The following is a 230,686-nucleotide window of genomic DNA, read 5'->3' as shown; positions in this document are numbered from 1 at the left end:
CAAGGAGTTGGGCACGACGATGATCTATGTGACCCACGACCAGGTTGAGGCGATGACGCTGGCCGACAAGATCGTGGTGCTGCGTGCGGGGTACATCGAGCAGGTGGGCTCGCCCATGCACCTCTATCAGGACCCAGACAACAAATTCGTGGCAGGGTTTATCGGGTCGCCTGCTATGAACTTCATCAACGGTGTGGTTGAGGCCGGCGGCGTGCGCGTGCCCGGACTGGCGGACCGGTTGGTCACGACTTCGGTGGCGTTGCCGGCGGCGGGCACGGCTGTGACGGTTGGTGTCCGTCCGCAGGACATGGAACTGACCGAGGGCAGCTCTTCGATCAAGTTGGACATCCGCGAACGGTTGGGGGGCGTCGCCTATGACTACCTGACCACGCCCACGGGCGAGCGTTTGATCGTGGAGTCGAAGGGCGATCTGGCCATGGAAGAAGGCACCGAAGTGACGGTCACCTTTGATGATGAACGGGTGATGTTCTTTGACGCCCAGACGGAGCAACGTCTGCGCTAAGCGCAACATAGGCCGAAAATAGAGCGCCGCTGGTCCTGCCAGCGGCGTTTTTTCGTGCCTGTGGGTATGTGTTTTTGTGGATGTGGGCAACTTTCAACTTAAGTCGTTTATTTATAATTTTGAGAGCTTAGGCGTGGGATAAACGCTCCTAGTTGTGTGCTATTGGAAATATTGCATTGGCCAAACGTCCGAAATGATCCTGTGGATAAAGGGAAACGGAGGATGTGCGGGCTTCGCGCCACAACGAAGGTATTGCCTTCGGAGTAGCACTTAAGCCGTTGCTATTATTCCGGAAAACGCAGTTTCAGCCCTGATCGCGCAAATACTGCATTATCGCGGGTCTGACGTTCATGTCGCCCTTGTGGCGCGCGTCGGCGATGACCTTGCGGACGTCATCCAGATTTGACCGCCGCAACAACGACTTGACCGGCCCAATGGATGCAGGACGCATCGACAGGCTGCGCAAACCGATGGCAGCAAAGCACAGCGCCTCGACCGGGCGGCCCGCATCCTCGCCGCAGAAAGACAGCGGGGTATTGGTCTGCGCACAGCGTTCCACGATCCGCTCAATGAAGCTCAGGAAGGAGACGTTCAGCGTGTCATAGCGACGACGCACACGTTCGTTTTCACGGTCCGCGGCAAAGAAGAACTGTTTCAGATCGTTGCCGCCAATCGACAAAAAACCGACCTCTTCAAAGAACTTTTGCGGCGAGAACGCGAGACTGGGCGTTTCCAACATCGCGCCCACTTTGATCTCGGAGGGCAGCACGTGACCCAGACGGCGTTCGCGGTCCAGCGCCTTGTCCACCTCTGCGCGTGCAAGTGTGTATTCCTCGTATTGCGCAATGAAGGGAAACATGACCGTCAACGCGCGCCCATTCGCGGCGCGGATCAGCGCCTGCAACTGCATCCGCATCACGCCGGGTTTGTCGAGACCCACCCGGATCGCGCGCCAGCCCAAAGCCGGGTTTGGTTCGTCGTTGGGCTTCATATAGGGCAGCACCTTGTCCGACCCGATATCCAGCGTGCGGAACACAACCGGCTTACCACCCGCCGCGTCCAGCACACGCGCATAGAGCGCCGACAGTTCGGACCGTTTCGGCATCTGGTTGCGCACAAGAAACTGTAGCTCAGTCCGGAACAGCCCGACCCCTTCGGCGCCCGAGCCCTGAAGCGAGGGCAAGTCGGCCATCAGGCCGGCATTCATGTTCAGACTGACGACACTGCCGCACAGGGTTTCGGCAGGCTTGTCACGGATGGAGGCATAGCGTTCAACCGCCGCCGCCTGCATCGCCATCTTGTCCCGGAACGCCGTCACCACCGTATCGTCAGGGCGCAAGTGCACGATGCCCTGTTCCCCATCGACCATGACGTGATCACCGTTCAACGCCTCGAGCGTGGCGCGGTCGGCGTGCACAATCAACGGAATGGCCAGCGCGCGGGCCACAATGGCCGCGTGACTGCCGACGGACCCGGCCTCGAGAATGATCCCTTTGAGACTGCGGCCATAGTCCAGCAGTTCCGCAGGCCCGATGTTGCGCGCGACCAGAATGGGATCGGCGGGCATGTCGGCGCCGGTGTCTTTGCCCTGACCTGTCAGAATGCGCAGCAGGCGGTTGGACAGGTCGTCCAGATCGCTGAGCCGTTCGCGCAGGTAATTGTCGGTCGCCTGCCCCATGCGGGCGCGGGCCAGGGATTGTTCCTTTTCCACGGCTGCCTCGGCGGACAGGCCGTTTGAGATGTCTTCCTGCATCCGCCGCATCCACCCCTTGGAATTGGCAAACATGCGGTAGGCTTCGAGCACCTGGGCCTGTTCCTTGTCACCGGCGGCCAGCGCCAGCATCTTGTCAACGCCGACGCGCAGTTCCTCGACCGCCTCGGTCAGGCGTTCCAGTTCGCGGTGCGGATCATCCGCAATGGGGTTTGTGACCACGACACGGGGTTCGTGCAGCCAAATATGGCCCTCTGCCACACCTTCCTGTGCGACGGTCCCGCGCAGCATCGACGGCTGGCTGTGCCGCGCGCCCATGGCGCTGCCTTCGCCGACAAAAGCGCCCAGTTCGGTCATTTCCGCGAGCACCATTGCCACCACTTCGAGGGCATAAATCTCATCTGCGGAAAATTCGCGAGCTTCCTTGGACTGCACAACCAGAACGCCCAGCGCCTCGCCCAAACGCTGGATCGGCACGCCGAGGAAGCTGGAGAACACCTCTTCTCCGGTTTCGGGCATAAAGCGGAACCCGCGTGCGTTTGGCGCATCCGCGGTGTTGACGATCTGGCGGCGGCGCGCGACGCGACCCACCAACCCTTCGCCAAGGCGCAGGCGGGTCTGGTGCACGGATTCCGGGTTCAACCCTTCGGTGGCGCACAGTTCGAGCGTGTCTTCGTCACGGAACAGATAGATCGAGCAGACCTCAGACCCGATGCTGTCAGCGATCAGGTGTGTGATCTTGTCCAGACGCGCCTGTCCGGGATCATCCCCCGCCATGGCGTCCCGCAAGCGGCCAAGCAGCTTGCGGCTCTCTGTTTCGATGCGTTCGGCCATGGGTGTGCCTGTCCATCCCTTTGTGCAGCGCCGTTTAAATCACAGCACGCGGCACAAAGGAACGCACATTTCACTCAACCTCAGGTTATACGTGCGCAGGTGCGCAATCTTACGCCAACACCACGCCGCCTAAGTCCATGATCAGCAGCTCACCGTCGGGGCCGGAGCCGTCCATGATCTGGAAATCATGCACCTCGACCACTTCGCTTTCGCCTTTCATCTGGCGGAAGAGACGGACGGAAGTTGTCCAGTTGTTGTCGAGCGCAACGGCAATGACCGGGCAGGCACAGTCGATGTGGCTGCCGTTTGGTCCCAAATAGCCGTCAGGATAGTTCCAGCCGTCCGGGCCACAATCGACGGAGACTGACGTGTTGCAAACTTCGATGCAGTTTTCAGTCAGAACGGTATAGCGCACCTGGTAGTCTTTATCTGTCCAAATCCCGCGCGACACCACGCCCCGCATTTGCAGCGGCACACCCCAACGATACACAAAGGCGCGGCGCGCCGGTGATGGCGAGATGTCAATCTGATCCGGCAGATACAGCGCACCATCCCAGTCATTGGCGTTTGGCAACGCCTCGGTCAGCTTGGTGTCGGGTGCGCGCGGGATCGCGGCGTGGGGCGCGCCGTGTTTGGAGTTCCGTCGCTGATGCAACGTGTCACCGGCATGTCCGCTCGCATTCTGGTCCGAGACCCGCAGGGCATAGTGGTTGTCAAAGGTCTGCGGGCGCGTCGGTACCAGCGGCGTCACGTAGTCCTGCGCATCGCGGCTGTTCGGCGTCATCAGCGCCAGCGTGACCACAAAGGGTTCCAATTGAATTTCCGCTGTCGTCATCCTGTTGGCCGCCATGATGTTATTGATGGCAACGGACATATAGCCGGGAAGGCCGCTGAAATCCGGCTCGGCCCCATAAGTCTGCCGACCGACACGCAGAAAGCTGTCGGTGGCGTTGTCGGGCCCGGTCATACCCTTGGGCAATGGCACCTGTTTGCTAAAGCTGAGGTTCCAGCCGCCCGACGCGCCCATCAGGTCCCCGTCAAGGGTGACGTAAAAGTCCATGCCCGCGTCCGTTTCGCCCATATATGTGAAAGTCCAGTGATACCTGGACCAATAGTCGGCATAGGGGTCCCCGTCGGATGTGGCGATGTCGGAAAAGGGCAGCGACGGGCGCAGGCGCTTTTTCTCGCTCATCGGGTCGTCCACGTCGCGGTCCGGCGACGGAGCGATGGCAATTTCGGATTGCGTAAAGCTGAGCGAATTGCGCCCCGCCACGGCGGCCTTGGCCATCATCGGCATGTCCTTGAGGAACATCTTGTACTGCTCGGCCAGTGCGCGCGTAAGGTCGGCCTCGACCTCCAGCGCCTTGGAATCGTTGTGGCGGGCGCCGTAATCATTGCCCTTCTGGCGCTCGTTCTCGGCTTCGGCGTGGTAATAGGCCACCGACAGGCTCACCGCTTTGATCTGATAGCTGGCATAGTGCTGGAACACGGCCAAACGCGCGTCAAAATACTTGCGCGGGTTGCCAAAGTTCACCTTTTTCGGGTGGTAGGCCTCGTAGGCGCGAAAGAACGGGACGCTGCGCACGGTCTTACCATTCTCGTCGCGGCCCATAATGGCCTCGTGCATGGCACCTGCGATTTCGTCAAAGCCCTGGCACTGGTTGTGCAACGAATCCGGCATCTTGGCCCGGCGCTCGGCCGCTGAAAATCCGCCCGCAGCCATATCTTTGCAAAAGGCCTCGAAATCTTCCCAGCGGTCCATGACGTCGTGGATCGAATGCTGCAAAGCACCTGCATAGAGCGACCACTCGACCTTCTTGTCCACCGCCACAACGGCGTCAGACAGAACCGACACCTGCTCTTTGAGGACGGCAATGTCCCTCAGAGCCATTTCCAGTTCGTAATCATCGCTGAGAATGTTGATCAGCATCCGCTGACCGTTGTTCTGAATCTGGCCCGGATCTTCGCCAAAAACAAGGTCACGCACCTTGCTCTTGCCGACATGTTCCCACGCAAATGCCGCGATTTCCATTGCTACCATAACGTCATCCTTAAATTGAATGACGCACTCTAAGCAGCAATTAACCCGTATGGATAGAAAAAAGCATGAAGTCGCAGTGGTTTACCCAAGCGGCCAATCAGGCCGCCTTGTCCAGCTCAAACGCATCGTGCAACGCCTGCACGGCAAGTTCCATGTATTTGCGGTCGATCAACACGCTGATTTTGATCTCTGACGTGGTGATGACTTTGATGTTGATACCTTCGGCGCTCAGGCACTGGAACATCTTGGCCGCCACGCCTGTGTGGCTGCGCATGCCGATGCCCACAACGCTGACCTTTGCTACATCCGTGTCCGCGATCAGCTCATGGAAGTTGATGATGCCGCTGGTCTTGGCCTCATCCATAGCCTTTTCGGCGCGCGCCACCTGCTCTGTCGGGCAGGAAAAGGTCATGTCCGTGCGCCCCTCTTCGCTGATGTTCTGGACAATCATGTCCACATTCACACCCGCATCACTGAGCGCGGAAAAGATCGTGGCGGCAATGCCAGGGCGATCGGCCACCGACACCAGCGTCATCTTTGCCTCATCGCGGGAAAAGGCCACACCGGCCACAACATTGCTTTCCATGATATCCTCCTCGTCGCATACCAGCGTCCCGGCATCGTCGGATTGTTCCTCAAAACTGCTCAAAACCCGCAGCTTGACCTTGTACCGCATCGCCAGCTCGACCGAGCGGGTCTGCAAAACTTTGGCACCCAAAGACGCCAGTTCCAGCATCTCTTCGAACGCAATCTTGTCCAGCTTGCGCGCCTTGGGGCTGACACGTGGATCGGTGGTGTAAACACCATCCACGTCCGTATAGATGTCGCAACGCTCCGCCTCGAACGCAGCTGCAAAAGCCACGGCGGTTGTGTCTGACCCACCCCGGCCCAGCGTGGTGATCCGACCCTCAGGGCTGATCCCCTGAAAACCCGCGACCACGGCCACACGCATACCTTCGGCAAACTTGGCGTTGATGTTTTCGGGCGGGATCTCTTCGATACGCGCGGACGAATGCGAGGAATTGGTCTTCAGCGGCACCTGCCACCCTTGCCAACTGCGCGCGGGCACGTCCATTTCCTGCAAGGTCAGCGCCATCAAACCAGCAGTCACATTCTCGCCCGACGACACAACCGCATCATACTCACGCGCGTCAAACAGCGGCGAGGTTTCGTTGACCCAGCCCACCAGCTCGTTCGTCTTGCCGGACATGGCCGACACGATGACGATCACGTCATAGCCCTTGGCCACTTCAACGCCCACACGCTTGGCCGCGCGGCGAATACGGTCCAATGTGGCCACTGATGTGCCACCGAATTTCATCACAAGAACAGGCATAGTCCGCCCCAATTTTTCGTCCGCCCGCCCATATCGTTCGGACGCCGCAGTTGCAAGAACCGGCTGCGCAAACGCAAATCACCCATGCTTGAGATATGGATCGGAGCGCCAATCGTCAGGGGCTGAAAAGCCGCTGACAAAAACATCGTGTCGCGCGTTAGCGCGTCCTTTTGGCTACAGCAGGTGCGGCACCGGTCAATAAGCGTGCGCGCGGCCATCCCAGGTTTCAAAACACCCGGTTGTCTCAAGGCTGAGCGCATCAAAGCGCGCCGCAAGCCCCGCAACCGCTGCGTCGACCGTGATATCCGCCGAACTGCCACCCATATCGGTCTGAACCCACCCCGGATGGTAAATCCCTACGGCGATGTCCCCGGCGAGGTCCGCAGCCAGATTGCGCCCCAGATTCAAAACCGCCGCCTTGGACGCGCGATAGATGTAACTGCCCCCCGGCGCGCGGGTATGCGATGCCATCTGCGACGAGATGATCGCGATCTTGGGCGCTGTCGCCGCCCGCAAATGCGGCAAGAGCGATTGGATGGTCAGAAAGACACCGGTGACATTGGCCGCAAAACTCTGCGCCCAAAGGTCCGGCGCGTAACCCGTTTCCAGATCGGCCCCCTTGTCCAGATAGACACCCGCATTGCACACCAGCAGGTCAACCGGCATGTCCGCCAGTTTCTCAGCCATCGCAGAGTGATCGGCGGGCTGGGTGACGTCCAGCGTGACATCCGCCCCGGACGACCGGCCCGTCGCCACGACGTTGTGACCAGAGCTGCGGTAGTGCGCGGCCAGGCCTGCGCCGATGCCGCGTGTGGCACCCGTAATAACGATGTTCATCAGATTCAGTTCGCCTTGCGCGTTGGGATAAAGGGCAGAGGTGCCACCGGCACGCCGTCTTCGATCAGCGCCTTGGCCTCGCGGGCATTGGCTTCGCCCCAGATGGGCCTGTCCGGCGCATCCCCAAGATGCATGTCGCGCGCCTCGCGGGCAAAGTTGCCGCCGACATAGGTCGCGTTTTTCTCGACCTCGTCGCGCATTTTGGTCAGTGCGGCCTCGACCTGCTCGGGCGATGGGTCAGCGGCGTCGGGCTGCGCATCGGCGGGTGCACGCTTGCGCGCCGTTGCGACACTGGGGGCCATGATGGCCTTGTCCACCGTGGTCGATCCGCAAAGCGCACAGCTGACATGCCCGGCGGCACGCAGGCCGTCATAGGCTTCTGCGTTGGCAAACCAGCTTTCAAAGCCGTGGCCTTGGTCACATTTGAGCGTGTATTTTATCATCGCAGTTACAACATAGACGCGCGCACGCGCGGCGCAATGGCATTGGCCAGCGCAAAGGTGGCACTCAGGTCAATTGACGGGGGTCAAAGTCGCGCAGGATACGGGCCAGTTCCGGTTCATCCACAAGGCTGGCGGCCTTTTTGCGGCCAACCCACTTGCGCTTGCGCTGCCCTGCTTCGGGATAGTCGCGTGCCAGGGTCTTGACCCGCAAGGGATAGACCATCGCCACGCACGGCAAATCGTCTTCGTCTTCGCCGCGTATCTTGTTGTAGGAATAAAGCCCAAGGGGCCGCGATACGGCACGTCCGATCACACCTGCTTCTTCCCACGCTTCTTGCGCGGCACTTTCGGCGGGGGTTTGACCGCTCATCGGCCAGCCTTTTGGCACAATCCAGCGCCCGGACCCACGCGACGTGACCAGCAACACCTGAACTTTGTCGTTTTTGATCCGGTAGCACAGCGCGGCGAATTGCGTGCGAATATCGGTTTTATGCGCTCCGGCAAATCGCAGGGGCAGTTGTTTTATCATTGGGGCGCTCACTGCACAGGCCCTCCTCGTTATCGCACCTACATACGTCATATTGATGCAGATTACCAGTTTCACAGGTTTTTTCGCCCTGATCGCTACCACATGATGTGTGAACCTGACGTGTCCACGGGCCAAAATCGGTCGTTTTCGCGCTTGAGCAAGGTGGCGGCATGACCAATAGTGCGTACGTTATGAAAACCTGCAAATGGATCAAGGGCTTGGCCGTTCTGGGTTGGCTGGCGTGCCTGCCGGGCCTCGCCAGTGCAGAGACCGTACGCATTTTCGCGGCCGCCAGTTTGCAGGGTCCGCTTGATCAGGTCGCTGTGCAATCGGATGAAGATGTCGTGATCAGCTACGGCGGCAGCGGCACAATTGCACGGCAAATTAGCCTTGGGGCGCCCGCCGATGCCGCCATCATCGCCAATACGAACTGGTCCGACTGGCTGGTCGCCCGTGGGGTGATACCATCACCGCCCCGCGCGCTGATGTCCAACCGGCTGGTGGTGGTCGCCGCCCAAGGCTCCGCCCCGTGGACACATGCGGACGCGAACACCCTGCGTGCACATCTAAGCGGCGGGCGTCTCGCCATGGGCCAGCATATGTCCGTGCCCGCTGGCATCTATGCCCAAGCTTGGCTGGACAGCATCGGCGCGTGGGACGATCTGCGGCAGCAGCTGGCCGAAACCGAAAATGTACGCGCTGCCCTCGCCCTCGTGGCGCGCGGTGAAGCACCTTTGGGCATCGTCTATGCCTCTGACGCGCAGGCAAGCACAGATGTCGACGTCGTTTGGCAAGTCCCAGCAGACGCGCATCCCCCCATTCGCTATATCGGGCTGGCCTTGACCCCTGCGGGCGAGACCTTTTTGGACCTGGTGGCTGCGCAGACAGATGCGTTTGTCGCCGCAGGCTTTGTGGCGCTGCCATGATGCTCGACACCGCAGGTTGGGAGGCGTTGCGCCTGTCGCTCCTCGTAGGTGTTGTCGCCACCGGCCTGGCTCTGCCGCTGGCCATATGGGTCGCGTGGCTGTTGGCGCGCCGCGACTTCTGGGGCAAGGCGGTGCTGAACGCATTGGTGCACCTGCCATTGGTGCTGCCGCCTGTGGTGACGGGATACCTGCTGCTGATCGCCTTTGGGCGCACTGGCCCGATTGGACGTTTCCTTGAACAGACCTTTGGCCTTGTGCTGGCCTTTCGCTGGACCGGAGCGGTCCTTGCGGCCATCGTCATGGGCTTCCCATTGATGGTGCGGGCCATCCGTCTCGCCATCGAGGCGGTCGACCCCAAGATCGAAGAGGCCGCCGCCACCCTGGGTGCGCCGGGATGGGCCGTGTTTTCGACAATCACTCTGCCCCTGATCATGCCCGGTATTCTGGCTGGTGGTGTCATGGGATTTGCCAAGGCGATTGGCGAATTTGGCGCAACCATCACCTTTGTCGCCAATATTCCGGGCGAGACGCAGACGTTGCCATCAGCGATCTATGCACTGCTGCAGGTGCCGGGGGGCGAAGCCGACGCGGTGCGCCTCGTGCTCTGGGCCTGTGTTCTGGCGCTGAGTGCGGTTGTCATTTCAGAGTGGTTGGCCCGCCGGGTGGCTGCGCGGATTGCTGGGACATGAGCCTGTCCGTCACCCTTGCCCACAGGTTCGGGGCCTTTGACCTCGACATCGCTTTTGACGCACCGGCGGGCGTCACAGCGATCTTTGGACGGTCTGGCGCTGGCAAGACCACGTTGGTGAATGCAGTCGCGGGCCTGTTGCGGCCAGATACGGCGCGTATCACGGTTGATGGGGTTGTGTTTGATGACGTCAAAACCCACCTGCCCGCGCATAAACGGCGCGTGGGATATGTGTTTCAGGATGCGCGGCTGTTTCCGCACCTGAGCGTGGCGGACAATCTGGATTACGCGCGCCGCTTTGGCGCCCGCACCCGCGACCGCGCCCGTGTGATCGAGATGCTGGGCATTGGCGCATTGCTGACGCGCCGACCTGCAACCCTGTCAGGCGGTGAGCGTCAGCGGGTGGCGCTGGGTCGTGCGCTGTTGTCGGACCCGCGTGTTCTGTTGATGGACGAACCGCTGGCCGCGCTGGACGGCCCGCGCAAGGCGGAAATCCTGCCCTATCTAGACCGATTGAAATCAGAAGCGGGCATGCCGATCCTCTATGTCAGCCATGCGGTCGACGAGGTCGCGCGGCTGGCCGATCACATGGTTCTGCTGGCGGATGGGCGCATTGCGCGACAAGGCCCGATATTCGACGTCATGGCCGACCCTGCGGCCATCCCCCTGCTCGGCGTTCGCGAGGCAGGCGCCGTGTTGCGCGCACGGGTCGAGGCGCATGGCGATGACGGGTTGAGCACATTGCGGGTCGCGGCGGGCACGCTGCAACTGCTTGGCGTGTCGGCCCCGGTTGGGTCTGACGTCCGGCTGCGGGTCTTGGCACAAGACGTGCTGCTTTCACTGGACACACCGCGCGGGCTGAGCGCCCAGAACATCCTGCCCGTGACGATCAAGGACATACGCGCAGGCGGCGGCCCCGGTGCTGCGGTGGTGCTGGATGCAGGCGGCGACGTTTTGTTGGCGCGGGTGACAGCGCGTGCAGTGGCGTCGATGGGGTTGCAAACGGGTCAGACGCTTTTTGCAGTGATCAAGGCGACATCGGTTGGTCAAACCGCCATATCCGGCGGGGTCAGCGCAGCGCCAGCACCTCGGCCTTGAGACGGGCCACCATGCGGTCGTGCGGGACGTCTGTTGCAATGGCCAACCGGCGCAGACCAAAGTGCACATGCGCCACATCGGTGTAGTATTTCGTGTAGGCATAGTTGGTGGCGGCCCCGGCCATCGCGCCCAGTACGGGCACCGTCTGTGCCGCCAGTTTCTGCCCCAGCACCACGGCCAGACGTGGTGCGACGCGCGTGATCAGCGCCTGTGTCGCCGCCCCGCTGAGCGCCATGCGCGCGGACAGAAAGGCCACGTCGGACCCGTCGTCATGTTGGAGCGGACCCGCCGCACCAAAGACCTGCACACAGTCAAAGCGCACCGACTCGGATGTCGGGTCAAAGTCGTGCTCAACCGCGACCCCTTCGATCACGCGCAAGAGCAGCGTTGTCGTCACGGGCAATTCGGCCAGCGCCGTTGGCAACCCGCCAAATCCGCCAGCGGCGCCGAGGCCTGTGCTGACCGCACGGTTGAGCCATTCGGCCTGATCCGGCACCACGCGCCGCGATGCGCTGGCGGCGGTCAAAGCGTGCGAAAGTGCTGCGTGGGTTGTTTCATTGAGTTGGTCACGCGCATTGGCGGGCAGTTGATCCAGCAATGTGTCCGCGCCTGTGCCCAGCGCATTCAACAGTTGGACCCCCAGACCACCCGCGGCCTTGTACCTGCGGGCAAGCCGGTCAATTTCGGCGTCGGTGTCGATGGGCGGGGCGGCCAGGATGATGTCGCTCATACAGCCTATGTTGGCATCATCGCAGCGCGTTTCAATGGACGCGCGTGACGTCGCCCGTCACCGCGTCCCATGCACCAGCGGTCAACGCCCGCCCCAGCACTCGGTCCGGGTTGGTGGGCGGCGGCATATGGACGTGGTGCAGCGGGGCAAATCCAAAGCGGCTGTAGTAGGGCGCGTCACCCACCAGCATGACCCGCGCCCAGCCCGATTGCGCCGCGACCTCAAGGGATGTTTCAATGAGCTCGCCACCCAGCCCTTCGCCCTGGCGCGTGGGGTGCACGGCAACGGGACCAAGCAACAGCGCCAGATGGGTTCCGATGCGCACCGGCCAATACCGGATGGCACCGGCCAGAATACCATCGGCGTCCCGCGCCACGTGGCTCAGCCCGGCCTGCGGCGGAACACCATCGCGCAAACGATATGACGACAGGGCTTCGCGACCGGGCGCAAAACACAGGTCATAGAGCGCCTCGACCTCCCACCAGTCGGGGGGTGCTTCTTGGGTGAGGTGATACATGTGGTCGGATCGTCAGGCAGGCTTTGGGGCGGCGTCGGGGCAAATCCCCATCGCTTTGGATTGGGCTGGCCCCCGCCCTAGCATGGGGCTAGGTCTTGCGCAAACCACCGAAATCGGAGCGCCCATGTTCTACAGACCCTCAGACGGCCACGCGTTGCCGCACAACCCGTTCAACGCCATCGTGACCCCCCGCCCGATCGGCTGGGTCTCGACCCGCGGCACGGATGGATCCGACAACCTAGCGCCCTATTCGTTCTTCAACGGTGTCGCCTATGTGCCGCCGCAGGTAATGTTCGCCTCGACCGGCACCAAACCGGACCGCGACGGCACCAAGGACAGCGTGGCCAACATCCGCGAAACCGGCGTGTTCTGTGTCAACGTGGTGGAATACGCCATGAAGGACGCGATGAACCAGACGTCAGGCCCGTGGGAGGCCGAGACGGACGAGTTTGCGCTGGCCCAGATCGAAAAAGCGCCGTGTTCCGAAATCGACTGCGCCCGCGTCGGGGCGGCACCTGCATCGCTGGAATGTCGCATGACCCAAATCGTGCAAATCGAAGGGGCGTCCAACTACGTGGTCTTTGGCGAAGTGATCGGCGTGCACCTGCGCGACGACTGCATCGTCGACGGCATCTTTGACGTGTTGCGCTACAACCCGCTGACACGGTTGGGTTACCGTGACTATTCCGTCGTACGGGAGGCGTTTTCGCTAAAACGGCCGGGCGAGTGAGCTTTCCAGACGCAGGCCGCGCCTATCCCGTCACCTTGCCCGACGGATCAGCGCATGCCGGAACGGTGTTTCTGGACCAAGTGATTGATCATCCCGGCTGGGATGTCGGGGCCTACAGCTATGCGTCCGATTTCGACCCACCTGCGGATTGGGCCGCGCGGCTTGCCCCCTACCTTTTTGGGCCGGGCCCCGGTCGCCTGCGCATTGGACGGTTCTGCCAGATCGCGCATGGCGTGCGGTTCCTGACCGCAGGCGCAAATCACGCGACGGACGGCATCACCACGTTTCCCTTTCCGATCTTTGATCCAAACCAAATCACAGGATATCAACCCGATCACCGCGACACAGTTGTAGGACATGACGTGTGGCTTGGATACGGTTCAATCGTATGCCCCGGCGCGCGGATCGGAAACGGAGTGATCGTCGGCGCTGGCGCCGTGGTGCGCGGCACGGTACCAGACTATGCGGTGGTTACGGGAAATCCAGCACAGGTGATAAAACGACGCTTTACACCGGCCCAAATCGAAGCACTCACCGAATGCGCGTGGTGGCACTGGCCCGCAGACCGGATCAAGGCGGCGCGCCCAGCACTGATGGCAAATGATATAGACAGCCTGCTGCGCGGTTGACGGGACGGCGGGTGGGGCGCCTTTTCGGACGGCGCATGCCGGACGAAAACAGCGTCACCCGCCGTCAATGACCGCCCAGAATACCCGTCCGTACACCGTAGTTCACGGCCACGCCATAATCCGGGTCGTCGTCGCTATCGACCACTAGGTGGCCTGCGTTGGTCAACAATCGGTGGCAATCACGTGTCAGGTGACGCAATTGGACCCGTTTGCCTACAGCCTCGTACTTGCCCGCAATCGCCTCGATTGCTTGCAACGCGGATTGGTCCACAACGCGGCTGTCGGCAAAATCCACGATCACTTCGGTCGGATCATTATCGATGTCGAACATCTCCACAAACCCGGTGGCCGACCCAAAGAACAGCGGCCCCTGCACCTGGTAAACCCGCGCGCCTTCGGGTGTTTCATAGGCTTTGGCATGAATGCGGCGCGCGTTGTTCCACGCATAGGCGAGCGCGCTCACGATCACACCAACGACCACCGCCACGGCAAGGTCTTCCATAACCGTCACAACCGTCACCAGCACAATCACAAAGGCATCGGTCAACGGCACCTTGCGCAGGATCTTGAGGCTGTTCCACGCAAAGGTCCCGATCACCACCATGAACATCACACCCACCAGCGCGGCCAGAGGGATCAACTCGATCACGCTCGATCCGACAAGGATGAACATCAGCAAAAACAGCGCCGCAGCGACACCGGCGATCCGCGTACGTCCGCCCGATTTCACGTTGATCATCGACTGGCCGATCATGGCGCAGCCGCCCATGCCACCAAAGAACCCGGTGGCCGTGTTGGCCACACCTTGCGCAATGCACTCCTGGCTCGCACCACCGCGCTGGCCGGTCAGATCACCGACAAGGTTCAGCGTCAAAAGGCTCTCGATCAGGCCAATGGCTGCAAGGATCACCGCATACGGCAGGATGATCTGGAACGTCTCCCAATTCAGCGGCACGGCAGGAATGTGGAACGGCGGCAACCCACCCTCGATGCTGGCCAGATCGCCGACGCGCGGTACATCCAACCCAAAACCGATGACGATGGCCGCCACGATGCCGATGCCTGCCAGCGGTGCCGGAATGATCCGCGTCACCCGCGGCGCCAGCCAGATGATCGCCATGGTCAGGCCCACAAGCCCCAGCATCAGGTATAGCGGCATGCCTGTCAGCCAGTCACCGCCCGCCATGCCGTGCCCCGACGCCTCGGCCGTGCCGGGCACCTTGAACTGCGTCAACTGGGCCAGAAAAATCACAATCGCCAGCCCGTTCACAAAGCCCAGCATAACAGGATGCGGCACCAGGCGGATGAACTTGCCCCATTGCATCACACCGGCAAAAATCTGGATCAGCCCCATCAGCACCACGGTGGCAAAGAGGTATTCGACACCGTGTTGCGCAACCAGCGCCACCATGACCACGGCCAAGGCCCCTGTGGCCCCGGAGATCATGCCCGGACGCCCACCAAAGAGCGCGGTGATCAGGCCAACCATGAACGCCGCATAAAGCCCCACCAGCGGGTGCACACCGGCCACAAAGGCAAAGGCCACCGCTTCGGGCACCAACGCCAGCGCCACCGTCAGCCCCGACAGCAGGTCCGTGCGGATCTGTGAGGGGGTCAGCTTTGTGTCGCCGGGTGCGATGGAAAAGTCGCCAAACCGGGTTTTTCTGTTCAGATTGTCGAAAAAGGCCATAAAGGCTCCACCTGCAATGATGCCGCTTTGCGCGCCCTCTATCGCACGACGGACGGAATGACCATGGCCTCGGCGTCCGGCGCGGATGTCCGTGCCAAACGCGCCGAAAATGTCACCACGGATGCCTATGCAGATCACATATCAGGGTTAACAATTGGACAACTTCCGCTAGTCTGACGCGCAAGCGCACCATGTCGAGGACTTTATGGCAATCATAAGAACGTATGCCGAGGTTCTGGCGCTTGATCCAACGGACGCGGAAACCAAACTAATCGCCGCGTGCAAAGCTGGTGAATGGTGCACTTTGGGCGATGGGTCTTGCCCGACAGAGCGTGATCCCGACCGCACGATCCGATCGGAGATCTTGCGCTATCTGCTTCTTGGTGGGTGCGAGGCCTGTGTCGTTGACGGGCGCGGGACGCGGTTGATCGGCGGCGCAATCGCGGGCACGCTCGACATCAGTTACGCAACTGCACACGGTGCTACACGGCTGGAAAACTGCCGCTTTGAAGCCAGGTTCGACTGCGTACAGACGAAATTTGCCATGGTGAGCCTGAACGGAAGCGATCTGAAAGGATGGCGTGCTCAGACGTCCTATGTCGAAGGCAGTGTGTTTTTGCGGTCCATCACCTCATCGCAGCCCATTGACCTCAACGGGTCGAACATCAACGGTCAACTGAGTTTCAACGGTGCACAAATCCATTGCCAGAGCGCCTATGCGATCCTCGCGCCGGATGCGTGTATCAACGGTGCCGTCTTTTTTCATCCGCGGACGCAGATTGAAAAGGAAAACATCGACAAGCCGTTCCACGCCACGGGTGAAATCCGCCTGAACGGCGCAACCATTGGCGGACTATACGCGCAGCAGTCGACGTTTGTGGCCACATCGACGGGGCAATCGCTGTCATTGGGTGGCGCGACCGTGAATGGCGCGGTGCGGCTCGATGGGTGCAACAGCACGGGGGAATTGCTGTTGGCCGGTTCGCGCATTTCGGGGCGGCTGACCTGCGAGCGGATCAAGCTGCGCAATGACACCGGGCATGCGTTCAACGGTCAAGCCATGCGGGTCGAACATTCATTTGTCTGGAAAAAGGTCGAACATACGTCCGGGGCCATCAGCCTGAATGGGGCGCATGTGGCAGAGCTGGACGACGACCCCAAAAACTGGCCGGATGGCGATGCGCTGTTTCTCGATGGGTTCACCTACGACCGGATCAAGGGGACTGTGTCGACCTCGCTTGCGCGGATGGACTGGCTGAAAAGCGGCAGCTATTTCGGGCCGGAGTTTCGCCCCCAGCCCTACTCACAATACGCCAAATTCCTGCGCGACACGGGCCACGATGAAGACGCGCGGCGGGTGCTTTATACCCGTGAGCGTCTGCGCCGCGACAGCACCCGTGCGCAACTGAGCGCATCGGGCCACAGCCTCGCCATGCCGATCAACCTGTGGTCGCGGTTCTGGGATACGATGCTGCGCTTTGTTGTGGGGTATGGTCATTACCCGTTTCGCAGCGTCGCGGCCCTAGCGGTGTTGATCCTCTGCACCATCATTCCGGCGCATTTTGCCTGGGAGGAAGGCAGCTTTGCCCCGAACGCAGCCCCCGTTTTGGTCTCGGATGGGTGGAAAGACATCGCAGCCATGGAACCCAAACCCGCCGCTGTCTGGTCCGGTGACGAACTGCCAACTGGCAGCACGTTGACGCCTGAGGCATGGAAAGCCGCCGCACCGGGGCGCGATTGGGAGACGTTCAACCGCTATGCCTATGGGTTTGACGTGGTGATCCCGATCATTGATTTCGGCCAGACCGATGCCTGGGCGCCCTCAACCACCCGGCAGGACTGGGGTTGGCACCTGTGGTGGGCGCGCTGGGTGTTGAGCGTCATGGGCTGGATCGTCACCGCGTTGGGGGCTGCTGCGATCACGGGCATCATCCGTCGTGAATGACATCAACTGTTGCGCATCCCTTTGAACTTGCGCCCGGTGGGGGTGTACAGCCGCCACACGGGTTTGTACCCGTAGGACAACGACGCACCACTGCGCGTCCAGCATTCTGGTTCTGACCACACGGAGACCCCCATGACCCGCACAAAAATCGCCGTGATTGGCGGCTCTGGCATCTACGACATCGACGGTCTTGAAGGCGCGGAATGGGTGCAGGTCGACACGCCATGGGGCGCACCGTCCGATCAGATCCTCACCGGCACGCTGGACGGGGTCGATATGGCGTTCCTGCCCCGCCACGGGCGCGGCCACGTGCACAGCCCGACCACGGTGCCCTACCGCGCCAATATCGACGCGCTCAAACGCCTGGGCGCGACGGACGTGATTTCGGTGTCGGCCTGCGGCAGTTTTCGCGACGCCATGGCGCCGGGTGACTTTGTGGTGGTGGACCAGTTCATCGACCGGACGTTTGCGCGGGAAAAATCGTTCTTTGGCACCGGCTGTGTCGCGCATGTGAGTGTGGCGCACCCGACCTGCCCGCGCCTGTCGGCGGCGTGCGTGACTGCCGCCAAAGATGCAGGCGTAACCGTACATGAGGGCGGCACCTATCTGGCGATGGAAGGGCCGCAATTCTCGACCCTCGCGGAATCAAAAATGTACCGCGAAAGCTGGGGCGCAGATGTCATCGGCATGACCAACATGCCCGAGGCCAAACTCGCCCGCGAAGCAGAGCTGTGTTACGCATCCGTTGCCATGATCACCGACTACGACAGCTGGCACCCGGACCACGGCGAAGTCGACGTGACCCAGATCATCCAGACCCTCATGGGCAATGCAGACAAGGGCCGTGACATGGTCCGCCGCCTGCCCGCCCTGCTGGGATCGGACCGCGCCCTGTGCCCGCATGGCTGCGACCGCGCGCTGGAATACGCCATCATCACAGCCCCAGAGGCGCGCGACGCCAGCGTCATTGCCAAACTCGACGCGGTCGCAGGCCGTGTTCTGAACGCATAAGGAAACTCCGATGTCTTTTGAACTCTGGCTGACCTTTGCCGCAGCCTCGACCGCATTGCTGGTCATTCCCGGCCCCACGTTGATGATGGTCCTGAGCTATGCGATGACCCAAGGCCGTCGCGTGGCGGTTGCATCGGCCCTTGGCGTCGCGGTCGGCGACCTGATCGCCATGACACTTTCGGTGATTGGCCTTGGTGCGCTGTTTCTGGCGTCTGCGATGGCGTTCAACATCCTGAAATGGGTGGGTGCAGTGTACCTGATCTATCTCGGGATCAAGATGCTGCGCAGCGCCACGTCGGCGTCCACGCAATCGGCACTGATGGACAAACCCGCCGGACAGACCCCGACCCGCGTGTTCCGCGATTTGGCCACTGTCACCGCGCTGAACCCCAAATCGAACACGTTCTTTGTTGCCTTTGTTCCGCAGTTTATTCAGGCAGACGCCGCATTTGCCCCGCAGGCGGGCATACTGATCGCAACCTTTGTGACCATCGCGGGTATCAATGCGCTCGTCTTTGCGCTGGCTGCGAATGCCATGCGCGCGCGGATCACGCGGCCCAATTTCCAGATGTGGCTGACCCGTGCGGGCGGTGCCACGCTGATCGGCATGGGCCTGCTGACCGCAACCCTTCGGAGATCCACATGAAACAGATCCAGGACTATATCCGCACTATCGTCGACTTTCCCCACGAAGGGATCATGTTCCGCGATGTCACAACCCTGTTTGCCGATCCGCGCGGGTTTCGCATGGCGGTGGATCAGATGTTGCACCCCTATGCGGGCCTGCAGATCGACAAGGTCGTGGGCCTTGAGGCGCGGGGCTTTATCCTGGGTGGCGCCATCGCGCACCAATTGTCCGTAGGTTTTGTGCCGATCCGCAAAAAGGGCAAACTGCCCGGTGCCACGGTCAGCCAAGCCTATACGTTGGAATACGGCGAGGCGATTGTCGAGTTGCACGATGACGCCATCACGCCGGGTGAAAAGATCCTGTTGGTGGATGACCTTTTGGCCACTGGTGGCACCGCCGAGGCGGGGATCAAGCTGGTCGAACGGCTGGGCGGCGAGATCGTGTCCTGCGCCTTTGTGATTGATCTGCCCGACCTGGGTGGGCGCGCCAAGTTGGAGGCCATGGGCATGGACGTCACTGCGCTGTGCGCCTTTGAGGGGCTCTAGGTCAGGACGCGGACAAAACGCATTGCCGCACGGGCGTGTCGAAATTCGCAAGCCCCTCTTTGGCGATTGCGTCGGTGGCCGCCTGCGGGGTCTCGGGTGAATAGGCCGGGCACCAGGCCCCCTGATTGCGCACATATCCGCCATAGGGCAGCGTCGTACGCGTGCGGGACAGAGCGGCGTCGGCATCTTCCTTGGATGCAAAGACGGCCACGGTGCGCTTCCACGACCGGATCAAACGCAGTTCGACCGAATATGCGTCGGCGGAAATGCCTGCATCGGTCAGTGCCTTCTCAACCGCATTGATCTGATCGCGAGAGGCGGTATAGGTCTGATCGGCACCTGTCACCAAGAGCCACTGGTCCTTCCATGCTTCGGAGTCTTCGGGCGGCTTGCCATCACCAGGTGTGGATATGATCGGATCCGGATCAACCGGGTCCGGTTCGACGGGGTCCGGTTCAACTGGCACGGGGTCGACTTGACCAATATCTGTATAGCTGCACGCACAGGGTTCATCGCCTGCAGCGGGCGGAATGCAGATGCCGGTTGTCACGTCCACCGCGCACTGAAACAATTTGGAGCTACCAGACTCAGGTGACAAGACGACCGAACTTGGAATTTCAATCAACCCACCGTCGCTTTCACACCGCTTGTTAAGAGAAAAAGAGATGTCCTTGAGCCGGGCCAGTTCGCAGGTCAGTTTGTCGATTGTATCGTCTTGGATCGCGGGGAACAGACGCTTCCACTGGCGCACACGGGCGATCATTGTGTCAGCCTCGCCCGCATCAATACGTGCCACCGAACGGGCTTGCGATGCTTGGCCCGAAACCTCGAACCCGCTGAACCCCACCTTGGAAAAGTTTGAACACAGCGCAAACAACCGCAGTTTGCCCCAAAAGTCCGTCGGCTGCATCTCTTGCCGGGCCTCATCCATCAACTGATAGACCGCGCGTTCCGTGCGCACCCGTTCGATGCTGATGTCGTCGGCACCTTCGGGTGTGTCGATGGTGCGCGCGTGTTGAAAGCAGGCAAGGCTGTGCTTGAGCTTTTGCGTGTCTTTGTACGGCGACCACACCGCATAGCGGGTCTGATCCACGATAATGAGGATCAAGGCGACTGCGGCCAGCGACCCCAGAACCTTGGCAAAAAAACCCACAAGGTCGAAGGGAGGCCGTTCAGGCGCGGCCGGTGGATTAGGTTTGACCCGAGATTTCACAGGGACGTCCGTTCACAACACATTGCTTCACCAATGGTTGTAGTGTTGGCGCAATACGGGACATCCGCCAACTGATTTTGTTGGCGGGCCTGTGTTTTGACGCGTGGTGTCAGGCGCGCAACACAGCACCGGGGTTCATGATCCCCAACGGGTCCAGCGCCGCCTTGATGGCCCGCATCGCCGACATCTTGGTTGGGTCATTGTACCGTTCCAAGTCCGGCACCTTCAGACGCCCTACTCCGTGCTCAGCACTGACCGATCCGCCCATTTCGTGCACCAGATCATGCACCACGCGCTTGATCTCGTCCCTTTCGGCCATGTGATCCGCCCGTGTTTTCCCAGGCTGCGGAAAGACGTTGTAGTGCAGGTTCCCATCGCCCACGTGACCAAAGCAGTTGACGCGAAATGCGCCCAACCGGTCGATCCGACGCCCGCCTTCGTCAATGAAGTCCGCCAGCGCACCCAAGGGCACGGAGATGTCATGCGAACTGATGGAGCCGATGCGGCGGTTGGCTTCGGGGATGCTCTCGCGGATGGTCCAAAAGGCCGCGCGTTGCGCTTCGTTCTGCGCCACCATGCCGTCCGACATCAGACCGGCCTCCACGCCGGCTGCAAATATCCGCTCGAGGGCGTCGTCACTGGACGCACCCGTCGCAAGGCCCAACTCAACCAACACGCACCATTCCGGTGTCTCGGCCCAGGGATTGACCACATTCGGCATGGTCTCGGCCAGAAAATCGAACCCCTGACGGTGGATCAGCTCAAACGCGTTCACCGATTCACCCACAACGTCGCGCGCCAATGCGAGCAACGACAGCGCGGCGGCTGGCGAGGTCACCTGGAACAGGGCCGCCCCCACATCAGCAGGGCGGGCAAAGAGCTTGAGCGACGCAGCCGTGATCACGCCCAGGCTGCCTTCGGCGCCAATCAGCAGATGGCGCAAGTCGTAGCCTGTGTTGTCTTTGCGCAGACGGCTGAGACCGCGATAGATCGCACCGTCGGGCATCACCGCCTCAAGGCCAAGACATAGGTCGCGCGCATTGCCATAACGCAAAACGCCGGTGCCACCCGCATTGGTCGACAGATTGCCACCGATACGCGCGGACCCTTCGGCGGCCAGCGACAAAGGGAACAGGCGCCCAGCATCCTGAGCCGCCGCCTGCACGTCCGCCAGAATTGCCCCCGCCTCGGCGATCAACACGTTTTCCTCGGCGTGAACCGCCCGAATGGCATTCATCTTTTCCAAAGACAGGATCAGCGGCACCGGCCCGTCAGGCGCGACCTGTCCGCCAACCAGCCCCGTACCGCCACCATAAGGCACCACAGGCACGCGCGCGTCAGCAGCCGCACGGATCAGCGTTGCCACCTCTTCCGTGCTGCGCGGTTGGGCAAGCAAACCCGCCTGTCCGGCATAACGGCCACGCGGTTCTTCGAGGTGGCGCGCCTCGGCCTTGGAAAATCGATCATCAGGCAGTGTCGCGCGCAGCGCGGCTTCGCGCTCGGAGGTCAGGGAATTCAGCACTGGGGGTCATGTGTCCTTTGAACAATGCGCACATGTGGCATCAATGGCCAGCAAACGGCAATGCGTCAAAGAGCCAGTGACCTGCACGTCAATCGTCGGTGTCGATACGCCAGCTTGGCCGCAACACCATGATCGTCGGTCGCGACGGCAACCGGTCGAGCGAGACATCCAGCGCGGGCCCGCCCACTTCGACGATCTGAAAACTGTCGCGCATCCCGACGAGGAACTGATCCAGCGTGTATTCCCCGAACCAGTGCATCGGGATCACAATGGACGACTTTAACCGGTTCAGGATGCGGGTCATTGTGGGCAGGTCCACCGTTGTCCCACCGTCAACCGCGGCCATCACCACGTCGAGACGGCCAATGGCTGCGTATTGTTCGGCGTTGGGTTCATGGTGCAAATGCCCCAGATGCCCGATGCACAGGCCCGCAACCTCGAACACAAAGACCGAGTTGCCATTTTCCTCAGTGCCAGACCACTGCGAACGAATGTCTGTGGACACGTTGCGCACCAGCACTTCGCCCAGATCAAGCCGGTGGTCGATCCCGACACCAAACGGGCCCCATCCGGGCAGGACATGCGGGATTTCGGGATTTGGGTTGGCCGTCCAGTGTGTGCCGTGGGCATGGTTCATCGTCACGACATCCGGGATCATCTCAGCCCCACCCAGAAACCCGGTATAGTCCGTAACCATATTCAGCCCGCCCGCCGTACTGAGCAGGAAGGACGCGTGCGCGACATAATGGATGCGCACCGTATCGGGTGCCACGTTCAGATCAAACCGGGCCTGATGGACAAATTGCGCCCCGTCTATGTCACCGGCCAGCGCGATACAGTGGCTCGGCGTGCGCGAATTGTCCTGTGCCAACACCGGAGACGCAATGATCCATATGCCAAGGGCAAACCATCGAAAGACCGTCATGAACCGCTCCTGTGACCGTGCATGGATCTAAGAGTAGCGCGGCGCGGGGCGCAGACAAAATCGAAATGCTGTGAGGCGGTGCGCCTAGCCCGCGTCGGTGCGACCCCGGCGGTCCATACGCAGCGCCGCATAAAGCACATGCGTCCGCCACCGACCGTCGATTTGCAGGTAACTCTGGGCAACACCCTCGTACTTGAACCCGCAGGTTTCCAAGAGCCCCCGCGACGGCACGTTTTCAGGCAAACAGGCGGCTTCGATCCGGCTGAGGTCCAGGCGGGTGAATGCAAAATGGACCACCGACAGGATCGCCTCGCGCATATAGCCCTGGCGCGCGAACTGTTCGCCTGTCCAGTAGCCCAGCGTTCCGGCCTGTGCCGGACCCCGGCGGATGTTGTCGAGCGTGATGGCCCCCATCAGCATCTCGTCCTTGCGCCGCACAAGAAACAGCGGCAGGGCCGATCCCGACCCAATGGAACGCTGCGCCCAGTAGACCCGGTTGGTAAAGGCCTTGCGGCTCAGATGATCTACGGACCAACTGGGCTCCCAGGGTGTCAGGTGGTCGATGCTGGCGCTGCGCAAGGCAACCCAGGGCCGGAAATCGGAATGGATCGGTGGGCGCAAGGTCATGCGCTCGGTTTCGATCCGCAATTTCCGCTTGGCCAGTAACATCAGGCGGCGCGCCGCTCCTGCAATGTGGCGCGGCTGGGCGCGTGATCCACCGGACCATAGAGCGCCATGGCCATTGGCGCGGTGCCTGCGATGTGTTCCGCATAGGCACGCACGTCGGCCACTGTGACCGCATCAATCATGGCCACCGTTTCATCGAGCGCCGGAACGCGGTCCCAGATCTGCACCAATCGCGCCAGACGTTCGGCGCGGTTGGACGGGCTTTCCAGCCCCATGAGCAGGCCCGCCTTCATCTGCACGCGCGCGCGCGCCACCTCTGCTTCGGACATGTCATCGGCGGCGCGCTTCATTTCGTCCACGGTGATGGTCGCCAAATCAGCAATCTGATCCGAGGCAGTGCCCGCATAGATCGTGGTCATGCCAGTGTCGGCATAGGCTCCGGCTTGGGCAAAGATGGTGTAGCACAGACCGCGATGCTCACGGATTTCCTGGAACAAGCGGCTCGACATGCCTCCACCCAGCGCGCTGGCGTAAATCTGTGCAGTATAGATGTTGGGATCGCGGTAGCCCGGCGATTCAAAGGCCAGCGCAAAATGCGCCTGTTCCAACGTCTTGGTCTGGCGGATTTCACCACCCGAGAACTGCGCGGTGTCCGCCTCAAGTTGCTGCCGCCGCCCGAGATCACCAAAGAGCTCTTCGGCCAGCCGCACGATGGCATCATGGTCCACCGCACCTGCCGCCGACAGGATCATCTGTTCGGGCCCGTAGTGTTGGCCAATAAAGCGCGACAGGTCCTCGCGCCCAAATGCAGAGACACGTTCGGATGGCCCCAGGATGGTGCGCCCAAGGGGCTGTTCGGGATAGGCCTGTTCCTGCAGCCAGTCAAAGATCACATCGTCGGGCGTATCCAGCGCCTGCCCGATCTCTTGCAGGATCACACCACGTTCGGTTTCGATCTCGGTTTGATCAAAGACGGGGTTCAGCAGGATATCGGCCAGTACATCCAGCGCCAGCGGGACGTCGTTTTGCAGCACACGCGCATAGTATGCTGTGACCTCGCGGCTGGTGTAGGCATTGATATAGCCGCCCACATCCTCAATCGCCTCGGCAATCTCAAGCGCGCTGCGGCGCTTGGTGCCTTTGAAGGCCATATGTTCCAGAAAATGCGCGATCCCGTTTTGATCAGACGCTTCGTGGCGGGCACCCGCACCGACCCAAATGCCGATAGAGGCTGATGCCAGCCCCGGCATATCTTCGGTTACGATGCGAAAGCCGTTGCTCAGTTGATGTGTGCGTGTGGTCAATTCAGTCTCACTGGGCGCGGTGCGCGATGATGTGGGCCTTGAGGGCGTCGAGGTCGTTGGGCACCCGTGTCAGGCGTTCGGGCCGTTCATACAGGTCCGCCATGCGCGGGGGAAGGGGCGGATGCAAGCTCGTGGCCGCCTCGACCGCAGCCGGGAATTTCGCCGGATGCGCGGTGGCCAGAGTGATCATCGGCGTGCCTGCGACGCGCTGGTGTTCAGCGACATGCACACCCACGGCAGAGTGCGGGCACAGCAGTTCCGTGGTCGCGGCCAAGGTCGCGGCGATCTGGGCGCTGGTGTCGTCTTCGGACACGCGGCCAGAGGCATAGTGTTCCTGCAAGGCCTGCATCGCACCCTGACTGACGTCAAAGCCGCCTGATTTCAACTCGTCCATCAGCTGCGCCACCGCGCCGCCGTCACGCCCGTAGGCGTCAAAGAGCGCGCGTTCGAAATTGGAGCTGACCTGGATGTCCATCGAAGGGCTGATCGAGGGGATCGTGTCGCCCTTGTGATACCCCTGCCCTGCCAGACAGCGGTGCAGAATGTCGTTCTGGTTGGTGGCCACGACCAGACGGTCGATGGGCAGGCCCATACGCTTGGCGATGTAGCCCGCAAAGATGTCGCCAAAATTGCCTGTGGGCACGGTAAAGCTGACCTTGCGCGCAGGCGCACCCAGCGCCACGGCGGAAGAGAAGTAATAGACGACCTGCGCCAGCACGCGCGCCCAGTTGATCGAGTTCACACCCGCCAGCCCAACGCCGTCACGGAAATCGAAGTCGTTGAACATGTCCTTGAGCCGCGCCTGACAATCGTCAAAATCACCGTCCAGCGCCAGCGCGTGTACGTTGTCCTCGACCGGGGTGGTCATCTGGCGGCGCTGCACTTCGCTGACGCGGCCATGGGGATAGAGGATGAACACATCCACGTTGCTCAGCCCACGGAACGCCTCGATCGCGGCAGAGCCAGTGTCGCCGGACGTGGCGCCCACGATGGTCACACGGTCGCCGCGACGGGCCAGCGCGGTCTGGAACAGCTGGCCGATCAGCTGCATCGCAAAATCCTTGAAGGCCAGCGTCGGCCCGTGGAACAGCTCCAGCAGGAAATGCCCCTGATCGAGCTGCACCATCGGCGCGCGCGCGGCGTGGCCGAACCCGGCATAGGCGCGGTCGATACAGGCGCGGAATTCGTCGTCGGTGAACGTGTCGCCGACAAAGGGGCGCATTACCGTATAGGCGATCTGCTCATAGGACTGCCCGTCCATCGCCGCGATGTCGGCGGCGTCGATCTGCGGGATCGTCTCGGGCACATAAAGCCCCCCGTCACGGGCGAGGCCCGTCAGCATCGTGTCTTCGAAGGTCAGCACCGGGGCCTGTCCCCGCGTGGATACATAGCGCATGTGTCGTCTTTCTCAGCGCGGGCTGCGGCGGTGGCGCAGCAGGAAATATGCGGTCATGGCCCCCCAGATGGCGGCCAGCGAAAACCATGTGATGGCGTATTGCAGGTGATCGTTGGAAATACCAGCCGTGTCTACAGGCCAAGGCGTCACGCCAAGGTCCATTTCCGGCGCATCGCGCAGCACAACCATGATTGGCACGGTCGACAGGGTGTCGGCCATGGCGGGTACATCGCGGGCAAACCATAGATTGCCGTCAATGTCGGGGGCGGGCGTGTAGCTGTCGGCCTCGTTCGGGGCGTCAAGGTTGCCGATCAACGTGACGGGCGTTTGCGGCACGGTGTTTACCGCGCGGGCGGCAGGGGCCCAGCCGGTGTCGACGAGGATGCGGCCATATCCTTCGGCCTCGAAGGGGCGGATGATGCGGTGTACGGCGCCGGTCGTCTTGCGCGAGGCCAACATACGGATATGGCCCGCACCAAACTGCCCTGTGATCTCGACCGGGGCATAGCGGGTGAATGCGGGCGTGGTGGCTTGCGTCAGGCTGACGGGGGCGGCGCTGATCTCGGTTTCGATGCGCGCCAGCAGGTCCTGTTTCCAGGCCAGCCGCTGCACCTGCCAGTTGCCAAGGGACAACAGCGTTGTCACCCCGGCCACGCCGACAATCAGAAGAAACCAAAGCCGCATCGCGCCCTCACCCTGTCCAAAAGAAAAAGCGCGCAGGCCAGGCCCGCGCGCTTTGAAGCCTTGAGAGATCCTGCGCGATCAGTGCGCGCCGGGCATCTGTGCCACGCCCCAGATGTAGACGGCAAAGAACAGGAACAGCCACACAACATCAACGAAGTGCCAGTACCAAGCGGCAGCCTCGAACCCGATGTGTTTTTCGGCGGTGAAGTGCCCCTTCATCGTGCGCAGCAGGCAGACGAACAAGAAGATCGTTCCGATGATCACGTGCACACCGTGGAACCCGGTTGCCATAAAGAAGGCCGAGAAGAATGTGTCCTCGCCGAACTGCCAGCCCTGGTACAGCAGGTAGGAATATTCGTAGCCCTGCAGAATGGTGAAGAACACACCCAGCACAACAGAGATGGCCAGACCGTTGATCACGTCCTTGCGCTCGCCACCGTGCACCAGCGCGTGGTGCGCCCATGTGACGGCGCAACCCGACAACAGCAGGATCAACGTGTTGATCAGCGGCAGGTGGAAGGCGTCCACGTGGTAAATCTCGGGGCGGACATATGTCGTGCCGACATATTCGCTCATCGGGTAGATGCCGTCCTTGAAGAAGGCCCAGAACCACGCGGCAAAGAACATCACTTCGGACATGATGAAGAGGATGAAGCCATAGCGCAGGCCGATGCGGACAACCGGTGTGTGATCGCCAATCCGGCTTTCGGAAACGACGTCAGCCCACCAGCCGAACATCACATAGAGCACGGCGACAAAACCCATCGCAAACAGCCACGGGCCGCTCAGTTCGATGGATTTGAACAGGATGGTCATGCCACCGGACATCCAAGCAACGGCGCCGAACAGCATGGTAAAGCCCGCAAGCGCCCCCAGCAGGGGCCACGTCGATGGCGCAAGAATGTGATAGTCGTGATTTTTTGCGTGGGCCATGGTCCGTCCCTCAGTTCAGGTTAGTGTCTGTTGCCTGCTCTAACGAAGCAAATCCTTCGGGCAGGTCAATTTGGTAAAAAGTATAGCTGAGCGTGATCGTATGCACGTATTGCGCATCGCGATCCGTCACGATTTCGGGGTCGACATAGAAGGTGACAGGCATCTGGACGCGCTCGCCCGGTGCCAGCACTTGCTCTTCAAAGCAGAAGCAGTCGATCTTGGAGAAAAACCCGCCTGCCTCGTATGGCGCGACGTTGTAGCTGGCCGATCCGGCCACGGGTTTGTCGGTCGGGTTGTAAGCCTCGTAGAAGGCCAGCCCAGTCTCGCCGATGCGCAATTCCATCTCGCGGACCGTGGGCGTGAATTGCCACGGCATGTTGCGTTCGAGGGACGCGTCAAAGCGGATCTTGATGGTCTGGTCCAGAATGTCGTCGCTGGCCACTTCGCTGACGCCGGTGGTGCCGCCAAAGCCGGTGACACGGCAGAACCAGTCGTAAAACGGCACGGATGCCCAGGCCAAACCACCCATAACAACAACGAGGCCGACGGTTTGAGCCACAGTTTTCTGAGGACCGGTCAGGCGTGTCATTCGATGGCCTCCGCTCTGGGCAATTCGAAATCGCCGCTGGTGATTTTGACAAAGGTCAGCGCCAGAACCAGCACAACAAACCCGGCCAACATCAGCCCTACGCCAATGTTGCGGCCTTTGCGGCGCTGGTGGATTTCATGCTCCGCCTTAATCGTCATGCCCAGATCCCCCAGGCAGCAGGCAGGACGGCCTCTGCCAGAATGGCACCGAAGTGGAGGAACAGATACCACAGCGACAGCCGGAAGAACGATTTCTCTACTTTGTAGCCATCCGCCTCGGCTTGCGCCTCATCGCGCCGCCAGATGTCGTAGGCACCCTTGAGGAACAGTACATTCAGGATCACGGCAGCAGTCAGATAGACCGGACCACCAATAGCTGTGAATGCCGTCCCAACCGCCAATGCGACCAGGAGAACGGTATAGGCCAAAATGTGTTTGCGCGTCGATTTCCGGCCATGCGTAACGGTCAGCATCGGCACGCCCGCATCGTCGTAGTCTGACTTCATGAACAACGCCAATGCCCAGAAATGCGGCGGCGTCCACATAAAGATCAGCGCGAACATCAGCCACGCCTCGACCGACATTGACCCCGTGGCGATCACCCAGCCAATGACCGGAGGGAATGCACCCGCCGCACCACCAATGACGATGTTCTGCGGGGTCGAACGTTTCAGCCACATGGAATAGATGACGGCGTAAAAGAAAATCGTGAATGCCAAGAGGCACGCAGCCAGCAAATTCGCGCTAAGGCCCAGCATCATCACAGACATGCCAGACAACGCCACGCCGAGCACTTTGGCCTCGTCCGGCGTGACTTTGCCTGCGGGGATCGGACGCTTGGCCGTGCGGTTCATGACTGCGTCGATATCAGCGTCCCACCACATGTTCAGCGCGCCAGACGCGCCTGCTCCAATTGCCACAAACAGGATAGACGCAAATGCAACAACCGGGTGCACGCTGATTGGTGCGGCCAGCAGGCCGACAAGCGCCGTGAAGACCACCAACTGCATCACACGCGGCTTCATCAGGGCGAAATAATCGCCCAGCGATGCCTCACCCTCGTGTGCCTGATTTTGATAGCTGATGTCTGTCATGCGCGCTCTGTGTCCAGCAGGGTGTCAGGTCGGGCGGGGTATGCCCCCGCCCGCACCGGGATCAGTTGGAAGCAAACTCGAAGGTGCGCGGTGTGCCCGCAAACTCTTCTTTGGCGCCCGCGAGCCATTCGGCATAAGCCTCTTCGCTCACAACTTTGACGGTGATCGGCATGTAAGCGTGGGCGATGCCGCACAGCTCGGAACACTGACCGAAATAGATGCCTTCCTTCTCGGCTTCGAACCACAGTTCAGCCAGACGGCCCGGCACGGCGTCCTGTTTCACGCCGAAGGCGGGGATGGTCCATGCGTGGATCACGTCAGCGCCTGTCACCTGGATCACAACCGTTTTGTTGACGGGGATCACAACCGCATTGTCGGTGGCCAGCAAGAAGTCCTCACGCGAGTAACCCGCATCGACCAGCGCCTGTTCGGTGTCTGGTGTCAGAGAGTTGTCGCCACCCGTGGCCGGCGCGCCGATCATGTAGCTGTCAAAGGCAAAACCTTCGTCCACATACTCGTAGCCCCAGAACCACTGGTATCCGGTGGCCTTGATGGTCACGTCCGCCTCTGGAATTTCTTGCTGGTGGAACAATGTCGGCAGCGAGAAGGCACCGATAAACACCAGTATGACGATCGGAATGACCGTCCACGCAATTTCGACCGGCGTGTTGTGGGTAAAGCTGGCAGGCTCGGGGTTCCGCTTGGCGTTGTAGCGGATCACGACCCATGCCAGCAGGCCCACCACAAACAGCGTGATCACTGTGATGATCACGAGAATCATACCGTCCAGCCATTGCAGGCGGCGGGCCACTTCGGTGGCTGCGGGTTGAAAGCCCATGGCGCCATCAACGGGGCGGCCAATCACTTCCAATCCATCCTGCGCCCATGCTGGGGCGGCGGCAAAGGCGCCGAGCACGCCGGTCATCGAGAGAAACTTTTTCATCTGGTCGTCCTGATCTTGTTGGATCGATCTTGGGTTGCTGCGGATGGCCAATGCGCGCACCGCATCCCCCGCCCGTTGTATTGTCGCGACTTACAATCATATCTTGCGTCCAAGATAAAGAGTTTTGGGGCGCGTCAAACGGACGCTTCACCCCGCCCCCACGGCAGGAGAACGTGATGACCGATACCCCCTTTGCCCCGCTGGACCAAGACGTTGACCGAGACACGGCTTTGTCCATTTTGCGGGCGGCCACGGCTGGCGCGGATGATGGCGAGCTGTTCTTTGAACGTCGCCGGTCCGAGGCGCTTGTTTACGACGATGGGCGGCTGAAGACAGCCAGCTATGACGCTGCACAGGGGTTTGGGTTGCGTGCTGTGCGTGGTGAGGTGGCGGGATACGCCCATTCAACCGAGATTTCAGAGGCCGCACTGCGCCGCGCCGCCGAGACCGCGCGCCTTGCCGTGGGCGACGGCGGTGGTCAGATGTCGGACGCGCCGACGCCAACCAACAAACGTCTTTATGCGCCGGATGATCCGATTGCAGGCGCAAGTTTTCCGGTCAAGCTCGACACGCTCAAGGGAATCGATGCGTTTTTGCGCGACCTTGATTCGCGCGTCGTGCAGGTGTCAGCCTCGCTGGCGGCATCCCTGCAAGAGGTCGAAATTCTGCGCGCTGACGGCCACACCGTCCGCGACACGCGCCCCATGACTCGCCTGAACATCTCGGTGATCGTGGAACAGGGTGGTCGCCGGGAAAGCGGATCGGCTGGCGGCGGCGGACGCGTGGGGCTTGACGGCCTCATTGATCCCGCTGACTGGCAGGCCAAGGCGCGCGAGGCATTGCGCGTGGCGCTTGTGAACCTCGAAGCGGTCCCTGCCCCGGCGGGTGTGATGGATGTTGTCCTGGGGCCCGGGTGGCCCGGCATCCTGCTGCACGAGGCCATCGGTCACGGGCTTGAGGGCGATTTCAACCGCAAGGGCAGCTCGGCCTTTGCCGGTTTGATGGGCGAACGTATCGCCGCAAAGGGCGTGACCGTTCTGGATGACGGCACGATCCCGGATCGGCGCGGCTCGATCACCGTCGACGACGAAGGCACCCCGTCCGCCAGGAACACGCTGATCGAAGACGGCGTTTTGGTGGGATACATGCAGGATCGCCAAAATGCGCGCCTGATGGGTGTCCCGACCACCGGCAACGGCCGGCGTCAAAGCTATGCGCACGCCCCCATGCCGCGCATGACCAACACGTATATGTTGGGGGGCGACACCACACCCGGTGATATCGTGGCCGATTTGCGTGATGGTATCTATGCCGTCGGCTTTGGTGGCGGTCAGGTAGACATCACCAACGGCAAATTCGTGTTTTCCTGCACCGAGGCCTACCGCGTCGAGAACGGCAAAGTGGGCGCGCCTGTCACTGGCGCGACACTGATCGGCGACGGGGCCACCGCCCTCAAGCACATTCGCGGCATCGGCAATGACATGGCGCTTGATCCCGGCATGGGCAATTGCGGCAAGGCAGGCCAGTGGGTGCCGGTCGGCGTTGGGCAACCGACTCTGATGATCGGCGGCTTGACGGTTGGTGGTTCTGCGACCTGAACGACCAGCGATTCTGACCTGCGCTGCGCAGACCTCGCCAGATATGGGGAGGCTGCGGCGCAGCATCTGTTCCATATTTGTTCCAACGCGAAAAAACTGCCGCGAATTTTCCTTGTGAAATCAACCATGGCGGGCGTTGTATCGAATTCGCTCGCTTCTGTTCATGCGTTGTTAACCTTGCCAGTTCTACAACAAGTGCAGCAACGGACGGAGCCACGGATGACTGAAAAGGATACCCATCCTTCTTCCACTCACCCCCCACTCCCACCCACCTCGGAAGATGACCAGTTTTCATGTCTTCGTCTGTTGCGGTCTCGCCGGGTCGGCATATCAACGTACAAACGACTGCTGATTGAACACGGCACCGCGCAAAATGCGCTGGCCGCGCTGCCTGAGGTAGCGCGTGCCGCCGGCGTGACGCGCTATGAAATCTGCCCCGAAGGTGTTGTGCATGCCGAACTAAACGCGGCACGCCGTGCGGGTGCCACGCTGGTGGCACAAGGCACTGATGCCTATCCCCTTTCTCTCGCCGCGCTGTCTGATGCGCCACCTTTTCTGTGGGTCTTGGGCGACGTGGACATGTTGCAACGTCCCGCTGTGGCTCTGGTCGGCGCGCGCAACGCATCGTCCCTCGGCACCCGCATGGCGCGCCGTCTGGCCCGCGATCTTGGCGAGGCCGGATACATTATCGTATCGGGATTGGCACGCGGCGTGGATGCGGCGGCACATCTGGGCGCGCTCGACACCGGCACGGTTGCCGTCCAGGCGGGCGGCGTTGACACAATCTATCCCGCTGAGAACACCGAACTGGCCCAGAACATCGGCAAACAAGGAGCGCGTGTCAGCGAACAACCGATGGGCCTGCAACCCATGGCGCGCCACTTTCCTGCGCGCAATCGCATCATCTCGGGGCTGGCAGAGGCCACCATCGTCGTAGAGGCCGCCGCCAAGTCGGGCAGCCTGATCACCGCCCGTGACGCGCTGGACCTTGGCCGCGATGTCCTTGCCGTGCCGGGTCATCCGATGGATGCGCGCGCCTCCGGGTGCAACATGCTGATCCGTGACGGTGCGACCCTGGTACGGGACGCCGCCGATGTGATCGAAGCTCTTGCCCCCATCGCGCCAACCTATCCCGAATTGCCACTCGAACCACCACGCCCACCCGCCCGCGATCTGCGCGAAACGGCACAACTGCACCAGCAGATTCTGTCACGCCTCGGCCCCTCACCCGTGGCCGAAGATCAGCTGATCCGCGACCTCGGCGCACCAACTGCGGCGGTTGCGCCCGTATTGGTCGAGCTGGAACTGGATGGCAGCATCGACCGTGCCCCCGGTGGCCTTCTGACCCGCGCCAGTTAGGCGCACCCGGCGCACCCTTGTTGACATTCCGTGCTTGCACCCCACATCTTGCGCCGCCATAGAGCACGTACATTCCCCGTTCGAGGTAGACCCCTTAAATGCCTGTCGTCGTTGTCGAATCCCCTGCCAAAGCCAAGACAATCAACAAATATCTGGGCGACGATTACACCGTTCTGGCCAGTTACGGACACGTGCGCGACCTGCCGCCCAAGGACGGCTCGGTGGATCCGGACAACGAATTCGACATGCTTTGGGAGGTCGCGAGCGACAGCAAAAAACATGTCAAAGCCATCGCTGACGCGCTCAAAGAAGACAACGCACTGATCCTCGCAACCGACCCCGACCGCGAGGGTGAGGCGATCAGTTGGCACCTGCAGGAGGCACTGACCAAGCGCAAGTCGATCAAGAAGGACACACCCGTCAGCCGCGTCACCTTTAACGCCATCACCAAGGCCGCGGTGACCGAAGCCATGGCCAACGCCCGCCAAGTCGACATGCCGCTGGTCGAGGCCTATCTGGCGCGCCGCGCGCTGGATTACCTCGTTGGTTTCAACCTGTCGCCGGTGCTGTGGCGCAAGCTGCCCGGCGCGAAATCTGCCGGGCGCGTGCAATCGGTGTGTCTGCGCATCCTGACGGAACGCGAGATGGAGATCGAAGCCTTTCGCAATCGCGAATACTGGTCGGTCAAGGCGGTGTTGGCGTCCCCGCGGGGACAGGAATACGAAGCACGTCTTGTCAGCCTCGCGGGCAAAAAGCTCGAGAAATACAATCTCGAGAACCAGACACAGGCTGAAATGGCCGAACAGGCGATCACCAGCCGCGATCTGAAAATCCAGTCGGTCGAGGCCAAACCCGCCTCTCGCAACCCGTCCGCGCCATTCATGACCTCAACCCTGCAACAAGAGGCGAGCCGCAAGTTCGGTATGGGCGCGCGGCAAACCATGTCCAGCGCGCAACGGCTCTATGAGGCGGGATACATCACTTACATGCGGACCGACGGCATCGATATGGCGCCCGAAGCCGTGACCATGGCGCGCGATGCGATCAAAGACCGCTATGGATCGGAATACGTGCCCGGTCAGCCGCGTGTGTACAAGAACAAGGCCAAGAACGCCCAGGAAGCGCACGAATGTATCCGCCCGACAGACATGGCGCGCGATGCCGCCAGCCTCAAGATCACGGATGACGATCAGCGCAAGCTGTATGACCTGATCTGGAAACGCACGCTCGCCTGCCAGATGGAAGGCGCGCGTCTGGAACGCACCACGGTCGAGATCGGCAGTGACGACGGCCAGGTGGGCCTGCGTGCCACGGGTCAGGTTGTGCTCTTTGACGGGTTCCTGCGGGTCTACGAAGAAGGGCGTGATGACGAAGTTGTCGATGATGACGACAAGCGTCTGCCACAGGTCAGCGAGGGCGAAAAAGCTGACAAACGCTCTGTGACGCCTGAGCAGCACTTTACCCAGCCTCCGCCCCGATACACCGAGGCCACGCTGGTCAAACGGATGGAAGAGCTGGGCATCGGCCGCCCATCGACTTACGCCAGCATCGTCACGACCATTCAGGACCGTGGGTATGTCCGCAAGGACCGCAACCGCCTGATCCCCGAAGACAAGGGACGGCTGGTGATCGCGTTCCTCGAAAACTACTTCCGGCGCTATGTCGGCTATGACTTCACCGCGAGTCTCGAGGAAGAGCTGGATGACGTCAGTGCCGGCGACCGCAACTACAAGGACGTGCTGGGTCGGTTCTGGCAGGATTTCAGCGCGGCGATTGCGGAAACGTCCGAGTTGCGCATCACCGAAGTGCTGGAAAAGATCAACGAGGTGCTGGAACCGCACCTGTTCCCGCCGCTCGAGGACGGCGGCGATCCGCGGCTGTGTCCGAATTGCGGACTTGGTCGTCTGTCGATGCGTACAGCCAGATCCGGCGGCGCATTCATCGGCTGCTCGAACTACCCCGAGTGCCGTTACACGCGTGCGTTTGGCCCACCCGGCGCCGAGGATGACAGCGGTATTCCCCCAGAAGGTAAATTGCTGGGTGAGGACGAAGGCGACAAGATTTTCGCCTTCAAGGGCCGCTTTGGTCCCTATGTCCAACGCGGTGAAGTGACCGACGACAACAAAAAGCCGCCGCGCCAGTCGATCCCAAAGGAATGGCCGCCGACCGAGGTGGACCTGGAGCAGGCTGTACGCCTGTTGTCCCTGCCCCGCCAGATCGGGCCGCATCCCGAAGACGGGGTCATGGTGTGGTCCAACATCGGGCGCTACGGCCCCTATCTGAAACACGCGGAATCGACGTCCGATCGGGGTGGCACCAATGCCAACCTCGAAAACATCGAAGAGGTGTTCACCGTTGGCATGAACCGTGCCGTGCAATTGTTGGCCGAAAAGGTGGCCAGCCGTGGCGGGCGCGGTGTTGCGGCGAAACCGTTGCACGAGTTGGGTGAACATCCCGATGAGGGTGGCCCGGTCAACGTGATGAAGGGCAAATACGGCCCATACGTGAAATGGGGCAAAGTCAACGCGACGATCCCCAAGGGCACGGAGCCGGAAAACGTCACGATGGAGATGGCGGTGCAGCTGATCGCGGAAAAAGCGCCCAAGAAAAAGACACCCCGCAAGAAAGCCGCACCTAAGAAAAAGACTGCGGCCAAAAAGAAGTCGGCCTAGTCGTCGCGGGCCTCTAGCATTGCGACGCGGCCCACGACACGCCCAAGCAATCCCAATAACTGGTCCTGATCGTCATCGGTCAGGGCCGACAGAAACAACCCCATGTTGCGCAGATCCTGGCTGTGGATGGCCTCGGCAATGCGACGGCCGTCCGCCGTCAATGTCAGGTCATAGGCCCGCCGATCCACCTGATTCTGCGCCCGCGCGACGAAGCCGCGCTTGACCAGCCGTGCGATAACGCTGCTGGCCGTGGTGGCCGCTACGCCCAATTGATCCGCCATATCTGACGCCCTCAGGCTGCCGGGCGCGTCCCGCAGCATCGACAGCGTATGGAAGTCCAGCGCGTTGAACTTGATCACGTGCTGATGTTCGGGCCCGGTGCGTTCACTCACCAGCATGACACGCATCAAAACGTGCACGTAATCCAGCAGTTTGCGCTCTTTGGTCATGAGGTTTTTTGTCGAAACGCTCTTGAACTGGCAAGAACCAATTCCAAATACTACGATATTCGTATCTTTTACTGCGAACCTCGTATCAAAAGAGATAACTGCATGTTCATCCGTTCCACCATCGCCGCCATTGCCCTCTCCACGCCGCTCGCCACCGCCGCCCTCGCAGGCACGGGCGTTGCCATGGCTTTTCCGTCCATAACCTTTGCCGAAACGGTGGCCGACATTCCGCCTGCTCCGGCTTTGTCGCCAAAATCGCGCTATCTCACCAACACCGAGACCGCGACGTTCAACGGCACCATTGACGGCTTTCGCGCCTTTCTCGATGCCAACCCCATCACTGACTTTGTGGTGCCAACCGACGCGATCCCGGCCATTGAAGGGATCACATACCTGTCCGGGACATGGCCCAATCCAGGTGCTCTCCGGCGGGTTGACCTTGCCGGTGGCCACAGCGTGCACGAACAGGTCGTCGCCAACACGGACACCAATTTTGTCTATCAGATTTGGAACATCACCGCCCCGGCAGGTCGCGCCATCAATCACATCAAGGGCGAGTTTACGTTTGCCCAGTCCGGGGACGAGGTCACTGTGACATGGGACTACAACATCAAACCCAACGTCTTTTTCGCCCGGCCCGCCATACGCGGCTTTCTCGACAATGATTTTGGGCCGTTCATGCAGGCCGGTTTGACCGGGTTGGTTGCCGCCTATGAGCGCTGAACAGCGCCACATCTTTCAACACGGCGTCCCGAGCAATCGGGTCGCCGCATACAGCGGTATGCAATATATCCCCGCTCACACCGCGCAGCCGCACTATGTCGCGCACTGCCGCGGCAACGCGTTGACTTTGATCCATGTTACCGTCACATAATTTCGTGAACGAAGGATTGCCTGTCAGCAGGCTGTTTGAGGGTGCGCATGAAGAAAGTCTACGGTTCCGCAGCAGAGGCTCTGGAAGGTCTGCTATTTGATGGGATGTTCATTGCGGCGGGTGGCTTTGGCCTCTGCGGCATTCCCGAGCTCTTGCTGGATGCGATCAAGGACGCGGGGACCAAGGACCTGACGTTCGCATCCAACAACGCGGGCGTCGACGATTTCGGGATCGGCATCCTGCTGCAAACGCGGCAGGTGCGCAAAATGATTTCCTCTTATGTCGGCGAGAACGCAGAGTTCATGCGTCAATATCTGTCGGGTGAGCTGGAGCTCGAGTTCAACCCCCAAGGCACCCTGGCCGAACGTATGCGTTCGGGCGGATGCGGCATCCCCGGTTTCTACACCAAGACTGGTGTGGGCACGGTCATCGCCGACGGCAAGGAGCACAAGGATTTCCCGACAGGGCCAGATGGCGCGATGGAAACCTATATCATGGAAACGGGGCTGTTTGCTGATGTCTCCATCGTCAAGGCCTGGAAGGCCGACGCCACAGGCAACCTGATTTTCCGCAAGACTGCGCGAAACTTTAACCCACCGGCCGCAATGTGTGGCAAGGTGTGCATCGCTGAAGTCGAAGAAATCGTGCCAACCGGCAGCATGGACCCCGATCACATCCATTTGCCCGGCATCTACGTTCACCGCCTGATCCAGGGCGAACACGAAAAGCGTATCGAACAACGGACCACTCGCGCCGCGTAAGGAGCCAGGCCATGCCTGACACCATCGAACAGCTACTGGAAGACGACAAATCCTTCGAGGGGTTCTCGCGGGCGCAAATCGCCATGGTCGTGACCAACCCGCATCTCGAGGACAACCCGATCGTCTACGTCAATCAGGCGTTCACCCGGTCCACCGGGTACGCCCGGTCAGCGTCCATCGGGCGCAATTGCCGGTTCCTGCAAGGCGAGGGCACAAAGAAAGCGGACGTGGACAAGTTGCGCGCCGGGATCGAGGCCGAGGATACCGTCAGCGTTGACATCCTGAACTACCGCGCCAACGGCGACCCGTTTACCAACCGGTTGATCGTGGCCCCCGTACAGGACGATCAGGGGCGCACGCAGTATTTCGTTGGGATCCAGAAGGAACTGCGCCAGGGCGAGATGTCGTCCAGCGCTGAGGACATTCACGCCCAGCTGATCGAAATCCAGAACCGTGTGGCATCTGACCTGTCGATGATCATCGCGATGATCCGCCAACAGACCGGTGCGACGTCGGTGCCCGAGGACTTTGCCGCACTCAGCCGCCGCATCGAGACGCTGCAACTGCTGTACGAAGAGATGAAGCTGTCTGACCAGCAGTCCAACCGGGATAGCATCCAGATGGGCAGCTACCTGTCGCGTCTGGCCGCAGCCATCGGTCACGTCGAAGGGCGCTCTGGCATCCGGCTGTCGATCCAGATTGAGCCGCTCGAGGTACCGATTGAAACCGCGACACGTGTGGGCCTGGTGTTGTCCGAACTGCTGACAAATGCGCTGCAACATGCCTTTGACCGGATCGAAAACGGTTTGGTAGAAGTCCGGATGAGCCGCCTGAGCGCGGGTGGTCTGCGCCTTATCGTGTCCGACGACGGCGTTGGCATTCCAAGTGGGATGCAATGGCCGGATACGCGCACCATGGGCGGACGCATTGTCGCTGGCCTGATCGAGGGCCTCGAAGGTACGTTGCATCTGGGCCGCGGTGCCGCTGGTAGTTTTATCACCATAGACGTGCCTGCGGGCGCGACACTTTCAGACGAATAAGGAAGACCGATGCCCTGGGATCGCAACCAAATGGCCGCGCGTGCTGCGCAAGAACTCGAAGACGGCTGGTACGTCAATCTCGGGATCGGCATTCCGACTCTGGTGTCGAACTATATCCCCGAGGGGATCGAGGTGACGCTGCAATCTGAAAACGGCATGTTGGGCATGGGCCCCTTTCCGGTCGAAGGCACCGAAGACGCTGACCTGATCAACGCGGGCAAGCAGACAATCACCGAACTGCCGCAGACCGCCTATTTTGACAGCGCCCAAAGCTTTGGCATGATCCGTGGCGGCAAGATCGCAATGGCGATCCTCGGTGCAATGGAAGTTGCGCAAAACGGTGACCTTGCCAACTGGATGATCCCCGGCAAGCTGGTCAAGGGCATGGGCGGCGCGATGGATCTGGTGGCAGGTGTGGGCCGTGTGGTCGTGGTCATGGATCACACCAACAAACACGGCGACAGCAAGGTGCTGACGGAATGCACGCTGCCTTTGACAGGCAAAGGCGTTGTGGACCGTATCATCACCAATCTTGGCGTGCTGGACGTGGTCGAAGGTGGCCTGAAGATCGTCGAGACGGCCGATGGCGTGAGCGAAGACGAATTGCGCGCCGCCACACAGGCGACCATCGTCTGAGCGCAAACACTGTAAATGTGGAACAGGCGGCGTGGTTCAGAGCGAACCCGCCGCCTTCTTCAATTCAGCGCTGCAAAAACACAGCCATCAGTCACCAGTTCGGGCGGCGTGATGCACAGCCCCCGCGCCAGTTGGAACGTCGCCAGCACTTTGGGGATATAGTCCCGCGTCTCCGCAAAGGGTGGCACACCCTGATGTTTGCGCACTGAACCCTCACCCGCATTGTATCCGGCGAGGACCAGCATCGGATCGCGGTCAAACTGGCCCATCAGCCAATCCAGGTATTTGACCCCGCCCGCAATGTTCTGCGCAGGTTCAAAACTGTCGGTGACGCCAAACCTATCCGCGGTGTCTGGGATCAACTGCATCAACCCTTGCGCGCCCGCGCCGCTGACCGCGTCAACCCGTCCACCGGATTCCACCATGATCACCGCCAAGACCAAAGCCGGGGATACGTCTGTACCGATGGTCGCCTTGAGAATGTCGATACCGTGCGCCTGCGCCAATGTTTGCATCTGCTGCAAGCGTGGCACGGGAACCGGCGCTTCGGACCGCGCCAGCGCGCGCATGGCCACATCCAAACGGCCAGGGCCTGCGTCGTTGATATCCGGGGACACATCATTCCAGAACCAATCAAACCGCGTGGCCGGTGCCGCCGCTGTCGGGGCCTGTGCCACATCGCGCGCAGCCGGTGCAGGCTCTTGGGCTGCCGGGTCAATCTGAATGGTAATGCGCTTCTTGGTTCCAGCCTTGGGCGGTTTGACCCGCTTGGCGGAAAAATCCTTGAACGGGGGCGGATCCTGCGCTGCCAAGGGCGATACGCACACTGAGACGGCCAAAAGACCGGCAAGGCAAAAGGTTTTCATGGTTTCTGCTCGCCTGAGGCACCGGTTCTTTGACCGATCTGCAGGAATTATCGCAAAAAAAGCCGTCTCAAGCCAGCATTTGCGCTCTCAAACATGGCGATATCGCCATATTTGCCACCCGCTTTGAAGAAAATTGCACTCTCTAAAATTTTATTCACGTCTCTTTTCTTTTGTTTTCAGCACCTTGAAGGCTTTGGACGGATTTTTCTGATGCGGACGTGAAAAGCCCAATTTGCCGCCAAATTCATGCCCCAATCAGACGGCTATATAGCGTCATACCAAGTCGGACACGGGCCAAAGAGAGAGAGCGGCCCACACTACGGACGACGAGGTTGAAACGCAAAATCTACTGATCCTTTGGAGGGACACTATCATGATCAAGTTCATCAAAAACTTCCGCAAAGACGAAAACGGCGCCGTGACTGTTGACTGGGTTGTTCTGACCGCAGCCGTGGTTGGCCTGGCCGTTGCAGCTTACACCTCGATCGAAACAGGTGCCACCGAGCTGACAGCCGACACAGACGTGTTCCTGCAGGCTCAAGACCCTAACTAAGTTGGTCTGATCTGACAGCGAAAGCTAACTGGGGGCCGCGACCGCACACGGGCGCGGCCCCCTTGTTTATCACAATGGTCGTCACGTGGCCTTTGAGTAGAGGTTAAAGATGAGAAAATTTTTCAACAGTTTCTTGCGCGACGACAGCGGTGCCGTCACCGTGGATTGGGTTGTCCTGACAGCGGCAGTGGTCGCTCTGGCCGTGGCCCTTGTCCTTGCACTCACGAATGGTTCTGTCGGCGTCTCCGCCGGTGTCGAGGAATTCATGACCAACTGGTCGTTCTGATTTCATCAGGCTGACACAGTAAATGTGATACTGCGAACACCCCGGTCCCGCCGGGGTTTTCGCGTGTCTTGGTGGTTCTGAATGTGGATTGCCCCAGAGCGACCCCACCCGCTCCCTGAAATCGCCACATTCCAATGACAAAACAATCGCGAGAGGCCCCCACCCTACCGGTGCAAGGGCCCAACAAAGAGGTGCTGAAATGCGTATGGTATTTGGATTGGTATTGCTTGCTGGGATCGCCCTGGCCGGTGGTGCCGTGTACATGGCCAAGAATTACATCGGGCAATATCAAACCGCGCTGGCCAAGGAACGGGCCCAGCGTGAAAAGATCGTGCCAACCATCCCTGTCTATGTGGCGGAACGCCCGTTGAAATACGGCGAGGCGTTGACCATGGAAGACGTGCGGACGGTCGACTGGCCCGAAAACGCCATCCCTGAAGGGGCGTTTACCGAAGATAACCCCATCTTCGCCGAAGGTGTGACCGAGGCCCGTGTGGTTTTGCGATCCATGGAAAAGGACGAGGCCGTGCTGGCCGTCAAAGTCACTGAACCCGGCGAAGAGGCTGGCCTGACATCGCGTCTCGAACGCGGCATGCGTGCCTTTGCGATCAAGGTCGACGTGGCGTCGGGCGTATCTGGCTTCCTGCGTCCGGGCGACCGGGTTGACGTCTACTGGACCGGCCGCGTGGATCAATCGCTGAGCCAGGACCGTGGCGACGTGACCAAGCTGATTCAGCCTGGCATCAAACTGATCGCCATCGACCAGAACGCCGCTGGCGACCTGGACGGCGCAATCATCGCGCAGACTGTAACTGTTGCGGTTGCCCCGGCTCAGGTGGCAGCACTGGCTCAAGCCCAGTCGACGGGACGTTTGTCTCTGTCATTGGTTGGTGCCGAAGATGACACCGTCGCAGGCGCAATCGAGGTCGATCAGCGGTCGCTGCTGGGCATCGAAAGCAAGGCCGTCAAGGTGGAAATCGAAGAAGAGAAGACCTGTTCGATCCGCACACGTCGTGGTGCCGAAGTGGTCGAGATCCCGATCCCCTGCACCAACTGAGCGCAGAATTTTCAACACCTTACTTCCGGCGTCACCCCACGGGTGGCGCCGGTTTCGCGTTTGGCTGTTGCCAGTTGTCCACATAAAAAATCTGGCTGAACCTATTGATTCTTGCAAAAAATTCGGAATTGCCGCACAGTGTCGCAAATCGTGGGCACCAAGACCCATACCATCGCGGGCAATAAGACCCGACACCGAGGCGTGATCAAAAAGGCAGGTCACATGAACATTGACGGAATTTTCAAAGCGGCCCTGCTTGGGCTGTCTCTTGCTGTAAGCCCATTGGCGCTGTCCTCTGCACAGGCGGACAATCTGCGCGTGGTGCGAAAGGCAACCGAATCAACGCTCAGCGTGCCCATGAACCGGGCCGTGGTGGTCGAAAGCGACACACCCTTTGCGGAACTCAGCATCGCGAACCCCGCGATTGCAGATATTTCTTCGCTGAGTGATCGCACCATTTACGTGTTGGGCAAGGCGCCGGGTCTCACCACCCTGACCCTTCTGGATGCCAATGGCCGCCTGATCACCAACGTAAACGTCCGGGTCGCGGCCGATATCTCCGAGTTCAAGGAACGCCTGCGGCAAATCCTGCCCGGCGAGAAGATCGAAGTGCGCACCGCCAATGACGGGATCGTCCTGTCGGGCGTCGTGTCATCGACCGCACGTCTGCAGCGCGCGCTGGATTTGGCCGAACGCTACGCAGAGGGCCGCGTGTCCAACCTGATGAGCGTCGGTGGCGTGCAACAGGTCATGCTCAAAGTGCGCTTTGCCGAGATGAACCGCACAGTTTCCAAATCGCTCAGCTCGTCGCTGTCGCTCAACGGATCGATCTTTTCGGGTGACGTGGGCGTGAACGCGGGCACAGGCACGACCAACTCCTCCGGTGGTGTCGCAAACAGCCTTGGCGGTAACATTCCGGGCGTAAACGAGAACGCGGGTGCCATCCTTTTTGGCTTTAACGCGGGCAACACACAGGTCGGTCTTCTCCTAGAAGCCCTTGAAACCAAAGGCGTTGTGCGCACTTTGGCCGAACCGAACCTGGTGGCTCTGTCCGGCCAAGAGGCGAAATTCCTTGCGGGTGGCGAATACCCCGTCCCGGTCAGCCAGGATAACGGTGTTATCACCATCGAATTCAAACCGTTCGGGATCGAGCTGAACTTTATCCCCCGCGTGGTGGACAAGGATCTGATCAACCTCGAGCTTGAGGCCGCGGTATCGGCCATTGACCCAACAAACGGTTTTGCCGTGAACGGGTTCGAAATCGACGCCTTCTCGCGCCGCGAAACATCGACCACGGTTGAGATGCGCGACGGCGAGAGCTTTGCCATCGCGGGCCTGCTCGAAGACAACTTCGATGACAATTCCAGTCAGTTGCCCTGGTTGGGCGATGTTCCGGTGCTTGGCGCGCTCTTCCGGTCGGCGTCATACCAGCGGAATCAGACGGAATTGGTGATCATCATCACTGCACACCTCGTGTCGCCTGTTCGTGGCGATGTGTTGGCGCTGCCCACCGATCGTATCAAACCACCGACCGAAAAAGACCTCTTCCTCTATGGCCGCACCGCCGCCGGGACACGCACCCCCCGCCAAGGTGCCGCAGGCGAGGTTGCCAAACAGGACTTCTCCGGCTCATATGGCTACGTGTTGGATTAAGGACAGGGTCATGAAACCGATCATTTCCGTCGCATTGGCAAGCAGTCTCGCGCTTTCGGCGTGCGGCCCGTCCAGCGACCCGGTCTATACCCAGTTCTACCGCGAGGCGGGTTCGCTGGTGGATACGGGCCAGTTTGGCAACGCCACGGCGAACAACACGCTGATTCTGACCGGCGAACGCCAATATACCTTTGATTTGGCCAATCGGTTCGCCTCTGAGGTGATCACGACTGTCAATTTCGCCTTCAACTCGTCCACGCTGGACGCGGGCGCACGTGACGCGTTGAACCAGCAGGCACAATGGATCCGTCAGTTCCCTGAAATCCGGTTCCGGGTCTATGGGCATACGGATGCGGTTGGATCGTCGGGCTATAACAAACGTCTGGGCCTCGCGCGTGCAAATGCGGTTGTTCATTACCTCAGCACCCGCGGCATCAGCCGGACGCGCCTTGAGGCTGTCGCCTCTTTTGGTGAGACCCAGCCATTGATCGTGACCCAAGGGCGCGAGCGCCGCAATCGCCGCACCGTCACCGAAGTGAGCGGTTTTGTGAAATCGCATCCCACCGTGCTGGACGGCAAGTACGCCCAGATCATCTATCGTGACTATATCAAGTCGGGCGAGGCACCCAGCCAGCTCAGCGGTATTGTCGGGTCGGATTTGCGGACAGAACAGTAATAACAACCTGAAAATTCTTCAAAGGGCGCGCGGACAATCCTGTCTGTGCGCCCTTTACCGTTCTGAGATACCCAACAATTGGAGTTTTTTGGCCCAAATCTCGCCTGAATTCGCTGCGACAACTGCCCGTGAGGATACGTATGCCCGGACACTTTTGACCGGGCGCGGGCACCGCAGTCGGACAGGCGAAACCAACGCCGCACAGGACTGCCTGCCCTTGAATAAAGGACGAGTGGGCAATGAGCAGCGTAATGCCACAACCAGACACCGCACCCATCTTGGCGTGCACCGTCAGCCGGGATGTACAGAACTTCGATCTGTTGATCGAAGACATGGAACACGCGCTTGGTGAGGCATGGGGGGATCTCGGCTTTGCCGAAGCGCTCGCATTCTTCAATCAGCCCGAAGCGGAGGCGATGGAGTTTGTCGCCCTCGCCCTGGATGACGCTGACGAGGACAATTTGGTCCTCATGGGCGAGATCATCACCCAGGCCAAGGCACGCGACATCCAGGTGATCCTGATTGCCGAAGACGTGACGCCGGCGGCGCTGCACCAGTTGTTGCGGCGCGGCGCAGACGAATTTGTGCCCTACCCCCTGCCCGAGGGCGAATTGCAGCAGGCCATTGACCGCCTGCGCGCAGCCGAGCAACCACAGCCCGCGGCACCCGAACCCGCGGTGCAACTGAAATCCGGCACCAACAAACAGGGCGCCGTTCTAGTGTCCCATGGGATAGCCGGTGGCACCGGATCAACGACGCTGGCCGTCAATCTGGCTTGGGAACTGGCTTTGCTGAACCCATCCGAGACGCCCAATGTCTGTCTGCTGGATCTGGACCTGCAATTCGGTTCCGCGTCGACCTATCTCGACCTGCCGCGCCGCGAGGCCGTGTTCGAAATGCTGTCCGACACCGAAAGCATGGATGATGACAGTTTTGGCCAGTCCCTGCTGACCTTCGAGGACAAATTGCAGGTGCTGACGGCCCCCGCCGACATGATCCCGCTGGACCTGATCACACCCGAAGACATTGGCCGCGTGGTCGATATGGCACGGGCGCATTTTGACTACGTGGTGATCGACATGCCGTCGACGCTGGTGCAATGGACGGAAACGATCCTGACCTCCTCGCACATCTACTTCACCACGCTCGAGCTCGACATGCGCTCGGCGCAAAACACCGTGCGGTTCAAACGCGCCCTGCAATCCGAGGAGTTGCCGGTCGACAAACTGCGCTATGTGCTGAACCGCGCGCCAAAATTCACCGATCTGGGTGGCAAGGCGCGGGTCAAACGTCTGGCCGAAAGCCTGGATATCGCCATCGAGGTGCAATTGCCCGACGGCGGCAAACCGATCACGCAAGGCGCGGATCACGGTCTGCCGCTGGCCACATCTGCCGCCAAAAACCCGCTGCGTCGCGAGATCGCGAAACTGGCGGCATCCATTCACGAACTTAGCGAAGACCAGGCCAAAGCGGCCTGATCTGACAACCCGGGGGTCCCTCGATGTTTTCGAAATACAAAAAAGCAGCACCAGCCGCCACGCCCGCACCCGTTGCGGCCAAGGTGACGGAACTGCCCAAGGCAGAAGCCGCCCCCAAATCGCCACGCAAACCGGCGCCCAAGGCCGCGACCGTTGCGCCATTGGACAAGGAACGCAAGCGCAAGGAGCGGATGGGCGAGATCAAGCTCGAACTGCATCGCGCGCTTTTGGACAACCTGAACCTGTCGGCGCTGGAATCGGCGACCGAAAAGGACCTGCGCCAGGAAATCAGCGCCATTTCCGCCGAAGTTCTCGAAGAAAAGAACATCGTGCTGAACCGCGAGGATCGCCAGACCCTCAACCAGGAACTGTTCGACGAAGTGACCGGCCTCGGCCCGCTTGAGACTTTGCTCAAGGACGAGACGGTCAACGATATTCTTGTCAACGGCCCGCAACAGATCTTTGTGGAACGCGACGGTAAACTGCAACTGACGGACATCACGTTCAAGGATGAGCGCCACCTGTTGCGCATCATCGACAAGATCGTGTCGGCGGTCGGTCGGCGGGTCGACGAATCCAACCCCTATGTGGACGCCCGCCTCAAAGACGGCTCGCGTTTCAACGCCATGGTGCCGCCCATCGCGGTGGACGGCAGCCTTGTCTCCATTCGTAAGTTCAAAAAGGACAAGCTGGGCATCGACGACCTGGTGAATTTCGGCGCCTTTACCGAAGAAATGGCTGCCTATTTGCAGGCCGCCGTCGCCACACGGCTCAACGTGATCGTGTCGGGCGGTACAGGTTCCGGTAAAACGACCACGCTGAACGCCCTGTCGTCCTTCATCGACAATGCCGAACGCATCCTGACAATCGAAGACACCGCCGAACTTCAGTTGCAACAGACCCACGTGGGCCGGATGGAAAGCCGCCCGCCCAACGTCGAAGGCAAGGGCGAGGTATCCCCCCGCGACTGTCTGAAAAACGCCCTGCGGATGCGGCCGGACCGTATCATCGTCGGCGAGACGCGCGGCGAAGAAGTCATCGACATGCTCCAGGCCATGAACACCGGCCACGACGGATCGATGACCACGATCCACGCCAACTCGGCGCGGGACGGTGTGTCACGTCTGGAAAACATGATCGCGATGGCCGGTATCGAAATGCCGATCAAGGCCGTGCGGTCGCAAATCTCGTCCGCTGTGAACCTCATCGTGCAGGCTTCGCGTCTGCAAGATGGCTCGCGCCGTATGACCTCGATCACCGAGATCACCGGGATGGAGGGCGACGTTATCTCGATGCAGGAAATCTTCCGCTTCCAGCGCGTGGGCCTGACGCCCGACAACAAGATCATCGGTCATTTCACCGCCACCGGCGTGCGCTCGCACTATTCCGAACGCTTCCGTCTGTGGGGCTATGACCTGCCCGCATCCGTCTATGAACCCATCGCGGCCGAGTAAGGAACCATCCATGCACGCCCGAACCCATTCGCTACTTGAGGACTGTTTTTACGACGTCCTACCGCATTCGCTACTTGAGGACTGTTTTTCAGACGTCCTATCGCATTCGCCATTTGAGGACCTGATGTCATGAGCGCAGAACCCATCATTTACGGCCTGATCTTTGTCGGCGTCCTGGTGCTGGTCGAGGGCCTATATCTTGTCGCCTTCGGCAAATCCATCAGCCTCAACAGCCGCGTGAACCGCCGCCTTGAGATGCTGAACAAGGCCGGGGGCCGCCGCGAAGAGGTGCTCGACCAGCTCCGCAAGGAAATGCAGCAGCACATGGGCGCGCGCTCCATCCCGCTGTATTCCCTGCTGGCCGACCGGGCGCAAAAGGCGGCCATCGCCTTTACCCCGCAACAGTTGATCATGGTCATGGGTGGCCTGAGCGTCGTGGCCTTTGTCGGCCTCAGCGTCGGCACCGACACGGACACGCCTGTGCGTATCCTGTTGTCTGTAGGCATCGGCATCGGTGCGGTGTTCTTTTGGGTATCGTCCAAGGCCAACAAACGCCTCAGCATGATCGAAGAGCAGCTGCCCGACGCCGTGGAACTGATGGTGCGCAGCCTGCGCGTCGGTCACCCCTTTACCTCGACCATCCAGGTCGTGTCCAAGGAGGTCGCAGACCCCCTGGCTTCGGAATTCGGACTTATCGCCGACGAAAGCGCCTTTGGCCGCGATGTGGGCGAAAGCCTCAAGGATATGGCCGAACGTCTGGACATGCAGGATTTGCGCTTTCTCGCCGTGGCCGTGACCATCCAGCAGCAATCGGGTGGTAACCTCGCCGAGATCCTCGCGGGTCTGGCCAAAGTGATCCGCGCCCGTTTCCGCCTGTTCCGCCGGGTCAAGGCGATCACCGCCGAGGCCAAGTGGTCGGGCAAGTTCCTTTCGGCTTTCCCGCTTGTGGCGCTGGTCGTCATCAACGTCGGTGACCCGCATTACTATGACGAAGTGCGCGACCACGCGTATTTCATCCCCGCCTGTTTCGTCGTCGGCATCTTCTTGTGCGTCAACCTCTGGGTGATGCGCGTGCTGACCAACATCAAAGTGTAAGGAGGCCGACATGGAAGCCCTGCTGCAGCCCATCACGGACATTCTCGGCCCACTTGGCCCCATCGTCATCGCGGGCGTTCTGGGCCTGATGATGATCGTGGTCGTCGTGATCATGATGGCGCGCCAACCCGAGGACCCGCTGTCCAAACTCAAGAAAGCGTCGAATGGCGCCGCTGCAGGCGGGTCGCAGAAAGAGCGACTGCGCCAAGGCGCGCGCAACGAACAGCTAGAACGGTTCTCCAAGTTTCTCGAACCCGAGGACGTGGCCGAACTGAGCAAGCGGCAACTGATGCTGCGCCAGGCCGGGTATCAATCCCGCGACTCCGTGCGCATGTTCCACGCCGCCCAATTCATCCTGGGCGTGATCGGTCTGATTGCCGGTGTGATCTACACCAACTTCATCGTTGGCACCGAAAACATGGACACGCAAAAGATCATCATGTGGACGGTGGGTCCGGGCGGCGCAGGCTACTACCTGCCGCAATACTGGATCACCAAGCGCGTCGAAAAGCGCAAGGAACAGATCACCCAGGGTTTCCCGGATGCGCTCGATATGCTGCTTGTCTGCGTCGAGGCGGGCCAATCGCTGGATCAGGCCATCACACGTGTGGCTGGCGAGTTGCGGGCATCCTTTCCCGCACTTGCCGACGAATTGCAGGTGGTCAGCTATGAGATGAAGGCCGGCAAGGACAAAGTTACCGTTCTCAACGACATGGGCGAACGCTGTGGCGTGCAGGATGTGGCGTCCTTCGTGACCGTGCTGGTGCAGTCGGCCAGTTTCGGTACATCCATCGCCGAGGCGCTGCGCGTCTATGCCGGTGAGATGCGCGACAAACGCGTGATGCGCGCCGAAGAGGCCGCCAACAAGCTGCCGACCAAAATGACGCTCGCGACCATGATGCTGACGGTGCCGCCGCTCTTGATCATCCTCGTGGGCCCCTCCGTTCACGGCATCACCCAGCTCGGGAATATGGGCAACTAGAAAACGCCGCGTTTCGTGGTACAAGGCTGACACCGCGTGTCCCGAAACGGGCGCGCGGTTCAGTCCATTCTGCAATAGTCGCAAAGACATCAGATGATTACAGGCCTTCGGGGCGTATGCGCCCTTCTCTTCGCACTTCTGGTCGCGGCATGCGGCCCGCCGGGCATCGACGCCTCGCAATCCGGGCCATTTGCACCCGGTGTCGATCACAACGCAGCGGGCGTGGACGGGGTCGAGGTCGGGCACCGCCTGATTGCCGCCGGGGAATTTGAACTGGCGATCAAGTCGTTCAACCGTGCGGCTTTGGACCGGGGCGGTTTTGACGCCGAAATCCTGTCGGGGCTTGGCACCGCCAACCTCGGACTTGGCCGGTTAGGTCAGGCCGAAACCCTCTTGCGACGGGCAACAACCGAATATGACCCCTACCCCGAGGACCTGAACAATCTGGGTGTGGTGCTGATGGAACAGGGCGAAACCGGCGAAGCCGTTCAGATTTTGCGCCGCGCCTTTGCCCTTGATGACGGAGAAAGCACACTTATCCGGGATAATTTGCGCTTGGCACTCGCAAAATCCGAAAATTCTGCTACCGTCTCACCCAACGAGAACCAGTACAAACTGGTCCGTCGAGGCAGCAGCGATTTCTTGATACGGACTGCCGGATGACAAAACGCGTGTAATCGCGTGGATTGAGGTGCGCCGCAGGGCGCGTTTGGGATGCGACCGGGCAGCAAAAGCCCGGCGTGAACGAGCAGGAAAAGGACGCAAATATGCGCCACACCGTATTATTGGCCGTCTCTCTGGCAGGCGCGATGGCCCTGACCGCATGTGAACAGAAATCCGCCGAGGAAACCGTTGAACGGGCCTTTCAGGATGTGAACGTGGTCGACGAAAGTGACCTGAACGACGTGATGCTGACTGTGGCCGACCCCAACGAGGCCGTCAGCTACTTCCGCCGTACCGCCGCTGAAAACCCCGACCGCATCGACGTACAACGCGGGCTGGCCACCAGCCTCGTGCGCGCCAAACGCTATTCCGAAGCCGCCCCCGCCTATGCCAAGGTCGTGAAACTGGACGGCTCAACCAATGACGACCGCGTGGACTATGCCGATGCCCTGCTGCGTTCAGGTGATTGGGCCAGTGCGGAACAGGAACTCGACAAGGTGCCGCCCACCTTCGAGACGTTCAAGCGTTACCGGCTCGAGGCGTTGATCGCCGACAGCAACAAGGAATGGAAAAAGGCCGACAGTTTCTATGAAACTGCCGTAGGTCTGACCACACGCCCGTCCGGCGTTCTCAACAACTGGGGCTACTCGAAACTGACGCGCGGCGACTATCAAGAGGCCGAACGCCTGTTTGGTGACGCGATCCGTCAGGATCCCGGACTGTTCACCGCCAAAAACAACCTGATCCTGGCCCGCGGCGCGCAGCGCAACTATCAACTGCCCGTGCTGCCCATGGACCAGACCGAACGCGCGCAACTGCTGCACACGCTGGGTCTGACGGCTGTGAAACAGGGTGACGTGCAAACCGGCAAGGGCCTCCTGCGCGAGGCGATCGAAACGCACCCGCAACACTTCGAAGCCGCCGTGCGTTCCCTGCGCGCACTCGAAAACGCGGGCTGACACGATGGCGCTCTCTGCCCAGGTGGCGCTGTGGTTCCTGCCGTTTCTGGTGCCACTCTGCCTCTACGTGGCCTACACCGACCTCGCGTCGATGCGGATCACCAATTGGACCGTGCTGGCCATGGCCGGCGTCTTTGTTGTGCTCGGCCTCTTTTTGATGCCGCTCGATGCCTATCTGTGGCAACTGGCGCAACTGGGCATCGTGTTGGTCGTTTGCATGATCCTGAATGCCGCTGGTGCAATGGGCGCCGGTGACGCCAAGTTTCTTGCCGCCGCAGCGCCTTACGTGGCCTTGGGCGATGTGCGCCTGCTGATGGCGCTTTTTGCCGCCGTTTTGCTGGCATCCTACGCCGCACACCGCATCGCAAAACACAGCCCCCTGCGCCGCATGGCCCCCAATTGGGATAGCTGGAGCCAGGAAGCCAAGAAATTCCCCATGGGTTTTGCCCTGGGGCCAACGCTGGCCATTTACCTCGTTTTGGCGACAGTGCACGGGTCTTGACCTGTTTGGGTCATATTTTGGACCCAATACCCTGCTACCTCTGATGCAAAGCAAAAGCAGCAGCAGGCCCGTTTCCCATGAATATGCAAGTCGCAGACGTGATTGCGCCCCCCGCGCCCAAGCGGATCCAGGACATGAAATTGCCCGTGGTGATGATGCGGGACATCCTGCTCAAAACCATGTTCCGCAAGAACCTCGACATGGTGTCGGACCTCAGCGAAGCGATGTGTCTGCCCATTCCGGTTGTGCAGGAGCTGATCGACATGTGCCGCGACCAGCGTTTGATGGAAGCGACGGGCACGCTGAATGCCAACAACACCAACGAAATGGGTTATCAGTTGACCGATGGCGGCAAGGCGCGCGCGCTCGACGCGCTGGCGCAGTCGGAATATTTCGGCGCCATGCCAGTGCCGCTCGAGGTCTACCGCGAGCAAGTCAAACGCCAGTCGATCCGCAACATCATGGTCACACGCCAACAGTTGACCGGTGCGATGGGTCACCTCGTCCTGCCGGACGACCTGTTGGACCAGCTTGGGCCAGCCGTGTCGGCCGGGCGCTCGATCCTGATGTATGGCCCACCCGGCAACGGGAAATCGTCGATCTCGAACGGCATACGTGACGCGCTGGGTGATCAGGTCTACGTGCCGCGCGCCATCGAATACGCGGGTCAGGTGATCACCGTCTATGACCCCATCGTGCACATTCTGGCGAAGGAAGAACAACAAGACCCCAACGCCCTGCGCCGCCGCACGCCCTATGACAAACGCTATGTGAAATGCGAACGGCCTACGGTGATCACAGGGGGTGAGCTGTCGCTCGACATGCTCGATCTTGTCTACAACCCTACCGCGCGGACCTATCAGGCCCCGCTCCAGCTCAAATCGACGGGCGGCATCTTTATCGTGGACGACCTTGGTCGTCAGGCCGAACCGCCGCAGGCGCTGGTCAACCGCTGGATCGTCCCGCTGGAGGAGTCCAAGGACATCCTCGCCCTGCAATCGGGCGAGAAATTCGAGGTCCCCTTCGACACGCTGGTCGTCTTCTCGACCAACTTCCACCCCAACGAGATTTTTGACCAGGCCGCCCTGCGCCGGATCTTCTTCAAGATCAAGATCGACGGGCCAAACCAGGCAAACTTCCTCAAGATCTTTGCCATGGTTGCCAAGAAAAAGGGGATGGCCCTCAACGAAGAGGCACTGATCCACCTGCTCAAGGTCAAATACCCGACCATCGACAACATATATGCCAACTATCAGCCGAATTTCCTCGTGGATCAGATGGTGTCCATCTGCAATTTCGAAGGCATCCCCCTGCAAATGCGCCCCGACCTGATCGACCGCGCCTGGGCCAACATGTTCGTCAAGGACGAACATATCGTCAAATGATTGGCGTGGCGGGCTGTGGCCGCATGGGTGGCCCGATGTTGCAGGCGCTGTGCGACGCAGGCGCACGCGCGCAGGGCTTTGACATTGCCAAAAGCGATATGCCGCAGGTGACGGACAATATCATGGCCTTCGCGCCACGGCTGGAAACCCTGTTTTCGGTGGTCCGCGATGAAACCGAAACCAACGCACTTTTGTTCGACACCCAGAACCTGATGGGCACCGCGCCCAACCTGCGCCGCATCTTCATATGTTCCACCCTGTCACCGCGCTATGTGCGCGGGCTGCGCGACCGTGTGCCGGAGCACATCACCCTCATCGACGCCCCCATGTCCGGCGCGCGCATCGCCGCACAGAACCGTTCGTTGTCCTTTATGCTGGGCGGCACCCGCGACGACATCGACGAAGCACTGCCGCTTCTGGCCTTTATGGGTCAGCACTTTCATCACATGGGCGCATACGGTGCCGGCATGCAGGCCAAGGTGCTCAACAACCTGCTGGCGGCCTCACACACGGCCATGACGCGGCTGGTACTGGACTGGGCTGCCGACGCGGGCTTGGATCAAACGGCCCTTCTCAACCTGATCGAGACGTCTTCGGGCCAAAACTGGCTCGCCTCGGGCTTTGACACCATTGAATTTGCGCGCGACGGTTACGCCCCGGACAATTCCATCGGTATCCTGGTCAAAGACGTCGCCGCAGCCCTCGATGCAGCACCTGACGGCGCAGACACCGCCCTGCCGAAACAAGTCCAAGCCACCGTCCGCGCCCTCAAACCTTACCGCTAATCACAGCAGTCCCGCACACTGTGCCGAGGTAGGAAAGATGCAAGCCGCCACTTCCCACTGGCGCTGTCCTCGCTACATTGCGTCTGATGACGCCCCTCCCCCAGATGTTCGCCGACTGGTTCGCCGCCAAAGGATGGTCCATCCATCCCCACCAGCAACAGATGCTGGACCGCGCGGACGACGCGGCCCTCCTGCTGATCGCCCCCACAGGCGGCGGCAAGACGCTGGCCGGGTTCCTGCCCACACTGGCCGAACTGGCCGAGGGCGATCACGAGGGCCTGCACACCCTCTACATCTCACCGCTCAAGGCGCTGGCCACAGACATCAAACGCAACCTGCGCACACCCGTCGAAGAAATGGGCCTCGACATCCGGATCGAAGACCGCACCGGCGACACCTCGGCCACGCAAAAGAAACGCCAACGCGCCGACCCGCCGCACATCCTGCTCACCACACCGGAAAGCCTCGCCCTGCTCACCAGTTACGAGGACGCGCAGCGCATGTTCGCGGGCCTCAAACGGGTGATCGTCGACGAAATCCACGCTCTGGCCGAAAGCAAACGGGGCGACCAGATGTTCCTGGCCCTCAGCCGGTTGCAGGGCCTGCGCCCCGACCTCAAACGCGTGGGCCTATCGGCCACGGTCGAGGACCCCGCCGCCATCGCCCACCTTCTGGCCCGGCACCCCGACCCCTGTGACATTCTGCACGCCGATCCCGGACCCGCCCCCGACATCCAGATGCTGGTGACCGACGAGGCCCCGCCGTGGTCCGGCTCGGGCGGCAAATACGCGATCCCCGCCGTGCTGGAGCAGGTTAAGAAACACAAAACCACGCTCATCTTCCACAACACCCGTGCCCAGGCTGAGCTTTACTTCCACAACATCTGGCTCGCCAATGACGAAGGGCTGCCCATCGGCATTCACCACGGATCGCTCGACCGCCAACAGCGGGAAAAGGTCGAACAGGCCATGGTTGACGGCCAACTCAAGGCCATCGTCTGCACCGGCACGCTCGATCTTGGCATCGATTGGGGCGACGTTGATCTGATCATTCAGGTCGGTGCACCCAAGAACGTCAAACGCCTCGTCCAACGGATCGGCCGCGCCAATCACCGCTACAATGCGCCGTCCAAGGCGCTGCTTGTCCCCGCCAACCGCTTCGAAGTCGTAGAATGCGTGGCCGCCCTCGATGCGGTCAAGGCGGGCGCGCTGGACGGCGACCCACGCGGCCCCGGCCCCCGCGACGCGCTCTGCCAACACATCCTGATTGTCGCTTGCGCCGGGCCGTTCTGCGCCGACGCGCTTTATAACGAGGTCACCAGCACCGGCGCCTACAGCACCCTCACACGCCCCGATTTCGACGCATGCCTCGATTTCTGCGCCACGGGCGGCTACGCCCTGCGCGCCTACGACCAATGGAAACGCCTGCAACAACGTCCCGACGGCCACTGGCAACTCCGCGACCCGCGCAGCGCCCAACGCATCCGCATGAACATCGGCACGATCCAGGACACCGACACGCTCAAGGTCCGCTTCAAGGGCCGCGGCGGCAAACCCCTGGGCGAGATCGAAGAAGGCTTTGCCGCCACCCTCACCCCCGGTGACACGTTCCTGATCGGCGGCCAGATCGTGCGCTATGATTCATTACGCGAAATGACCGTCCAGGTGACCCGCGACGCTGCCAAGAAACCCAAAATCGCCACCTTCATGGGCACCAAATTCGCCACCTCAACGCAGCTCAGCCACCGCATCATCGAGATGTTCCAACAGGACACATGGCCCGCCCTGCCGCCACACACCGCCGAATGGCTCAGCTTGCAACGCAAAGTCAGCCGCCTGCCAGAACCGGGCCGCCTGCTGATCGAAAGCTTCCCACATGACAACCGCATCCACACTGCCGTCTACGGATTTGCCGGGCGCAACGCGATGCAGACACTGGGCCTTCTCCTGACCAAACGGATGGAGGAAACCGGCCTCAACCCGCTGGGTTTCCTCGCGACGGACTACGCCACCCTGATCTGGGGCCTCGACAAGATCACCGATCCCGCCCCCCTCTTCGACATCGACGCCCTGCGCAATGGCCTGGACACATGGCTCGCAGGCAATGCCGTGATGAAACGCACCTTCCGTGCCTCGGCCACCATCGCGGGTCTCATCGAACGCAACCTGCCGTCAAACCGCAAAACCGGACGGCAAGCGACGTTCAGTTCCGACATCCTCTATGACACGCTGGCCAAATACGACCCCGACCACCTCATGCTGCACATCACCCGCCAAGAGGCCATGCGCGGCCTCGTTGACTTTGGCCGGATCGAGGAAATGTGCGCGCGCATCGGCAACCGCATAGACCTCATCGAGCACGACCGCATCACCCCCCTCGCCGCACCCCTCATGCTCGAAGTAGGCCGCGTCCCGATCAAAGGACTGGCCGAAGAAAAGCTCCTCGCCGAAGAGGCCGAACGCCTGATGACCACAGCCGGACTGCCCCCCGAACCCAAACGCAAGGACTGGCGCGTCCCATTCTAAAGCTCTTTCATCTTGCCAAAAAAACTCCGGGGTTTGGGGCAGAGCCCCAATCTACAGCAGCCTTGAAGCAAACACATCGCCCATATATGAACAAAGTATGAACACGTGCGATCTCTCACTGGCCGGTGCCGCGCTCAAGGCGCTTGGCTCCGGCGCGCTACTTTGGCCCGACCAGAACCTGCTTTGCGTCTCCGATCTCCACTTGGGCAAGGCCGAACGCATCGCCCGACGCTCTGGCATGCAGCTCCCCCCCTACGAGACACGCGACACACTCACCCGCCTTGTCTCCGATCTCGACAAAACCGGCGCACGCACAGTCGTCTGTCTGGGCGACAGCTTTGACGACCTCACCGCCGCCCGCAGCCTGCCCGAAGACGAACGCCTCTGGATCACACGCCTGCAAGCCGGTCGCCGCTGGGTCTGGATCGAAGGCAACCACGACCCCGGCCCAATCGAATTTGGCGGCACGCACCTGGCCGAACTGCCCATCGGGTCCGTCACCTTCCGCCACATCGCCAAGCCGGGCGCCAGTGGTGAAATCTCGGGCCACTACCACCCCAAGGCCACCCTGCCCACACGCGGCCGTGCAATCACAAGGCCCGCCTTTCTGATCGACAGTGACCGATTGGTGATGCCTGCCTATGGCACTTATACTGGCGGCCTGCGCAGCCACGACAGCACCCTGTCGCGCCTCATGCGCCCCGACGCCGCCGCCATCATGACCGGCGCGCGCCCCGTACAGGTGCCCATGCCGCGGGGGGCGCTATGACCAACCGGATTGCTGCCAGCTTTGCCCAGCAAAGCATGATGACAACCTTCGGGGCGACACTCGACGCGGTCGAGCCGGGGCTGGTGACGATCTCCGCCCCGATCCTGCCCGGATGCCGCCAGCAACAGGGGTTCGCCCATGCCGCGCTGACCTTTGGGCTGGGCGACAGTGCTGCGGGCTACGCCGCGCTCACCACCCTGCCGGACGATCAGGAAGTCGTCACCGCAGAGATCAAGATCAACCTCACCGCCCCAGCCACAGGCGAACGCCTCATAGCAAAAGGCCGGGTCATCAAACCCGGCCGTCGCCTTATCGTAGTCACGTCAGAGGTGTTCGCCGTCACGGATGGCCGCGAAACCCTCGTCGCTGTGCTGCAAGGCACGATGGTGCCGGTCAAGGCCTAGGCCGTCAGACCTTCGGGCGCGTCCAACCCATGCGCACGGCAACAGGCGGTGATCGTGTTGGCCAACAGGCAGGCGATGGTCATCGGCCCCACACCACCCGGCACAGGCGTCACAGCCTTGGCCACAGTCACGGCCTGCGCAAAATTCACATCGCCCAACAGCTTGGACTTGCCGGGCTTGTCCGGGTGCGGCGCGCGGGTGATGCCCACATCGATGACCGTGGCGCCGGGCTTGATCCAATCGGCTTCGACCATCTCGGCCCGACCCACGGCCGCCACCAGAATATCCGCACGCGCGCACACCTCGGCCAGATCCTTGGTGCGCGAATGCGCAATCGTCACGGTGCAGTTCTCGCGCAGCAACAACTGCCCCATCGGCTTGCCAAAGAGGTTCGAGCGGCCAATCACCACTGCCTCCATCCCCGACATGTTGCCTAACTGATCGCGCAACAGCATCAGACACCCCAAGGGCGTGCACGACACCAAACCAGTCTCGCCACTGGCCAAAAGGCCCGCATTCACGACACTCAGCCCATCCACATCCTTCGACGGATCAATCCGCGCCACCACGGCGCGTTCGTCCAGATGATCCGGCACCGGGAACTGGCACAGGATGCCATGCACCGACGGGTCCGCATTCAACTGATCAATCAGCGCGAACAGATCCGCCTCAGACACATCCGCCGGCAACTTGTGCTCGAACGACGCCATGCCAACCTCGACGGTTTGCCTGTGCTTGGCCGCGACATAGACCTCGCTCGCCGGGTCCTCACCCACCAGAATGACCGCCAGACCGGGCGTGATCCCGTGGTCCTCCTTCAGCCGTGTGACATGGGCTGCCACATCGCTGCGTACCTTGGCCGCAAAGGCCTTGCCATCAATGGTCGTCGCGGTCATCGCCGTTCCTTCTCGGTTCATCGCGTGAAAGTCACCTCATGCGCCCATGTCTCACCATCGCTGATCACCAGCGTGTCAAATTCCATGAACTGCAAAAGGTCGAAAAACGTCGCCACGAACTGCAGGTTCTGTTGGCGGAAAAACTCGTTGTTGCGCATGTTTGACGTCATCTGCGCCAGCACCGCGCGCGCCCGGTAAAGGGTTGAAAACACGTCATCATCCAGGGCAATGACGGTCAGATGCTTGGCGTCGTCGCCCTTGGCAAAGAACACGAACCGCGGGCTTTCCGGGGCCGCCAGTTGCGCCACTGTCAGGTTGGTCACAAACTCGACACGCACGCCTTTGCTGGATTGCGGCGCTTCGCGGATCACACGGCTGAACTCTTCGGTCGAGGTGACATCGGGGTAGTAATACCCGGCATACCGGTCACTGGCGGCGGCGGTTGTCACGCTCACAGCCATCAATGTCAGGATCAGGGCGAACAGTCTGGTCATGGTCTTTCCTCCTAAGGTCACTGTGCTTTACGCTGGACGGTCAGAGGCCCTTGGGTCAATCGCATTACGCCGCTTTGCCCAAAACGTGAGCGCACGGAAACATCACGCAGGCGTAGGGTGCACGCTTGGCGCACCCTACGAGAGCTGTCGTTCAGAACAGACCTTCGATCTGGCCCGCGTCGTTCAGCATGATGTTCTCAGCCGACGGCACACGTGGCAGGCCCGGCATGGTCATGATCTCGCCGCAGACCGCGACGATGAACCCGGCACCGGCCGACAGACGCACTTCGCGCACAGGCACCGAATGGCCCGTGGGCGCACCGCGCAGGTTTGGATCGGTCGAGAACGAGTACTGCGTTTTCGCCATGCAGACCGGCAGATGGCCGTATCCCTGCTCTTCCCACAGCTTCAGCTGATCGCGGATCTTCTGATCCATCAGCGCTTCGTCCGCGCGGTAGATACGCTTGGCGATGGTCTGGATCTTTTCCGCCAACGGCATCTCATCGGGATAGATCGGCGCAAAGTTCGCGGTGTCCGCATCGGCCAGCTCGGCCACTTTGGTCGCAAGATCCGCGGAGCCTTCGGAGCCCAGTTCCCAGTGACGCGACAGGATTGCCTCGGCACCTTGTGCGGCGACGAAATCCTTGACGGCCTGCACTTCGGCATCGGTGTCGGTGACAAAGTGGTTGATCGCCACGACCACCGGTACACCAAAAGACTTCAGGTTCTCAATGTGACGGCCCAGGTTCGGGCAACCGGCCTTGACCGCGTCGACGTTCTCCGCCCCGAGGTCCGCCTTGGCCACACCGCCGTTCATCTTCATCGCGCGCACGGTGGCCACGCAGACCACAACCGACGGGGACAGGCCCGCCTTGCGGCACTTGATGTTCATGAACTTCTCAGCACCCAGATCGGCACCAAAGCCCGCCTCGGTCACAACATAGTCGGCCAGTTTCAGCGCTGTGGTCGTCGCGATGACCGAGTTACAGCCATGCGCGATGTTCGCGAACGGGCCGCCGTGCACAAAGGCCGGGTTGTTTTCCAGCGTCTGCACCAGGTTCGGCTGCATCGCGTCCTTGAGCAGAACGGTCATGGCGCCATCGGCCTTGATGTCGCGTGCAAAGACCGGCGAACGGTCGCGGCGGTAGGCCACGATCATGTCGCCCAGACGCTTTTGCAGATCCTTGAGGTCCTTGGCCAGACACAGGATCGCCATAACCTCGGAGGCCACAGTGATGTCGAAACCCGCTTCGCGTGGGAAGCCGTTGGCAACCCCGCCCAGGCTGGCCGTGATCTGGCGCAGCGCGCGGTCATTCATGTCCACGACCCGACGCCACACAACACGGCGTGTGTCGATCTCAAGACTGTTGCCCCAATAGATGTGGTTGTCGATCATCGCGCTCAGCAGCGAGTGGGCGGATGTGATGGCGTGAAAGTCACCGGTAAAGTGCAGGTTCATCTCTTCCATTGGCACGATCTGTGCGTAACCACCCCCGGCAGCCCCGCCCTTCATGCCAAAGTTCGGGCCAAGCGACGCTTCGCGGATACACACGCAGGCGTTCTTCCCGATGCGGTTCAGACCGTCACCCAGACCCACGGTCGTCGTGGTCTTGCCCTCGCCCGCGGGCGTCGGGTTGATGGCCGTGACAAGGATCAGCTTGCCGTTTTCGCGGTCCTGCACGCCGTTGATAAACGACTGGCTGACCTTGGCCTTGTCGTGGCCGTAGGGCAGCAGATCATCGCTGGAAATCCCCAGCTTGGCACCGATCTCCTGGATCGGTTGCTTGCTCGCCTCACGTGCGATTTCGATGTCGGATTTATAGGCCATGGTGCTCCCCGCCGTGTAAATGGGTCCGTCTGTCGTGGCCTGCATACAGCCGCATGCCTAGGGGACATGCGCGCGATTCCGACATTTCACAGCGACAGAGCGGCCCAAACGACCGCGCGGGTTTCATTTCGGAAACGGTCAGCGCGATGCAGGAACAAGGTTTCGTGTTTGCTGTATTCCACAGCCCGTCAGCATCACCAACATCCGTGTCATGCGAACAGCGGCAAAAAGCGCGCCGCTCAAATGCTCTCAGGTCAGCAAAATCCGACCATCACCCGGCACGTGCTGCGTCCAGATGGCTCCACACGTTTTGGTCCGGCACGTGCAGGGTCAACACGTCGCCAACCGCCAGACGCCCGCCAAACTCGACCCACGCTGTCACACCGCGCCGGTTCTTGGCCGCTGGCTTGTACAGGCGACCAAACCCTGCGGCCTCTTGCTCGATCTCTTTGCCGGGAAAGATGCAGGGGCGGTTTTCCATGTCGATGGCAATGCCCGCACCGCTCGGCGCCATCAGGCGCGATGATGGCGGTACCTTGCTGAACTCTGGAATACCCTCAATCACCATCGACGCGCCGACCCACGCCGGATCAATGGCATCCAGCCCCATCTCCTGCGCGGTCATTGCCAGCTCTTCGGCGCTGAGGACGCTCAATTGGCGCACGTTACGGATCGTGGTACCTTCGGGGTATTGCGACGCCACCCGCACACAGGACGCACGCGTCGGGCCACCGTGCGCCTCGCCGGGGAACCCGTCCAGCGTGGCATCCACATGGTCAACCGAAACCGCACGCAAGCTGGCGGTGCGGTCGGGCACGTGGCCCAGCCATGTGATACGGGCGGTGAACGATGTGGGCGTGAGCGCGGGCATGCGTCATCTCCTGATTGGTTGCCTTGGTGGTACCAGCACCCACGCCACCAGACCAATGACGTTTCCTTACGCCGCCCCCACAATTCGTGAACCGTCAGGCAAAGAACCGCACACGCACCCGTCGCAAGACCCACTTTGCCACAATCGGCACCATGAAAACGCCGCACCAGAACAGAATGCGGCCAGTGTACCAATCCAGCAGATACCAATGCCACAACGCCAGCACGCCCGCCGGATAGACCCAGAGATGCAAGCGTTTCCACCCCTTGCCCATCGCCCGCACAGCACGGGCGTTGGACGTCGCAGCCAGCACCAGCAAAAGGATCAGGCTCGCCCACCCGGTCTGATAGGCCAGAAATCGCAGGTCAAAGATGATGGCATCCAAGCCACCCAACGCCCGCACATAGTGGATCAAATGCAGCCCAGCATAGAGCGCCGACGCAATGCCCAAATGCCTACGACGCGGCAACAGCCAGCGGCCCAACGCCTGCCCCCGTCCGATCCGGTTGATCAGCAACAGCGTCGGCGTCACCGCAAGAGCGGCGATCAGCAATCGCACGCTCCACACCCCGCTGTCATACATCAGCGCGGGATAGTACGCGTCGCTATCCCACAGCCCCCAAAGCACATAGCGCCCCGGCCACATCAGCACGACATAGAAAAGCGGCACAGACCGCAGGACAGATATAAGGAACTGCATGGTTCCCAACCTGCCCAGTCGTTGCCTACTGCGCAACCCCGCTGGCGCAAACGTGACCCCAGAACGCAAAAGACCCGCCAGCGCGGCGGGTCCTTCGTTAACTTTTCAGCTCAGAATCAGCCGGCCGGTTCCGGCTCCATCCCGCCATCGCCCGAGGGGCCGGACTTCTTCTTGGCCTTGGGGATCGCAGTCAGGCTGGGCTTCTTGTCTTCGACTTTCGACCCGCCGTCTTCGTCGTCCGGGCTCTGCGGCGGATCACCCCGCATCACGCGCTCGATCTCTTCGCCAGTCAGTGTTTCGTATTCCAACAGACCTTGCGCCAGACGCTCGAACTCGTCCTCGTTCTCGGTGATGACCTTCAGCGCCCACTCGTACCCGTCCTGGATAAAGCGTTGAACTTCCTGCTCCACCAATTCCTTAGTGTTGGCCGAGACAGAGAAACCAGCCGTGTTGCCCTGATACCCTTGGGCCGCTTCGGAATAGTCGATGTTGCCGACTTTGTCCGACATGCCCCATTGCAGCACCATCGCACGGGCCAGCGCACTGGCCTGTTGGATGTCGCCCGCCGGGCCGTTCGACACAGAATCAGGTCCGTATTTGTGGATCTCTGCCGCCTTGCCCGCCATGGTCATGGCCAAGCGCTGGTGGCACTCGTCCTTGAACATGTTCAGCCGGTCCATCTCGGGCAGGCTCATCACCATGCCCAGCGCACCGCCGCGCGGAATGATCGTCGCCTTGTAAACCGGGTCACACTTGGGCAGCAAATGCCCGACCAACGCGTGGCCAGCCTCGTGATAGGCGGTCATTTCCTTTTGTTCCGGGGTCATCACCATGCTTCGCCGTTCCGGCCCCATCATGACTTTGTCCTTGGCACTTTCAAAGTCCAACATCGTCACAAAACGGCGTCCGATCCGTGCGGCCATCAGTGCCGCCTCGTTCACGAGGTTCGCCAGATCGGCACCGGAGAAACCAGGCGTGCCGCGCGCGATGATGCGCAGATCGACGTCGGGACCCAGCGGTGTCTTGCGCGCATGCACGCCCAAAATCTTCTCACGGCCCTTGATGTCCGGATTGCCGACAGTGACCTGACGGTCAAAACGACCGGGGCGCAGCAGCGCGGGGTCCAGCACGTCTTTGCGGTTGGTGGCGGCGATGATGATCACACCTTCGTTCGCCTCGAAACCGTCCATCTCGACAAGCAGCTGGTTCAACGTCTGCTCACGCTCGTCATTGCCGCCGCCATAGCCGGCACCCCGGTGGCGACCCACGGCGTCAATCTCGTCGATGAACACAATGCAGGGCGCGTTTTTCTTGGCCTGCTCGAACATGTCGCGCACACGGGACGCACCCACACCCACGAACATCTCGACGAAGTCAGAACCCGAGATGGTGAAAAACGGCACACCCGCCTCACCGGCCACGGCCCGCGCCAGCAGTGTCTTACCCGTACCCGGAGGGCCCACCAGCAGCGCGCCCTTGGGGATCTTGCCGCCAAGACGCGAGAACTTCTGCGGGTTCCGCAGGAATTCCACGATCTCGTCCAGCTCGTCCTTGGCCTCGTCGATACCCGCCACGTCGTCGAACGTCACGCGCCCATGCTTTTCGGTCAGCATCTTGGCCTTGGATTTGCCAAAGCCCATGGCGCCACCTTTGCCGCCGCCCTGCATCCGGTTCATGAAATAGACCCAAACGCCGATCAGCAGCAGGAAGGGCAAGAGCGACACGATAAATGTCTGGAAACCCGATTGCTGTTGTTGTTCCGCCCGCACAGGGATGTCGTTGGCGATCAAAAGGTCTGTGACCTCCGCATCCTCGGGCTTGATCGTGACGAAATCCTCTGTCCCGCGGCGGAACCGGACCTGTTCACCGTCCAGCGTCACATTGCTGACCGATCCGTCTTCGACGGCGTCCACAAACTCGGAATAGCTGATCTCACGGCTTTGCAGCGTGTTGCCCGACCCGCCAAACAGGTTGAACAAGGCCAAAATCAGCAGGAACAGAACCACCCAAAAGGCAATATTACGTGCGTTTCCCAAGGAAAATCTCCTGATACGTGCCACACACGGGCGAAGGCCCGAGGCGTTTACTCTAAGATAGAGATGCTTACGGTTTCTTCAATGCGATAAAAGTGCGGCGAAAAAGGCATCTTGTCCGCCTTCCAGGTCTGCGCGCCACTCAGGGTCATCCCCAACGACGGGTGCGGCCACCAGTTGACCGTCGTACCATACGGCGGGCGACGCCGCTGCCGCGGCTCGCGGCAGTCCCGCATCGCGCCATCCCGGCACCGATTGCAGCCCGTCATATCCCAGCGGTGCAACTTGCAAATCCGGGTCGTCTTCGGGGCCTGTCACAACCCAGCGTTCGTCCCAGAGGTCACCAATTTCGCTCGATACGTCCTTGATTGCGTTCAATTCGCGCACGACCCAGATCACGTCGCCTTCAACCATGATCTGGCACCCGCCCAGCGTCACCGCGTCCCCTGCCCGGATGGCCGCCAGCGTGCGCGCAACCGCATCCCGCCGTGGCGGATACGTAGAACTCGACGTCCAGCCCAGCGCATGCAACAGCAGACGCCGCGCAATCTCGGCCGGTTGCATGCGGAACTTGCGCAAATCAAAGGCCACGACACCGCGCACAATCTGCGCCACATCCCGCGCGGCCAAAAACGTCTGCCAATCCAACGCCTCGCGCGCTTGGCTCATGTTGTGAGCCACGTCCACCAGCGTTTCGGTGTGCACGCCCAGCGTCCCCAACACAGTCAGTGCGTCGCGAATGCGGATGCGTTCAAAATCGCGGTTGTCATTGCTCGGGTCTTCGCACCACTCCAGCTGCGCCGCCCGTAAATAGCTGCGCAAGGCCGACCGTTCGATGCGCAAAAAGGGCCGGACCCACGTGATGCCATTGCGCACACGGCGCGGCACCATGGCGCTCAGCCCATCAACCCCTGCACCACGCGCCAGACGCATGACAAACGTCTCGGCCTGATCGTCCGCCGTGTGACCCAGCAAAACATGGGTGATGCCATTGGCATAGGCCCAGTCGGCCATCAGATCATAGCGGGCGTCGCGCGCCTCGGCCTGCAAATTGCCAGCGCCGTTCCACCCTTTCCAAAACTCGACATGATGCGGCAGGTCCCAAGTCGCGCAGAGGTCAGTGACCAACGCAATTTCGTCCTTGGCTTCTTCGCGCAGCCCGTGATCAACCGTGATGACATGCAACTCGATTCCGCGCTCACGCACAAACTCGACCATTACGGCCAGAAGGGCCACCGAATCCCCCCCGCCCGACACCGCAACGGCCAGCCGTTCAGGCAGCCGCCCGCTGAGCTGATCGCGCACCGCGTCGAGAAGGGGGCCGATCATGGCTCAGCCACAACCGATGTTGCGCATCGCATCCTGCGCCTGAGACACCGCATCAGCACTTGGAAAACGCACGCCAACCTCTGCCAGCGTCACGCAGGCTTCGTTGGTTTGCCCCAAACGGCCCAACGCAGCACCCAACCGAAACAACGCTTCGGCGGCCATTGGCCCCCGCTGATCCAACGTGAACGCGGCGAGATAGGCGCGCGCACCCTCACGCACGTCACCCAAACCCTCCAACGCCTCTCCACGGCGCAACTCTGCCGCTACCTGTAGGGGGCCGCCGGGGTAGGTCTGATTGAAGGTCGCAAACTGGTCTGCGGCGGCGCGAAAGTCACGGGCGGCGAGCGCCTCCTGCGCCCGCTCGAAATCCGCCTCTTCCTGTGTGGCAAGCTGTGTATCGGGCTGCGGCGCGGGGGCCACGGCGGGGACGTCAGTCGTTGTACCTGCACCGCCCAGCGTCGGCGTGTCACCCAACGCACCAATATCGCACCCGGCTTCCAACTCGCACAGACGGAACTCCAGATCGCCGATGCGGTTGGTGCCATCGCTGACCACACGGCCAATGCGGAACTCCAACTGCTCGGTCTGACCGGTCAGGCGCTGCAACTCGGCCTCAATGGCATTGAGCCGGTCCAGCGACGTACCACCTGACACCCCCGACCCGGCACTGCCCGTTGTCGACAGCTCACGCTTGAGCTTTTGCACCTCGACATACAGTACTGTCAGCTCTTGCCGAATATCGGCAAGCGTTCCGTCCTGCGCAATCCCTGCGCGCGGCCCAACAAGGGCCAGCGCCAAAGTGGCACCCACAATCCACCGAACCATCACATTCCTTCCCCCGGTTTGGCTGACCTAGCTGGTCAACCCACCCGCCAACACCGTCACCGCCCTGCGGTTCTTGGAATAGCAGGCCTCTTCACTACACACTTCGATCGGGCGCTCCTTGCCATAGCTGACCACCTGCAAGCGGCCCCCTGGCACACCCTGGCTTTGCAAATAGGCACGTGCCGCGTCCGCCCTGCGCGCACCCAGCGCCAGGTTGTACTCGCGCGTGCCCTGTTCGTCCGCGTGACCTTCGATCACCGCAGTATAATCGGCATTGGCCAAAAGCCACGCGGCCTGACCGTCCAGCGTGCTGCGGCCCTCAGGCGTCAGCGTGGACTGGTCCACCGCAAACAACACGCGGTCACCCACCGCCTGCTGGAAATAAGCCGGCGACGCCGGGTCAGACGCGCTGCCCGGAACAATCCCGGTATCCGCACCCGCCAGTGGATCGCCACCGGCACCCACACCATCCGACCCGAAACGGTCAGGGTTGGTACAGGCCGCCACGCTCAGCGCAGCCACCAACATCAGGATCGAAGATTTCAGTTTCATGGGCTCGTGCCTCTCTTTCAGAGTGTTTCGCCAAATTTCTTGGTCGTTAACGCAGATGTACCACGTCTGTGGCGCTATGAAAACGTGCGCCTATCGCTGCAACGGCCCCCAGGACGGGTCCGATCCGCCGTCAGGCGTGCGCACCGGGCGCAAATTGCGGCCCGTGATATCTACCGAGTACAGCGTTGACCGCCCCGCTGCCCCCTGCGTCTCGCGGGCAAACATGATCACGCGGCCATTGGGCGACCATGTCGGCCCCTCATCCAGGAACGAGGCGGTCAACAGGCGTTCTTCGGACCCGTCCACGAGCATGACGCCGATATGGAACCGCCCCTGTGACTGCTTGGTAAAGGCGATCAGGTCCCCACGTGGCGACCACACCGGCGTGCCATAACGACCCTTGCCAAAAGAGATCCGCCGCGCCTCGCCCCCACTGCTGGGCATGACATACAATTGCTGCGACCCGGACCGATCGCTCTCGAACACGATCTGTGCACCGTCCGGGCTATAGCTCGGGGCTGTCTCGATTGCGGGGCCGCTGGTCAGACGGCGGGACGCGCCGCTGGCCACATCCATCGCAAAGATATCCGTGTTGCTGCCCTGGGACAGCGAATAGACCACCGTGCGCCCATCAGGCGAAAACCGCGGGGCAAAGCTCATCACGCCCTGCTGGCTCTCCAGCACCCGGCGCTGCACGCTGCCCACGTCCAGCACGTAGATGCGGGGGAACCCCGTCTCGTAACTTGTATAAAGCACACGGTCGCCCGTCGCCGAGAACCGCGGGGCCAGCACAATGGCCTCGGACCCAGTCAGGTACTGCACATTGGCCCCGTCATAGTCCATGACGGCCAGCCGCTTGCGGCGCTGCGCCTTGGGGCCGCTTTCGCTGACAAACACCACGCGGCTGTCGAAATATCCGCCCTCGCCGGTGATCCGGCTATAGACGACATCCGACACTTTGTGCGCGATCCGCCGCCAGCCATCGACCGTGCCTGCAAACTGCAGGCCGTCGCCCAGCTCTGCGCCGGAAAACACGTCGTGGAGGCGAAATTTGACGGTGATGTTGTTGCCCGACACCGTGACTGCGCCCGTGACCAGGGCCTGCGCGTTGATAGCCTTCCAGTCGGCATATTGCACGGGCGCGCCAAAATCGGTGACCTGGCTGATAAAGGCGCTGGCGGGCAATTCGCGGAAGAGGCCGGTGCCGGACAAATCGGCGGCAATGACCCGTGCCAGTTGTTGGCCCATCTCCGCGCTGCCGGGTGTTTCGGCCACCAGATCAGGGATCGCCACCGGCAAGGGTTCGATCACACCTTCGGTGATTTCGATCCGCAGCGGCCCGTTCTGCGCCTGCGCGGCAGTCGGTGCCTGCGCCTGCGCGGCAGTCGGTGCCTGCGCCGCGACGACAAGGGCCAAAACCATACAAATTGCGCGATAGATCATTTGATACGCATCCTTTCGGGATTGAACGTCATCTCGATTTCTTTCCATTGACCGTATTTTTCAACGGGCAGGCCATACCCGTCCCGCGTACAGCGGATAATTGCCCGGCGCGCGGCCTCGAATGCCTGTTTTGCCGCCTGTTCCGACCCGCCCGAGCTGGATAGCATGCGGATCGAGGCGTTCACCGGCTTGGCGTCCTGCGTCATGTCGACCGCCACCACCACCGTCGTCTGGAGCGCCGCCGAAGACAGCGACCCCACGTTCCAGCAATTCGACACCGCCACGCGCAGCGCGTCCTTTTCCCCTGCCGACAGCGGCGGGCCTTGCGGCACTTCCGTCTCGCCGCCGCCCTCAAGGGCCTGCCGCAGCGCGTCTTCCACATCGGCTGCCGTGTCAGCGGGCGCGGCGGGTGGCTCCGGGTCTGCGGGCGGGGTTTCAGCGGTTTCCGTTGGACGGGCGGGCGCGCTTGGACGGCGCGCGGGCGGGCGCAGTGACGCGGTGGGCGCACTGCTGGGCTCTTCTGCCTCGGTCACGATCTCTGTGGTGGCCTCTTCGGGGGCCGTGGCCTCTTGCTCTGGCTCTTGAACGGGCTGCTCGGGCGCCTCTTCGGCGGTCACGGCCTCTTGCTGCACGTCGTCTGGCGTGGCTTCGGGCGCAGGCGGGGCAACAGGTTCGGGTGCCACACGGTCCGCGGCACGCGGCACAGGGCGCGGAGCCACCTCGGGCGTGGTCACCGGCTCTGGTTCAGGTTCAGGCGCGGGCGGCTCCGGTTCGGGCTCTGGTTCGGGCGCAGGTGGTTCCGGCTCTGGCGCAGGTGGTTCAGGCTCTGGCGTCGGCACCTCTTCGGGCACAGCAGGCAACGCCGCAGGCGTTGCAGGGTCGTCCTGCGGACCATCCGTCAACAACGCCTCGAACGCATCCGTGGAAATCACCGACACCTCGGTCACCTCAAAGGGCAGCGGTTCGGACTGGAACGCCCCGCCAAACAGGATCCACCCGATCAGACCCGCATGGCCGATCCCTGATATGACCTGCCCGGTGTTCAAGGCTACTGCCCCTCACCGTCCAGCGTGGGGCCACCGATATCCGTCACCAGACCGATGTTGGAAAAGCCCCCGGCGTTGAGCGCCCCCATGACCTCCATCACCGCGCTATAGGGCACCGCCCCATCCGCACGCAGGAACACGCGGTCACTGTCACGCTCGGCCGCAATGCCGCGCAGCCGCGCCACCAATTCATCCCGCGCCACATCCGTGGTCTGGATCTGCACCGCACCGGCGGCGGTCACCGTCACGGTCAGCGGCTCCTCCTGATCCGTGGGCAAAGCGCCCGCAGCCGTCTTGGGCAACTCAACCGGCACCCCCACGGTCAACAGCGGGGCCGCCACCATGAAGATGATCAACAACACCAGCATCACGTCGACAAAGGGGGTCACGTTGATCTCGGACATGGGCCGCGTGCGCGACCCGCCGCGCCTGCGCCGCTTGCCCCCACCGTCCTTCTGGACCACACCCGCGCCCATGGCTCAGCCGTCCAACTGGCGGCTCAGGATCGTCGCAAACTCGTCGGCGAAGGCCTCATAGCCCGCCACGATGCGATCACTGTCCGCACTCAGCTTGTTGTAGAAAATCACCGCGGGGATCGCCGCCAACAACCCCAAACCCGTCGCCAACAACGCCTCGGCAATGCCAGGCGCCACAACGGCCAGGTTCGTGTTCTGCTGCTCTGCAATCTCGATAAAAGCGTTCATGATCCCGATCACCGTACCAAACAGGCCAATGAACGGCGCAGAAGACCCGACAGTCGCCAAAACGGTCAACCCGCCCTGCAATGTCTCGGCCTGCTTGGTGATCGCCACATCCATGCTGCGGTCAATCCGGCTGGTGGCCCCGGCAATCAACCCGCCATCCTCGCGGTGCGACCGCTGCCACTCGATCATACCGGCGGCAAACACCTTCTCCGCCGCCCCCTTGGGTTCGGGTCCGATCTGTTCAAACAAACCATCCAGCGGCTCGCCGGACCAGAACGCGCGGTCAAACCGGTCCGCCTCGGCCCGCGCGCGGCGGTAAATGATCAACTTTTGTACGATGATGCCCCACGCCCAGAAACTCGCGACAATCAGCATGATCATCACCAGCTTCACGGTCAGGGTGGCACGTGCGAAAAGCCCCCACAGTGAGAAATCAATCTCCTGCGCCAGGGCGAGGGTCTCTGCTTCCATCCGCCTGCTCTCTGCTCTCGGGCCCGTTTTTCCGGCCCTTATTGCGCGCCAGCATAGGCCACAGCAAAGGGGAAAGCTATCACTTCGACGTCAGATCGGCCTTATTTTACGCCCATTGCGCGGATTTCCGCAGGAAGCCGCGTGGGTTTCCCGGCTGTTGTCATCGCAACGGCGACCACATGCGCGCGGAAAATCACCACGCCGTCCCGCTGCACTTCCTGATCAAAGGTCCAGCGCACCGGACTGGCCGCACGGTGGGTGGTCACCACCTCCAGCCGGTCACCCAACCGGGCCGACCCGATGTAATCCGCCTCGACCCGCGTGACGGCAAACACGATGCCCTCGGCACGCATGGCGTTCTGGTCCACGCCCACCTCTTCGACGATCTCGGACCGGGCGCGTTCGATATACCGCAGGTAGTTGGCATAATAGACGATGCCGGCCATGTCGGTGTCTTCGTAATAGACGGTCAGCGGAAAACGATGCGGTGTCATGGGAACCTGTGCGGCTGGGGTTTGCCCTGTTCTATGCGACCCGGCCCACGCGCCGCAATCCCGCGTGCGCGCCTGACCTAACCCGATGCGCCGCAACCTATACCTATGAGCAGTCGCAGACACCGCCGCCCCTGACCTAGAACGGGCCACACACTTGTTGCGGAGTTTGGTAATGATGAAATTGGTTCTTTGGCTTTTATCGCTGGCCGCTGCCACAGCGACCCCGGTTTTGCTGGACGCAGCAGGTGTACCGTCTGCGCGGGTGCGTTACGACGCAGCCATGGCTTTGGTCGACAGCGACCCCGCGCAGGCGTTCGAACAGATGCACGCGCTGGCCGCCGACAATGATGCGCGCGCCATGGACCGTTTGGGCCACTTCCACGTGGCCGGGATCGGCACCCAACCCGACACCAATGCGGCCATTGCCCAGTTTCGCGCCGCTGTGGATCATGGTCGCGCCCGGTCGCGCCTGCCACTGGGGGCCAACCTGTTGCGCACCGGACAAATCGAGGCCGCGCGCACTGCATTGGAACAGGCCGCCGACGACGACATCCCCGGCGCCGTTGCGACCCTCGCCTGGGCGCACGCCACCCGCGCTCTTGGGGCCGCCTCCGACCCGGAGGACGGATGGGCAACTCTCTATGCCCGCGCCGTGGCCGCCGACCGGATCGCAGAATTGCGCCTTGTCGCATTGGTGGCCAAGACGGGGCGCACCCATGGTAATCTCGATGCCGTTTTGGCCAGCCTGCACACACGCGCCATGGACGGCGATCTGCGCGCGACCGAAACCCTGCTGCGGTACTTGCGACTGCGCGGTCATCCCCGCAACGACCTTGCCCTGCGCAGCGAATTGCTGGCCCTGCCCGGACTGCGCCCAAAGGCCGCCGTTGAGGAAGGGCTGCACCTGGCCGCGCGAACGCAGGCGCACCGTTTTTGGACCGCCTCTGAAGATATCGTGAACGATGCGCCCGCTGATGTGTACGCCCGCGCACTCCTGACAACTTACAAGATCAACAAGAACGCCTATGTCCGCCTTCTGCAGAAAGAGCTGCGCAAGCGGGGATACGCAACGGGCCGGGCCAACGGCTACCTCACGGCCTCGACCATCCGCGCATTTTCCAGGTTCTGCCGCGACGCGGGCATCGCCCGGGACTGTCGTCGTGGTCCACTGAATTGGGCAACGCTCCAAGCCGCAACACGAGCGCTTGCCCAATCGCGCGTCCCGTCAGAGGGCGCGTAGCTGCCCCTCGGGGTGGCACCTGCCGCGCGGTCGCCTTTGGGGGACCGCGCGGCTTTCGGTTGGTGTGGCTATTCGCGGTATAGTTTGTGACAGGCGGCGCAGGTCTGGCCCAGCGGTTCCATCCCGGCCTGCACATCGGCCAGCGTTTCGATGGACCCCGCCAACGATTGCGCAACGCGGACCATGTCCTCGGATTTGGCGGCGAAATCCGCGTAGTTGTCCCAAATCGCAGGCAAGGCCTCTGACTTGGGGTCCGTCTCCGGTGCCTCAAAGAGGTCAATGGACCGTGTCGCATGATCGGCAATGCTCGCAGCGGCCGCCCGCGCCGCCATCCGGTCAAAAGCCACCTGCCCCTTGGCCATGGTGCCCAGGGTTTTCACATTGGCACTGATCGCGCTCATCGCATTCATGCGGGCCATCACCGCCGGGTTCGACACGCCCTGATGCGCCACCGCAACGGTCGCAGTCAGGGTCAGAGCGGCGGTGAGAAGGCGAAGTTTGGGCATGGCAAAGTCTTTCCGGGCGGTGCAATTGTGACCTGTCCCCGCGGGGACAGACCGGTATTATTCAAACTGTCCCCGCGGGGACAGGTCATTGCGCGGGCGTGATCCGCGCACTCAGGCGCAGCGCGTGGCTGCCATCATCCGCAGCCACGGGCATCACCGGATCATAGGCCGCACGGATCAATGCAGCAATATCGGGACGCAACACGGTTGTGTCACCAGCCACCGCAAGGGGCGAGCGATCCCTGAACGCCAGGTCGGACCACAGCAGCACCGACTGCACCACCTGGCTGAGCGCAAGAGTGTCTGCCGATACCGCGGCCAACGCATCATCCATGCGCAGAAACACGAAGCACGCCTTGATCGCGCCGTGTTCGTCAAAGCGGAAGATACGGTACTGGTTCGCATCCACGGCCTGCAACCGCGCAACCAGCGGGCCAAGGTCCGGGATCATGCGGTCGAGGCTTGGCACCTCTGGCAATTCGGCCCAGTCGTTGAAAAAGAACCACATGAAGTTCGCGCCCAGTTCCGTATCGGTCTCGGCGGTGTCGTGGCCCGCCAGTTGGCACACGGCATCAATCGCGCCCTTGATCACGCCCAGCGTGTCATCCGTCACGCCGAATACCACCGGCGCGATGGGACGGCCCCAACGGGCAAAGGCATAGTCTCCGCTCTCGCGGCGAAAGAGGGCTTCGATTTCGTCAGGTCGCATGGTTCACCCTTATTCAAACAAATCGCCGGGCGACTTGGGCGCATCGAGGCCCAGATGCCGCCACGCCCGTTGCGCCAGCATCCGGCCACGCGGCGTGCGCTGGATCAGACCCTGCTGCAACAGATAGGGTTCGATCACCTCTTCGAGGGCATCACGGCTTTCGCTCAGGGCAGCGCTCAGCGTCTCGACGCCGACAGGACCACCGCCATAGTGATCTGCCATCAGTTGCAGGTAGCGCCGGTCAGCACCATCCAGACCCAGATGATCCACGCCCAGACGCGTCAGCGCCGCATCGGCAAGCGCTTGCGTCACGCGCCCGTCCCCTTCGACAACGGCGAAGTCCACCACGCGGCGCAGCAACCGCCCGGCGATCCGCGGGGTGCCACGTGCGCGCTTGGCGATCTCGCGGGCACCGCCCTCGTCCGCAGGCGCGCCCAGCTTGCGGGCGTTGCGTTCGACAATCGTGAAAAGCTCATCCTCGGTATAAAACTGCAACCGGGTCGGGATGCCAAAGCGGTCGCGCAGCGGCGTCGTCAAAAGCCCCATCCGCGTCGTCGCGCCCACCAGCGTAAAGGGCTGCAATTCGATGCGCACGGTGCGCGCGGCGGGGCCTTCGCCGATCACGAGATCCAGTTCGAAATCTTCGAGTGCGGGATAGAGCACCTCTTCGACAGCCGGGTTGAGGCGGTGGATCTCGTCGATGAACAGTACGTCACGCGCCTCGAGGTTGGTCAGAATGGCGGCTAGGTCACCAGCCTTGGCCAGCACCGGGCCCGAGGTCATGCGAAAGCTGACCCCCAATTCACGCGCCATGATCTGCGCCAGTGTCGTCTTGCCCAGACCGGGGGGGCCGTGGAACAGCGTGTGATCCATCGCCTCGCCGCGTTGTTTCGCGGACTGGATAAACACGCGCAGGTTCGCGCGCGCCTCGGCCTGCCCCACAAAGTCATCAAGAACCTGTGGCCGCAGGGCGCGGTCCACGTCCTCGGCCTGTGCCTCGGGGCGCATGGTGGGATCAGAAGAGCCTTGGGTCATCCGTGTTCCTTCGCAAGGCGCACATCCCGCGCGCCCCTTTCCCCTAGCCCGATGGTGCCAAGAGTTTCAATGCCGCACGGATCAAGGCGGGCGTATCGGCATCGGGTGCTTCGCCTGCGGCTTGAGCCACAGCCGCCGCCGCGTCGGACGGGCCATAGCCCAGATTGCCCAAGGCAGAGAGCGCATCCGCCTGCGCCGTCGATACCGGGGCGGCGACCACCACGGGTTCGATCACCTGCATGTCGCCCTCGGCCTCGGCGTCGCCCATCGCCTCGGCCACGGTGCCACCCATGGCCATCACGGTGGGGGCCTTGTCCTTGAGATCCAGCACAATCCGCTGGGCGATCTTGGGGCCGATCCCCTTGGCGGCCTTGACCGCGTTCCAGTCACCCAGCGCAATTGCGCGGCTGACCCCATCGGTGCCCAGCGTGCCAAGAATGGCCAGCGACGCCTTGGCCCCGACGCCCTGCACGGACATCAACAGGCGGTGCCATTCCTTTTCCGCCAGCGTGGGAAAGCCAAAGAGCTGCATCAGGTCCTCGCGCACCACAAGATCGGTAAAGAGAGCGCAGACCTGTCCAAGCCCCGGCAGCGCGGCCAGCGTGCGGTCGGAGCAATAGACGATGTATCCCACGCCGCGCACGTCGATCAGGATGTGATCCGCCGCGCGGTAGTCGATGCGCCCTGTCAGTTTGCCGATCATATGGTGGCCTGCGCCTCGGCGCGCGCAATGGCAGCCGCCAGCCCGCTGGTCGGTGCCGTCTGTTGGTGCGCCACCCGGCCACCGTGATGGGCATGACAGATGGCGATGGCGAGTGCGTCCGCCGCATCCGATCCCGCGATCTCGACTCCCGGCAACTGCATGGCGACCATATGCGCGACCTGTCGTTTGTCGGCATGGCCCACGCCCACAACGGTCTTTTTCACTGCGTTTGGTGCGTATTCACCCACGGGCAATCCAGCCCGCGCCGGCACCAGCATCGCAATCCCGCGCGCCTGCCCCAGTTTCAGCGTCCCGGCGCCGTCCTTGTTCACAAAGGTCTGTTCGACGGCGGCCGAATCAGGGCTGTGGGCGCGGATCACCGTGCTGAGTTGGTCAAAAAGGCTGAGCAGTCGCTGCGCGAGGTCATCGCCCTGCGACATGCAGATGCCGTTGGCGATGTGTTTGAGGCGCGGGCCGTCGGCATCGATGATGCCCCAGCCCGTATGCCGCAAGCCCGGATCGATCCCTAGAATGCGCATGATGTTGCCCCTTGTCTGCTCGGTCTTGTGGTTTTGCCAAGCCGTAGCACGAAACAAGAACATTCGCAAAGCGTTAACGGTGTTGGGCGCTTTTCTGTGTGCGGACAGGGTCGTGGTCAGGGTGCGGGGTCGGGCCATTTCCAGGCGATTGCGCCCAGATAGTTGCCGGTGTCGACCGCGTTGACTGTCAGCCGCTTGGGACCGTAGCCATCGGCCTTGCGAAACTTGCGATAGTCGCGGCGGTTCTTGGCAAGCCTGATGAGGCCGGACAGCGTCAAGACCAGAAATGCACCCTCGCCCTTGAGCGGGATTGTATCCACGCTGTGCCATCCGGACGCAAAGGCGTTTTCCGCCATGGCGTAGGGGTTCCGGGGGGTGGGAACCTCGTGTTTCATTGGCTTTGGGACCTGTTCTGCATGGGCGCAATATAGCGTTAGCGGATGCGGCCAGCAATGCGACAGAACCTGCACAGTGTGGGCATTCCCACAGCCAGGCGTGTTTTTGGCAGGGTTTGTAGAGTTCTCACGCAATCGTGTGAGGGGCAGAGGCAGGCGCATATTTTTCGCCCGGGCAAGGTCTGCATCATCGCGATAGGTATGGGAAATGGGGGTGTACCGTCGCCATTGGGGCAGAATTAACTGCGTATTTACCGTTGGTTAACCATGAATTTGCGACATGCAGCTAACGCATGGCACATATGTCTTTTCGTTGCTTGTCGGGGGTTTTCAACATGCCTAAATGCGCAGCACAACGCCGAATGGTTCGGCAAGACAATTCGATAAAAGGACTGCTGCAATGGCTGCTTTCGACACCACCCGCCCCGCATATGGCGCTGCCCCCGTTGCAGGCCAATTCAAAGGCTTCGTTGCCAATCTGGTCGCCCAAGTTGTGGCCTGGAACGACGCCCGCGTGACCCGCAACGCTCTCTCGTCGCTGACGGACCGCGAACTGGACGATATCGGTCTGGTCCGTGGCGACATCGAAGACGTGGCCAACGGCCACTGAGCGATCCGAATTCTCCCCCTCGGACTGCGCCCTTGAATAGGGCAAAGCCGCGAAACCAGATGGGTTTCGCGGCTTTTTCATTTGGAGGGTCGAGAGAGAGAGAGAAAGAAAATTCAGGTCAGCGGTTCGAGGAACCCGGCAAGGAAATGCGTGACCGGGTCGATCTGCATCACATAGGCGCCGCCCTGTTCGATCTGCGTGCCCTGCTGAAGCTTGGCGACGCGCTCGTTATAGGTGATCTCACCCAGCGACGAGAGCATGAATGCCTTGAAGATAAAGAACCCCAACATCAGCGCGGCCAATCCCTTGAGCGGGACAAAACGCGATGCCTTGCGGCGCTTGGTCTTGACGACGATCAGACCGTCGCCGCGAACTTGGGTGGTATAGCCCTGCGCCATGGCCGCGTGTTTGCGACCAACCGCACCTAGGCGTTTGTGGAAGTGTGCTTGGGTTTCAACAGCCATGGCAGCCTCGTTACATCAAACCGGCCCCCACCGTGTTCGAGGATCAAGGTGCGCCTGAAATGTGGCGAAATCTGGGCAAATGCGTCAAATGCCCCTAAAAACCGCGCCTAATTATGGCTTTTTTTGAAGCGTCAGGGTCGTCCATTCACCAATCTCCGCCCGCAGGGCAAGACTGTTTCCAAGCTGTGCATAAACGCCGGCCACTTCGTCGGCCTGTTCGTTGAGAATGCCCGACAGAATCGCATAGCCGCCCGGCACGAGCCGGTCGGTGAGGTCGGGTGCCAGGGCGATCAAAGGGCCTTTGAGGATATTGGCAAAGATCAGGTTAAAGGGGCCTGCAAGCTCTGGATGGTCGAACCCGGCGGCCTCGACCACACGGACCTGACCGGTCATGTCATTGGCGGCGAGGTTGGCCATTGCCACTTCGACGGCCTGTTGGTCGATGTCGCTGGCAATCACGTCCTCGGACCAGAGCGTCGCGGCGCCCATGGCCAGAACGGCGGTGCCGCAGCCGATGTCGGCCACGCGGTCGGCCGTAAATCCGTCGTTCGCCAGCGTGTCCAGCGCGCGCAAACACCCCAGCGTCGTGCCGTGGTGGCCGGTGCCAAAGGCCATCGCCGCCTCGATCAGCAGGGGCGTCTTGCCCGCGGGCACCTTGTCCGCGTCGTGGCTGCCGTAGACAAAGAACCGCCCGGCCTCGACCGGAGCGAGTTCGCGCCGCACATGGGCCACCCAATCGGTTTCGGGCAGTTCGGAGACGGTGAAGGGCTTGGCCGCCATGGCTGTCGCCAGCAGCAAGAGCGCGGTGTCATCGGGTTGGTCGGTGAAATAGGCGCCGACCTCCCACAGGCCCGATCCGTCCTCGACCTCGAAGACGCCGACGCCTGTGGGCTCGGGATCCATGTGCTCGAGGGCGGCTCCTAATGCGTCGGCCTGCGCCTTGCCTTGCAGGGTGGTGAGGGCGGTCCAGGTGGGCATCAGCGGCTCCGATATCTGTCAGGGTTGGGCCACGGGCGTGGCGCGGGCGGTGTTGCGGCCACATCCGGCCCCAGGCGCGCCACATAGCGCCAGCCCCACAGTGCTGCAAGCCCGCCCATGATCACGCCCGCCGCCGCCTGCCCGTAGATCACGCCGGTCGCGCCAAAGCTGGCGGCCAGGAGTGCGGCGGCGGGCCAACTGAGCACGCCGTCCTTGATCCATCCGAGCACAGTCGAGCGGCCCGGCTTGCCAAGGTTGTTGAACGCGGCATTGGCGACGAAAAGCGCGCCGACAAAGACAAAGCCGCCCGCCCCCACCGAGGTAAAGGCGCGCAACACATCCGCCCCCTGCCCCGTGAGGCCAAAGGCCCCGATGACCAGAGGCGTCACGGCCCACAGGACCGCCCACATGATCACCGTGTAGACAGCGCAAAAGATCAACGCGTCGCGGTAGGTGCTGCGTAGCCGGTCGTATTGGCCCGCGCCAAAGTTCTGGCCAAAGATGCCACCGATTGACCCCGACAGTGCGAATACTCCGCCAAAGGCCAGCACGGTCAGACGCCCCACGACGGCCCAAGCCGCTACTGCATCATCGCCAAAGGGCGCCATCACGATGGTGAGCAGGTAATTCCCCGACGGTGTCGCCAGTTGGGTGGCAATCGCGGGCAATGCCACGGCCATGTAGGGCCGCAGGGTCTGGGCCACGGCGTGCCAGTCGGGCCGCCCGATCAGATCGAGCTGCAGGCTTGCGAAATAGAGGGCAAGGCCCATCAGACACAGACGGAACAGCACCAGTCCCAGCGCCGCACCATCGAGCCCCATGCCCCACCAGAGGATAAAGATGGGGTCGATCACCATCAAAAGCACGCCCGAGAAAAACGTCACATACATCGCTTTGACCCCGTAGCCATCGGCGCGCAGCACGCCTGATGCAATCAGGGCCACCGCCATCGGGATCAGCGAAAACACCGTCTGCCCCAGATAGCGCGCGGCGAGGCGGGCGGTGTCGCCCTCGGCCCCTGCGAGGGTCACAAGGTCGTGGCGTAGCACGTAGATGATGCAGGCCACAGCACCCTGCACCCCAGCCGCAATGGCAAGTGCGGCCCCGGCCTGTGCGCGGGCGGCAGTGCGGTCGTCCTCGCCGATGCGGCGCGACACGAGGGCGGTGGCGGCAATCATCAGACCCACTCCAGAGGACACCGAAAAGAACTGGATCGCGTAGGCAAAGCCGATGGCCGCGACAAGCTGGGGCTGGCCCAGTTGCGAAATCCACAGCAGGTTGGCCGCATCGACCAGAAAGACGAACATGATCCCGAACGCGCCTGTTGCGGTCATGCGCAACACGTGGCCCATGGTGGACCCGGTCAGGAAACGGCCCTGAGCCATTTTACTCGGCAGGCGCGGGCACAGGTCCGGCCAGTCGCGTCTCGTGTCCCGGCACGGGGTGACGGGGGATCATCAGCGCCAGCGTCAGCGACGTGGCCGCCATACCCGCCGCCAGAAAGAACACAGCCCCCGGCGACACCAGCCACAAGAGGCCCAGCGGCACAGGCAGCGCCACGGCAGCAATGTGGTTGATCGTGAAGGCCACAGCCGCGGTGGGCGCGATGTCCTGCGGGTCAGCGATTTTCTGGAAGTAGGTCTTGAGCGCCAGTGCCAACCCGAAAAAGATATGATCGAGCACATAGAGCCCCGCCGCTACAATCAGCCCCCAGCCGAGGAAGTAGACGCCGCCATAGGCCAGAAAGACCAGCACCAGCCCCGCGTATTCAAAGATCAGCGCTCGTTGTTCGCCAAAGCGCGCCACGATCCGCCCCAACAGGGGCGCCACGACGATGTTGACCACAAGGTTGATCAGGTAGAGCGCGGTCAGCTCGTGCACCTCGAAGCCGAACTTCTCGACCATCATGAAGCCCGCGAACACCATAAAGATCTGGCGGCGCGCGCCCGACATGAATTGCAGCGCATAGTAGAGCCAGTAGCGTTTGCGCAGCACGAAGGTCTTGAGCTGGGGGGTTGGGGCCTCGAATTGTGGATAGGCGAGCATGGCAAAGATGGCGATGGCCGCCGTGATGCCGCCGCCGACCATGTAGACGATGTTGTAGGTCAGGCCCAAGGGCTCCCACAGGACCATGATGACGAAGTAGACGAGGAAGGTGGCAAAGCTGCCAGCGGCCAGGAGCCAGCCGAGCATTTGGGGCGCGCGCTCTTTCTCGATCCATTGCAGTTGCAGGGACTGGTTGACCGTCTCGTAATAGTGAAAGCCCACCGAGCTGATGAAGGTCAGGATCAGGATGCCGCGCATTTCGGGGAATTGTGCGGTCAGGGCGGTGGCCACGCCCAGCATGACCAGTGACAGCAGGCCCAGCACCTGCTCGCGCATGAACATGATCACGACGATCACGCCGACGGCCAGAAAGCCCGGAATTTCGCGCACGGCATGCAGAAGGCCGATGTCACCGCCGTCGAAATTCGCAGCCTCAACCACAAAGTTGTTCAGCAGTGCCAGCCAGACGGAAAAGCCGATGGGCATGGCAAAGGCCATGAGGAACAGCAGTGTGATGGGGCGTCGCCACAAAGGCAGGTCGGCGGCGTCCGCGAGGGGGATATAGCGGGCCATGCATGTGCATTACGCCTTTTGCCGCGCGCTGGCGAGGGGCCAAATCGCACAGGATCGCAGGCGTCCGCGCACAGACACGTCTGCGCAGGTTCCGGGTTGCGCGATCACACCCCCTGCGGGCAGGATTGGCGTATGTTTCAACGTGATGTGCACACGCAGTTTGGTGACCTGATCCTGACGGAGGCAGACGGCGCACTGGTACGCGTTGAATGGGGCGTGTCAGGCTGTGCCGATCAATCGGAAGTTCTGGACACTGCGGCCATGCAACTCGCCGAATACGATGCAGGCCGCCGCGAGGTGTTTGACCTGCCTTTGTCGGTGGGCGGATCGCAGTTGCAGCGGGATGTCTGCGACGCGATGCGTGCAATCCCCTTTGGCTACACCCTGACATATGGCGACATCGCCAAACAACTGGGCGTCCCGGCACAGGCCATCGGTCAGGCCTGCGGCGGCAACCCCATTCCGATCATTATCCCCTGCCACCGGGTGATGGGGGCCAAGGGGTTGACCGGCTTTTCCGGAGCGGGTGGGGTCGAGACCAAGGTGGCCCTGCTGCGCCACGAGCGAGCGGGTGGCTACCTGATCTAGCGTTGCGGGATCAGCTGTTGGGCGACGCCCGCAAACAACAGGTAAAGCGATGTCAGCACGAGGCCCCAATGCGCCCAGCTTTCGGGATGGAAATCCACCCAGGCCGCCCAACCCGCAAAGAACGTCCAGGCCAGCGCCATCGGCAACGTCACCAACCGCCAGCGTTCGGTGCGCACGGGATGGACAAATTTCAGCGGCAGGAACATGCCCACCGCCAGCACGCTGACGAGCGCCAGGCTGACCCAGAAATTGGGCTCGAGCGCAAAGATCACCAGCACCACCATGTTCCAACAGCCTGGAAAGCCGGAAAACGAGTTGTCCTTGGTCTTCATCCGGGTGTCGGCGAAATACATCGCACTGGCAAAGGTGATAAGGATGATCGCCGCCCACCCCGTCCAGCCCGCCATCAACCCGGACGCAAACAGCGCAAAGGCCGGAATAAACACGTAGGTCAGATAGTCGATGATCAGGTCGAGCAGAACGCCGTCAAATTCGGGTGCGTTCGTTTTGACGTCATATTTGCGCGCAAGCGGGCCATCGATGCCGTCCACGGCAAAGGCCACGACAAGCCAGACAAACATGAGATCCCATTTGGCATCCACGGCCGCAAGCATCGCCAGCATGGCAAACACGGCACCGGTGGCGGTGAAGAGGTGAACGCCAAGGGCGCGGAAACGGTGTGTCATGCCCCGTCATGGCCCAGCCCCCGCCCGGTTGCAAATGCAAAAAACCGCGCCGGGGCGACCGGCGCGGTTCTGGTCCAGGCCGCAAGGGCGTGTGAACTTATTGGCCCAGACGGACTTCTTCGACGGGATAGCCCAGGAAATCCTGGTCTTCCCAACCGGCATGACAGTCGTGGCAGAAGCTCTGCTTGACCTTCATCACTTTGCCGTTGGGCTGCAGACCGGCATAGAGCCAGCCCGCGGTGTCGGGGGCTTCGTCCAGACCGACCTTGGTCATGATAAAGAGGGGTCCGGGGCGCGCGGCCTTTTTCTTGATCGAAACGGTGATCGATTCCTTGGCAAGGATCGAACCCACGGGCATCTCGACGCCCTCTTCTTCGAACTTGAGATACTGCTCGGCGGCCACGTCGTTGGCGTAGGTGTTCAGCAGACGGTTGCCATGCGGGCCAGCCACGGCCGGACGGGACGCTGTGGGTGCCCAGCTGCGATAGTTGGTGCCGATTTCGTCACCTTCCTTGGCATAACCGGTGGCCATCTTTTCTTGCAGGCAGTCGTACAGGACGTTGATCTGGCTTTCGTCGAGGTCAAAGGCGTCTTCGACAGTGATGGCGGTGCAGTCCTGGGCGCTGGCAGCACCGGCAACAACGGTGAGTGCGGCGGCGAGCGCGAATTTGCGGATCATTTTGGGGGTCCCCTCCCGGCTATATGGCTGTTTGGTGTACGGCGGCATGCCGTGCGACACCTTGGCACAGTCTGACGCGAAAGCCCCATCACCTTTGGTGCACATTTCCGTGAAGCAAGCGGGCGGCGTTTACGCCTTGGGATGCGCCCGCGCGTAGACTTCCATCAGGCGCACCGTATCGACGGCGGTATAGGCCTGTGTTGTGGACAAAGACGCATGGCCCAGCAGTTCCTGAATGGCGCGCAAGTCCCCGCCCGCGTTCAACAAATGCGTGGCAAAGCTGTGCCGCATCGCATGGGGTGTCGCAGAGGCTGGCAGGCCCAGTTGCATGCGCGCCTGCGCCATCACCTTTTGGATGGCACGTGGTGCCAGCGGCCCGCCGCGAATGGCGCGAAACAGCGGCCTGTCGGCGGGCAGATCGTAGGGACAGGCCGCAACATAGGTGTCCACCGCGACGCGGGCGGCATCGATCACTGGCACGATGCGTTCCTTGCCGCCCTTGCCGGTGATGCGCAGCACTTGCGGCAGTGGCGCCTGTCCGGCCAAAAGGCCCAGAGCCTCGGAAATCCGCAGCCCGCAGCCCCACAGCAGGGTCAAGACCGCCGTGTCGCGCGCGCCGACCCACGGTTTGTCCGATTGCAGCGACGTGATGTCGAGCAGTTCGCGCGCGGCATCTTCAGCCAGCGGGCGCGGCAGTTTCTTGGTGAACTTGGGGGATCTTGTGCTGAGGACAGCGGTGGGTTCAAACCCCTCGCGGCTGGCCAGCCATTTGTAGAACGCCTTGACCGCCGACAGTTTGCGCGCCAGCGACCGGGGTCCAACGCCCCCGGACCGCGTCCGCGCCATCCACGCGCGCATGTCCTGCGTGGTGATCCGTGCCAGTGCGCCCAGGCCCTGCGTCTGCCCGGAATGCGTGGTCATGAAGGCCAGAAATTCAGTGATGTCGCGCCCGTAGGCCAGCGTGGTATTTTCCGCCGCACCTTTGATGCTGCGCTGATAGGCCAAAAAGGTTTCAAGCGCATCGCGCGCAGCGGCCGAGATCAGCATGGTGTTGGCGGTCTCTGACATCACACCTCGTGAAGGCCCCACAGATGCGCGGCCATATTGTCCGTTCCGGTTACCGGGTGGGACGGAATTATCCCAGCCAGCGCCGCATGGCCCGTTCGAACACACCGGTAAAGAACGCAAGCAGGTCCGTGCCTTGTTGCGGGCCAAACATGTGCGGGTCTTCGGCGCCCATGACCAGCAGGCCGGGCAAACGCCCGTCACCAAAGTCGAGTTTCAGGCATGCTTCGGAGCGGATCCAGCTGCCGTCATTGCCGTAGATGGCCGGGTCGGCATCCTGCACCTGGCGCAGGGTGACTTGCCGTACCGTGCCGCCACGGCCGTGGGTCAGGTAGTCGTCGATAAAGCCGGGTTCGGCCACGTTCAGCACGTCACCGAGGCGTTGCACCGCGGGGTCGTTGTCGTTCTGGACGGATTCGAGCACCAGTTTGACCGCATCCACGCGCAGGATTTCGGCAACTTCGCCACCCAGATCGCGCAGGAACGCCTCAAACTCGAGGGGGTCGAGCATCCGCAGGATGGCGCGGTGGACCTGATTGGTGCCAGCCAGGTTTTCATAGGCTGCTGCGATCACCGAGCGGTGCGTGTCCTCAAGCCGGTCAAGACGTGCCTCGAGGCGTTCCATCGCAAGACCGCGAAGATCCACGATATTGCCACCCATAGCGCGTTCGTTCGCGGCGATCAGGGCGTGCATCAGGTCCTTGTCGTCTAGAATGACATCGGGACGGGTAATAATGGCCTCTCTCAAGGCGTCGTCAATTTTCGGCTGGCTGCTCATACCGTACTCAAATTCTTATTTTTACCAGCCTTAGCATGGCGGGGCGGAAAAATCTGCACCCATCTTTGACAAATTGCAGGCATTTGGCGTGTTGTTGCGCATTCGCGTCATACGGGGGGAAGCGGTTGTGACTTCTCCCCGTGATCGATGTGCGTGGCCCTGCCATATCGGGCCCATGAAACAGACCGCCAAAGCCATCACTCACGAACTGGGGACCCAAATTTTCCCTCTGGCCCCCGATGCTTTGCGCGTGCTGCTAAGGCGGGCCAGAACCACCTGATTTTACAGGATGTTCTGGCCTGTCTTAGCCCAGTCTTTCATGAACTGTTCGAGGCCGGCATTGGTCAGCGGGTGGTTGGCCAGCTTTTTGATCACGTCCGGGGGCGAGGTGATGACATCGGCGCCGATCTTGGCACAATCCTGGATGTGATTGACCGACCGGATGGACGCCGCGAGGATCTCGGTTTCAAACCCATAGTTGTCATAGATGGTGCGGATGTCCTCGATCAGCTCGAGGCCGTCGATGTGGATATCGTCCAGACGCCCGATGAAGGGCGAGATGAACGTGGCGCCGGCCTTGGCTGCCAAGAGCGCCTGATTGGCGGAGAAACACAGCGTGACATTGACCATGTGACCGTCGCCCGACAGCACCTTGCACGCCTTCAGGCCGTCCCATGTCAGCGGCAGCTTGATGGTGATGTTCTCGGCGATCTCGGCCAGCTTGCGACCTTCGGCGATCATGGCGTCCGCTTCGAGGGCCACAACTTCGGCGCTGACCGGGCCCTCAACGAGGTCGCAGATTTCCTTGGTCACTTCGAGGATGTTGCGCCCCGATTTCTGGATCAGCGACGGGTTCGTGGTGACACCGTCAACCATGCCCAGTGCGTTCAACTCTGCAATGGCGTCGATCTCGGCTGAGTCTACGAAGAATTTCATATGCGGTCCTCTTGATGGCTTGGCGTTTGCTTGTGCAGCCTTTACCTCATGGCGGGTGAAGACTGAACCCCTCATATGTTGGCGCTAACATGACGCCGTCCTTTTTTGACGAAGGCGCGCTGGTCGCCGTGCTGACCACGCAGCCGCTGGACCGGGCGCTGGATTACAAGGCGCCTGAGGGCGGGTGCCATCTGGGGGCCTTTGTCGAGGTGCCACTGGGTCCGCGCAAGGTTTTGGGTGTCGTCTGGGGGCCGGGCAAGGGCGATTATGACTACGCCAAGGTGCGTTCGGTCATGCGGGTCCTCGACGCGGCCCCAATGCGCGACGAGATGCGCGCCTTTCTCGAAAAGGCCGCCGCCTACACGCTGACGCCGATGCCTGCGATGCTGCGGCTGGCGACGCGCGCACCGGGGCTGGGTGATCCGCCGTCGATGCGCAAGGTGTACAGGCGCGGCCCGTCCGAGCCGGACCGGATGACCGATGCGCGCCGCCGGGTGCTGGAATTTCTGGCCGAATACGGCGATCTGGCCTTTACGCTCAAAGAGCTGGCCGAACTGTCCGGCGTGACATCGTCGGTGATCAAAGGATTGGTCAAACAGAACGCCGTCGCCGAAGAAGACAGCCCCCGCGATCTGCCCTTTCCCCCGATGGACCCGTCGCGCCCCGGCAAGGCCCTGACCGAAGATCAGGCGCGCGCGTCGTCGCACATCGCGGACGCGGTGAAATCAGAGCGTTACGGCACAACTTTGCTGCGGGGCGTGACCGGGTCGGGCAAGACCGAGGTTTACCTTGAAGCCGTAGCCGCCTGTCTGGCGTCGGGACGGCAGGCACTGGTCCTGTTGCCCGAAATTGCGCTGACCGCGGAGTTCCTGAAACGGGTCGAACAACGGTTTGGCGCGCGCCCTGCCGAGTGGCATTCGGGTGCGACCATGACCGAACGTCGGCGCATCTGGCGCATGGTGGGGCAAGGCAATGCGCAACTGGTGATCGGGGCGCGGTCGGCCCTGTTCCTGCCCTATCAGAACCTTGGCCTGATCGTCGTGGATGAGGAACACGACACGTCCTACAAGCAGGAAGACGGTGTTCTTTACAATGCGCGCGATATGGCGGTGCTGCGCGCGTCGCTCTTGGGTGCGCAGGTGGTGCTGGCCTCGGCCACGCCGTCGCTGGAAAGCTGGGCCAATGCGGAGAGTGGCAAATACACGCGGCTGGATCTGGAGGCGCGGTTTGGTCCTGCGGTGATGCCCACGATGCAGACGATCGACATGCGCGGGGAAAAGCTGCCCTCGAACCGTTGGGTGTCGGACACGCTGAAACGCGCGGTGGATCAGCGGCTGGAAAACGGGGAGCAGGCCATGCTGTTCCTGAACCGCCGCGGCTATGCGCCGATCACGCTGTGCCGGGCGTGCGGGCATCAGGTGGGTTGTGACCAATGTGATGCGCGCATGGTCGAGCACCGGTTCCTGAAGCGCCTGATGTGCCATCAGTGTGGTGAGACGAAACCCATGCCGACCACCTGCCCGTCCTGCGAGGCAGAGGACCGCATGGCCCCGGTTGGCCCCGGTGTCGAACGGCTGGGCGAAGAGGCCACGGCCTTGTTCCCGGACGCACGGGTCGCGGTTCTGAGTTCGGACATGTACGGGTCTGCCCGCGCGCTCAAGGCAGAGATCGAGGGCATCGCGATGGGGGGTGCTGATGTGATCATCGGCACGCAACTGGTGGCCAAGGGGCATAACTTTCCCAACCTGACGCTGGTAGGGGTGATTGATTCCGATCTGGGCTTGCAAGGCTCGGACCTGCGCGCGGCGGAACGGACGTTTCAGTTGATGCGGCAGGTGGCGGGTCGTGCGGGACGGGCGGAAAAGCCCGGCACCGCCTTGTTGCAGACCTATCAGCCCGAACACCCGGTCATACGTGCCATTCTGGCCGGTGACGAGGAAGGTTTCTGGCGCGCCGAGGCGGCAGAACGTGAGGCGGCGGGTGTGCCGCCCTATGGGCGCATGGCGGGGATCATCCTGAGCGGGCCGGATGTGGCGCAGGTGTTTGACGCGGCCAACGCGCTGGCGCGCAACACGGGCGCACTGGCGCGGGTGGGCGCGCAGGTCTTTGGCCCCGCCCCTGCCCCGATTGCGCGGATACGCGGCCGCCACCGTGTGCGTCTGTTGGTGAAGGCGGGCAAGGGTGTTGCGTTGCAGGGTGCGATTGCCCAGTGGGTCGGGCAGTTGCGTCTGAAGGGCGAGTTACGTCTGGCCGTCGATATCGACCCTCAGAGTTTCTATTGATCCAAAGGACCGCTGCGCGGACGCGATGTTTCAGGGGGCTGTGCCCCCGTCCTTGCGGACTCCCCCGGTGCACTGGAGTGCAGCGTCGGGTTGTTATTCGAATGGGGTGGGCCAGGACGATTTGCCCTGGATCTGTTTTTGTTGGCTGCGCGCGCCAGCTTAACCGAGCGCTGTGTTGCAGCGACCACAGACGCCAGCATGCGCATGTGTGCCGACGTCCGGCAGGACCTTCCAACAACGGGCACATTTGTCACCAGCCGCCTTTTCGAACAATACGGCTACGCCGGGGGTTTCGGGCATGCGGAACGCCTCGGACGGGGCCGGGTCCGTGGTGACTTCGATCTGCGATGTGATGCAGATGTCTGCAAAGGGCAGCGCCTGCACCGCCGCAGCAAGGTCGGCGTCGTCGATGTGCACAACCGGGGCTGCTTCGAGCGAGGCGCCGATCACCTTGTCTGTACGCTGGATCTCCAGCGCGGCGGTGACGGTGCGGCGCGCGGCACGGATGCCCGCCCATTTGGCCGCCAGTGCGTCGTTGCGCCATGTGGCGGGCGTGTCGGGGATGTCGGTCAGGTGGACCGAGCTGTCGTCGCCGGGGTTCCGCTCGAGCCAGACCTCTTCCATCGTGAAGACGAGGATGGGGGCCAGCCATGTGGTCAGCCGGTGATAGAGCAGGTCCAGCACGCTGCGTGCGGCCCTCCGTTCCGGCGTATCCCCGTCGCAATAGAGCGCGTCCTTGCGGATGTCGAAGTAGAAGGCCGACAGGTCCACCGTGGCGAATGTGAATACGGCCGAGAACACCCGTTGGAAATCGAACGCGCCGTACCCTTCGCGCACGGTTTGGTCCAATTCGGCCAGACGGTGCAGCACCCATTGTTCCAGTTCGGGCATGTCGGCGGGGTCGGTCCGATCTGCCTCAGCAAAGTCTGCAAGAGACCCCAGCATGAACCGCATCGTGTTGCGCAAACGGCGGTAGCTGTCGGCCACGCCCTTCAGGATCTCCGGCCCGATCCGCTGGTCGGCGGTATAGTCCGTCTGAGCCACCCAAAGGCGCAGGATGTCAGCGCCGTATTGCTTGATCACTTCCTCGGGCACGATGGTGTTGCCGATGGACTTCGACATCTTGAAGCCCTTTTCATCGAGCGTCATCCCATGGGTCACGACGTTGCGGTAGGGCGCGCGACCGGTGGTGCCGACGGACTGCAACAAGGACGAATGGAACCAACCACGGTGCTGGTCGGTGCCTTCCATATAGACATCAGCGACGCCGTCATCCGACCCATCCTCGCGGTCGCGCAGGACAAACGCGTGGGTGGACCCGGAATCAAACCACACGTCGAGAATATCGGTGACCTGTTCGTAGTCGTCAGGGTTCACGATCCCTTCGAGAAAGCGCTGCTTGGCATCCTCGTCATACCACGCATCGGCCCCTTCGGCCTCAAAGGCCGACGTGATGCGGCGGTTGACCTGTGGGTTGCGCAGCAGGAAATCATCATCCGTGGGCAGCGCACCTTTCTTGGTAAAGCAGGTGAGCGGCACGCCCCATGCACGCTGGCGCGACAGCACCCAGTCGGGGCGCGCCTCCATCATGGAATGCAGGCGGTTGCGACCCGATTGCGGCGTCCAGTTCACGTTGTCGATCTCGGTCAACGCACGCTGCCGGATCGTGGTGCCATGGGTGTCTTGCCCGTCGCCCACAGGCTTGTCGATGGCGGCGAACCATTGGGGCGTGTTGCGGTAAATCACCGGCGCTTTCGACCGCCAGGAGTGTGGATAGGAGTGCTTGATCTTGCCACGCGCGAGCAACCCGCCAACTTCGGCCAGCTTGTCGATGACAGCGGCGTTGGCGTTGCCCTCTTTCCCATTGGGCTTCAGGATCGCCTTGCCACCAAAGAACGGCAGATCGTCGCGGAAGCGCCCGTCGGGGTTCACGTTGTAGGTGATGACCTGTTCGAGCATGCCGAGTTCACGGTAGAGCTCGTATTCCTCCATCCCGTGTGACGGCGCGCAGTGGACAAAGCCAGTGCCTTCGGTATCAGTCACAAACTCTGCCGCGCGGAAGTCGCGGATGTCGTCCCATTCGCCATTGCCGCCCTCGGCCCCGTTCAGCGGGTGGGTCAGCGTGATCTTGGCAAGATCGTCCTGGCTGATGTCGCACAAACGGCGATACATCGTCTCATCCAGCCGCGCGCGGCCCAGCACGTCTGACGCAAGGTTGTCAGCAAGGATATAGCGGTCGCCGATCGTGGCCCAACACTCCTCGGGCCGCCCGATGATCTCGTAGAGGCCATAAGAGATATTTTCGCCGTAAACGACCGCTTTGTTCGACGGCATCGTCCAAGGCGTTGTGGTCCAGATCACCACCTGCGCGCTGTCCAGCGTCGCATCACCTGTACCTACAACCTTGAACTTCACCCAGATGGTAAAGCTGTCTTTGTCGTGATACTCGACCTCCGCCTCGGCCAGTGCGGTCTGCTCAACCGGCGACCACATCACGGGCTTGGAACCCTGATAGAGCGTGCCGTTCATCAGGAACTTCATGAACTCTTCGGCAATCACCCGTTCGGCATGGAAATCCATGGTCAAATAGGGCTGATCCCAATTGCCGGTGATGCCCAGACGCTTGAATTCTTCGCGCTGGATGTCGACCCAACCGGCGGCAAAGTCGCGACATTCTGCGCGAAACTCATTGATCGGCACCTGATCCTTGTCGCGGCCCTTCTTGCGGTACTGTTCTTCGATCTTCCACTCGATGGGCAGACCATGACAATCCCAGCCAGGGATGTACCGCGCATCGCGGCCCATCATCTGGTGCGAACGCACGATCATGTCCTTGATCGTCTTGTTCAAGGCGTGGCCGATATGCAGGTGACCGTTGGCGTAAGGAGGGCCGTCATGCAGCGTGAACGGCGCGCGCGCGCCCTCTGCTGCAACGGCCTTGTCGCGCAGGCGATCATAGATCCCGATCTGCGCCCAACGGTCCAACCAACCGGGCTCGCGCTTGGGCAGGCCAGCGCGCATCGGGAAATCGGTTTTGGGCAGGTTGAGTGTGTGTTTGTAGTCAGGGCTGTCGCTTACGGACTCGGGGCACATGGGTGGCGTCCTCTATGGGTCGTACATCTGGTAAATGGCGGTGGTGCGGTGCGAGTTGTCTCAAGCACCTTTACCCGGCGGCTCAATGATCTGTCAGAGCGCCGGGGATATAATTCGCAGAATGATGATCCGTTGCATCATGGGCGCCTTATAGGCAGCACATTGCAGCCTCACAAGACCCCGCATGCCCGTTGCGGGAAATGCCTCTGCCACCCGCACCGGGGGGAGTCCGCACGGACGGGGGCGCAGCCCCCTGAAACATCGTGTCGCCGACAGGCGGCCTTTGAGTCACGCCTGCCCGCCGCTGGCGCGTCGATTTGCGCCCTACGCCACCGGATCGGAGTGTCTAAGGTGGCACGTGACAAAGGTAGTCCGCAGGAGACACTATGAAAATCGCAATCGCAGGTGCCGGGATCGGTGGCCTCGCCGCAGCGATCCTGCTGCGCCAATCCGGGGCCGACGTCACGCTGATCGACCAATTTGAGGCCCCTGCCCCGGTTGGTTCGGGCCTCGTGATCCAACCCGTTGGTCAGGCCGTTCTGGCCGCTTGCGGTGTCGCGGACCACGTGCTGGCCACCGGCAACCGCGTGCACCGCATGCTGGGCCACGACGCCGTTTCGGGCCGTCGTGTGCTCGACGTCTGGTATGACCGCGCCCACAGCCAACGCACAGGTCTGGCCGTGCACCGCAACGCGCTCTTTTCCGCTCTGTGGGACGCGGCCCAAGCGGCGGGTGTGACGCTGCATCTGGGCATGGCGGTTGCCCGTGGCGAACATGGCTGGATCATGGGTGAGGACGGCACTCGACTGGACGGCTTTGACCTGATCATCGACGCATTGGGGGCCAATTCCGCGCTCACGCCGTTGCGGTCGCGCGCCCTGCCCTATGGCGCGCTCTGGGCGAATGTGGCCTGGCCCGAAGGCACGGCCCTGCCCACGGATGAGTTGCGCCAGACGTACCGGCGGGCCAGTCGGATGCTGGGTGTCCTGCCCATCGGCACACCGCCGGGCGCGTCGGGACCCATGGCCGCGATCTTTTGGTCGCTGCCGCGCAGTGCCTATGCGGACTGGCAGGCACAGGGCCTCGACGCTTGGCGGCGCGAAGCGGAAAGCCTGTGGCCTGACTTTGTGCCCTTTGCAGCAAAGATCACCGATCCTGCACAGTTGACCATGGCGCAATATTCGCACGGAACGCTGGAGGTGCCGCATGGCCGGGGCATCGCTCATATCGGGGACGCGGCACACCGCGCCAGCCCGCAACTGGGCCAAGGTGCCAACATGGCGCTGTTGGACGCCTACGCGCTCGTCGCAGCACTACGCCAACATGGGCCAGAGCGCGCCTTGGACGTCTATGCCCGCAGCCGCCGCTGGCATGTACGCGCCTATCAGGCGATGAGTTGGGCGTTCACACCGCAGTATCAGTCCGACAGCCGCTGGCTGCCCGTGCTGCGTGACCGGGTGTTGTTCCCTGTGTCGATGGTGCCTCCGGTCCCTGCCATCCTGTCGCGTCTGGTCTGTGGCACGCTGCTGCCTGCCTTTCCCAAGGGCGACCCGCTGCGCTAGGCGCGGCTTTGCGCCCAGCGGTTCAGCCATGCAAGGCCCGCCAGCGACAGGCCCAGAACCATTAGTGACAGCACCCGTGTCAGCCCCTCAAGGCCCGAAATGTCGATCAGGAACACTTTGGCCACGGCCAGACCAATAACCACCAGACCCGCCCGCCGCAGCATCACGGAACCACGCGCAAGCGCCTGATAGAACAGTGCCGCGCCCGCAACCAACAGTGCCACCGTATAGCTGTAGAGCTCGGGCTGCAGGAACCCGTTGTCGAGCGGCATCTGCGCCGCCCCCTGCCACAGGTGCCGCAGCGCCGCGAACGCCCAGTAGACACCCAACGCCCCCGCCACGCCCCACATGCCAGTGCGCAAAAGGCCCGCACGCAGGCGCGTCGCCCCCAGCGCCAAAAGCAACGCGGGCAACGCATAGGCCACGGCCAGCGTGTTCAGCACCGGTGGCCCGGACACCCGACTGCCCCAATCCGCCACCAGCGGCGACAGCACCGTCAGGCCCGCAACCAACACCAACCCGCCAATCAGGCCAAAGACCAGCGCCAGCCCGCCCCGCACCCAGCCCAGCGCACCACCAAGGCGCTGCATCCGCACCAGTTGCGCCAGCATCAACCCCAGCCAGATCACCGCAAAGAGGCCGAAACCCCAGTGCGAAAACGTGCCGTCCTCGCCCAACTCCGCCTCGATCGCACGGAACAGCAGCACCGACATCAAAAGCCCCGCCACGGACCAGGCGCCGGTATCCAGAACCAGCGATCCGGCCACACGCCCTCGCGGATGTTGCAGCCAGAGTGCAGCACAAAAGGCGGCAAGTGCGCCGGCATAGGCCAGCAGGACCTCCCACAGCGGCGCGTCCAACGCCCAGGCCAAACCGGGATCAGCCACCAGGCGGGTGCTGACCGCCGCAACGCCCACCACCACAAACAACTGCATCAGCCGCAGATCAAAGCGCCGATCAAGTGCTGCTGCCGCAACAACCGTAAGGGCCAGCGCAACGGTCAGGGCCGCCAAAGTCAGGATCAGCACAAACGCAAAGCTCATGCAGGCCAGCGCCGACAGCACAAACAGCGCCACGCGGTCACGCCGCATCCCGTCAATCCGGGCAAAGCGCAGGGCAAGCCCCACCATCACTACCGCCGTCAGCATCGCATGCAGCGCCCAAGGATAGGCCCCGATGGTGTTTGCCGGGGTCCACGTGACCTCAATCACAACGGCCAAGACCGGGCCAATCAACGCTGCCGCCAACGCCCATGCCATCACCGCCCCATCGCGCAACGCCCGACCTGCGGCCATAGCACTGAGGCCAAGACCAATCGCCCAAAGCAAGGTCGCGGCCAACGGAAAATCCGCCTCTGGGTTGGTGTCGTAGGTCGCGGCAAAGGCACGGACGACAGGACCGCCGCTGTTGCCTTCGATTGCAACCACAGCAAACAGCGCAAGAACCGGCAAGACAATCAGATCCTGCAACGCAGGCGCAGTGGTCGACCAGGCGGTCAACGCGACGGCCAGCAAAACAAGGCTCAGAACGGCCATCCAGAACGGCTCGGCCCCCAATGTTCCGGTCCACAACAGCGCGGCACTGGCCGTGGCAACCGCAGCCCCGGCCAGCAATGTGGGAAAGCCGGGCCAGCGCACCGCGCCGCGCCCCAGTTGTCCCAACGCCAGTGGAATGATCATGGCCCCGCCGTGGTCAGGCCGCAAACCCCGCGCAGGGATCAGCGTCGCCATCAGGACCATGACGACCACATGCGCCTGAAACCCAAGGATCATCTCCAGATCGAAACTTTGCGCGCTGAACCACCCCGCGCCAAAACCCAATGCAACGCTAAGCCCAGAGACCCACGCCCAGCGCCGGATCGTGTCGATGCTCAGACCCAGCGCCGTGATGATGGCAAAGTAGATATAGAGCCACGACTGCGCCGGTACTGTACCCGCCACAAGGAATGGCGCGGCAAAGGCACCGACCACGCCCACAACCGCCAGCAGCGGGCCGTGCAGCCACCCAAGCCCCACGCCCAACACGCCAACGGCAGCCATGCCGACAAACGCCACCTCAGCGCCGATCAAACCATAGAGCAGATGCGCCGCAGCAATCCCGCCAAAGAGCGACACCAAACCAGCGCCGGAAAAGACCGAAGGCAGGTAGGCGGTGGCATGTTCCGGGTCATCGCCAAAGCGGCGGCGAATGACCTCGCCCCCCGCAATCAACGCACCGCCAAATCCCAGGGCTGCCAACACCCGCGCGCCGGGTGGAAACAGACCGTTTTCCACACCGTATTGCACCAGAAACAGCCCGGCAAGCGCCAGCGACACCGCTGAGACCAGGTAAAACCAGTTCGCTACCGCCCAATGGACCGCGCGCAGCGCGAGGCTTGGCGGCGCGGGTTCGGGCGGGGTGTCGGGCGCGGTCGGCACTTGTTCGGATGGTTTGACCGATGGCGTCCAGGGGGTCGAGGTCTGTGCCTCGGCTGCCTTGGTGGGTTGTTCGGGTTTGGGTCGCTCAACAGGTTTGGGTGGGACCGTTCGGGCGGTATCCGGGGTGCTGTCGGCGACCATGACCTGCGTCGCCAACTCGGTTTCCAGCACTGAGACACGGGTGCGCAGGCGGGCGAGGGACACCAGCAAATAGATCACCGCCACGGGGATGGCCAACAGGACCAACCCCAAGAGTATCAATGCACCTTCCATACCGCCCCCTTGCGTCTGACATCCAAGATAGGATCAGGCGACGGCGTACAAAAGGCAGGGAATTCCAGACCTTGCGGCACAACACCCCGCGCCGCGCCGGTTCAGGTGTCGTTGATATGCGCCCAAACGGCAGACATGACAACCGATCCCTCGCCCACGGCGCTGGCCACGCGCTTGACCGACCCCGCGCGCACGTCGCCCACAGCAAAGATGCCCGCGCGCGAGGTCTCATAGGCGTTGCCGCCCCCCACCTCGCGCCCGGTTTTGACAAAACCGCGCGGGTCCAGTTCAACCAATCCCGACAGCCAGTCGGTGTTCGGTGCCGCGCCCACCATCACGAACAGCGCCCGCGTGTCGAGCCGCCAGTCCTGCCCGCCGATCCGGTCACGCACGGTGATGCCACTCATAACCTCGTCGCCATGCAGTTCTTTGACCTCGGTGCACAGGTGGATGGTGATGCCCGGATGGCTTTCGAGCCGTTGCAACAGGTAATCAGACATGGACGCCGCCAGCCCCTTGCCCCGCACCAGCAAGTGAACGTGTTTCGAGGTGCGGGCGAGGAACATCGCCGCCTGACCGGCAGAGTTGCCGCCGCCAATGATCGCGACTTCGGTGTTCTTGCAGTACCGCGCCTCGACGTCTGTGGCGGCATAATAGACGCCACTGCCCTCCAGTTGTTCCAGCTTGTCCAGCGGCAGGCGGCGGTACTGCACGCCTGTTGCCACGATCAGCGCCTTGGCCGACACCCAGTCGCCAGTGTCGAGATGCACATGAAACAGGTGCTTTTCGCACTGCATCAACTCTTGAGCGCGCACCGGCATGGCAAAACGTGTGCCGAACTTCATCGCCTGAATTTCACCCCGCCCCACGAGGTCACCGCCAGAAATGCCCGTGGGAAATCCCATGTAATTCTCAATCCGGCTGGAGGTGCCCGCCTGTCCGCCCACGGCCAGATCTTCGAGCACAACGGCACACAGCCCCTCGGCCCCGGCATAGACACCCGCCGCAACGCCCGCAGGCCCACCACCCACGATGGCCACGTCGTAGACGTCCTCTTTGCGCAGGGCCATGTCGAGGCCCAGCATCTGCGCCACACCACGCGGCGTGGGTGGGTCGATCACCTGATGTTTGGCAAAGACAACGGCCGGGTGGGCGCGGTCGATGCGGCACTGATTGGCAAGGTCGCTGCCCTCGGTGCTGTCAATTTCGACCTCGTTGAAGGGGATGCGGTTGCGCGCTGCAAAGCTGGCGATGCGGCGGATGTCCCGGTTTGTCTCGCCACCAATCAGGGTCAGGCCGCCTTCGGAATTTTCCAGCATCCGGCGGCGGCGCGCGGCAAAGACGGTGATGATGATGTCCGACAATTCGGGGATGTCCGACATCAGCCGCAGCATGTCGTCCCGGCGCACGCACAGCATCTGGCTGTCTTGCACGGCGCGTCCGCCCATGAACGCCCGCCCGCCGGTCAAAAAGGCCAGCTCGCCAAAGAACTGCCCTGGCCCCAGTGTCGCCGCGCCATAGCGTTTGCCCGTGGCGGCGTTGATCGCCTCGGTTTCGCCTGACAGCAGATAGTGGAACGTGTCGATCCGTTCACCTGCCTTTTGGAACCATTCGCCCGCTGCCACGTCCACCAGGGTGCCCACCTTGCGCATCGCCGCGATGTGGCTGTCCCACAGCGGGGTACGGACCATTGTGGACAGGTCGGCGGCAAAGGTTTCCATAGCGTCAGTCCCGGTTTTGTGAAGCCTGTCCTTGAAATAGTCCGCTCAGCGCCTGTTTCACCAGTCGGCGTGCCTTGGGGCGTGCATTCTGTTGATAGGCAAGCGGGCGGCAGACCTCCATTGCGGCAACGCCGACGCGGGCGGTCAGCGCGCCGTTCACCAGTCCTTCGCCAAACCGGCGCGAAAGTTTGCCCAGGATAGAGCCGCCCAGCACCGGCTCCAACAGATCATCGCCAACCGCAACAGCGCCAGTGGCCACAAGGTGGGTCATCACCGCGCGGGTCAGGCGCCAACTGCCGATTACACCGCTGCGTCCACCATAGATTTCAGCGATCCGGCGGATCATGCGTAGATTGGCCGCCAGCGCCGTGGCGACATCCGCCAATGCAAGCGGCACCAGCGCCGTGACAGTGGCAACCTGCCGGGCGGCGGCCTCAACCTCGCGTTCAGCGGCTTGGTCCAGCGGTTTGACCAACGTGTCTTCGGCCAGTGACAGCAGGCCCGTAGCATCCATCTGATCACCGCGCAGATCGGCAAGGCGCGCTCGCGCCCAGTCGGTGTCGGGCCGGGCGGCATAAAGTGCATCCAAACGATCTACCACGCGCCGCGCTGCAGGCAGATCCGCCTGCGCACGCGCCTCAGCCGCGCTGTGGCGCAGCCCGTCAATCCGTGTCAGCCGTCGCAACGCCGCCAGCTCGCGCAGCGCGATGCCCAACATGCACAGCACAAAGGCCCCGGTCAGCCCAACCAGCACCCACCCCACCACAGGCGCACGCGCGATCCAGCCGGTCACGAAATCCCAGGCGGCGGTGCTCAGCACGGCGGCCAGCAATGCGCCCGCCAGCGCCCAGAACAGCCGGGCCAACCGCGACGGTTTGCGTGCCATCACGCGCGCGGCCATCTGGACCGCCGCCCCGGTTGGTGGTCCGGTGTCGAGGTCCGGTACGGGGGGCGCATCAGCCACGGCAGGCGGAGGCGCCGCATCCTCGATCTCGATCAGCACAGGGCCCTTGGCCATCAGGCGGTCTCCCTCTTCCAGATGAATTTGATGTCCGGCAACCCCTCGTCATTGCCTGCGCCATCGGTGCGCTCGACCTCGGCAAACCCGTGTGCGGCATAGAACGCCTGTGCGCCCGTGTTGGCCTGAAAAGTCCAGAGCGTGAGCCGGTCACACGCGTCCAGCACCCGCAACAGCAAAGCCTGCCCATGACCCTGCCTGCGCGCCGCAGTGGTTACATAGAGCGCATGCAGCGTCTCGCCATCACAGGCCGCGAACCCCGCAACAGAGCCACCCGTTTCCGCCACATCGACCCAACCACGGTCGATCATCTGCCCGGCAAAGCCGATGTCCTCGGCGCGGGTATGCAGGCGTGGCATCCACGGGGTTTCATCGACAAACGCGGACAGAATGCCGCCAACCGCACCGGCATCCGTGCTCCGCGCGGGCCGGATATGGACGCCGGTCACAACCGATCCCCAAACAGGAACTGAGCTGCGCGGTCCATGCGCATGTGCGGCGGGCCGTCACCGGGGCGCAGGGTCAGGGGTGCCGGCGCAAAGCGCATGACTTGATAGTCTTCGTCCAACCACGCCTCGGCCCCGCTGCGCGCGGGATTGAGGATATGTGCGGGGTCGTCAGGCAGGGCACCGGGATAGAACGCCGCCTGCTTGCCGCTGTCCAAAAGCGTGCCGCGCACCACGTCCAGCGACGCGCCCTCATGCTGAACCGTCTCTTCGGTGGTGGCGCGCAATGCCGCCAGCGCCAGCGCCTGTGTCTCGGCCCCGGCAAAGCGCGCCCGGTCGCGCGCCTCGCGGGTCAGCGCCTCCATGATCGCGGTCAGTTTGGGGTGCTGGGCGTGATGCAGATGGTCCGCCTTGGTCGCGGCGAACAGAATACGCTCCACCCGTTTGCCCCGAAAAAGCTGGGTCAAGAATGCGTTGCGACCGGGGCGAAAGGCCGACAGGATTTCAGTCATCGCCGCCCGCATGTCCTCGACAGCAGCAGGGCCGGAATGGATCGCACCCAGCGCATCGACCAGCACCACCTGACGGTCGATGCGGGCAAAGTGATCACGGAAAAACGGGCGGACAACCCGCGCCTTGTACGCCTCGAACCGGCGCGCCATCTCACGGCGCAGCGACCGGCGTGGCGCGTCCCCCGGCACCAGCGGCGCAAAGGTCAGCACGGGCGAGCCCGCCAGATCACCGGGCAGCAAAAAGCGCCCCGGCGTGCAATCATAGAACCCCGCCCCGCGCGCAGCATGCAGATATGCCGTATAAGTCGCGGCAAGCGTCTTGGCCTGCACCTCGTCCAGAGGGGCCGCGCCGTCCGCGTCCCCCATGGCGGCCATGTAATCCGCACCAACCGCCCGCGCCCCTGCCCGTGCCAGCGCCTGCGCGGACCAGTCGTCATAGCTTTGCTCGAGCAGGCCAAGATCCAGCAGCCATTCGCCGGGGTAGTCGATGATGTCGAGATGGATCGTGCGCGGTCCCTGCAACCCAGCCAGCAGGCCGTTTGGCTTGACTTTGAGCGACACGCGCAATTCGCTGACAGCACGGGTGCTGTCGGGCCATATGGGCGGATGCCCGGTGAGCGCGCCGATATGCGTCTCGAAATCAAACCGCGGTACGGTGTCGTCGGGCTGTGGCTGCAAATAAGCCGCGGCGATACGCCCCTCGCTGGCGGCCAGCAGGTGCGGCATGCGCCCACAGTCCAGCAGGTTGGCGACCAGCGATGTGATGAACACAGTCTTGCCCGACCGCGCCAGTCCCGTCACGCCCAGACGGATGGTCGGTTCGCCCAGCAGGTCCGCGCCCGTGTCGTAGATGCCCTGTGCAACATCCAGCACGCCATCGGCAATTGTCGTCAGCACCACGCGGCCGTCCCCTTTTGATCCTGCTGGCCAACATAGGCAGGCCATGCGCCGCTCGCCAGTGGGATTGCGTGCCGCAGGTTCCCCCTTGTCCGGTGGACCACCTCGGGATTGCAAGGCAGCGGCGTGCGGGTTAGGTCGCGCACATGCCCCGTTACGCGCTCAAGATCGAATACCATGGCGGCCCCTTTGCCGGGTGGCAGCGACAGGTCGCACAATCCACCGTGCAAGGTGCGATCGAGGCCGCGCTGGCCCGGTTGGAGCCGCGTGACCACTCCATCGTCGCCGCTGGGCGCACCGATACCGGCGTGCATGGTCTGGCGCAGGTCGCCCATTGCGACATGGAAAAGGACTGGGATCCGTTCCGCCTGTCGGAGGCGTTGAACCATCACCTCAAGCCTGCACCGGTGGCCATTCTGGACTGTGCGCGCGTGTCCGAAGACTGGCACGCCCGGTTCTCGGCCCGCGAGCGGCGGTATCTGTTCCGCATCCTGATGCGCCGCGCGCCGGTCACGCATCTGCGCGACTTGGTGTGGCGGGTCAATCAGCCGCTGGACATCGCGGCGATGCAGGCGGCGGCAGACCATTTGATCGGCAAACATGACTTTACCACCTTTCGGTCGTCGATCTGTCAGGCCCAGAGCCCGGTCAAGACGCTGGACCGGCTGGATGTGACCCAAGTCGACGGCCCACATGGGCCCGAAGCGCATTTCGACGTGCGCGCGCGGTCGTTCCTGCACAATCAGGTGCGCAGCTTTGTCGGGACGCTGGAGCGTGTGGGCGCGGGATCGCGGGATGTGCAGAGCGTGGCGGATGCGCTGGCATCGCGTGACCGGGCGACCTGCGGGCCTGTCTGCCCGCCGGGCGGTCTATATCTGGCCGGAGTTGGCTATGAGGACGATCCGTTTTCGGCGGATTGATCAGGCCTTACTCCAGGCCCATCAGCCCCGCGCCTGCGCCACCCTGATGGGCGTTGATACCCTTTGGCACATGGGCGCGGTCAGCCAAGTCATTGAGATGTGACGCAAAATCGGCACTGACTGCGATGTGGGCAGGGCGTGACCGGGTGCTGGGTTCTGACAAGGTCAGATCTGCACGCACATTGTCCCCCATGACCGAGACTTCCGTTTGGCACGGCAACCCCCTCAGCCAACTGATCAACAGCGCGCGCCGACCGGCATCCTGTTCCGACGTGGCAACGGGTTTCGCGGTAACCGACGCCGCCTCGACCAGATCCTCAACGGTTTGAGCCATGGCGCGGATGCGGCCGGGTGCGGCCAATGCGTCTGTGACCGGCGCTTCGTTGCCGCCATCCGCCAGATGCCGGGCAAGCATCGCGCCAAAGGCCAGCGCCTGTGCCGGGGGCACCTGCGCACCGCTGGCTGCGCGCACGCCCAGCGCCTGAAGTTCTGTCCAAGAGCAATCCATCATCCAACACCGGCCCCTACCGGTCCATGCTTTGTCCCATATCCGAAGGGTCCGACAAAGGCCCGCCCCGCGCAAGGACGATCCGCGTCCACCGCACAGAGGTGGGTGTGCGTGGCCTGTTACGCAAGGTCATGTGGGACAGGCGCAACACAAAAGCGGGTACGGCGATGCCGGATTACATCGGACGCTGGGTGTATTTCCTCAGCTCCGCACGTGCGACCTGACGGCGGTGGACGGCATCCGGCCCATCGGCCAGACGCAGGGTCCGCTGGTGGGTCCAGGCATTGGCCAGCGGCGTGTCCTGACTGATGCCCTGTCCGCCGTGCATCTGCACCGCCTCGTCGATGACCTTGAGAGACACACGCGGGGCCACGACCTTGATCTGGCTGATCCATGGCGCGGCTGCGCGGGCGTCACCCTGATCCATCATCCACGCGGCCTTGAGGCACAGAAGTCGCGCCATTTCGATGTCCATCCGCGCCTCAGCGATGATGTCATAGTTGGCACCCAACTGCGCCAGTGGCTTGCCGAACGCCTCTTTGGACAGCGACCGTTTGCACATCAGTTCCAGCGCCGCCTCGGCCTGACCGATGGCGCGCATGCAGTGGTGGATGCGGCCCGGCCCGAGGCGGCCTTGGGAAATCTCGAAGCCGCGCCCCTCGCCCAACAGAATGTTCTCAGCCGGCACGCGGACGTTTGTGAACCGGATGTGCATGTGCCCGTGCGGCGCGTCGTCGTGGCCGTAGACCAGCATGGGGCGCAGCACTTCGATCCCCTCTGTCCCCGCGGGGACAACGATCATCGATTGGCGCTTGTGCTTGGGGTTTTCGTCGCCGCCGGTCTTGACCATGACGATATACACCTTGCAGCGCGGATCACCCGCACCACTGGCCCAATATTTCTCGCCGTTCAGCACATAGTGGTCGCCATCCCGCACGCAGGACATCGAGATGTTGGTGGCATCCGAGGACGCGACATCCGGTTCCGTCATCAGATAGGCGGAGCGGATTTTCCCTTCGAGCAAGGGCGCCAACCAGTCGGATTTCATCTGGTCGGTGCCGTACCGTTCGAACACCTCCATGTTGCCGGTGTCGGGGGCGGAACAGTTGAACACCTCGGCCCCGAGAGGCGTCTTGCCCATCTCTTCGGCGAAATGCGCGTATTCCACCGTGGACAGGCCAAACCCCTTGTCGCTATCGGTCAGCCAGAAATTCCACAGGCCCGCCGCCTTGGCCTTGGCCTTCAACCCTTCGAGGATCTCGGTCTGGCGGTCGGTGTATTGCCAGCGGTCACCTTTGGCGACTTCGGCGGCGTATTCATCCTCCATGGGTATGATCTCGTCCCGGATCATGGCTGACACGCGGTTCAGCAGATCGCGGTTTTCCGGGCGAAGTGTGAATGACATGTCCATGGTGTGATCCTCCCTTTTGGTGGCACCGTGGCCGGAATGCGCGGCCATGTCCACAGCCGACCCGAGGGAAGGGCGCCGCAAGGCGACACGGTTCAAGCGATGCCAACCTGCGCGCGGATTGGTCCTGCATCATCGGGGCGGCTGTGGACCATCGCCATCAACTCGGCCTGTACATCGCCATGCGCCGGATCGTCCCACAGGTTGAACCGCTCGTTCGGGTCTGCGACCAGATCATACATCTCGCCCGCCCCGGATTGCAGATCGACAGTTAGCTTGTGCGTGCGGGTTCGCACCGTGCGCAGCGACAGCGCGACCCCGGTGCGCGTGGGCAACAGCTCCCATTCATTGTAGGCAAAGTCGCGATTGCCGCGCCCCTCCCACAGCGGTCGGAGCGACGCGCCATGTGCCGGGTGCAACGGCTCTGCCCCGGCAAGGTCGGCAAAGGTCGGCATCAGATCGAGGGTAGAGACCGGGTCATCCACCCGCGCGCCCGCTGGCACGCCGGGTCCGCGCACGATCATCGGCACCTTGAGCAACCCGTCAAAGTGCATCGGCCCCTTGAGGATCAGCCCGTGGTCGCCCAGCCAGTCGCCGTGATCGGACACGTAGATCACAATCGTATTTTCGGCCAACCCCGCCGTTTCCAGCGCGTCCAGAATGCGGCCCACGTTGTGATCAATCAACGCAATCTGGCCATAGGTGTTGGCAATGATCTCGCGCAATTGGTCGTCGGTCTGTGGGGGGATGCGGCTATAGCTTTTGCGGATGTCCGCGCCCGCCCCCTCGGGCTCAGCGGTCAGTACCTGCTCGTGCCACCAGGGCCTGCCGGTGAAATCGCGCGTCCGATGTTCAGGGAGATCCACCTCTGCCGGGTCATGCAGGCGCGACCACGGTTCGGGTGCATCAAAGGGGTGGTGCGGATCGGGAAAGCTGACCCAGGTGCAAAACGGCTCCGTATGGTCCTGTTGCAGCCATGCGCAGGTACGATCCCCGATCCAGGTGGAGTTGTGCCACTGCTCCGGCAGCCGCGAATGCCACGTCTGTGCAGCACCACGGGTGTCGCCCGCGTTTTCCCACATCATGCGGACCTTGTCGGCGCCCTGTCCATCTGCGTGAAACCAGCGTTCGTAATGTTGCCCACCGGGCGGCGTTTCAGGCGCCCACCAGTTGTGACCGACCAGCACCAGTTCCACATGGTCAAAACCCATATACGGCCCGTACCAGTCGTCGGGATAGCGGGCTGAGGATTTCAGGCATTCCGGCGTGCCCGTGGCCTCGAACGTATGATATGTTGAAAAATGCGCCTTGCCGAAATAGGCGGTGTCATAGCCGTCCTGCGCCAGCATCCCGGCAAATCCGCGCGCGCCCACCTTGGGGTCAAGGTCGATGCCGTTGTCGTGCACCCCATGCGTGCGCGGCAACTGCCCAGTCAGCATCGAGGCGCGCGCCGGTTGGCAGACCACACAAGGGGTGATGCAGGCATCAAAATGCGTACCGGCAGCCGCCAGCGCATCCAGATGCGGCGTCTTGACGTTGCGCCCTTTGAACCCGAAACAGTCGGCACGCTGCTGATCTGCGGAAATGAGCAGAATATTGGGTCGCATTGCACTCTTTCGTCTGTAAAATCTGAGGCGACAATGGCCAAAGCAGACAGAAAATATGTTGACCCGTCAACCAATTTCAACATGGTGGTCCCATGAGCACCACGCCTCCCGATAAGCCACCGCTGAAGCTGAGCGGGTTCCTGACCTTTCGTCTGAGCCGGCTACAGGCACAGATCAACAGCCAGGCCCAGTACATCCTGAGCACCCACTCCGACATCGGGCAAACCGAGTGGCGAGTGATGATACTTGTTGCGGATGTGGGCCAAAGCACCATGGCCGCCGTGGTCCGTGAGGGCCAGATCGACAAGGCGCAGGTGTCGCGGGCGGTCAAGTCACTGATCCGCAAAGAATATATGGACAGCCATGTGGACCCGTCCGACCACCGGCAGAGTATTCTGGCGCTGACCGCCTCGGGGCGCGCGCTCTATGATCGGGTGTTGCCGATGATGCGCGAACGCCAGAAGGTTCTGATGGCCGACCTGTCCGAGGACGAGGTGGCCACGGTGTTCAGCGTCCTCGACCGGCTCGAAGCGGCGGCCCAACGGCGCGATTTCTGACATGGCGCACGGGCGCAACCTGCTGTTTATCCTGTCGGACGAACACCAGGCGCGGGCGATGGGATGCGCGGGGCACAGTGTGGTTCAGACCCCGCATCTGGACGCGCTGGCCGCACGCGGCACCCGGTTTACAAACGCCTATACCCCCAGCCCGATATGCGTGCCTGCACGCGCCAGCCTTGCCACGGGTCGGCCCGTGCACGAGACCGGGGCGTGGGACAATGCGATGCCCTACACCGGGTCCATGCCCAGTTGGGGCCACGCGCTTCAGGCGTGCGGTGTGCGTTGTGAGAGCATCGGCAAACTGCACTATCGCAACACGGATGACGCCACGGGGTTCGACCGGATGCACCACCCGATGATGGTGGCGGGCGGTGTGGGCATGGTCTGGGCCAGCCTGCGCGACGAAGCCACGCGCAAGATCGCATCCGAGCCAATGCTGGGCGCGCAATTGGGGCCGGGCAACAGCAGCTACACCGACTACGATGCGGAGGTAACGCGGCGCGCTTGTGATTGGTTGGACGCGGTAGGCCCGGAACCCTGGTGTCTGTATGTAGGCCTCGTGGCGCCGCATTTCCCACTGGTCGTGCCGCAGCCATTCTATGACCTCTATCCCCATGACACCCTGCCGCTGCCCAAGGCGCATCCCGCCGAAGGATATGTCCGCCATCCATGGGTCGCCAAACAGAATGCGTTCATGGACAGCGAGGCGCATTTTGAAAGCGAGGCGGACCGACAGGTCGCCTTGGCGTCTTACTATGGTCTGTGTTCCTGGCTGGATCACAGTGTGGGCCAGATCCTCACCGCGCTGGACCGCGCAGGCCTGACTGAAAACACCACGGTGATCTACAGCTCGGACCATGGCGACAACGCTGGCGCGCGGGGGCTGTGGGGCAAATCCAACTTTTATGAGGAAAGCGTGGCAATTCCCTTGATTATGGCGGGCCCAAACGTGGCGCGCGGCACATGTGACACGGCTGTTGACCTGTTGGATGTCACGGCCACACTCACCGACCATTTTGGCGCAGAACCAGTGGGACATGGCAAACCACTGCGGAACATCATCGTAGACCCGGAACCCGACCGCCCGGTGCTCAGCCAATATCACGCCGCAGGGGCGGTTTCCGGGGCCTTCATGCTGCGACAAGGGCGCTTCAAACTGATCCGGTACATGGGATTTGAGGACGAGTTGTACGACCTCATTGCCGACCCCGAAGAGCTGACCAATCTGGCAACAGACCCGGCCTATGACGCCGTTCGCGCACGCCTGCACGCCCAGCTAGAGGCGATGTGCGACACCGAGGCGGCCAATGCGCAGGCCTTTGCCGATCAGGCGGCGTTGATCGCACACCACGGGGGGCGCGAGGCGGCGCTGGCCCTTGGTGCGCCCGGCGCAACGCCCCCGCCCCCATCACCGGAGCGTGGGCCATGAAGCTGACGATCCTCGGTTCCGGCTCGCCCGAAGCGTATGCGCGCCGCGCCTCGTCAGGCTATATGTTGGAGGTGGGTGGCGACACCGTACTTTTTGACTGCGGCGGCGGGGTCTTTGACAACCTGCTGCGGGCAGGCAAGCGCCCCGGCGACATCACGCACCTCTACTTTACCCATCTGCACAGTGATCACATGATGGACTACGCCCGTCTGGTCCACGCCGCCTGGGACGAAGGCGCAGCCCCTTTGCGGGTGTTTGGACCCGCACCGCTGGCCGGGGTCACCGACCGCCTGTTCGGGACGGACGGGGTGTTTGCCCATGACCTCGCCGCGCGCACCGAAGTCCCGCAAAGCAAGGAAGTCTGGGTACGCCGCGGCGGCACTCTGCCCCGTGCCTGGCCGCAGCCGGTTGTGACCGAGATCGGCCCGGATCACCGCCATGATCACGGCGGCTGGCAGATCAGCACCTGCGAGGTGCCGCATGCGCAACCCTGGCTCGACTGTTTCGCCTTTGCCGTCGCCGCAGAGGGGCGCAGATTTGTCTATTCAGGCGACGCTGGCCCAAGTGCGAAACTGACCGCCATGGCCTGCGGCGCGGACCTGCTGTTGCACTGGTGCTACCGGCTGGACATCGACCCCGCCAGTGCGGAAATGATGGCCCTGTCGCCCAGCCCACAAGAGATCGTGGACATGGCAACGGCAAGCGGGGTCAAGCGAGTGCTGCTGACCCATTTCCGCCGCCATATGGATGCGTCTTTTGACCCTGCGCGTGTGCACAGTACGGTGGACTGGTCCGTTGCCGAAGACCTCGATACCTATGTCATCTGACACCTGCGCCCCGACTTAAACGCCTGTTTTTTGGTCAAAATCCAGCAGATCAGGCCATTTGCTCAGCAAGCCGGTTGCGAGGGCACAGATAATGTGCAGGCTGGATGGCATGGCCAAGCAAACACAGTTTTTCGACGAAATGACTGGTCGCGGCAACGGTCCGCGTGCCCCCTACGAAGACTACTGCGCGTGGTTCAAGAACGAGGACACCGCCCGCCTGCTGGCAAAATCCGAAGAGGCCGAGGCGCTGTTCCGGCTGATCGGCGTGACCTTCAATGTCTATGGTGACCCGGACGCCACCGAACGGTTGATCCCCTTTGATCTGGTGCCGCGCATCATGGCGGCGCGCGAATGGGCCAAGGTCGCCAAAGGCATTGAACAGCGCGTGCGCGCGCTCAACGCGTTCCTGCATGACATCTATCACCGCCAAGAGATCATTCGCGCAGGCCGCCTGCCCGCTGAGATGATCGCGCGCAACGACGCCTTTCTGCCGCAGATGATCGGGATGACCCCGCCAGGCGACATCTATACCCACATCGTTGGCACTGATCTGGTGCGCACGGGCGATGACGAGTTTTACGTGCTCGAGGACAACGCGCGGACCCCGTCTGGGGTGAGCTATATGCTCGAGAACCGCGAGACCATGCTGCACATGTTCCCCGAGCTGTTCTCGAAGGTCAAAGTGCAGCCGGTCAGCCAATACCCGCGGTCCCTGCGTCGGTCACTGTCAGCCTGCGCACCCAACGCCTGCGAAGGGCGGCCCACGCTGGCGGTCCTGACCCCGGGCATCCACAACTCGGCCTACTACGAACACGCTTTCATCGCCGATCAGATGAGCGCGGAACTGGTCGAGGGTCACGATCTCCGCGTCGTTGACGGGCGTGTGGCGATGCGCACAACCCGTGGGTACAAGCCCATCGACGTGCTGTACCGCCGTGTTGATGATGATTTTCTGGACCCGTTGACGTTCAACCCCGACAGCATGCTGGGCGTGCCGGGCATCATGGACGTCTACCGCGCAGGCGGCGTCACAATCGCCAATGCCCCCGGCACCGGTATCGCGGACGACAAGGCGATCTACAGCTATATGCCCGACATCGTCGAATTCTACACCGGCGAAAAGGCGATCCTGCAAAACGTACCGACGCACCGCTGTTCAGACTCCGAGGCGTTGAAATACGTGCTCGACAACCTCGCCGATCTGGTTGTCAAAGAGGTCCATGGATCAGGCGGTTACGGCATGCTGGTGGGACCGGCCGCGTCGAAAAAGGAAATCGCGGCCTTCCGCGCCAAGCTGGAGGCAAACCCCGGCAACTACATCGCCCAGCCCACGCTGGCGCTGTCCACGGTGCCGATCCTGACCGAGGCGGGGCTTGCGCCGCGCCATGTGGACCTGCGCCCCTTTGTGCTGGTGTCGCCCGACCGGATCGAGATCACGCCCGGCGGTCTGACCCGCGTGGCCCTGACCGAGGGGTCGCTGGTGGTGAACTCGTCCCAGGGCGGCGGAACCAAAGACACCTGGGTGCTGGAGGAGTAGCGCGATGTTGGGCAAGACCGCTGGCGGCCTCTTTTGGATGTTCCGCTATCTCGAACGGGCCGAAAACACCGCGCGTATGATCGATGCGGGCCTGCGCATCTCGCTGACGCGGTCCAGTGCGGCTGAAAGCGAGTGGACCGCCATCCTGTCCTCGACCGGGTTGAAATCGGCCTACGAGGCGGCACATGGCGCGCCCGATGGCCCCAAGATCATCGACTTTCTCCTGCGCGATCCGGGCAATCCCGGCAGTGTCATGGCGGGCATCGAAACCGCACGCACCAATGCGCGCACCGTGCGCACCGCACTGACCCGCGAGGTTTGGGAGGCGGTGAACGAATGCTACATGGTGCTCAAGAAACTACTGGCCCAACCCATTGCCGACCGCGACCTGCCGCGCGTCTTGCAGGTGATCCGCCAGCGCACGGCCATCGTGCGGGGTGCGTCGCATGGGTCGATGGTGCGCAACGACATCTACAACTTTTGCCGCATCGGTACCTTCTTTGAACGGGCGGACAACACAGCGCGCATTCTGGACCAGAAATACTATATTCTGCTGCCCTCTGTGCGGCTGGTGGGCAGTGCGTCCGACAACGTGCAATGGGACACGATCCTGCGTGCAACATCGACCACACGGGCCTACCAGACCCTGCACGAAGGCGAAACGGACCCGCGCGCCATTGCCCAGTTTCTGATCCTTGATGGGCGCCTGCCCCGCAGCCTTGCATTCTGCTATGGCAAGATCGGCGAAAACCTTGGGTTCATTGCGCAGGAATACGACACGCGCCACCCCTGTCACGCGCTGGCCGAGACCCTATGCCACAAGTTCAAGGCCCATGACATGAACGCCATCTTTGACTACGGCCTGCACGAATTCATCTCGGATTTTCTGGCCGACAGCGCCCGGTTGGGGCGCCAGATCGAAATTGACTACAGGTTCACCGAATGACCATGCGACTGAACGTCGAACACCGGACGCACTATACCTACAACGCGCCTGTGCCATATGGCCTGCAACAGGTGCGGCTGCGGCCCAAATCGCGCCCCGGTCAACTGGTCGAAACCTGGGACATCGAAGTGCTGGGCGGGCAAGTCGAAGTGGCGTTCGAGGACGAACACGCCAACTCTGTCGATCTGGTCAGCTTTACCCCCGGACAATCCGAGATCGAGATCATCTGCCGCGGCACAGTCACTACCGAAGACCGCGCAGGCGTGGTCGGGCCGCAGGGCGGTTTCGTGCCGCTGTGGCTGTTTCAGCGCAGCACCGATTTGACCAAACCCGGTGACGGCACCGCCGCCCTTGTCGCGGCGACGACACGTCAGGACGACGACCTTAGCACGCTGCACGCGCTGTCGGCACTGGTGCTGTCGCGCATCCCCTATTCAACCGATCAGGCCGCGCCCGATCTGACCGCAGAGGATGTGATCACCCTCGGCCACGGCGTTTGTCAGGACCATGCGCACGTGTTCATCACTGCCGCACGCGCCATGGGGTTTCCGGCGCGTTACGTGTCGGGCTATCTGATGATGAACGACCGCGTTGATCAGGACGCCAGCCACGCCTGGGCCGAGGTCCACGTGCCAAGCCTCGGCTGGGTCGGGTTCGACGTCTCAAACGGCATTTCGCCCGACGCGCGTTATATCCGTGTGGCAACGGGTCTGGATTACCGGGGCGCCGCGCCAATTTCGGGCCTGCGCTATGGTCTTGCAGGCGAGGCGATGTCGGTGTCCTTGCAGGTCCAGCAACAATAGCGCAGATTTAGGCGACTCGGGACAAGGGCACACCAGATTATGACCTATTGCGTGGGATTGCGCCTGGATGCCGGGCTGATTTTCATGTCGGACACGCGCACGAATGCAGGCGTGGACAACATCTCGACCGTCAAGAAGATGCACAGCTGGGACATCCCCGGCAAACGCAGCATCGTGATCATGACGGCGGGCAACCTTGCCACCACGCAATCTGTGATCAGCCTGTTGGACGAACGCTCCAAAGCGCCCGAAGACCGCAAACCCTCGATCCTCGAAGCGCCGTCGATGTTCCAGATCGCGCGCGAGGTGGGCCGCACCCTCAAGGAGGTGATCGCCGCCAATGCCACCACTGGCATGGAGGCCGACGGCGCTTTTGGCGCGACTATGATCGTGGGCGGCCAGATCGCCGGGTCCGCACCGCGCCTGTTTCTGATCTATCCCGAGGGCAACTTTATCGAAGCCTCGGACGACACGCCGTTTTTCCAGATCGGCGAGGCGAAGTACGGCAAGCCGATCCTCGTGCGCGCACTGCGTCCCGAGATGTCGTTTGAAGAGGCGCTGAAACTGCTGATGGTCAGCTTTGATTCCACGATCAAATCGAACCTCAGCGTGGGCCTGCCCCTCGACTACATTGCCTATGACGCTGACAGCCTTGCCATCGGTCACGCCGCCCGGATCGAACAGGACGACCCCTATTATCAGGCTGTGTCGAATGGGTGGGGCGAGGCGCTGACGTTAGCCTTTGACCAGTTGCCGGAATTTACTTTTGACTGATCAGTGCATGTCCGGCGGCAAGTAGTCGCGGATCGAGCTGGCCTTTCGACTGTATGTCGCGTCGATCTCGCGCAATTCCAACGACAGCATAAAGGGCCGCGCAGCCATCACATCGGCGGTAAAGGCCTGGGCCGCTGCAAACACCGCATCCGTCGCACGCGTTTTGGCCGCAGCGTCGCGCCCGGCGGCCAGACGGATGTTGATGTCGACAAAACCGTGCTGCGGATCACCATCGGCAATCACAACATGCTGCGCCGCAAAGGCACGCACGCGAATGCCCGCTGGGGGAAAGATGCCCGTGGCCGCCGCCGCATCCTTGAGCGCGACACAGAGCGCGCCCATGTCCAGATGGGCGTCAAGATTGGCGGAATATTCCAAGGTGATATGCGGCATGCCGGCGACTGTCGGTCAGAGGCCTAGCGGGCGCAAGCCAAAATCGCGTCCACGTCCAGATGGGTCTCAAGGTGATCGGCCAGCGCATCCAGCGTGGCCTCAACCGTCTGCGTATAGCCCGCGTTGCCAGCACTGGCCCCCAAACCGGCCAACCAATGCCGCCGGAACGCATCGTCGCGGAACATCCCGTGCAAATAGCTGCCCACGACGCGCCCATCGCTTCGGATCGCGCCATCGGCCTTGTCCCCGATCCGGGCAAACGGACGGGCGCAGTCCGGCCCGGTTGTGCGTCCTTTGTGTATCTCATAGCCAGTCACGGCCAGTCCGCTGTCCGCATGAACGGCCTGCGTTTCCGTCAGACGCTTGTCCCCGGTCATTTCCGTGCGCACATCCAGCAGGCCCAGCCCCGCCGCGCTGCCCGGCGCGCCCTCGATCCCGTCCGGGTCATCGATGGCATGGCCCAGCATCTGATACCCGCCACAAATGCCCAGCACATGCCCACCCCGGCGCACATGGGCGTAGATGTCCGCATCCCAGCCCTGCGCCCGCAGAAAATCCATGTCGCTGCGCGTGGATTTGCTGCCGGGGATCACAACCACATCCGTATCACCGGGCAAGGCCTGCCCCGCATGCAGCATCGTCACCCGCACACCCGGCTCATGGGCCAGCGGGTCCATGTCGTCGAAATTGGCGATGCGCGACAGCTTGAGGCAGACAACATGCAGCCCGCCCTCACGCTGCGGTGTCGATATGTCGAGCGCGTCTTCGGCGGGCAATTTCCAGGCGTCACCAAACCACGGCACCACACCAAACCCCCGCCAGCCCGTGTGCGCCTCGATCATCGCATAGCCATCGTCAAAGAGGCGCGGATCGCCACGAAACCGGTTGATCAGAAAGCCCGCGATCATGGCCGCATCATCTGTGTCAATCACCGCCTGCGTGCCGACGATCTGCGCAATGACGCCACCCCGGTCGATGTCTCCGGCCAGGATCACCGGGCAATCGGCGGCGCGGGCAAAGCCCATATTGGCGATGTCGCCGGGGCGCAGGTTGACCTCGGCCGGGCTGCCCGCCCCTTCGACCAACACCAGATCATGCCTCGATTTCAGCCGGTTAAAGCTGTCCAGCACCGGATCCATCAGCGTCGGCTTGAGGCGGGCATAGTCGCGCGCCTTGACTGTGGTCAGACGCTTGCCCTGCACCACCACCTGACTGCCCACATCCGTCTCGGGTTTCAGCAAGACGGGGTTCATGTCCGTATGTGGCGCGAGGCGGCACGCCATCGCCTGCAACGCCTGCGCGCGCCCAATCTCGCCCCCGTTCGCGGTGACGGCGGCATTGTTGGACATGTTTTGCGGCTTGAACGGTGCCACCGACAGGCCCCGTTTGACAGCCGCCCGGCACAGGCCCGCCACCAGCATGGATTTGCCCACATTGGAGCCCGTGCCTTGGAGCATTAGGGCCTTGGTCATACCCGTCCCCTACGGCGCAAAAATACGTATGTCGCCGCCGCGCAAAGCACCAATTCAACCGCAAAGGTCCAATGCAGGACAAAGGACAGCACCCAATGATCCTGGGTCGCGGGCACAGTCACAATGGGGCCGGACACCGACAACGGCCCATAGCCCCAGACGATCGCCCCCGCGATCGTGTCGAGCAGCATGTGCAGCATCGTCCCGATGCCCACGCCGATCAACACGCGCGAAGTGAACACAAACCCGAGGATGAGCACGTTAAGCCAGAGCGTCGGATCATGGGTCAGGTAAGTATGGTGATGCACCGTCCCGTCATCGACAAAGAAGAACCGCAGCATGTCGAGGTCCGGCAGCACCGCGCCTGCAATCACGCTCCAGAACACGACGCGGTCGCGGTCAAACGGCGCCTCGAGTGCGCAGGCGGCCAGATATCCGGCGGGCAAATGGCCGATGATCATGGCGCGTGACCGATATGCCAAACGCACGTCATGCCGGATCATCATCCCCCGGCAGCGGCAGTTTCGCGATGTGATATTCACGCGCAAAGGTCGACGCGGGCCGGGCCACAAACAATAGCGACCCGATCACGAATAGCCATGTCGCGAAATAGGTCGTGGCCTCCCAGAAAAACAGAACCGACCCGACCAGAAACAACAGCCCCGCAGACAGGTCGATCACGGTATAGAGCTTTTCATAAAAGCCATAGACCGCTGCATGTTGGGGCGTCTTGTGTTCCATCAGGGTCCGCGACATGGCTGCCTAGAATTCCACGCCCTTCTGGGCCTTCACGCCCAGATCCTTGAACGGGTGTTTGATCAGAGTCATCTCGGTCACCAGATCTGCCGCCTCGATCAGCTCGGGCTTGGCATTGCGGCCTGTCAGCACCACGTGGGTCATCTCGGGCTTTTCGTTCATCAGAAAATCGACCACCTCGTCGATGTCCAGATAATCATAGCGCAGCGCGATGTTGATCTCGTCGAGCAGCACGAACTGCACCTCTGGGTCCAAAATCTGTTCCTTGGCAATCCGCCACCCGTTCTGAGCCGCGGCAATGTCCCGCTCGCGGTCCTGCGTTTCCCAGGTAAACCCCTCACCAGAAACGAAAAACCGGCATTCATCTGCAAAACGGTCGCGCAGGAACGTCTTTTCGCCCGTGTCCCAGTTGCCCTTGATGAACTGCACCACGGCACAGGGCATCCCGTGGCTGATGCACCGCATGATCATCCCGAACCCGGACGACGATTTGCCCTTGCCGGGTCCTGTATGCACCATGATCAGACCTTTTTCCTCGGTCTTCGTCTCCATCATCTTGTCGCGGGCGGCCTTGATCTTTTTCATCTTGGCGTTGTGGCGGGTGGTGATGTCGTCCATGGCGTCCTCCGGGATTGCGACCCTTTTGGTGCCATCATTTCGCGGCAAGCGCCAGCGGTCTTGCCGGCCTCAGACCATAACATCCAGAAAAGCGACCAGATCATCCCGTGTCCGGTCGGTGAAATGAAACACCTGCCACCCGCGCGCCGCTGCCGCGTCCACGTTGGCGCGCGTATCGTCGATCAAGATATGATCGCACGCGGGCGCACCGCTCCAGTCTTCGATATGCGCGAAATAGGCGGCGTCGGGCTTCGCGTGCCCCATGCGGCCAGAGGCAAAGATATGCTCGACGCGGGTGCCAAAACCCATTTGATCCTCGATATACCGCGCCCGCCTGCGTTCGTTGTTCGTGCCGATCACATGGCGCGCGCCGGGGCGGCTCAACTGTTGTATGACCGCGGCATCGGGCAACGCATCGCGGGCAAACCAGTAGGCCAGAAAGGCATCGGCATCCACATCGTGGCCCGCCATGTCCAGCCATTCGGCCAGCGCGTCACGCAAATCCACCCGTCCACGCATGATGTGACCGATCCTGTCGGGATGAAACAGGTGGCCCGCCAGCGCCGCTACATCGATCCCCCAGTCCGCCTGCAACCGGTCGGCCCAGACAAACCGGCCATCCACGATATTGGCGTTCAACACGCCATCGAAATCCCAAACGATGATCTTTTGCGGCATCTCGCGATCCTCTCTCATGGCAAAATAGCCGACCGACCGCCGCGTCACCATCCTGAACGCGCTTGACTCTGTTTCGGGGCGGGCGCACTACGGTTTGGCTGGTGCCCGGGGTTTTGTGCCTTGGGTGAAAAGGGAATGCCGCTCTTGGGTTTTTCTGTAGGAAAAACCCTGGAAAACGCAGCCGCCCCCGCGACCGTGACCGGAGAGGTCGCCCACAGCCACTGACCACCGCGTCGGGAAGGCAGGGCCGCCGACAGGGAAACCTGACATCCGCAAGCCGGGAGACCTGCCAGCCGCGTGAAACGAAACCGGGCGGGGTGTTCCGGGTGTCGGGACAATGCGCCTTTTGGGCCGCCCGCCATCTGCCATGCCGTCCCCTGACAGGGAAATACCATGGCCGAACTGCCCCCCGTGGAACTGCTGGTCTGCGTCAAATGCCGCCGCGAGATGGACATCGCCGAGGGCGGCATCCGCCCCGGCGAGGCGCTGCATGCCGAACTGGCGGGCCGCGCCATGCCCGAAGGCGTGACGCTGAAGGCCGTGGAATGCCTGTCCAACTGCTCATCGGGCTGTTCTGTCGCCGTGCGCGGCGGGGCGCGCCGCTGGACCTATGTTTACGGCAACCTGATGGAGGACCGCGACGCCGACATGGTTGTTGACGGCATCGCCAAATACGCCGCCACCGCCGACGGGCTGGTCCCGTGGCGCGAACGCCCCGAACATTTCCGCAAAAACTGCATCGCCCGCATACCGCCACAGGAGTTCTGAGATGGCCAACCTGAACAAAGTCCCCGTCACCGTCATCACCGGCTTCCTGGGCTCGGGCAAGACGACCCTCGTGCGTCACCTGATGCAGAACCCGCAAGGCAAGCGGCTTGCCGTCGTCGTCAACGAATTTGGCGACGTGGGTGTCGATGGCGACATCCTGAAATCCTGCGCGATCCCCGATTGCCCCGCCGAAAACATCATGGAGCTGGCCAATGGCTGCATCTGCTGCACCGTGGCCGATGACTTCATTCCGACGATCGAGGCGCTGATGGCGCTGGACCCGCAGCCCGAGCATATCCTGATCGAAACCTCCGGCCTCGCCCTGCCCAAACCCCTGCTCAAGGCGTTCGACTGGCCCGATATCCGCAGCCGCATCACCGTGGATGGCGTCATCGCCCTTGCCGATGCCGAGGCTGTCGCCGCGGGCCGGTTCGCGCCGGATGTCGCCGCCGTCGATGCCCAGCGCGAGGCCGATGACAGCCTGGATCACGAAACGCCGCTGTCCGAGGTCTTCGAGGACCAGATCAGCTGCGCCGACATCATCCTGCTGACCAAGCCTGACCTTGCCGGTCCCGACGGCATCGCCAGGGCAAAGGAGATCATCGTCGCCGAGGCCCCCCGCCCCCTGCCGGTGGTCGAAGTGGCCGAAGGCGCTGTGGACCCCCGTGTGATCCTTGGGCTGGAAGCGGCCGCCGAAGACGACATGGACGCGCGGCCCAGCCATCACGACGGCCACGACGATCACGAGCACGACGACTTTGAAAGCGTCATCATCGACATCCCCGAAGTCGCCGACCCCGCAGAGCTTGTCGCCCGGATCGAAGCCATGGCGAAATCGCAGAACATCCTGCGCGTCAAAGGCTACGCCGCCGTCGCGGGCAAGCCGATGCGCCTGCTGGTACAAGCCGTGGGCGCGCGTGTGCGGCACCAGTTCGACCGCCCCTGGGGGCCTGATGAGGCGCGGCAGGGTCGTTTGGTCGTGATTGCCGAACATGACGACGTGAACGAAACAGCGATCCGCGCCGCTTTGACCGACGCTCTGGCAGCCGCCGAGTAAAGAAAGCCACCTATGCACGTCGTTTTCCGCGAAAGCCACGGGCTCGAAGAGACCGAGACGCCAACCGATCTGGGGCAGACGCCTGCGGATCTGGTGGTGCTGTCGTTCTCGGACAGCGACCTCGGAGCCTTCGCGGCGGCGTATCACCGGGCGGAAGGCAAATTGCCAACCGTCCGGCTGGCCAATCTGGTGGGGCTGAAGCACCCCTTGTCGGTCGACACCTATGTCGAACAGACGCTTGAAGGGGCCAAAGGCATCCTGATCCGCCTGATCGGCGGCGTGCCCTACTGGTCCTACGGGCTACAGCAGGTCGAGGCGCTGTGCCGGGCCAAGGGCATCGCGCTGGCGGTGCTGCCTGCGGATGGTCGACCGGACCCCCGGCTTGACGAGATTTCGACGCTCCCGGTCTCCACACTGCGCCGCCTCGCCCATCTCTGCGACACCGGCGGCGCAGTGGCGGCACAGGCGGCGTTGGCGCAGATGGCACTGGCCTCGGGCCTTTATGCGGGACCGGTGCGCGGCTCCAAAGCACTCCCATCAGTCGGCGCATGGACCCCGGAGGACGGCGTCGCCTGCCCGTTGGTTCTGTGCGCGGATGCGCGCCCGCTGGTCGTCGTGACGTTCTACCGCGCCTATCTGGCCGCCGCCGACCTGTCGCCAATCGAGGCGCTTTTCACCGCACTTCGCGCGCGCGGGTTCCGGGTGCTCGCGCTCTTTGCACCGTCGCTCAAGGCGCCCGAGGCGGCAGCGTGGATGGCGCGGCAGATCGCGCATCTGTCCCCTGCGGCCATCGTCAATGCCACCGCCTTTTCCGGCATCGGTGCAAATGGCGCGTCGCCGCTTGATGCGGGCGACGTGCCGGTGTTCCAGATCGCACTGGCCACCTCCACCCGCGAGGCCTGGGCCGAGGCGGAGCGCGGACTGTCACCCACCGACCTTGCCATGCACGTGGTCCTGCCGGAGGTTGATGGCCGCCTCTTTGCAGGCGTCGCGTCGTTCAAGGAACCCCAGCCGCGCGACGACGCGCTGCAATTTGCCCGCTATGCCCACAAGGCTGACACCCAGCGCATCGACAATGTAGCGGACCGGGTCAAGGCGTGGACCGATCTGGCCGCGACACCGCCTGCCGAACGGACGCTCGCACTGGTGCTCAGTACCTATCCGGGCAAAGATTGGAACATGGCCCATGCGGTGGGCCTGGATGCGCTGGCCTCGACGGATGCAATCCTGTCGGATCTACGCGCTGCGGGCCATGACACCGACCTCACTCCCGTTACGGACGCGCTGGCGACCGAAACCATCACATGGCCGCTGCCCGCATACGAAGCGGCCCTTGCCCGTCTGCCCCAGTCCTTGCACGACGACCTCGAAACCGCTTGGGGCAAGCCAGACGCAGATACCGAGGCGGGTCATTTCCACTTTCCCGCCACGCGGCGCGGCAAGGTTCTGATCGCCCTGCAACCCGAACGCGGGAACCCCAAGCAGCGCGATGACGACTATCACGATCTGTCGCGGGTGCCGCGCCACGGCTACGTCGCCTTCTACCTGTGGCTCCAAACTCAGACCCAAGCCCTGATCCATATCGGCGCACACGGTACGCTGGAATGGCTGCCCGGCAAGTCCGTCGCCCTGTCCGACACCTGCTGGCCCGAGGTGCTGACCGGGACGTTGCCGGTGATCTACCCGTTTATCGTCAACGACCCCGGCGAGGCTGCGCAGGCCAAGCGGCGCATCGGTGCGGTGACGCTTGGCCACCTGCCCCCGCCGATGAAGGCCAGTGCCACGCCGGATCGGTTCCTGCGACTGGAAACCCTGCTCGATGAGTTCTCCAACGCGGACGGGCTGGACCCGAAACGCCGCGACCGGTTGCAGGACGACATCCGCGCCGAGGCGCAGGCCATCGGGGTCGAACAGGATCTGGGCCTCGACCGTGCATCGTGCAGCGCCGAGGCAATCACGCGGATTGACCGTTTTGTCTGTGACATCAAGGAAAGCCAATTTGGCGACGGCCTGCATGTCTGGGGCAGAGGTGCGCCCGACGGCGACGCGGTATCGGCGCAGACCGAGCAGATGGCGTTGATCGATGCGCTGAACGGCAAGCGCATTGCCGGGGGGCCGTCCGGTTCCCCCTATCGCGGGCGGCGCGACGTACTGCCCACGGGTCGCAACCTCTTTACCACCGATCCGCGCGGTGTTCCGACGCGCGCTGCCTATGCACAGGGCGTGAAGCTGGCCGAAGAGCTCGTGCGCCGCCATTTGCAGGAAGAGGGTGATTGGCCCCGCGGTCTGATCGTGGATCTGTGGGGGTCAGCCACCATGCGCACGGCGGGCGAAGAGTTTGCCATGGCGCTGCACCTCTTGGGGGTCAAGCCCGTCTGGGACAAAGGCTCAGAGCGGGTGTCGGGGATCGAAGTCCTGCCCATCACCGATCTGGACCGTCCGCGCATTGATGTGACCCTGCGGGTGTCGGGCCTCTTCCGCGATGTCTTTCCCACGCTCTCCGCGCTGTTCTCGCAAGCGGTGCGGGCGCTGGCGGCGCGCGATGAGGCACCCGACTGGAACCCCTATGCCGGGCACGCCGCAACCGCGCGGGTCTACGGCCCTGCACCCGGCAACTTTGGCCTTGGCATGGGTGCAGATATCGAGACCTTCACCGATGACGCGCGCGCGGCGGCGGGCAACGCCTGGCTTGCCGCCAGCGCCTATGCGCTGGACGGCACAACCGCCACAAGGGACGACCATGGCATCCGCGCCCGCGTCGCCGCCGCAGACAGTTTTGTCCACCTGCAGGACCTGCCCGAGACGGACGTGCTGCTGGCCTCCGACTATGCCGCGCACGAGGCCGGATTTGCCGCCGCCCAAGCCGTCACAGGTGGGCAAGCCGCCCTCTATCACCTCGACAGCACCCAGCCCGACCGCCCCCGCGCCCGCACACTGCCCGAAGAGATCGCCCGCGTCGTGCAGGCCCGCGCGACCCAGCCCGATTGGCTGCGCGGCATGATGCGGCACGGGTTTCGCGGCGGCGCAGAAATTGCAGCAACCCTCGATCACATGGCCGCCTTTGCGCATCTGGCGGATGTAGTTGGGCCGCACCTCTTTGACGCCTATCACGACGCCACGCTGGGGGATCCCGAGGTCGCCGCATTCCTGCAAGACGCTAATCCCGGCGCGTATCAGGCGATGGTCGATCAGTTTGCGGCGCTGGATGCGGCGGGCCTCTGGCAAACGCGCCGCAATTCGATCCGTGCGGCACTTGAGGCCGCGCAATGACAGCCGCTCCGCAGGTCAAGGGCTGGTGCCCCGGCGCGCACAGGCCGATGATGTCGGGCGACGGCCTGCTGGTGCGCATACGCCCGCGTCTGGGGCGGCTGGATGCCGAACAGGCTTTGGCGCTGTGCGAGATGTCGCAACGGTTTGGAAACGGGCTGATGGACCTGACAAGCCGCGCCAACCTGCAACTGCGCGGCGTGGCCGAAGGGGATCACGCCAAGCTGATCGCCGAATTGGCGACCCATGGTTTGATCGACAACGACGCAGACACCGAGGCGCGGCGCAACATCATGGTGACGCCCACCTGGACACCCGACGATCTGACCACGCGCCTGCATGCCGCATTGGTCGCTGGCCTGAACGAATTGCCACTGCTGCCCGCCAAAGTCGGCATTGCCATCGACACCGGACCCGCGCCATTGCTTCAGGACTCCCCGGCAGATTTCCGGTTTGAGCGGACGGCGGATGGGGCCCTGATCCTGCGGCTGGACGGGGTCAGCCGAGGGCGCATCATCGCCGAAGAGGATGCCGTGCCCGCGTTGATCGACATGGCCACGTGGTTTCTGAACACCGGCGGCGGCGCGGCAAAACGTGTGGCGCGGCACGTGGCCAACACAGCACCACCAGCCGCCTGGGCTGCGACAGTCCCCGCCGCCCCTGCGCGCCGTTTGCGTCCCGGACCGTGGACCAACGGCGCCATCTGGGGCGCGCCATTCGGCAGCCTGAATGCCGATGCATTGGCCCTGTTGATCCACGACAGTGCCGCCAGCGCGCTGCGGGTCACGCCGTGGCGCCTGTTTGTGCTCGAAGACGCCTTGCCCACCACCAACACCGATTTCATCGCAACCGACAACGACCCATTGCTCAGGGTCCACGCCTGCCCCGGCGCGCCGGGCTGTGCTGCGGCATCCGTCGATACACGCGCCCTCGCCCGGACCCTCGCACCGCACTATCCCAAGGGCCTCCACGTATCGGGCTGTACCAAAGGGTGCGCGCACCCGCGCCCGACCGACACCACGCTTGTGAGCCGCGACGGCGCGTATGACCTTGTTAAAAACGGCCATCCATGGGATGCCCCCCGCCAGCGCGGCCTGACCGCCCATGACTTCAAGGCTTGACCCATGCCCTACACCTACGAAACCAATGGCGCGGCCATTTACCTGCAATCCTTTGCCACGATCCGCGCCGAGGCCGACCTGGGCCGCTTTGCCCCGGACGAGGAACAGGTGGCCGTCCGCATGATCCACGCCGCTGGCATGGTTGGGCTTGAGGCGCATTGCCGCTTTTCCCCGGGCTTTGTCGATGCGGCCCGCACGGCGCTGGAAAACGGCGCGCCGATCCTCTGCGACGCCCGCATGGTGAGCGAAGGGATCACACGCCCGCGCCTGCCCGCTGACAACCCGGTGATCTGCACACTGCACAACGATGGCGTCCGCGAACTGGCGGCCGAAATGGGCAACACCCGTTCCGCCGCCGCTCTCGAGCTGTGGCGCCCGCACCTGCAAGGCGCAGTTGTCGCCATCGGCAACGCGCCCACGGCCCTCTTCCACCTGCTCAACATGCTCGAGGACCCCGATTGCCCTCGCCCCGCGGCCATCATCGGATGCCCCGTCGGCTTTGTCGGCGCGGTAGAGAGCAAGGACGCGCTCTGGGCTGACCAGCCCGTGCCCTGCTGCATCGTGCAGGGCCGCCTAGGCGGCAGCGCCATCACAGTCGCCGCCGTCAACGCCATCGCGAGCCGCAAAGAGTGAGCGCCGGCACCGTATACGGCGTGGGCCTTGGCCCCGGCGCACAGGACCTGCTGAGCGTGCGGGCGGACCGGCTGGTGCGCAATGCCCGCCACGTGGCATTCTTTCGCAAGGCCGGGCGCGCAGGACAGGCGCGCCAGATCGTCAACGGGATGCTGGACACCGATGCCATCGAGTTCCCGATGGAATACCCTGTCACCACCGAAATCCCCCTGACCGATCCGCGCTATAACGAAATGCTCAGCGCGTTTTACGCCGACTGCACCGCCCACGTGCGCGGCCTGGCCGAAAACGGCGAGGACGTCGTTGTCCTGTGCGAAGGCGATCCGTTCTTCTACGGCTCGTTCATGCACCTCTACACCCGCCTCAAACCGCACGTCCCGGTCCAGGTGGTGCCTGCCATCACCGGCATGTCCGGGGCTTGGACCGCCACGGGCGCACCGATCACCTGGGGTGACGACATCCTGACCGTGCTGATGGGCACATTGGACGAAGACACGCTGCAGCGCGGTATCGAACAGGCCGACGCACTGGTGGTGATGAAGATCGGGCGCAACATCGACAAGGTGCGCCGCGCCCTGCAACAGGCAGGCAAATACGAAGACGCCTATCTGGTCGAATTTGCCACCATGCCCGGCGAAACCGTGCAGAAACTGGCCGAGGCCGAAGGCAAGGTGACGCCCTATTTCTCGATCATCGTGGTCCATGGCCAAGGACGCCGCCCGTGACAGGTTGGGTGCGCATTGCGGGCCTTGGCCCCGGCGATGATGCGCTGATCACACCCGAAGTGTCGGATATCCTTGGCGAGGCAACCGACATCGTGGGGTACATCCCCTACGTGGCGCGCATTGCGGAACGCCCCAACCTGACGCTGCACGCCTCCGACAACCGCGTTGAAATCGACCGTTCGCGCCACGCGCTCGAAATGGCAAGCGACGGGCGCAAGGTGGTCGTGGTGTCCTCGGGCGATCCCGGCGTGTTTGCCATGGCCGCCGCCGTGTTTGAGGCAGTCGAAGCTGGCCCCGCCCACTGGCGCAGCCTCGATATCTCGGTCTTGCCGGGCATCACCGCCATGCTCGCCGCGTCCGCCCGCTGCGGTGCGCCGCTGGGTCACGATTTCTGCGCCATCAACCTCAGCGACAACCTTAAACCCTGGGCGCTGATCGAAAAGCGTTTGCGCCTCGCGGCCGAGGGCGACTTTGCCATGGCCTTTTACAACCCCAGGTCCAAGTCCCGCCCGGAAGGGTTTGAACGCACGCTCGACGTGCTCAAGGACGCCTGTGGCGATAACCGCCCCGTCATCTTTGCCCGCAACGTCACGCGTCCCGACGAAGAGATCAAAATCGTCCCCCTGCCCGACACCACACCGGACATGGCCGACATGCGCACGATGGTCATCGTCGGCTCGTCCCGCACCCGGATCATTGACCGTGACGGCGCGCCGATTGTCTACACCCCAAGGTCGACACCGGAATGACGCAGCCAGTCAAACACTTGCGCCACGCTATGCGCCTCTTGCCGCTCTGGCACGGCGGGCCGGTCGATCATCAGAACCGGCAGGTCCAGCGCACGCGCTGCGGCAATCTTGGCATAGGCACCGGTGCCACCTGCGTTCTTGGACACAACCAGATCAATCCCATGCGCTTGCATCAGCGCCGTGTCATCCGCCTTGGTAAAGGGGCCGCGCGATACCAGCACATGATGATCCGGCAAGGGCGGCGGGTCCTTGGGCGGATCAACCAGCCGCAACAGATAGAAATGCTGCGGATTGGGCGCGAACTCTGCCAGATGCATCCGCCCCACGGCCAGCATGACGCGCCGTGCCGGTTGATCCAGCGCCGCGACCGCACCGTCAATGTCCGGCACGTGGCTCCATCTGTCGCCGGTTTGCTGCGTCCAGGGCGCGCGGGTCAGCGCAACAAGCGGCACATCGGCTTGCGCGCAGGCGACAACTGCGTTCCGGCTCATCTGCGCGGCAAATGGATGCGTGGCGTCGATCACGTGGGTGGTTTCTGTGCGGCGCAGATGCTCCACCAGCCCAGCCGCACCGCCAAAGCCGCCGATCCGCTGCGGCAGCGGCTGACGTTTGGGGCGGTCCACACGGCCTGCAAAGCTGACAACACCCGCCATCCCCGCCTCTGCGGCGGCATTGGCCATGGCCGTCGCTTCCATGGTTCCGGCAAGGATCAAGAGGTTGGCGCGCATGTCTGACCCTTGGCTCACAATCATCGGCATCGGCGAAGACGGAGTTGCAGGCCTGAGTGCCGCAAGTCAAGCCGCCCTTGCACAGGCCGACGTCATCATGGCCCCGCAACGCCATCTGGATTTGGTGGTTAACGCGCCATTAACCACAAGTGTCCCCGCGGGGACAAATCTCATCCCTTGGCCTGTTCCCTATGCCGATGGCATCGCCATCCTCGCCTCGTTGCGCGGTCAGCGAGTGGTTGTGCTGGCCTCGGGTGACCCGTTCTGGTTCGGCGCTGGCGCGGTCCTCGCCCGCAGCTTTGGTCCGGATGAATGGACAGCATTGCCGGGCGTGTCGTGCTTTTCACTGGCCGCGGCCCGTTTGGGGTGGCCGATTGAACGCACGCATTGTCTGGGGTTGCACGCCGCCCCCATGGCGCGCCTGCGCCGCCACTTGGCACAGGGCCAGCGTTTGATCGTAACCCTGCGCGACGGCAACGCAGTGGGCGACCTGACCCGCTTTCTGTGCGGCCACGGGTTCGGCGACAGCACCCTGCACGTGATGGCACATCTCGGCGGACCCAAGGAACAGATCATCACCCAGACCGCCAACATCCTACGGGGCACCTTCGAGCATCCGGTCTGCGCCGCCATCGAAGTGACGGGCGACGGCGCTGCGCTGACCACAGCCGCGGGCCAGACCGATGACACGTTTCTCAATGACGGACAGATCACCAAACGACCGGTCCGCGCCATCACGCTGTCGACCCTCGCGCCCAAGCCCTTTGAACATTTGTGGGACATCGGCGGCGGATCCGGATCCATCGCCCTCGAATGGCTGCTGTCCGACCCGACCACCACCGCCACCTGCGTGGAGCCGCGCGCGGACCGCGCCGAACGCATCGCCATAAATGCTGAGAAGCTTGGCGTCGCACACCGCCTGACGGTCCAACACGGCGCCGCACCCGAAGCCCTGTCCGGATTGCCCCCACCCGATGCCATCTTTGTCGGCGGAGGTCTGTCAAAGGCGCTGCTGACCGCAACGCTGTCCCAAACCGCACGCCTTGTCGTCAACGCCGTCACGCTCGAAGGCGAGGCATTGCTGGCCGCGATGCACGCCGAACACGGCGGCGACCTCATGCGCATCGCCCTCAGCCACGCGGCCCCGCTGGGACCCAAACGCGGCTGGTCCTCGGCCTACCCCGTCGTTCAATGGAGCCTGACACGATGATCGTCGCAGGCTTTGGCTTTACCACCCGAGCAACCGCGCTCAGTCTGACGCAGGCGCTGTCCGCCACCGGCTGTAACGCGGACATTGACCGGATCGCGGTGCCACATGACAAGGCCGCCCACCCGGCGATCCTCGACTTTGCACAGGCGCAGGGCTGGGATATCGCCGCGATCCAACCGCAACCGCTCGAAGCGGCCAGGACCGAGACGCAGTCCTTTCTCAGCCGCCTGATGCGCCGCACGGGGTCTGTGGCCGAAGCCTCCGCCCTCGCAGGCGCAGGCCTTGGCGCCGAACTGATTGCCACCCGCCACATCTCAGACGACCGCATGGCCACCTGCGCCATAGCCCAAGGACCAGACACATGACCGTTCACTTTATCGGCGCAGGCCCCGGTGCGCCTGACCTGTTGACCCTGCGGGGACGCGACCTGATCGCGGCTTGCCCTGTGTGCCTCTATGCCGGGTCGCTGGTGCCCGAGGCCATTCTGGGCCACTGCCCGCCGGACGCCCGCGTGGTCAACACGGCCGCCATGGATCTCGACGACATCATGGCCGAGATCGAGGCCGCGCACAGCAAGGGCCAGGACGTTGCCCGCCTGCACTCTGGCGACCTGTCGGTGTGGTCCGCGATGGGCGAACAATTGAGGCGGATCAAAAACGCGGGCATCCCCTTTACCGTGACCCCCGGCGTGCCGTCCTTTAGCGCCGCAGCGGCCACACTTGGAGCCGAACTGACCCTGCCTGGCATTGCACAATCCGTGGTGCTGACCCGCACGCCCGGACGCGCGTCCTCCATGCCCGAGGGCGAGACGCTCACAAACTTTGCCGCAACAGGCGCGACACTGGCCATTCACCTCAGCATCGGCAATCTCGACCAGGTGATCACAGACCTGACCCCTGCCTATGGCGCGGAATGCCCGGTGGCGGTTGTCTACCGCGCCAGTTGGCCAGACGAACAGGTGATCCACGCGACGCTCGCAACCCTCAAGGATGCAATGCACGCAGGCATCAGCCGAACCGCGCTGATCCTTGTGGGGCGCGCCATCGGCGCAGAAAGCTTTGACGAAAGCTGCCTCTATTCAACGGACTATGACCGCCGGTACCGCCCCCAAACTGCAGACAGCCCCTGGGCCAGCTGGAGCCACGGCGATGACTGAGTTCCCCAACACCCCACCCGGCCTGATGATTTCCGCACCCGCCTCTGGCACGGGCAAGACGACAGTGATGCTGGGCCTGCTGCGGGCGCTGCGTGATGACGGTCTGACGGTGCAGCCCTACAAATCCGGCCCCGACTATATCGACCCGGCCTTTCACCGGGCCGCAGCGGGGCGCGCGTCGTTCAACTTTGACACCTGGGCGATGGACGAGGGCCTCTTGGGTGGCATCAGTGCTCAGATGGCAGGGGCGGACATCTGTGTCGCCGAGGGGTCCATGGGCCTGTTCGACGGCGTCGCGACACGCGGGCAGACCGGGTTTGGGTCCAGCGCCGAAACCGCGCTGGCGATGGGCTGGCCCGTAGTGCTGGTCATTGACGTGGGTGGACAGGCGCAATCGGCGGCGGCGACCGCGCTCGGGTTCAAAAGCTACAACCCCGATCTGCCCTTTGCTGGTGTGATCCTGAACCGCGTCGCCAGCCCCCGGCACGAGCGGCTGACACGGGTTGGCATGGAACAGGCAGGCATCAAGGTGCTGGGCTGTCTGCCCCGGCGCGGTGATCTGAAACTGCCCGAACGGCATCTTGGCCTCATCCAAGCGGTTGAACACCCCGATCTTGAGGCCGCAATCGCAGGCTACGCCGATTTCCTGCGCGAAAATGTCGATCTGGATGCGATCAGGGCAGCGGCGCGCGCAGGCCCGGCTCTCGCGCCACACCCGCTGCCCGCGCCACCCGCGCAACGGATTGCACTGGCGCGCGATGCAGCGTTTTCCTTTACCTATCCGCACCTTGTGACAGGCTGGCGTGCCGCGGGGGCAGAGATCCTGCCCTTCTCCCCCCTCGCCGACGAAGCACCTGCACCAGACGCCGATCTGGTGTGGTTGCCCGGCGGATACCCTGAACTGCACGCAGGCACATTGGCCGCGGCCACGTCGTTCAAGGCGGGTCTGCGCGCCCATGCGCAAACCAAGCCCGTGCACGGTGAATGCGGCGGGTACATGGCGTTGGGCGCAGGTCTGACCGACAAGGACGGCGTGCGTCACGAGATGGTTGGGCTGCTGGGCCTCGAAACGTCGTATGAAAAGCGCAAGTTCAACCTGGGCTACAGGCGGGCCGTGTTGTCCCACCCAATCCCCGGTTTCGACAGGGGCGCGGCCCTGCGGGGACATGAGTTTCACTATTCGTCGATCCTCGACCAACCGGACGCCCCGCTGGCAGAGGTGTTTGATGCCGATGGCAATCCGGCCGCTCAAAGCGGGTCGTGGCGTGGGCATGTCACCGGGACGTTCTTTCACCTCATCACCGGAGAAACCGGATGACGGGTTTCGTAAGCTTTGTTGGCTCGGGTCCGGGCGATCCGGAACTGTTGACGTTGAAAGCCGTAGATCGGCTCAAGCGGGCGGATGCAGTGCTGTTTGATGATCTGAGCGCCGGACCGATCCTGAGCCACGCACGCGCCGGCGCCGACCTGGTTGGGGTTGGCAAACGGGCGGGCCGCCCGTCGCCAAAGCAGCACCATGTGAGCCAGTTGCTCGTGGATTATGCGCAAGACGGGCAACGGATCGTGCGACTGAAATCGGGCGATGGCGGCACGTTTGGGCGGTTGGAGGAAGAGACGGATGCGCTGAAGGCGGCGGGCATTCCGTTTGAGATCATTCCGGGCGTGCCATCTGCCTGTGCGGCGGCGGCTGCGGCGGGTATTCCGCTGACCCGGCGGCTGACTGCGCGGCGGGTCCAGTTCATCACCGGCCACGATGTGCGTGGGGCGCTGCCCGAAGACCTCAACATGGCGGCACTGGCGGACGCACAAGCCACGACGGTTGTGTTCATGGGACAACGGACATTTCCCGCATTCGCCGCGATGCTGATCGAGGCTGGTTTGCCCGCTGACACGCCCGCGCTGCTGGCCGAGGGGGTTTCAACACCCGCCCAGGCCCTGCACAGGACAACGGTCACAAATCTGGCCATGCGGTTGGCCACATCCGTGAGTGAAGCGCCCGCGCTGATCCTTTACGGCGCGCTGGCGGAGGGCTGATTTGCATATTTTAGGAACAATGAAGCCAAGGGCGTCCGCTCTCCCTTCATTGTTCTGCAAATATGCTTATGCACCAATGGCCATTCCGCGTCGTCAAATGCCGCTTCCGCGCTTGTCCGACTTGGGAATCAATGTAAACGTAACGATGTGATGGTGGCCCCGTTTGGGGTCTGAAAAGGGAACCGGGTGCAAATCCCGGACTGCCCCCGCAACTGTGACCGGCGAGCGGCCCGGCATGAACCACTGACGCGACACGCGTTGGGAAGGTCCGGCCCCGCAGCGACCCGGCAGTCAGGAGACCTGCCGTCATGGAACGCAACACCGGGTGACCGGAACATTAGGCCGCCGGGGTGGTGGCGAGGAGAGACTAACATGCATATCGAACCGGGTGTCGTAGACGGCGCTAAAATGGCTTTGGCCTATGGAACCGCCGCTGCGGGCGCGGGCTATAGCTTCAAGCTGGCCGCGGACGACCTGAAACAGCACGCATTTGCGTCATTGGCGGTACGGACCGTTCTGGCGACCGTCGGCACATTTGTGTTCTTCGAGATCCTGCCGCATTTCCCCGTTGGCATTTCCGAGGTCCACTTCATTCTTGGCACAACCCTGTTCCTGTTGCTCGGCCCTGCTGCTGCGGCCTTTGGCCTTGTCTTCGGGTTGCTGATGCAAGGCACGTTCTTTGCGCCCTCCGATATGCCGATGTTCTTTGTGAACATGACCACGCTGCTGTTCCCGCTGTTCGCCGTGCACGCGTTGGCGAAACGGATTGTGCCGCAAGCGACGGCCTATGTGGATCTGGACTATGCCCAGGTGCTCAAGATGTCCGCCATCTATCAAGGTGGTGTGGTGGCCTGGGTCGCGTTCTGGGCGATCTATGGTCAGGGCTTTGGCGCTGAAAACATGGCGTCGGTGATGACCTTTGGGGCCGCCTACATGCTGGTTGTTCTGATCGAGCCGATTGCCGATCTGGGCGTGCTGGCCGGGGCCAAGGCACTGCGTGGTGCCAAGACCGGCGGCCTGTTCAACAAGCGCCTCTACAGCGCTGCGTAACGCATTGATCCAACGACAGGAAGGGCCGCCTCAGTTGCGGCCCTTTTGCATGACATGACCCAGCTTTTCCTGATCGGCATCGGCACTGGCAACCCGGATCACCTGACCGGTGAGGCGCGCCGCGTGATGGCCGAAGCCGACCTTTTTCTGGTGCCGCATAAAGGTGCAGGCAAGTCCGATCTGGCTGGGCTGCGCATGCGGATCATCGACGAGGTTTGCGGCACAGGTGCGCCGGTTGCCACATTCGACATGCCCGTGCGGGACGACACCCTGCCCTATATTGCCCGCGTGGACGCCTGGCATGACGAGATTGCGCACCGATGGACGACAACCATGGCGCAACACCCAACCGCCCAAAAGGTGGCGTTGTTGGTCTGGGGGGATCCGTCGCTCTATGACAGCACCTTGCGCATTGCCGCGCGGCTCGTCCCGCAGCCGGAACTGCGTGTCGTGGCGGGTATCACGTCTGTGCAGGCGCTGACGGCGGCGCATGCCATTCCGCTCAACACGCTCAATGCACCGGTCACCATTTCAACCGGGCGGCGTCTGCGGGATCACGGCTGGCCTGCGGACTGCGAGACGCTTGTGGTCATGCTGGACGGGGATTGTACTTTTCAGGCGCTTGATGGGGATGGCTTTGACATCTGGTGGGGGGCCTATCTGGGCATGCCCGAGCAGATCCTCGAGGCCGGACGGCTGGCTGATGTGAGTGCGCGCATTATAGAACGACGCGCCGTCGCACGGTCGGCGCATGGGTGGATCATGGACACCTATCTGTTGCGGCGTGTTTGAAAGGTTCGTGCACCTCTTGGGTGCCTAAATTTTGAGCGGGAGTGCGGGAAATCCGGCACTCTGATGCTGCAAAGCTGGCCCCGGCGGGCGGAGGGTGGTCTTATCCTCGTAATACGAAGGCCGCTGCCCTGCCCATGACTGCTCAGACACCCATCCCTGTTTCGCCAGTTGCGCAACCGCGCGCGATTGGATCCGTGCGCCTGACCACCAAGGCGCGCGACGGCCAGACGGTGATTGACGACCTGTATCAACAGGGCGCGTCCAAGGTTGTGTTTCCGCGTGCTGATGTGGGCCTGTCGGGCGTTTTGTTGAACACGTCCGGCGGTGTGACGGGCGGCGACCGCTTTGGCTATGCCGCAACGGCGGGGACCCGCACACATCTGACCCTGACCACGCAAGCCTGCGAGCGGGCCTACCGGGCGCAGCCAGGCGAGATCGGGCGCATATCGACACAGCTGTCGGTCGAGGACGGTGCAACGCTGTGGTGGTTGCCGCAGGAAACGCTGGTCTTTGACGGGTGCGCGTTGCGCCGGTCCCTGCGGTGCGATCTGGCACCCGGTGCGCGGGCGCTGATTGTTGAGCCGTTGTGCATTGGCCGGATTGCCATGGGCGAGAACGCAGTGTCCGGGCTGGTTGAAGACCGTATTTCGGTGCTGCGAGACGGCGTGCCCCTGGTGCAGGACGCCTGGCGTCTGGCGGGCGACATGAGCGCCCGGATGCTGGGCAGTGCCGTGGGCGGTGGCGCCACAGCCATGGTCAGCCTGACGTTCATTGCACCAGAGGCCGAGCGACATCTGGACCGATTGCGCGCGCTGTTGCCCGACAGCGGTGGCGCAAGCCTTTTGGCCCCTGACGTGCTGGTGCTGCGGATGCTGGCCCCGTCGGGCTACCTGTTGCGGCAACATTTGTTGCCCATCCTGGATCATGTGACAGGCGGTCGTTTGCCGCTGTGCTGGAGACTTTAGACTATGCAACTGACCCCCAGAGAGAAAGACAAGCTGTTGGTGGCCATGGCGGCAGAGGTGGCGCGCAAGCGTTTGGCGCGCGGCGTCAAGCTGAACCACCCGGAGGCGATTGCGCTGATCACCGATGCCGTTGTCGAGGGTGCGCGGGACGGTCATTCGGTGGCGCACATGATGGAGGCCGGCGCGCAGGTGATCACCCGCGATCAGTGCATGGAGGGCGTGCCGGAGATGATCCATGATGTGCAGGTCGAGGCGACCTTTCCCGACGGCACCAAGCTGGTGACCGTGCACAATCCTATTCGATGATGGATTTGCATATTTTTGGAACAATTAAGCAGGAGACGGCACGATGATCCCAGGTGAGGTGATCCCCGCAGCGGGTGACATCCAGTTGAACACGGGCGCTGTGGCCATCACGCTGCATGTGGCGAACACGGGCGACCGTCCGGTACAGGTTGGCAGTCACTATCACTTTGGCGAGGCCAATGGCGCGTTGGATTTTGACCGGGATGCGGCGCGTGGTATGCGTTTGGACATTGCTGCTGGCACCGCTGTCCGGTTTGAACCGGGACAGGCGCGTGATGTGCGGTTGATCCCCATTGGTGGCGCGCGCGCGGTCTATGGGTTCAACCAACAGGTCATGGGGCCGCTCTGAGCGGTTGCGGCGGCTGGACACCCAAAGGAGGACGATAAGATGTGCGATATTTGTGTGATGGAGGCGGTGAAGGAGCGGATGTTGTCGCGGCGCGACTTTTTCCGCACGGCGGCGGTAGCTGGTGCGGCAGCGACGGTCGGTGTCACTGCGGCTCCGGCGGCGATGGCTGCGGGACACGGCGGTGTTGTGGACATGACGCACAAGCTGAGCCCTGATTTCCCGACCTTCTTTGGTGTGCCGGGCATTTCGATGGAACAGCAGTTCAACTTTGCCGACCACGGGTTCAACCTGTTCAATCTGGCGATCAATGAGCACACGGCGACCCATATTGATGCGCCGCTGCATTTCTCGGCCGATGGCACGTCTGTGGATGAGATTCCGGTGAGCGATTTGGTGATCCCGCTTTGCGTGATCGACATTGCCGCGCGGGCCGCTGAAAATGCGGATACGCAGGTCACCCCGGAGGATCTGAAGGCGTGGATCGCCGCCAATGGTGACATTCCGGACAAGGCGTGCATCGCCATGCACTCCGGCTGGGCGGCCAAGTCGGGCGATGCTGCGGCCTATGTGGGCAATGACGATGCGGATGTGAAACACTTCCCCGGCTTCCATCCGGAAGCCACGCAGATGTTGCTGGAAGAGACCACGGCGGCGGCGATGGCGGTAGATACGCTGTCACTGGATCACGGGCCGTCGGCGGATTTTGCGACGCATTATGCGTGGTTGCCTGCGGGGCGCTATGGGATCGAGAACCTGGCCGGGTTGGACAATGTCCCTGCAGCGGGTGCCACGTTGGTTGTGGGTGCGCCGACGCATCCGGGTGGGACCGGTGGTCCGGCCCGCATCTTCGCGATGGTGTGATGGCGACCTTACTGCTGATAAATGCCCCGGAGGCCAGCGCCGAGGTGCTGGCCGTGATCGGCATGGCGATGCAGACCAATGGGTCCGTGTCGGCCATGCTTGTGCCGGTTGATGCGGTGTTCGGAGCATGATTTGTCCTGCGCTGAACAGTGGATTACGCCCGACTAAAGGGTGGGTCGGGCGTGATCTGATCCGCCGCGCGGCCCGAGTGCAGAATTCAAAACCAGCCACGGTACTGGCCGACTATTACGAAAATAAATATCGTGTAGGCGATGGCTTGAAGCCAAAATGCTGTGCTCGACACTGGATGCCTCTCCATGAGATTGAGTCGAATCACTTCGACAAGACATCCGGCATAAGATGCACTTCTCATCAAAAAGAAACCGGAATTTTCCGTACTAGTCCGTGCACAATAAGCAATCAAATATCTGTATTTGAACGTTTTTTTCGTTTCCACGGTGGGTAGGAAATTGCAAAACGTGAACGGAGCGTAACAAATGCCCACATCCATCCCCCGCCGCGACTATGCTGCCATGTTTGGCCCCACCGTGGGCGACAAGGTGCGTCTGGCCGACACCGAATTGTTCATTGAAGTCGAGCGCGACCTGACTGCCGAAGCGGCCGGTGCGGCCTCCACCGGGGGCAGTGGCGACAACGCCATGCTTTATGGTGAAGAGGTCAAGTTTGGCGGCGGCAAGGTGATCCGCGACGGGATGGGGCAGTCTCAGGTCACGCGGGCGGCGGGGGCTGTGGACACGGTCATTACCAACGCGCTGATCGTGGATTGGACGGGCATCTACAAAGCCGACGTCGGCCTGAAGGACGGTCGCATCGCCGCTATGGGCAAGGCGGGCAATCCAGATACACAACCAGGTGTGAACATTATCATTGGCCCCGGCACAGAGATCATTGCGGGCGAGGGCAAAATCCTGACGGCGGGTGGGTTTGACAGCCATATCCACTTTATCTGCCCCCAACAGATCGAGGACGCGCTACATTCCGGCCTGACCACGATGCTGGGTGGCGGCACCGGCCCTGCGCACGGCACGTTGGCCACGACCGTGACACCCGGCCCGTGGCATCTGGGCCGGATGATGCAAGCGGCGGATGCGTTCCCGATGAACCTCGCCTTTGCGGGCAAGGGCAATGCGTCGCTGCCGGCGGCCCTTGAGGAACAGATCAAGGCCGGCGCCTGTGCGATGAAGTTGCACGAGGATTGGGGCACGACGCCGGGTGCCATCGACTGCTGCCTGTCGGTGGCGGACGACATGGACGTGCAAGTGATGATCCACACCGACACGCTGAACGAGTCCGGTTTTGTCGAGAACACAGTGGCCGCGATGAAGGGCCGGACGATCCATGCCTTTCATACTGAGGGCGCTGGCGGCGGGCACGCGCCGGACATCATCAAGATCTGCGGGGAAGAGCATGTTTTGCCCTCGTCGACCAACCCGACGCGACCTTTTACCGTGAACACGCTCGAGGAACACCTCGACATGCTGATGGTGTGCCACCACCTCGACAAGTCGATCCCCGAAGATGTGGCCTTTGCCGAGAGCCGCATCCGGCGTGAGACCATTGCCGCAGAAGACATCCTGCACGACATGGGTGCGTTTTCGATCATCGCGTCGGACAGTCAGGCGATGGGTCGCGTGGGTGAGGTGTTGATCCGCACCTGGCAGACCGCCGACAAGATGAAGAAACAGCGCGGCCCCCTGCCCGAAGAAACCGGCGACAACGATAACATGCGTGTGCGCCGCTACATTGCGAAATACACGATCAACCCGGCGATTGCGCATGGGATCAGCCATGAGATTGGCAGCATCGAGGTGGGCAAGCGGGCTGACCTGTGTCTGTGGAACACCGCGTTTTTTGGGGTCAAGCCCGAGATGGTCTTGTTGGGCGGCACAATCGCTTGTGCCCAGATGGGCGATCCGAATGCATCCATTCCCACGCCGCAGCCGGTCTATACGCGACCCATGTTCGGGGCCTATGGGCGCAGCGTCGAACGCTCTGCCGTCACCTTTGTGTCCGCCGCAGCGCAAGCAGAGGGGATCGGTGCGTCGCTGGGATTAGCCAAGGATACCGTGGCCGTTCAGAACACGCGCAACATTGGCAAGAAAGACCTCAAGCTGAATGACGCGACCCCGCATGTTGAGGTGCACCCCGAAACCTACGAAGTCCGCGCCGATGGCGAACTGCTGACCTGCACCCCCGCCGAGGTGCTGCCAATGGCGCAGCGGTATTTCTTGTTTTGACCGCCCTTGCAGAGCGATATCACGAACTGGCATTATCTTACCTGACAGCGGCAAGGAAGCTCACTGTGCTTGACCCGTCGGAACCTTGGCTCACGCCAGAATTTTTGGACATACCTGCTCTCAACTGCCTCGCCTTGTCGCTCGAGATAGGTATGAAAGGCCTTTTGGTCGCCAAAGGAGAGGCACCAGAAACTCTTAAGAACAAGTACGGACACAAATTGCGCTGCCTTTGGGAGGATAACAATATGGTGGACGTCCGAAGCAAAGCCGAAAAAGAGTCTATTTTTTGGAACTACCCGGAACATTGGCGCGTCACAGACAGCAAGTACCAGCTTTTTGAAACGCACCTATATTGGTTGAATGATGTGTTTTCCGGCATGGGTGCGCACAAGGACACGTTAATCCTTCGCTACCCTGTAGGCGACAGGACTGAATACTTCCCACCCGAGTTTATGGTAGATGCCTCCGGTGTGATTTTAGGTATCATTCACGACAAAATACAAAATGAGGCCGTACATACCTGTGAACAGCGAGCGGTTAACTCTTAACTAGATGCCCGGCCCTTGGCCGGGCAGCCCCCGACCGCCCCCCCCCGGGCGGGGGCTACTCCCCCACCCGGCGGCCGGGGACTGCCCTCAGCACCAATGATCAGCCAATGCAAACAGCTCAGACCTATCACAATCACACCCACGCCACGCCGGCGGACCATGTGCAACTCACCTACGAGGATCGTTTTCTGCGCCGCAAGGTTCTGACGCTCGCCTCGGGCACGCAGTTGCTGGTGGATCTGCCGCAAACGACATCGCTCGATCATGGTGGGGCACTCATCACGACCGACAAGGCCGAAATCGAGGTGCGGGCGGCCCGCGAACCCTTGCTTGAGGTCACGGGCGACAGCCTGCACCGGATCGCGTGGCATATCGGCAACCGGCACACACCGTGCCAGATCGAAGACACCCGCCTGCTGATCCAGCGGGATCACGTGATGGCCGACATGCTGTCCAAGATCGGCGCCTCGACCCGCGAGGTGGTCGAGCCATTCACACCCGAAGGTGGCGCCTATGGTCACGGGCGCACCCACGGGCACGATCATTCGCACAGCCACACATGAGCCACGCGCTGACCCTGATGCAATGGCTGTCGCCCGCCTTTCCGGTCGGGGCGTTTGCCTATTCGCACGGGCTCGAGCAGGTGATTGCCGATGGTGTTGTGACGGATGCGCCCAGTTTGCAGGACTGGCTTGCCCCGCTTGTCCAGCACGGGTCGGGATGGGCGGATGCGGTGTTGCTGGCCGTGGCGCACAGGGCCGATACGGGCGCGGACGCCGAAGCTGCCGCGCGCGCCTTTGCGGCCAGCGCAGAGCGGTTGCAAGAGACCGACCTGCAAGGCGCTGCCTTTTGCCAGACGGCGCGCAGTGTCTGGGGCGTCGAGATTGATGGGCTGACCTATCCGGTCGCGGTTGGGCGTGCGGCGGGGATCATGGGCATCCCGCTGGCAGAGACCTTGCCCATGTATCTGCACGCCTTTGCATCGAACCTTGTGTCGGTGGCACAGCGTGCGATGCCCCTGGGCCAGACCGACGGACAGCGGGTGTTGGCCGCCCTGACACCGGTCATCACGGACACGGCCACACGGGCCGAGACCGCAACGTTGGACGATCTGTCCGCCACAAGCTTTGCCGCGGATATCGCGGCCATGCGCCATGAAACGCTGACACACAGGATATTCCGCACATGACACAGTTGAACGGTCCGCTTCGCATCGGGATTGGCGGCCCCGTGGGCGCAGGCAAGACCACGTTGACCGCAGCCCTTGCCGCTGCCCTCAAGGACCAACATTCGATCGGGGTCATCACCAATGACATCTACACGCGCGAGGATGCCGAAGAGCTGATGCGCCGCCAGATCCTGCCGCAGGACCGGATCATCGGGGTGGAAACCGGCGGATGCCCGCACACAGCGATCCGCGAGGATGCGTCGATCAATCTGGCCGCCGTGGCAGAGATGCGCGAGCGTCACCCGGAGGTCGAGGCGATCCTGATCGAAAGCGGCGGCGACAACCTGTCGGCCACGTTCTCGCCAGAGTTGGCGGACATCACCCTATATGTGATCGACACCGCTGCGGGCGAGGAAATCCCCCGCAAGGGCGGGCCTGCGATCACCAAATCCGACCTGTTGATCATCAACAAGACCGACCTGGCCCCCCACGTGGGCGCATCGCTGGACGTCATGGACCGTGACGCAAAACGGATGCGCGGCGCGCGGCCTTTTGTCTTTGCCGCGCTGCGCCACGGCACCGGGGTCGAAGAGATCATCACCCACATCCGCGCGTTGTCAGGGTTGGGGATGGCGACCGCCTGAACCGCTTGGCGCGGCGGCTCGCGACTGTTGGGTTTTACCATGATACGGCCTGTTTGGGCGGGACGTTTTGCGTCCGCCCGGTGGATCATGCGCACCGGTTCGCGTGTCGTAAAACCGTAATAAAACCGCGGCATTGTGGGCGCTTGTTCACGCAACAGACGCTTGATACCACACCCGTGGAACCACAATTACGAAAGCCCCCCATACCATGATACGTCTTGTTTCACGCGCTGTTGCTGCGCTCGTTTTTGCCTTTGTTCTTGTTGCTTGCGAAGTGCCATCGACCGGTGCGATCAACCATCGCGGTCAGGTCATCAAAACCGAAATCAGCCAGATCGAGAACGGGTTGGTGATCACGGGTTACGACGTCTATCTCAACAATGAGCTGATCGGACGGACCGAGCCGCAGGAAGACGCGGAGAACCCTGTGTTTGCAAAACGCGCGCGGGTGCCGATGAAACCGCTGGCGTCACGCTATGGCACTGTGCGGATCGAGCGCAATTTCGCGTTCGGCAGCACCAGCTTTGATGTCTACATCGACGACACGTATACCGGCACCATTCAGATGCCGACCCTCTAATCCAAACCTATCGCCAAGGCGTCTGGCCGGGATCACCCGGCCGGGCGCAGTCGCGGCCACCCACCTCGACGTCGCTCTGAGGCCAGTTGCTTCGTATGCGGGCCGACACTTTGACCCGTGACAGTGTTCCCTGTTTCCAGAAACAGGGAGGCCCACATGTCACAACCCCGTACCCGCTCTGGTGGCCGTGCCAGCCGCCGCGCATTGCGCAGCGCACCCAACGTCGCGATGCTGCCTGGACTGTCAAACACCCTGCCCTGGTGCGAGATTATGGACGGCGCGCAGGTGGAGCGCATCGACGCCGCGTCGATGGACATCCTCGAGAATGTGGGCGTCGTGTTTCGTGATGATATCGCGCTGGCTGATTGGCGCGCGGCGGGTGCCAAGGTGGTTGGGGAAACGGTTTTCCTTGATCGCGGTTTGGTGCGCGACCTGATTGCGACCATTCCGTCGGACTTTACCTACCACGCGCGTGACCCGCGCAAAAACGTGCGATTGGGTGGGCGCAACAGCATCTTTGTTCCCATGACCGGGGCGCCGTTTCTGCGCGATCTGGACGACGTGCGGCGCAATCCGACGCTTGACGATCTGGCGATGTTTCACAAGCTCAGCCATATGATGCCCGCCCTGCATTCATCGGCGCACCACATCGTCGAACCCTATGATCATCCGATCAGTCACCGACATCTTGCGATCACCTATTCGTCGATGAAGCACTCGGACAAAACGTTCATGGGCATGACCACCAGCCCAAAGAACGCCGAGGACGTGATGGACATGTGTGCCATTCTGTTTGGCGCAGATTTCATGGACGATCACCCGGTCACGACCGGCAATTGCAACGGGAACTCGCCGCTGGTCTGGGACGAGACGATGCTCGGGGCTTTGCGCGCCTTTAGCAAACGCAACCAGCCTGTGCTGTGCTCGCCCTTTGTGCTGGGGGGTGCGAACACGCCTGCGTCGGTGGCCGCATCTGTGGCGCAGTTGAACGCCGAGGCGCTGTCGGCGCTGGCCTATACACAAGTGGTCCGGCGCGGCGCGCCCGCGATCTACGGCCACTATTTGTCCACCGTTTCGATGAAGTCCGGCGCACCGATGGCCGGTACACCAGAGATTTCGATGATGAATTTCATGATCGGGCAGATGGCGCGCCACTACGGCGTGCCGTGGCGCACGTCGAACACCTTGGGCGGGGCCAAGACATTTGACGCTCAGGCGGGGTACGAAAGCGCCACAACCTTGTCCGCCGTGATGCACGCAGGCGCAAATTACATCTGGCATTCGGCGGGTTGGAACGAGGCGGGCATGCACTGTTCGGTGGCCAAATTCATTGTCGACGCCGAGCAATGCGCGATGGCCTACCGCATGGCGCAGGGGGTCCAGTGGGACGACTTTGACACCGCTCTGGCCGCCGTGTCCGACATTGGGCCGGGTGGTCACTATCTGGGTCATGCGCACACGCAGGAGAACTTCCAAACCGCGTTTTTCATGCCGGAGCTGTTCGACAACAATTCCATTGAGCAGTGGCAGGCCGAAGGCGGTGTTGAGATCACAGAGCGCGCCCTGACCCACGCCAGAGGACTGCTCGACACCTATGAAGAGCCTGCGTTGGACCCCGCCGTTGACGAGGCGTTGCGGGACTATATCGCTCGGCGCGAACGTGAGATCCCGGCCGAGGACGCGCTGAACCAGACGTTTTGAACCGGCATGGTGCGGGCTATTCCGCGCCCGCGCGCCACTCTTTCCACCGCAGAAAGGCATTGGCACCCCATGTCGCAAAAGGTTGGGGTGGCAGGCGTTTCAGGTCATCTTCGGCATCGAAATAGCGGGTGATGTCAGACGTATGACCACATGCGCGTTCAGCCGCCGCGATCCCCGTAAGTGTCCCGCGCGCCGTGCCAAGGCCGTTTTGGACACAGGCGCTGAACAGGTTGTGGTCGACCTCGCGCGTATGGGCGACGCCATTGAGACTGAGGCACAGATGACCGCCCCACGTGTATTGCTGTTTTACCCCCGACAGAGTCGGAAAGCGTTCGGTGAATTTCTGAACATGCAGGCGCGCGGCGCGGCGCATGTCGTGGGCTTTGGGCACGAGCGACGGGCGCACGACGGCGGCGGTGCGGGTGATGATCCGGTGACCACCCTGCCCCGCATCAATCCGGCGCATGGTCGTTCCCATCGGGTCAGACGGGGTTACACCCCATCGCGCGGCACCGCCCAGACGGACCCGAGCATCCGCATCCAACGGTGCGGTCATCGACGCAAAGAGAAAGAGCTGCAACAGCCGTCCGCGCGCGATGCCAAAGCTCTCCAGATGACCGTTGACGGCGGTGATGACCTGATCGGCAACCACACGTCCTTTGGGGGTTTTGAGGGTCCAGGACGGCCCGGCCCGCGTGAACGACAGGACCGGGCTGGTTTCAAACACCCGTGCGCGCTGTTGCACCCCGGCGGCCAGTCCGCGGATGTATCCAGCCGGTTGCAACATGACCGTTCCCGGCGTGTAGAGCCCTGAGCGGTAGTGGCGCGATCCGGTCAGCGCGTGCATCGCCTGTGCGTCCAGCCATTCCGACGGCTCCGACAGGTTGGCCAGATGTTTGGCATAACTGCGGTTGTGTGCATCGCCTTGCGATGTGGCTGCGCCGTTGACCTTGCCCGCCGGGTCGAACACGTCACGCGACAGGCCGTATTCAGCAACTGCCTCTTGCCCAAAGGCGATGGCGGCGCGGTTGAGACGGGTCAGGGTGCGGTCGTCGCCTGCGCCCGCGTAGTCCTCGGATGCCAGATCATGCGGCAGGTCGATCATAAAACCGGAATTGCGCCCGGCGGCCCCTTCGGCGATGCGCCCCGCCTCAAGGACCACAACCCGCGCATCTGGGCGCAGTTGCAGGACCCGGCGGGCCGCTGACAGGCCCGCAAAGCCCGCGCCGATCACCACCACATCGGCGTTCAAATCGCCCTCCAGCCGGGGATAGCGCGCACCGGGCCCCAAAATCTCCGCCCATGCCGCTTGCCCACGATGCGACGGCAGGCGCCGGGCCACAAATGTCACGCCACGGCACCCTCTGCGTCGTCGGAAAGATCGATCCAGATCGTCTTGAGCTGGGTGTATTGGTCATGGGCGTGCAGGCTGTTGTCCCGCCCGCCAAAGCCCGACATTTTCATCCCGCCAAAGGGGGTCGCGATGTCGCCCTCGCCATAGCTGTTCACGGTGACGGTGCCTGCGCGGATCATGCGCGCGCCACGGATCGCCCGTTTGGCGTTGGCGGTGAACAGCGATGCGCACAGGCCATAGTCGGTGTCATTGGCGACAGCGATGGCCTGATCAAAGGACTGCACCGGGATCACGGACAGGATGGGGCCAAAAATCTCGTCGCGCGCCAATGTGCTGTCTGGCGCCACCTCGACCACTGTCGGGTCAAAGAACGGCCCATCAGACGTACCGCCGATCCGCGCAGTGCCGACCTGATCCAGATACCCGCGCACTTTGCTACAGTGCGCTTCGCTGACCAAGGCCCCCTGCCTGGTTTCGGGGTCCAGCGGGTCCCCGACGGGCAAGTGGCGCATATGGGCGGCAATCCGGTCGAGCAGCGCGTCATTGATGTCGGCGTGCACGATCAGGCGGGAAATCGCAGAGCAGTTTTCGCCCATGTTCCAGAACGCGCCGTTGACGATGTGCTGGGCCACAAGATCGAGGTTTTCGGCGTCGTCCATCACGATACAGGGGTTCTTGCCCCCCATTTCGAGCACGACCTCCTTGGCATTGCTTTCAGCGGCATAGCCCAGAAACCTCAGGCCCGTTTGCGTGCTGCCGGTAAAGCTGATCATGTCGACATCCATGTGCCGCCCCAGCGGTTCACCCACGTCAGGCCCCGTACCCGGCACCACGTTCAGGACACCGCGCGGCAGGCCCGCCTCCATCGCCAGCTCGGCCAGTCGCAGCGCGGTCAGCGACGTTTCTTCGGCGGGTTTGAGCACTAACGAACAGCCCGCCGCGAGTGCCGGGCCAATTTTCCACGCCATCATCAGCAGCGGAAAATTCCACGGCAGCACCACACCCACCACACCGATGGGTTCGCGCACGACAAGTGCGATGTGATCATCGGATGCGGGGGCCACGGTGTCGTTGATCTTGTCGATGGCTTCGGCGTGCCACTTGATGCAATGGATCGCCTCGGGGATATCCACCGTTTCGCAATCATAAATCGTTTTGCCACTGTCCACGCTTTCCAGCACGGCCAGTTCGCGGGCGTTGCGCGTCATCAGTTTGCACAGGCGGATCAGCACGTCCTTGCGTGCAGACGGGTGCAGACGCGCCCAGCGCCCATCATCAAAGGCCGCGCGCGCCTTGCTCACGGCCAGGTCCACATCCACAGCACCACAGGCCGCAACCTGCGCAATGACGTCCCCGGTGGCGGGGTTCACGCTGTCAAAGGTGCCGCCCAGCTCTGCAGGACGAAACCCTCCGTCGATGAACGCGGTGGTCGCGGGCGACAGGTCATTGGCTATGGCACGGTATTCTTCGGTTGTGAGCATGCCTCACCCCTCCTCTTCGATGGCGGCGATGGTGGTTTTGAGAACGCGGATCACCTGTTCGAGCGCGCGTTTGTCGTCTTTGTTCAACGCCTTGAGCGGCGGGCGGATGGCGCCGGTGTCGATGCCTTCGACGGTGACGCCGTATTTGATGCTCTGGACGAACTTGCCGCCCTGTTCCAGCACGCGCATCAGCGGCATCATCGCGGACATGATGCGGCGGCCCTTGGCAAAATCGCCGTCGACAGCGCAGGCGCGCCATAGGGCCAGATGTTCGGCTGGCAGGAAATTTGACCCTCCGCAGACCCAGCTTTGTGCGCCCCAGGCAAAGAATTCCAGCGCCTGATCATCCATCCCGCAAGACATCTGGATATGTGGGTAGTCGCGCGCCAGCAGGTGCACGCGGTTGATGTCGCCCGAGCTTTCCTTGATCGCGCAGATATTGCGGCTGCGGCCCACTCGGTCGAGGAATTCCTCACCCATGTTCACGCCCATGCGACCGGGATAATTGTACAGCATGATGGGCAGGTCAGCCGCCTTGTCGATGGCCAGCGTATTGAGCGCATTTTCCATCTCGGTCGGTACGGCATAGGGCGGTGTTGCGACCAGCAACGCCGCGGCCCCCATGTCCTTGCCACCCAGCGCCAGCGCCATGCTGTCGGCGGGCAACATGGCCCCGGTGCCCATGATCACCGGTACGCGCCCATCCACGATGCGCAGAGTCTGGCGCGCGACCTCAAGCCGTTCGGCCACGGTCATTGCATAGTTTTCGCCGGTGGACCCGCCCGAGATGATGCCGTGCACACCGGCAGTGATCAGCCGGTCCAACACAGCCTCGAGCGCGCCAAAGTCGGGCGTGTGATCGGCGTTGAACGGCGTCACGGCCGGTGTGTAGATGCCATTGAATTCCATACGCGGTGCCATGTGTCGTTCCCTTTAGCCCGCCATGCCCAGAGGCGCGTCCAGCGCATTCGGCATCACGTATTTTTCGATCTCGTCCCGCGACAGTTGCCAGTGGGCGATGGCCAGTTCCCCGGCTTTTGCCGCGTCCCTTTCCGCAATGGCTTCGATGATGGCGTCATGCTGGGCGCGGGCCAGCGCCACATTGTCCGACTGATCCGCATCGCCCGGCGCGTAGAACGTCATCGAGATGCGGGCGTGGTCCAGCAGCAGCCTGTTGAAACTGGGGCTGAGGTACAGGTTGTCGGCCATGTCGCCAGTGACGCGGTGAAACTGGATATTGGCCAGCGCGCGCGTGGCGGCGGTTCCGGTGTCGAGCGCACTGCAAAACGTCTCTTGTGCGGATTTCAGCGCCGCGATCTGAACGTCGGTCCGGTGGGTAGCTGCGAGTTGCAGTATCGCGCTGTAAATCATTGGCGCGGCGATGAAAAACGCGCGCAAGGAGGCGTGCGACATGTCAGAGACCTGCGCCCCGCGGTTCTGACGCAGCACCACATACCCCTCGCCTGCCAGTTGCCGCAGCACTTCGCGCATCGGCGTACGAGACAGACCAAACTCCGCGCAAAGGCGGGCCTCGTCCAGATCGGCACCCGGTTTGAGGTCCAGCGTCAGGATGGCAGAAACGAGGGCGTCATAGGTCCGTTCTTTGGGGGGTGAGTCGGATTGCATACAATGTGTATACAAAACGGCCATCCCTGCGTCGATACGAAAAAAGGCGCATGTTTCCATGCGCCCTGTTTCGTTCGTGCGTGATCCGTTGTGTCAGACGAAATCGATAAACTTGTTCATCGGCATCTCGCGGATGCGCTGACCAGTGGCGGCGAAGATCGCGTTGGACAGGGCCGCAGCGGCGGGCGGCACCATCGGTTCACCCACCCCGCGCACAGCATCACCATTTTCCAAGCCACGCACGTTGATCACCGGGGCCTGGAACATGCGCATCCCTTCGTAGTCGTAGTAATTCTGCTGATCGACCATGCCGTCAGAATAGGTGATTTCGCAGTTCATCGCATGACCCAACGCCCAGACCACGCCGCCTTGCACCATGTTTTCGAAGTTCACCGGATCGACAACGGTTCCGACCTCGGCTGCGACGCAGACGTTGTCGATGCGGATGCCATTTGCGGTGTTTGTCACCTCGATCACCTCGGCGGTCGGCACACCGAAGGACAGACAGAACGCAACGCCGCGCGCCTTGTCTGGCCCCAGAGCCGCGCCCCAATTGGACATTTCCGCAACCGCTTCGAGCGTTTTGCGGGATGGTGCATGCCAGCACAGGCGCAGCCGTTCCTCCATGGGATCGGCGCCCGCGGCGTGGATCAGTTCGTCGAGGAACACGTCATGGAAGAACCCGTTGGTCGAGGCGCCAACCGACCGCCAGGACGTGATCGGTGCCAGTTCCGGCGCGCGGTAGCCCGAGACGCGGTAGTGCGGGATCTGCATGGGCTGTTCCCACGCGCCCGCCACAATCTGCAAGTCCGGCCCGGCAACAGGAAACCCTTGGCGGCCCATCTGGCTTGCGATGACCGACGGCATCGCGATGCCCAGATCAAATGCGTCCACCTTGCCCCCGCTGACCGTGCCGCGCCCGCGCGCCATGGCAATCTGGCGGGTGTCGTTGTGGGTCATGTCCTCTTCGCGGCTGTAGGTCAGTTTGACCGGCGTACCTTTGAGTTGCAGCGCGATTTCCGTGGCTTCACGCACCACGCGGTCCTCGAGGCGATGCCCGAAGGAGCCGCCCATCATCAGCACGTGCACAAACACCTGATCGGCGTCCATGTCGCAGAGTTTCGCCACGTTGGATTGCACAAATCGCGGCACCTGTGTGCCGGTCCACACATCGACACGGTCCTCTGTGACCTGAACGGTGGCCGTGATCGGCTCTAGCGGCGCGTGGGCCAGATAGGGCGCCCGGTATTCGGCCTCGATCACCTCTGCGCCATCCAGCGCCGCGTCCACGTCGCCATCGTCGCGCATGCGGCTGTCGCGTCGATCCTCGATAAAGCTGTCAGAGAGGGTTTGCCAATGCTCCTCCATCTCTGCCGGATATGGCGCATCCGCCCAAGTGATGTCGATCGCATTGGCGGCCTGGATCGCCCGCCATGTGTTGTTGGCCACCACCGCGACGCCGTTGGTAATCGGCACGACCGCCTGCACGCCGCGCATCTGTTCGGCTGACGCGCTGTCAAATTCAATCATCCCGCCACCGCGACGCGGGTTGGTCCGGACGGTTGCATGCACCATGCCCTCGACCTCAAAGTCGATGCCATAGCTCTGGGTGCCTGTCGACTTTGCAACGATGTCGACCCGTTCCATCGCCTTGCCTACCAAACGCCACGTGCTGGGATCGCGCAGGGTGACGTCGTTCACGGGGTCCAATGTCGCAGCGATGGGCGCGAGGTCTTCGTACCGGAGCGTATCGCCCCCCGGCAGTTCCACCATGCCGCGCGCGGTCTTGAGGTCAGCCACCTGAACGCCCGTTTGCTGTGCCGCTGCGGCCTTGAGTGTTTCGCGTGCCACCGCACCGGCCAGGCGCAGTTTTTCAAAGCTGTCGGGTACGGTTGTGGACCCGCCGGTGATCTGCATCCCGAGGAATTTCATCAGCGCGTCCATGACGCCCCGCGTGGATTGCGCGGCAAAACTGTCATCTGTGGATCGGAACGGCGCGGCCTCCGCGCTTAGGGCTGTGTTATAGTACGCGGGACTGGGCATGCCGGGATCGACGCGGATCTGGTCCAGCTCTACATCCAGCTCTTCGGCGATAAGCGCGGCTTGAACCGAATAGGCCCCCTGCCCGCTGTCGGCGCGCGGCGTGATCAGGGTGATCCCTGACGCATCAACCCGCACATATGGCGTCAACGCCGCCTCGCCCTCGGCCACTTGATCCAGCAGCGGATTGGCTACAGGCCGTTTGTACATCACGTAGCCAAAGGCCACGCCGCCAACAACAGCTGCGGACCCAACAAGGAAGCTACGGCGTGCGATCTTTCCGATACGGCTCATGCTCAGGCCTCCTGCAACTTGCCAGCGGCGGTTTTCACGGCGGCGCGGATGCGATTGTACGTACCGCAACGGCAGAGATTACCGCTCATGGCGTCGTCGATGTCGGCATCGGTGGGGGATGGGATGTCGGACAAAAGGGCCGCCGCCTGCATGATCTGGCCCGACTGGCAGTATCCGCACTGCGCAACCTGATGTTCGATCCACGCCTCTTGCAAAGCGTGCAGCGCGTCTGGCGTGCCCAACCCTTCGATCGTTGTGACAGGGCCATCGACATCTGCCGCGAGCGTCTGGCAGGACCGCACGGCAACACCGTCGATGTGCACGGTGCAAGCGCCACATTGCGCAACACCACAGCCATATTTGACGCCTTTGATGTTCAGTTCGTCCCGCAGCACCCACAGCAGGGGCATGTCATCTTCGACATCCACATCATGCGTGGTTCCATTGACGGTCAGTTGCATGGCGTCCTCCCTATGCTGCCTGACGCATAGATAGCACTGCAAGGCCCGCACAAAACCTGCAGATCGCGCCAACACGTATGGAAATCACGCCGTGACGCGAGGTCGTGCGATTTCATGGCCCCATCAAACCAAAAGACCCGGACGCTGGCATGCATCCGGGTCTCTGTTTGGCGTTTGGCAATGGGGTTTTTAGAACTCGACAACCGCGCGGATCGACTTGCCCTCGTGCATCAGGTCGAAACCATGGTTGATCTCGTCCAGTGTCAATTTGTGGGTGATCATCGGGTCGATCTCGATCTTGCCGTCCATGTACCAGTCGACAATCTTGGGGACGTCAGTGCGGCCCTTTGCACCACCAAAGGCGGTGCCGCGCCAGACACGCCCCGTGACCAGTTGGAAGGGACGGGTCGAGATTTCGGCACCTGCGGGGGCCACGCCGATGATGATCGATTCACCCCAACCCTTGTGCGCCGCCTCGAGAGCCGTGCGCATGACGTTTACGTTGCCTGTAGCGTCAAAGGTATAGTCCGCGCCACCACCAGTCAGTTCGACCAGATGCGCGACCATGTCCCCTTCGACCTTGGACGGGTTCACGAAATCGGTCATGCCGAAATGCTCGGCCATTTCGACCTTGCTGTCGTTGAGGTCCACGCCGACGATCTGGTCACAGCCTGCCAGTTTCAGACCCTGGATCACGTTGAGGCCGATGCCTCCCAGACCAAAGACAATGCAGCGGCTGCCGATCTCGACCTTGGCCGTGTTGATCACGGCACCGATGCCCGTCGTCACGCCGCAACCGATGTAGCAAATTTTGTCGAACGGCGCGTCCTTGCGCACTTTGGCCAGGGCAATCTCGGGGACAACGGTGTGATTGGCAAAGGTCGAGCAGCCCATGTAGTGATGGATGGGCGTTCCATCGAGCATCGAAAACCGTGTCGACCCGTCAGGCAAAAGGCCCTGCCCCTGCGTTGCACGCACCTTTTGGCACAGGTTCGTTTTCGGGTTCAGGCAGTATTCGCATTCACGACATTCCGGCGTGTAGAGCGGGATGACGTGGTCGCCCACTTCCAGCGTTGTGACGCCTTCGCCGACTTCGACCACAACGCCTGCGCCTTCATGGCCGAGGATTGCCGGAAAGATGCCTTCGGGATCAGCGCCGGAACGGGTGAACTCGTCCGTGTGACACAGGCCCGTGGCCTTGATCTCGACCAACACTTCGCCCTTGCGGGGACCGTCGAGGTTCACCTCCATGATTTCAAGCGGTTTGCCAGCTTCGACAGCAACGGCGGCACGGGTTCTCATCATGGTCTGTCCTTCCAATTGGCCCAATGGGGTTTCAGGCATGTGAGCCAGTGGAAGCGCGCGCTGTCAATGGAAAGGACGGCGGAAAATGTGTCTCTGCCGTCCGTATCGCATCAGCGCGGGGCCAGAACGAAGTCGTGGACGACCTCAAAATACGGGCCATCCATGCCCGCCGCAGCGATCTGATCCGGATCTTCGATGAGGTCGAATTTTGCCATCAGGCTTTCCTTGACCCCAAACACCGCATCGGAATGGATGTATTCGTCATCCGGGTCGAAAATGTGCGTCGTGAGGGTTTCGAACCCATCCGCCTCCAGGATGTAGTGCAGATGCGCAGGCCGCCAGCAATGCCGCCCCAGCGCGTTCATCAACTGCCCCACCGGGCCGTCCTCGGGGATGGGATAATTCCTCGGCTTCACCCCGCGGAAGTGATAGGCGCCGTCCGCACCGGTCCGAAACACGCCACGCAGGTTGAAATCGGGCTGAATCCCCTTTTGCTGCACGTCATAGAACCCTTCGTCGTTGGCCTGCCACACGTCGATCTTGACCCCGTCGATAGGCGCGCCATCCGTGTCGAGGATACGCCCCTTTATCAGCATCGGAGCGCCCTTGTCCTCGAGGCAAATGTTCGCCCCCATGGGCAATTCGGGCGCATCCGGCAGGTGGAACGGCCCAAGCACCGTGCTTTCTGACGCGCCAACCGGTTTGCGGTTGTTGATCGCATCGACCAGCATCGACACACCCATCACATCCGACAGCAGGATGAATTCCTGCCGCCAGTCGGTGCAGGTATGCCCGGTCCTGGTCAGGAACATGATCGTGTCGAACCATTCCTGCTGGGTCGGCTCGATTTCCTTGATGCAGGCGTGCATGTGCCGCACGATCGCCTCTATGCACTGATCCAGTCGCGCATTGTCTGTCTGGCTTCGCGCAGCCACAACCTCGGCCGAGTTCTCTTCGGTGAAATATCCGTCGCCTGCGCTCATGTCGCTGCTCCTGTGCTGAGGATGGTGTTGAGGACGCGGGTGAGTTCCGCCTTGGGATTGTCTGCCATCCCTTCGCTGCGCCAGGCGACATGGTGGTCGGGCCGCACCAGCACACAGCCCGCATCACCCACCTCGCGGGCGCGGGCCCAGTCACCGGTGTGATCCACCAGCGCCTGACGCGGGCCGATCACATGCGCGCTGAGTGCCAGCCCCATCTCTTGGACGACCGTTTCTGCGGCTTGCGCCCAGGCGGAGCCATTCAATCCGGTGAGCAGGGCAAATCCACCCTGCGTCAAATCCAGCGTGGACAGTTTGCGCCCCTGCGCGTCAAACAACCAGACATGCGGCAACCGCGCGCCCGGCCAAGTGGTCGGCTGGTAGTGCAGTTCGTGATCCAGATCGAAGGCAGGCTCCATCTGGCCGTCAGTGACCACTGCACCAGAGCGATACCGCTGGTTCATTTCGACGCCGTGGGCATCAAATTCGTACTTTTTGAACGCAATCGCCTCGCGCAATGCTGCGCGTTGTGCCTCTGCGTCGTCCGAACTGTCGCAGCGTTTGTCCATATTGGCCTGCATGACCTGCGGGTCCGTATGACCGATCAGGCCCAGCGCCTCGAAGATGGGACCAAATTCACCGATGGACTGGTTGGCGCGCGTGACAATCTGCTTGGCGATGGGTGCGCGTTCGGCGTCATAGCTGTCCAGCAGCGCCTCACCCGCCTGCCCCTTGAGCACGGCCGCGAGTTTCCACGCCAGGTTAAATGCATCCTGGATCGACGTGTTGGAGCCCAGCCCGTTCGATGGCGGGTGCCGGTGTGCGGCGTCCCCCATGATAAACACCCGCCCCTTGGACATCTGGGTGGCGTAGGCGTCGTTCACGGTCCAATAGCTGATGCCCTGCATCTCGATATCGAGATCGGGATCGCCAACCAGATCACGGATGATCTTTTTGGCTTCTTCGTCGTCGAGTTCGGGGCGTTCGCCGTCGATGTCATAGCCCCATATGGCCAGCCATTCGTTCCACGGTCGGACCATGCGGACCACGCCCATGCCGATACCGCCGACATTCGATCCGGGCTGCATCACCCAATAGAGAACCGACGGCCGGTGCGCCACGTGGCTGGTGAGGTCGGCCTTGAACAGCAGGTTGATGGACCCTGCAACACCCATCTTGCCCTCAATCGGCAGCCCTGTGTTCTCTGTTACCGCCGAATTGCCACCATCCGCCCCGACCAGATATTTCGAGCGGACGGTAAAGGTTGTGTTGGTCAACCGGTCGAGAACCGTTGTGGTCACGCCATCGCCATCCGCCACGTGGCTCTGGTATTCGCAGGACATCCGCGCCTGCGTGCCGCGGGCGCAGGCCGTCTTGAACAACAGCGGTTCCATGAACGTCTGCGGCAGGTCATTCATGCGGCTGGGCGACGACAAGGCGTGCTCTGCCCGGCTCAGAGGGTGCGTGCCCCAGGTCTGGATGCGTCCAAGTTCCTCTCCGGTCAGGCTTTCGCAAAAGACATTGCTCCCCATCAGATCCTGCTCAGTGGCGTGCATATAGGCCTCATCCTCGACCTCGCGGCCCAGATCGCGCAGCACTTCCATCGTGCGTTGATTGGTGATGTGGGCGCGCGGGCTATTGGCCAACCAGCGATAGCGGTTGATCACCATATTCTCGATCCCATAGGTCGACAGCAGCGCCGCAGTGGCGGACCCCGCCGGGCCTGTGCCGATGATCAGGACGTCCGTTTCGATGTCCGCCATAAATTGTCCTCCTCCAAGGTCTGTTCAGTGCTGTGGCGGCGCGCCTGACCAGGCGGCCTCCAAAAGTTGTCGGATGCCGTCGCGGGTCACACGCGCCGGGTTTGGGTAAGGTTTTTGGGTGGCAAGGTCCGCCGCGTCGTCCAGCTGTGCCAGGGTGACACCCAGATCGCGCAGGGCCAGTGGTGCGCCGGAAGCCGCTGCAAAGTTGTGGAGCGCGAGGCCCGGTGTCTCGCCCACAAAAATCTCGCACACGGGGCCCAGTTCCAGCCGCGCCGCGCGACTGTTGTAGGAAATGGCATGTGGCAGGATGATCGCATGGGTGGCGGCGTGCGGCAGATCAAACGCACCGCCAAGCGTGTGGCAGAGCTTGTGATGCAGCGCCATGCCGACCTGACCCAGCACCGCGCCGCAGGCATAGGCGCCGCGCTGCGTCTCTTGCCGGGCCTTCAGATTTGAGGGATCGGCGATAACATCGGGCAAATACTTGGCGAAACATGCCATGCCTTGGGTGGCCAGCGCATCGGAGTCTGGTGTCCGGTTTGGCGCATATAGCGCCTCGGCCGCGTGCGCGATGGCATTCAATGCCGATGTCACCGTCATCTCGACGGGCAACGAAACGATCAATTCAGGGTCATAGAGCACGACATCCGGCACGACACGCGGATCACTGAGCGTGGTCTTTGTGCCATTCTCGGTCTGCCCGAGGATCGGCGTGGCCTCTGACCCTGCATAAGTTGTGGGAATGGTGACGTGGGCCACGCCTGTGCGGTGCACAATCGCCTTTCCCAGACCGGTTGTCGACCCGCCGCCAATGGACACGATGCAATCCGCCTGAACCGTTTTCAAGTAGGCAACCGCGTCCTCGGTGATGTGGACGGGGGTGTGCATCTGCGCCCGCGCGTACACGCCCGCGGCCAATGGCCCCAACGCTTCGGCGATGCGCATCGCTGCGTCGGATTGATGCGGCGTTGACAACACCAACGCCCGCGTGCCGCCAATGCGCTGCAGCTCATCCTGAACGGTCCAGCGGACACCTGCACCAAACAGGACCCGTGGGGCGGGGAGTGTTTGAATGGACATGCTCCGACGATACGATGCGCAATCCGTCAAGTTGATATGATTTGGCGCGGCGATTATACCTTTGGGTTATGTTTATGGACCCAAACCACCTGATCATACTGGCCGCTGTCGTGGACGCGGGTGGTCTGACGCAAGGCGCCCGTGCGTTGGGCAAATCGCAACCGTCCCTGTCGCGCTCGCTGGCAACACTGGAGGCGCGGCTGGGCCTACCCCTGTTCGAAGCCGGACGCAGACCGTTGATCCCTACGGAATTGGGCGAAGCCTTGGCCGCCCAGGGGCGCATCATCCGTGCGGCAGGTCTTGAGGCGACAGCGCAGGTTGACCTGTACAAAGGAGGCAAGACCGGCGCCGTGCGCGTGGCGGGTACGCCGGTCTTCATGGACGCCGTCATTGCCACGATGATCGCCGGGTTCCAGATGGCACACCCCAACGTGCGTATCGACCAAAGCTATGGCTATGCCGACAGCCTGATCCGGGATCTGAACAATGGGACGCTGGATCTGGCGATTTGCCCGCTGCCGCCCAGCGCAGTGCCTGACGGGCTGGCATTCGAGGAAATCATGCAGGGGCGCAACGTGATCGCCTGCCGCGTGGGGCACCCACTGGCCCGCAAAAAGACGCTGCGACTGAGCGACATTGCCCCCTATCCCTGGATCGCGCCGCCTACGACCAGCCCGCTCTACGAGGACATGAAAGCGATCCTCAAAGAAATCGAGGTAGACGATTTCAAGGTCAGCTTCTCCGGCGGCTCAATCAGCTCGGTACGGACCGTTCTGGAGGGGTCGGACAGCCTGACCATCCTGCCCTACGCGGTGGTGTTCATGCTGCGGCATCTCAAATCAGTCACCGCACTCGACATCCATATCAAACACGCGCCGCGTAACCTGGGCATTCTGTATCCGGTGGACGAAACCGCATCGCCCGCCGCGCGCAGATTCCGAAAACACCTGGAGGTTGAATTTACCAGTCTCGCCCGGTCCATCACCCATGCGCAGCAGTCGTCCGTCTGGCGCGATTGATTCGATTTCGCCTCTTCGGCTTGCCCGTTTTGTTGCCCGAAACGACACAATACACGCAGAGCGGGGCATGGCGTTACCCCTCACGCGACAGTGAACGACAAGTCATGAAATAATGACTTGCCACATACGGCACCGCCCCTGACACTCTGCGCATTAACCAACTTTAATTCCTTTTTTCACACTTTAATCTGGGGGGAAGCGGTTTGCGTGGCTTTGAAAAACTGACTTCCATACGCATTGTGGCGCTTGTTCTGGGTGTATTGATGTACCCTGTTTCGCCTACGTCTGCGCAATCATCCGACCTTGATGCACCGCTCGAAGTGGTTGTCTTTGGCGAGCGCGATACGCTGCGCGGTGTAGTCAGCGAACACCTCAACGACCCGGACCTTTGGCCCTATGTTCTGGAACTGAATGCCATCGCGTCGCCCGCAGCCGTGGTGCCGGGCACCGAATTGCAGATGCCGGTCAAACAGGTGCGCGCAGCGGACGCGGCACTGGCCAAGGCACTCAAAGCGATCCAAGCGGCAAACGCCGAAGGTGCACAGGTGTTCGCGCCTGTCGAGATTGGCCAGGCCCTCGAAAACCGCGAGGCCGCCGTCGGCCAGCGCGAGGTCGGCGCATGGGTCGAGGTTGTCGACCTGTCGGATATCGCCACCCTGTTGGCAATGGAGGCGCTCGACATCTCCATAGCGCAGCGCGACCGCGCAGCAGAAGCGGTTGTGTCGGATGTGCAGGGCGACGTCGAGGGGCGCGCGCCAGAGGAGCCGCGTTGGAGCGGCCGCGGTCTGAACGATGTTCTGGTCGAGTTCGAGCGCGTGCGCACGCTATCCGATAGCACCACGCAGGTGACGTTCCGCGATCTGAGCCGCCTGCGCCTGAACGCCAACTCAAACGCAACCATTCAGCGGATGCGTTCGGACCCGTTAACCGGCACCGAAGTGACCAAAGTCAGCCTCGTGAACGGCGACTTTTACGCGCTGCTGAACCAGCTATCTGAAAAGACCGCGTTCGAAGTGGATGTGCCCGGTGTCGAGACGACGACCAACTCGGGTGACTTCTGGATCAAGAACGACGCAACCGGCGCCCGGTTTGTGAACTATGACACCCCTGCGCTCGAGGTGTCGGACGGCAACGAGACCATCCAGATCAACGAGAACGAGGGCCTCGTTCTGACCTCAAATGGTGCGCAACGTGCCGAAGTTTTGGATGCCCCCGCATTGGAGCAACCCGCATTGGGCGCAATCCTCTATGACGGATTTGCCCCTCTAGGGTGGAGCGCGTTTGAGGGCGCCGAAGGTTATTGGGTCGAGGTCGCAGTCGACCCCGGTTTCAACCAGATGCAGGTGTCGGAATGGGGCGTGCGTGGCACAACACTGGACACTGCCCCACTGCCGCCCCGCACCTATCACTGGCGCGTTGCGGCCTTGGACCGCCTGGGCTTGCCCGGTCAGTGGAGCGTGCCACAGTCGTTTACCTTGCGCGTGGATGAAACGCCGCCGTTCCTGACGCTGCTGGCCCCCGGTGACGGTGAGATTGTGACCCAACCCGCCATCGAAATCTTTGGCGCGTCAGAACCCGACGCCGAAGTGCAGTTGAACGGTGCGCCAGTGCCGCTGGGTGCCGACGGCAGCTTTATCGTTGAAACGACGCTGAACCCCGGTCCGAACATCCTGACCCTGCGTGCGGTGGATGCCGCGGGCAATGAGAGTGCGACGGCGCAGACGGTGGTCTATCGCCCTGCGGCGCAGGTCGACGTGAGCCTGTCACCCACACTGCCCCGCCTCGGCAATGCCCTTGCCACACGGTCCGGCGAACTTTCCGTCTTTGCCGCATCAACTGCCGCCGAAGGCGCTGACGTGCTTGTCCAATCCGGCGGCACCGAAGTCCTGCGCGCGGTTGTTGGCCCCGCCGGTGCCATCAGCTTTTCCGTACCGGCCAGCGAGACACCCCAAGGCTACACACTCGCGGTGCTAGGACCGTCGGGATTGATCGAAGGGCGGCTGGATTTCGAAGTGATCCAGGACCGCACACCGCCCGAAACAACGCTGGACAGCCCACCACCCAAAGCGACCGATCTGGACGAGATCGAACTGATCGGTGATGCGGGTGACGCGGCACAACTGACCATCAACGGGGCTGACGTGCCGCTGGACCAGGGGCGGTTCGCCGTCTCTCTCAGCCTGGTGCAGGGTCTGAACCTGTTTGATCTGGTGGCCACGGACACCGTGGGCAACGTGAACGCCACGCGGCTTCAGACGCTCTATGACATCGACCCGCCTGATGTGCAGTCGGTCGAAGTGGGCCGCCCCAAGGGCGCAAATGGCCCGATCGAAATTGTCGTTCAGGCCAGCGATCCAAGCGGTTTGCGGCAAGCGGCATCGTTCCTGTTGCAGGTCGGCGCGCAAGAGCGCGAAGGCTTCTTGCGGTGTGACAGCGCCGCGGGCCTGTGCCGCGCGGCCCTACCGCCCGAGGCAGGGGCGCTCGAACTGATCGAAGTTGTGATTGAAGACTACGCTGGGAACGCTGCGTTCCGGTGAATGTGTTGGGCGGTGTCGCGCGATAGCGGGGCCGATCCGAGGAGGAAGAAGTATGACGGGAATTGCGATGCGCATTTTGGGGCGTGTGGTTGCACTGCTGCTGATCATTGCGGTGGTGCCGGCCTCTGCCCAGACCGTGGACGAAGGTTTGATTGTCGTCTACGGCGCTCAGGCCCCCACCCGCGAGGGTGATGTCGACCGGCGCGAACAAATCTTCTTTTCCATCCCTTCGGACACGCCCGGACGCGTGTTTGTGCGCCTTTTTGACCCCGAAATCTTTGGAACCGATGACTTTACCTACGGCGGGCCACGCGATTCCGTCACCACGTTCCGCGTGTTTGGTGCAGAGGGTGCCTATTCTGACGCCGAGCGGCCCGGCATGGTCACAGACCGCGCGCGCGCTGATCGCGCCCGTCCTGAATTCCCTGTCACGGGTCCGGGACGCGCCGTGTTGGAACGGGCCTATGACAGCGACCGCGCCAGCAACGGACGCTGGGTGACATTAGGTGCCGTGCGCGCACGCCAGGGCGAGCAGATCGACGGGCGTGCCTATTTCCGCATCGACGTCGAAGGCACACGCGGCAATGACGGCAATGGCTTTTCCGTTGGCGTGAGCCGCGCCCGCGACCGGGACCGCGCGCCCGAAGGCCTTGAGATGTTTGCCTATCAGCCGACGATCCGCTGGACCACCGCTGGCACCGCCACGCGCGTCCGGTTTGCTGGCACCCAGGGGCCGTACACCGTTCAGAGCTTTGACGCAGCCAATGGTGATATCGCCATCGTGACGGACTACGCCGACTTGCCGGTCAAGGTCTCCGGCCAGGATTTCTGGACGGTGGACAGCGTTGACACCAAGGACACCAACCTCGCGCTGAGCCTCGCGCAGGGGTTCGAAACCCCAAATGACGTGACCGTCACCGTTTTCGACGGCACCGGCGCGCCCTTGCCACTGCACATGCCGCCACGCAGGACACTGGCACCTGCACGACCCACAGCCGTTGGCACGGGTCGCCCGCTTGCAAACTGCCAATCCGTCGCCTTTGACGGCAGCGGATCCATCGGGCGCGATCCCTTGTCCTACATCTGGGACTTTGGCGACGGCAACAGCGCCGCCGAACCGGTGATTGCCCACCTCTATGAACAGCCGGGCCGCTACACCGCCACTTTGAAAGTGCTGGAAGAAGGCAACCGCGCCGGTGCCGGTGCCGCCATTGACGTCCCCGTCCATGTGCGCGCCGCGCCAGTTGCACAACCCGGTCCCGCCATCGTGGTCGCACCGGGAGAGGTGATCCCCTTTGACGGAACAGCGTCCGAGCCTTCCGACAGCCCGATCACCCGCTATGTCTGGTCCTTTGGCGACGGTGAACAGGTCGAAGGGCCAACCGCAGAAAAGCAATATGCCCAGCCGGGTGCCTACCGCGTTGTCTTACGCGTCAGCGACGACAGCCTGCATCCCTGTAACTTTGGCGTCGCCACGCGCGATGTCATGGTGAACTTTGCCCCAATCGCAGAGGCGGGCACGGACCAGACTGCCAAGGTTGGTCAAACTGTCAGCCTGAATGGCGCGGCCAGCTATGACGTCGACGGCGCAGTCACCAACTATGTCTGGGACATGGGCGACGGCACCACGCTCAATGGTGCTGCGATCCAGCACGCATATGACACGCCGGGCCGGTACACTGTTGCCCTTACTGTGACCGATGACAGCGGTGTGGCGAATGCAAGCGCGGTCGACACAATGCTGATTGGTGTGAATGCACCACCTGAGCCGGTGATTGTGATCCCTGAACGCCCCGCGTCGGTTGGTGAGGCCGCTCAGTTGGACGGCGCAGAAAGCACGGACGCCGATGGTATCATCCTGTCCTATCTGTGGGACTTTGGCGACGGAGCCATCGGCGAAGGCCAGACCGTCAGCTATGCCTGGAGCGCCCCCGGCGTTTACGACGTTGCTCTGACAGTCACAGATGACAGCGGTACGGCCTCGGCGACTCAGAGTACGACACGGCAGATCGTCATCGACGCAGCGCCGGTTGCCAATGCCGGACCAGACCAGTTCGTGACCGCCTCGGATGTGCAATTTGATGGCACGGCGTCGATGGATCCGGACGGCACAATCTCGGCCTATGAATGGCAGTTCGGCGATGGCGCCACGGCGACCGGCCCGCGCCCTGTCCACGCCTATGCCCGGCCCGGTGTCTACGAGGTTGCACTCGTGGTCCGCGACGCCAGCGGTGCGCCCCTGAACACCAACCGCGACACGATGATGGTCACGGTCAATGCGACCCCCATCGCGGATGCAGGCCCTCCACAGGTCGTCGCCCCGAATGAAGAGTTCGTTCTGAGCGCGCGTACCTCTCTTGATCCCGATGGCGTGATCGGGGCTTTTGAGTGGCTCTTGCCCAATGGCGAAACCAAGGCGCAGGAGCGCATAAGCCACGCCATCGCCGATCCCGGCACTTACCGCATCGGCCTGTCCGTTTTCGACGGCTTCCGTGGCGGCGCAGCGCGGGACGACGACGATGTCCTGATCACCGTCAACGCGCAACCCGTAGCCGAAGCAGGGTCAAACCTGTTGGTGGCACCCGGCGATCCAGTCATCTTGGACGGCGGCCAGAGCTTTGACTCCGACGGCGAAATTGTCAGCTACCTGTGGGAATTCGACGACGGATACCCCGCGCAAACAGAGGCACGGGTGGAACGCAGTTACGACACACCCGGCACGTGGTCCGTCCAATTGGTTGTGACAGACGCAGCCGGGGTCGCGAATTCCACCGCAACCGATGATTTGCAGGTGCGCGTGAACGCGGCTCCCGTGGCCGAGGCCGGTCCAAATCTGGAAACCGACGTCTTGCAAGTCACATTGGATGCCTCCGGGTCGGCCGATGCGGATGGCGATGCGCTGGTCTACACGTGGGATATGGGCGACGGATCGCCCCTGCGCATGGGGCGCAAGATCACGCACGTGTATCCGCGGTCCGGCAAGTTCCCGGTGACATTGCGTGTGGACGATGGCACCGGCCTGTCCAACGCAACCGCCATTGATGCAACAACCGTTGTAGTGAATGCCCGCCCGCTTGCGGATGCAGGCGGCAACCGCGACGTTTGTTCAGGCGAATCCATCCTCTTTGATGCCTCAGACAGCGTCGATCCTGATGGCGGGCTGCTGCTCTATTCCTGGGACTTTGGGGATGGGTCGACATCAGACCTGATCAACCCGACCAAGATTTACGAGAACCCCGGCGCATATTCTGTGACCTTGCGCGTGCGCAACGGCAAGGGCACGGCCTGGGGCAGTGACATGGACCGCATCGCCGTTTTGGTCCGCGAAGGACCGATCGCCGACGCCGGGGATGACATGACCGTCTACACCAACCAACCGGTCCGCTTTGACGGGTCGGGATCCACGGATGCCGACGGCGCGGTCAATGCGTTCAACTGGACCATGGGCGATGGCGGTACGGCCAGTGGTGAGCGGCCAGAGTACCGGTTCAAGAACCCCGGCAACTACCCCGTGACGTTGACCATCCAGGGCGAAGCCGTGGGCGATTGCAGCCCGCTGGACACGGACACCGCCAACATTCAGGTCCTGCCCGCACCCGAACAGCTGATCATGGCCGAAGATCGCGCAGCCACCGGCCTGCCCGCCACCTTCTCGGCACAGATCAACGACCTCGACGGGGCAACTGTAACAGCACAGGAATGGACATTCTCAGACGGCGGCACCGCAACTGGCGACAGCGTGTCCTACACCTTTGCGGAACCCGGCATCTACTTTGCCAGCCTCACAACACGGCTCGAAGGGTTGAGCTCTGGCCTCGACAAGGTCGAAACACGGCGCAAGGTCATCGTCAACGAAGCACCGATGGCCGGCCTCGATGGACCGGACCGCGTTGCCGTTGGTGCTGCCGCCGTCTTTGACGCCTCGGCCTCTGTGGACGCAGATGGTGCACTGACCGGCTATGCCTGGGACTTTGGCGACGGAACCACGGCATCCGGTGTTGTTGTTGCACATGCGTATAACACGCCTGGCACCTACAAGCTTCGCCTGACCGTGATGGACGATGCGGGCGTCGGAAACTCCGCCGTCACAATTGACCGCGACATCGTCGTGAACCCTGAACCCACTGTTGGCCTGTCCGTTGACCGCCAGATGTGCGCGGGCGTGGCACACCCCTGGTCCGTTTCGGTGGACGATGGGACCAGCGTTGCGTGGTCGTTCGCAGGCACCGCCGCCGAAGGGGCATCTGTCTCGCACAGCTTTGACGCGCCAGGTCTCTTCCCGGTGACAGTGTCGCTGGATGACGGCAAGGGCCTCTTGAACAGCCGCCGCGCCGAGGAAATCTATGTGCGGGTCAACGCCGCACCCACCGCCATTGCAGGCCCCGACCAAGTGGTGAATGCGGGCGACGTGGTCCAGTTCGACGCCAGCGCTTCGGGCGACCTGGATGGCACATTGACCGGCTACACCTGGACGTTTGACGACGGCGTCACCCTCGAAGGCGTGCAGGTCGAGCGGTCGTTTGACACCAGCGGACCGGTGAATGTAACTCTGACAGCGCGCGACAACAGCGGCTCCGACTGCGCCACCGGCACGGACGGATTGGTTGTTCTGGTCAACACGCCGCCGGTTGTCGATGCCGGACCGGATCGCGACGTTCTGGTTGGGGCCGCGCATGACGTGGTGGTGTTCGACGCCAGCGATGCGTTGGACGGCGACGGCCACGGTCTGCGGATCGAATGGGACTTTGGTGACGGGACAACCGCGACAGGTGCCATTGTGCGCCATGCCTATACCAGCGCCGGGACCTTTACCGTCAGCGTCAGCGCCCATGACACAACCGGTCTGGCAAGTGGCACAACCACGGATACCGCCGTCATCACTGCGCGTGGCCGCGACGGCTAAGGTCAGCAATACCGCCATATCCCACGCGGCATGAATCGGATACTGTGCGCCCATGTGGTTTCCGTTGCGCCTGAAATTCTTTGTCTTTGCTACGCTTCTGGCGGTGGCACCGCTGGCTATTGTCGGGCGCAATCTCGAACAGCTCAGCCGGGATGAACTGAAATCCGCCGCCAACGAAGACCTCACGACGGTTGCCGCGCAGCTTCAGGGCCAGTTCGACACGACCTATCAGGGTCGGTGGTTGTCGCCTCTCATGGTCATCCGGAACGGGATCGACAGCGACGAACTGGACGTGCCGCAAAAGGTGTCGCTGCTGACGCTGGGCCTTCAGGAATTGCCGGATGTGGTGTCGATGCAGCTTGCCGTCGCCGGGTCCAACCTGCCGATCATGGCGACGGATCAGGCGTTTTCAAAACGGCTCGAAGCCCTTGGCCTTGACCCGGTGCAGGTGCTGACGGTGCCCGCTGACCTGATCACCAGCATCGAAGACACCGGCCAATTCGGACGCCCGCTGATCTCGCGGATCGAAGAGACAGGCAGCTGGATCGCCACGCTGGCCTTGCCCCTGAACACCAAGATCGCGGGCCGTCAGGTGACATTGGCTGCGCGGATCGAACTGTCGTCCCTGTCACGTCTCGTGCAACGTCACCCCTTTGCGCAGCGCGGTGAGATCACCGTCATAGACCAGGCCGGTCGCACCGTGCTGCAAGAGGACCAGAACCTGGTACTCGACCGCGAGATTGTGCAATCCGCCCTGCCCCTCATCGTGGCGGGTGCACGCGCCAACGCGCTACAGACCTACACCCGCCCGGACGGGACTGATGTTCTGGGTGCCTATGCCTTTCCCGACTGGTTCCCCTGGGCCGTCATCACCGAACTGACCGAAGAAAGCGCCTATGCGGTCGTGAACGCGATCACCCGGCAGATCATGATCATCGGCGCGTTGGGCTTTGCTCTGGCCAGCATCGGCGCGCTGATCTTTGCCCGCCGCCTGACTGGCCCGATCCTGCGCATTGGCGAGATCGTGGAAAAGGTCGGGATGGGCGATTTCAGCGCCCGCGTGAACAACGTCACCTCCCGCGACGAGCTGGGGCAATTGTCTGGCCGCGTGAACACCATGATCGCGGAACTGGGCGAACGCCTTGAGCTGATGAAATTTGTCAGCCACGGCACCATGTCGGCCATCAAGAACTCGGGCGAAGGCATGGAGCGCGGCGGCGTGCGCAAAAAGGTGTCGGTCATCTTTACCGACATCCGCGGCTACACCGAGTTTTCCGAACGTGTCGCACCCGAAGTCGTGATTGAAGCCCTGAACGAATACTTCGAAGTTCAGAACAAGATTGTGGTTCAACATCAGGGAGATGTGGACAAGTTCATCGGGGACGCGCTGGTCGCCGTGTTCGAGGGCGAGAACATGGAACAGCGTGCCATATGCTGTTCAGTCCAGATCATCGACGCGATGCAGGACCTGCTTGAAAAATTCCCGGACTATAACCTGCATGTGGGCATCGGCGTCGCCTCTGGTGAGGTCGTCATGGGGGCAATGGGTGCCGCCAGCCGGATGGATTACACGGTGCTGGGATCGACCGTCAATCTGGCCGCGCGGTTGTGTTCCAAGGCAGAGCCCGGACAGGTTTTGATCGACGCTGCCACGCGTGAAGCGGGAACCGATATGGATGGCGTAGCGATTGACGAACTGGCCGCGATCCCGCTCAAAGGATACGCCGATCCGGTGCCAACCTTCGGCGCCCGCAGCGCCGACCGGGCCGCCGCTGAATAGCGCAATCGCCTAGGGCAGGACCGCCCACACCATCACCAGATATGTCCACTGATGCAGCGCTTGATCAACGCCAAACGCGCGCCAGTAGCCCGCCTGATGCGGCCCGTGACCGGTGTGATCCGACCAGCGCCCTTTGCCAAAGTCGATGTGGAAATGGACCGCCCACTCGACCAAAGCCACCACAATCGCCAGCCCCACCGGCACCCCCATCAGCACCAGCGCAATCAGTGATCCCACCGCGTGCAGGCCCGCATGTTGCAACCGGCCCAGATGCAAATATCGCCCTCGGTCCCGCAGCATACGCGGCGTTTGCAGGTAAAAGTCGGCAAACAGATGCTTGGCCTGCAACAAGAACAGCAGCACAAGAGCGAAGGTTATTGGATCAGCCAAGGACAGTCCTTTGGTTCGTGTTGATTTACATCCTAGGCGGGCATTGCGATTGTCGCAACGTATCTCACAACCCGATCCGCATCACGGATCACCACAGACCATTGATTTGTGCGAAAGCCCGTTGATACTCTGTCGCCACGAAAGGCGTTCCGCCTTTTGCAGAATTTGGATCAAGTCCCATAGAACGCACGCTTTTCGCCTTTATCTGGAAATACTCGAAACGTGACCAGCTGATCCTACTGGTGGTGACGCTGTCGCTGTTTCCGTTGCTGTATCTCACACTGGAATTGCCCAAGCGGATCATCAACGACGCCATCGGCTCGGGCACGTCGACAATTACAGCCTACGGCTACGAATTCGAACAGATCAGCTATTTGATGATCCTGTGCGGCGGGTTCCTCGTGGCGGTGCTGCTGCACGGCCTGATGAAGATGCGGATCAATACCATGAAGGGTGTGCTGGCTGAGCGGCTCTTGCGGCGGTTCCGCTATACGTTGATTGCGCGCATTCTGCGGTTCCCACAGCCCTACTTCGAGCGCACCAGCCAGGGCGAGTTGGTCAGCATGGTCACCGCCGAAAGCGAGCCTATGGGTGGCCTGATGGGTGACGCCGTGGCGCAGCCTGTTTTGCAGGCCGGTCAGATGCTTACGATCCTTGGCTTTCTGTTTTTTCAATCCGTGGCCTTTGGGCTGGCTGCCATTGCCCTGATCCCCTTGCAGGCTTGGTTGATCCCGAAATTGCAAAAGCAGATCAACCAGTTGAACAAGAAACGCGTGGTGCAGGTACGCGCCCTCGCAGCAGAGATCGGCGAAGGGGCTGCGGGCGCAGGCACATTGCGCGTGAACGGCGGTTGGCGCTACCGCATGGCAATGATCGGCGACCGGCTGGGTCAGCTTTTTGCAATCCGGTTCCAGATCTACCAAAAGAAATTCTTTATGAAGTTTCTCAACAACTTCATCACCCAGCTGACGCCGTTTTTCTTTTTCTCCATCGGTGGTTACCTCGTCATTCAGGGTGACGTCACGATTGGCGCGCTGGTGGCGGCACTCGCCGCATACAAGGACCTGTCGAGCCCGTGGAAAGAGCTGTTGGCCTACTACAACCAGACGGCGGACATGTCGCTGCGCTGGGAAACGATCACCGAACGGTTCGCCCCCGAAGGCATGATCGACGACGCACTGTTCTACGGCGAAGCGCCGGAACCCGAACGCCTGACGGGTGAGATTGTGCTGAATCAAGTGACGGTGCGGGACGGCGACGGAAACCCGGTGCTCGAAGACATCACAGCCACCTTTCCCAAAGGCGCGACAGTCGGCATTTCCGCCCCAAACGACGAAGATCGGCGCGCCCTGTCCGAGGTTCTGACACGCGAGACACTGCCCACATCCGGCATGGTCACCCTGTCAGGCCACGACATCAAGTCGCTGCATCAGGTCACAATTGCCCGCCGTATCGGTCACGCAAATTCGCGCCCCATCCTGTTTAAGGGCAGTTACGGCCAGAACGTGATGATGCCGATGCGCATGGCCCCAATCGCGCCCGGCGACCCGAACGCATTCTTCGACGAGGCGGTTCGTGCAGGTAACAGCCCCGACATGCTCAAGGCCCGCTGGGTCGATCCCAGCATTGCGGGCGTGGCTGACCGCGATGCTTTGCGGGCGTGGTGGTACACCCTGATCGACCGGTCCGGCAGTGGCGACATCCTGACCCGCCGCACCATGGACCAGACCTATGACGCCGACACGCACCCGCAATTGACCGAGGCGTTGATCGCCGTGCGCCCCAAGGTGGCAGATGCCGTGGCACGTGCGGGTCTCGACCGGTATGTCCACACCTTTGATCCCGACCAGTACAACCCGGCCCTGCCCGTGGCGGAAAACCTGCTCTTTGCGACGCCTAGAGAAAAGATCACGCCAGAGATCATCGAGGCCAAACTCGAATTCCTGCGCCTGTTGCATCAGCTCAAACTGGCCGCAAACCTTGAGACCCTGGCGCGCAACATCATCGAAATGCTCCGCCAGATCTTTGGCGCGAACGGCACCGATCACCCCTTGTTCCGCAAGGTCGGGCTGGAAACCGAGGTCTATGAGGCCGCGCTGGATCTGGTGAACCGCAAACCGGCAGGCAGCGAAATTTCCGATGGTGAGCTTGCGTTGTTGTTGAGCGTCCCGACCAGTGTGACCGCCGAACAGGTTGGCCCGTCCTTTCCGGACGAGGTCAAGGCCCGCGTGCTCGACATGCGCCGCAACCACGCCGAAACGCTGCGCCAACAGATGGACCCGCTGTTCGAGGCGATTTCGCCCGACAGCTATGTCTGCGGTCTGACGGTGCTGGAAAACGCGCTTTATGGCAAAGTGTCGGACAGTGCCGGCACACGCGGCGAAGAATTGCGCCGTGTCGTCGCTCAGGTATTGGCCGATGAGGGCATCAGCCCCCTTGTCCTTGAACTCGTGTTTGACGTGCCCATTGCCTTGGGGGGTGCCAACCTGCCCGCACTTTTTGCCGAACCGCTGTCAATCAGCCGGGCCACAATCAAACGCCCCGACATCCTGATCCTCGACAAGGCTATGTCTAGCTATGACGCGGATGTGCAGGACGCGCTGGTCGACAATCTGCGCACCTTGTTGCCTGAGGCCACGCTGATCTTCATCGGAGAAGGTTTCGAGGACGAAGACGCCTTCGACATGCATGTGGAGATCCGTCAGGGCCGTCTGGTCGGGGCCGAGGGTGCACGCGCCGAAGCAGACAGCGAAGTGGGCGCGGACCTGGCCCGCAAACTGGATGCACTCAGTACCGCGCCTCTGTTCTCGGGGCTGAAACGCAAACAGTTGCGCCTGCTGGCCTTTGGCGCGCGGTGGTATGCGGCAGCACCCGGCGAATACGTGTTTCACAAAAATGACGACGCCAAGGATGGCGCTTACATGATCATCGACGGCGAGGCGGACCTTCTGCTGCCGTTGGACGATGCCGAGGACAAACTGATCGCGACTGTTGGCGCGGGCGCGCTGGTCGGCGAATTGGGGTTGATCCGGGGCGAGCCGCGCGCGCTGGATATGCGGGCCAAATCGGACCTCACCTGCCTGCGCATCGGCGAAGAAGATTTCATGGCCGTTGTGGAAAATGACGCGGCAACGGCCTTCCGTTTGCTTCAGGTGGTCGCGGGCTACGTCAAAACCTGACTATGTCAGGCGCTTGGCCGCGACTTATCCCCAAAACAGACTTAAACACTGGAACCTTTGGCCGAGTTTTGGCATTCCGTATCAAGGCCCTGCACTGCGCAGGGTGGAGTGCTGCCCATGGTCTCACATATCTGCCGCGTTCTGGCAGCGGTATTCGTCGCGCTCATCAGCGCAGGCAGCGCCATGGCGCTGACGGTGACCGTGACGGCGCCGGATGACCTGCGTGATGACATCCGCACCGCATCCCTGTCCGCAACACTGGCCGATGCCGAAGACGGCGAAGCACCCCGGCCCATCGACATCCTCAGCGCCGCCCAAGCCGACTACGGGCGCATTGTCGCGCTGCTCTATGACCGTGGGTATTTCGGCCCGGCGGTCAGCATCACCCTCGACGGACGCGAGGCGGCATCCATCGCACCCATCGCAGCACCTTCTGCCATTTCAACTGTGGTGGTGACGGTCGATCCGGGCCGCGTATTCACCTTCGGCAACCTGTCCATCAACCCCGCCGCACCCACGGCTGAGACCACGGACGGCTATGCCCCCGGCGAGGTGGCGCGCGTGTCTGTCCTGCGCAGCGCCACCAAGGCGCAGATCGACGGCTGGCGGCAGGCGGGCCACGCCAAAGCATCGGTATCCGGTCAACAGATCACCGCGCGGCACCCGGACGCGACCCTCAACGCCGCAGTACAACTTGATCCCGGCCCGAAACTGCGGCTGGGCAGACTGTCTATCTCCGGCCAGAGTGCTGTGCGCGAAAAACGCATCCGCGAGATCGCGGGATGGCCCTCTGGGGCGACCTTTGATCCCGACGAGTTGGACAAGGTCGAAACACGGCTGCGCCGGACTGGCACATTTGCGTCAGCCGCGTTGACCGAGGCCGAAACCGCAAACCCGGATGGCACGCTGGACGTCACGGCAACGATTTCCGACCAACTGCCGCGCCGCTACAGCTTTGGCGCGGAATACGGCACGCTTGACGGGTTCAGCGCCAGCGCGCTTTGGCTACACCGTAACATCTTTGGCGGCGCGGAACGGTTGCGGATCGAGGGCGAAGTCAAGGGCGTCGGTGGCGACACGGACGGCGTTGATTTCCGCCTGGGCGCCAAGCTGTCCCGCCCCGCAACCTGGCGGACAGACCTCGAAGCCTTTGTGCGCGCCGAAGTCGAGCAACGCGATGACCCCAACCTGTTTGCGCGCACCGGTGTGCTGGAATTTGGCGCTGTCTATTTTGCCTCCGATGATCGCGAATACAGCTACGGCGTCGGTTTGCGCCGGTCCAAGACACGCGACGATCTGGGGGAACGCGACTATACGATCCTGACCTTCCCCTTCACCTTCACATTTGACCGCCGCGACAACCCTCTGAACGCAACATCAGGCTACTATGCCCAGGCCGCCGTCACGCCTTTCTTTGACATCGAAGGGACAGAAAACGGGGTCGTCACCACGCTGGACCTGCGCACCTACCGCAAGGTCAGCAACCGCGTCACGCTCGCCTTTCGCGGGCTGTTGGGCTCGGTCGCGGGCCCGGACCTGACGGTCGCACCCGCAGACTACCTGTTCTTTTCCGGCGGCAGCGGGACAGTGCGCGGACAGGACTACCAGTCCCTTGGCGTCGAACTCAGCCCCGGCGTGACCATCGGCGGGCGATCGTTTCTGGGCCTGTCTGGCGAAGTACGCGTGCGAACCAGCCGCGAGGCGCTGTCCGTCGTTGCGTTTTACGATGCGGGCTATGTCGGCGCAGAGAGCTTTATCGACGGCTCCGGCGAATGGCACACTGGCTACGGCGCAGGTATCCGCTATGACACGGGCATCGGCCCCATCCGTTTTGACATGGCCCTGCCCGGCTCGGGTCCGGGCGACAGCTCGGGTCTGGAAATCTACATCGGCATTGGGCAGGCGTTTTGATGATGCGGCTTGTCCTTTTCCTTTGCGCGTGGGTCCTGCTTGTGCCGGTCACAGCCGCAGCGCAGGACAACAGCGAAGACCGCGGTTTCCTGATCGGTCTGCTGGAACGCTCGCTTGGCGGTGATGGGCGCACGGTCCGCATCAACGGTTTTGCGGGTGCGCTCTCCAGCAGAGCCACCATCGACCAGATCACCGTGGCCGACACCGATGGCGTATGGTTGACGCTGGACGGGGTCGAAATCGGCTGGAACCGCAGTGCCCTTTTCCGCGGCGCCATCGAAATTGCAGAACTGCGCGCGGCACGGATCGACTTGCCCCGCTTGCCGCTGCCTGCCCCCAATGCCGTGCCGTCCCCCGAAGCGACGCCCTTTGCCCTGCCGGATTTGCCCGCCTCGTTGGAGATTGGGCAAATGACCATCGACACCGTGTCTCTTGGTGCTCCGGTTCTGGGCGAGGCCGCCGCCTTTGCGCTCACCGGGTCTGCGTCACTGGTGGGCGGTGCGGGTGACGCCAATCTGCGCGCGCAACGGCTGGATGGCCCCACGGCCCAGTTCAACGTAATGGCGCGCTACGCCAATGACACCCGCGATCTGGCGCTGGACCTCGACCTGACCGAGGACCAGAACGGCCTGATTTCCGGCCTTCTGAGCATCCCGGAACGGCCCAGCGTCGCGCTGCGCGTCAATGGCGCAGGCCTGCTCAGCGACTTTGCCGCCGAACTCGACCTGCGCACTGATGGCGTCCAGCGCCTGTCCGGGACGTTGGGCCTGCAAAGCGCAGAAGACGGCCCAATGTCCTTTGACGCGGACCTGAACGGCGATGTATCGGCGCTGTTTGTGCCGGAATACGCGGCTTTCTTTGGGCCCGATGTGTCGCTCAAAGCGACAGGCAACCAGACCTCGGGCGGCGAGATTTCCCTGGACACGTTCACCGTCGACACCCGTGCGATGAAACTGAGTGGGCGTGCCGTTCTGGGCGCAGACGGCTGGCCTGCCCTGCTCGACATCGACGGGCAAATCGCGGACCCGACCGGCGCGCCGGTGGTCTTGCCGACCGGTGACACCCCGGTTCAGATTGACCGGGCCAGTCTGGTTGTGGATTTTGACGCCAGCACGGGCGACGCACTCAAGGCACAGATTGACCTCTCCGACGTTGATCACCCCATGGTAAAGGCCGCGGCCATGTCGCTGGCACTGGACGGCACGATCCAAGGTGCCGCCGGGGCCGTGCGCACGCTTGACACAACCATCGACCTGAACACGCAGGCCCTCGCCTTTGCCGACCCCGCCTTGCAGCAGGCAATCGGCGCCACGGTGCGCGGCACGCTCGGCGTCTTTTATACGGCGGACACACCGCTCACGCTGAGGGACATGGCGCTGCGTGGCGCGGATTGGCAGATCGCTGGTGACGCCCGCATCGATAGCCTGTCAGAAAGCCTGTCGACCGCGTTCGACGTTGAGCTGACCGCATCCGACCTCAACGCCTTTGCTGCGCTGGCGGGGCTGGACCTGAACGGCAGCGGCGTGTTGAGCGCGCGTGGCTCCGCAGCCCTTGGCGGCTTCTTTGACGTGGCTGTCACCGGGCATACCGACGCCCTGTCCGTCGGGATCGCGCAGGCGGACACGCTTTTGCAAGGTCGGACCGCCCTTGATCTGGCCGCGCGCCGGGATGGCGACGGAACGTTCCTCGACAAGCTGACACTGGCGAACCCGGCTGTGTCCGTAGACGCCACCGCCCAGTTGCAATCTGGCGCATCCACCGCCAAATACGCCATCCGCCTCGAGGATGCAGGCCAGTTGAGCGATGCGGTATCCGGCCCGTTGACCCTTGATGGCACCGCGCAACAAACGGACGAAACCTGGGACGTGGCCACACGTCTGGCAGGCCCGCTTGACGCCACCGCTCAATTGGATGCGCGCGTCGCACCGGATCGGATTGGCATCGACCTGACAGCAGACCTGCCCGACCTCGCCCCTCTTGTGCCACAACTGACGGGCGGCGCACAGATCACGGCATCCGCCACGCAGGAAAACGGGGTCTGGGCATTCGAAACCGCCATAGATGGCCCCAATGACAGTACGGCAAATGTGGCCGGGACCTTCGATGATAAGCTGTCTGCCCGCTACCTCGTGGAGGTGCCAGACATTTCCCCATTCGTGCCGGGTGTGGACGGCCCCGTTGGCTTGGATGGCCGGGTTTCTCAGGTGACTGACGGGTGGACGTTCGACACCAAACTGACCGGCCCGTTCAACAGTGCCGGCACGGTACAGGGTGACTATCTCAACGCGCGCCTGAACGCGCAATTTGATGTCGCTATGCCAGACGCAGGCGCGGTTGCGCCCGGCATCACCGGTCCGCTGGCGGCCAAAGGCACCCTGCGCCAGACAGATGCGGGCTGGGCCATCGACACGACGGCCACTGGCCCCTACGCGAGCACCGCATCGGTCACCGGCACCTATTCCCCCACCGACACCAATGCGCGCTACCGCCTCAGCGTGCCCAACATCGCGCCATTGGCGCCTGGGGTGTCCGGCCCGCTCGATCTGAGCGGCACGGTCCAGCAATTGACCGCAGGCTGGGCGCTGACCGCAGACGCGCGCGGCCCCTATGCCAGCACGGCCACCGTCACCGGGGCATACGTGAACGACAGGATCGACGCGCGCTACAATGTGGCACTGCCAAATATCGGCGCGTTGGTGCCACAACTGAACGGCGCGGCGGCCGTCACTGGCACAGCGACACAAGTCGCGCGCGGCTTTGACATCACCGCCAACCTCAGCGGCCCAGCGGGGACCACGGCCCGTGTTCAGGGGCTGGTGGGCAGCGATGGACAACTGGCGCTGGATGCCACTGGTCAGGCACAACTCGGCCTCGCCAACCCGTTTCTCGAACCGCGCAATGTGGCGGGCGTGGCAAATTTTGACCTGACCATCGACGGCCCGCCCGCTTTGGGGTCAGTTAGCGGTCGCGTCACAACCCAAGGGACACGCATGGCCGCCCCCAACCTGCCCCTGTCGTTCAACGACATCACCGCCGCCATTGATCTGCGCAGCGGCCAGGCGTCACTGGACGTCGATGCAGGCGTCACAGATGGCGGTGTGATCCGCATCGACGGCCCCGTGACCCTGAGCGGTCTGTTCCCCGCCCAGATCGATGTGGCGCTGGACAACGTGGCGCTTGTGGACCCCGCGCTATACACCAGCACCGTCGACGGAAACATCAACCTGCGCGGCCCTCTGACAGGTGGCGCACGGATCAGCGGCACGCTCAATGTGGGCGAAACCAACGTCCACATCCCAGCCAGTGGCATTTCCACATTCGGCGCCATCCCAGAGATCACCCACATCGGCGCAACCCGGCCCGTCATGCGCACCCGAGACCGCGCGGGCCTCACGCAGGAAACGGCGGAAAGCAGCAGCAGCGGCCCCGCCTACCCGCTCGACATCACTATCAACGCACCCTCCCGCATCTTTGTACGCGGGCGTGGTCTGGATGCGGAACTGGGCGGCGCGCTGCGCCTCACCGGAACCAGCTCGGACACGTTCTCCACCGGGCAATTCGATCTGATCCGCGGACGGCTGGACATCCTCGCCAAACGGTTTGAACTGGACGAAGGGCGCGTGCAATTGCAGGGCCGCTTTGACCCCTACTTGCGCTTTGTCGTCGCCACGACCACCTCGACCGGGACAGCGCGTATTGTCCTTGAAGGGCCTGCCGACGATCCCGAAGTAACGTTCGAGGCCACGCCCGAAGCCCCGCAGGATCAGGTGCTTGCGCAAATCTTCTTTGGCCGCGACATCTCGCAACTGTCGGCCTTTCAGGCGCTGCAACTGGCCTCGGCGGTCGCGTCGCTTGCCGGGCGCGGTGGCGAGGGGGTCGTCTCACAATTGCGCGGGTCCTTTGACCTCGATGATCTGGACGTCACCACTGATGACGAAGGCAACGCGGCCCTGCGCGCTGGCAAATACATCTCGGACAACGTCTACACCGACGTCACGGTGGGCGGTGCCGACGGGCCCGAAGTATCGTTGAACATCGACCTGACGCCAAATGTCACTGTACGCGGCACGGTCGCCTCGGACAGCAACACCGGCATCGGCATTTTCATCGAGAAAGACTACTGACTGGTCAGCCGCCCTGCGCCGCACCGGCACCCGCCTGACGACCAAAAACAGCGCCCGAGGTGAGGCCCGAACCACCTGGATAACCGTTGTAAAACACGCCGCCCACCATCTCACCACAGGCATAAAGACCGGGGATCGCAGCCTCGGACGTGTCCAGCACCGCACCGGTCTGATCGACCTTGAGACCGCCATAGGAAAAGGTGATGCCACCCGTCACCGGATAGGCGCGAAACGGCCCCTCATTCAGACGCTGCGCCCAGTTCGATTTGGCCAATGCCAGCCCTGTTGTCCCTTTTCCGTCCAACGCAGTTGGGTCAAACGGCGTGCTCTCGTCCACGGCGTCATTATACGCCTCTAGCGTCGCAGCCGCCGCCGCAGGGTCCACACCGTCCAGCAGCGGGATCAAATCGGCCAACGTATCCGCGCTGACGAAATGCGCGTCCTCGAACGTGTATTCCTCATAGAGTAGGTCAAACACCTTGGCGTCAAAGATCTGCCAGGCGAAATGACCCGGCTGTTCCAACACCGCACGCCCGAACTGCGCATAAGTGTAGTTGCGGAAATTGATCCCCTCATCCACAAACCGCTCGCCCCGTGCGTTCAGCATCACGCCGAGAAAGTAGCAAATCTTGCGATAGTTCTTGCGCGCACCATGGGGGATTTCGAGGTTCCCATAGTCGGCCATGTGCAGGTCCATCGGCGTCGCATGACAGCCACCAAAGAACCCGTATTCCTGCGCGCCCGCCGCCAGCGCCATGGTCAATCCGTCACCAGTGTTGAGCGGTGTGCCGCGCACTTTGGCCTTGGTCCAATCCGCGCCAATGTAGCTGGCCCGCATCTCGGCGTTTGCTTCGAAACCGCCGCAGGCCAGGATGACCGCATCAGCGCGTATCTCTTCGGATCCGACCATGACCCCCGCGACGCGGCCGTTCTCGTGGATCAGATCGGTGACGGCCGCCTCGTACCTGATTTTGCCGCCAAGCCGCTGAAACGCCGCCATTTCCATATCAAACAGGCCCACGCCCTCGTTCGCCGCCGCGAGCGTCAGCCCGCCCCAAAACACGTGACGGCCGTCTTTCTCGAAACTCTGACGGCTGTAGATCGGATCGAATTTGACACCATGACCCGCCAGCCACGTCATCGTATCACCCGAACGCGCGATCAGAACCTCTTGCTCGGGCGACAACGGGCGGCCATCGTTGAACCCCAACAGATCATGCGCAAAGGCGTCGGCAGTGTAGCTGCCGAACTCGGTCACAGGCAGCCGGTCATCCTCGGGATCCCGCAGCAACGGTATCAAGTCGGCATTGCCGTCATAGGCAAAGCGCATCGCACCCGCCGTATACTTGGTGTTGCCACCGGCAAGTGCCTCATCGCCCTTTTCCAGCATGAGCACACGCGCCCCCGCTTCCAGCGCGGCGATCCCCGCGCACAGGGCCGCATTCCCCGATCCGACAACAACAACAGACTTTGACATGGCGTTTCTCCTCAGCTAGGTACGCCTTGTATCCAAGCGGATACAAAATACAAGGACAGATTATGCCAACCAGTGACATGTCCCAGGGCGAAGCCGCCTATGCCCGCCTTTTGACCGCGATCCGATCCGGAGAATTCAAGCCGGGCGACCGGTTGCGTGAAACGGATGTGGCGACGCGGCTAGACCTGTCGCGCACGCCCGTGCGCGAGGCGCTGCGGCGGCTCGAAGCGGACGGTATCGTCGAACACCGGCCCCGTCTGGGTGCGGTGATCCGCAGGCTCAGTCACGGCGAACTGGTGGAGCTTTATGAGATGCGCATCGTGCTGGAACGCACAGCGGCGCAGATGGCAGCAAAACATGCCGCCGCCGCTGAAATTGACGCCCTGCGCGACCTCAACACCCAGATCGCGGCGAGCGCTCCGGCCCGCGCCGCCGCTCTCAATCAGGACTTTCACCGGGGCATCTACCTCGGCACCCGCAACCGGTTCCTGCTGGACAGCGCGCGCGCGCTCAACAACGCGCTGATGCTGATGGGGCCAACCACTCTGGACGACGCCGATCGCATCGCCGTGGTCACCGCCCAACATGCCGATATCCTCGACGCCATAGAGGCTGGCGACGAACGCGCGGCAGGGGACGCCGCCGAGGCGCATCTGCAAACATCCCTACGGCATCGTTTGCGGATCCTGGGCCAATGATCCCCGTCCTGCTGACCTTTGGCATTGCCGGAATTGGGGTCGCGGTATTTCACGCGGCGGGCCTGCCACTGCCATGGTTGCTGGGGCCAATTTTCGCGTGCCTTGCCAGCGCCCTGATCGGGGTTCGCATGCAGGGGATTAAACCGGTGAACGAGGCCATGCGCACCGTTTTGGGTGTCGCCGTTGGGGCCACCTTTACGCCTATCATTCTGGCCTCGATGACGGGGATGTGGCCAACCCTTTTGATGATCCCCCTGATGATCGCGGTGATCGGCCTGATCGGTGTTCCCTATTTTCAGCGCGTATGGAGCTATGATTTTGTCACCAGCTACTATGCCACCATGCCCGGCGGCCTTCAGGATATGCTGGTCTTTGGCGAAGAGGCCGGCGGCAATCCGCGGACGCTTTCGCTGATCCACGCCACGCGGGTCCTCGTCATTGTCGTCGCTCTGCCGTTCATCCTGCAAGGTCTGTGGCAAGCCGACCTCAGCAACCCGCCCGGCGCGCCCGCGTCCAGCATCCCACCGCTACAATTGCTGCTGATGCTGGGATGCGCATTCGTCGGCTGGCAGGGGGCCAAGGCCGTGGGCATGTTCGGCGCGTCCATCCTCGGACCTTTGATTGTCGCCGCCGCCTGCGCACTGGCCGGTCTGCTGCACCACCGCCCCCCAGCCGAAGCGATCTGGGCGGCACAGTTTTTTATCGGCATGACCGTCGGGGTGAAATACACCGGCATCACCATGACCGAGGTGCGCCGCGATCTGGTCGCCGGTCTGGGGTTTTGCGGTATCCTGATCGTGCTGACGCTGATCTTTGTCGAACTGGTCTATACCACCGGCCTCGCACCGGGGATGGAGGCGCTTTTGGCCTTTGCCCCCGGCGGACAGGCCGAACTGACGGTGCTGGCGTTGATCGTGGGCGCGGACGTGGCGTTTGTCATTGCGCACCACGTCCTGCGCATCTTTGTCGTGATCCTCGGCGCGCCGCTCTTTGCCCGATTGTTCAACCAACCTCGGGGTTGATGACATGGATCGGCGCCCCGGCCGCAAAGGCGTTCACCTGATCGAAGATGTCAGAAAACTGCAGGTCAAATTCGTCTTCGGTGACATAGCCGATATGGGGCGTGGCCAGTACATTGGGGTGTGTCGCGAGGATATTGTCGGCATCAACCATCGGTTCGCTGTCGAACACATCGACGGCTGCATAGATGCGTCCGCGCGCGATCTCGGCCTCAAGCACACCCGGCGCAATCAACCCCGAGCGCGACGTATTGACCAACAGCGCGCGCGGCGACATGGCGGCCAGATCGTCCGCCGTGATGATGCCTCGCGTCGCAGGCTTCAGCCGGACATGCAGGCTGATGATGTCACTGGTGGCAAAGAAATCTGCGCGGCTCTGCGCAACCTGTTGACCGTCCGCCGCCGCGCGTGCGCGCCCCTCTTCCGACGCCCACCACTGCACATTCATCCCAATCGCCTGCGCATAACCCGCAACCGCGTTGGCAATGCGCCCATAGCCATAAAGCCCAAGCGTCCGCCCGCGCAGTGTCCGACCCACGCCCATCTGCCACTGGCCCGCCTGCAACGACGCCGCCTGCTGCGGGATTTGCCGGTAATGGGCCAGCATCAACGCCAGCGTCATTTCAGCCGCCGCATAAGACGGCGCGCCTGCATGCATGTTCGAACACAGCATCACATCGTTGCGCGTACAGGCCGCGACATCCACATGCGGATAAACGCTGCGTTGGCTGACAAGCTTGAGGTTCGGCAACTGGTCCAGCAACGGCGCCCCGATCTGCGTGCGTTCACGAAACAACACAAGGCACTCGGCCTCGCGAACACGCACGGCAAGCGCATCCGGATCAGGCTCGTGATCCGTCCAAACGGTGACATCATGGCCCGCCAGCTTTTCGAAACACGGCAGGGACCGCAGCGTGTCAAACCAGTCGTCGAGGATATGAACCTTCACCGGCTTTCAATCCGACTGTCAGCCGAGGGCATGCGTGGCGTTGGAATAAAGACAGAGGCATTCAATTGTTCCAGTGCCTCGGTCACGCGCGTGCGCTCCGCCAAAAGGTGGTTGAACTGCGCATCACAGCCGGAAATGGGCGTCGGATAGCTGCGGATTTCCTGGCCCAGTAGGCGCCGCGCCGACATCAATTCCGCCCGCGCCGCGATCATGCATGCTGCGTAACTGTCTTCGATCATGGCCAGCCCTTTCGAAAATGTATACCATAGTATACCGAAAGTGCGCACCCGAATCAATCCCGCATGATGCGGTCCGAGATGTCGACCATCAGCGCGTGTTCCTGCTCGGGCGTCAGGTCCAGATCATTCTTGCCGTCGATCTCAAGAAAGGCATGCCCGTGCACAAACATATGCAGCATATGGGCACGACGCGATATTTCCTGTTCGTCCGTGCCTTTGGGCAGAACCAAACGGACCTCGCGCCGCACGATTTCGGCGCAGGCGTCGCCGCGTTCCTTGATCTCCTGATCGCCCTCATGGCTGTCGGTCAGACCAAACATCAAACGAAAGACGCCCGGCTCGGTCCGCGCAAAATTCGAATAACATGTGCCCAGCGCTGTGATCGGCCCCAGAACGGTGCCACGCGCACCCAGTGCTGCGGCATCCATCTGGTCGCGCATCCGGTCGATTCCGGCCAAGGCAACCGCGCGCACAATCTCATTCCGGTCGTGGAAATGCTTGTAGGGGGCTGCCGAACTCACGCCCGCACGCCGCGCCGCCTCAGAGATCGAAAACCCGTCAGCGCCCTTTTCTTCGACCAAAACCCGAACAGTTTCAACAAGATGCGCGCGCAAATCACCGTGGTGATACTGCCCACGCCCTGCTGGTTTTGTGTCCTGCTCCAACTTTTTTTGCCTTTTTTGCGCCACCGCACTTGTCAAAGTAAGTGGCTATTACATATCTCGGTCCAGTAAGTAAGCACCACTCACTTTATGTCAAGGAGCGGCACGGATGACCCAAGGACGCGACAAGGATACACCCAAACTTCCCATTTGGAAGCGCGCCTTGCGCCGTGGGCTGACGATGACCGGAACAGCATCTGTCATCGCCGTGGCTGCCGGTGCTGTCTGGTTGGGCAGCACCACATTGGCCACCCGTGCCGCCGCCGTTGACGCCCCACCGCCTGCGCCCACCTCCACTGTCGCGGCCCTGCGCATCAGCCCAAGCCAGGACATGACCGTCACCCGTCAGTTCCACGGTCAGGTCGAGGCGGCCCAGAACGTATCCCTGAGTTTCGAGCAGAGCGGTCGTCTCAACGTCCTGACAGTGGACGAAGGCGACCGCGTCACCGCCGGGCAGGTCGTGGCCCGGCTCGACACCCGCATCCTTGACGCTGAAATGGTCCGCCTTGAGGCATCTCGCGCATCGCTTGAGGCGCAGGCCGAACTGTCCCGCCGCACCACCAAACGGCAAACAGAACTGCGCGCACGGGGTCACGTGTCGGATCAGGCCGTGGACAATGTCGCGTTGAACCTCGCCGCGCTGAACGCACAAATCGCCGAGGTCGACGCCGCCATCACCCGCATCACCGTAGAACTCAGCCAGACGGAAATGACAGCGCCGTTTGACGGCACGATCGGCGCGCGCCACGTGGATGCCGGTGCCGTTATGTCCGTTGGCGCGCCCGTCATCGACATCCGGGAAACGGCCAAACCGCTCTTTCGCGTGGGCATCGACCCCAAACTGGCCAACCGCGTCGACACCGCCGACGCCCGCATCACCATAGACGGCACCGCCTATCCCGCCCGCTTTGTCGGTTTCCGCCCGGACCTTGATGCCCAGACCCGCACCCGCACGGCCCTGTTCGAGATCGACGCCGACACCCCCGCCTTCCTGACATCCGGCACGCTCGAATTGCGCGCCCGGATCGAGCAGAGCGGATATGCCGTGCCTCTGCGCGCGCTGCGTGACGGGGTGCGCGGGCTGTGGACGGTTCTTGTCCTGTCACCCGGTGACGACGGACTCGCGACGGTCGATGCCGCCGCAGTCGAGGTCATGCAGATCGAAGGCGACACCGCCTATGTGCGCGGCACCCTGAACGGCACGGCATTGATCCTGCCTGACGGCACACACCGCGTTGTCCCCGGCGACCGCGTGCGCCTGAGCGGAGACAACTGATGGAAACGCTCACCTTCCGCCAACCCCGCCTTGTTGCCCTCGCGCTCCTGGTCATCATCGCGGCGGGTCTGTCCTCGCTCCTGGCCATCGGCCGTCAGGAAGACCCCACAATCACCAACCTCTTCGGCACTGTCACGACCGTGGTGCCCGGCGCCGATCCCGCACGGGTCGAAGCACTGGTAACCCAACCCATCGAAGACTCACTGCGCGAAGTTTCCGAAGTCGACGTGATCCAAAGCACGTCGTCCACCGGGGTCTCCATCGTCTCGGTCGAGCTGGGCGTCACCGTGCCCGACACCCGCATCGAAGAGGTCTGGGCCGAGATCCGCGACGATCTTGTGGACCTCGCGGCCACTCTGCCCGCCGATGCGCTTGCACCCGAATTTGACACCGACGGCGGCAGCGCCTTTGCGGCCATTGCCGCCCTGTCTGCGGAACCCGGCGTGCCGACAACAATCCTGGGCCGCTACGCCCGCGACCTCGCGCAGGACTTGCGCAACATCCCCGGCACCGAACTGGTGGAACTGTTTGGCGCACCCGAGGACGAGGTGCTGGTCACCCTTGATCCCGTGGCCACCGCGTCGCTGGGCCTGACGGCTGCGGACATCTCGCGCGCGATTGCCGCAGGTGACGCCAAGGGCCCCGCAGGCCGGGTGCGCCCCGCAGGCTCCGATCTGCTGATCTCGGTCGCTGGCGAAGTCGAAGCCCTCGACCGGCTGGGCGACATCGTCATCCGGCGTTCCGATACGGGCGTGGTGACCTACCTGTCACAAGTGGCAGACATCACCCGCGGCCCGCGCCTGCCATTGGGCGAGGCATCGATCTACAACGGCAAACCCGCCGTCCTGCTGGGGGCCAAGCTGGAAAGCGGCCTGCAAGTGGACGTTTGGGCCGCCTTTGTGCGCGCGGAAATTGAGGCCTATCAGGCCACCATGCCCACCGGCGTGTCTCTGGATCTCACCTTTGACCAATCCCGTTATACCGCTGACCGGCTGGCCGAAGTGGGGCTCAACATGGCCATCGGCGTCAGCCTCGTTGTGGGCGTCCTGCTCCTCACACTTGGGCTGAGGTCGGCGATGATCGTGGCGCTGATCCTGCCGGTCGTAACCCTGGCCACGCTCTTCACAATGAATTTCATCGGCCTCGCCATCCACCAGATGAGCGTCACAGGCCTGATCGTTGCGCTGGGTCTGCTGGTGGATGCAGGCATCGTGATGACGGACGAAGTGGGCCAGCGGCTGGAAAAGGGCGTGTCCCGGCTCAAGGCCGCAGGTCAGTCGGTCAAACGCCTGTTCGCACCCCTGCTCGCGTCGACCGTGACCACGGCGCTGTCCTTTACGCCGCTCATCCTGTTGCCGGGGCCTGCGGGGGATTTCGTCGGCTCCATCGCCATTGCCGTGGTCATCATGCTGGGCTGGTCCTTTGTGATCGCGATCACGCTGACCCCCGCCATCGCCGGTCACCTGCTGCCTGCAGGTGGCGCGCGGGGCGGCATCAGGGGTGGCGCACTGGCACGCGCCTTTGCGGCAACGCTGCGCTGGTCGGTCAACAACCCGCTGCGCTCGGTTGCGTTGGCGCTGGTCTTGCCAATCACCGGTTTCGCGTCCATGCCCACACTGACGGCACAGTTCTTTCCCGGCGTGGACCGGGACCAGTTCTATATCGAGGTGGATCTCGCCCCCGGCGCAGGCATCGCAGACACACAAGACGTCGTGGCGCGACTGAACGATCGGTTGATCTCGGATGATCGGATCAGCCAGATCATGTGGACCATCGGCCGTTCCGGCCCGTCCTTCTACTACAACATCGTCGGCGCGCGCGACAACGCGCCCGGCCACGCGCAGGCGCTGCTGACCACCCAATCCCCCGACGCAACCGAAGCCGTCCTGCGCGACCTCCAGGCCACCCTCGCCACCACAGCACCAGAGGCCCAAATCCTCGTGCGCGGCCTCGTGCAAGGCCCGCCGGTCAATGCCCCGGTGGAAATTCGCCTCGTGGGCAACGATCTGGCCGCACTGCGCGAAACCGGCGACAACGTGCGCCGCATCATGTCCGAAGTTGACGCCGTCGTGGTGACACGCGGCACCATCGGCGGTGGCGCACCCAAGGCCGTGGTGACCGTGAACGAAGCCCAGGCGCAATTGCTAGGCCTCGATCTGGGCCAGATCGCCAATCAGTTGCAAGCCGGTCTCGAAGGGGTCACCGGCGGCTCCATGGTCGAAGGCGACGAAGAGCTGCCCATTCGCGTGCGCCTCGGTGACACCACCCGCGGCTCGCTTCAGGCCATCCGCGACTTGCCCATCCTGCGCCCGGATGCGCAGACGCTGGCCGCATCAGGCCGTTGGCCTGCCCTGCCCCTGTCGGCGGTGTCCACCATCGACCTGCAACCCGCCGCCAGCAGCATCACCCGCCGCAACGGCGAACGGGTGAACACGGTGCAGGCGTTCATCCTGCGCGATGTCCTGCCCGAAGAGGCGCTGGCCCAGGTTCAGACCGCACTGGCGGCAGAGGGCTTTGCCGTTCCAAACGGCATGCGCTTGGAACTGGGCGGCGACAGCGACGCGCGCGCGGACACCCTGTCGGACCTACTGGCCTCACTCGGCCTGATCGTGACACTGTCCATCGCGGCCATCGCGCTCACCTTCAACAGCTTCCGCCTCACGGCTGTGGTGCTGGTGGTGTCGGGCCTGTCGGCCGGGTTGTCGATACTGGCACTGGCGATCTTTCAATACCCCTTCGGGATCAACGCCATCATCGGCGTGATCGGCTCCATCGGCGTATCGATCAACGCGGCCATCATCATCCTGACCGGCCTGCAAGAGGACGACGCCGCAGCCTCCGGCGACCGGGACGCGATGGTGGACGTGGTCATGGGCTCCAGCCGCCACATCATCTCGACCACGATTACTACATTCGGCGGCTTCCTCCCGCTCATCCTCGCAGGCGGCGGGTTCTGGCCCCCCTTTGCCATGTCCGTTGCGGGTGGCGTCCTGCTGTCCACCGTGGTCAGCTTCTACTTCACCCCGCCTGTCTTTGCACTGATCCACCGGGTCCGCACACCGCAAACGCAACCGGACGCGGACAACAGCGACCTCGATGCGCCCTTTGTGCTGCACCCGCCCTTCAGCCAGGCGGCTGAGTAAACGCACGCCCCAATCAACTGCCTTGAAATCAAGCGCCGCCCACTCAGGCGAGGGCGGCGTTTTTGCGTACCACCTTGCCAATTCGCGCGCCGTGGCCAACACTCGCCCATAGATTGATAAAAAATGGGGAGACCAAAATGAAAATCACGTCATTGCTTTCTGCTGCCCTGCTGTTGTCCAGCACCGCGCTGGTCAGTGCAGAAACCCTGAAATGGGCGCGCGCAGGCGATTCGCTTACGCTCGACCCACATGCCCAGAACGAAGGGCCCACAAGCACTCTGGCGCACCAGATCATGGAACCGCTGGTCATGCGCGACCATTCCGGCGCGCTTGTGCCTGCGCTGGCGACATCATGGGCGCCCTCGGCTGACAATCCCAACGTCTGGACGTTCACCCTGCGCGAAGGCGTGACCTACCACGACGGATCCGCCTTCAATGCCGAAGACGTCGTGTTCTCGCTGAACCGCGCGATGACACCCGACAGCGACTACAAAGAACTGCTGGCATCGGTCAAAGAGGTCCGCGCGGTTGGCGACTACACCATCGAGATCGAGACCGACGGCCCGAACCCGATCATGCCCAACAACCTGACCAACATGTTCATCATGGACAAAGGCTGGGCCGAGGCAAATGGCGCGGTCAAGGTTCAGGACTACGAAGGGGGCGAGGACACATTCGCCGCCAAAAACGCCAATGGCACCGGGGCCTACAAGCTCATCAGCCGCGAACCGGACGTGAAAACCGTGCTCGAGGCCTATGACGGTTATTGGGGCGCGGACGAGTTCCCGCTGGCTTACACGACGATCGAATACACGCCGATCCAGAACGCAGCGACGCGCGTGGCGGCGCTCTTGTCGGGCGAAGTCGACTTTATCCAGGATGTGCCGGTGCAGGACCTCGCACGCGTGGCCTCGACCGACGGTCTGGACGTACGCACGGCGCCGCAGAACCGGGTGATCTTCTTTGGTCTGAACGCAGGCGACGCCGATCTGGCCAATGACAATGTCGAGGGCAAGAACCCGCTGGCGGACGTCCGCGTGCGCCGCGCGATGTCTATGGCGATCAACCGTGACGCGATCAAACAGATCGTGATGCGCGGCCAAAGCCAACCGGCAGGCATGATCGCCCCGCCCTTCGTCAATGGCTGGGACGAAACCATGGACGCGTCCTCGACCACTGACATCGAAGGCGCCAAGGCCCTGATGGCCGAGGCAGGCTATGGTGACGGCTTCTCGATCCAGCTCGACTGCCCCAACGATCGCTATATCAACGACGAAGCGATCTGTCAGGCGTCCGTGGGCATGTTGGCCCAGATCGGGATCACCGTGAACCTCGATGCCAAGCCCAAGGCCCAGCACTTCCCGCTGCTCAGCAATCTGGAAACGGATTTCTACATGCTGGGCTGGGGTGTGCCGACCTACGATTCTGAGTACATCTTCAACTTCCTCGTGCATGGCCGGACGGACAAGTATGGCTCGTGGAACGCCACACGCTTTACCAACGACGCACTGAACGAAAAGATCGTGAGCCTCGCGGGCAACACCGATCTTGAGGCCCGCAACGCGGACATCGCGTCGATCTGGGAAGCGGTTCAGGAAGAGGCGATCTACATCCCGCTGCACCACCAGGTGCTGAACTGGGGGATGAAATCCAGCGTCGGCACCGTTGTCGAGGCCGAAGACTCGCCCAAGATCAAATATTTCGAGATCAACTAAACGTGATGGGGGCCGCACGTCGGCCCCCATTTGCCCCCGTATGCGCGCCGGGCGGTCTATCCTACAGTTCATTCACACCGACACCAACCCGAGGACCGCACAGATGATACGCGCCTTTTTGCTGGCCAGCACCGTTCTGGCCGCCCCTGCCTTTGCCGAAGAATTCCGCTGGGCCGAAACCACCGACCCCCAAACCATGGACCCGCATGCGGTGAACTCCGCTCCGGTTCTTGGCTTTCTCAACAACGTCTACGAGGGCCTCGTACGCCGCGGCAAAGACATGGCGATCGAGCCTGCACTTGCCACCGGCTGGGAACCGATCGGCGATGGCGATGGCTGGCGGTTCACCCTGCGCCAGGGCGTGACATTCCACGGCGGCGAGGCGTTCAACGCCGATGACGTGGTGTTTTCCTACCAACGCGCCAGCGACGAGGCGTCGGACACCCGCAGCTGGTTCGCGCCCGTCTCCGAGGTGGTCAAGGTCGACGACTACACCGTCGACATCATGACATCCGCGCCCAACCCGATCTTTCCCGACAGCATCGCCAACTGGATGATGATGGACAGCGGCTGGGCCGAGGCCAATGGCACGGCCCTGCCCGACAAGGAAAACGGCAACTTCGCCACGCTGAACACCAACGGCACTGGCGCCTTCATGGTTACCGCGCGAGAGCCCGGCCTGCGCACCGTGCTGGAACCCCATGCGGGCTGGTGGGATGAGGCGACGCACAACATCACCCGCGCCGAGCTGACCCCGATCCAGAACCCGGCGACGGCTGTGGCCGCCCTGCTGTCCGGCGACGTTGACCTGATCAACCCCGTGCCGATCCAGGACGCCGCACGTCTGGCCGGCAATGACGCCGTAAAGGTGATCCAGGGCATCGAGGCGCGCGTGATCATGCTGGGCTTCCCGCACGAAGCCGACGCGCTGAAGTATTCGGCCGAGACCACCGACGCCAACCCCTTTGCCGACGCCCGCGTACGCCGCGCCGTCGCACAAGCCGTGAACGTGCCCGCGATCCTGCAAACCATCATGCGCGGCAATGCCGAACCCGCCAGCCAGCTGGTCAGCCCCGCGATGCGCGGCTACTCCGCCGCTCTGGCTGATCGCCCGGCCTATGACCCCGAGGCCGCCAAGGCGCTGCTGGCCGAAGCAGGCTATGCCGACGGATTCTCGTTCGGCCTCAAATGCCCCAACGACCGCTACCTGAACGACGAAGCCGTCTGTCAGGCCGTCACGGGCATGTTGGCGCAAGTGGGCATCACTGCCGTGCTCGACGCGATGCCGGTCCAGAACTACTGGCCCGAACTGCGCGCCGACAACTACGACATGTACCTGCTAGGCTGGTCGCCGGGCACCTTCGACGCCGAACACCCAATCCGCTTCCTGGCCTCCACCCCGAACGAGGAAAAGAAACTGGGCTCGTGGAACTTTGGCGGGTTCTCCAACGCCCGTGTGGATGAATTGCTGCCCATGATCCAATCCGAGATCGACGACAGCAAACGCCAGGCGATGTTGGACGAAGTCACAGGCATCCTGCAGGACGAAGTGGCCTATGTGCCGATGTATGTCCAACCGCTGGTCTGGGGAGCAAAATCCAACGTGGACCTGACCCAACGTCCGGACAACTTCTTTATCCTGCGCTGGGTCACCGTGAACTGATCAACACCGTGGGCCTGAAAGACGGCCCACGGACCGCGTTCCATGCTAGACTGCCGCAAACGCAGCGCGGGATTTCACGGCCATGGAACGCAACTATCTCTCAATCAACACAGACATCTGGAACGAGGACGCGCCCAACTGGGTCGGCGTTGCCCACCGTCTCTGGGGTCTTGAGACGCCCGAATGGGGCACCTGGGGTAACTCCGAAACCACCGTCGCCATGCTGCCCGGCGATATGCAGGGGATGGATGCCGTCGAACTGGGCTGCGGCACGGGCTACGTGTCGTGGTGGATGCACAAACGCGGCGCGCGGGTAACAGCCATCGACATCTCGGCCGAGCAACTGGCAACCGCACGAAAACTCGCCACCGACCACGACGCCCCGATCACGTTCATCCACGGCAATGCCGAAGCCACCGGCCTGCCCGACGCCAGCTTTGACTTTGCCATCTCGGAATATGGCGCATCCATCTGGTGCCCGCCCGACACATGGCTGCGCGAGGCATGGCGCCTGCTGCGCCCCGGCGGGCGGCTGGTGTTCCTTGGCAACCACCCCCTGTCGCTGATCTGCGCACCGCTCGACGGATCCCCGGCGGACAACGCACTGCACCGCCCTTACCGCAACATGTGGGGCGCCGACTGGACCGAAGTAGAGTTTGAACCCACAGGCGTGTGCTTCAACCTGACGACCTCCGGCTGGATGGACCTCTTTGCCGAGATTGGATTTGCCGTCACCCGGTATCAGGAACTCTATGCGCCAGAGCATGCGGGCGGCACCCGCGCGGCCATTCCCGCCGACTGGGCCAAAGAGTACCCGGTCGAACATGTCTGGCACCTGCAAAAGCCAGAATAACGGCAGCGCACCCAATGGCGCGCAACACGCGCCGCTTTCCGCTTGACCCCACCCGCCCAGCGATATCTGCTGGGCAAATGCTCGCCTATGTCATCCAACGTGTTGCGCAATCCGCCCTGGTTCTGCTGGTCGTGGGCCTTGTCGCCTTTTCCATGTTCCGCTTTGTCGGCGATCCCATCGACAACATGCTAGGACAGGAACGCACGCAGGCCGATATCGAACGGCTGCGCGTGGTGCTGGGCCTCGATCAACCCTTTGTTGTGCAGTACTACAAGTTCCTCGAAGGCGCGGTGCAGGGCAATTTCGGCGTCAGCTATCGCCAGGGCCGCCCCGTCTCCGACATCCTGATCGAACGCGCGCCCGCCACGCTGGAACTCGCCGCGGTCAGCGGTTTTCTCGCCATTTCCATCGGCATCGGGCTGGGCGTGTTCACCGCCATCCGGCGCAACGGGATCGGCGCAAATGTCATCATGTCCGCCTCTCTCATAGGGGTGTCCCTGCCCACCTTCCTCATCGGGATATTGCTCATCTACCTGTTCTCGGTCGAACTGGGCTGGCTGCCCAGTTTCGGACGGGGTGAGACCGTCGACATAGGGGCCTGGTCCACCGGATTTCTGACCGCCTCGGGCCTCAAGGCCCTGATCCTGCCCTCCATCACACTGGGCCTCTACCAGATGACGCTGATCATGCGCCTGGTCCGGTCCGAAATGCTCGAGGTGCTGCGGCAGGACTATATCCGCTTTGCCCGCGCGCGCGGCCTGCGCGAACGGGCGGTCAACTTCCGCCATGCGCTGAAAAACACGCTGGTGCCGGTGATCACGGTGACGGGCCTGCAACTGGGCTCGATCATAGCCTTTGCCATCATCACTGAGACGGTGTTTCAGTGGCCGGGTGTGGGCCTCTTGTTCATCAACGCGATCCAGTTTGTCGATATCCCTGTCATGGCCGCCTACCTCATGCTGATCTCGGTCATGTTCGTCGGCATCAACCTGATCGTTGACCTGCTCTATTTCGCCATCGACCCGCGCCTGCGCGTGGACCGGACGGGGGGCCACTAAGATGACCGACATCACGCCACCCAAGGACCCGTCCCGCCTGTCCCTCGCGCTGCAATCGGACTTTGTCTACCAGTTCAAACGCTCGCCTGTCGCGGTGGTCAGCTTTGCCATCACCCTGATCCTCGTGCTTGGGGCCGTCTTTGCCCCGCTGATCGCGCCCTACAACCCGTTTGATCCGGCCTCGCTGAACCTGATGAACGGGTTCTCGCGCCCCATGACGCCCAATGCCTTCACCGGCGACAGCTTCTGGCTCGGCACCGATGACCAAGGGCGCGACGTGTTCTCCACCATCCTTTACGGGATGCGCATCTCGCTCTTTGTGGGGGCGGCGGCTGTGGCCTTTGCCATGGTGTTGGGCATCACGCTGGGCCTGCTTGCGGGCTATGTGGGCGGCTGGACCGAAACGATCATCATGCGCGTGGCGGATGTGCAGCTGACCTTCCCCTCGATCCTTGTGGCGATGCTGATCTTTGGCGTGGCCAAGGGTGTGACCCCGGTGGAATACCGCGACCAGATGGCGATCTGGGTGCTGATCATCGCCATCGGCCTGTCCGACTGGGTCCAGTTCGCCCGCGTCGTGCGCGGGGCCACACTGGTGGAAAAGAACAAGGAATACGTGGCCGCCGCCAAGCTGATCGGCCGCACAGGCCCCGCCATCATGGTGCGCCACATCCTGCCCAACGTGCTGTCACCCGTGCTGGTGATCGCCACCATCTCACTGGCGCTGGCCATCATCGCCGAAGCCACACTCAGCTTCCTCGGTGTCGGCGCGCCCCCCACACAACCCTCGCTGGGCACCCTGATCCGCATCGGCCAAGGGTTCCTGTTTTCGGGCGAGTGGTGGATCCTCCTGTTCCCCGCCGTGACGCTGCTGGCCCTCGCGCTCAGCGTCAACCTGCTGGGCGACTGGCTGCGCGACGCGCTGAACCCGAGGTTGCGGTGATGAGACCCAAGGTTCTATTGCTGATTGCAACACTGGTTCACCCGTCTGCACTTGCTGCGCAGCAACCCATCCCCGAATGGGATCCGCGTGGCGCTGTTTGGTGCACCTATGTCATCACAGCCATGCTTGGCAAAGTGCAAGAAACGTGTCTACCCAACCACGCCACAGCCAGGGCATCGCTGGCGGACAGCTTGGCCAAGCATCGCGCTTTTGTTCGGCGCAACACAAGCGAGACAAGAGCATCCTTGGCGGCGTTCGAGGCGCAGCAAACCGACTTGCAGGGCACCAGTTGCCAGACACTCGAAACTGAAGGCTGGTTGCGCATGGTCGAAGACATCGAAAGCGACCCGATGTCCTATCGCGCCGAGATAGACGAGATTCTCTCGGTGGACCGCAAGCCTCTTTGGAACCCGTGCCTATGACCACCCCCACCCTCTCCATCCGCGACCTTACCGTCGACATCCCCACCCGGCACGGCGTGCTGCGGCCCGTCAACGGTGTCTCCTACGACATCGCGCCCGGTGAAATCCTGGGCGTCGTGGGCGAATCCGGCGCGGGCAAGTCCATGGCGGGCAATGCGGTGATCGGCCTGCTCAATCCGCCCGCCCATATCGCCTCTGGGGAAATCCACCTCAACGGCACCCGCATCGACCACCTCAAGGGCGACGCCATGCGCAGGCTCCGGGGCAAGGATATCGGGATGGTCTTTCAGGACCCGCTGACCTCGCTCAACCCACTGCTGAAAATCGGTGACCAATTGACCGAAACCATGCTCGCCCACCTCGACATCTCGGCCCAGGACGCGCGCCAAAGGGCCATCGCCGCGCTGGAAGAGGTCGGCATCCCCGGCGCCTCCCAGCGCGTTGACAGCTATCCGCACGAGTTCTCCGGCGGCATGCGACAGCGGGTGGTCATTGCGCTGGCTCTGTGCGCGGAACCCAGCCTCATCATCGCCGATGAGCCGACCACCGCGCTTGATGTCTCCGTGCAGGCACAGATCATCGCTCTACTCAAGAAACTCTGCCGTGAACGTGGCACCGCCGTCATGCTGATCACCCACGACATGGGCGTGATCGCCGAGGCCGCCGACCGTGTCGCGGTGATGTACGCGGGCCAACTGGCCGAACTTGGCCCCGTGCGCGAGGTGCTGGCCGCCCCCGTGCACCCCTATACGGACGGGCTGATGGGCTCGACCCCGCTGGCCTCGCGCGGCAAGGACCGGCTGCACCAGATCCCCGGCGCGATGCCGCGGCTGGACGCACTGCCCACGGGCTGCGCCTTTCACCCGCGCTGCCCGCGTGCGCAGGACGATTGCAAGCAAGACTCCGGCCCACGGATCGCTGACGGCGCAGGGCGCGCCGCCTGTTTCCACCCCATCACGCGCGAGGCCGTCGCCTGATGCCCCTCGTCAACATCCGCAACCTCACCCGCATCTTCGACGTCTCCAAACCCTGGCTGAACCGGGTCATCGAACGCCGTCCCAAGGCGATGCTGACCGCTGTGTCGAACGTCTCCTTCGAGATCGAGGAAAAGACCGTCTATGCCCTCGTCGGCGAATCCGGGTCGGGCAAATCCACCATCGGCAAGATGCTGGTGGGCCTGCTGCCGCCCTCCGAAGGGGCCGTGGAAATCCGCGACATCGACCTTGCCCGCGAAACCGACGCGGCCAAGATCGACAGCATCCGCTCTGACATCCAGATGATCTTTCAGGACCCCTACGCCTCGCTCAACCCGCGTTGGCGGGTGCGTGACATCATCGCCGAACCCGTGGCCGCGCGCGGCGGTGACACCAAGAGGCTGGCCGAAAAGCTGCTGGAACAGGTGGGCCTTGCTGCCCGCGACGCAGGCAAGTTCCCGCACGAATTTTCAGGCGGCCAACGCCAGCGGATCTGCATCGCCCGCGCGCTGGCCTCCGAGCCCAAGCTGATCGTCTGCGACGAACCGACCAGCGCGCTCGACGTCAGCGTACAGGCACAGGTGCTCAACCTGATGAGCGACCTCAAGGACGAATTTGGCCTCACCTACCTCTTCATCAGCCACGACCTGACCGTTGTGCAGCACATGGCCGACCGCATCGGCGTGCTGTATCTGGGCCGCCTGGTCGAAGAGGCGGACCCCGACACGCTCTTTGATGCGCCCAAACACCCCTATACGCAAATGCTTCTGGCGGCTGCGCCGAAACTCGACGGGTTCGGGCGCGAAGTCACACCGCCCACTGGCGAAATCCCCGACCCGATCAACCCGCCGCCCGGCTGCGCCTACAACCCGCGCTGCCCGTTGGCGCAAGACATCTGCCGCACCACACGGCCCGAGCTGCGCCGCGTCGGCGACGCCCGCGTGGCCTGCCACATGGTCGACTGACGGCACCACCGCTCAGCGCGTCATGCGCAACGACAACACCCACGCCGCAACGGTCAGGGCGGCCAAGACGATCACCGACACCGACCACCCCTGCGCCTCGAACACCCGTCCGATGACAAAGGCCCCGGCGATCCCGCCCGCATAATAGCTGGCCAGATACAGCCCGTTGGCCGCAGCATGATCATGCGTCGCCGTGCGCCCGACATATCCCGTGGCCACCGATTGGGCGAAAAACAGACCCGCCCCAACCAAAGCCAAACCAAGCAGAAACAGCGCCAAAACCGGCATCAGCAGCAACACAAGTCCCACAAGAGATACCGCAATCGCACCGTGGAAACTGGCCCGCGCGCCGTAACGGCGCACCGATACCGCCGCCAGCGGCGTGGTGAAAATCGCAGGCACAAAAACGAAATAGACCAACCCGATGTACATCTGCGGCAAGGCAAAGGGGGCCTCGCTCAGGATGAAATTGGCATAGGTGAACGTGGCGACAAACACGAACAACAGGATAAATCCGATCCCGATCATCGCGACCAGACGCGCGTTGGTCAGGTGATCCTTCCACGCCGCAACAACCGACCCGGCATCCTGAGCCGCGCCATCCCGCGCCCCGTCCCGCCCGCCGATATAGAGGTATGCGGCCAACGCCCCGAACAAGTTCAACACGGCAAACCCGTAAAAGCTCTGGGCCAGCCCCAGATTGTCCGCCAAGCCCGAGGCCAAAAGACGCCCAAACAGGTTCGAGGCGACATTGCCGGTGATATAGGCCGCCATCGCGCCCCCCACAGCCGTCAGCGAACACTCCTCGCTGAGATAGGTCAGAGTCAGCGTGAACGCGGCGGACATGAACACGCCCTGCGCGATCCGCAGCATCGTAAAGGTGGTCAGATCCGGCTGTTGTGCCAATAGCATGGTCGGAATGCTCAACATCGCCAGACACATCCAGATGCCGCGTTTTCGATCGATCCGTCGGGCAAAGACGGCCACCACCAGCGATGCCAGCGCCATGCCTATGGTCGATGCGTTCACCGCAAAGCCCATCGCGGCCGGGCTCACCCCATAGGTCTGCACCAACACAGGCAGCAACGCTTGCGACCCAAACAGGTCGATCAACGTGAGAAAGGCAATCAACGCGATCATCGTGGACCTGCGGATCACCATCCGCCGATCCTCCGGCGTCTTGCTGGCCAGTTCGGGCGCGAGGCCCGTCATTTGCGCGGTCACGGCCATGATCTATGCTCCTTTTGCGTGTTGAACGGGCCGCGCCTCAACGGCGCTGGCACGGCGCGAAAACTGCTCACCCGGAACCAATGTGGCGCGGTCTTGCCACGCGCCCACGTCCTCGTTCCAAAGGTTAATATTTCCCAAACGCATCAGCGTAACACTCTGATTTTGAACACTTCCCAAATCTGTCCCCGCGGGGACACCCGCCAGAACGATCATGGCAGAACCCAAAAGACGCCCCGACGATCCCATGGTTTCATGCCCTACACGGGCGCCGCTATCTTGGGCAAAATCCCTGAGGTCGCGCGCCGCAATCGCGGGCCCGTGCATTCCGGTTCGGCCTGTCATCGGATCAATCCTTTCGGGATTTCAACTCAACCGCATTGCCCCCATGCGGGGCGCCAAAATCGTCAAACAGCGCACGCAGGTCCAGCGTGCTCTCTTTCTCGATCTGGTCGAAATGCGCGCCCAACCAGCGGTCCGCATGCGCCCGTCCCAGGTCGCGCAGATGGATCAGAAATGCCCATTCCGAGTTGAGCTTGGACGACGCATCCAGCGCCAGCATGTCGTCGCACCCGTCGATCATGTGCATGTTCATGCGCCTGTATTCGTTGTCCGACAGAGCGCCATCCTCGATCAACCGGTGGATCAGATCGATGGTGCGCAGATCGCGCAAGAGCGAGGCGTTGAACGTGATCTCATTCACACGGTTCTGGATGTCGCGCGCGCGGCGCGGCGTTCCAGGCCGCAACAGCGGGTTGATCTGGACAATCACGATATCCGACGACGGCGAATGATCGATGAACGGGAACAGCACCGGGTTCCCCATGAACCCCCCGTCCCAATAGGGCACCCCGTCAATCTCGACCGCCTTGAACATCGATGGCAAACACGCCGAGGCCATCACCACATCCAGCGTCACCTCTTCGCGGTGAAAGACGCGCGCGCGCCCCGTTTCCACATTGGTCGCCGAAATATAGAGACCCATGTCCGCACAGTTGGCGACCTTGTCAAAGTCGATGAACCCCTCAACCACGTCCCGCAACGGGTTCAACCCCATCGGGTTCAGGTCATAGGGCGAAGCCATGCGGCTCATCATGTCCATCATTGCGTAACCGGGATTGAGGTCGAGCGACCACGACCCCATCATCTTTTCAAACGGCGTGCGTTGGATCGGGCTGCCCTGGCCGGCCACGCTGACCGCGCGCCAAAAATCCTCGAGCGCCTGACGCGCGCCGGCGGCACCGGCGTCATACATGCCCTGCGTCGCCACAACGGCATTCATCGCCCCCGCCGAGGTGCCGCTGATCCCTTCGATCCACAGACGGTCCTCTTCGAACATGCGGTCCAGCACGCCCCAGGTGAACGCCCCATGCGACCCCCCGCCCTGCAGGGCGAGGTTGATCGACTTTTCGTGCCGCTTCGAACGGCCCTCAGCTTTGGACATCTCCGCCCCTCCTAATGCGCAACCCAGCCGCCATCGACGGGCAACGCGGTGCCGGTCATGGAGGCTGCGCCGTCAGAGGCGAGGAACGTGCACAGCGCGCCCAACTGTTCGACCGTCACGAATTCCTTGGTCGGTTGTGCCGCCAGCAGGACGTCGCGTTTCACTTCGTCTTCGGTGATGCCACGGGCCTTGGCCGTGTCGGGGATCTGTCCCTCGACCAGCGGCGTCAAGACATAGCCGGGGCAGACGGCGTTGACGGTCACGCCATCCTCTGCCGCCTCGAGTGCGACAGTCTTGGTCAGGCCGACGATGCCGTGTTTTGCGGTCACATAGGCCGACTTGAAAGGCGATGCCACAAGGCCGTGTGCCGAGGCCACGTTGATGATCCGGCCCCACTTGCGCGCCTTCATGCCCGGCAGGGCCGCGCGGATCGTGTGAAAGGCCGAGGACATGTTGATCGCGATGATTGCATCCCACTTGGCGAGCGGAAAGTCCTCAACCGGGGACACGTGTTGAATGCCCGCGTTGTTGACCAGAACGTCCACCGCACCAAACATGGTTTCGGTGGTGCGAATGAGGTCTTCGATCTCTTCGGGTTTGGTCATGTCTGCACCGTGATAGGCCACCGTGCCATCCGACACCGCGTCGAGGGCCGCGCGCGTCGCCTCGATTTCGTCGGCGTCGCCGAACCCGTTCAGCATGATGTTCATACCCTGCGCGGCAAAGGCTTCGGCAATGCCAAGCCCGATCCCGCTGGTCGATCCGGTGATGATTGCGGTGCGTGTCATGCTGTCCCTCTTTCGAATTGCTGCGGCGCGGAAAATCGCGACTGCACAACAGGTAGGCACGATGCGGCAATGCAGCAATGATGCAAGCCGCGCCCTCGCACCCACGTGACATTTCGGGGCAAGTGTTACGGGTTTTTCGGCATAAACACACCGTTTGCCCGGCTTTTGGGCAAACGGTCTTGGGCTTTGTTACATCGCAAAGTCGCGCACGGGGCCAACATCCAGCCGATGAATATGCGACGCCATCGCAGTGCCAAAATAGGTGCGCACCAGCGGATCATGGCCCGGCACAATCAGTTGCGGACGGCTGGCCAGACGCCGCAGCGTCGCAAAACCGTCCAGCATGTCCTGCAAATCCACCACGATGGGAAACGGCTTTTCCGCCGCGACGTTTTCGTAGAAATGCGCCGCATCCGAGGCCAGCACCATCCACCCCGCCTGTGTCCGGACCCGCACCGCCTGCAGCCCCCGCGAATGCCCACCGATGCAGTGCACCGTGACGCCATCAGCAATCTGGGCATCGCCGCCATAGAACGTGACCTTGCCCGCATAGAGCCGCTGGATCGCTTCGCAGATGTGGCCCGCCGTAAAGGGCATACGCAGCGTGTCGTGGCACATGCAGGGGCCAGTGGCATAGGCCATTTCAGCCGCTTGCAGGTGCAGCGTCGCGTTGGGAAACAGATGCAGCCCACCCGCATGGTCATAGTGCAGATGCGTGACGATGATCTCTGTCACATCCTCGGGTGTCAGGCCAAAGGGCGCCAGCGCCGCCCCCGGATCGAGCCGGATGGGGCGGTCGCGCGCGGCGGCCTCGGCGCTGTCATAGCCAGTGTCCACAAGGATCACCCGCCCCTGCCCCCGGATCAGCCACATGAAATAGTCCATGGCGTGCGGCGCGTCGTGGTTGTCGTCAAAGATAAAGCTGTCGGCCCGTGTCCGCGCGTTCCGGTCGGCGTATTTGATCGCGTAGACTTCCCAATCGGGGCTGGTCATTTGTCGACCCGTTCAAAGGTGCGCAGCGTCTTGTTGGCGACGAGGTCCGCGATCTTTGGACCTGTGGCGAGGTAGTGCGGCATCTGCTGGTGCGCCTCGAATGCAGCAAGATCGTCGTAGAGCTCATAAAGGAACACGGTGTCGGGCTGGGCACGATCCGTGCACACGTCGAATTGCTGGCACCCCGGCTCGTGCGCCACAGAGGCGCGGGCATTGGCGAGGATGTGAGGCATGAAGTCGTCGATCTTGCCCGGTTTGATGGCAAAGATGACGGTGACGGCGTAAGGCATCGTGCGGTGTCTTTCGGTTTTGCGCAAAAGGGCGCGGTTGGGAATTTACATGTGCATCCATTAATGTATACACAGACGCATACCGGATGGCGAGAGCTTTCCCAGTTTAACACCAAACGGAGCCGCGCCCATGAAAACCACCTATGAAATTGCCGTCTTTGAAGGCGACGGGATTGGCCCGGAGATCATGGCCCCAACGGTCGATTTGTTGCTGACATTGGCCGAACCTGCGTCCTATGCGTTGCGATTTGTGGATGCGCCTGCAGGGGCCGCGCATTATGCCCGCACCGGAGAGAGCTTTCCGACCGCGTCCATGGACACGGCGCGCGGGGCGGATGCAATCCTGTTGTCGGCCATGGGGTTGCCGGACGTGCGCTATCCCGATGGCACCGAAATCTCGCCACAGATCGACCTGCGCAAGGCACTGACGCTGTTTGCCGGGGTGCGCCCGGTGACGATCCGGCCCGGACACCCCACCCCGCTGGCCACTGACAAGCCGGTGGATTTCGTTCTGATCCGCGAAAGCACCGAGGGGCTGTTTCACACCCAGGGCCGGGGCGAGGTCACAGAGGACGAGGCCCGCGAGACGCTGCTGATCACCCGCGCCATTTCCGAGCCGCTGTTCAAGTTCGCCTTTGATCTGGCCAAGTCGCGCAAAGCGGCGGGGCGCGGACCGGGCAAGGTGACCTGTGTGGACAAGGCCAACGTATTCCGCGCCTTTGCCTTTTTCCGCGAGATGTTCGATGCCGAGGCCGCCAAACACCCCGATATCGCCGCCGATCACGCCTATGTGGACGCCACCGCGCTGTGGATGGTGGAACGCCCCTGGAGCTTTGACGTGATGGTGACCGAGAACATGTTCGGCGACATCCTGTCGGACCTTGGTGCGGGGTTGATGGGCGGGCTGGGGTTGGCCCCTTCGGCGGATATCGGGCACGATCATGCGGTGTTCCAACCCTGCCACGGATCGGCCCCCGACATTGCCGGGCAAGGTGTGGCGAACCCGATGGCGATGATCCTGTCGGCGGCGATGATGCTGGAATGGCTGGGTGGGCGGCATGACGCCCCCGAGCTGACCCGCGACGGCGTCCGGTTGCGCGAAGCGGTCGAGGCCGTGATCACCGCCGGTACCGTGCGCAGTCGTGATCTGGGCGGCACCGACGGCACAGCCGCCGTCGCGGCGGCCGTCAAGGCAGCGCTGGCATGACCCTGCGCGTGGCTTGTCTGGGGGCCGGCTATTTCAGCCAGTTCCACTATGACGCCTGGCACAGGATCGCGGATGCGCAGGTTGTTGGGGCCTGTGACCGGGACGCTGTGCGCGCGCAGGCAACCGGCGCGCCTGCCTTCACCGATCTGGCGCAGATGCTGACGGACACAACACCGGATCTGCTGGACATCATCCTGCCGCCCCCCGCACACGCCGAGGCCATCCGCACTGCGCTGGCGCATGGTGTGCGCTGGATCATCTGTCAAAAACCGTTCTGCACCGACATGGACGCGGCTCGCGCGATCGTGGCTGAGGCAGAGGCGGCAGGTGCCACGTTGATCGTGCACGAAAATTTCCGCTTTCAGCCCTGGTATCGCACCATCAAAGCGGCACTCGACGCAGGCCGGATCGGCACCGTGCTCAACGCGACATTCCGCTTGCGCCCCGGCGACGGTCAGGGGCCAAACGCCTATCTGGACCGCCAGCCCTATTTTCAGCAAATGCCCCGCTTTCTCATCCATGAAACGGCGGTGCATTGGGTCGATACGTTCCAGTACCTCTTTGGCCCTGCGACGCATGTCTATGCCGACCTGCGCCGCATCAACCCGGTGATCGCGGGCGAGGATGCGGGCCACGTGATCTTTGATCATGCCAGCGGGGTGCGGGCGCTGTTTGACGGCAATCGGCACCTCGACCACGTGGCCGACAACCTGCGCCGCACCATGGGTGAGGCCCGGATCGAAGGCACCGAGGGTGTGCTGGACCTGGGCGGTGACGGCGCGGTGACCCTGCGCGCGTTTGGGGCAAGCGCAGTGCAGACCCTGCGCGGGCCGGACACTTGGGATGGGTTTGGCGGCGACTGCGTGCACGCGCTGCAAAGCCACGTGGCGGCGGCATTTGCCGGGGAGGGTGCCCCCGAAAACACCGCGCGCGACTACCTGACTGTGATCGAGATCAAGGACGCCATATATGCCTCTGCGCAAGAGGGTCGGAAACTGGCGATTGGGGGGATGTGATGGGTGCAATGACAAATGTGGAACGGGCGATGTCGGCCCTGCGGCAGATGATCTTTGCCGGAGAACTCACACCCGGCTCGGACCACCTGGAAACCGAATTGGCCGAACGCCTTGGCATGTCCCGCACGCCGGTGCGCGAGGCCGCGCTGATGTTGCAGGCACAGGGGCTGGTCGAGATGCGCCCGCGCCGGGGCATCCGCATCAGCCCCGTTTCGGCGCAGGACATGAGCGACATTTACGACATCCTCACCGAACTGGAGAGCCTGGCCGCCGCCCGCGCCGCCGAGGCGGGTTATTCGGACACGGACCTTGAAACGCTGGCCAAGGCGATTGCGGACATGGATGCGGCACTGGACGCCGACGACCTGCGCGCCTGGGCCGATGCCGATGACCGGTTTCACCGCGAACTGGTGCGGCTGGGGCGCAACGCGCGGCTGAGCATGATCGTTTCCGTGATGCGCGATCAGGTGCGCCGCGCACGGGCCACCACCCTGTTCATCCGTCCCAAGCCCGCGAAATCAAACGCCGATCACCGCATCGTGCTGCAGGCCATTGCCGACGGGGATGTGAGCCGGGCGCATGACACGCACCACGCCCACCGGCGCGCGGCGCGGGATATGTTGGTGGCGCTGCTCGACAAGCACCAGTTTCACGGATTGTAGGTGCTGTCAGGCGCAGTGCAGCTTGGTCAGGTCCTCTGACCCGCGGCGCAGCGCAGGCAGGTAATCCATCAACTGCGTCAGGGTCCGGCGCTGCATCGGCGCGTGGGCCGACAGGGTCGCCAACAGCTTGCCATTGCCATCCCAGACCGGCACGGCCACGGCGGTCATACCGGCCATGAATTCCTCGTTGTCGGTCGAATAGCCGCGCTGGCGCGTGGCCTCCAGCTCGGTCTTGATCCGCTCGATGTCCGTCAGCGTGCCCTCGGTGCGTTCCTCGAGCGGGCGCGCCGTCAGGATAGAGCGCAGCACGTGCGGGCGCAGGGTCGACAGGTACATCTTGCCCGACGCGGTGCAGTGGAACGGCACCTGCGTGCCAATGGGCAACTGGATGCGCAGCGGCCATTCGGTCTCCACCCGGTCAAGATAGGTCATCCCCTCGCGGTCCGGTGTGGCCAGGTTGCAGGTCTCGCCGATCTCTTCGGCCACGCCGCGCAGGATGGTCAGACGCGCGGTGCGCAGATGTTCGGACGACATCGTGGACACGGCAAGGGCCCGCAATCGCGGGCCCGGGCCATAGCTGCGGCCATCCAGATCACGCTGCAGGAACCCTTCGGCTTCGGCTGTTTGCAGCAGCCTGTGCACGGTTGGTTTCGGCAGACCCAGCGCATCAATGAGATCCGTGGGCTTGACCGCCACCCCGCGCTTGGCCACCTCTTCCATCACCATCAGCAAGCGCAGATTGGTGGGGATCTGGTGTTCCTTACGGGGGCGGTGATCGTCCGGCATAGCCTCTCGCCTTAGTTGGGCAGCAACATCAGTGCCAGGTTAGGTGTTAGCGCCACGAGTACCCAAACAGCGATGAGTGACGCAAGATACATCGTCGAATACCGCAGCAGCCGGAAGTATGGAACACCCGTCACTCCGGACGCCACGTAAAGGTTCAGACCATATGGCGGCGTGATGAAGCCAATGGAAGCCCCTACGAGGAACACAACCGAGAAGTGGATCGGATCGATGCCCACACTGGCCGCAATCGGCGCAAGAATAGGCGCAAGGATGATCGTCACCGGCAGTGATTCCAGGATCATGCCCGCCACAAAGACGATGGCCATCGATGTGAACAGAACGGGGAAGTAGCCACCCATGCTGCGCAGGAGATCGCCGATCACCTCGGACGCACCCAGCGCACCCAGCACCTGCTGCATCACGATGGACACGGCAATCAGAGGCGTCAGGATGCCCGCAATCTGGGCCGACCGCATGACGACATTCGGCACATCGCGCAGGCGGAACCCTTCGACCACAACCATCGCTGCAAAGGGTTTTTCATCCACAGGCGCGGCTTGATCCGTGCCCATCAGCTTGTTCAGCGGATAGCTGATCACGCCCACGATGATACCAAAGCCCACGGTCACACCGGCCGCTTCGGTCGGTGAGAACTTGCCGGTGTAGATGCCCCAAAGCACCAGACCGATGGCAAAGAAGCCCAACCATGCGCCCACAGCGGTCTTGAAGACCCGGAACGGCGACAGCTTGATCAGGAAACCCCACTTGTTGATGGTCGACACGATAAAGCACATCGCCATCATCGCCAGAACCATCAGCGAGCCGGGGATGATACCCGCGATGAACAGGTCCGAAATCGGCAAGTTCATCAGGAAACCGTAGACGATAAAGATGATCGACGGCGGGATGATGATCCCGACTGTACCGCCCGCAGCCGCGGTGGCCGCCGAGAAGCGTTCGTCGTATCCGCCCTTGGTCATTTCAGGGTGCAGCATCGAACCGATGGTGGCCGTCGTGGCCGAGTTCGAGCCCGAAATCGCGGCAAAGAGACCGCAGGCCCCGATGGCCGCCATGGCCAGACCGCCCCGCAGCCAGCCAAGGCAGGCATAGGCAAAATCAGACAGGCGTTTGGCAATCCCCGATTTGTTGATCAGGTCCCCGGTCAGGATGAACAGCGGCATCGCCAGCAGGGCAAAGCCGTCCTTGAACACGTTCAGCAATTCGTTGCCCGCGTTATCAAGGGTCAGGCCGATCACGAGGCTACAGCCCACGGACCAGTAAAAGATGACCAGCAACACGGGCGTGCCCAGCATAAACAGCACGGTCACCGCGAGTGATATCAGTGTAATCCAGCTTCCATCGGTCATCACGCGTCTCCCCCGATCACGGCTTGTTCGATCAGTGTCTCGTTGTTGCGGAACTTGCGCAGATCGATAATCGCATTGCTCAGAACCCGTCCGGCCATCAGCACGAAACAGATCGGCATGGTCACGATGAACCACCAACGCATGATGTCGTCGGTGCCCAGCACGATGGCAAAGTTGTCATAGGTGTTGACGGTGATACGCGACATCGTGGTCACGCAGATGATGCAGAAGGTGAACCACAGGACGTTGTCCATCACCAAGCACCAGTACTGGGCCTTGTGGCTCATCTTGGCGCGGAATTCGCTAAAGCTGAGGTGGGTGCGCAGCTTGACGTTGTACGAACACCCGTACCACGACATGATCATAAAGATCAGCGGAGGGATCGTCGTCGACCACGGCACCTGTGACGAAAACACAAAACGCTGGATCACGCCGACAAAGATGATCGTGGCGATCAGGATATAGGCCGCAACCGCGATGGTGCGCTCCAGATGTTTGTCCAGCCATGGGGCGACCTTGTACAGGTAATAAATGAAAATCGCGCCGATCACGGTGATCGGCCCGAACACCAGCCACGCCGCATCCGATCTGTATGCTTGAACAACTTTAAAGTTGATGTCTCCGCTCACCGTCGCTGTGACGATGGTGGACATATCCGCCCAGATTGACATCTGGCGCCCCTCCCTTTGATTCTAATTTGTCAACTATGACGCGTTTTCGCGTTCTGATGACAAAAAAGCCGACCCCTGTTGCGGGGTCGGCTTCTGTCGCTCAATCGTGGATTAAGCTTTCCACCAGCGGCGGGGCTCGACGTTCTCAGGCAACGTGTTCGCGTCGATTGTGCGGACTTCGTCGTAGATTTCCTGATAGGTGTCTGCGCCACCCTGCCAGCCGTTGATGCGCTCGCGCCATTCTTCCCACAGCTGTGGTTGGAACTCGGGCGAACACATTTCCTCGGCCTTCTTGATTTCGGCGTCGGACAGGAACGCGTTGCGCACGTTGTTTTGCGCAAAGATCGTGTTCGGCAGCTGCGGGTCGGACTGACCAACCGTTTTGACCAGTGCGGCTTCGTTTGCGGCCTGCACGTGTGTCTGTGCCCAGTAGGACGATTCCATCACAGCGTCTTGCAGTTCGCCGCTCAGACCGTCGAACACGGATGCGTTCATGGCTGTGTGCTCTGTACCGCAGAAGAAGTTCAGGTGAACCGACTGAGACACAACAGGCGACATGTTGGCATATGCCACGGCCGAGGCCCATGTTTCCGCACCGTCGATCAGGCCCTGCTTCAGACCGTCAAGCGTTTCTTCCCAAGCAACCGGAACTGGGTTCAGGTTCAGGGCGGTCATTGCGATCCGGCCCAACTGGGTGCCGGTGACGCGGTTTTTCGTGCCGAACAGCTGCTCGACCGATGTGACCGTTTCCTTGTCTTCCCATGCCAGACCCAACTGGATCCCGCGCAGTTCAGCGTGGCTGAACAGGAACTTCAGGCCGTGACGACGCTCATAGGGCTCACGCAGCAGCGCCTGAGACTTGGGCGAGTACAGGAAGTGGTACTGGTCCGCACGGTTACGGAACATATACGCATAGTCCAGCACGTTCAGATACGGCGCACCACCGGCAGAGTTCTGTGTCGAAGCCGCATAGATATCGACGATACCTTGCTGGGCTTTCTCAACGCAGGACACCTGACCACAGATCTGGTTGTCACCGATGAACTCAACGCGAATTTCACCGTCTGTGCGGCTTTCCAGGTCACGTGCAAATTCCAGCGCGCCGGCGCGTTCGATCAGCAGGTTGCGTGCGTTAAAGCCCGCAGCGCCGAACTTCAGCGTGTGCTTGGCTTCTTTGGCAAAGCGCTTTTCGTATGTCGATTCTGCTGCCGATGCGAGGTTTGCGAGGCTCATTGCCCCACCAAAACCACCCGCCGCCAGAAGCGTCGAGCTCATGCCGTAACGGCCAGCCACCTTGAACAAATCCCGGCGGGAAATGCCGTTGATTTTGTCACTGATTCCCATGCTATCCTCCCTGATGCATATTATTGAGACGTTTTATCTCAGAAAAGGCTAGCGCAAGCGAGACAATCTGCCTAGTCTTTTTTTCACTTAATGCGAGGGAGGATGCGTGGTGGACGCCGATTATATCGTTATAGGGGCCGGTTCTGCGGGCTGTGTCATTGCGAATCGGCTGAGTGCTGATCCAACAAAGACCGTCGTTCTCCTCGAAGCGGGCGGACGAGATCTGAACCCATGGATCCATATTCCGGTGGGTTATTTCAAGACAATCCACAACCCGAGCGTCGATTGGTGCTATAAAACAGAGCCCGATCCCGGCCTGAACGGTCGGTCGATCGAATGGCCGCGCGGCAAGGTTCTGGGCGGATCATCGTCGCTGAACGGGCTGCTCTATGTGCGGGGACAACCGCAGGATTACGACCGCTGGGCGCAGATGGGCAACCGTGGCTGGGCTTGGGATGATGTCCTGCCCTTGTTCAAACGGTCCGAGAAAAACGAGCGCGGCGCAGACGAGTTTCACGGCGATCAGGGCGGTCTGTCCGTCTCCAACATGCGAATCCAGCGCCCCATCACCGACGCTTGGGTCGCGGCAGCACAAGCGGCGGGCTACAAATTCAACCCCGATTACAATGGCGCGGAACAAGAAGGCGTGGGCTTTTTCCAGTTGACCGCGCGCAACGGACGGCGCTGTTCGTCGGCTGTGGCCTTCCTGAATCCAGTAAAAGACCGCAAAAACCTGCATATCATCACCCATGCGCAGGTCGAAAAGATCGAGATCACCGACAAACGTGCCACCGGCGTCACCTACAAGGACCGCGGCGGCGCATGGCAGACCGTCAACGCCCGCGAGGAAATCATCCTGTCCGGCGGCGCGATCAATTCACCCCAGTTGCTGATGCTGTCGGGCATCGGCGAGGCCGAACAGCTGCGCGAACACGGCATCGACGTCGTGGCCGACCTGCCCGGTGTGGGCAAGAACATGCAGGACCACCTGCAGGCGCGTCTTGTCTACAAATGCAACGAACCCACCCTGAACGACGAGGTGCGCAGCCTCTTTGGTCAGGCCAAGATCGGGCTCAAGTATCTGATGTTCCGCGCAGGCCCCATGACCATGGCCGCCAGCCTCGCCACCGGGTTCATGAAAACCCGTGACGATCTGGAAACCCCGGACATCCAGTTCCACGTGCAGCCCCTGTCAGCCGAGAACCCCGGCAAAGGCGCGGACCCGTTTTCCGCCTTCACCATGTCGGTGTGCCAGTTGCGCCCCGAATCCAAGGGCGAGATTCGTCTGTCCAGCAAGGATGGTCGCGCCTATCCCAAGATCATTCCGAACTATCTGAGCACCGAAACCGACTGTCGCACGGTGGTCGAAGGGGTCAATATCGCGCGGCGAATCGCCCGGCACGCCCCCCTGACCTCGAAAATCTCCGAGGAATACCGCCCACATTCGGACCTGCCGATGGACGACTACGACGCCACGCTCGACTGGGCGCGCAACAACACCGCGTCGATCTATCACCCCACAGGCACCTGCAAGATGGGCAATGACAAGATGTCGGTGGTGGATGACCAGTTGCGCGTGCACGGCATCGCCGGGCTGCGCGTGGCGGATTGTTCGATCATGCCGGAAATCGTCAGCGGCAACACAAACGCCCCCGCCATCATGATCGGCGAAAAGGCCTCTGACCTGATCCGGGGCGCAGCTTAACTGCTGCGCCACCGCGCCTGCGGTTCGTGTAGCGTTTGCAGCGTTTCGACCGGCGCGTCACCCAGACGCCCGATCAACAACCGCGCCAGCTCTGTCCCCGTGGCCACCAGGTCCTCGGCCACGGTGTCGATGGTCGGATAAAGCGTCGGCAGGATATCGGTCGTCTGGCGGCAGATCAGCGCATAGTCACGGCCCTGCACCAGCCCCGCGTCCGACATCCCGCCCATCAACGCCAGCGTCGCCAGTTCGTTGTTGCTGATCACCGCGTCAAAGGGGTCTGGCCGCACCGCCAGTGCGTGACCAAAACTGCGCGCGGTGTCCGTGGACACCAGAATACCCGTCTCCGTCGCCACTTCGCCCGTCAGGCCATGCCGGGCCAGCGTCCGGTGAAACGTGCTGGCGATCTTGGAAAAGTTCGTGGTCGCGTCATCCTCGGCCACCAGCACGAACCGCCGCCGCCCCGTTTCCAGCAGCCGCTCTACCGCCATTTCGACAAACCGCTCTGCATGGAAATCGTGAAACGCATGGCGCGCATAAAACTCCGTCCGCCCGTGGGACACAAACGGGAAATCCGCATCGATCAGCATCTGCACCCGCGGATCCCGCGCGCTGGTATGGGTCAGGATGATCCCGTCCGCCGTCCGGTTCTGCAACACATAGCGCACCGATTCCTCTGGCGTGGCCCCTTGCAGGTCGGGGATGACGTTCAGGTGGTATTTCGACCCCGACAGATGCAGGCCGATGCCCTCGATCAACTGCCGGGTATAGTCGATCGTGTTCTTGGCCGGGGACAGCACCAGCGTCAGCACATTGGTCTGCCCAGTCCGCAACCGCACCCCGGCCCGGTTCGGCACATAGCCCACTTCGGCGGCGGCTTTGGCGATCTTGTCACGGGTCTCGGGCTTCAAACGGCTGCCATCACGCAACGACAACGACACAGTCGACAGGCTCAGGCCCGTCAACTCCGATATCGTTTTCAGCGTCGGCGGCTTGTTCGACTTGCCTGCCATGAGACGGGGTGCCCCGCGTGTGGATTTGAAAATTTGTACAGTGATATTGGTACAGCCCTGACCAGACAAGGCAATTCCGAATCGGGTTGCAACGATGCAAAAATTTGCACTCCACTCTCGCTGCAATGCGGCAAGAACATGGATTTAATTGACTTTTTCGCTAAATCAGGGCGTGAAAATATTTATTGCAACGATGCAACAAAGCGCGCATGGTAAATGGCATCCGACCCAACCTGCGCGGTTGGATCAGCGAATTATGACAAGTTTCCTAAAGGGAGGAGAAACTTATGACACCGACCAAAGGCCTCACCGGCCGTCTGCTGCTGGGTTCGGCGCTTGGGCTTGTGCTGGGTGCCAGCGCCGCCATGGCCGACAACATCCGGTTCTGGACAACCGAAGAACAGCCCGAACGTCTGGCCAAGCAACAAGCCATGGCCGAAGAGTTCTCGAAGGCGACCGGCAACACCGTCGAAGTGATCCCCGTTTCGGAAAACGATCTGGGCACACGCGCCACCGCCGCCTTTGCCGCCGGTGACCTGCCCGACGTGATCTATCACACCCTGCAATACGCCCTGCCCTGGGCCGAGGCCGGTATTCTCGACACCGAGGCCGCGACCGAAGTGGTCGAAAACCTGGGCCGCGATACCTTTGCCGCCGGTCCTCTGGCGATGGCCGACTATGACGGCGACGTGGCCTCCGTGCCCGTGGACGGCTGGACGCAGATGATCGTTTATCGCGCCGACCTCTTCGAGGAAAAGGGCCTTGCTGCCCCCAACACATACGCCAACGTACAGGCCGCACTTGACGCCTTGCACAACCCGCCAGAGATGTATGGCTTCGTCGCCGCAACCAAGGTCGACGAGAACTTCATGTCCCAGGTTCTGGAACACGTGTTCCTGTCCAACGGTGTCTCCCCTGTGGGTCCCGACGGGTTCCAGCCGCTGGATGTGGCCGCAACCACCGAAGTGCTGGATTTCTACAAGTCCATCGCCAAAGCCTCCCCTCCGGGTGAACTCTTCTGGAAGCAATCGCGCGAGATCTATTTCGCCGGTGACGCCGCGATGATCATCTGGTCGCCCTTCATCCTGGATGAGCTGGCCGGTCTGCGCGACAGCGCCGCCCCCACCATCAACGATGATCCCACGACCAAGGAACTGGCGGCCAAGACGGGCATCGTGACCAACTTTGCCGGGCCCTCGAACCCCGATGGCGCGGCCTGGGGTGATGTCCGGTATTTCGGCATCACATCGGATGCAGACACCGAAACAGCACAGGCATTTGTCGAATATTCGATGAATGACGGCTATATGCAGACACTGTCCATCGCGGCCGAGGGCAAGTTCCCCGTGCGCACGGGCACTGCGGACGAGCCGGGCAAATTCTCGGCCGGTTGGTCGGAAATCCCTGTGGGTGTGGACCGCAAGGCCCCGATGAAAGACCTCTATTCCGCAGAGATGCTGGACGAGATCGTCGGCGGTCTGAAAGTGGCCCAGCGCTGGGGCGTTGCCGAGGGACAGCTGTCGCTCGCCTCCAAGATGATCAACAGCCAGGCCATCAACCGCATTGTGCGTCAGTATATCGACGACGAGATTGATGCTGCCGCAGCCGTAGCTGCGATGAACGACGAGCTGTCGTCGATCAACTAAGCCCTGACGGGCATTCAGGGGGCGGGTGCGCCTGCCCCCTCACCCTTTCATCCTCACATAATCGGAACATCCGATGACGGCCTCGACACCACCGACCACCCGCGGCGCGCTTGAGCGACGCGAGGCGCGGCTCGCATGGAGCTTGCTTTTCCCCACGATCGCCATCGTGAGCCTCGTGATCATCCTGCCGCTGCTGTCCATCTTCTGGATCAGCTTCAAGCCTGTGGGCCTTGCCGATCTGCGCCCCGTGGCGCCCGTGATCCGCGAAAGCCTGCGCAGCAGTGGCGATGATTTCCGCATCGAATACCGGGTGCGCAATTCGTCCCAGCAGAAAGAAGTGCGTGGGCTGACCCTGACCGACACGATCCCCGCCGGGGTGACGCTGGGCGCGCTGCCGCAGGTCTGCGCGCTGACCGGTGACACGCTATTCTGTGATTTCGGCGACGTGCCCGGCGGCTTCAACGAACGCCTGCGCATCCCCGTGACGCTGGATGGCGATCCTGAGGTGCTTGAGGACATCGTCGAGGGGTCGGAGCCGACCGCCACCGGATCGGGCGACAACATCCTGACAAATGCCGAGTTCACGCTCGACAACTTTGCCCGCATCTTTGACAGCAAGGAGTTCATGTCCGTGCTCTGGGCCACGGTGTTCTATACGGTGGTGGGCACCATCGGAGCACTGGTCATCGGGCTTTTTGCGGCACTTCTCCTGAACAAGGAATTCGCGGGCAAGGGTGTGTTGCGCGGCCTTTACCTCTTTCCCTACGTGTCGCCGATCATCGCGGTGGCGTTCACCTGGGTCACGCTGTTTGATCCGTTTTCCGGTTCACTCAATGCGCTGCTCATTCAGATGGGCGTGGTGGAGGCGCCGATCAACTTTTTTGGCCAGCGGCCTTTGGCCTTGATCATGGTGACGGTGTTCGAGATCTGGCGCTATTTCCCGCTGTCCTTCCTGTTCATCCTTGCGCGGATGCAGTCGATTGACACCGACATGTATGAGGCCGCCGACATGGACGGCGCTTCGCCCTTCCAGAAGTTCTGGTATCTGTCGCTGCCCATGCTGCTGGGTATTCTGTCGGTGCTGTTCCTGTTGCGGTTCATCTGGACCTTCAACAAGTTCGACGACATTTTCCTGCTGACCGGAGGCAATGCGGGCACGCGGACGCTGACCGTGAACGTCTATGAGCAGGCCTTTGCGATTTCCAACATTGGTGCTGGGGCGGCGGTGGCGGTGGTGGTCTTTGCCACGCTGCTCGTGTTCTCGGTGTTTTTCTTCAAATACATCAGCCAGGAGGAGGGCCTGTGATGGGTGCCGCAAAACAAGTTTGCGTCTCGCCTGCGGCGGGCGGCGCGGGGCGCTGCCCCTCTTGGCCTGACGGCCAATTCACCCCGAGGTATTTGATGCGAAAGGAAGTGTCATGAGTGTCCTGCGCAATGGGGCCGTGACGGCCGGTGTGATCGGGCTTTTGTGGGCGTTCGTGATTGCGGTCACTGTGGCGGTGACCTTGTCATTTGCCTCGGGCCTCGGGTTTCGGCCCGGTGCACTGGGCTGTCTGATCCTGGGCGTGGGAGGCGGTCTGGCGTTGATTTACCTGCGCGCCGTGCCGTTTTTGCTGGCGGGGTTTGTGGCGGTGTCGGTGGTGTTGATGTTCACACCGCTGTCGCCGATGCAGTTCACCGACGGCGTGCCGCTGGGCTGGCAGTTGTTGTCGGTTGTGGCGTTTGGGGTGTTCACCCTATGGCCCATGCGCGTGATGCTGGTCGAGGCGCATCCCGGTGACCTGACACGCCATGCGTTTGAGGATGCAGTGATCCGCTTTCTGACCGGCTTTGGCTATATCGTGTTCACTGCCGCAGTGCTGATCCCGTTTTATGTGATGGTGATGACCAGCCTGAAATCGCAGCAGGCGCTGTTGAAAAACCCGCTCGATTTTTCGATTGATTTGAGCCGGGGCCTGGATCTCTTCCGCAGTTATTTCGAACTGTTTGGGCAGTTCAACTTTGGCAGCTATCTGTGGACCAGTTTCTATGTGTCCGTGCTGACCGTGTTGATCACACTCGCCTTTTCGGTGCCGGGCGCCTATGCGGTCGCGCGGTTGCGGTTCAAGGGACGGGCGGCGTTTTCGCGGTCGATCCTGCTCATTTACATGGTGCCGATGATCGTGCTGGCGCTGCCCATCTACATCGCCTTTTCCATGACGGGCCTGCGCAACACCATTCCGGGTCTCTTGATGATCTATCCGGTCACCACGATCCCCGTGGCGCTCTATATGCTTCAGGGCTATTTCCGCGGACTGCCGGGCGAGGTCGAGGAGGCGGGGCTGATGGACGGCCTCAGCCGCCTGCAAGTGATCTGGAAGATCACCCTGCCCCTGTCGCTGCCTGCGATGGTTTCGGTGTCGCTCTATGTCTTCATGATCGCCTGGAACGAGTTCCTGTTGGCCTTTATGCTGCTGGACGACCCGTCCAAGTTCACGCTGACGCGCGGTGTCGCGATGCTGAACTCTTCTGAAATTCCGCGCCAGCACCTGATGGCCGGTGCCGTGATCGCCACCGTGCCGATCATGGCCCTGTTCCTCGGGCTTGAGCGTTTCATGACGAAAGGGCTGACCGCCGGGTCAGTAAAAGGATGATGCGAGATATGACATCCACAGACATGCGTGACGAAGAGGCACGCGCCATTTTGCAGCGCAACGACAAGGGGGCTTATACGATCCCGACCTCGGGCCTTTATCCCTATCAGTGGAACTGGGACAGCGCCTTTGCGGCCATCGGCTTTGCCGAGTTCGATCTGGACCGTGCGTGGCGCGAGCTGGAGACGCTGATGTCGGGCCAGTGGGAGAACGGCATGGTGCCGCATATCCTGTTCCACGTGCCCGATGACGGATATTTCCCGAACCATGATGTATGGCAGGGCACCGGGCCGATCCCCTCCTCGGGCATCAGCCAGCCCCCCGTGGCGGCGACCATGGCGCGCATGGTGCTGGCCAAAGATCCGGATTTTGGGGCTGCCCGCATGGCGGGGATCTATGACGGGCTGGTGCGTTGGCACCGCTGGTTCATAGACTGGCGGCTGGACCGTGGTGCGGTGTGCATCACCCATCCGTGGGAGGCGGGACGTGACAATGCGCCAGACTGGGATGCGGCGATGGCTGCGATCACGCCCGAAGGGGTTGGCGAATACACTCGCCGCGACACCACCCATGTGGACGGGTCGATGCGGCCCACGAAATACGACTATGACCGCTACATCTGGCTGGTGCAGCGCGGGGCGCGGCTGGGCTGGAACGAGGCGGCTCTGTTGGAGGACACGCCGTTCCGGGTGGCCGATCCGACCATGACCTTCACCTTGCTGCGCGCCACGCGCGACCTTGCGGCGCTGGGGCGTGACATGGGCCGGGATGTAACCGAGCTGGAGCAGTGGATCGCGACGCTCGAGGCCGGTGCGCAGACCCTGTGGAATCCCGACATCGGCTGTTTCGATGGTCGTGATGCGGTGGGCGGCACATGGGCCAATGCGGTGACCAACGCGTCGTTCCTGTGCTGGTATGCGGGCATCGATCACCCGGACATGCGCACCCGTCTGGACGAGGTGATGGCGCAGGCCAAATACGGCGTGCCGTCGCTGACGCTGACCGATCCGCGCTTTGACGGCAAGCGATATTGGCGTGGGCCGGTCTGGGGCGTGATGAACATGATGATCGGCACCGGGCTGACAGAGATGGGCCTGCCCCAGGGCGAAGTCGTGCGGCAGACCACGGCGGACTTGATCGCCGATCACGGCTTTGCCGAATATTTCGACCCCCGCGATGGCACACCCGCCGGGGGCAGTTCGTTCACCTGGACCGCCGCGATCTGGCTGGGATGGGCACACAAGACGGAAGGAGCCTGATCATGGGCGCGATCACACTCAACGCAGTCGAGAAATGGTATGGCGAAGTGCAGGTCATCAAGGGCGTTGACCTTGCCATCCACGACGGAGAGTTCGTGGTGTTTGTTGGGCCATCGGGCTGCGGCAAGTCCACTTTGCTGCGGATGATCGGCGGGCTGGAGGACATCAGCCGCGGGTCGCTCGACATCGACGGGACGGATGTGACCGACCAGCCGCCCAGCAAACGCGGGTTGTCGATGGTATTCCAGTCCTATGCGCTCTATCCGCACATGTCGGTGCGCGACAACATGGGGTTTTCACTGAAAACCGCAGGTGCGCCGAAATCCGAAATCACGGCCAAGGTGGATGCGGCGGCGGACACGCTCAAGCTGGACCAGTATCTCGACCGGCGGCCCAAAGACCTGTCAGGCGGTCAGCGCCAGCGCGTGGCCATTGGCCGGTCGATTGTGCGGGACCCCACGGCGTTCCTCTTTGACGAACCGCTGTCGAACCTGGATGCCGCACTGCGGGTGGAAATGCGGCACGAGATTTCCAAGCTGCACCAATCGCTGTCGGCCACAATGATCTACGTGACCCACGACCAGGTCGAGGCGATGACGCTGGCCGACCGGATCGTCGTGCTGGACGCGGGCCGTATCATCCAGGTTGGCACCCCGCGCGAGCTCTACAATCATCCGGGCAATGTGTTCGTGGCGCAGTTCATCGGCAGCCCCAAGATGAACGTCTTTGCCGCATCAGCCTCCGGCGACACCTATACGGTGCCGGGCGGACGGACTGGGCCTTACCGGGCCTCGGCACAAGGGGCCACGCAAATGGGCATCCGCCCCGAACACATCACAGCGGGCGACGCCGGTACAGGTCAGTGCGACGGACGCATCGACGTGGTCGAGTACCTTGGTGCGGACACCTTCGTGCTGTTCGACTGCGGCGCGGCGGGCCAGATCAACGTCCGTATCTCCGGTGATGCAGACGTCAGGGTGGGCGACACCATGGGGCTCAGCTTCGATCCCGATCGCACCCACTTCTTTGATGCGGACGGCAACACGATCCAACCCTGACTCTATTTGGCGGGCGCGGGATTTGCATATTTGAAGAACAATGAAGGCAAAGGCGCGCCTGATCCTTCATTGTTCCAAAAATATGCACTGTTGGACGGTCTGGTTTTCCCATGACAGGGCCGTCACCGCCCGTCAGTCGTCCCAGGCGATGTCGAACTTGGTCACCACTGCCTGCACCTGAACTTCTGTCAGGCCCTGGGGGGACATGCCCCGCGTCATCAGGGTCAGGCGCGCGGTGTCTTCCAGCTCTTCTATGGCGTTGCACGCCGCCTCGACGTCCTTGGCGGCCACAACCGGGCCGTGATTGGCCAGCATCACCGCCGACCGCTTGCCCGCCAGCCCGCGCACCGCCGCCCCCATCGCCGGATCACCGGGTACAAAAAACGGTAACAGCTGGACCTTGCCCAGCTTCATGATGCCGTAGGGCGTGAGCGGCGGCAGGAAATTCGCCGCATCCTCCACCGGCAGCATCGACAGCGCGACCGAGTGGCAACTGTGTAGGTGCACCACGGCCCCCGCCGTACTGCGGGTGTCGTAAAACGCGCTGTGCAGCGACATCTCCTTGGTGGGCGCATCGCCCGCCACATGCTGACCGCGCGCGTCAAACCGGCTCAACCGCCCGGGATCGAGCCGCCCGAAACTCGTGCCCGTGGGCGACACCAACAGCCCGCCATCCTCGGTCCGGGCCGAGATATTGCCCGTGCTGCCATGGGTCAGGCCACGTTCAAACAGCGACCGGGCCAGCAGGCATATCTGTTCGCGCAATGCGGTTTCCGTGCTCATCCGCGCAACACCCCGTCCGCCTTTTCAAAGAAATCCTCGGCCCCGAAATTCCCCGACTTCAGCGCCACCGCCAGATCCGGCCCCGCCCGCAGCGCAGGCACGCCGGGGTCGATCTCCGGCCCGATCTCGAGCGTGCCCAGATCCAGCGCCTCGACCACCGCGCCGGACGTCTCGCCCCCCGCCGTGATGATCCGCGTCACACCGCCCGCGCGCAACAGGCGCGCCACCTCGGCAAAGACACCTTCAAGCGCCGCCGCCGACCGTTCGCGGCCATATTGCTCTTGCACCGCCCGCACATCGTCGGGATCCGCCGAGCTATAGGCCAGCGGCAGGCCGTCTTGATCCAGCAACCAAGTGGCAATGTCTTGCGCGGACAGACGCCCCTCGATCACATCCGCCGCGACGATCTCGCGTGCCGGGTGCCAGGCGGCGTGCCGCGCCACCTGCGCCCGGGTGGCCACCGAACAGGACCCGGACAGGGCCACCGCGCGGCCCCCCTGCCCTTGCCACGGGACATCGCCCGCCACACAGCCGAAATTCGCGGGCAGGCCCAGTGCCACGCCCGATCCCCCGGTGATCAACGGCAGATCCCGCGCCGCCTCGCCAATGGCGCGCAAATCCTCGTCGCGGATCGCATCCACCACGATGTGGCGATGGCCTTTACCGTGTTCCCCCTCCAGCGCCGCCGCAATCGCCGCAGCCCCGCCAAAGACCGGCCCCGGCCCCACATGGCCCACGCTGTAGCGCGTCTGCGGTGCCAGCCAGCGGCGCAGGTCGGGGTCCGTCATCGGCGTCAGCGGATGGTTCTGCATCCCGCTTTCGTTCAGCAGCACGTCATTCACGAACAAATGCCCCTGATAGACCGACCGCCCCGTGCCGGGAAAAGCCGGGCAGACGATAACCTTGTGCGCCTCCAGCGCCTCGGCCAACGCATCGGCGACGGGGCCGATATTGCCCTCCGCCGTGCTGTCAAAGGTCGAGCAATATTTGAAAAAGAACTGCGTGCACCCTTGCGCCTGCAACCACTGCAACGCGGCCAGCGATTTCTCGACCGCCTCGGCCACCGGCACCGATCGGGTCTTGAGCGCCACAACACCCGCTTCGACGGATGGGTCCGCGTTGCCCGCAGGCACGCCCGTATATTGCGTGGCGCGCATCCCCGCCTTGGCCAGCGTATTGGCCAGATCGCTGGACCCGGTGAAATCGTCGCCGATACAACCCAGTTTCATATGCCGTCATCTCCTTGAATCTGGGCATAGAAAAACACCGACGTGACCCCGGACACAAGGCGCTGCGCGAATTTCGTTATTTCAGGCCCAGCAAACCGCCTGGCTGCCCCGGCCCCTGCCACGCCAGATGCAGCATGTGCCAGGCCAGAACCAGATTGCTGGACATCACCGGCACGCCCAGCCGCGCCTGCAACGGGCCAATCACATCCAGCGTGCGCAGGTTGGTGCAGGACAGAAACACCACATCCACTTGTGCGCCCTGCATCATGTCCAGCGTCGCATCGGTGATGGAGGCCGCGTCAATCCCCGCCACCGCCGCCTCGTTGGCCTCGTCAAAGCTGCCAAAGGTCGGCGTGTCGATGCCCGCTGCCACCAGCACGTGACGCAGCCTGTCGGACACCGACGCCACATAGGGCGACAGGATGGCGATCCGGCGCGCCTGAACGGCAGCACAGGCGGCAATCAGGGCCGTAACAGGGTCGGTCACATGGGCCGTCTCGGCCCCTTTGCGCACCTGATCCGCCACACGCTCCGCCCCGATCTGTGCCGTGGCCGAGGTACAGCCATAGCCGATCACGGCAAAGCCGTGGCCCTCCGGAAACAGCGCGGCAGATGCGCTCAGGTGCCCCTCCATCTCTGCCAAGCTGTCGGGGGTGACTTCCAGCCCGGACGGCACGCGCGACACCAGCAGGCTGACATCGGCGGGCATCAGGCGGCGAAAGTCATCCTCCATCGTGCGGTCGGCCTGAAGGGCTATCAGTCCCAGCTTGGGCCGCTCTTCCGGCGCGCGGGTGTAGGCATAGGCCATGTCAGATCACCGGCAGTTCGCTGGGCGCCGGAACCGACAGATAGGCGGCACCGTCCTCGGTGATCACGATGTTTTCCTCGTGCACCATGGTCCGGCCGGGGGCGAGTTCCAGCCCCGGCTCCAGCGTCAGCACCATGCCCGGCTCCAGCACCGTTTCGTCCGCCGGGATCAGCGACGGCCATTCGGTCAGCTGCATGCCCAGCCCATGCCCATAGCGCCCGGCGTCCGACCCGCCCGCACCGCCGGTCAGCACCTTGTCCATGGCGTGAAACAGGTCGCAGGCGCGGATGCCGGGGCGCGCGATCTCAAGGGCGCTGTCGCTGGCGTCGATCAACCGCGCATAGGCCTCGGCGGTCTGCGCGTCGGGCGGGCCGACGGACCAGTTGCGGTCATAGTCGCTGAAATAGCCGTCGCGCACCACGCCGGTGTCCAGCATCAGCACATCACCCGCCGCCAGCGGCACGTCCGTCGCGGGCGCGATGATGTCACCATAGCCCCCAGGCCCCGCGCCGCCCGCCACATAGGACACCCAATCGGCCCCCTCGGTCAGGCACAGCAGTTGGAACCGGCGAAAGATATGCGACAGCGGCACGCCTTCCGCCGCGATCTCCGGCACGCGGGCAAAGGCCGCGTCGGCAATGGCACAGGCGATCTGGATCCTGTCGATCTCGGCCTCCGACTTGATCATCCGCAACCGGCGCATCACGCCTGCATCACCCCCAAACGTCCGGTCGGGCAGCGCCGCGTGCAGCGCGTGCCAGCTGTCGAGCGGCAGGCGCAGATGCGTCTCCGGCCCACTTGGTACACCGACCACGCCCCCAGCAGGCACCAGATCGGCAAGCGTCGCGGCCGCCAGCAACACACCGTCGTCCTCGTAATCCGGGCTGCGCCACGTGCGGATATCGTCCAGCCACGTCGCCCCCATCAGCGGCGCACCGATGGACGGGATCACCGCCACCGGCTTGCCGCGCACAGGCACGATCAGGAACCAGGGCCGCGTCGGGCTTTCCCAGAACCGCGTCAGGAACCCGGTGAAATAACGCACCTCCGGCTCCGTGGTCAGCATCAGTGCATCCAGACCAGCCGCCGCCATCAGGCCCTGCGCCCGCGCCAGCCGCGCTTCGTATTCGGCGACCTCAAATGTCATGCCTCGGGCCCCTCCGACAGGATCACCAGCACCCGCGCATCGCCGGGCAGGTCTGGCCCCGCCAGCGCTCCGGCCAGCCCCGCCGCCCCGGACGGCGTGCTGTCAAACCCATGATCCGCCGCCGCCTGCGCGCCTGCAAACCCTTCGTCTTCGGTGATGGTCATGAACGCATCCGCATCCCGCGCCAACCCGCGCAAGGCAATCAGCGACGGCACCTTGCAATCCAGCCGCCCCATTGCCGACACCGGCCCCGGCGCCTCTACCGCGCGGCCCGCCTGTACCGACGCCATCAGCGCAGGCGCTGCCGCTGGCTCTACCACCCTGATGTGCACATCCGCCCCCCAGGTGCCCCGCGCCATCGCCGCCGCTGCACCCGCCAAACCGCCAACACCTGCCTGCAAGAACAGATGGGTGGGCGGGGTGGCCATCTGGTCGAACACCTCTGCCATCAACGCGTTATACCCCTCCATCAACCGGTGCGGGCGCGCGAAATACCCGTCCCACGAACTGTCAGACAACAGCACGGCGCCGCGCGCCTCGGCCTCGGCCATCGCGGCCTCCATGCTCGCCTCGTAATCGGCACCCGCACGCACCACCTCTGCGCCGATCCCGCGCAACCGGTCGGCAAAGGCCTCCGGCACCGTCTCGGCCAGGAATATCACCGCCCGCGCGCCAAAGGCCGCCGCCCCCGCCGCCACCGACAACCCGTGATTGCCAGCACTCGCCGTCACATAGGTCTGGCCCCGCGCCGCACCGTCCTCGGCGTCGCAGGCTATCACATAGGCCGCGCCCAGCGCCTTGAAACTGCCCAGACCCATACGGTCCCGTTCGTCCTTGATCTGCACCTGCGCCACACCCAACAGGTTCGCCAACCCCGCAGCCTCGACCAGAGGCGTCACACCCGCATGCGGGCAACGGGCCAACAACCCGCGCGGCCCCTGCGCATCCACCGACGGAAACGGCACCGCCTCCATCCCGCTCAACCCCTGCGCGCGGTACGGGTTTTCAATCAATTGCACGGCGGCGCTCTCCACTCTTGTCGTCCCACAGGGCACCTTGCGCCGACACGCCCCGCCGCACAAGTCAAACGCCGCAACGGCACATCTGCCCAAGCCTTGCAGCCCCCACGCCCCATGGATAGGTTTGCGCAAACAAGCCTAAAGGGGCGCGCCTTGTCTTTCACTCCCGCCATCACCGGCACCGGTGTCTTTACACCCGAGCTGTCGATCTCAAACACCGAACTTGTCGAGGCGTTCAACGCCTACGCGGACAAGTTCAACGCCGAACACGCCGATGCCATCGCTGCGGGTGAGGTCGACGCCAAACCCCACTCTTCCGAAGAGTTCATCCTCAAAGCCTCCGGCATCGAACGCCGCTACGTGATGGACAAGGCGGGCGTGCTGAATCCGGACGTCATGCACCCGCTCCTGCGCCAACGCGGCGATGACGAGCCGTCGATCATGGCGGAAATGGCCGTGGATGCCGCGCAAAAGGCGCTCAAGGCCGCAGGCAAGACCGCCGCCGATGTGGGCGCCGTGATCTGTGCCGCCTCCAACCTCGAACGCGCCTACCCCGCCGTGGCCATCGAAATCCAGGACCTGCTGGGCGTGCAGGGCTTTGCCTTTGACATGAACGTCGCCTGTTCGTCCGCGACCTTCGGGATCCAGGCCGCCGCCGACATGGTGCGCTCGGGCTCAATCCGCTCGGCGCTGGTGGTGAACCCGGAAATCTGCTCCGCCCACCTCGAATGGCGCGACCGCGACTGCCACTTCATCTTTGGCGACGTGGCCACCGCCGTGCTGATCGAACGCAGCGAAGACGCCGCAGGCCCGCATTTCGAGATCAAATCGACCCGCTGCGCCACCGAGTTTTCCAACAACATCCGCAACAATAACGGCTACCTGCGCCGTTCGCGCCCCGATGGCCTCGCCGACCGACGCGACATGCAGTTCATGCAAAACGGCCGCAAGGTGTTCAAGGAAGTGCTGCCCATGGTCAGCCAGCACATCGCAGGCCACATGGCCGACGAGGACGTGACCGCCGACCAACTCAAACGCCTCTGGCTGCATCAGGCCAACAAGTCGATGAACGACTTTATTGGCAAAAAGGTCCTGGGCCGCGATCCCGCCCCCGGCGAACAGCCCAACATCCTGCAGGACTATGCCAACACGTCCTCGGCCGGGTCGATCATCGCCTTTTCGCAGTATTCGGACGATCTGGCCGAGGGTGACACCGGCATTATCTGCTCATTCGGGGCCGGTTACTCGGTCGGTTCCGTGATTGTCGAACGGCGCGGCTGAACCGGGGCCAAGGGCGTGTCGGCCTCAAGATCAGCATTGATCACGTCCGACGCCGCCCGCAACCGCGCCAGCGCATCCTCCTGTTCGGGGATTTGCGACAGCACCGTGTCCATCTGGGCATAGGACGCTTCAAACAGCTCGCGGCCCCGCTTCCAGCTCATGAAGCTCATGCCGCGCAGAACCGATATGTTCAGCAGCACGTCCGCGCCCACATCAATCTGGCGCAACAGCTTGCGCGCGTTGACCACCATGGCCCGTGCCAGCACCGCAAAAGCCGTGGGATAGCGCGGCACGCCCTTGCGCGGCTTGCGCAACAAGGATGTCAGCGCCTCCATCCGGTTGGGCAGGTCCTCGTATTTTGCGCGCACCGTCCACGGCTTGCCCGGCATAAAGTTCAGAACCACGTTCGGGCCGGGTTTCGCATCGCGCATCGCAGTCAGCGGCACGTTGTCGATCAGCCCCCCGTCGATCAAAACCTCGCCATCGTCGCGCACAAAGGGCGGGAAGACGCCCGGAATCGCCGTCGACGCGCGGATCGCCTGCCACAGCGGGCCGCTGCGGATCACGGTGACATCGTTGTGGGTCAGGTTGGTCGACACCGCGAAAAAGTTGACCGGCAGGTCTTCGACATCGAACGCGCCGTAATGCTTGCGAAACGCCTCATCCAGCCGGTGATGGTCCAACAGCGAATAGCGCGGCACTGTCAGACGCGACATGGCCTTGGACTTCAGGAAAATATCCTCGCACTGCTCCATGATCTCATCGGGGTGCAACCCAATGGCCAGCGCTCCGGCCATGGCCGAACCCACGCTGGTTCCCCCAACAAAGTCAAAGCTGTAGCCATGTTCCTGCAAGGACTTGATGACCCCAAGGTGCGCCGTGCCAAAGGACCCGCCCCCACACAACACAAGCCCCACCGCCTCGCCCCGCATGAACCGCGCCAGACGCGCGAAATCATCAGGCCGGTCCAACGCCACATGGTGATGCAGACCCACAGGCCGCTCCGCCAACCACTGCGCCGTCCCCGTCGTAGAGGTGTCAAAGGTCGGGCGATGCAACACCAGATGCAAATGCGCCGACAGGGTCGCATCATAGATCTGCCGTTCCAACGGCGATGGCCCCTGATCCGGTGAAAAGCGGCCCGCCTTGGGCATCACCAGATACACCGCATCGCAATTGTTCGCCGTCACCGCTGCCCAGGTCGGCTCCGCCTCCGGGTCGGGACACAACAGCAACAGACTGCCATGCTCCGCCTCCTGCGCATCCAGCCAACGCGACATGGCGCGCGGATCACGGCGCAGGTCCTCAGGACAGGCCGCAACATCCAGAACCCGCCACCCCGCACCGGGGTCAAAGGCACGCCGCACCCCATCCATGAACGCCGGATCAATCTGCCCGCCCGCCGCCGGAAACACCGCACAGACCTGACCCGCCTCGGGCCGCAAACACGGGCTGGCCGGAATGGTGCGCGCCAAACGCTGCGACACCGCTGCCAGAATCCCATTGGCCAACGCAGGCGTGCGCGCCGCCAGGGCGTCATAGGCCGCACGCGTCAAACACATGACCAGACTGTCACGCGCCGCCACAACCGTGGCCGTGCGCGTCCCGCCGGCAAAGAATGCCAACTCGCCAATCGGCTCACCCATGGGAATTTCCGCAATCGCACGGCCCCCGGACAACACGGTAAACCGACCCCGCAACACGATATACAACGTGTCCGCCGCCTCGCCCTCGGTGATCAGCGCCTCACCGCGCGCCACATCGCGATAGGCCGCCGTCTGCGCCATCTGCTCCAGAATGTCCGGCGACAACGCACTGAACCCTTCGATGTCATGCAACAGGGCAATCAACTCGGCTTGTGCACGCTCATCCTTCACGAAACATCCCCCCTGACGTCGCGCAAACTGTACCGACGCACCCAAATCACGCAACCCATTGTGACGTAGGGTCAATTTCCAGTGAACGGCAAAAAGGGTCGGTGGGTGGGCGCCTTTTTCCGCACCTGCGGAAAAACAGTCCCGCCCGGCGGCCTACACGTCCTTCAGGGACACCCGCGCATGCACATCCTCAACGCTTTCACAGCGTTCCGAATAGCGATCCACCAGATAGTCCGACCGCCCCCGCACCATCCAGGTGAACTTCACCAACTCTTCCATCACATCGACGACCCGTCGGTAAAACGGGCCCTCAGGCAAACGCCCGTCCTGAAACTCCAGCCACGCCTTCGCAATGCTCGACTGGTTGGGGATCGTGACCATCCGCATCCAGCGACCTAATATGCGCATCTGGTTCACGGCGTTGAAACTCTGCGACCCACCCGACACCTGCATCACCGCCAGCGTCTTGCCCTGCGTGGGCCGGATCCCGCCCTTCAACGACAACGGCAACCAGTCGATCTGGCTCTTCATCAAACCCGTCATCGCCCCGTGACGCTCCGGGCTCGACCACACCATGCCCTCGGCCCAGACCGCCAACTCGCGCAGTTCCACCACCTTGGGATGGGTGCCGTCATCGCCGTCCACCTGTGGCAAGCCCGCCGGATCAAACAGCCGCGTCTCACAGCCCAAATGGCGCAAAATACGCGCCGCCTCCTCCGCCGCCCGGCGGGAATAGCTCACGTCGCGCAACGACCCGTATAGCAATAGAATACGCGGCGGATGACGCGGATCACCGGGGGCACACAGCGCATCAACGTGAATCTCGGGCAAGGCCGCGCGCACCAGCGCGGGCAGATCCTCCCGAGGCTCCGCCTCAGCCACTCTCTTCTTCCAGATGCAATTTCATGTCGATCAGCACCTGCTGCAACATGGTGGTCTCACGCAGCAAACGCTTGGCCTCGTTCACCGTGATGATCCCGTCCTCGATGGACTGCTGATACTCGCTCATCAACATGGCAAACCGCTGGCTCAGCGCGATCACATCGCTGTTCACCCCACCCGACCGGTCAGCGTTGGGACGGCGGTCGTCATGGCTCAGCGTGATGCCCTGCAATTCGGCAATGGCGCTTGTGACATGCGGATAGGACGCCACCTGCTCCAACGCCACAACCGCGTCGATCGGCATGAACCGATCGGCATGTTCGGGATTGTCGGAATAGTAACGGCCCAGCGTGGCCTTGGACTTGCCCGTGGCCTCGCACGCAGGCTCGATGCCCACATCCTTCACCAACGCCTCGGTGTGCTTCTTCAAATAGCTGCCCGTTCCGGCCATACGCCCATCCCTCTTCCAACCACACGCGCGAGTCAACCAAAAGTGCGGGGAACCGCGTGGGTCTTTTCCCATTAATTGCCCCGGAACGAAATGTCATTCCTTAATCGTCCCAGCGGTTTTCGGGACGTAACGAGTACCCGGCGCCCCCAGCGTCGGGTCCGGGTGGGGTCCGCCTCATATTTCCACCCTGTGGGGGCGGTGGGCAGGTGCAAACCTGCAGCAAACGAGGCGGATCCGTCGGAGGTCACGAGTATGGGGTCAGGCGCCATCCCCAAGGAGCATAGTCGCTCAACTGCCTGGCCCAGTTGCCTGAGTGCCGAAGCGGCCCGGTGATCTGTAAAGACACGCAACCCAATGCGTGCTGGATCACCGGTCCCGCCCGCAACCGTTTGCGTTGATTTGGGCACCGATCCGGGTCTTGTCCCACACAAATCCCCACAGTATGCAGCGCGCCATGGCCAAGCTCTATTTCCACTATTCCACCATGAACGCCGGTAAATCGACCGTGTTGCTACAGGCCGCGCACAACTACCGCGAACGGGGCATGACGCCCTATTTGCTCACCGCCCGGCTCGACAACCGCGCCGGCACCGGGCGCATCGCGTCGCGCATCGGGATCGAGGCGGCGGCTGACATGTTTTCCGCCGATGACGACCTCTTTGACCGGCTGCAAACCCGGCTGGCAGAAACGCCCATCGCCTGCGTCTTTGTGGACGAGGCGCAGTTTTTGACCGAACCTCAGGTCTGGCAACTGGCCCGCGCGGTGGATGATCTGAACCTGCCCGTGATGTGCTATGGCCTGCGCGTCGATTTTCAGGGCAAGCTTTTTCCCGGCTCCGCCACCCTGCTGGCATTGGCCGACGAAATGCGCGAGGTCCGCACGATTTGCCATTGCGGGAAAAAGGCGACGATGGTCATCCGCCAGGACGCCACAGGCCGTCCCGTCAGCGACGGTGCACAGGTGCAGATTGGTGGCAATGAAACCTATGTCTCGCTCTGCCGCCGCCACTGGCGCGCAGCCATGCAGACGACATAACGCCGACCGCCCCGTCTCGGGCGTCATGCTCGCATGTTTTCGGTTAACCCGGCGTTTCCCCGCCGCACGCCCCGCAACCATCTGAACAGGCGGGCAAAACCAATCTGTCCAAAGCGACCGTTAAGGCATCGCACGCCCTGTCCCCGCGGGGACAGAGCGTGATTTTTGCGCTCTCAAACCGGGTTGGAGACCTGCCCTGTCTCCAAAAAGGCCCGCACATTGTCGACCGCCATATGTCCCATCGCAGTGCGCACCTCCAGTGCCGCCGTGCCCAGATGCGGCAGCAACGTCACGTTGTCCAAGGCGCGCAGTTCCTGCGGCACCAGCGGCTCGCGCTCGTAGACGTCCAGCCCCGCACCACCGATTGTGTTGGACTGCAAGGCATGGATCAGCGCCTCTTCGTCGATGACATCACCCCGCGCGATGTTCACAAGATGCGCGTGTGCCTGCATCGCGGCCAGCACCTCTGCATTGATCATGTGCCGCGTCTCCGCACCTCCCGGCACCGCCACCACGACAAAGTCGACCTGACCGGCCATCTCTGTCAGCGTACCGACCCGCGTCGCGGGGAAATCCAACGCCTTTTCGGACCGGTTGACGTAATGCACCTCCATCCCGAACCCAAAATGGCAGCGCCGCGCAATCGCTTGCCCGATGCGCCCCATACCAACAATGCCGACACACTTGCCCGACATGTGCAGGCCCAGCATCTGCGTCGGGTGCCAGCCTTCCCACGCATCCGCACGCACCAGCCGTTCGCCTTCGGCCGCGCGCCGCGCCGACATCAGCATCAGCATCACGCCAATGTCCGCCGTCGCATCCGTCACCGCACCCGGCGTGTTCGACACCACGATCCCCGCCTTTGCCGCAGCACCCGTGTCGATGTGGTTAAAGCCCACGCCAAAGTTCGCCAGCAACCGGCACCGCGGCGCATCGACATCCGCAAACACCGCAGCCGAGAATTGATCCCCAAGGGTTGGCAGCACCAGATCAAAATCGGTCAATGCCCTGCGCAATTCCTCTGCGCTCAATGGCAAAGTCTCGGGCCGCACGACAACCTCGTCGCACAGGGCCTGCGCTGCCGCGACCACGGGCGTCGGCAACGGGCGGGTGATCCAAAGCCGGGTCAATGCAACCGCCCTCCCACCGGGACATCCTTGTCCGGGCGCGCCAGCACAATGGCCCCATCCGCATCTGGAAAGCCCAGCACCAACACCTCTGACATAAACGGCCCGATCTGGCGCGGCGGAAAGTTCACCACCGCCATCACCTGTTGCCCCACCAGCCCCGCGGGGTCGTAATGCACCGTCACCTGCGCCGAGGTTTTCTTTTCCCCCAGTTCATCACCAAAATCGATCCACATCTTGATCGCAGGCTTGCGCGCCTCGGGAAACGGTTCGGCCCGCACCACGCGGCCCACTCGCACATCCACCTTCATGAAATCGTCAAAACTGATCTCAGCCACCGGCCAACTCCCTCGATCGTTCCGTGGCCGCGGCAACGGCCCGTGCCATCAATGCCGGAAAGCCCGACGTCTCGTCCATCAACACCTCAAGGGCCGCCTGCGTTGTCCCGTTGGGGCTGGTCACATTAACCCGCAGCTGCGCCGGGTCCTCCTCCGCCTGCATGGCCAGCGCACCTGCGCCCGCCACCGTCGCCTTGGCCAGTTGCATCGCAAGCGCGTCGGGCAGGCCCTGCGCAACCCCCGCCGCCGCCAGCGTTTCGATCATGTGAAAGACATAAGCCGGTCCCGACCCGCTGACGCCAGTCACCGCGTCAATCTGTGCCTCGCTGTCCAGCCGCACAACATCGCCGACCGCACTCAGCAAAGTCTCCGCCAGACCGAGCGCGCCCTGGCCCGCGTCATTGGCACAAATGGCAGTGATCCCGCGCCCGATGGCTGCAGGGGTGTTGGGCATCGCCCGCACGATGGGCGTTATTGCGCCAAAGGCGTCTTCGAAGGCGCGCAAAGGCGTGCCCGCCGCCACCGACACAAAGACCGTCTGCGCCCCGCCAAACGCCGCCAGCGCAGGCAAGGCATCCCCCATCATCTGTGGTTTCACCGCGACCAGCACCACGGCGGGCGCTGCAGGCAGTTCCGCATTCACGTGAACGCCGGTGGCGCGCACCCAATCGGATGGGTTCGGATCAATGACCCAGACACGATCCGCAGGCAGACCACGTTCCAACCAGCCCGCCAGCATCGCGGACCCCATCTTGCCGCAGCCAAGCAACACAAGGCCGCCTGCCGCGATCACACCGTCTTTCATGAAACCCCCACCTGTCGTTCAGGGGGGCAGGTTACGCCCGCCCGTAGGCCTCCGCAATGGCGACCTGCATCGCATCCTTGGGCGTCCGGTCACCCCAGACCAACAGTTGCAGCGCGGGATAGTAACGCTCTGCACTCATCACGGCGGCGCCAATCATGGTGTCGATCTGGTCAGGGCTCGCCATCTGACCACCGCTGAGCACGAGCCCGTAGCGATAGACCATCAGCTTCTGCTCTTCCCAATAGGTGAACGACCCCGCCCAGCACTGGTCATTGACGAGGTTCAGCAACTCGTAAAGACCCGCCAGCTTTTCCTCGGGCGGCTCCATCTCGAAGGTGCAGACCATGCGCAGCGTTTCGTCATAGCCCGACCAGGCCAGCGTCAGGGAATAAGTGCGCCACTGCCCTTCGACCGCCATCGCGATCTGGTCATCAGCAATGCGATCGAAATCCCACTCGTGATGCTCAGCCAGATGCTCGACGATGTCGATGGGGTGAATCTCGTCTTCCAGGAACTGCTCGGAAAGGGCCATGTCGCCACCTCTTATTCGCTAGTAGCGCGTGGGGCTGGCAGCGCCCCAAGCGCTAGGTGCCTGCTCTAGAAACCGGGGCGATCCCCCGTGCCTCTACAAGATATGGTGACCGGGCCACCGCCATCTGGCAACCCTTTATTTGGGGATAACCTCAATAAGTTGGGGAGAACTCGCGCGCGACACCAAAATAGAGGCACCGCATCCAAACACGTCCCACACCACCCCGCGCACAAAAAAACGCCCGGTCCGAACACCGGGCGATCATCATCCGCTTGTAGAATATAGAATGGCGCGGCAGCGCCGCCGCTGGGTTACTTTTCCAGCGCCTCGATGCGGGCCTTGAGCGCCTCGTTCTCTTCGCGCGCCTTTTGCGCCATCGCGCGCACCGCGTCGAATTCCTCGCGGGTGACGAAATCGCGGTCCGCCAACCAGCGGTCCATCATCGACTTCATTGCGGTTTCCGCCTCTTCGCGCGCACCCTGTGCCACGCCCATCGCGTTGGTCATCAACTGCGAAATGTCGTCAAAAATCTTGCCGCGTGCCTGCATGGTGTCGTCTCCCGTTCAAACGCACCCTCTATATGGGGTGCATCCGCCCCCCAAGCAAGGTTGACCTTGGCCTGACACAGGGGCATTCAGACGCAGATGTACGCCATGATCCCTTTCCCCGATATCTCGCCCGAGATCTTTGCCATCACCCTGTTTGACAGGGAATTTGCCCTGCGCTGGTACGCACTGGCCTATATTGTGGGCATCATCATCGGCTGGCGGCTGGTGGTGATGACGGTCAAAACGCCGCGGCTTTGGCCCGCGCAGTCGCCCGTGATGTCGCCCGCGCAGATCGAGGACATGCTGACCTGGATCATCCTTGGTGTGCTGTTCGGTGGGCGGCTGGGTTATGTGCTGTTTTACCAACCGGGCGCCTATCTGGACGATCCTTTGTCCATCATCGCCATCTGGGAGGGCGGCATGGCCTTTCACGGCGGCGCGTTGGGGGTCATCATTGCGGCGTGGCTCTATACCGGCCGGCACAAGATCAACCGGCTGAGTGCGGCGGATGCCATTGCGCTGGGTGTGCCGCCGGGGCTTTTGCTGGGGCGTTTTGCCAATTTCATCAACGCAGAGCTGTGGGGGCGTCCAACGGACCTGCCTTGGGGTGTGGCCTTTCCCGGTCGCGCGGCGCAGTTCTGCCCAGAGGTTGCGGGCATCTGCGCGCGCCATCCTTCGCAGCTGTATGAGGCATTCCTTGAAGGGTTTGTGCTGTTGGTGCTGCTGTTGTGGCTGGTCTGGCGGCGCGGGGCCTACAAGCGGCCCGGCCTGATCTGTGGCACGTTTCTGGCGGGTTACGGCCTGTCGCGTTTCGCCGTCGAATTTGTGCGCCAGCCCGATGCGCAGTTCGTTGACGCGGGCAATCCGCTGGGTCTGGCCTTGCATGTGGGTGGCTACGGGCTGACCATGGGTCAGGTCCTGTCACTGCCGATGATTGCGGTGGGGCTGTGGCTGTTGATGCGCGCCCGGCGTCGGCCCGCGCTGGCATGAGCCTGGGGCCCGATCTGATTGCGCGGATCACCGCACAGGGGCCGATCAGCGTGGCAGAGTTCATGGCGCAGGCGCTGCTGCACCCGACCAAGGGCTATTACGTGACCCGCGATCCGCTGGGCGCGGGTGGAGATTTCACCACAGCCCCCGAGATCAGCCAGATGTTCGGAGAGTTGGTGGGCCTGAGCCTCGCGCAGGCCTGGCTGGATCAGGGCGCACCCGCCCCCTTTGTACTGGCCGAGCTGGGGCCGGGGCGCGGTACGTTGATGGCCGACATCCTGCGCGCCACCGCCGGGGTGCCGGGGTTTGCACAGGTCGCGCAGGTGGCATTGGTCGAAGCGTCGCCGGTGCTGCGCGACGCGCAGGCGGAGGCATTGGCGGGGCACAGCCCGCTTTGGGTCGACACGGTTGATGCGCTGCCGCCGGGGCCGTTGTTCGTGGTTGCAAACGAGTTCTTTGACGCCCTGCCTGTCCGCCAGTTCCAACGTGCGGGCGACGCATGGCGCGAGCGCAGTGTGGGTGTGTCCGAAGGCGCGCTAACCTTTGGTTGGTCGCCGGTGGGGCCGCAGCCAGCACTGGCGCACAGGATTGAGGACACGGCAGAGGGCGACATCGTCGAACATTGTCCCATGGCCACGGCGATTGCGCACCAGTTGGGCGCGCGGATTGCCCAGGATGGCGGCGCGGCGCTGATCATTGATTACGGCGACTGGCGCAGTCTGGGCGACACCTTGCAGGCGGTGCGCGACCATGCGCCTGTGAACCCGCTTGAGGCCCCCGGTGCGGCCGACCTGACCACACATGTGGATTTCGAGGCGCTGGCGCAGGCCGCCGCCCCCGCCAGCCACACCCGTCTGACCCCGCAGGGCGTGTTTCTCGAACGGCTGGGCATCACCGACCGCGCCCGCGCGCTGGCTGCAAAACTGGAGGCCGGGCCGCTGGAGGCGCACATCGCGGCACATCGGCGGTTGACGCACCCGGCGGAAATGGGAAACCTGTTCAAGGTGCTGGGGATCTATCCCGGTGCCGCTGCGCCACCACCCGGATTGTTGCCATGACGCTCGAAATCCTGACTGCCGACAGCCTTGGCCCGGTCCGCCACGGGTTCTTTACCCGCAAGGGGGGCGCGTCCTCGGGCATCTTTTCAGGCCTGAATTGCGGCACGGGCAGTTCCGACCAGACCGAGATCGTGGCCATCAACCGCACCCGCGCGGCGCAGGCGATGGGGGCCGAGACGTCGCAATTGGCGGGCGTGCATCAGGTCCATTCGTCTGACGTGATTACAGTGACGGCCCCGTTGGATCCCAAACCCAAGGCCGACGCGCTGGTCACGGCGACGCCGGGTGTTGTGCTGTCGGTGCTGACGGCGGATTGCCAGCCTGTGCTCTTTTCCGACGCGGATGCGGGCGTCATCGGTGCCGCCCATGCGGGGTGGAAGGGCGCGCAGGCCGGTGTGCTGGAAGAGACCGTTGACGCCATGGTCGCCCTAGGCGCGCGGCGCAGCAACATTCAGGCGGTCATTGGCCCGTCGATCAGCCAGCGCGCCTATGAGGTCGGGCCGGAGTTCTTTGACATCTTTCTGGACGAAGACCCCCAGAACACCCGCTTTTTCGCAGGCGGTGACGGCGACCGGATGCATTTTGATCTGCCGGGGTATGGCCTGTCGCGGCTGCGCATGGCTGGGGTCGGGTCAGCCGAGTGGACGCGGCACTGCACCTATTTCGACCCGGAGCGGTTCTATTCCTATCGCCGGTCGGTCCATGCCAAGGACCCCGACTATGGCCGGTTGATTTCGACGATCACGCTGTGATCTGGGCGAAATTCGGGCACACGGTGACGTGAACCTGCCGCATTGTTTCCAAATTGGCGACAAGCGGTGACAAAAACCCCAACAAAACCGGGCCAAAGCGCCCACACGCCTGCGTCATAATCTGCGCCAGCCTTTTTACATTTTCTGCAAAACAAATCCCGTGCGGCCCAAAACCTGCCCGATTGGCGGGCCAGTATTGTCCTCAGCCGGGCATCAGACCCGACCGCACGAGCAGAGGAAGACCAGACATGAAAAACACACGCTTTGTCACATCGGTGATCAAATCGGCCCAAGACGACACCCCCCAGATGCCATGGGCGCGTGGCGCACGCCGCGCGGCATTCATCGCCAAGCGCAAGGGCGTGGTGGAGATCCGCAAATCCGCCTGACCCACAGGCGAAGACGAATCGAATTGTGGCAGCCGTGCCTTGGTGTGCGGCAACAATTCCCCTGCAAGGCGCGCCATTGGTGCGCTTTTTGCGATTAATGTCGGGGATTTTTTGACAATTTGAGGGAACGACCCCATTTGTTCACCATAGATTTGACACATGGACACGTTCCATCTGTCGTCGCTGGTGGGGGCCGGCACAGATGTGACCAGAAGAATGAGGTTGCATATCATGACCAGTCCCGCCGCCCTGCGTGTTGCAGGCGCCCGTTCTGCGGTGCGCGTTCCGCGCCCTGACTACAATCCCTACGCAACGCCGATGACCCGCCCCGACATGCCGCCCTTGCGCACGTTCGAGGTCGCCGCCCTGCGCGCTGACGGCTCGCGCAGCATCGCCACGTTCAAAGCCCCCGCTCTGCCGCTGTTCGAATCCGCCTTTTCCGCGTTTGCGCGGGGCGTGGTCCTGTCCAGCCCCGAGGGCGGTGTCGCCGTCGAAGACCTTTTGCCGGGTGATTGGCTGAACACCACGTCGGGCGAACCGGCGCAGGTGCTGTGGATCGGATCATCAAGCTTTGTCCCGGCGGATACAGGCCGCCGGATGCCGTTGATCCGGATCATGGCCGACAGCTTTGGCCAGTCGCGGCCCGCGTCGTTTGTCACCGTGGGCCCCGGCGCGCGCATCCTGCAAACGCCGCCGCACCTGCGGGGCACAACCGGCGGCGCACAGATGCTGACCCCGGCCAGCGCATTCGTTGACAGTGTGAACGTGATCGAAGTGATCCCACCCACCCCCATCCGGTTGTTCCATATTTGCCTGTCACGACACGCCGCTGTGGATGTGGGCGGCATCGCGATGGAGACGTTCCACCCCGGCATGGGTGCCACACGTCAGGTGACACATGCGCAGCGCGATCTGTTTCTGTCGATGTTCCCGCATATTGCGCATGTCACGGATTTCGGACCGCTGGCGCATCCGCGCGCACCGGAAACGGACGTCGCCGCCTGAGCCTTAGCGTAGATTCAGAAAGGTGTGGGGCGGATCACACCGCCCGTACCACATACTCAAGGGGCGGCTTAAGCGGATTTCGCCAGACGTTCCTCGAGCACGTCGAATGGCACGCCGGGCGCGTCTTTGGCCTGCCGGATCACCAGTGACGTCTTGACCGAGGCCACGTTGGGAGTGGTCAGCAATTCGCCCGTCAGAAAGCTTTGGAAGCTGGACAGGTCAGGTGCCACACATTTGAGGATAAAGTCGACCTCGCCATTCAGCATGTGACATTCACGCACGAGCGGCCAGGCGCGGCAGCGGTCCTCGAAGGCGCTCAGATCGGCCTCGGCCTGGCTGGCGAGGCCCACATTGGCAAACACCTGCACCTCGAAGCCCAGTTCGTGGCTGTCCACGTCGGCGTGGTAGCCGCGGATGTACCCGCTTTCCTCGAGCGTGCGCACACGGCGCAGGCAGGGCGGCGCGGAAATGCCCACCCGTTTGGCCAGTTCCACATTTGTCATGCGGCCATCGGCCTGCAGTTCGGCCAGAATTTTACGATCAATGGGATCGAGTCGCGTGCTTGCCATAAGCGCCCCCGTCATTTTGCGGTTGTTATAACAGCCACGGCGTCATGCGCAATAATGTTTCACATTCGCGCAATTTTCTGAAACCTGACTGCCTGCATTCTGTGCAACCCGGCTGCCCAATATCAGGGTTCAAACCGGCGCGGGCTGCGTCTATATCGGGTGGACTGCTCAATCAAGCTGCATCGGGGGTGCGACATGGCCGACACAAAACGGACAAAGGTTTTGAT

The 230,686-nt window shown here is 62.6% G+C and carries 216 protein-coding genes and 2 riboswitches (2 of these 218 running past the window's edge); of the genes, 109 read left to right on the top strand and 107 right to left on the bottom strand.

All coding sequences use genetic code 11. The features are described 5' to 3' along the window. Positions 1-523 carry the 3' end of a sn-glycerol-3-phosphate ABC transporter ATP-binding protein UgpC gene (gene ugpC / locus Q0936_RS10080; protein ID WP_299293488.1) on the top strand. 539 nt of this gene lie to the left of the window's left edge, so 523 of the gene's 1,062 nt are visible here — the last part of the coding sequence; the start codon falls outside the window, past its left edge; its stop codon occupies positions 521-523. A gap of 304 nt (positions 524-827) precedes the next feature. On the opposite strand, the gene ptsP is transcribed toward ugpC (Q0936_RS10080), so the two are convergent. The 6 genes from ptsP to Q0936_RS10050 form a co-directional block, all read right to left on the bottom strand. Then, a complete protein-coding gene (gene ptsP / locus Q0936_RS10075) occupies positions 828-3,068 on the bottom strand; it encodes a phosphoenolpyruvate--protein phosphotransferase (protein WP_299141342.1) in 2,241 nt (746 codons plus the stop codon). 109 nt (positions 3,069-3,177) lie between these two features. Continuing rightward, positions 3,178-5,109 carry a hypothetical protein gene (locus tag Q0936_RS10070; RefSeq protein ID WP_299293490.1) on the bottom strand — a complete coding sequence of 644 codons (1,932 nt, stop codon included), beginning with the start codon at positions 5,107-5,109 and terminating at the stop codon, positions 3,178-3,180. A gap of 97 nt (positions 5,110-5,206) precedes the next feature. Beyond that, entirely contained in the window at positions 5,207-6,445 is a 1,239-nt protein-coding gene (locus tag Q0936_RS10065) for an aspartate kinase (protein WP_299293492.1), read from the bottom strand. Positions 6,446-6,640: 195 nt separating this feature from the next. After that, the gene (locus Q0936_RS10060; protein WP_299293495.1) at positions 6,641-7,282 is read right to left on the bottom strand and encodes an SDR family NAD(P)-dependent oxidoreductase; all 642 of its coding nucleotides are present in this window, start codon (positions 7,280-7,282) and stop codon (positions 6,641-6,643) included. A gap of 5 nt (positions 7,283-7,287) precedes the next feature. Next, on the bottom strand, positions 7,288-7,725 hold the full coding sequence (locus tag Q0936_RS10055; RefSeq protein ID WP_299141352.1) for a DUF1178 family protein: 438 nt from the start codon (positions 7,723-7,725) through the stop codon (positions 7,288-7,290). Between the two features lie 64 nt (positions 7,726-7,789). Further along, the gene (locus Q0936_RS10050; protein ID WP_299141353.1) at positions 7,790-8,254 is read right to left on the bottom strand and encodes an NUDIX hydrolase; all 465 of its coding nucleotides are present in this window, start codon (positions 8,252-8,254) and stop codon (positions 7,790-7,792) included. A gap of 170 nt (positions 8,255-8,424) precedes the next feature. On the opposite strand from Q0936_RS10050, the gene modA reads away from it, so the two are divergent. From modA to modC, 3 genes are read left to right on the top strand one after another with little or no spacing between them, the layout of a single operon-like run. Then, on the top strand, positions 8,425-9,180 hold the full coding sequence (gene modA, locus Q0936_RS10045) for a molybdate ABC transporter substrate-binding protein (RefSeq protein WP_299293498.1): 756 nt from the start codon (positions 8,425-8,427) through the stop codon (positions 9,178-9,180). Beyond that, positions 9,177-9,869, top strand: a complete 693-nt coding sequence (gene modB / locus Q0936_RS10040) for a molybdate ABC transporter permease subunit (RefSeq protein WP_299293501.1) — start codon at positions 9,177-9,179, stop codon at positions 9,867-9,869. Before modA ends, modB begins: the two co-directional genes overlap by 4 nt. Next, a complete protein-coding gene (gene modC, locus Q0936_RS10035; RefSeq protein WP_299141358.1) occupies positions 9,866-10,966 on the top strand; it encodes a molybdenum ABC transporter ATP-binding protein in 1,101 nt (366 codons plus the stop codon). Before modB ends, modC begins: the two co-directional genes overlap by 4 nt. Here modC and Q0936_RS10030 read toward each other — a convergent pair. Together Q0936_RS10030 and Q0936_RS10025 are read right to left on the bottom strand one after the other, a co-directional pair. After that, positions 10,938-11,696: an EcsC family protein gene (locus Q0936_RS10030; RefSeq protein ID WP_299293504.1), complete on the bottom strand. Its 759-nt coding sequence runs from the start codon at positions 11,694-11,696 to the stop codon at positions 10,938-10,940. The genes modC and Q0936_RS10030 overlap by 29 nt on opposite strands. A 31-nt stretch (positions 11,697-11,727) precedes the next feature. Continuing rightward, positions 11,728-12,213: an N-acetyltransferase gene (locus tag Q0936_RS10025; protein ID WP_299141363.1), complete on the bottom strand. Its 486-nt coding sequence runs from the start codon at positions 12,211-12,213 to the stop codon at positions 11,728-11,730. Positions 12,214-12,337: 124 nt separating this feature from the next. On the opposite strand from Q0936_RS10025, the gene Q0936_RS10020 reads away from it, so the two are divergent. Together Q0936_RS10020 and Q0936_RS10015 are read left to right on the top strand one after the other, a co-directional pair. Beyond that, entirely contained in the window at positions 12,338-12,943 is a 606-nt protein-coding gene (locus Q0936_RS10020) for a flavin reductase family protein (protein ID WP_299293507.1), read from the top strand. Continuing rightward, the gene (locus Q0936_RS10015; protein ID WP_299293509.1) at positions 12,940-13,572 is read left to right on the top strand and encodes a CatB-related O-acetyltransferase; all 633 of its coding nucleotides are present in this window, start codon (positions 12,940-12,942) and stop codon (positions 13,570-13,572) included. Before Q0936_RS10020 ends, Q0936_RS10015 begins: the two co-directional genes overlap by 4 nt. 64 nt (positions 13,573-13,636) lie before the next feature. Here the strand turns inward: Q0936_RS10015 and Q0936_RS10010 are convergent, their stop codons facing one another. Continuing rightward, a complete protein-coding gene (locus Q0936_RS10010; protein WP_299293512.1) occupies positions 13,637-15,262 on the bottom strand; it encodes a SulP family inorganic anion transporter in 1,626 nt (541 codons plus the stop codon). A gap of 205 nt (positions 15,263-15,467) precedes the next feature. On the opposite strand from Q0936_RS10010, the gene Q0936_RS10005 reads away from it, so the two are divergent. The 4 genes from Q0936_RS10005 (at position 15,468) to Q0936_RS09990 (ending at position 19,391) form a co-directional block, all read left to right on the top strand. After that, positions 15,468-17,207: a hypothetical protein gene (locus Q0936_RS10005; protein ID WP_299293515.1), complete on the top strand. Its 1,740-nt coding sequence runs from the start codon at positions 15,468-15,470 to the stop codon at positions 17,205-17,207. 132 nt (positions 17,208-17,339) lie between these two features. Then, the gene (locus Q0936_RS10000) at positions 17,340-18,218 is read left to right on the top strand and encodes an S-methyl-5'-thioadenosine phosphorylase (RefSeq protein WP_299293518.1); all 879 of its coding nucleotides are present in this window, start codon (positions 17,340-17,342) and stop codon (positions 18,216-18,218) included. A gap of 10 nt (positions 18,219-18,228) precedes the next feature. Beyond that, a complete protein-coding gene (locus tag Q0936_RS09995; protein WP_299293521.1) occupies positions 18,229-18,864 on the top strand; it encodes a LysE family translocator in 636 nt (211 codons plus the stop codon). Continuing rightward, positions 18,861-19,391, top strand: a complete 531-nt coding sequence (locus tag Q0936_RS09990) for an adenine phosphoribosyltransferase (protein ID WP_299141378.1) — start codon at positions 18,861-18,863, stop codon at positions 19,389-19,391. Before Q0936_RS09995 ends, Q0936_RS09990 begins: the two co-directional genes overlap by 4 nt. 1 nt (position 19,392) lies before the next feature. Here the strand turns inward: Q0936_RS09990 and Q0936_RS09985 are convergent, their stop codons facing one another. The 12 genes from Q0936_RS09985 to coxB form a co-directional block, all read right to left on the bottom strand. Next, on the bottom strand, positions 19,393-20,604 hold the full coding sequence (locus Q0936_RS09985) for a hypothetical protein (protein ID WP_299378073.1): 1,212 nt from the start codon (positions 20,602-20,604) through the stop codon (positions 19,393-19,395). Positions 20,605-20,713: 109 nt separating this feature from the next. Next, positions 20,714-22,126, bottom strand: a complete 1,413-nt coding sequence (locus tag Q0936_RS09980) for an FAD-binding oxidoreductase (RefSeq protein ID WP_299293527.1) — start codon at positions 22,124-22,126, stop codon at positions 20,714-20,716. 88 nt (positions 22,127-22,214) lie between these two features. Then, a complete protein-coding gene (locus tag Q0936_RS09975; protein ID WP_299293530.1) occupies positions 22,215-23,051 on the bottom strand; it encodes an MBL fold metallo-hydrolase in 837 nt (278 codons plus the stop codon). Between the two features lie 84 nt (positions 23,052-23,135). Next, positions 23,136-23,720, bottom strand: coding sequence for a GNAT family protein (locus tag Q0936_RS09970; RefSeq protein WP_299293533.1), 585 nt, complete (start codon positions 23,718-23,720; stop codon positions 23,136-23,138). After that, positions 23,720-24,982, bottom strand: coding sequence for a pitrilysin family protein (locus Q0936_RS09965; RefSeq protein WP_299293536.1), 1,263 nt, complete (start codon positions 24,980-24,982; stop codon positions 23,720-23,722). The genes Q0936_RS09970 and Q0936_RS09965 overlap by 1 nt, the downstream gene beginning before the upstream one ends. Before the next feature lie 7 nt (positions 24,983-24,989). Further along, positions 24,990-26,378 (bottom strand): threonine synthase, encoded by a 1,389-nt coding sequence (gene thrC / locus Q0936_RS09960; protein WP_299293539.1) that lies wholly within the window; start codon positions 26,376-26,378, stop codon positions 24,990-24,992. A 12-nt stretch (positions 26,379-26,390) separates the two neighbouring features. After that, positions 26,391-27,062, bottom strand: coding sequence for an SURF1 family protein (locus Q0936_RS09955; RefSeq protein WP_299293542.1), 672 nt, complete (start codon positions 27,060-27,062; stop codon positions 26,391-26,393). Positions 27,063-27,140: 78 nt separating this feature from the next. After that, complete coding sequence (locus Q0936_RS09950) at positions 27,141-27,995, bottom strand: cytochrome c oxidase subunit 3 (protein ID WP_299293545.1); 855 nt, start codon at positions 27,993-27,995, stop codon at positions 27,141-27,143. Positions 27,996-28,005: 10 nt separating this feature from the next. Then, on the bottom strand, positions 28,006-28,584 hold the full coding sequence (locus tag Q0936_RS09945; RefSeq protein ID WP_299141387.1) for a cytochrome c oxidase assembly protein: 579 nt from the start codon (positions 28,582-28,584) through the stop codon (positions 28,006-28,008). Continuing rightward, a complete protein-coding gene (locus Q0936_RS09940; RefSeq protein ID WP_299141392.1) occupies positions 28,581-28,742 on the bottom strand; it encodes a cytochrome C oxidase assembly protein in 162 nt (53 codons plus the stop codon). The genes Q0936_RS09945 and Q0936_RS09940 overlap by 4 nt, the downstream gene beginning before the upstream one ends. Continuing rightward, positions 28,739-29,677 carry a heme o synthase gene (locus tag Q0936_RS09935; protein ID WP_299293548.1) on the bottom strand — a complete coding sequence of 313 codons (939 nt, stop codon included), beginning with the start codon at positions 29,675-29,677 and terminating at the stop codon, positions 28,739-28,741. The genes Q0936_RS09940 and Q0936_RS09935 overlap by 4 nt, the downstream gene beginning before the upstream one ends. A 61-nt stretch (positions 29,678-29,738) precedes the next feature. Continuing rightward, positions 29,739-30,620, bottom strand: coding sequence for a cytochrome c oxidase subunit II (gene coxB / locus Q0936_RS09930; protein ID WP_299293551.1), 882 nt, complete (start codon positions 30,618-30,620; stop codon positions 29,739-29,741). Between the two features lie 176 nt (positions 30,621-30,796). Here coxB and tldD point away from each other — a divergent pair, with 176 nt between their 5' ends. From tldD to topA, 3 genes are all read left to right on the top strand, one after another. After that, positions 30,797-32,218 (top strand): metalloprotease TldD, encoded by a 1,422-nt coding sequence (gene tldD / locus Q0936_RS09925; protein ID WP_299293554.1) that lies wholly within the window; start codon positions 30,797-30,799, stop codon positions 32,216-32,218. A 219-nt stretch (positions 32,219-32,437) separates the two neighbouring features. Next, positions 32,438-33,577 (top strand): DNA-processing protein DprA, encoded by a 1,140-nt coding sequence (dprA, locus tag Q0936_RS09920; RefSeq protein ID WP_299141398.1) that lies wholly within the window; start codon positions 32,438-32,440, stop codon positions 33,575-33,577. 98 nt (positions 33,578-33,675) lie between these two features. Next, a complete protein-coding gene (gene topA / locus Q0936_RS09915; protein ID WP_299293557.1) occupies positions 33,676-36,249 on the top strand; it encodes a type I DNA topoisomerase in 2,574 nt (857 codons plus the stop codon). On the opposite strand, the gene Q0936_RS09910 is transcribed toward topA, so the two are convergent. Further along, on the bottom strand, positions 36,246-36,698 hold the full coding sequence (locus tag Q0936_RS09910) for a MarR family transcriptional regulator (protein ID WP_299293560.1): 453 nt from the start codon (positions 36,696-36,698) through the stop codon (positions 36,246-36,248). The genes topA and Q0936_RS09910 overlap by 4 nt on opposite strands. Before the next feature lie 102 nt (positions 36,699-36,800). On the opposite strand from Q0936_RS09910, the gene Q0936_RS09905 reads away from it, so the two are divergent. From Q0936_RS09905 to Q0936_RS09890, 4 genes are all read left to right on the top strand, one after another. Then, positions 36,801-37,421 carry an SRPBCC family protein gene (locus Q0936_RS09905; RefSeq protein ID WP_299293563.1) on the top strand — a complete coding sequence of 207 codons (621 nt, stop codon included), beginning with the start codon at positions 36,801-36,803 and terminating at the stop codon, positions 37,419-37,421. Positions 37,422-37,619: 198 nt separating this feature from the next. Next, positions 37,620-38,333 (top strand): CoA transferase subunit A, encoded by a 714-nt coding sequence (locus tag Q0936_RS09900; protein ID WP_299141406.1) that lies wholly within the window; start codon positions 37,620-37,622, stop codon positions 38,331-38,333. 11 nt (positions 38,334-38,344) lie between these two features. Continuing rightward, positions 38,345-39,373, top strand: coding sequence for a PAS domain-containing protein (locus tag Q0936_RS09895; RefSeq protein WP_299293566.1), 1,029 nt, complete (start codon positions 38,345-38,347; stop codon positions 39,371-39,373). A 9-nt stretch (positions 39,374-39,382) separates the two neighbouring features. Next, complete coding sequence (locus tag Q0936_RS09890; RefSeq protein WP_299293569.1) at positions 39,383-40,009, top strand: 3-oxoacid CoA-transferase subunit B; 627 nt, start codon at positions 39,383-39,385, stop codon at positions 40,007-40,009. 59 nt (positions 40,010-40,068) lie between these two features. Here the strand turns inward: Q0936_RS09890 and Q0936_RS09885 are convergent, their stop codons facing one another. Next, positions 40,069-40,875 (bottom strand): lytic transglycosylase domain-containing protein, encoded by an 807-nt coding sequence (locus Q0936_RS09885; protein WP_299293572.1) that lies wholly within the window; start codon positions 40,873-40,875, stop codon positions 40,069-40,071. A 373-nt stretch (positions 40,876-41,248) separates the two neighbouring features. Between Q0936_RS09885 and Q0936_RS09880 the strand changes: the two genes are divergently transcribed. The 17 genes from Q0936_RS09880 (at position 41,249) to Q0936_RS09800 (ending at position 58,101) form a co-directional block, all read left to right on the top strand. Further along, on the top strand, positions 41,249-41,428 hold the full coding sequence (locus Q0936_RS09880) for a hypothetical protein (protein WP_299141414.1): 180 nt from the start codon (positions 41,249-41,251) through the stop codon (positions 41,426-41,428). Between the two features lie 109 nt (positions 41,429-41,537). Further along, positions 41,538-41,714, top strand: a complete 177-nt coding sequence (locus tag Q0936_RS09875) for a hypothetical protein (protein ID WP_299141415.1) — start codon at positions 41,538-41,540, stop codon at positions 41,712-41,714. A 199-nt stretch (positions 41,715-41,913) separates the two neighbouring features. Next, positions 41,914-42,771 (top strand): Flp pilus assembly protein CpaB, encoded by an 858-nt coding sequence (gene cpaB, locus Q0936_RS09870; protein ID WP_299141417.1) that lies wholly within the window; start codon positions 41,914-41,916, stop codon positions 42,769-42,771. A gap of 222 nt (positions 42,772-42,993) precedes the next feature. Then, the gene (locus Q0936_RS09865) at positions 42,994-44,424 is read left to right on the top strand and encodes a type II and III secretion system protein family protein (RefSeq protein WP_299141420.1); all 1,431 of its coding nucleotides are present in this window, start codon (positions 42,994-42,996) and stop codon (positions 44,422-44,424) included. 10 nt (positions 44,425-44,434) lie between these two features. Continuing rightward, positions 44,435-45,100, top strand: a complete 666-nt coding sequence (locus tag Q0936_RS09860) for an OmpA family protein (protein WP_299141422.1) — start codon at positions 44,435-44,437, stop codon at positions 45,098-45,100. 239 nt (positions 45,101-45,339) lie between these two features. Then, complete coding sequence (locus tag Q0936_RS09855) at positions 45,340-46,578, top strand: AAA family ATPase (protein WP_299296346.1); 1,239 nt, start codon at positions 45,340-45,342, stop codon at positions 46,576-46,578. A gap of 23 nt (positions 46,579-46,601) precedes the next feature. Then, a complete protein-coding gene (locus tag Q0936_RS09850; protein ID WP_299141426.1) occupies positions 46,602-48,032 on the top strand; it encodes a CpaF family protein in 1,431 nt (476 codons plus the stop codon). Between the two features lie 129 nt (positions 48,033-48,161). Further along, positions 48,162-49,127, top strand: a complete 966-nt coding sequence (locus Q0936_RS09845; protein WP_299141428.1) for a type II secretion system F family protein — start codon at positions 48,162-48,164, stop codon at positions 49,125-49,127. A gap of 10 nt (positions 49,128-49,137) precedes the next feature. Beyond that, positions 49,138-50,109, top strand: coding sequence for a type II secretion system F family protein (locus Q0936_RS09840; RefSeq protein WP_299141430.1), 972 nt, complete (start codon positions 49,138-49,140; stop codon positions 50,107-50,109). Positions 50,110-50,202: 93 nt separating this feature from the next. After that, complete coding sequence (locus tag Q0936_RS09835; protein WP_299296350.1) at positions 50,203-50,772, top strand: tetratricopeptide repeat protein; 570 nt, start codon at positions 50,203-50,205, stop codon at positions 50,770-50,772. A 104-nt stretch (positions 50,773-50,876) separates the two neighbouring features. Continuing rightward, positions 50,877-51,731, top strand: coding sequence for a tetratricopeptide repeat protein (locus Q0936_RS09830; RefSeq protein WP_299296353.1), 855 nt, complete (start codon positions 50,877-50,879; stop codon positions 51,729-51,731). Positions 51,732-51,735: 4 nt separating this feature from the next. Then, a complete protein-coding gene (locus tag Q0936_RS09825; RefSeq protein ID WP_299296356.1) occupies positions 51,736-52,233 on the top strand; it encodes a prepilin peptidase in 498 nt (165 codons plus the stop codon). Between the two features lie 77 nt (positions 52,234-52,310). Beyond that, the gene (locus Q0936_RS09820; RefSeq protein WP_299141435.1) at positions 52,311-53,618 is read left to right on the top strand and encodes an ATPase; all 1,308 of its coding nucleotides are present in this window, start codon (positions 52,311-52,313) and stop codon (positions 53,616-53,618) included. Next, on the top strand, positions 53,615-54,403 hold the full coding sequence (locus tag Q0936_RS09815; RefSeq protein WP_299296359.1) for an NAD(P)-binding domain-containing protein: 789 nt from the start codon (positions 53,615-53,617) through the stop codon (positions 54,401-54,403). Before Q0936_RS09820 ends, Q0936_RS09815 begins: the two co-directional genes overlap by 4 nt. Before the next feature lie 86 nt (positions 54,404-54,489). After that, the gene (locus Q0936_RS09810; RefSeq protein ID WP_299296362.1) at positions 54,490-56,928 is read left to right on the top strand and encodes a ligase-associated DNA damage response DEXH box helicase; all 2,439 of its coding nucleotides are present in this window, start codon (positions 54,490-54,492) and stop codon (positions 56,926-56,928) included. Positions 56,929-57,025: 97 nt separating this feature from the next. Then, complete coding sequence (gene pdeM, locus Q0936_RS09805; protein ID WP_299296365.1) at positions 57,026-57,697, top strand: ligase-associated DNA damage response endonuclease PdeM; 672 nt, start codon at positions 57,026-57,028, stop codon at positions 57,695-57,697. Then, complete coding sequence (locus Q0936_RS09800) at positions 57,694-58,101, top strand: PaaI family thioesterase (RefSeq protein ID WP_299296368.1); 408 nt, start codon at positions 57,694-57,696, stop codon at positions 58,099-58,101. The genes pdeM and Q0936_RS09800 overlap by 4 nt, the downstream gene beginning before the upstream one ends. Here Q0936_RS09800 and folD read toward each other — a convergent pair. From folD to Q0936_RS09730, 14 genes are all read right to left on the bottom strand, one after another. Beyond that, positions 58,098-58,997, bottom strand: coding sequence for a bifunctional methylenetetrahydrofolate dehydrogenase/methenyltetrahydrofolate cyclohydrolase FolD (gene folD / locus Q0936_RS09795; protein WP_299296371.1), 900 nt, complete (start codon positions 58,995-58,997; stop codon positions 58,098-58,100). The genes Q0936_RS09800 and folD overlap by 4 nt on opposite strands. A 17-nt stretch (positions 58,998-59,014) precedes the next feature. After that, positions 59,015-59,491 carry a hypothetical protein gene (locus tag Q0936_RS09790; protein ID WP_299296374.1) on the bottom strand — a complete coding sequence of 159 codons (477 nt, stop codon included), beginning with the start codon at positions 59,489-59,491 and terminating at the stop codon, positions 59,015-59,017. Positions 59,492-59,642: 151 nt separating this feature from the next. Beyond that, on the bottom strand, positions 59,643-61,319 hold the full coding sequence (locus Q0936_RS09785; protein WP_299296376.1) for a formate--tetrahydrofolate ligase: 1,677 nt from the start codon (positions 61,317-61,319) through the stop codon (positions 59,643-59,645). Positions 61,320-61,590: 271 nt separating this feature from the next. Continuing rightward, positions 61,591-62,190, bottom strand: a complete 600-nt coding sequence (locus Q0936_RS09780) for a sulfurase (protein ID WP_299296380.1) — start codon at positions 62,188-62,190, stop codon at positions 61,591-61,593. Positions 62,191-62,284: 94 nt separating this feature from the next. After that, a complete protein-coding gene (locus Q0936_RS09775) occupies positions 62,285-62,890 on the bottom strand; it encodes a ferric reductase-like transmembrane domain-containing protein (RefSeq protein ID WP_299296382.1) in 606 nt (201 codons plus the stop codon). A 116-nt stretch (positions 62,891-63,006) separates the two neighbouring features. Further along, a complete protein-coding gene (ftsH, locus tag Q0936_RS09770; RefSeq protein ID WP_299141450.1) occupies positions 63,007-64,926 on the bottom strand; it encodes an ATP-dependent zinc metalloprotease FtsH in 1,920 nt (639 codons plus the stop codon). A 78-nt stretch (positions 64,927-65,004) separates the two neighbouring features. Further along, positions 65,005-66,252 carry a tRNA lysidine(34) synthetase TilS gene (tilS, locus tag Q0936_RS09765; protein WP_299297638.1) on the bottom strand — a complete coding sequence of 416 codons (1,248 nt, stop codon included), beginning with the start codon at positions 66,250-66,252 and terminating at the stop codon, positions 65,005-65,007. A 3-nt stretch (positions 66,253-66,255) separates the two neighbouring features. Beyond that, positions 66,256-67,077 (bottom strand): tetratricopeptide repeat protein, encoded by an 822-nt coding sequence (locus Q0936_RS09760; RefSeq protein ID WP_299297639.1) that lies wholly within the window; start codon positions 67,075-67,077, stop codon positions 66,256-66,258. 27 nt (positions 67,078-67,104) lie between these two features. Continuing rightward, a complete protein-coding gene (gene pal / locus Q0936_RS09755) occupies positions 67,105-67,629 on the bottom strand; it encodes a peptidoglycan-associated lipoprotein Pal (RefSeq protein WP_299297640.1) in 525 nt (174 codons plus the stop codon). Between the two features lie 90 nt (positions 67,630-67,719). Next, a complete protein-coding gene (gene tolB, locus Q0936_RS09750) occupies positions 67,720-69,120 on the bottom strand; it encodes a Tol-Pal system beta propeller repeat protein TolB (RefSeq protein WP_299297641.1) in 1,401 nt (466 codons plus the stop codon). Beyond that, entirely contained in the window at positions 69,069-70,118 is a 1,050-nt protein-coding gene (locus Q0936_RS09745; RefSeq protein ID WP_299297642.1) for an energy transducer TonB, read from the bottom strand. The genes tolB and Q0936_RS09745 overlap by 52 nt, the downstream gene beginning before the upstream one ends. Positions 70,119-70,120: 2 nt before the next feature. Beyond that, a complete protein-coding gene (tolR, locus tag Q0936_RS09740) occupies positions 70,121-70,594 on the bottom strand; it encodes a protein TolR (protein WP_299297643.1) in 474 nt (157 codons plus the stop codon). A gap of 3 nt (positions 70,595-70,597) precedes the next feature. Further along, complete coding sequence (gene tolQ, locus Q0936_RS09735; protein WP_299141460.1) at positions 70,598-71,293, bottom strand: protein TolQ; 696 nt, start codon at positions 71,291-71,293, stop codon at positions 70,598-70,600. A gap of 101 nt (positions 71,294-71,394) precedes the next feature. Further along, complete coding sequence (locus Q0936_RS09730; protein ID WP_299297644.1) at positions 71,395-71,787, bottom strand: YbgC/FadM family acyl-CoA thioesterase; 393 nt, start codon at positions 71,785-71,787, stop codon at positions 71,395-71,397. A gap of 172 nt (positions 71,788-71,959) precedes the next feature. Here Q0936_RS09730 and Q0936_RS09725 point away from each other — a divergent pair, with 172 nt between their 5' ends. Continuing rightward, the gene (locus Q0936_RS09725; RefSeq protein ID WP_299297645.1) at positions 71,960-73,027 is read left to right on the top strand and encodes a hypothetical protein; all 1,068 of its coding nucleotides are present in this window, start codon (positions 71,960-71,962) and stop codon (positions 73,025-73,027) included. Positions 73,028-73,095: 68 nt separating this feature from the next. Here Q0936_RS09725 and Q0936_RS09720 read toward each other — a convergent pair whose 3' ends face one another. The 6 genes from Q0936_RS09720 to Q0936_RS09695 form a co-directional block, all read right to left on the bottom strand. Continuing rightward, positions 73,096-73,533 (bottom strand): cytochrome c, encoded by a 438-nt coding sequence (locus Q0936_RS09720; protein ID WP_299297646.1) that lies wholly within the window; start codon positions 73,531-73,533, stop codon positions 73,096-73,098. A gap of 85 nt (positions 73,534-73,618) precedes the next feature. Next, positions 73,619-74,242, bottom strand: coding sequence for a hypothetical protein (locus tag Q0936_RS09715; RefSeq protein ID WP_299141468.1), 624 nt, complete (start codon positions 74,240-74,242; stop codon positions 73,619-73,621). Between the two features lie 9 nt (positions 74,243-74,251). Further along, on the bottom strand, positions 74,252-75,277 hold the full coding sequence (gene ruvB, locus Q0936_RS09710; protein ID WP_299297647.1) for a Holliday junction branch migration DNA helicase RuvB: 1,026 nt from the start codon (positions 75,275-75,277) through the stop codon (positions 74,252-74,254). 43 nt (positions 75,278-75,320) lie between these two features. After that, entirely contained in the window at positions 75,321-75,980 is a 660-nt protein-coding gene (ruvA, locus tag Q0936_RS09705; RefSeq protein WP_299297648.1) for a Holliday junction branch migration protein RuvA, read from the bottom strand. Then, positions 75,977-76,519: a crossover junction endodeoxyribonuclease RuvC gene (gene ruvC / locus Q0936_RS09700; RefSeq protein ID WP_299297649.1), complete on the bottom strand. Its 543-nt coding sequence runs from the start codon at positions 76,517-76,519 to the stop codon at positions 75,977-75,979. Before ruvC ends, ruvA begins: the two co-directional genes overlap by 4 nt. A 116-nt stretch (positions 76,520-76,635) precedes the next feature. After that, positions 76,636-76,914 carry a hypothetical protein gene (locus Q0936_RS09695; protein ID WP_299378068.1) on the bottom strand — a complete coding sequence of 93 codons (279 nt, stop codon included), beginning with the start codon at positions 76,912-76,914 and terminating at the stop codon, positions 76,636-76,638. Between the two features lie 400 nt (positions 76,915-77,314). On the opposite strand from Q0936_RS09695, the gene Q0936_RS09690 reads away from it, so the two are divergent. Further along, complete coding sequence (locus Q0936_RS09690; protein WP_299141484.1) at positions 77,315-77,524, top strand: DUF1127 domain-containing protein; 210 nt, start codon at positions 77,315-77,317, stop codon at positions 77,522-77,524. 113 nt (positions 77,525-77,637) lie between these two features. Here Q0936_RS09690 and Q0936_RS09685 read toward each other — a convergent pair whose 3' ends face one another. The 4 genes from Q0936_RS09685 to Q0936_RS09670 form a co-directional block, all read right to left on the bottom strand. Next, a complete protein-coding gene (locus tag Q0936_RS09685; RefSeq protein ID WP_299141487.1) occupies positions 77,638-77,988 on the bottom strand; it encodes a hypothetical protein in 351 nt (116 codons plus the stop codon). Positions 77,989-78,099: 111 nt separating this feature from the next. After that, on the bottom strand, positions 78,100-78,966 hold the full coding sequence (locus tag Q0936_RS09680) for a 50S ribosomal protein L11 methyltransferase (RefSeq protein WP_299297150.1): 867 nt from the start codon (positions 78,964-78,966) through the stop codon (positions 78,100-78,102). Next, positions 78,966-80,351, bottom strand: a complete 1,386-nt coding sequence (locus Q0936_RS09675; protein WP_299297153.1) for an MATE family efflux transporter — start codon at positions 80,349-80,351, stop codon at positions 78,966-78,968. Before Q0936_RS09675 ends, Q0936_RS09680 begins: the two co-directional genes overlap by 1 nt. Position 80,352: 1 nt before the next feature. Then, positions 80,353-81,585, bottom strand: coding sequence for an MFS transporter (locus Q0936_RS09670; RefSeq protein WP_299141493.1), 1,233 nt, complete (start codon positions 81,583-81,585; stop codon positions 80,353-80,355). Positions 81,586-81,717: 132 nt separating this feature from the next. Between Q0936_RS09670 and Q0936_RS09665 the strand changes: the two genes are divergently transcribed. After that, positions 81,718-82,173 (top strand): methylated-DNA--[protein]-cysteine S-methyltransferase, encoded by a 456-nt coding sequence (locus Q0936_RS09665; RefSeq protein WP_299141494.1) that lies wholly within the window; start codon positions 81,718-81,720, stop codon positions 82,171-82,173. Here Q0936_RS09665 and Q0936_RS09660 read toward each other — a convergent pair. The 5 genes from Q0936_RS09660 to fsa form a co-directional block, all read right to left on the bottom strand. Further along, positions 82,170-82,859 (bottom strand): CDP-alcohol phosphatidyltransferase family protein, encoded by a 690-nt coding sequence (locus tag Q0936_RS09660; protein WP_299141495.1) that lies wholly within the window; start codon positions 82,857-82,859, stop codon positions 82,170-82,172. The two genes, Q0936_RS09665 and Q0936_RS09660, sit on opposite strands and share 4 nt — an antisense overlap. 97 nt (positions 82,860-82,956) lie before the next feature. Next, positions 82,957-83,538, bottom strand: coding sequence for a cytochrome P460 family protein (locus Q0936_RS09655; RefSeq protein ID WP_299141498.1), 582 nt, complete (start codon positions 83,536-83,538; stop codon positions 82,957-82,959). A 129-nt stretch (positions 83,539-83,667) separates the two neighbouring features. After that, positions 83,668-84,606, bottom strand: a complete 939-nt coding sequence (locus tag Q0936_RS09650; RefSeq protein WP_299297155.1) for a tyrosine recombinase XerC — start codon at positions 84,604-84,606, stop codon at positions 83,668-83,670. A 67-nt stretch (positions 84,607-84,673) separates the two neighbouring features. Further along, positions 84,674-85,381 carry a DUF484 family protein gene (locus Q0936_RS09645; protein WP_299141503.1) on the bottom strand — a complete coding sequence of 236 codons (708 nt, stop codon included), beginning with the start codon at positions 85,379-85,381 and terminating at the stop codon, positions 84,674-84,676. A 282-nt stretch (positions 85,382-85,663) separates the two neighbouring features. After that, positions 85,664-86,317 carry a fructose-6-phosphate aldolase gene (gene fsa, locus Q0936_RS09640; RefSeq protein WP_299297157.1) on the bottom strand — a complete coding sequence of 218 codons (654 nt, stop codon included), beginning with the start codon at positions 86,315-86,317 and terminating at the stop codon, positions 85,664-85,666. Between the two features lie 89 nt (positions 86,318-86,406). On the opposite strand from fsa, the gene Q0936_RS09635 reads away from it, so the two are divergent. Then, positions 86,407-88,599: a primosomal protein N' gene (locus tag Q0936_RS09635; protein ID WP_299297158.1), complete on the top strand. Its 2,193-nt coding sequence runs from the start codon at positions 86,407-86,409 to the stop codon at positions 88,597-88,599. Positions 88,600-88,758: 159 nt separating this feature from the next. On the opposite strand, the gene ileS is transcribed toward Q0936_RS09635, so the two are convergent. Then, positions 88,759-91,692 (bottom strand): isoleucine--tRNA ligase, encoded by a 2,934-nt coding sequence (gene ileS, locus Q0936_RS09630; RefSeq protein WP_299297160.1) that lies wholly within the window; start codon positions 91,690-91,692, stop codon positions 88,759-88,761. 386 nt (positions 91,693-92,078) lie between these two features. Between ileS and Q0936_RS09625 the strand changes: the two genes are divergently transcribed. After that, the gene (locus Q0936_RS09625; RefSeq protein ID WP_299297161.1) at positions 92,079-93,254 is read left to right on the top strand and encodes an NAD(P)/FAD-dependent oxidoreductase; all 1,176 of its coding nucleotides are present in this window, start codon (positions 92,079-92,081) and stop codon (positions 93,252-93,254) included. Here the strand turns inward: Q0936_RS09625 and Q0936_RS09620 are convergent. The 5 genes from Q0936_RS09620 to Q0936_RS09600 all read right to left on the bottom strand — a co-directional run bounded on the left by Q0936_RS09620 (position 93,251) and on the right by Q0936_RS09600 (position 100,541). Continuing rightward, positions 93,251-95,944: a DUF2339 domain-containing protein gene (locus tag Q0936_RS09620; protein ID WP_299297162.1), complete on the bottom strand. Its 2,694-nt coding sequence runs from the start codon at positions 95,942-95,944 to the stop codon at positions 93,251-93,253. The genes Q0936_RS09625 and Q0936_RS09620 overlap by 4 nt on opposite strands. 101 nt (positions 95,945-96,045) lie before the next feature. Continuing rightward, positions 96,046-97,665, bottom strand: a complete 1,620-nt coding sequence (locus Q0936_RS09615) for an FAD-dependent oxidoreductase (RefSeq protein WP_299297164.1) — start codon at positions 97,663-97,665, stop codon at positions 96,046-96,048. Positions 97,666-97,669: 4 nt separating this feature from the next. Further along, entirely contained in the window at positions 97,670-98,683 is a 1,014-nt protein-coding gene (locus tag Q0936_RS09610; protein WP_299297166.1) for a YcjF family protein, read from the bottom strand. Then, positions 98,683-99,132 (bottom strand): GNAT family N-acetyltransferase, encoded by a 450-nt coding sequence (locus Q0936_RS09605; RefSeq protein WP_299297168.1) that lies wholly within the window; start codon positions 99,130-99,132, stop codon positions 98,683-98,685. The genes Q0936_RS09610 and Q0936_RS09605 overlap by 1 nt, the downstream gene beginning before the upstream one ends. After that, positions 99,129-100,541, bottom strand: coding sequence for a YcjX family protein (locus tag Q0936_RS09600; RefSeq protein ID WP_299297169.1), 1,413 nt, complete (start codon positions 100,539-100,541; stop codon positions 99,129-99,131). Before Q0936_RS09600 ends, Q0936_RS09605 begins: the two co-directional genes overlap by 4 nt. Positions 100,542-100,684: 143 nt before the next feature. Here Q0936_RS09600 and truA point away from each other — a divergent pair, with 143 nt between their 5' ends. Further along, positions 100,685-101,458, top strand: a complete 774-nt coding sequence (gene truA / locus Q0936_RS09595; protein ID WP_299297170.1) for a tRNA pseudouridine(38-40) synthase TruA — start codon at positions 100,685-100,687, stop codon at positions 101,456-101,458. Between the two features lie 7 nt (positions 101,459-101,465). Here truA and Q0936_RS09590 read toward each other — a convergent pair whose 3' ends face one another. The 3 genes from Q0936_RS09590 to Q0936_RS09580 form a co-directional block, all read right to left on the bottom strand. Further along, complete coding sequence (locus Q0936_RS09590) at positions 101,466-101,969, bottom strand: hypothetical protein (RefSeq protein ID WP_299297171.1); 504 nt, start codon at positions 101,967-101,969, stop codon at positions 101,466-101,468. Positions 101,970-102,141: 172 nt separating this feature from the next. Next, positions 102,142-103,377 carry an acyl-CoA dehydrogenase family protein gene (locus Q0936_RS09585; RefSeq protein ID WP_299297172.1) on the bottom strand — a complete coding sequence of 412 codons (1,236 nt, stop codon included), beginning with the start codon at positions 103,375-103,377 and terminating at the stop codon, positions 102,142-102,144. Between the two features lie 92 nt (positions 103,378-103,469). After that, a complete protein-coding gene (locus tag Q0936_RS09580; protein WP_299297173.1) occupies positions 103,470-104,981 on the bottom strand; it encodes a sulfatase-like hydrolase/transferase in 1,512 nt (503 codons plus the stop codon). A gap of 92 nt (positions 104,982-105,073) precedes the next feature. Between Q0936_RS09580 and Q0936_RS09575 the strand changes: the two genes are divergently transcribed. From Q0936_RS09575 to Q0936_RS09545, 7 genes are all read left to right on the top strand, one after another. Further along, complete coding sequence (locus tag Q0936_RS09575) at positions 105,074-105,538, top strand: MarR family winged helix-turn-helix transcriptional regulator (RefSeq protein WP_299297174.1); 465 nt, start codon at positions 105,074-105,076, stop codon at positions 105,536-105,538. Position 105,539: 1 nt separating this feature from the next. Continuing rightward, on the top strand, positions 105,540-106,970 hold the full coding sequence (locus Q0936_RS09570) for a sulfatase-like hydrolase/transferase (protein WP_299297176.1): 1,431 nt from the start codon (positions 105,540-105,542) through the stop codon (positions 106,968-106,970). After that, positions 106,967-107,797, top strand: a complete 831-nt coding sequence (locus tag Q0936_RS09565; protein ID WP_299297178.1) for an MBL fold metallo-hydrolase — start codon at positions 106,967-106,969, stop codon at positions 107,795-107,797. Before Q0936_RS09570 ends, Q0936_RS09565 begins: the two co-directional genes overlap by 4 nt. A gap of 109 nt (positions 107,798-107,906) precedes the next feature. After that, on the top strand, positions 107,907-109,334 hold the full coding sequence (locus tag Q0936_RS09560) for a circularly permuted type 2 ATP-grasp protein (protein WP_299297179.1): 1,428 nt from the start codon (positions 107,907-107,909) through the stop codon (positions 109,332-109,334). A 4-nt stretch (positions 109,335-109,338) separates the two neighbouring features. Continuing rightward, positions 109,339-110,280, top strand: coding sequence for an alpha-E domain-containing protein (locus Q0936_RS09555; RefSeq protein WP_299297181.1), 942 nt, complete (start codon positions 109,339-109,341; stop codon positions 110,278-110,280). After that, positions 110,277-111,083, top strand: coding sequence for a transglutaminase family protein (locus tag Q0936_RS09550; RefSeq protein WP_363323302.1), 807 nt, complete (start codon positions 110,277-110,279; stop codon positions 111,081-111,083). The genes Q0936_RS09555 and Q0936_RS09550 overlap by 4 nt, the downstream gene beginning before the upstream one ends. A gap of 39 nt (positions 111,084-111,122) precedes the next feature. Beyond that, positions 111,123-111,857 carry a proteasome-type protease gene (locus Q0936_RS09545; RefSeq protein ID WP_299297182.1) on the top strand — a complete coding sequence of 245 codons (735 nt, stop codon included), beginning with the start codon at positions 111,123-111,125 and terminating at the stop codon, positions 111,855-111,857. Here the strand turns inward: Q0936_RS09545 and Q0936_RS09540 are convergent, their stop codons facing one another. The 6 genes from Q0936_RS09540 to Q0936_RS09515 form a co-directional block, all read right to left on the bottom strand. Continuing rightward, on the bottom strand, positions 111,858-112,250 hold the full coding sequence (locus Q0936_RS09540) for a 5-carboxymethyl-2-hydroxymuconate isomerase (RefSeq protein WP_299141528.1): 393 nt from the start codon (positions 112,248-112,250) through the stop codon (positions 111,858-111,860). It lies immediately after the preceding gene. 23 nt (positions 112,251-112,273) lie between these two features. Then, positions 112,274-113,722: a cobyric acid synthase gene (locus tag Q0936_RS09535; protein WP_299297183.1), complete on the bottom strand. Its 1,449-nt coding sequence runs from the start codon at positions 113,720-113,722 to the stop codon at positions 112,274-112,276. After that, positions 113,719-114,183, bottom strand: a complete 465-nt coding sequence (locus Q0936_RS09530) for a metal-dependent hydrolase (protein WP_299378065.1) — start codon at positions 114,181-114,183, stop codon at positions 113,719-113,721. The genes Q0936_RS09535 and Q0936_RS09530 overlap by 4 nt, the downstream gene beginning before the upstream one ends. Positions 114,184-114,211: 28 nt before the next feature. Next, a complete protein-coding gene (locus Q0936_RS09525; protein ID WP_299378062.1) occupies positions 114,212-114,478 on the bottom strand; it encodes a YrhK family protein in 267 nt (88 codons plus the stop codon). A 6-nt stretch (positions 114,479-114,484) separates the two neighbouring features. Then, on the bottom strand, positions 114,485-115,096 hold the full coding sequence (gene cobO / locus Q0936_RS09520) for a cob(I)yrinic acid a,c-diamide adenosyltransferase (RefSeq protein WP_299297630.1): 612 nt from the start codon (positions 115,094-115,096) through the stop codon (positions 114,485-114,487). A gap of 69 nt (positions 115,097-115,165) precedes the next feature. Then, entirely contained in the window at positions 115,166-115,792 is a 627-nt protein-coding gene (locus tag Q0936_RS09515) for an HAD family hydrolase (protein WP_299297631.1), read from the bottom strand. A 64-nt stretch (positions 115,793-115,856) separates the two neighbouring features. Further along, a riboswitch (cobalamin riboswitch) is annotated at positions 115,857-116,083 on the top strand. Positions 116,084-116,167: 84 nt separating this feature from the next. Between Q0936_RS09515 and Q0936_RS09510 the strand changes: the two genes are divergently transcribed. The 7 genes from Q0936_RS09510 to cobJ are packed head-to-tail and all read left to right on the top strand — an operon-like array spanning position 116,168 to position 124,094. Then, a complete protein-coding gene (locus tag Q0936_RS09510; protein ID WP_299297632.1) occupies positions 116,168-116,542 on the top strand; it encodes a DUF1636 domain-containing protein in 375 nt (124 codons plus the stop codon). A 1-nt stretch (position 116,543) separates the two neighbouring features. Next, positions 116,544-117,599 (top strand): cobalamin biosynthesis protein CobW, encoded by a 1,056-nt coding sequence (cobW, locus tag Q0936_RS09505; protein ID WP_299297633.1) that lies wholly within the window; start codon positions 116,544-116,546, stop codon positions 117,597-117,599. A 12-nt stretch (positions 117,600-117,611) separates the two neighbouring features. Then, the gene (gene cobN / locus Q0936_RS09500) at positions 117,612-120,869 is read left to right on the top strand and encodes a cobaltochelatase subunit CobN (protein WP_299297634.1); all 3,258 of its coding nucleotides are present in this window, start codon (positions 117,612-117,614) and stop codon (positions 120,867-120,869) included. Further along, entirely contained in the window at positions 120,866-121,987 is a 1,122-nt protein-coding gene (cobG, locus tag Q0936_RS09495; protein ID WP_299378059.1) for a precorrin-3B synthase, read from the top strand. Before cobN ends, cobG begins: the two co-directional genes overlap by 4 nt. Positions 121,988-121,990: 3 nt before the next feature. Next, complete coding sequence (locus Q0936_RS09490) at positions 121,991-122,620, top strand: precorrin-8X methylmutase (RefSeq protein WP_299298783.1); 630 nt, start codon at positions 121,991-121,993, stop codon at positions 122,618-122,620. Beyond that, positions 122,617-123,345 carry a precorrin-2 C(20)-methyltransferase gene (cobI, locus tag Q0936_RS09485; RefSeq protein ID WP_299298785.1) on the top strand — a complete coding sequence of 243 codons (729 nt, stop codon included), beginning with the start codon at positions 122,617-122,619 and terminating at the stop codon, positions 123,343-123,345. The genes Q0936_RS09490 and cobI overlap by 4 nt, the downstream gene beginning before the upstream one ends. Continuing rightward, positions 123,342-124,094: a precorrin-3B C(17)-methyltransferase gene (gene cobJ, locus Q0936_RS09480; protein WP_299298787.1), complete on the top strand. Its 753-nt coding sequence runs from the start codon at positions 123,342-123,344 to the stop codon at positions 124,092-124,094. Before cobI ends, cobJ begins: the two co-directional genes overlap by 4 nt. On the opposite strand, the gene Q0936_RS09475 is transcribed toward cobJ, so the two are convergent. After that, positions 124,067-124,822 carry a cobalt-precorrin-6A reductase gene (locus Q0936_RS09475; RefSeq protein ID WP_299298793.1) on the bottom strand — a complete coding sequence of 252 codons (756 nt, stop codon included), beginning with the start codon at positions 124,820-124,822 and terminating at the stop codon, positions 124,067-124,069. The genes cobJ and Q0936_RS09475 overlap by 28 nt on opposite strands. Here Q0936_RS09475 and cbiE point away from each other — a divergent pair. The 19 genes from cbiE to Q0936_RS09380 all read left to right on the top strand — a co-directional run bounded on the left by cbiE (position 124,821) and on the right by Q0936_RS09380 (position 140,444). Next, positions 124,821-126,032, top strand: coding sequence for a precorrin-6y C5,15-methyltransferase (decarboxylating) subunit CbiE (cbiE, locus tag Q0936_RS09470; protein WP_299378056.1), 1,212 nt, complete (start codon positions 124,821-124,823; stop codon positions 126,030-126,032). The two genes, Q0936_RS09475 and cbiE, sit on opposite strands and share 2 nt — an antisense overlap. After that, positions 126,029-126,397, top strand: a complete 369-nt coding sequence (locus Q0936_RS09465) for a cobalamin biosynthesis protein (protein WP_299298051.1) — start codon at positions 126,029-126,031, stop codon at positions 126,395-126,397. The genes cbiE and Q0936_RS09465 overlap by 4 nt, the downstream gene beginning before the upstream one ends. Next, on the top strand, positions 126,394-127,188 hold the full coding sequence (gene cobM, locus Q0936_RS09460) for a precorrin-4 C(11)-methyltransferase (RefSeq protein ID WP_299298053.1): 795 nt from the start codon (positions 126,394-126,396) through the stop codon (positions 127,186-127,188). The genes Q0936_RS09465 and cobM overlap by 4 nt, the downstream gene beginning before the upstream one ends. Beyond that, a complete protein-coding gene (locus Q0936_RS09455; protein WP_299298055.1) occupies positions 127,181-128,506 on the top strand; it encodes a cobyrinate a,c-diamide synthase in 1,326 nt (441 codons plus the stop codon). Before cobM ends, Q0936_RS09455 begins: the two co-directional genes overlap by 8 nt. After that, positions 128,503-129,222: a uroporphyrinogen-III C-methyltransferase gene (gene cobA / locus Q0936_RS09450; RefSeq protein WP_299298057.1), complete on the top strand. Its 720-nt coding sequence runs from the start codon at positions 128,503-128,505 to the stop codon at positions 129,220-129,222. Before Q0936_RS09455 ends, cobA begins: the two co-directional genes overlap by 4 nt. 134 nt (positions 129,223-129,356) lie before the next feature. Next, a riboswitch (cobalamin riboswitch) is annotated at positions 129,357-129,545 on the top strand. Between the two features lie 49 nt (positions 129,546-129,594). Further along, entirely contained in the window at positions 129,595-130,272 is a 678-nt protein-coding gene (locus Q0936_RS09445) for an energy-coupling factor ABC transporter permease (protein ID WP_299298059.1), read from the top strand. Between the two features lie 54 nt (positions 130,273-130,326). Continuing rightward, a complete protein-coding gene (cobF, locus tag Q0936_RS09440) occupies positions 130,327-131,064 on the top strand; it encodes a precorrin-6A synthase (deacetylating) (protein ID WP_299141560.1) in 738 nt (245 codons plus the stop codon). A 134-nt stretch (positions 131,065-131,198) separates the two neighbouring features. Beyond that, positions 131,199-132,029, top strand: coding sequence for an urease accessory protein UreD (locus Q0936_RS09435; RefSeq protein WP_299298061.1), 831 nt, complete (start codon positions 131,199-131,201; stop codon positions 132,027-132,029). Between the two features lie 3 nt (positions 132,030-132,032). Further along, positions 132,033-132,335, top strand: coding sequence for an urease subunit gamma (locus Q0936_RS09430; protein WP_299141564.1), 303 nt, complete (start codon positions 132,033-132,035; stop codon positions 132,333-132,335). Positions 132,336-132,378: 43 nt separating this feature from the next. After that, the gene (locus Q0936_RS09425; protein ID WP_299141565.1) at positions 132,379-132,684 is read left to right on the top strand and encodes an urease subunit beta; all 306 of its coding nucleotides are present in this window, start codon (positions 132,379-132,381) and stop codon (positions 132,682-132,684) included. Positions 132,685-132,723: 39 nt separating this feature from the next. Further along, a complete protein-coding gene (locus tag Q0936_RS09420) occupies positions 132,724-133,545 on the top strand; it encodes a cyclase family protein (RefSeq protein ID WP_299298063.1) in 822 nt (273 codons plus the stop codon). Further along, on the top strand, positions 133,545-133,676 hold the full coding sequence (locus Q0936_RS09415) for a hypothetical protein (protein WP_299298065.1): 132 nt from the start codon (positions 133,545-133,547) through the stop codon (positions 133,674-133,676). Before Q0936_RS09420 ends, Q0936_RS09415 begins: the two co-directional genes overlap by 1 nt. Positions 133,677-134,042: 366 nt before the next feature. Continuing rightward, the gene (gene ureC / locus Q0936_RS09410) at positions 134,043-135,803 is read left to right on the top strand and encodes an urease subunit alpha (RefSeq protein WP_299298067.1); all 1,761 of its coding nucleotides are present in this window, start codon (positions 134,043-134,045) and stop codon (positions 135,801-135,803) included. 65 nt (positions 135,804-135,868) lie between these two features. Beyond that, positions 135,869-136,351: a hypothetical protein gene (locus Q0936_RS09405; RefSeq protein ID WP_299378053.1), complete on the top strand. Its 483-nt coding sequence runs from the start codon at positions 135,869-135,871 to the stop codon at positions 136,349-136,351. A gap of 107 nt (positions 136,352-136,458) precedes the next feature. Further along, complete coding sequence (gene ureE / locus Q0936_RS09400) at positions 136,459-136,914, top strand: urease accessory protein UreE (RefSeq protein WP_299298186.1); 456 nt, start codon at positions 136,459-136,461, stop codon at positions 136,912-136,914. Further along, positions 136,911-137,540: an urease accessory protein UreF gene (locus tag Q0936_RS09395; RefSeq protein ID WP_299298183.1), complete on the top strand. Its 630-nt coding sequence runs from the start codon at positions 136,911-136,913 to the stop codon at positions 137,538-137,540. Before ureE ends, Q0936_RS09395 begins: the two co-directional genes overlap by 4 nt. Further along, positions 137,537-138,163, top strand: coding sequence for an urease accessory protein UreG (gene ureG, locus Q0936_RS09390; protein WP_299141573.1), 627 nt, complete (start codon positions 137,537-137,539; stop codon positions 138,161-138,163). The genes Q0936_RS09395 and ureG overlap by 4 nt, the downstream gene beginning before the upstream one ends. A 208-nt stretch (positions 138,164-138,371) precedes the next feature. Further along, positions 138,372-138,743, top strand: coding sequence for a hypothetical protein (locus Q0936_RS09385; protein WP_299141574.1), 372 nt, complete (start codon positions 138,372-138,374; stop codon positions 138,741-138,743). A 156-nt stretch (positions 138,744-138,899) separates the two neighbouring features. Further along, entirely contained in the window at positions 138,900-140,444 is a 1,545-nt protein-coding gene (locus Q0936_RS09380) for a trimethylamine methyltransferase family protein (RefSeq protein WP_299294511.1), read from the top strand. Positions 140,445-140,460: 16 nt separating this feature from the next. Here Q0936_RS09380 and Q0936_RS09375 read toward each other — a convergent pair whose 3' ends face one another. The 10 genes from Q0936_RS09375 to Q0936_RS09330 all read right to left on the bottom strand — a co-directional run bounded on the left by Q0936_RS09375 (position 140,461) and on the right by Q0936_RS09330 (position 152,828). Beyond that, complete coding sequence (locus Q0936_RS09375) at positions 140,461-141,795, bottom strand: FAD-binding oxidoreductase (protein ID WP_299294509.1); 1,335 nt, start codon at positions 141,793-141,795, stop codon at positions 140,461-140,463. Further along, positions 141,792-143,279 (bottom strand): aldehyde dehydrogenase, encoded by a 1,488-nt coding sequence (locus tag Q0936_RS09370; protein WP_299294507.1) that lies wholly within the window; start codon positions 143,277-143,279, stop codon positions 141,792-141,794. The genes Q0936_RS09375 and Q0936_RS09370 overlap by 4 nt, the downstream gene beginning before the upstream one ends. Before the next feature lie 3 nt (positions 143,280-143,282). Further along, the gene (locus tag Q0936_RS09365) at positions 143,283-144,188 is read right to left on the bottom strand and encodes a dihydrodipicolinate synthase family protein (protein WP_299294514.1); all 906 of its coding nucleotides are present in this window, start codon (positions 144,186-144,188) and stop codon (positions 143,283-143,285) included. Between the two features lie 24 nt (positions 144,189-144,212). Continuing rightward, on the bottom strand, positions 144,213-144,905 hold the full coding sequence (locus Q0936_RS09360; protein ID WP_299294505.1) for a GntR family transcriptional regulator: 693 nt from the start codon (positions 144,903-144,905) through the stop codon (positions 144,213-144,215). 93 nt (positions 144,906-144,998) lie between these two features. After that, complete coding sequence (locus tag Q0936_RS09355) at positions 144,999-147,239, bottom strand: molybdopterin cofactor-binding domain-containing protein (protein ID WP_299294503.1); 2,241 nt, start codon at positions 147,237-147,239, stop codon at positions 144,999-145,001. A 2-nt stretch (positions 147,240-147,241) separates the two neighbouring features. Continuing rightward, positions 147,242-147,700, bottom strand: coding sequence for a (2Fe-2S)-binding protein (locus Q0936_RS09350; RefSeq protein ID WP_299141584.1), 459 nt, complete (start codon positions 147,698-147,700; stop codon positions 147,242-147,244). A gap of 189 nt (positions 147,701-147,889) precedes the next feature. Beyond that, the gene (locus Q0936_RS09345; RefSeq protein WP_299142248.1) at positions 147,890-149,002 is read right to left on the bottom strand and encodes an S-(hydroxymethyl)glutathione dehydrogenase/class III alcohol dehydrogenase; all 1,113 of its coding nucleotides are present in this window, start codon (positions 149,000-149,002) and stop codon (positions 147,890-147,892) included. A 113-nt stretch (positions 149,003-149,115) separates the two neighbouring features. After that, complete coding sequence (locus Q0936_RS09340) at positions 149,116-149,988, bottom strand: intradiol ring-cleavage dioxygenase (protein WP_299141586.1); 873 nt, start codon at positions 149,986-149,988, stop codon at positions 149,116-149,118. Continuing rightward, positions 149,985-151,748 carry an FAD-dependent monooxygenase gene (locus tag Q0936_RS09335; RefSeq protein WP_299294501.1) on the bottom strand — a complete coding sequence of 588 codons (1,764 nt, stop codon included), beginning with the start codon at positions 151,746-151,748 and terminating at the stop codon, positions 149,985-149,987. Before Q0936_RS09335 ends, Q0936_RS09340 begins: the two co-directional genes overlap by 4 nt. Before the next feature lie 24 nt (positions 151,749-151,772). Then, entirely contained in the window at positions 151,773-152,828 is a 1,056-nt protein-coding gene (locus tag Q0936_RS09330; RefSeq protein WP_299294499.1) for a maleylacetate reductase, read from the bottom strand. A gap of 74 nt (positions 152,829-152,902) precedes the next feature. Here Q0936_RS09330 and Q0936_RS09325 point away from each other — a divergent pair, with 74 nt between their 5' ends. The 4 genes from Q0936_RS09325 to Q0936_RS09310 all read left to right on the top strand — a co-directional run bounded on the left by Q0936_RS09325 (position 152,903) and on the right by Q0936_RS09310 (position 163,067). After that, on the top strand, positions 152,903-153,847 hold the full coding sequence (locus Q0936_RS09325) for a LysR family transcriptional regulator (RefSeq protein ID WP_299378050.1): 945 nt from the start codon (positions 152,903-152,905) through the stop codon (positions 153,845-153,847). 263 nt (positions 153,848-154,110) lie between these two features. Continuing rightward, positions 154,111-156,384 (top strand): FecR domain-containing protein, encoded by a 2,274-nt coding sequence (locus tag Q0936_RS09320; protein ID WP_299378047.1) that lies wholly within the window; start codon positions 154,111-154,113, stop codon positions 156,382-156,384. Positions 156,385-156,436: 52 nt separating this feature from the next. Then, the gene (locus Q0936_RS09315) at positions 156,437-161,287 is read left to right on the top strand and encodes a PKD domain-containing protein (RefSeq protein WP_299298041.1); all 4,851 of its coding nucleotides are present in this window, start codon (positions 156,437-156,439) and stop codon (positions 161,285-161,287) included. A gap of 52 nt (positions 161,288-161,339) precedes the next feature. Next, the gene (locus Q0936_RS09310) at positions 161,340-163,067 is read left to right on the top strand and encodes an adenylate/guanylate cyclase domain-containing protein (protein ID WP_299298043.1); all 1,728 of its coding nucleotides are present in this window, start codon (positions 161,340-161,342) and stop codon (positions 163,065-163,067) included. Between the two features lie 9 nt (positions 163,068-163,076). Here Q0936_RS09310 and Q0936_RS09305 read toward each other — a convergent pair whose 3' ends face one another. Beyond that, positions 163,077-163,457: a DUF3307 domain-containing protein gene (locus Q0936_RS09305; RefSeq protein WP_299298045.1), complete on the bottom strand. Its 381-nt coding sequence runs from the start codon at positions 163,455-163,457 to the stop codon at positions 163,077-163,079. A gap of 233 nt (positions 163,458-163,690) precedes the next feature. On the opposite strand from Q0936_RS09305, the gene Q0936_RS09300 reads away from it, so the two are divergent. The 3 genes from Q0936_RS09300 (at position 163,691) to Q0936_RS09290 (ending at position 172,671) form a co-directional block, all read left to right on the top strand. After that, entirely contained in the window at positions 163,691-166,636 is a 2,946-nt protein-coding gene (locus Q0936_RS09300; protein ID WP_299378087.1) for an ABC transporter transmembrane domain-containing protein, read from the top strand. A gap of 117 nt (positions 166,637-166,753) precedes the next feature. After that, complete coding sequence (locus Q0936_RS09295; RefSeq protein WP_299298047.1) at positions 166,754-168,547, top strand: BamA/TamA family outer membrane protein; 1,794 nt, start codon at positions 166,754-166,756, stop codon at positions 168,545-168,547. After that, positions 168,547-172,671 carry a translocation/assembly module TamB domain-containing protein gene (locus tag Q0936_RS09290; RefSeq protein WP_299378044.1) on the top strand — a complete coding sequence of 1,375 codons (4,125 nt, stop codon included), beginning with the start codon at positions 168,547-168,549 and terminating at the stop codon, positions 172,669-172,671. The genes Q0936_RS09295 and Q0936_RS09290 overlap by 1 nt, the downstream gene beginning before the upstream one ends. A gap of 4 nt (positions 172,672-172,675) precedes the next feature. Here the strand turns inward: Q0936_RS09290 and tcuA are convergent, their stop codons facing one another. Continuing rightward, positions 172,676-174,148 (bottom strand): FAD-dependent tricarballylate dehydrogenase TcuA, encoded by a 1,473-nt coding sequence (tcuA, locus tag Q0936_RS09285; RefSeq protein WP_299294435.1) that lies wholly within the window; start codon positions 174,146-174,148, stop codon positions 172,676-172,678. 62 nt (positions 174,149-174,210) lie between these two features. Here tcuA and Q0936_RS09280 point away from each other — a divergent pair, with 62 nt between their 5' ends. Next, positions 174,211-174,846, top strand: coding sequence for a GntR family transcriptional regulator (locus Q0936_RS09280; RefSeq protein WP_299141608.1), 636 nt, complete (start codon positions 174,211-174,213; stop codon positions 174,844-174,846). Continuing rightward, positions 174,843-175,868 carry an AbrB family transcriptional regulator gene (locus Q0936_RS09275; protein WP_299294437.1) on the top strand — a complete coding sequence of 342 codons (1,026 nt, stop codon included), beginning with the start codon at positions 174,843-174,845 and terminating at the stop codon, positions 175,866-175,868. The genes Q0936_RS09280 and Q0936_RS09275 overlap by 4 nt, the downstream gene beginning before the upstream one ends. On the opposite strand, the gene Q0936_RS09270 is transcribed toward Q0936_RS09275, so the two are convergent. The 3 genes from Q0936_RS09270 to Q0936_RS09260 are packed head-to-tail and all read right to left on the bottom strand — an operon-like array spanning position 175,849 to position 177,718. Continuing rightward, entirely contained in the window at positions 175,849-176,814 is a 966-nt protein-coding gene (locus Q0936_RS09270) for a D-2-hydroxyacid dehydrogenase family protein (protein WP_299294439.1), read from the bottom strand. The two genes, Q0936_RS09275 and Q0936_RS09270, sit on opposite strands and share 20 nt — an antisense overlap. Next, complete coding sequence (locus tag Q0936_RS09265; RefSeq protein WP_299294441.1) at positions 176,811-177,053, bottom strand: hypothetical protein; 243 nt, start codon at positions 177,051-177,053, stop codon at positions 176,811-176,813. The genes Q0936_RS09270 and Q0936_RS09265 overlap by 4 nt, the downstream gene beginning before the upstream one ends. A 53-nt stretch (positions 177,054-177,106) precedes the next feature. Beyond that, positions 177,107-177,718 (bottom strand): TetR/AcrR family transcriptional regulator, encoded by a 612-nt coding sequence (locus tag Q0936_RS09260; RefSeq protein ID WP_299294443.1) that lies wholly within the window; start codon positions 177,716-177,718, stop codon positions 177,107-177,109. 106 nt (positions 177,719-177,824) lie between these two features. Here Q0936_RS09260 and Q0936_RS09255 point away from each other — a divergent pair, with 106 nt between their 5' ends. From Q0936_RS09255 to Q0936_RS09210, 10 genes are all read left to right on the top strand, one after another. Next, a complete protein-coding gene (locus Q0936_RS09255) occupies positions 177,825-178,991 on the top strand; it encodes an efflux RND transporter periplasmic adaptor subunit (protein ID WP_299294445.1) in 1,167 nt (388 codons plus the stop codon). After that, positions 178,991-182,134 (top strand): efflux RND transporter permease subunit, encoded by a 3,144-nt coding sequence (locus tag Q0936_RS09250; RefSeq protein ID WP_299141621.1) that lies wholly within the window; start codon positions 178,991-178,993, stop codon positions 182,132-182,134. Before Q0936_RS09255 ends, Q0936_RS09250 begins: the two co-directional genes overlap by 1 nt. Positions 182,135-182,271: 137 nt before the next feature. Then, a complete protein-coding gene (locus Q0936_RS09245; RefSeq protein ID WP_299294447.1) occupies positions 182,272-183,849 on the top strand; it encodes an ABC transporter substrate-binding protein in 1,578 nt (525 codons plus the stop codon). A 103-nt stretch (positions 183,850-183,952) separates the two neighbouring features. Further along, complete coding sequence (locus tag Q0936_RS09240; RefSeq protein ID WP_299294449.1) at positions 183,953-185,512, top strand: ABC transporter substrate-binding protein; 1,560 nt, start codon at positions 183,953-183,955, stop codon at positions 185,510-185,512. Positions 185,513-185,594: 82 nt separating this feature from the next. Next, a complete protein-coding gene (locus Q0936_RS09235; RefSeq protein WP_299294451.1) occupies positions 185,595-186,365 on the top strand; it encodes a class I SAM-dependent methyltransferase in 771 nt (256 codons plus the stop codon). Between the two features lie 77 nt (positions 186,366-186,442). Further along, complete coding sequence (locus Q0936_RS09230) at positions 186,443-187,423, top strand: ABC transporter permease (protein ID WP_299141625.1); 981 nt, start codon at positions 186,443-186,445, stop codon at positions 187,421-187,423. Between the two features lies 1 nt (position 187,424). Continuing rightward, positions 187,425-188,366: an ABC transporter permease gene (locus Q0936_RS09225; protein WP_299141626.1), complete on the top strand. Its 942-nt coding sequence runs from the start codon at positions 187,425-187,427 to the stop codon at positions 188,364-188,366. Continuing rightward, entirely contained in the window at positions 188,366-188,788 is a 423-nt protein-coding gene (locus Q0936_RS09220) for a hypothetical protein (protein WP_299294453.1), read from the top strand. The genes Q0936_RS09225 and Q0936_RS09220 overlap by 1 nt, the downstream gene beginning before the upstream one ends. Then, positions 188,785-189,765 (top strand): ABC transporter ATP-binding protein, encoded by a 981-nt coding sequence (locus Q0936_RS09215; RefSeq protein WP_299294455.1) that lies wholly within the window; start codon positions 188,785-188,787, stop codon positions 189,763-189,765. The genes Q0936_RS09220 and Q0936_RS09215 overlap by 4 nt, the downstream gene beginning before the upstream one ends. Beyond that, positions 189,765-190,727 (top strand): oligopeptide/dipeptide ABC transporter ATP-binding protein, encoded by a 963-nt coding sequence (locus Q0936_RS09210; RefSeq protein WP_299294457.1) that lies wholly within the window; start codon positions 189,765-189,767, stop codon positions 190,725-190,727. The genes Q0936_RS09215 and Q0936_RS09210 overlap by 1 nt, the downstream gene beginning before the upstream one ends. Before the next feature lie 12 nt (positions 190,728-190,739). Here the strand turns inward: Q0936_RS09210 and Q0936_RS09205 are convergent, their stop codons facing one another. The 5 genes from Q0936_RS09205 to Q0936_RS09185 all read right to left on the bottom strand — a co-directional run bounded on the left by Q0936_RS09205 (position 190,740) and on the right by Q0936_RS09185 (position 195,469). Beyond that, entirely contained in the window at positions 190,740-191,957 is a 1,218-nt protein-coding gene (locus Q0936_RS09205) for an MFS transporter (RefSeq protein ID WP_299294459.1), read from the bottom strand. A 346-nt stretch (positions 191,958-192,303) separates the two neighbouring features. Next, positions 192,304-193,398: a patatin-like phospholipase family protein gene (locus Q0936_RS09200; RefSeq protein WP_299294461.1), complete on the bottom strand. Its 1,095-nt coding sequence runs from the start codon at positions 193,396-193,398 to the stop codon at positions 192,304-192,306. Positions 193,399-193,409: 11 nt separating this feature from the next. Further along, complete coding sequence (locus Q0936_RS09195; RefSeq protein WP_299294463.1) at positions 193,410-194,186, bottom strand: 3-hydroxybutyrate dehydrogenase; 777 nt, start codon at positions 194,184-194,186, stop codon at positions 193,410-193,412. 189 nt (positions 194,187-194,375) lie between these two features. Next, positions 194,376-195,179, bottom strand: a complete 804-nt coding sequence (locus Q0936_RS09190) for an N-acyl homoserine lactonase family protein (protein WP_299294465.1) — start codon at positions 195,177-195,179, stop codon at positions 194,376-194,378. Beyond that, a complete protein-coding gene (locus Q0936_RS09185) occupies positions 195,176-195,469 on the bottom strand; it encodes a putative quinol monooxygenase (RefSeq protein WP_299294467.1) in 294 nt (97 codons plus the stop codon). The genes Q0936_RS09190 and Q0936_RS09185 overlap by 4 nt, the downstream gene beginning before the upstream one ends. A gap of 130 nt (positions 195,470-195,599) precedes the next feature. On the opposite strand from Q0936_RS09185, the gene Q0936_RS09180 reads away from it, so the two are divergent. Genes Q0936_RS09180 through Q0936_RS09170 form a run of 3 tightly spaced genes read left to right on the top strand, consistent with a single transcriptional unit; the run spans position 195,600 to position 198,354 of the window. Beyond that, on the top strand, positions 195,600-196,676 hold the full coding sequence (locus Q0936_RS09180; RefSeq protein WP_299294469.1) for an isocitrate/isopropylmalate family dehydrogenase: 1,077 nt from the start codon (positions 195,600-195,602) through the stop codon (positions 196,674-196,676). Further along, the gene (locus Q0936_RS09175) at positions 196,673-197,692 is read left to right on the top strand and encodes a Gfo/Idh/MocA family oxidoreductase (RefSeq protein WP_299294471.1); all 1,020 of its coding nucleotides are present in this window, start codon (positions 196,673-196,675) and stop codon (positions 197,690-197,692) included. Before Q0936_RS09180 ends, Q0936_RS09175 begins: the two co-directional genes overlap by 4 nt. Continuing rightward, positions 197,692-198,354, top strand: coding sequence for a GntR family transcriptional regulator (locus Q0936_RS09170; protein WP_299141642.1), 663 nt, complete (start codon positions 197,692-197,694; stop codon positions 198,352-198,354). Before Q0936_RS09175 ends, Q0936_RS09170 begins: the two co-directional genes overlap by 1 nt. A gap of 6 nt (positions 198,355-198,360) precedes the next feature. On the opposite strand, the gene Q0936_RS09165 is transcribed toward Q0936_RS09170, so the two are convergent. The 4 genes from Q0936_RS09165 to Q0936_RS09150 form a co-directional block, all read right to left on the bottom strand. Next, positions 198,361-199,140 carry an IclR family transcriptional regulator gene (locus Q0936_RS09165; protein ID WP_299378040.1) on the bottom strand — a complete coding sequence of 260 codons (780 nt, stop codon included), beginning with the start codon at positions 199,138-199,140 and terminating at the stop codon, positions 198,361-198,363. 11 nt (positions 199,141-199,151) lie between these two features. Continuing rightward, positions 199,152-200,507 (bottom strand): TRAP transporter large permease, encoded by a 1,356-nt coding sequence (locus Q0936_RS09160; RefSeq protein ID WP_299141647.1) that lies wholly within the window; start codon positions 200,505-200,507, stop codon positions 199,152-199,154. Continuing rightward, positions 200,507-201,178, bottom strand: coding sequence for a TRAP transporter small permease subunit (locus Q0936_RS09155; RefSeq protein ID WP_299296847.1), 672 nt, complete (start codon positions 201,176-201,178; stop codon positions 200,507-200,509). Before Q0936_RS09155 ends, Q0936_RS09160 begins: the two co-directional genes overlap by 1 nt. 111 nt (positions 201,179-201,289) lie before the next feature. Further along, the gene (locus Q0936_RS09150; protein ID WP_299141654.1) at positions 201,290-202,522 is read right to left on the bottom strand and encodes a TRAP transporter substrate-binding protein; all 1,233 of its coding nucleotides are present in this window, start codon (positions 202,520-202,522) and stop codon (positions 201,290-201,292) included. A gap of 109 nt (positions 202,523-202,631) precedes the next feature. Here Q0936_RS09150 and Q0936_RS09145 point away from each other — a divergent pair, with 109 nt between their 5' ends. After that, on the top strand, positions 202,632-204,227 hold the full coding sequence (locus Q0936_RS09145) for a choline dehydrogenase (protein ID WP_299296883.1): 1,596 nt from the start codon (positions 202,632-202,634) through the stop codon (positions 204,225-204,227). Here Q0936_RS09145 and Q0936_RS09140 read toward each other — a convergent pair. Continuing rightward, a complete protein-coding gene (locus tag Q0936_RS09140) occupies positions 204,224-205,237 on the bottom strand; it encodes a LacI family transcriptional regulator (RefSeq protein ID WP_299296849.1) in 1,014 nt (337 codons plus the stop codon). The genes Q0936_RS09145 and Q0936_RS09140 overlap by 4 nt on opposite strands. 287 nt (positions 205,238-205,524) lie before the next feature. Between Q0936_RS09140 and Q0936_RS09135 the strand changes: the two genes are divergently transcribed. The 5 genes from Q0936_RS09135 (at position 205,525) to ugpC (Q0936_RS09115) (ending at position 211,833) form a co-directional block, all read left to right on the top strand. After that, on the top strand, positions 205,525-206,883 hold the full coding sequence (locus Q0936_RS09135; RefSeq protein WP_299296852.1) for an extracellular solute-binding protein: 1,359 nt from the start codon (positions 205,525-205,527) through the stop codon (positions 206,881-206,883). 73 nt (positions 206,884-206,956) lie between these two features. Next, positions 206,957-208,189: a sugar ABC transporter permease gene (locus Q0936_RS09130; protein ID WP_299296854.1), complete on the top strand. Its 1,233-nt coding sequence runs from the start codon at positions 206,957-206,959 to the stop codon at positions 208,187-208,189. Between the two features lie 112 nt (positions 208,190-208,301). Next, positions 208,302-209,516: a carbohydrate ABC transporter permease gene (locus Q0936_RS09125; RefSeq protein ID WP_299296856.1), complete on the top strand. Its 1,215-nt coding sequence runs from the start codon at positions 208,302-208,304 to the stop codon at positions 209,514-209,516. Between the two features lie 8 nt (positions 209,517-209,524). Then, entirely contained in the window at positions 209,525-210,775 is a 1,251-nt protein-coding gene (locus tag Q0936_RS09120) for a hypothetical protein (RefSeq protein ID WP_299296858.1), read from the top strand. 2 nt (positions 210,776-210,777) lie between these two features. Next, positions 210,778-211,833, top strand: a complete 1,056-nt coding sequence (ugpC, locus tag Q0936_RS09115; protein ID WP_299296860.1) for a sn-glycerol-3-phosphate ABC transporter ATP-binding protein UgpC — start codon at positions 210,778-210,780, stop codon at positions 211,831-211,833. A gap of 132 nt (positions 211,834-211,965) precedes the next feature. Here ugpC (Q0936_RS09115) and Q0936_RS09110 read toward each other — a convergent pair whose 3' ends face one another. The 5 genes from Q0936_RS09110 to Q0936_RS09090 form a co-directional block, all read right to left on the bottom strand. Then, the gene (locus tag Q0936_RS09110) at positions 211,966-212,616 is read right to left on the bottom strand and encodes an aldolase (RefSeq protein ID WP_299296862.1); all 651 of its coding nucleotides are present in this window, start codon (positions 212,614-212,616) and stop codon (positions 211,966-211,968) included. Next, complete coding sequence (otnK, locus tag Q0936_RS09105; protein WP_299296864.1) at positions 212,613-213,845, bottom strand: 3-oxo-tetronate kinase; 1,233 nt, start codon at positions 213,843-213,845, stop codon at positions 212,613-212,615. Before otnK ends, Q0936_RS09110 begins: the two co-directional genes overlap by 4 nt. Before the next feature lie 76 nt (positions 213,846-213,921). Continuing rightward, positions 213,922-214,653, bottom strand: a complete 732-nt coding sequence (locus Q0936_RS09100; RefSeq protein WP_299296866.1) for an Asp/Glu racemase — start codon at positions 214,651-214,653, stop codon at positions 213,922-213,924. Position 214,654: 1 nt separating this feature from the next. Continuing rightward, a complete protein-coding gene (locus tag Q0936_RS09095; protein WP_299296867.1) occupies positions 214,655-215,800 on the bottom strand; it encodes a Xaa-Pro peptidase family protein in 1,146 nt (381 codons plus the stop codon). Then, on the bottom strand, positions 215,797-216,774 hold the full coding sequence (locus Q0936_RS09090) for a pyridoxal-phosphate dependent enzyme (RefSeq protein ID WP_299296885.1): 978 nt from the start codon (positions 216,772-216,774) through the stop codon (positions 215,797-215,799). The genes Q0936_RS09095 and Q0936_RS09090 overlap by 4 nt, the downstream gene beginning before the upstream one ends. Positions 216,775-216,972: 198 nt before the next feature. Between Q0936_RS09090 and Q0936_RS09085 the strand changes: the two genes are divergently transcribed. After that, positions 216,973-218,100, top strand: a complete 1,128-nt coding sequence (locus tag Q0936_RS09085) for a beta-ketoacyl-ACP synthase III (RefSeq protein ID WP_299296868.1) — start codon at positions 216,973-216,975, stop codon at positions 218,098-218,100. On the opposite strand, the gene Q0936_RS09080 is transcribed toward Q0936_RS09085, so the two are convergent. The 3 genes from Q0936_RS09080 to Q0936_RS09070 all read right to left on the bottom strand — a co-directional run bounded on the left by Q0936_RS09080 (position 218,061) and on the right by Q0936_RS09070 (position 221,310). Further along, a complete protein-coding gene (locus Q0936_RS09080; RefSeq protein ID WP_299296870.1) occupies positions 218,061-219,977 on the bottom strand; it encodes a patatin-like phospholipase family protein in 1,917 nt (638 codons plus the stop codon). The two genes, Q0936_RS09085 and Q0936_RS09080, sit on opposite strands and share 40 nt — an antisense overlap. A 153-nt stretch (positions 219,978-220,130) precedes the next feature. Then, the gene (arsH, locus tag Q0936_RS09075) at positions 220,131-220,832 is read right to left on the bottom strand and encodes an arsenical resistance protein ArsH (RefSeq protein WP_299142260.1); all 702 of its coding nucleotides are present in this window, start codon (positions 220,830-220,832) and stop codon (positions 220,131-220,133) included. A 19-nt stretch (positions 220,833-220,851) separates the two neighbouring features. Beyond that, complete coding sequence (locus tag Q0936_RS09070) at positions 220,852-221,310, bottom strand: hypothetical protein (RefSeq protein ID WP_299141676.1); 459 nt, start codon at positions 221,308-221,310, stop codon at positions 220,852-220,854. Between the two features lie 454 nt (positions 221,311-221,764). Between Q0936_RS09070 and Q0936_RS09065 the strand changes: the two genes are divergently transcribed. Continuing rightward, a complete protein-coding gene (locus Q0936_RS09065) occupies positions 221,765-222,346 on the top strand; it encodes a thymidine kinase (RefSeq protein ID WP_299296873.1) in 582 nt (193 codons plus the stop codon). Positions 222,347-222,519: 173 nt separating this feature from the next. Here Q0936_RS09065 and Q0936_RS09060 read toward each other — a convergent pair whose 3' ends face one another. The 5 genes from Q0936_RS09060 to Q0936_RS09040 form a co-directional block, all read right to left on the bottom strand. Further along, the gene (locus Q0936_RS09060; protein WP_299296875.1) at positions 222,520-223,476 is read right to left on the bottom strand and encodes a D-glycerate dehydrogenase; all 957 of its coding nucleotides are present in this window, start codon (positions 223,474-223,476) and stop codon (positions 222,520-222,522) included. Next, a complete protein-coding gene (locus tag Q0936_RS09055) occupies positions 223,473-223,811 on the bottom strand; it encodes a tRNA-binding protein (protein WP_299141680.1) in 339 nt (112 codons plus the stop codon). Before Q0936_RS09055 ends, Q0936_RS09060 begins: the two co-directional genes overlap by 4 nt. After that, positions 223,804-224,616 (bottom strand): pyrroline-5-carboxylate reductase, encoded by an 813-nt coding sequence (gene proC / locus Q0936_RS09050; RefSeq protein WP_299296877.1) that lies wholly within the window; start codon positions 224,614-224,616, stop codon positions 223,804-223,806. The genes Q0936_RS09055 and proC overlap by 8 nt, the downstream gene beginning before the upstream one ends. A 31-nt stretch (positions 224,617-224,647) precedes the next feature. Then, positions 224,648-225,148 carry a YbjN domain-containing protein gene (locus Q0936_RS09045; protein ID WP_299296880.1) on the bottom strand — a complete coding sequence of 167 codons (501 nt, stop codon included), beginning with the start codon at positions 225,146-225,148 and terminating at the stop codon, positions 224,648-224,650. A gap of 311 nt (positions 225,149-225,459) precedes the next feature. Continuing rightward, entirely contained in the window at positions 225,460-225,696 is a 237-nt protein-coding gene (locus Q0936_RS09040) for an accessory factor UbiK family protein (protein WP_299141687.1), read from the bottom strand. A 96-nt stretch (positions 225,697-225,792) separates the two neighbouring features. Here Q0936_RS09040 and lgt point away from each other — a divergent pair, with 96 nt between their 5' ends. The 5 genes from lgt to Q0936_RS09015 all read left to right on the top strand — a co-directional run bounded on the left by lgt (position 225,793) and on the right by Q0936_RS09015 (position 229,890). Further along, entirely contained in the window at positions 225,793-226,686 is an 894-nt protein-coding gene (gene lgt / locus Q0936_RS09035) for a prolipoprotein diacylglyceryl transferase (RefSeq protein WP_299141689.1), read from the top strand. Beyond that, on the top strand, positions 226,683-227,744 hold the full coding sequence (locus tag Q0936_RS09030; RefSeq protein WP_299141691.1) for an SAM-dependent methyltransferase: 1,062 nt from the start codon (positions 226,683-226,685) through the stop codon (positions 227,742-227,744). The genes lgt and Q0936_RS09030 overlap by 4 nt, the downstream gene beginning before the upstream one ends. After that, entirely contained in the window at positions 227,741-228,496 is a 756-nt protein-coding gene (gene pgeF, locus Q0936_RS09025) for a peptidoglycan editing factor PgeF (protein WP_299141692.1), read from the top strand. The genes Q0936_RS09030 and pgeF overlap by 4 nt, the downstream gene beginning before the upstream one ends. Before the next feature lie 248 nt (positions 228,497-228,744). Further along, complete coding sequence (locus Q0936_RS09020) at positions 228,745-228,885, top strand: hypothetical protein (protein ID WP_299141694.1); 141 nt, start codon at positions 228,745-228,747, stop codon at positions 228,883-228,885. Between the two features lie 231 nt (positions 228,886-229,116). Then, complete coding sequence (locus Q0936_RS09015; protein WP_299141696.1) at positions 229,117-229,890, top strand: Hint domain-containing protein; 774 nt, start codon at positions 229,117-229,119, stop codon at positions 229,888-229,890. Positions 229,891-229,958: 68 nt separating this feature from the next. Here the strand turns inward: Q0936_RS09015 and Q0936_RS09010 are convergent, their stop codons facing one another. Further along, positions 229,959-230,459 (bottom strand): Lrp/AsnC family transcriptional regulator, encoded by a 501-nt coding sequence (locus Q0936_RS09010; RefSeq protein WP_299141697.1) that lies wholly within the window; start codon positions 230,457-230,459, stop codon positions 229,959-229,961. Between the two features lie 195 nt (positions 230,460-230,654). Between Q0936_RS09010 and trxB the strand changes: the two genes are divergently transcribed. Continuing rightward, positions 230,655-230,686 carry the 5' portion of a thioredoxin-disulfide reductase gene (trxB, locus tag Q0936_RS09005; RefSeq protein ID WP_299293433.1) on the top strand. The gene runs 943 nt beyond the window's last position, so 32 of the gene's 975 nt are visible here — the first part of the coding sequence; the start codon lies at positions 230,655-230,657; its stop codon lies off the right edge, out of view.

This window comes from uncultured Tateyamaria sp. (assembly GCF_947488715.1).
Taxonomy (GTDB): domain Bacteria; phylum Pseudomonadota; class Alphaproteobacteria; order Rhodobacterales; family Rhodobacteraceae; genus Tateyamaria.
The sequence above is the reverse complement of the archived record's forward strand: the minus strand, read 5'-3'. Positions and strand labels throughout refer to the sequence as shown.

Coding starts and splice junctions, on each gene's coding strand:
- ptsP (WP_299141342.1), bottom strand. CDS start 3,068: ATGGCCGAACGCATCGAAACAGAGAGCCGCAAGCTGCTTGGCCGCTTG.
- Q0936_RS10070 (WP_299293490.1), bottom strand. CDS start 5,109: ATGGTAGCAATGGAAATCGCGGCATTTGCGTGGGAACATGTCGGCAAG.
- Q0936_RS10065 (WP_299293492.1), bottom strand. CDS start 6,445: ATGCCTGTTCTTGTGATGAAATTCGGTGGCACATCAGTGGCCACATTG.
- Q0936_RS10060 (WP_299293495.1), bottom strand. CDS start 7,282: ATGAACATCGTTATTACGGGTGCCACACGCGGCATCGGCGCAGGCCTG.
- Q0936_RS10055 (WP_299141352.1), bottom strand. CDS start 7,725: ATGATAAAATACACGCTCAAATGTGACCAAGGCCACGGCTTTGAAAGC.
- Q0936_RS10050 (WP_299141353.1), bottom strand. CDS start 8,254: ATGATAAAACAACTGCCCCTGCGATTTGCCGGAGCGCATAAAACCGAT.
- modA (WP_299293498.1), top strand. CDS start 8,425: ATGACCAATAGTGCGTACGTTATGAAAACCTGCAAATGGATCAAGGGC.
- modB (WP_299293501.1), top strand. CDS start 9,177: ATGATGCTCGACACCGCAGGTTGGGAGGCGTTGCGCCTGTCGCTCCTC.
- modC (WP_299141358.1), top strand. CDS start 9,866: ATGAGCCTGTCCGTCACCCTTGCCCACAGGTTCGGGGCCTTTGACCTC.
- Q0936_RS10030 (WP_299293504.1), bottom strand. CDS start 11,696: ATGAGCGACATCATCCTGGCCGCCCCGCCCATCGACACCGACGCCGAA.
- Q0936_RS10025 (WP_299141363.1), bottom strand. CDS start 12,213: ATGTATCACCTCACCCAAGAAGCACCCCCCGACTGGTGGGAGGTCGAG.
- Q0936_RS10020 (WP_299293507.1), top strand. CDS start 12,338: ATGTTCTACAGACCCTCAGACGGCCACGCGTTGCCGCACAACCCGTTC.
- Q0936_RS10010 (WP_299293512.1), bottom strand. CDS start 15,262: ATGGCCTTTTTCGACAATCTGAACAGAAAAACCCGGTTTGGCGACTTT.
- Q0936_RS10005 (WP_299293515.1), top strand. CDS start 15,468: ATGGCAATCATAAGAACGTATGCCGAGGTTCTGGCGCTTGATCCAACG.
- Q0936_RS10000 (WP_299293518.1), top strand. CDS start 17,340: ATGACCCGCACAAAAATCGCCGTGATTGGCGGCTCTGGCATCTACGAC.
- Q0936_RS09995 (WP_299293521.1), top strand. CDS start 18,229: ATGTCTTTTGAACTCTGGCTGACCTTTGCCGCAGCCTCGACCGCATTG.
- Q0936_RS09990 (WP_299141378.1), top strand. CDS start 18,861: ATGAAACAGATCCAGGACTATATCCGCACTATCGTCGACTTTCCCCAC.
- Q0936_RS09975 (WP_299293530.1), bottom strand. CDS start 23,051: ATGACGGTCTTTCGATGGTTTGCCCTTGGCATATGGATCATTGCGTCT.
- Q0936_RS09970 (WP_299293533.1), bottom strand. CDS start 23,720: ATGTTACTGGCCAAGCGGAAATTGCGGATCGAAACCGAGCGCATGACC.
- thrC (WP_299293539.1), bottom strand. CDS start 26,378: ATGCGCTATGTATCCACGCGGGGACAGGCCCCGGTGCTGACCTTCGAA.
- Q0936_RS09955 (WP_299293542.1), bottom strand. CDS start 27,062: ATGCGGCTTTGGTTTCTTCTGATTGTCGGCGTGGCCGGGGTGACAACG.
- Q0936_RS09950 (WP_299293545.1), bottom strand. CDS start 27,995: ATGGCCCACGCAAAAAATCACGACTATCACATTCTTGCGCCATCGACG.
- Q0936_RS09945 (WP_299141387.1), bottom strand. CDS start 28,584: ATGACACGCCTGACCGGTCCTCAGAAAACTGTGGCTCAAACCGTCGGC.
- Q0936_RS09940 (WP_299141392.1), bottom strand. CDS start 28,742: ATGACGATTAAGGCGGAGCATGAAATCCACCAGCGCCGCAAAGGCCGC.
- Q0936_RS09935 (WP_299293548.1), bottom strand. CDS start 29,677: ATGACAGACATCAGCTATCAAAATCAGGCACACGAGGGTGAGGCATCG.
- coxB (WP_299293551.1), bottom strand. CDS start 30,620: ATGAAAAAGTTTCTCTCGATGACCGGCGTGCTCGGCGCCTTTGCCGCC.
- tldD (WP_299293554.1), top strand. CDS start 30,797: ATGACCGATACCCCCTTTGCCCCGCTGGACCAAGACGTTGACCGAGAC.
- dprA (WP_299141398.1), top strand. CDS start 32,438: ATGACTGAAAAGGATACCCATCCTTCTTCCACTCACCCCCCACTCCCA.
- topA (WP_299293557.1), top strand. CDS start 33,676: ATGCCTGTCGTCGTTGTCGAATCCCCTGCCAAAGCCAAGACAATCAAC.
- Q0936_RS09910 (WP_299293560.1), bottom strand. CDS start 36,698: ATGACCAAAGAGCGCAAACTGCTGGATTACGTGCACGTTTTGATGCGT.
- Q0936_RS09905 (WP_299293563.1), top strand. CDS start 36,801: ATGTTCATCCGTTCCACCATCGCCGCCATTGCCCTCTCCACGCCGCTC.
- Q0936_RS09900 (WP_299141406.1), top strand. CDS start 37,620: ATGAAGAAAGTCTACGGTTCCGCAGCAGAGGCTCTGGAAGGTCTGCTA.
- Q0936_RS09895 (WP_299293566.1), top strand. CDS start 38,345: ATGCCTGACACCATCGAACAGCTACTGGAAGACGACAAATCCTTCGAG.
- Q0936_RS09890 (WP_299293569.1), top strand. CDS start 39,383: ATGCCCTGGGATCGCAACCAAATGGCCGCGCGTGCTGCGCAAGAACTC.
- Q0936_RS09885 (WP_299293572.1), bottom strand. CDS start 40,875: ATGAAAACCTTTTGCCTTGCCGGTCTTTTGGCCGTCTCAGTGTGCGTA.
- Q0936_RS09880 (WP_299141414.1), top strand. CDS start 41,249: ATGATCAAGTTCATCAAAAACTTCCGCAAAGACGAAAACGGCGCCGTG.
- Q0936_RS09875 (WP_299141415.1), top strand. CDS start 41,538: ATGAGAAAATTTTTCAACAGTTTCTTGCGCGACGACAGCGGTGCCGTC.
- cpaB (WP_299141417.1), top strand. CDS start 41,914: ATGCGTATGGTATTTGGATTGGTATTGCTTGCTGGGATCGCCCTGGCC.
- Q0936_RS09865 (WP_299141420.1), top strand. CDS start 42,994: ATGAACATTGACGGAATTTTCAAAGCGGCCCTGCTTGGGCTGTCTCTT.
- Q0936_RS09860 (WP_299141422.1), top strand. CDS start 44,435: ATGAAACCGATCATTTCCGTCGCATTGGCAAGCAGTCTCGCGCTTTCG.
- Q0936_RS09855 (WP_299296346.1), top strand. CDS start 45,340: ATGAGCAGCGTAATGCCACAACCAGACACCGCACCCATCTTGGCGTGC.
- Q0936_RS09850 (WP_299141426.1), top strand. CDS start 46,602: ATGTTTTCGAAATACAAAAAAGCAGCACCAGCCGCCACGCCCGCACCC.
- Q0936_RS09845 (WP_299141428.1), top strand. CDS start 48,162: ATGAGCGCAGAACCCATCATTTACGGCCTGATCTTTGTCGGCGTCCTG.
- Q0936_RS09840 (WP_299141430.1), top strand. CDS start 49,138: ATGGAAGCCCTGCTGCAGCCCATCACGGACATTCTCGGCCCACTTGGC.
- Q0936_RS09835 (WP_299296350.1), top strand. CDS start 50,203: ATGATTACAGGCCTTCGGGGCGTATGCGCCCTTCTCTTCGCACTTCTG.
- Q0936_RS09830 (WP_299296353.1), top strand. CDS start 50,877: ATGCGCCACACCGTATTATTGGCCGTCTCTCTGGCAGGCGCGATGGCC.
- Q0936_RS09825 (WP_299296356.1), top strand. CDS start 51,736: ATGGCGCTCTCTGCCCAGGTGGCGCTGTGGTTCCTGCCGTTTCTGGTG.
- Q0936_RS09820 (WP_299141435.1), top strand. CDS start 52,311: ATGAATATGCAAGTCGCAGACGTGATTGCGCCCCCCGCGCCCAAGCGG.
- Q0936_RS09815 (WP_299296359.1), top strand. CDS start 53,615: ATGATTGGCGTGGCGGGCTGTGGCCGCATGGGTGGCCCGATGTTGCAG.
- Q0936_RS09810 (WP_299296362.1), top strand. CDS start 54,490: ATGACGCCCCTCCCCCAGATGTTCGCCGACTGGTTCGCCGCCAAAGGA.
- pdeM (WP_299296365.1), top strand. CDS start 57,026: ATGAACACGTGCGATCTCTCACTGGCCGGTGCCGCGCTCAAGGCGCTT.
- Q0936_RS09800 (WP_299296368.1), top strand. CDS start 57,694: ATGACCAACCGGATTGCTGCCAGCTTTGCCCAGCAAAGCATGATGACA.
- folD (WP_299296371.1), bottom strand. CDS start 58,997: ATGACCGCGACGACCATTGATGGCAAGGCCTTTGCGGCCAAGGTACGC.
- Q0936_RS09790 (WP_299296374.1), bottom strand. CDS start 59,491: ATGACCAGACTGTTCGCCCTGATCCTGACATTGATGGCTGTGAGCGTG.
- Q0936_RS09785 (WP_299296376.1), bottom strand. CDS start 61,319: ATGGCCTATAAATCCGACATCGAAATCGCACGTGAGGCGAGCAAGCAA.
- Q0936_RS09780 (WP_299296380.1), bottom strand. CDS start 62,190: ATGCCCGCGCTCACGCCCACATCGTTCACCGCCCGTATCACATGGCTG.
- Q0936_RS09775 (WP_299296382.1), bottom strand. CDS start 62,890: ATGCAGTTCCTTATATCTGTCCTGCGGTCTGTGCCGCTTTTCTATGTC.
- tilS (WP_299297638.1), bottom strand. CDS start 66,252: ATGATCGGCCCCCTTCTCGACGCGGTGCGCGATCAGCTCAGCGGGCGG.
- Q0936_RS09760 (WP_299297639.1), bottom strand. CDS start 67,077: ATGGTTCGGTGGATTGTGGGTGCCACTTTGGCGCTGGCCCTTGTTGGG.
- pal (WP_299297640.1), bottom strand. CDS start 67,629: ATGAAACTGAAATCTTCGATCCTGATGTTGGTGGCTGCGCTGAGCGTG.
- tolB (WP_299297641.1), bottom strand. CDS start 69,120: ATGGAAAGAAATCGAGATGACGTTCAATCCCGAAAGGATGCGTATCAA.
- tolR (WP_299297643.1), bottom strand. CDS start 70,594: ATGGGCGCGGGTGTGGTCCAGAAGGACGGTGGGGGCAAGCGGCGCAGG.
- tolQ (WP_299141460.1), bottom strand. CDS start 71,293: ATGGAAGCAGAGACCCTCGCCCTGGCGCAGGAGATTGATTTCTCACTG.
- Q0936_RS09730 (WP_299297644.1), bottom strand. CDS start 71,787: ATGACACCGCATCGTTTTCCGCTGACCGTCTATTACGAAGACACCGAC.
- Q0936_RS09725 (WP_299297645.1), top strand. CDS start 71,960: ATGATGAAATTGGTTCTTTGGCTTTTATCGCTGGCCGCTGCCACAGCG.
- Q0936_RS09720 (WP_299297646.1), bottom strand. CDS start 73,533: ATGCCCAAACTTCGCCTTCTCACCGCCGCTCTGACCCTGACTGCGACC.
- Q0936_RS09715 (WP_299141468.1), bottom strand. CDS start 74,242: ATGCGACCTGACGAAATCGAAGCCCTCTTTCGCCGCGAGAGCGGAGAC.
- ruvB (WP_299297647.1), bottom strand. CDS start 75,277: ATGACCCAAGGCTCTTCTGATCCCACCATGCGCCCCGAGGCACAGGCC.
- ruvA (WP_299297648.1), bottom strand. CDS start 75,980: ATGATCGGCAAACTGACAGGGCGCATCGACTACCGCGCGGCGGATCAC.
- ruvC (WP_299297649.1), bottom strand. CDS start 76,519: ATGCGCATTCTAGGGATCGATCCGGGCTTGCGGCATACGGGCTGGGGC.
- Q0936_RS09695 (WP_299378068.1), bottom strand. CDS start 76,914: ATGAAACACGAGGTTCCCACCCCCCGGAACCCCTACGCCATGGCGGAA.
- Q0936_RS09690 (WP_299141484.1), top strand. CDS start 77,315: ATGGCTGCTTTCGACACCACCCGCCCCGCATATGGCGCTGCCCCCGTT.
- Q0936_RS09685 (WP_299141487.1), bottom strand. CDS start 77,988: ATGGCTGTTGAAACCCAAGCACACTTCCACAAACGCCTAGGTGCGGTT.
- Q0936_RS09680 (WP_299297150.1), bottom strand. CDS start 78,966: ATGCCCACCTGGACCGCCCTCACCACCCTGCAAGGCAAGGCGCAGGCC.
- Q0936_RS09675 (WP_299297153.1), bottom strand. CDS start 80,351: ATGGCTCAGGGCCGTTTCCTGACCGGGTCCACCATGGGCCACGTGTTG.
- Q0936_RS09670 (WP_299141493.1), bottom strand. CDS start 81,585: ATGGCCCGCTATATCCCCCTCGCGGACGCCGCCGACCTGCCTTTGTGG.
- Q0936_RS09665 (WP_299141494.1), top strand. CDS start 81,718: ATGTTTCAACGTGATGTGCACACGCAGTTTGGTGACCTGATCCTGACG.
- Q0936_RS09660 (WP_299141495.1), bottom strand. CDS start 82,859: ATGACACACCGTTTCCGCGCCCTTGGCGTTCACCTCTTCACCGCCACC.
- Q0936_RS09655 (WP_299141498.1), bottom strand. CDS start 83,538: ATGATCCGCAAATTCGCGCTCGCCGCCGCACTCACCGTTGTTGCCGGT.
- Q0936_RS09650 (WP_299297155.1), bottom strand. CDS start 84,606: ATGTCAGAGACCGCCAACACCATGCTGATCTCGGCCGCTGCGCGCGAT.
- Q0936_RS09645 (WP_299141503.1), bottom strand. CDS start 85,381: ATGAGCAGCCAGCCGAAAATTGACGACGCCTTGAGAGAGGCCATTATT.
- fsa (WP_299297157.1), bottom strand. CDS start 86,317: ATGAAATTCTTCGTAGACTCAGCCGAGATCGACGCCATTGCAGAGTTG.
- Q0936_RS09635 (WP_299297158.1), top strand. CDS start 86,407: ATGACGCCGTCCTTTTTTGACGAAGGCGCGCTGGTCGCCGTGCTGACC.
- ileS (WP_299297160.1), bottom strand. CDS start 91,692: ATGTGCCCCGAGTCCGTAAGCGACAGCCCTGACTACAAACACACACTC.
- Q0936_RS09625 (WP_299297161.1), top strand. CDS start 92,079: ATGAAAATCGCAATCGCAGGTGCCGGGATCGGTGGCCTCGCCGCAGCG.
- Q0936_RS09620 (WP_299297162.1), bottom strand. CDS start 95,944: ATGGAAGGTGCATTGATACTCTTGGGGTTGGTCCTGTTGGCCATCCCC.
- Q0936_RS09615 (WP_299297164.1), bottom strand. CDS start 97,665: ATGGAAACCTTTGCCGCCGACCTGTCCACAATGGTCCGTACCCCGCTG.
- Q0936_RS09610 (WP_299297166.1), bottom strand. CDS start 98,683: ATGGCCAAGGGCCCTGTGCTGATCGAGATCGAGGATGCGGCGCCTCCG.
- truA (WP_299297170.1), top strand. CDS start 100,685: ATGCCCCGTTACGCGCTCAAGATCGAATACCATGGCGGCCCCTTTGCC.
- Q0936_RS09590 (WP_299297171.1), bottom strand. CDS start 101,969: ATGATGGATTGCTCTTGGACAGAACTTCAGGCGCTGGGCGTGCGCGCA.
- Q0936_RS09585 (WP_299297172.1), bottom strand. CDS start 103,377: ATGGACATGTCATTCACACTTCGCCCGGAAAACCGCGATCTGCTGAAC.
- Q0936_RS09580 (WP_299297173.1), bottom strand. CDS start 104,981: ATGCGACCCAATATTCTGCTCATTTCCGCAGATCAGCAGCGTGCCGAC.
- Q0936_RS09575 (WP_299297174.1), top strand. CDS start 105,074: ATGAGCACCACGCCTCCCGATAAGCCACCGCTGAAGCTGAGCGGGTTC.
- Q0936_RS09570 (WP_299297176.1), top strand. CDS start 105,540: ATGGCGCACGGGCGCAACCTGCTGTTTATCCTGTCGGACGAACACCAG.
- Q0936_RS09565 (WP_299297178.1), top strand. CDS start 106,967: ATGAAGCTGACGATCCTCGGTTCCGGCTCGCCCGAAGCGTATGCGCGC.
- Q0936_RS09560 (WP_299297179.1), top strand. CDS start 107,907: ATGGCCAAGCAAACACAGTTTTTCGACGAAATGACTGGTCGCGGCAAC.
- Q0936_RS09555 (WP_299297181.1), top strand. CDS start 109,339: ATGTTGGGCAAGACCGCTGGCGGCCTCTTTTGGATGTTCCGCTATCTC.
- Q0936_RS09550 (WP_363323302.1), top strand. CDS start 110,277: ATGACCATGCGACTGAACGTCGAACACCGGACGCACTATACCTACAAC.
- Q0936_RS09545 (WP_299297182.1), top strand. CDS start 111,123: ATGACCTATTGCGTGGGATTGCGCCTGGATGCCGGGCTGATTTTCATG.
- Q0936_RS09540 (WP_299141528.1), bottom strand. CDS start 112,250: ATGCCGCATATCACCTTGGAATATTCCGCCAATCTTGACGCCCATCTG.
- Q0936_RS09535 (WP_299297183.1), bottom strand. CDS start 113,722: ATGACCAAGGCCCTAATGCTCCAAGGCACGGGCTCCAATGTGGGCAAA.
- Q0936_RS09530 (WP_299378065.1), bottom strand. CDS start 114,183: ATGATCATCGGCCATTTGCCCGCCGGATATCTGGCCGCCTGCGCACTC.
- Q0936_RS09525 (WP_299378062.1), bottom strand. CDS start 114,478: ATGTCGCGGACCCTGATGGAACACAAGACGCCCCAACATGCAGCGGTC.
- cobO (WP_299297630.1), bottom strand. CDS start 115,096: ATGGACGACATCACCACCCGCCACAACGCCAAGATGAAAAAGATCAAG.
- Q0936_RS09515 (WP_299297631.1), bottom strand. CDS start 115,792: ATGAGAGAGGATCGCGAGATGCCGCAAAAGATCATCGTTTGGGATTTC.
- Q0936_RS09510 (WP_299297632.1), top strand. CDS start 116,168: ATGGCCGAACTGCCCCCCGTGGAACTGCTGGTCTGCGTCAAATGCCGC.
- cobW (WP_299297633.1), top strand. CDS start 116,544: ATGGCCAACCTGAACAAAGTCCCCGTCACCGTCATCACCGGCTTCCTG.
- cobN (WP_299297634.1), top strand. CDS start 117,612: ATGCACGTCGTTTTCCGCGAAAGCCACGGGCTCGAAGAGACCGAGACG.
- cobG (WP_299378059.1), top strand. CDS start 120,866: ATGACAGCCGCTCCGCAGGTCAAGGGCTGGTGCCCCGGCGCGCACAGG.
- Q0936_RS09490 (WP_299298783.1), top strand. CDS start 121,991: ATGCCCTACACCTACGAAACCAATGGCGCGGCCATTTACCTGCAATCC.
- cbiE (WP_299378056.1), top strand. CDS start 124,821: ATGTCTGACCCTTGGCTCACAATCATCGGCATCGGCGAAGACGGAGTT.
- Q0936_RS09475 (WP_299298793.1), bottom strand. CDS start 124,822: ATGCGCGCCAACCTCTTGATCCTTGCCGGAACCATGGAAGCGACGGCC.
- Q0936_RS09465 (WP_299298051.1), top strand. CDS start 126,029: ATGATCGTCGCAGGCTTTGGCTTTACCACCCGAGCAACCGCGCTCAGT.
- cobM (WP_299298053.1), top strand. CDS start 126,394: ATGACCGTTCACTTTATCGGCGCAGGCCCCGGTGCGCCTGACCTGTTG.
- Q0936_RS09455 (WP_299298055.1), top strand. CDS start 127,181: ATGACTGAGTTCCCCAACACCCCACCCGGCCTGATGATTTCCGCACCC.
- cobA (WP_299298057.1), top strand. CDS start 128,503: ATGACGGGTTTCGTAAGCTTTGTTGGCTCGGGTCCGGGCGATCCGGAA.
- Q0936_RS09445 (WP_299298059.1), top strand. CDS start 129,595: ATGCATATCGAACCGGGTGTCGTAGACGGCGCTAAAATGGCTTTGGCC.
- cobF (WP_299141560.1), top strand. CDS start 130,327: ATGACCCAGCTTTTCCTGATCGGCATCGGCACTGGCAACCCGGATCAC.
- Q0936_RS09435 (WP_299298061.1), top strand. CDS start 131,199: ATGACTGCTCAGACACCCATCCCTGTTTCGCCAGTTGCGCAACCGCGC.
- Q0936_RS09430 (WP_299141564.1), top strand. CDS start 132,033: ATGCAACTGACCCCCAGAGAGAAAGACAAGCTGTTGGTGGCCATGGCG.
- Q0936_RS09425 (WP_299141565.1), top strand. CDS start 132,379: ATGATCCCAGGTGAGGTGATCCCCGCAGCGGGTGACATCCAGTTGAAC.
- Q0936_RS09420 (WP_299298063.1), top strand. CDS start 132,724: ATGTGCGATATTTGTGTGATGGAGGCGGTGAAGGAGCGGATGTTGTCG.
- Q0936_RS09415 (WP_299298065.1), top strand. CDS start 133,545: ATGGCGACCTTACTGCTGATAAATGCCCCGGAGGCCAGCGCCGAGGTG.
- ureC (WP_299298067.1), top strand. CDS start 134,043: ATGCCCACATCCATCCCCCGCCGCGACTATGCTGCCATGTTTGGCCCC.
- ureE (WP_299298186.1), top strand. CDS start 136,459: ATGCAAACAGCTCAGACCTATCACAATCACACCCACGCCACGCCGGCG.
- Q0936_RS09395 (WP_299298183.1), top strand. CDS start 136,911: ATGAGCCACGCGCTGACCCTGATGCAATGGCTGTCGCCCGCCTTTCCG.
- ureG (WP_299141573.1), top strand. CDS start 137,537: ATGACACAGTTGAACGGTCCGCTTCGCATCGGGATTGGCGGCCCCGTG.
- Q0936_RS09385 (WP_299141574.1), top strand. CDS start 138,372: ATGATACGTCTTGTTTCACGCGCTGTTGCTGCGCTCGTTTTTGCCTTT.
- Q0936_RS09380 (WP_299294511.1), top strand. CDS start 138,900: ATGTCACAACCCCGTACCCGCTCTGGTGGCCGTGCCAGCCGCCGCGCA.
- Q0936_RS09370 (WP_299294507.1), bottom strand. CDS start 143,279: ATGCTCACAACCGAAGAATACCGTGCCATAGCCAATGACCTGTCGCCC.
- Q0936_RS09365 (WP_299294514.1), bottom strand. CDS start 144,188: ATGGAATTCAATGGCATCTACACACCGGCCGTGACGCCGTTCAACGCC.
- Q0936_RS09360 (WP_299294505.1), bottom strand. CDS start 144,905: ATGCAATCCGACTCACCCCCCAAAGAACGGACCTATGACGCCCTCGTT.
- Q0936_RS09355 (WP_299294503.1), bottom strand. CDS start 147,239: ATGAGCCGTATCGGAAAGATCGCACGCCGTAGCTTCCTTGTTGGGTCC.
- Q0936_RS09350 (WP_299141584.1), bottom strand. CDS start 147,700: ATGCAACTGACCGTCAATGGAACCACGCATGATGTGGATGTCGAAGAT.
- Q0936_RS09345 (WP_299142248.1), bottom strand. CDS start 149,002: ATGAGAACCCGTGCCGCCGTTGCTGTCGAAGCTGGCAAACCGCTTGAA.
- Q0936_RS09340 (WP_299141586.1), bottom strand. CDS start 149,988: ATGAGCGCAGGCGACGGATATTTCACCGAAGAGAACTCGGCCGAGGTT.
- Q0936_RS09335 (WP_299294501.1), bottom strand. CDS start 151,748: ATGGCGGACATCGAAACGGACGTCCTGATCATCGGCACAGGCCCGGCG.
- Q0936_RS09330 (WP_299294499.1), bottom strand. CDS start 152,828: ATGTCCATTCAAACACTCCCCGCCCCACGGGTCCTGTTTGGTGCAGGT.
- Q0936_RS09325 (WP_299378050.1), top strand. CDS start 152,903: ATGGACCCAAACCACCTGATCATACTGGCCGCTGTCGTGGACGCGGGT.
- Q0936_RS09320 (WP_299378047.1), top strand. CDS start 154,111: ATGTACCCTGTTTCGCCTACGTCTGCGCAATCATCCGACCTTGATGCA.
- Q0936_RS09315 (WP_299298041.1), top strand. CDS start 156,437: ATGACGGGAATTGCGATGCGCATTTTGGGGCGTGTGGTTGCACTGCTG.
- Q0936_RS09310 (WP_299298043.1), top strand. CDS start 161,340: ATGTGGTTTCCGTTGCGCCTGAAATTCTTTGTCTTTGCTACGCTTCTG.
- Q0936_RS09295 (WP_299298047.1), top strand. CDS start 166,754: ATGGTCTCACATATCTGCCGCGTTCTGGCAGCGGTATTCGTCGCGCTC.
- Q0936_RS09290 (WP_299378044.1), top strand. CDS start 168,547: ATGATGCGGCTTGTCCTTTTCCTTTGCGCGTGGGTCCTGCTTGTGCCG.
- tcuA (WP_299294435.1), bottom strand. CDS start 174,148: ATGTCAAAGTCTGTTGTTGTTGTCGGATCGGGGAATGCGGCCCTGTGC.
- Q0936_RS09280 (WP_299141608.1), top strand. CDS start 174,211: ATGCCAACCAGTGACATGTCCCAGGGCGAAGCCGCCTATGCCCGCCTT.
- Q0936_RS09275 (WP_299294437.1), top strand. CDS start 174,843: ATGATCCCCGTCCTGCTGACCTTTGGCATTGCCGGAATTGGGGTCGCG.
- Q0936_RS09265 (WP_299294441.1), bottom strand. CDS start 177,053: ATGATCGAAGACAGTTACGCAGCATGCATGATCGCGGCGCGGGCGGAA.
- Q0936_RS09255 (WP_299294445.1), top strand. CDS start 177,825: ATGACCCAAGGACGCGACAAGGATACACCCAAACTTCCCATTTGGAAG.
- Q0936_RS09250 (WP_299141621.1), top strand. CDS start 178,991: ATGGAAACGCTCACCTTCCGCCAACCCCGCCTTGTTGCCCTCGCGCTC.
- Q0936_RS09245 (WP_299294447.1), top strand. CDS start 182,272: ATGAAAATCACGTCATTGCTTTCTGCTGCCCTGCTGTTGTCCAGCACC.
- Q0936_RS09240 (WP_299294449.1), top strand. CDS start 183,953: ATGATACGCGCCTTTTTGCTGGCCAGCACCGTTCTGGCCGCCCCTGCC.
- Q0936_RS09235 (WP_299294451.1), top strand. CDS start 185,595: ATGGAACGCAACTATCTCTCAATCAACACAGACATCTGGAACGAGGAC.
- Q0936_RS09230 (WP_299141625.1), top strand. CDS start 186,443: ATGCTCGCCTATGTCATCCAACGTGTTGCGCAATCCGCCCTGGTTCTG.
- Q0936_RS09225 (WP_299141626.1), top strand. CDS start 187,425: ATGACCGACATCACGCCACCCAAGGACCCGTCCCGCCTGTCCCTCGCG.
- Q0936_RS09220 (WP_299294453.1), top strand. CDS start 188,366: ATGAGACCCAAGGTTCTATTGCTGATTGCAACACTGGTTCACCCGTCT.
- Q0936_RS09215 (WP_299294455.1), top strand. CDS start 188,785: ATGACCACCCCCACCCTCTCCATCCGCGACCTTACCGTCGACATCCCC.
- Q0936_RS09210 (WP_299294457.1), top strand. CDS start 189,765: ATGCCCCTCGTCAACATCCGCAACCTCACCCGCATCTTCGACGTCTCC.
- Q0936_RS09205 (WP_299294459.1), bottom strand. CDS start 191,957: ATGGCCGTGACCGCGCAAATGACGGGCCTCGCGCCCGAACTGGCCAGC.
- Q0936_RS09200 (WP_299294461.1), bottom strand. CDS start 193,398: ATGTCCAAAGCTGAGGGCCGTTCGAAGCGGCACGAAAAGTCGATCAAC.
- Q0936_RS09195 (WP_299294463.1), bottom strand. CDS start 194,186: ATGACACGCACCGCAATCATCACCGGATCGACCAGCGGGATCGGGCTT.
- Q0936_RS09190 (WP_299294465.1), bottom strand. CDS start 195,179: ATGACCAGCCCCGATTGGGAAGTCTACGCGATCAAATACGCCGACCGG.
- Q0936_RS09185 (WP_299294467.1), bottom strand. CDS start 195,469: ATGCCTTACGCCGTCACCGTCATCTTTGCCATCAAACCGGGCAAGATC.
- Q0936_RS09180 (WP_299294469.1), top strand. CDS start 195,600: ATGAAAACCACCTATGAAATTGCCGTCTTTGAAGGCGACGGGATTGGC.
- Q0936_RS09175 (WP_299294471.1), top strand. CDS start 196,673: ATGACCCTGCGCGTGGCTTGTCTGGGGGCCGGCTATTTCAGCCAGTTC.
- Q0936_RS09170 (WP_299141642.1), top strand. CDS start 197,692: ATGGGTGCAATGACAAATGTGGAACGGGCGATGTCGGCCCTGCGGCAG.
- Q0936_RS09165 (WP_299378040.1), bottom strand. CDS start 199,140: ATGCCGGACGATCACCGCCCCCGTAAGGAACACCAGATCCCCACCAAT.
- Q0936_RS09160 (WP_299141647.1), bottom strand. CDS start 200,507: ATGACCGATGGAAGCTGGATTACACTGATATCACTCGCGGTGACCGTG.
- Q0936_RS09155 (WP_299296847.1), bottom strand. CDS start 201,178: ATGTCAATCTGGGCGGATATGTCCACCATCGTCACAGCGACGGTGAGC.
- Q0936_RS09150 (WP_299141654.1), bottom strand. CDS start 202,522: ATGGGAATCAGTGACAAAATCAACGGCATTTCCCGCCGGGATTTGTTC.
- Q0936_RS09140 (WP_299296849.1), bottom strand. CDS start 205,237: ATGGCAGGCAAGTCGAACAAGCCGCCGACGCTGAAAACGATATCGGAG.
- Q0936_RS09135 (WP_299296852.1), top strand. CDS start 205,525: ATGACACCGACCAAAGGCCTCACCGGCCGTCTGCTGCTGGGTTCGGCG.
- Q0936_RS09130 (WP_299296854.1), top strand. CDS start 206,957: ATGACGGCCTCGACACCACCGACCACCCGCGGCGCGCTTGAGCGACGC.
- Q0936_RS09125 (WP_299296856.1), top strand. CDS start 208,302: ATGAGTGTCCTGCGCAATGGGGCCGTGACGGCCGGTGTGATCGGGCTT.
- Q0936_RS09120 (WP_299296858.1), top strand. CDS start 209,525: ATGACATCCACAGACATGCGTGACGAAGAGGCACGCGCCATTTTGCAG.
- ugpC (WP_299296860.1), top strand. CDS start 210,778: ATGGGCGCGATCACACTCAACGCAGTCGAGAAATGGTATGGCGAAGTG.
- Q0936_RS09110 (WP_299296862.1), bottom strand. CDS start 212,616: ATGAGCACGGAAACCGCATTGCGCGAACAGATATGCCTGCTGGCCCGG.
- otnK (WP_299296864.1), bottom strand. CDS start 213,845: ATGAAACTGGGTTGTATCGGCGACGATTTCACCGGGTCCAGCGATCTG.
- Q0936_RS09100 (WP_299296866.1), bottom strand. CDS start 214,653: ATGGCCTATGCCTACACCCGCGCGCCGGAAGAGCGGCCCAAGCTGGGA.
- Q0936_RS09095 (WP_299296867.1), bottom strand. CDS start 215,800: ATGACATTTGAGGTCGCCGAATACGAAGCGCGGCTGGCGCGGGCGCAG.
- Q0936_RS09090 (WP_299296885.1), bottom strand. CDS start 216,774: ATGGAGGCGGTGCCGTTTCCGTCGGTGGATGCGCAGGGGCCGCGCGGG.
- Q0936_RS09070 (WP_299141676.1), bottom strand. CDS start 221,310: ATGGCCGGAACGGGCAGCTATTTGAAGAAGCACACCGAGGCGTTGGTG.
- Q0936_RS09065 (WP_299296873.1), top strand. CDS start 221,765: ATGGCCAAGCTCTATTTCCACTATTCCACCATGAACGCCGGTAAATCG.
- proC (WP_299296877.1), bottom strand. CDS start 224,616: ATGAAAGACGGTGTGATCGCGGCAGGCGGCCTTGTGTTGCTTGGCTGC.
- Q0936_RS09045 (WP_299296880.1), bottom strand. CDS start 225,148: ATGGCCCTTTCCGAGCAGTTCCTGGAAGACGAGATTCACCCCATCGAC.
- Q0936_RS09040 (WP_299141687.1), bottom strand. CDS start 225,696: ATGCAGGCACGCGGCAAGATTTTTGACGACATTTCGCAGTTGATGACC.
- lgt (WP_299141689.1), top strand. CDS start 225,793: ATGTACGCCATGATCCCTTTCCCCGATATCTCGCCCGAGATCTTTGCC.
- Q0936_RS09030 (WP_299141691.1), top strand. CDS start 226,683: ATGAGCCTGGGGCCCGATCTGATTGCGCGGATCACCGCACAGGGGCCG.
- pgeF (WP_299141692.1), top strand. CDS start 227,741: ATGACGCTCGAAATCCTGACTGCCGACAGCCTTGGCCCGGTCCGCCAC.
- Q0936_RS09020 (WP_299141694.1), top strand. CDS start 228,745: ATGAAAAACACACGCTTTGTCACATCGGTGATCAAATCGGCCCAAGAC.
- Q0936_RS09015 (WP_299141696.1), top strand. CDS start 229,117: ATGACCAGTCCCGCCGCCCTGCGTGTTGCAGGCGCCCGTTCTGCGGTG.
- Q0936_RS09010 (WP_299141697.1), bottom strand. CDS start 230,459: ATGGCAAGCACGCGACTCGATCCCATTGATCGTAAAATTCTGGCCGAA.